The organism is Pseudomonas bubulae (assembly GCF_900618535.1).
Taxonomy (GTDB): domain Bacteria; phylum Pseudomonadota; class Gammaproteobacteria; order Pseudomonadales; family Pseudomonadaceae; genus Aquipseudomonas; species Aquipseudomonas bubulae.
In genome coordinates this window covers 345,449-572,385 of the sequence record NZ_UYJA01000005.1, presented here as the reverse complement: position 1 = coordinate 572,385, position 226,937 = coordinate 345,449, and the positions used below count along the sequence as shown (strand labels likewise).

Genomic DNA, 226,937 nt, shown 5'->3' with positions numbered 1-226,937 from the left:
GCCTGGTGCAATACACGGCGTTGCTGCAGCGCCGTGATGCCCTGGCAGAGGCCGAGTTGTCGGCCAAAACGGCGGCCGACCAGACCCATCAGTTCTTCCAGGCGGGGCGCGAGTCATTCCTGGCCGATCTGCAGGCAACCCGCACCTACACTGACATGCGCGCGCAATTGTCGGCGGCCAACACCCAGGTTGCCATGAGTCAGATCGATCTGTTCCTGGCCCTGGGTGGGGGCTGGGAAAGTGGACGAACGCAAGCGGCGACAAACGCCAAACCCTGACAGCGTTGCTATGCTCTGAATTATCGGTATCAGAACGATGGTTCAGGGCGTTTGCGGTCTGTAGCCCTCCTCATCGTGCAGACCATGCCTGATGGGGATACTAATAATGAAAAACCCTTATGCTCCCGGCTTCTGGTGTGCAGTGGCAGCCGTGGTGCTGCTTTCGGCGACCTACTTCTACGGCATCATGCTGGCGCACCAGATCGACAAGGCAATGATCTTTCTCGATAGCGCGAGTGCGTTGATTGCCGTTCTGGCCATAGTGGTGGTGGCCTGCGCCTCGGTGCAAACCCGGCAGATCAAAAAACGCCAGATCAACCAGGGCCAGACCCGCGTCCTGATCTGGGACACCAAGGTTGCCCTGCGGCGGGTAGAGACGGTATTTGACCGCTATTTCTGGGGCAGTTACTGGCAACCGGGCCGGACCTTCCAGGAGTTTATGGGCGAACTTACCGGCACCCCGCTGGAAAAAAGCCTCGAAGCCCTCAAGACCCAATGCCTGAAACTCGACAAGGCCCTGCCATCCGAGGAGCGCCAATGGCTCGACACTGCGCGTGAGCTCTCGAATGTCGCGGCAGCGATGGCGCGTGAGCGTTATCAGCTGGATTACTCGGACGTTTCTTTTAATTCCGTAGGAGAAACATGCATCGACCATGATCTGGAAGTGCTGGTGTACACCTGGAGTGCCAGTCTCAAGAGTTTCGACCACCAGCTCGACGAAATTGACCAGCGTTACGCCCAACCTGCATAAAGCCAGGTATCACGTTGGAGGAGCGTCTGCTCTGCTGCCAGTGTTAATCTGCTAGCACTTTTCGGCCCATGAAGGGCTTGGCAAAGACCGCTTTACTTTCAACATAACGGACATTGAACGGGTCAATTGATGAATAAACCATTAGGTGTGCTGGTAGGGATCGTTGTTGTCGCCGGGGCGCTGAATACCGCTGGCGCGTGGTATACCGGCAGCAAAATCGAGGGTGTGTTGCAGACCTCGATCGAGCAGACCAACCAGGAGCTGGCCAAGCAGCTGCAAGGCACCACCACTCACGGCACTATTGAGCTGGTTTCCATTGAGCGCAACCTCTACAGCAGCACCGCGCACTATCGCCTGAAGATCCAGGACGACAAGGCGGGCCCGGATGCGAAGCCGGTGGAATTGCTGTTTGTCGATAATATCGAGCATGGTCCATTGCCGTGGTCGCGTATCAAGACGTTCAAGTGGATGCCAGTGATGGCGGTCAGCAATTACTCGCTGGAAAAAACCCCATTTACCGAAAAGTGGTTTGCCGCAACCAAGGATCAGGCTCCGCTCAAAGGTCAGGTCACCCTGGGTTACGACCGCTCGGTTGACGGTCATATGGAGCTGATGGCACTGGAGACCCAGCTGGACGAGCACTCCACCTTCAGCTTCTCGGGCATGACCATGCAAGCCCAGACCGATGCCGATGGCCAGAACCTCAAGGCCAAAGGCTATATGGACCACCTCAAGCTCAATGCGATCACGATTGAGAACCCGCCGGTAACGGTCGAGCTCAACGGCCTGACCCTGGCCAGTGACCTGAAGAAGACCGACTTTGGCTTCTATCTCGGGCAGAACGTGATGGCGCTGAGCGAAGGTCAGCTGACTTATGGCGTCAAGCAATCGGTGATCAAACTCAAGAACTTCGAGTACACGGATTCTGCTTCCGCCAATGGCAACCTGATGTCCGGGCGTCTGGCCTATAACGTCGGTGATATCACCCTGGATGGCAAGCCGGTGGGCAGTGCGCAAATGGTACTGACTGCCAGCAGCCTGGATATCCCGGCCATGCAGGCGCTGCTGCAGATTTATCAGAACAAGTTCCAGCCTCAGGCCGACGGTACCCTGCCGCAAACCCCGCTGACCCCGGCGGAGCAAGTGCAGATGCAGCTTCAGGTTGAAAAAATTCTGGCTGCCAAACCGCAACTGGCGTTGGAGAAATTCACGATCAAGACCGCCAATGGTGAAAGCCAGCTCAACGTTGTCATGGGGCTGGCCAAGCCGACCTCATTTGAGCAGCCGCCAGTTGACGTTACCAAGCAGATGCTGACCGCGCTGGATGCCAAGCTGTTGCTGTCCAAGCCGATGATTGCTGATTTGTCAGCGGTGCAGGCACAGTTGGTTGGCCAGACCGATCCGCAAGCCATTGCCAAGATGGCCAGCATGAACAGCGAGATGGCAGGCGTGATGGCGGTGCAAACCGGGCTGGCCAAAGTGGAGGGCAACAACATCCTGGCTTCGCTCAATTACGCTGATGGCCAGGTGGATCTCAATGGCCAGAAAATGAGCCTTGAAGACTTCATCACTGCGATGAGTACCCGCTTTGGTGGTGTGGCCAGCCAGTAAAGCCGCGACTTAAACTGTGGGAGCGAGCCTGCTCGCGAACGATCTTCGCGAGCAGGCTCGCTCCCACTGTCTTGCTCTGTTCAATAAGCCAATGACCAGGTCATGGTGTATGTGCGGCCACGGCCCTGATAGTCATACAGATACTCCGGGCCGTAGGTCGGCGAGTAGAACAGCGCCGCACGCTGGCCCCAGACCGTGCTGTACTCCTTGTCCAGCAGGTTCTGGATGCCGGCGCTGAACGTGCCGAATTCAGTCTCCTGGCTGCCCATCAAGTCGAACGTGGTGTAACCGCTGATCTTGTGGTCGGAATCGTCTTTAAGCGTAAAGGCATGGTTACCCTGCAAGCGCACATTGCGCCCATCACCGTGCCAGCCAACAAACGCGGTGGATTTGGACAATGACGCATACCGGGCGTCACGCTTCATCCAGTCGCCTTGCGCGTCCTCTTCCTCTGAACGTACCAGATGCAAGGTGCCGCCTGCGTCCCAACCGTTATTGAAGTGACGGGTCAGCGCGCCTTCAAAGCCAAAATCACGGCTCTTCTTGTCGGTTACATCAATCGTCAGCGTGGCAGCGTCCGTGGTGATGACCTTGTCAGACCAGATGTAATAGATCGCCGCCTGCGCGTCCCAATCCACATCGGCAAAGCGCCAGCCGGTTTCGACCTGACGGCTCTTGATCCCGGCCAACGGGTTGTCTTTGACGCTCAGCCCCGCCTTGCCGTAGTACTTGGCCGGGTCCGGCAAATCAAAGCCTTCGCTGTAGTTGACCCAGGTTTGATGGCCATTCTTGAAGTCATAAATGGCGCCCAGGTTGAACAGGTTGACCGCGTAGTCGTTGCTGCCACCGGCAATGCCCTTGAACACACCGACATCGACGTCCATTTGCTGGCGCCGCGCGCCGCCAGACAGGGTCAGGGCATCGGTAAGTTTCCAGTCAAGCTGGGCGTAGGCCGAATGCCCATCAACCCGGTAACTTGGGTAGCGCGGGGACTTGCTTTGGGTGACCAGGTCCAGGCCGCCGCTTTCGGAAGAGATAGCCGAATCGAACACGCTTTGTTCGGCATTGAAGCGCTCGCGGTCGAGGTCTACGCCATAGGTCAGCTTCAGGCTGTCCCATTGTTTGGCAAACAGCGCCTTGAGGCTGGTGACTTCGAAGTTCTGCTGCGAAGCGGCGAAGTACACGCCCTTGGAACCCTGCGGTTTACCGGCGTTGTAGTACGGAAACGGATAGAAATTGTTGTCTTCCTTGCGGTACGAGCCCTGCAAGTAGAAGTCCTGGCCCAGCAGGTCGGCGTGGTGATAGTTGGCGTTGAACAGCAGGCGCTTGGAACGCGGCTCCAGGTCGGTGTCGTAGCCGCTGCGGATTTCGGCGTCTTCGAGATTGGACGGTGCTTTGTCGTGCAGGTTGGGGAAGTAAATCCCGACGCTGCCGTTGTTCCCCGAATCATAGTACTGGGCCAGCAAGTCCAGGTCCTGTACGTCATCGAGCTTGATTGCCAGGCTGCCCATCAGGTCCAGGGTGCGGTTGTATTGCAGGTCGGTCTGGGTGTTGTCGATAAATACCTGATCGCCTTTACCATCGTAAAAGGCTTCGTTCTGTTCACCGGAAATCCCCAGGCGGCCATAGACCCGATCAGTGCCCCCGCTGACGGATTGTGAAATGCGGCTGGAGAGGTCGTCGCTGTTGTTGAAACCGCTGGTGGCGGACAGCTCTGTTTCGAATTGCGCGGGGCCGGGGGTGCCCTTTTTGGTCACGATATTGATGATCCCGCCTGTGGCGCCACCACCGTACAGCGCGCTGGCGCCGGACAGCACTTCGATCCGCTCTACGTTGAACGGCGAGATGCTGTCGAACTGGCGCGACAGCCCTCGCGAGCTGTTCTGGCTGACGCCGTCGATCATCACCAGCACGTTGCGCCCGCGCATGTTCTGGCCGTAGTTGCTGCGCCCTTCGGGCGCCAGGTCGAGCCCCGGCACCAGTTTGCCGATGGCTTCCTTGAGGGTGACACCAGTGTCCAGTTGCTCCTGCAACTGCACCTGGTCGACCACCCACACGGTGCCCGGGATTTCACTGATGGAGGTGCTGGTACGGGCGCCGACGCTGACTTCCAGGGCCTTGAGTTGCAGGCTCTGAGCGGGGGCTTGAGGTTTACCCAAGATGACGGTGCGGGCATCGCTGAATTGCCAGACCAGACCGCTGTCTTTGAGTAGCGATTGCAGGGCCTGTTCAACACTCATCTCCCCCCGCAGCGCCTGGCTGTGCAAGCCGGCGACTTCGGCTGAGGTAAACAGCAGGTGCAAATCGGCTTGATCGGCAAACTGGGTGAGCGCCTGATCGAGGTCCTGGGCCCTGACGTCCACGCTGACCTGGCGGGTGTGCTGGGACGTGCCGGGCGTGGCCGCAGTTGCGGTCTGGGCACTGGCTTGCAGCGGGCCTCCCAGGCTGGCCAGCAAGGCTGTGGCTACGAATACCTGGCGCAGTCGCTGTTCGTTTAGGTGTGCGCCACGCGGCTTCTTGACGTGCTCGACCATTGCGTTTTTGATCCTTGTTCGAGGTTTTTTATATCGCGAATGGGAACGGATTCGTTCCTGGTCTTACTACGACGATATGCCCGACAGGATCTTGCAGTGCCTGTGCGAAATTATTTTCAGTGCACCCACGCCACAAAGGGCAGGTAGGTGATGTTGAGGCCGTAACGCTGTTCCAGGGTATGCAGCAGGTTCTGTGGATCGTTGAGGTCGAACACCCCGCTGATCTGCATGGCGCCGAGTGTTGCATCGGGCAGCACGATACGGCCGTATTGATAGCGCTCCAGTTCGGCGAGTACGTCCTGCAAGGGTTTACGGTTGAAGATCAGCTTGCCGCGGTGCCAGGCGGTGAGGGCATTGGCATCAACCTGCTGGCGCTCGGCGACAGCCTGGCCTGGTTGATACAGTGCCTGCTGGTTGGGTTGCAGCTCCAGGGTTTGCGTCTGGTGCTGCACTTGCACCGCGCCCGAGGCGACCAGTACACGGGTCTGAACTGCATCGCGGCGCACGCTGAAGGCCCCGTTTTTAGCCGCCACCCGGTCTTGCCCGGCCTGGACGATAAAGGGGCGCGACGGGTCATCGGCCAACTCGAACAGGGCTTCGCCCTTGCGCAAGATGACGCTACGTTGATTGCCCGTGAAGTCGACCGACAACGCCGTGGCGCTGTTCAACGTGACACGCGTGCCATCGCTCAACAGCCATTGCTGGCGCTGACCGACCCCGGTGTGATGAGTGTCGGACCAGCTTGGTACATAGTCCGTAGCGCCATACCCGAGTACGGCCAGTAGCAACCCCGCCGCCAGCCCGTTGGCCCAGCGATAAGCCCGGCGGCGCGGTCTTGCGCGATGTTGCTCGGCGCTGGCGGTCAGACCGATATCCGCCCATAGCGCTTCGGCCTCTTGGGCCGCGGTTTTGTGCGCCGGGCTCAACTGTTGCCAGCGCTGATAGTCCAGGCGCTGGCGTGCGCTGGCTTCGCCCGAGTGCAGCAGGGTCTGCCAGTCGATGGCCTGATCGTCGAGATCGTCAGGGGAGGGCGTTGAAGGCATCACGGCACGCTCAGGCATGGTTGTCTTTTAGCCAGTCACGGCAGTGGCGCAAGGCCTGGCCAATGTATTTTGCCACCATACTTGGCGACACGCCCAGTTCGACGGCGATCTGGGCTTGGGTCATGCCGTCGATGCGACTCAGCAGTAACGCCTGGCGGGCATTGGGCGACAGTTGTTGCAGCGCCTCATCCAGAATGCCGATGCGCTCGGTGGCCAGCAGCAGACCTTCGGGCGGCAGCCCCGGATCAGCGATTTGCAGTGAAGGCGGTTCGCCGCTCAGGTTGCGTGTCTGGCGCTGATCCACGCGCAAGGCATCGATGGCCAGGTTGCCCGCCACCTTGAAAATAAAGTGCCGGTCATTAAGTACCGTGACCGCCTCGGGGTCGATTTTTGCCAGCTTGATCCAGGTTTCCTGCGCCACATCCGCTGCCCGATGCCGGTCACGCAGGCGCCGGGTCAGGAACGACAACAGATCGTCGTAGTGCTCCTGAAAACTGGCCAGCAGGCTGGAGGGTGAAGGCGAGGGCATGGAGCAGGGCTCAGGCGTTAATGAGAAGCCGTATCATTAACGATTGAACCCGATGGCGCAACGACTCTTGCTGGGATGAGCATTGAGTTATAGCGGTCGACAAGTCTTGTGGGAGTGTGGCTTGCCCGCGATGGCATCAATGCGGTCTGGCAGGACGACCGCGCCGCTTGAGTCGAGAGCAAGCCCGCTCCCACAGTTTTCTGCGGACGCGACAAAACCTTGCGCAGGTGCACATCGGGTTTGATTGGGTAGGGGGGAAAACGCGGTTCCCTTGAACAAGGGAACGCATTCAGGTGCCACAAATAATGGCGGAGAACGGGGGATTCGAACCCCCGACACCCTTTTGAGGTGTACTCCCTTAGCAGGGGAGCGCCTTCGGCCACTCGGCCAGCTCTCCGCGAAACGCCGCGTATAGTAACCAGCCTTTCGTCAGTTGCCCATAGAAAATTTAACCGGATCTGCGTTTTGCGCAGAAAAGCTCAAAAAACAGGCGTGCGATCGCTCACCGGGTTCTCGGTGGGAGGCAAAATGCTGTTGGTTACAGGGTTTTGACGCGATTCCCTTGAGCAAGGGAAAAAGAATGGTGCACCAGGCGGGATTCGAACCCACGACCCCTGCCTTCGGAGGGCAGTACTCTATCCAGCTGAGCTACTGGTGCGACGCGGCCGCCATCATACTCATCTGCGTGTCAGTCGTCCATGCCGCTGATTCGTGAGGTGTTTCCTTACGCGTTATGGGCTATTAATGGGGGCCGGGCTATAAAACGGTGAAGTCTGGCAGCTTGTTCTTTTTTTCGAACAGGCTATTGTCCTTTACCCCCTTTATCCCTAGGATTCGTTTGAGATTTCAAACGCTCTTGTCTGGGTGCTGAATCGCACGGCATGTTCTTTGTGCGTCATTTAGATACTTTGGCAGTGAATGACTTCCTGACGGCAGCCTTCCACGGCGCCTTTCTACTTTAATAATTCGCTCCGCGCCTGCGCGGTGCTGTTAAGGAAAGCCCACATGCAGCTCAAAGACGCACAGTTGTTCCGCCAGCAAGCCTATATCGATGGTGCCTGGGTTGATGCGGACGGTGGCCAGACCATCAAGGTCAACAACCCGGCTACCGGTGAAATCATCGGCACAGTGCCAAAGATGGGCGCGGTTGAAACCCGTCGTGCCATTGAAGCCGCAGACAAAGCGTTGCCAGCCTGGCGTGCCCTGACCGCCAAAGAGCGTGCAACCAAGCTGCGTCGCTGGTTTGAGCTGCTGATCGAAAACCAGGACGACCTCGGCCGCCTGATGACCCTGGAGCAGGGCAAGCCACTGGCCGAAGCCAAGGGCGAAATCGTTTACGCTGCTTCGTTTATCGAGTGGTTTGCTGAAGAAGCCAAGCGTATTTATGGCGACGTTATCCCGGGCCACCAGCCGGACAAACGTCTGATCGTGATCAAACAACCGATCGGCGTGACCGCTGCCATTACCCCGTGGAACTTCCCGGCAGCCATGATCACCCGTAAAGCCGGCCCGGCCCTGGCCGCCGGTTGCACCATGGTGATCAAGCCAGCTTCGCAAACCCCGTTCTCGGCCCTGGCCCTGGTTGAGCTGGCACACCGTGCCGGCATCCCTAAAGGCGTGTTGAGCGTTGTAACCGGCAGTGCCGGCGATATCGGCGGCGAGCTGACCAGCAACCCGATCGTGCGCAAGCTGTCCTTCACCGGCTCGACCGAAATCGGTCGTCAGTTGATGGCCGAATGCGCCAAGGACATCAAGAAAGTGTCGCTGGAGCTGGGCGGCAACGCACCTTTTATCGTGTTCGACGATGCGGACCTGGATAAAGCCGTAGAAGGCGCGATCATCTCCAAATACCGCAACAACGGTCAGACCTGCGTATGTGCCAACCGCCTGTACATTCAGGACTCGGTCTACGACGCATTCGCAGAAAAACTGAAAGTAGCGGTGGCCAAGCTCAAGATCGGCAATGGTCTGGACGAAGGCACCACCACAGGCCCCCTGATCGATGACAAGGCCGTGGCCAAGGTCAAGGAGCACATCGCTGACGCACTGAGCAAGGGCGCGACCCTGCTGACCGGCGGCAACAGCCTGGAAGGCAGCTTCTTCGAGCCGACCATTTTGGTGAACGTGCCGAAAAACGCCGCTGTGGCGAAGGAAGAAACCTTCGGCCCGCTGGCGCCGCTGTTCCGTTTCAAGGACGAAGCTGAAGTGATCGCGATGGCCAACGATACGGAGTTCGGCCTGGCGTCGTACTTCTATGCCCGCGACCTGAGCCGTGTATTCCGTGTGGCTGAAGCCCTGGAGTACGGCATGGTGGGCGTCAACACTGGCCTGATCTCCAACGAAGTCGCGCCGTTTGGCGGGATCAAGGCGTCGGGCCTGGGCCGTGAAGGCTCCAAGTACGGCATCGAAGACTACCTGGAAATCAAATATCTCTGCCTGGGCATCTAACCCGGCGGGTGGTTCAAGCAGAGGGGGCACGAGAGCGATGCTTCCCCTGCGTTTCAAACTGTTAATTTTTGTGGCCGGGAGCGCCATGCCAGTCGATCATCGCATGCTGGCATGGGTGTCTGCCTGGCGCGTCAGCCTTGAACCACGCCGCTTGATCAGCGGCGAATGAGGAACACCATGAGCAACAAGACCAACGCATCCCTGATGAAACGCCGTGAAGCCGCTGTTCCGCGCGGTGTTGGCCAGATCCACCCGATCTTCGCCGAGTCGGCAAAAAACGCCACCGTTACCGACGTTGAAGGCCGCGAGTTCATCGACTTCGCCGGCGGTATCGCGGTACTGAACACCGGTCACCTGCACCCGAAAATCATTGCCGCCGTTCAAGAGCAACTGACCAAGCTGACCCACACCTGCTTCCAGGTACTGGCTTACGAGCCTTACGTCGAGCTGTGCGAAAAGATCAACGCCAAGGTCCCGGGCAATTTCGACAAGAAAACCCTGTTGGTCACCACCGGTTCCGAAGCCGTTGAAAACGCCGTGAAAATCGCTCGTGCCGCAACTGGCCGTGCCGGCGTGATCGCCTTCACTGGCGCATACCATGGCCGTACCATGATGACCCTGGGCCTGACCGGGAAAGTCGTACCGTACTCGGCAGGCATGGGTCTGATGCCAGGCGGTATCTTCCGCGCGCTGTACCCGTGCGAACTGCATGGCGTGAGCGTGGATGACTCCATCGCCAGCATCGAGCGCATTTTCAAGAACGACGCCGAGCCTAAAGACATCGCTGCCATCATCATCGAGCCGGTACAGGGCGAAGGTGGTTTCTATGTGGCGCCGAAAGCGTTCATGGCCCGTCTGCGCGAGCTGTGCGACAAGCACGGCATCCTGCTGATCGCCGACGAAGTGCAAACCGGCGCTGGCCGTACCGGCACGTTCTTCGCCATGGAACAGATGGGCGTCACTGCCGACCTGACCACCTTCGCCAAGTCCATCGCTGGCGGCTTCCCGCTGGCCGGTGTGTGCGGCAAGGCCGAGTACATGGACGCCATCGCTCCAGGCGGTCTGGGCGGCACCTATGCCGGTAGCCCGATTGCTTGCGCAGCAGCGCTGGCGGTACTGGATGTGTTTGAAGAAGAGCACCTGCTGGACCGTTGCAAGGAAGTCGGCGAGCGCCTGGTAACCGGCCTCAAGGCTATCCAGGCCAAGCACCCGGTGATCGGTGATGTGCGTGCGTTGGGCGCGATGATCGCGGTCGAGCTGTTCGAAGGCGGCGATTCGCACAAGCCAAATCCGACGGCAGTGGCACAAGTGGTTGCCAAGGCTCGCGACAAGGGTCTGATCCTGCTGTCGTGCGGCACTTACGGCAACGTCCTGCGTGTACTGGTACCGCTGACCTCGCCTAACGAGCAATTGGACAAAGGTCTGGCCATCATCGAGGAGTGCTTCGCTGAACTGGCGTGAGCTGCGCACCTGACGGTGTGACCTGATAGACAAAAAAACCGCTTCGGCGGTTTTTTTGCGTCTGAAGCGTCTATTTGGGTGTTTTGGCCTGTATCCGCGTGCGCCCTTTGACTAAGGTGCCTGTATCGCACGGGGAGCAAACTGGATGACGGTTGTAGATTTAATGGCAGCACCCACTGTATTGATTGCCGAGGCCGATCCCTGGACTCGGGATTTGCTCAAGCAAGTGGTGCTGACGGTACGTTGCGACGCTCAACTGGATGTCTGTGGCGACGGTCAGCAGGCGCTTGCGCAGTTGGGCAGGAAAACTTATGGCCTGGTGATTGCTGACCGTGAGCTGCCGGGTGTAGGTGGTCTGGATCTGTTGCGCACTGTGCGCCAACGCCGCGCGGTTGCAGCGCAGCCATTTATTTTGTTGAGTGCACGCAATGACAGCGCCAGTGTGCGCGAAGCCTTGCCGCTGGCGCCAACGGCTTATCTGACCACACCCTTGGATATTGCCGGCCTGACCAGGCGCCTCAAGAGCCTGCTGCTCTCGGCGGGGCAAGAGATTTCGTGTGACGTACCGGCACTGGCGCCAGGCATGACCCTCAAGCGTTTTCTGGAGCAGCGCCGCGCGTCTTCAGATGGCGCGCCGCTAAGAGTGGATGCGCAATCGGCGCTCAAGGGCAGCCTCACGCCTGAAGGGGTGGACCTGGCACGGCTTGAGCAGCAAGTACGCGCCGATCCACAAATTACGGCGGTGCTGATTGCGGCCGCCAACAGTGCGGCGCAGCACCTTGTGAGCCCGGCCCAGACCCTTGCGCAAGCCATGCAGCGGCTGGGGCCTGCGCAAAGCGTGAACCTGGTCCAGGGGCTTACTCTCAAGTACAGCGCGCAGTTGAGCGATCCTTGCCTGGCGGACTACGCCGAGCGTTACTGGGCGTTGTCCCAGCGCGCGGCAGACTATGGCCGCACATTGGCAGGCATGTTGAATCTGGATCAGGAGCGTTGTTTCTGCGCCGGGTTGTTGCACTGTCTGGGTGATCTGGCCTTGGTGCGTTGCTTGCAGGAGTGGCGCCAGGCGGGTGGGGGGCTGGATACCCAGGCTATTGATGCCTCTCTGGCCGAGTTTGGCGCAGCCTATGGTTCAGCCTTGCGCACGCGCTGGCGATTGCCGCTGGAGCTGCGGGAGTTGATTGCGGCGATGTATCACCTGGGTGGCGGGGTGTACTCGCGAGAAGCGCTGGTGATGAACCTGGCGGCGCAAGTGGCCAATCTGGAGTCGGAAGAGGGGATTGCCGAGGTGGCCGGCGGGAAGACGGCGCGCTTGTTGCGGGTGGGTATGTCGCAGCTTTCGCAATTGATCAAGAGCCCCTCACCCTCTCCCGGAGGGAGAGGGGACTAAAGGCAAAAGCGGATTTTCGTCACATTGAAGATCAGCCCCCTCTCCCTCCGGGAGAGGGTTGGGGTGAGGGCGCTTGCTCTTAAACCGCTGCAGGGCGCAGCGAGTAGGTCTTGAGCTGGTGGGCAAAGTCGCGCAGCGACTGGATCCCGCTGGCTTCTGCCTCGTGAACCCATTCCTTGATCGCCGCCAGCATGTCGTGACCGTTGGTGCTGGTTTTGACCCAGATCTGTTGCAGGGCCAGCCGCTTCTCGTAAATCACTTTCAGTGAGTGGCTATGCTCCAGCATCTTTTCAATACGCTGATGGTGGCGGTCTTCAAGCAGGCTGGTTTCGCGCGACAGCAGACGCTTGGCGCGGCGGAACTGATGACGCACCGAATGATCGACCTTGGCCAGCTCTTGCTGCACCAGCGGTGCAATCACCAGCTTGCGGTACTGGGCCATGATCTGGAAACGGTTGTTGAGGATCGCCATGGCGGTGTCCATATCCAGATTGCCCTTGCCTTCCACCCGGTGGGCGATAGGCGCAACACGCTGAACCTTGGCCAGGCGCAAAAAGCTGAAGACCTTGATCCAGGCCCAACCCAGGTCGAACTCCCACTTCTTGACCGACATCTTGGCCGAGTTGGGGTAGGTGTGGTGGTTGTTGTGCAGCTCTTCACCGCCAATGATGATGCCCCAAGGCACCAGATTGGTGGCTGCGTCGCGGCATTCGAAGTTGCGATAACCCACCGCGTGACCCAAACCGTTGACCACACCTGCCGCCCACACCGGGATCCACATCATCTGGATGGCCCAGATAGTCAGGCCGATAGCACCGAACAGCAACAGGTCGATGACCAGCATGAGCGCCACGCCGAGCATTTTGTAACGCGAATAAAGGTTTCGCTCAATCCAGTCTTCAGGGCAGTTTTTGCCATAAATACGCAATGTTTCAGGATTTTGCGCTTCTTCACGATACAGCTCTGCACCTTTTCGCAAAACGGTCGATAACCCTTTGATAACCGGGCTGTGCGGGTCATCGACGGTTTCGCATTTGGCGTGGTGCTTGCGGTGGATGGCTGTCCACTCACGGGTATTCTGCGCGGTGGTCAGCCACAGCCAGAAGCGGAAAAAGTGTTTCAGGCCACCATTGAGCTCAAGCGAGCGGTGGGCTGAGTAGCGGTGTAGATAAACCGTGACACCGATAATGGTCACGTGGGTCATCAACAGAGTGACTGCCACCAGTTGCCAGGCTGACAAGTCGAGAAAACCGTTGTACCACATAGGCTGTTTGGCCCTCGGGAAGATGAAAAAAACTGCAACACGCATTATCACCATGCAGCCAGATAAAACCAGTCGGCCTTTCAGATAAGAGTGCCCGGATGTTTCTTACACTATAATTCCCACTTTTTTGTAGGCGCATTAACTTTCTTATGTCTGTTTCTTCTCGCGATGCCTTGCGTACGGCCTTGTTATACGGGCTGCTAGCGGTTTTCTGGCTGCTGGTGACTGATCATTTATTGAACAGTTATTTCGATGATTCAGCACAGTTGGTGCGGTGGCAGCAGGTAAATGGCTATGTTTTTGCCCTGTTCAGCGCCGTACTGATTTTTTTCGCCCGGGCCCGTTTGTTCGATTTTTTGGGGATGAACCCCGGTGTGAAGCGCCAGCTTCAGGATAGGGAGCGCTTGCGTCAGGCAGCGGTGGTGTTTGACTGCACCCGTGAAGGGGTGCTGGTCAGCGACAGCCGCGGGGTGATCGTTCACGTCAACCGTGCCTTGGTTGAAATAACCGGCTACCCGGCCGAAGAGGTGCTTGGCCGACGCCCGAACATGTTCAAGTCGGGTCGCCACGGCCCCGCGTTTTATCAGGCAATGTTCAAGACGATCGATGAGCGCGGCGAGTGGCACGGCGAAATCTGGAACCGGCGCAAAAGCGGCGAGGTCTACCCGCAGTGGCAGACCGTGCGCTCGATTACCGATGACAAAGGCCAGGTCAGTCACTATGTCGCGGTTTTTTCGGATATCTCCGCGATCAAGAACTCCCAGACCGAGCTCGCACGTCTGGTTCACCATGATCCCCTGACTGACCTGCCCAACCGTCTGCTGTTCACCGACCGCACCGAGCAGGCGCTGGCTTCTGCGCAACGCCACCAGACCGGCTGTGCTCTGCTGATGATCGACCTCGATCACTTCAAGATCATCAATGACAGCCTGGGCCACAACGTCGGTGACCTGCTGCTCAAGGCGGTGGCCGAGCGTTTGCTCAGGGTGTTCGGCAAAGGCTTTACCGTGGCTCGGCTGGGCGGTGATGAGTTCGCCGTGCTGGTCGACAGCTGTGAGCACGCGAGCCAGGCCGCCGGGCTTGCGCAGCAGGTGCTGGAGGTCATGAAAGGCCCGTTCGATGTCGACAGGCATCAACTGTTTATCAGCGCCAGCGTCGGCATCAGCGTGTTTCCAGGCGATGCTCTGAACGCCGAGCAATTGCTGCGCAATGCCGACTCGGCTTTGTTCAAGGCCAAAAGTTCGGGACGCGAGGGTTATGCCTTGTACACCGAGGAGCTGACGGCCCATGCCCAATACCGGGTTGAGGTGGCCAGCGATCTGCGCCGCGCCCTGGAGCAGCACGAGCTGCGCGTGTACTACCAGCCGGTGCACAACCTTAAAACCAGCCGCCTGATTGGCGTTGAAGCACTGGTGCGCTGGGAGCACCCGCTGCGGGGGCTGTTGTCACCGGGTGAGTTCATCCCGATTGCGGAACGTACCGGGTTGATCGCCGAGATTGACGCCTGGGTGCTGGAACAAGCCTGTTGGCAGATGGTTCAGTGGCAGGCTGCAGGTGTGGAACTGTCGTTTGTGGCGGTGAATATTTCCAGCCGACTGTTTGCCCGTCCCGAGCTGTTTTCGCTGGTTTCAACGGTACTGGCAGACACCGGGCTGGATCCGGCCTTGCTGGAGCTTGAAGTGACCGAAAGTGCGGTGATGGACAACTCGCAAGTGGCCCTGGAGCAGATGCATCGTCTGCGGGTGCTGGGTTTGCGCCTGGCCATCGATGATTTCGGCACCGGTTTTTCATCTTTGCTGCGACTCAAGCGCCTGCCTGTGCAGAAGCTGAAAATCGATCAGGGCTTTGTCGCCGGCTTGCCTGGGGACAATGATGATGTGGCGATCGTGCGAGCGGTTATCGCACTGGGTCAAAGCATGGGCCTGGAGGTGCATGCCGAAGGGATAGAGCAGGTTGAGCAGGCGCAGTTCCTGCTCGACCTTGACTGCAACCTGGGCCAGGGCTACTGGTTTGGGCGTCCGATGCCTGCCAAGGATCTGGACTGGCAGCGGGCGCCGGCAATTCGCCCCTGAACCGGGCTTAGTCCTTTTCTGGCGGCAGGGTCGGCAGCGCGCGCAGTGCGGCTTCGTACCACTCAGTGTTAAAGGCGCGGTCTTCTTCGAGGATCGCGTCAATCTCCACGGCCAACACATGGGCCATCATCTGCAGAATATCGTCGCGCTCGTAGCCGACCAGGGTCAGTTTGTTGAACGTGGCTTTGGCAGCAGGCGGGTTGTCGCTTTCAATCTGGTTTTCAATCGCCTGAATCAGGGTGGATTCGGCGAACTCTTCTTCTTCGTTGTCGATATCGGTTGGCTCGCTCATGGGCAGGCTCCTTGGGTAAAGGTTGGCAGTCTAACGGTATTCAGGATGCTGATGCTGCTAGCCAGCCTGATGGCGAAGCTCTATAACAGCTGCTGCCAACCCCAACACGGCCTGGAGGCTTTGTAATGCTCAAGCTTTATGGATTCGCAGTCAGCAACTACTACAACATGGTCAAGCTGGCGCTGCTGGAAAAGGGCGTGCCCTTTGAAGAAGTGCCGTTTTTCGCTGGCAAGACCCCTGAGGCGCTGGCCATCAGCCCCCGCGGCAAAGTCCCGGCACTGGGCGTTGAACAAGGGTTTATCAACGAAACCAGCGTGATCCTGGAATATATCGAGCAAACCCAATCGGGCCTCAGGCTGCTACCAGTGGATCCGTTTGAGCGTGCGCAGGTGTTGGCACTGGCCAAGGAAATCGAGCTGTATATCGAGTTGCCTGCCCGCGCCTGTTACCCCGAGGCGTTTTTCGGCATGCAAGTGCCCGACGCGATCAAGGAAAAGGCCCGCACCGAGCTGCTCGACGGTATCGCCTCCCTGGGCCGTCACGGCAAGTTCGCGCCTTATGTCGCGGGCGAGACCCTGAGCGTGGCGGATATCTACTTCGCCTTCAGCGTTGATCTGGCCTGTGGCGTCGCACACAAGGTGTTTGGTCTCGACCTGCTGGCCGACATGCCGGGTGCCAAGGCATTGCTGGAGCGTCTGCAGCAAAACCCGCACGTGCAGAAAATCGCCGCGGACAAGGACGCCGCCATGCCGCAGTTTCTGGCGTGGATCAGCAGCAAGAAATAACCAGTACACAGGGTGTCGCCCCCTATTGTGGGAGCGAGCCTGCTCGCGAAGGTCTCAAGAACATCGCGTTTATTCAGCAAAACGCGTTATCCATAACACCTTTCGCCAGCAGGCTCGCTCCCACAGGGGCGCCGCTTTGAGGTTTAACGGCTGGCCAGCAGCGCCTTGCCGCGAACTACTGCCGCTTTCACCTGCGCCGGCGCAGTGCCGCCGATGTGATCACGGGCATTGACCGAACCTTCAAGGGTCAGTACGGCAAACACATCGTCTTCGATCTGATCGCTGAACTGACGCAGTTCTTCGAGGCTCATTTCCGCCAGGTCCTTGCCGGTTTCAACGCCGTACTTCACAGCGTGGCCGACGATTTCGTGGCAGTCACGGAACGGCAGGCCACGGCGCACCAGGTAGTCGGCCAGATCGGTCGCGGTGGAGAAACCACGCAGCGCCGCTTCACGCATGATCGCGTGCTTGGGCTTGATCGCCGGGATCATGTCGGCAAAGGCGCGCAGCGAGTCGCGCAAGGTGTCGGCGGCGTCGAACAGGGGTTCCTTGTCTTCCTGGTTATCCTTGTTGTAGGCCAATGGCTGGCCTTTCATCAGGGTCAGCAGGCCCATCAGCGCACCGAATACACGGCCGCTTTTGCCACGTACCAATTCCGGCACGTCGGGGTTTTTCTTTTGCGGCATGATCGAGCTGCCGGTGCAGAAGCGATCGGGCAGGTCGATAAACTGGAATTGCGCGCTGGTCCATAGCACCAGCTCTTCGGAGAAGCGCGACAAGTGCATCATCGCGATGCTGGCGGCGGCGCAGAATTCGATGGCGAAGTCGCGATCGGAGACGTTGTCCAGCGAGTTGCCGCCCACGGCGTCAAAGCCCAGCAGTTGTGCGGTGAATTCGCGGTCGATCGGGTAGGTGGTGCCCGCCAGTGCGGCGCTGCCCAGAGGCATGCGGTTGGTGCGTTTGCGGCAGTCGACCAGGCGCTCGTAATCGCGGCTGAGCATCTCGAACCAGGCCAGCATATGGTGACCAAATGTTACCGGCTGTGCGGTCTGCAGGTGGGTAAAGCCGGGCATGATGGTCTCGGCTTCACGCTCTGCCTGTTCCAGCAGGCCTTTTTGCAGGCGGGTGATCTCGGCCAGGATCAGATCGATTTCGTCACGTAGCCACAGGCGGATATCGGTCGCAACCTGGTCATTACGGCTACGGCCGGTGTGCAGTTTTTTGCCGGTCACGCCGATGCGGTCGGTCAGACGCGCCTCGATGTTCATGTGCACGTCTTCCAGATCGATGCGCCAGTCAAACGTACCGGCTTCGATTTCGCTCTGGATGGTTTTGAGGCCGTCGATGATGCTGTCGCGTTCGGCATCGGTCAGCACGCCGACCTTGGCCAGCATCGTGGCGTGAGCCACGGAGCCCATGATGTCATGGCGATAAAGGCGCTGGTCGAAAGTGACGGAGGCGGTGAAACGCGCAACGAAGGCGTCGACGGGTTCACTGAAGCGGCCGCCCCAGGACTGATTGGTCTTGTCGGTGCTCATGGATTCGCTCGTAATCGGCTGAGGGGAGTTACACAAATAGTTACCGCGAATCATAACAGGGTTGCCATTCATGGCGTTGACGCAGCTCGGCAGGTTTTTGTGTGAAGTGCGGTATAAATAAATTTCCGAAAGGAAATGTATCGTTTGAATACTTTAGCCTTTGCAACCGTCTACAGTTGGTCGTATGGATCAGTCATAGCAGGTCTTTGTAGATTGCCAGACGTATCCGGTATTAAATCGAGCAATCGAGGCAGGTGAATATTGCTGTGAGGTTTGCGGCACTTTTTGGCCTTCGCGCTAGTCTTAGCGTGGATCGCCGTGACAGTCGTCACATCACCTGTCTACGCTATCCTTGTGCGAGACTCACGCAGGAATACAGCGCTATATGAATGTCCTGATCGTTGATGACGAAACCCTGGCCCGCGAGCATTTGAGCCATTTGCTCAGCACGCTCGGGGGCTATACGTTGCTGGAGCCTGGCGCCACTAATGGCGAAGAGGCACTTAACCTGATCGAAAGCCTGAAACCGGATGTCGTTTTGCTCGATATCCGCCTGCCAGGCCTCGACGGGTTGCAGGTTGCAGCCAAATTGTGCGAGCGCGAGCTACCGCCTTCGGTGGTGTTTTGCGTGGCGCCTGACGAGTTTTCCGTACAGGCCCTGCAAGAGAGCGGTGTCAGCTATGTGCTCAAGCCGGTCACCGCAGATGCCCTGCGTGCTGCCCTGAAAGAGGCGCACCGGCCCAACCGCATCCAGCTGGCTGCACTCACCCGGCCTGCCGCGCAAACCGGCAGTGGCCCACGCAGTCATATCAGTGCCAGAACCCGAAAAGGCATTGAGCTGATCCCTATCGACCAGGTGATCTACTTTATCGCTGACCATAAATACGTGACATTGCGTCACGCTGGCGGTGAAGTTCTGCTCGACGAGCCGCTCAAGGCACTCGAAGACGAGTTTGGTGAACGCTTTGTGCGTATTCACCGTAATGCACTGGTGGCCCGAGACCGCATCGAGCGCTTGCAACGCACGCCCCTTGGGCATTTCCAGCTGTTCCTGCGCGGCCTGAACGGGGATGCGCTGATTGTGAGCCGCAGGCATGTGGCGGGTGTTCGCAAGATGATGCAGCAACTGTAATTCGTGCTCAAAAGGCGTGGATACGCCGTTTTTGGGCCAGGGAGGCCGAGGACTTTCTGATACAAGTCAAAGCTGTTTTGGCTGAGCTGTTATTATCAGCCGTATCTTTTCAGTACGGATTGATCCATGTCCTCTCGCGAAATCCGCATCGCTACCCGTAAAAGCGCCCTGGCTCTTTGGCAGGCCGAATACGTTAAAGCCCGTTTAGAGCAGGCTCACCCCGGTATTTTGGTGACGCTGGTGCCCATGGTCAGCCGTGGTGACAAGCTGCTGGACTCGCCGCTGTCGAAAATTGGCGGCAAGGGGCTCTTCGTCAAGGAGCTGGAAACAGCCCTGCTCGAAAACGAAGCAGACATCGCCGTGCACTCCATGAAAGACGTACCGATGGACTTCCCTGAAGGCCTGGGTCTGTTTTGCATTTGCGAGCGCGAAGATCCGCGTGACGCCTTCGTTTCCAACACCTATGCCAGCCTCGACGATTTGCCTCAGGGCAGCATTGTCGGCACGTCGAGCCTGCGCCGTCAGGCCCAGTTGCTGACTCGCCGTCCGGACCTGCAAATCCGCTTTCTGCGTGGCAACGTCAATACCCGTCTGGCCAAGCTCGATGCAGGTGAATACGACGCCATTATCCTCGCGGCTGCCGGCCTGATTCGCCTCGGTTTTGAACAGCGCATCACATCACCCATCAGCATCGAAGACAGCTTGCCAGCCGGTGGCCAAGGCGCAGTGGGTATCGAATGCCGCAGCGCAGATCCCGAAATCCATGCCCTGCTGACGCCTTTGCATCACGCCGATACGGCCGTGCGCGTTACGGCCGAGCGTGCGCTGAACAAGCATCTCAACGGTGGCTGCCAAGTGCCGATTGCCTGTTATGCCGTGCTTGAAGGCGAGCAAATCTGGCTGCGCGGCCTGGTCGGCGAGCCGAGTGGCGGTGTGTTGCTCAGTGCCGACGCCCGTGCGCCGCGTGCACACGCCAGTGAGTTGGGTGTGCAAGTGGCTGAGGCTCTGCTGGCCCAAGGGGCTGGGGATATTCTCAAAGCCGTTTATGGTGAGGCAGGTCACGAGTGACAGGCTGGCGCTTGCTGCTGACCCGGCCAGCCGAGGAATCGGCCGCGCTGGCCGCTGAGCTGGCGGCTGCCGGGATATATAGCAGCAGCTTGCCACTGCTGGCGATCAGCCCGTTGACCATGACTGAGGCTCAGCGTGCGCTGATTGCGGGTCTTGACCGGTATTGCGCAGTGATTGTGGTCAGCAAACCTGCGGCGCGCCTGGGGCTTGAGCTGGTCAGCCAGTACTGGCCGCATGCGCCCCGGCAGAAGTGGTTTAGCGTTGGCGCCGCGACGGCGCAGATTCTCGCCGATTACGGCCTCGATGTTAGCTACCCTCAACGGGGTGATGACAGCGAGGCGCTGCTGGCGATGCCCGAGTTCAAGTCTGCAGTGGGGGGGGATCAGCCCAGCGTGTTGATCCTGCGTGGGGAGGGTGGTCGCGAGTTGCTCGCGGATCGTCTGCGCAGCATTGGCGCGCAGGTCGACTACCTTGAAGTCTACCGCCGCGTACTGCCGTCATACCCGCCTGCAACCCTGTCCCGGCGGGTTGAAGTGGAACGCCTGAACGCGCTGGTGGTCAGCAGTGGGCAGGGTTTTGAACATTTACGGCAGATGGCAGGCGATTCCTGGCCCATGCTTGGGTGCCTGCCGTTGTTTGTTCCAAGCCCGCGGGTTGCTGAGCTGGCTCGCAGCGCCGGGGCGCAACATGTTGTGGATTGTCGTGGTGCAAGCGCCACGGCTTTGCTGGCGGCGCTGCGGGAGCATCCCGCACCTGCTTTCTAATGCAAAGGATGGATTCGTGAGCGAAACAGTCTTGTCCAAAGAACACGTGCAGCCCGCGCCAGAAGCGCCGGCTAAAAAAACCGAACCTGCACCACAGGGTCGAGGCAATGGCCTGGCGGTTTTCGCCCTGTTGCTCGGCGCCGCCGGTGTTGCTGTCGGCGGCTGGGGGGTATGGCAGGTGCGTCAACTGCAAGCTGCCACCGCAGAGCAGTTGAGCGACGTACCGGCCCTGGCCGCGCAAACGCTTTCGATCAAGCAGGGCGAGCAGAAGCTGCTGGCGCGGCTCAACCAACTGCCTTCGGCCAGTGAACTGGATAATCAGCGCCAATTGGTCGTGCAGCTGCAAGGCGATCAGCAGCGCCTGAACCAGCGCCTGGAAACCGTGCTGGGCGAAAGCCGCAAAGACTGGCGCCTGGCCGAGGCCGAGCACTTGTTGCGTCTTGCCACCTTGCGCTTGTCGGCCCTGCAAGACGTCACCAGCGCCCAGGCACTGGTACAGGGCGCGGACGCGATTTTGCGCGAGCAGAACGATCCGGGTTCATTCGCCGCTCGTGAGCAACTGGCCAAAAGCCTGACTGCATTGCGCAGTGTTGAGCAACCGGACCGCACCGGACTGTTTTTGCAGTTGGCGGCCTTGCGTGATCAAGTGGCGCAACTCAGTGCGCTGGCCCCGGCCTATCAGAACCAGGGTGACTCGCTGGCCAGCCTCACCGCTGATGGCGATGGCGCGAGCCGTTGGTCCCGGTGGTGGGAGGAGATCTCGCACTACATCCGCATCGACTTCAATGCCGACAAAAATGTGCGCCCCCTGTTGGCTGGCCAAAGCCTGACCCAGGTTCGCCTGGCCTTGAGCCTGGCGCTGGAGCAAGCCCAGTGGGCGGCGCTCAATGGCCAGGAGTCGGTTTACACCCAGGCCCTGGCGCAGGCGCAAGATGTGCTCAAGGGCAACTTCAATGCGGATAACCCGCAGAGCAAAAAAATCCTCGAGCAAGTGATTGAACTCGGCAAGCAGCCGGTTACGGTAAAAACCCCGGACCTTGCGGCTGCCTTGAGCGCGGTACAGGCCTACCTTGAGCGTCGGCATGTGCGTGCGCAAGAGCCGGTCAAAGCGGCTGCCAGCCCGGCGCAGGAGGCACTTCCATGAAGCGCTTCTACGTGATTGTGTTCTTGTTGATTGCAGCTGCGGCCTGCATCGGCCTGGCAATTGCTGAAGATGCGGGCTATGTGCTGATCGCCTATAAAAATTTCCGTTACGAATCCAGTGTCTGGGCAACGCTCGCGCTGCTGGCCGTCCTGTGGCTGCTGGTGTGGGGAGTCAAGCTGCTGGTGGAGCTGGTGACGGCTTCTACAGGGCTGGTCAACCCGTGGTCGCGGCGCAACCGCAGCCGTCGAGTGCAGATCGCCATCGAGCAAGGCCAGATGGACCTTGCCGAGGGCCGCTGGGCCAGCGCACAGAAGCATCTGGCCCGTGCCGCCGAAGCCGAGCCGCAGCCATTGCTCTACTACCTGGGGGCTGCACGAGCGGCCAACGAGCAGGGGCACTACGAAGAAAGCGACAACCTGCTGGAGCGAGCGCTGGAACGCCAGCCTCAGGCCGAACTGGCCATTGCCCTGAGCCATGCCCAGTTGCAGGTGGACCGTGCTGACACCGAGGGCGCGCTGGTGACCTTGCAGGCCATGCATGAGCGCCATCCACACAATGTTCAGGTGTTGCGCCAGCTGCAGCGTCTGCACCAGCAGCGTGGCGACTGGACGGCGTTGATTCGCCTGTTGCCAGAGCTGCGCAAGGACAAGGTATTGCCGCCCAAGGAGCTGGCCGAGCTGGAACGACGGGCCTGGGGGCAGAATCTGAGCCTGGCGGCCCAGCGTGAAAGCGAAGGCGAGGCCGGGTTGCAGTCACTTCAACGCGCCTGGCAACAGCTTACCTCGGCCCAGCGCCAGGAGCCCGCGCTCGTGCTGGCCTATGCCGAGCAATTGCGCCAGCTGGGCGCGCAAACTGAAGCCGAAGAAGTCTTGCGCGGGGCGCTCAAGCGCAGTTATGACAGCCATCTTGTGCGCCTCTATGGCCTGCTGCGCGGCAGTGACCCGGTGAAGCAGTTGCAGGCCGCTGAAGGCTGGCTCAAGAGCCATCCCGGCGATGCCAGCCTGCTGTTGACCCTGGGTCGCCTGTGCCTGCAAAACAGCTTGTGGGGCAAAGCGCGGGATTACCTTGAAAGCAGCCTCAAGGTGGAGCGCAACCCCGAAACCTGTGCCGAGCTGGCACGACTGCTGGCCCAGTTGGGAGATACGGGGCGCAGTAATCAGCTTTTTCAGGAAGGGCTGAATTTGCTGGATGAGCGTTTGCTCGCATCCCCCTTGCCAGTCACTGCCACGACCCTGTGAAGAGGCCAGCCTGGCGTGTGTTTCGGCACACGTGGGGCTGCCTGCAGTATTGAGCGAGCGAGGGGCAATCTGCCTTTTCCTACATGATTTGTTCTAAAGGCTTAGTGTTTCTGTTGGGGTTTCCTTGGTTTCTTCGAGAACTATCCGCTTAGGGTCACCTTGAAAGGGCTAATGGCTTTCATCTACCGTAACCAACTGTCTCTTTTGTCATGGAAAAGCCATGTTCTTGGCAGCTTCACGTTTTATTTTCTTTTTAGCCTTTGTAGTAGGCGCCTTGGTAATGGGCGGCACTTTTTATCTCGAGTACGGGCCCGGGCTCAAGCCTTGTTCGCTATGTCAGGTTCAGCGTTTTTTCTTGCTGGATTTCTGCCTCGTCAACCTGGTGGCTTTTGCCCATGGCCCCAAAGGTTTTGGCATGTTGTGTTACTCCCTTGCCTCCATGTTGTTCGCGCTGGGTGGCGCGGCGAGTGCCTTGAGGCAGGTATGGCTGCAAGAGCTGGCGCCAGATCAACTGATGCTCTGTCAGCCAGAGCTGGCCTGCATCTGGCGCGACATGTCGCCGAGTGAAATCATTTCGATGATTTATCGTGGCAGTGAGGACTGCACACATATTCACTGGACCATCTTTGACTTGAGCATTCCCGAGTTGAGCTTGCTGGCCTTTATCGGGCTGCTTGTTCTTGCCATCTTTCAGATCAGTCGCTCGATTGCCAGGGACAAATTACCCCGTGACTGCGACGTGAAGTAGCACTTGGGATTAAACACTTGTATGAATTTTCTCTCGTGGGTACCTTGAAGCAGTTGGCAAGCGGGCATAATCTGGCCCGCACGTATCACGGAGTTATGCCGCCCAATGCCCGTGCAATCGTGCAGGTTTTGGTTCACACAGGCCTGGCTGATGTCGGGTGGCATGGGCCCACAAGGGAAGAGAGATCATCATGCTCGAAAGATGCGAGAGTGCTCAGGAACGATTCAACGGCGTCCACCAACTGGTAGACCGCTGGTTGCTTGAGCGCCGTAAACTTGTGAAGGCTTATGCGGCTCTGCTGGAGCAGCAAAACAATCCCAAACGCGGGCCTCAAAAAGAGTTTTGCCAGCTGCTGGTCGATTATGTGTCCGCAGGCCATTTCGAGATTTACGAGCAGCTGAATCAGGAGGCCAAGGCCTTCAATGACGAGCGCGGGCTTGCCCTGGCAGAGACCATCTACCCGCGTATCAACGTGATTACCGAGGCCGCCCTGGCTTTCAACGATCATTGTGATGGTAAGGCCCATCGCCCTGACTGTGACAAGCTGGCAGAAGAGATCAAGGTTTTGGGCGCTCTGCTTGATGAGCGTTTTGAGCTTGAAGACTGCTTGATCGAAGTGCTGCACAGCGCGCACAAGCAGAAAGAAGCCGCTCAGGCTTAAGCAACAATCCATTTAAAAAACGGTGCGCAATGGCGCGCCGTTTTTTATTTCCGGGACGGTTACTTTCGGGTAGCGAACAGTTCGATTTCAAACACCAGTGGTGTATTGGGGGCAATCAGATCCCCGGCCCCCTGGGTGCCGTAAGCTTGGCTTGAAGGTATCGCCAGCCGCCATTTCGCACCCACCGGCATCTGTACCAATGCACTGCGCCAGCCGGCGATTACGCTGCCCAGGCGAAACCATTGTGGTTGGGTGCTATGGTCGAACACGGTGCCATCGGGCAGTAGGCCCACATAGCTCACATACACCGAATCCTGTGGGCCGGGCTTGGCGCCTTTGCCGGGTTTTAGTTCGGTCAGGATGATGCCGTCGGCCAGTTGGCGAGCCTGGGGTTGCTGTTTTTCGACCAGCAAAAAAACTTCTTCAGCGCTCAGGGCGGCGTTGATGCCTGACGAGGCCTGCCCGGGATCTGTTTGAGCCTGATGCTGCGCCAGAATCTGGCCGATGCGCTCATCCGTCAGGGCCAGCGGTTTGCCTTGGTAGGCGGTGTGCAGGCCCTCGATCAGTGCCTGGATTTGAAGCTCGGGGACTTCCTGGCGCAAGCGTTCGCCCAGGCTGGCGCCCATGCTGTAGGCCAGATCGCGGGCGTCGTCGGGGGAGGGAGAGGGGGCTGCGTCAGCCACAGGCGCAAGGCACAACAACATCCAAAACATGTAACGCGGCATGGGGGTTCTCCGGCGTGATGTGCGAGCGATTATGCCAGCGCCCGAGCGGCGCCGATGTTTTAATTCGAAGGGGCTAAAAGACGTTTGGGCACTCTTTGAATTTAGCTGGCTTGGCCGTTAAAGATTGATCCAGCACAAGTTTTTCGACGTCATGCAACGTGCAGCTATCCTTAGTGTCAACATGCCCTAGCGGCGGTAGTTGCAGAGGTCTAGTATGAGCCGCACTCACTTCAGCCAGGAGGTAAACCATGTCGGCCAATAAGAAGCCCGTAAATACGCCGTTGCACTTGCTCCAACAGCTCTCAGGCAGTCTGCTTGAGCATTTGGAAAACGCTTGCTCCCAAGCGTTGGCTGATGCTGAGAAACTGCTCGCCAAGCTTGAAAAGCAGCGCGGTAAAGCGCAGGAAAAACTGCACAAGTCACGTGCAAAACTGCAAGACGCCGCCAACGCCGGAAAATCCAAGGCTCAGGCCAAGGCCAAGTCTGGGGTCAAAGAGCTCGAGCAACTGCTCGACTCACTCAAAGACCGTCAAAGCGAAACGCGCACTTATATTCTGCAACTCAAACGTGATGCTCAAGAAAGCCTGAAGTTGGCCCAAGGTATCGGTCGAGTCAAAGAGGCTGTTGGCAAGGCTTTGTCGAGTCGCGATGCCAAGCCTGCAGCGGCAGCGAAAAAACCGGCTGCCAAAGGGGTTGCCAAGGCTCCGGCCAAAGCACCGGCCAAAGCAGCTGCCAAGCCTGCCGGCAAAGTAGCGGCGGCTAAGCCTGCGACCAAGCCAGTTGCTGCAAAAACCGTAGCGGCCAAGCCGGCAGTGTCCAAAACGGCTGCGGCAAAACCGACCGCCAAACCCGCAGCGGCCAAACCAGTACCAGCAAAAGCCCCGGTAAAAGCGGCGGCCAAACCTGCAGCTAAACCTGCAGCTAAACCTGCAGCGGCCAAGCCTGCGGCAAAACCCGCAGCGGCTAAACCTGCAGCAGCCAAGCCTGCCGCAAGAAGGCCAGCAGCTGCCAAACCGGCCGCGGCTCCGGCCAAGCCCGCCGTGACGTCCGCCGCCGCGGCACCCGCTACAACCCCGGCGTCAACTCCGGTAACCGCTACAAACTCGGCTACGACCCCAGCCAGCGCTTCTTAAGCGCGATTGATTGCGACGCGCAGCGTATGCAGCGCGTCGCAATCAGGGTGACCGGCATCGACCGTCATCTTCTGCAGCCAGGCGCAGGTATCCTGCGATTGCGTTTTCGACCAGCCCTGAGTCACGGATTCCAGGCGCCGCAACAACATCCGTTCGGCCTCCAGCTCCAATGCCTTGACCTGCACGCGCAGCGTCGCCAGTGCATCGTCGTGCGCGGCTGCTTCGCGCCAGCGTGTTCGCAGTTGTCGCAACGGCTGAACCACTTCGTGCTGCCAGGGTCCGGCACAGGCATTCAGTTGCCCAAGGCGCGCCTTGTCGAAGGCCACGCCGCGCTCCTCAAGCCAGGCTGCACACAGCAGCACACACACATCCACACCCTGGTCCTGCAATTGCAGGCAGGCCTGCTCCACCCCAGGTCGGGCATAGAGGTTCAAACAGTAATTCCACAGGTCAGTCTGCATAGTGCAATTCGCGCCAGTTGAGAGGGAAGCTGGTAGACTCCGCCGCCATTATGATCCGACTTCAGAACCTGACTTTACAGCGTGGCCCGCAACGTCTGCTAGAAGACGCCGAGCTGACCCTGCACGCCGGCCACAAAGCCGGTCTGGTCGGCGCCAATGGCGCCGGTAAATCCACTTTGTTCGCCTTGCTGCTGGGTGAGTTGACGCCTGATTCCGGGGATTGTCTGCTCCCGGCCGACTGGCGGATCGCCCATATGCGCCAGGAAATCGACACCCTCGACCGCATTGCGATCGACTATGTGCTCGATGGCGACCAGCGATTGCGCCAGGTGCAGGCCGATCTGGCCAGGGCCGAAGCTGACGAGGACGGTGCTGCGCAAGCGCGCCTGCACTCCGAGCTGGACAGCGCCGACGGCTACACCGCCGATGCACGGGCGCGCAAAATGCTCGCCGGACTGGGCTTTACCAACGAACAGATGGATCGCCCGGTTGCCGATTTTTCCGGTGGCTGGCGGATGCGCCTGAACCTGGCTCAGGCCCTGATGTGCCCGTCGGATCTTTTGTTGCTCGATGAACCGACCAACCACCTGGATCTCGACGCCATTCTCTGGCTTGAAGACTTCCTCAAGAATTACCCTGGCACCTTGCTGCTGATCTCTCACGATCGGGACTTCCTGGATGCCGTGGTCGACAACATTGCCCACGTCGATCAGCGCAAAATCACCCTGTATCGCGGTGGTTACAGCGCATTTGAGCGTGCCCGTGCCGAACGTCTGGCCCAGCAGCAACAGGCCTACGAAAAGCAACAGGCGCAACGTGCGCACATGGAAAGCTATATCGCCCGCTTCAAGGCCCAGGCCACCAAGGCCCGTCAGGCGCAGAGCCGGATCAAGGCCCTTGAGCGTATGGAAGAGCTGAGCGCGGCCCATGTGGATTCGCCGTTCGACTTCGTGTTCCGCGAAGCGGTCAAGCTCTCCAGCCCGTTGCTCGACTTGTCCGATGCGCGCCTGGGTTATGGCGACAAAACCATCCTCGAGAAGGTCAAGCTGCAACTGGTTCCGGGCGCCCGTATTGGCTTGCTCGGGCCAAACGGCGCGGGTAAGTCGACCCTGATCAAAAACCTCGCAGGCGAGTTGGAGCCACTGTCGGGTCGGTTGGCCCGTGGCGAGAATCTGGTGGTTGGCTATTTTGCCCAACATCAGCTCGACTCACTGGATTCCAAGGCCAGCCCGTTGCTGCATATGCAGCGTCTGGCGCCGATCGAGCGCGAACAGACCCTGCGCGACTTCCTCGGTGGTTTCGACTTCCGGGGTGCGCGGATCGACGAGCCGGTACTGAACTTCTCCGGTGGCGAAAAAGCCCGTCTGGCGCTGGCGTTGATAGCCTGGGGCCGCCCGAATCTGTTGCTGCTCGACGAACCGACCAACCACCTCGATCTGGAAATGCGTCTGGCGCTGACCATGGCTCTGCAAGAGTTCAGCGGCGCGGTGCTGGTGGTGTCCCACGATCGCCATCTGCTCAAGAGCACTACGGATGAGTTCCTGCTGGTTGCCGATGGCAAGGTTCAGGAGTTTGACGGCGACCTCGAAGACTACGCGCGCTGGCTGGCCGACTACCGTTTGCGCAATGCGCCGGTCAGCACCACGCTGGTCAACCCTGACAAGACCGATAAAAAGGCTCAACGTCAGGCCGCTGCAGCGTTGCGTCAGCAGCTGGCACCGCATAAACGCGAAGCTGACAAGCTTGAGAGCGAGCTGGGCAAGGTCAACGAAAAGCTGGCGAAAATCGAAACCAGCCTGGGCGACAGTGCCGTTTACGAAGCTGCGCGCAAAGATGAATTGCGTGATCTGCTGGCGGAACAGGCCAAGCTCAAAGTGCTCGAAAGCCAGCTGGAAGAGCGGTGGATGGAAGCGCTGGAATTGCTTGAGTCCATGCAAGCAGAACTGGAAGCCCTGTCCTGATGGAAGCCCTGCACTTGCCAGTGCCCGCCGAACTGATCGCACCGCTGTGGATCGGTGTGCAGATTTTGCTGATTCTGTTGGCGGGTTACTTCTCCCAACGTGTCGTGGCGCGCTTCCTGACGCGGCTGGGCGAGCGTTATCCGTTCCCGCCACAGCTGATGATGCCGCTGCGCGGCGGCTTGCGCTGGTTCATCATGGGCAGCGCAGTGATCGTCGTGCTGGAGCGTCTGGGGGTTTCGGCCACCGTGTTGTGGACGGCGCTGTCGGGCTTTGTGGCGGTGGCGGCGATTGCCTTCTTCGCCATGTGGAGCGTGCTTTCCAATCTGCTGTGTGCAGTGTTGATCTTTACTGTGGGGCCGTTTCGCATTGGCGACGTGGTGGAGTTGCTCGACACGCTGGACAAGCCCGGCGTCAAAGGTCGTGTGGTGGCCATCAATCTGCTTTACACCACGCTGATCGAGCCCGCTGAATCGGGCAGTGGTAGCAGCATGGTGCAAGTCCCCAACAGTCTGTTCTTCCAGCGCTCGGTACGCCGCTGGCGAGAAAGCGACCTGTAACGCTCCCGCAGAGTCAAAACTACCCTCAGAAATTTGTGGTCAATTTTCAACCAACGCATTAGCTTAAGGGACTTGTTACAGATCTTGTCCGAGGTGTGCGATGTCGTTGGAAACGTGGTTGGCCTTTTTTGCTGCCTGTTGGGTGATCAGCCTGTCCCCCGGCGCTGGCGCGATTGCTTCGATGTCGTGCGGTCTGCAGTATGGTTTCTGGCGCGGTTACTGGAATGCCCTGGGCCTGCAACTGGGCCTGGCGTTGCAAATCGCCATTGTCGCAGCCGGTGTCGGCGCCATCCTTGCAGCCTCGTCTACCGCTTTCTATGCCATCAAATGGTTCGGCGTGGCTTACCTTGTTTACCTCGCCGTCAAACAGTGGCGTGCCCTGCCGGCTGATCTGAGCGATGACGCCGCCGTGCGTCCCATCGGCAAGCCGCTGGCTCTCGTATTTCGCGGCTTTCTGGTCAACGTCAGCAACCCCAAGGCGCTGGTGTTCATGCTCGCGGTGCTGCCGCAGTTCGTAAACCCGGCAGCGCCGCTGGTGTCCCAATACCTGACGTTGGGCGTGACCATGATCTGCGTCGACCTGATCGTCATGGCCGGTTACACAGGGTTGGCGTCCAAGGTCCTGCGTCTGCTGCGTACGCCGCAACAACAGCGCCGGATGAACCGCACCTTTGCCGGTCTGTTTGTTGGCGCGGCGGGTTTTCTGGCGACGTTGCATCGCGCTACAAACTGAAATCTGTGCAAAAAGCGCATAAGTCATATGCGCGCCCTGGCGTTGTTGCGAGGTATCGGTCTTTTTAGACTTTTACCCTCCGTTGCATCATTCCAAACCAGAGGTTCATATGACTTTTACAATGCCCAAACTACTGTCCTCATTGCTCGCCTGTCTGAGTCTGGCGGCAACTTCAGCCATCGCGGCTGAGCCTGCCGTCAATCCCAACCCCACTATCCGTGCCATGTCTGGCGCTGTTCCGATTGATCGTCTTGACCCGGCCTCTACGGCTTTACTGGTGATTGATTTTCAGCAGGAGTACTTCACCGGCCGGTTGCCGATCCCGGACGGCCAGAAGGCACTCAACAAGGCTCGCGAGCTTATTGCATTCGCGGACAAGGCCAGGATTCCGGTTTATCAGATTCAGCATATCGCCCCGGCGGGCTCAGCGGTTTTTGCGCTGGACGGCGAAGGTGTGAAATTCCACCCGCAGATGCTGCCTCGCGCGGGTGATACGGTGTTGCAAAAAACCACCGTGAGCGTTTTTGGCAGCACTGAACTGGACCGCCTGCTGAAGGAAAAAGGCATCAAGACGGTAATTATTGCCGGCCTGATGACCCATGCCTGCGTGGCCGGCGGCGCTCGGGACGCTGCGCCGCTGGGGTACCAGGTCGTGGTAGCATCTGATGCTTCCGCTACCCGCAGTATTACCCGGGCAGACGGCTCGAGCATTGATGCAAATAGCCTGCACCGCGCAGCCCTGGCTTCAGTCGAAGACACCTTTGGCGACGTCATGACTACGGCGCAGATCGTTAAATTGCCTCTAAAGTGAAGCTCAATCGATGAATCAGTTGCTGGCCATGCGGGCGTTTTGCTGCATCGTCGAGAATCGTGGATTTTCGGCAGCAGCCGAGCAATGGGAAACCACGTCTTCGACATTGTCCCGGCATTTACAGCATCTGGAGGCACAACTCGGTGTGCGGTTGATCAACCGCACAACCCGGCACTTGAGCCTGACTGAGGCAGGGGAGCGCTATCACGCGGCCTGCCTCGACATTTTGCAGCGGCTCGACCAAGCGGCGTTGGCTGTTGCCGACGATGGCAGCGAACCGTCAGGGACTCTGCGTATCAGCGTGCCTTTGGTGATCGGGACGCTGGAGTTGGGCAATTGGTTGCCCGGGTTCCAGCAACGCTACCCCAAGATCCGGGTAGACCTGTCCTGCGAGGACCGTTTTGTTGATCTGGTGGCTGAGCGCTTCGACCTTGCACTGCGCATCAGCGGCCCCCTGGAAGACTCCTCGCTGGTGGCCAAGAAACTGACCGTATCCGATCTGATTCTGGTGGCTGCACCCGGTTATGTCAGTCGCCAAGGCTTGCCACGCCAGGTCGACGAGCTGGCTACCCATCAGTTACTCGGTTTTACGGGGAGCAATGAGTGGCGGTTGAATTCGGCGCGGGCTGATACCGTGGTGGTGGCGCTCAACGGACGTTTCAAAACCGACACCATTACCTCCCTCCACAGCGCCGCGTTGGCCGGTCTGGGCATTGCCGCGTTCACACGGGCGACGGTGCAACAGAACTTGCAAAGCGGCCAGTTGGTACAGATTCTTCCCGACTACAACGCAGGCCAGCGTCATTACTTTGCCCTCTATCCGCACGCCCGCCTTCTGGCCCCCAAAGTGCGTGTTTTTGTCGAGTTCATGGCTCAGCATTACACGTCGGTCTGATCTCAGCTGTTGAGCGACAACTGGCTTGTGCTCAGGGCTCAGCGCAGAATCACCGCAGCTTCATCCTCGGGTAGTCTGTTGAGTGGTGCTGGCGCGCTCTTTGGCGGCTGAGGTGCAATGCCTGTCAGTTGCTCTTGTAGTTGCCGTACCACGTCCTCGCCAAGGGTTGCGGCTACGTCGCGTATAACCTGGGGCCGGTTAAGGGACACTCTGAGATCGTGGCGGTTTGTCAGTTTGATGTCCTCCCCTTTACCCATGGCAGTGAATGCTGAGGTGACCTCAAGGGTACGGGTGTTGATCAGGCTGAAGTCAGCAACCAGCGTCAACCCCAGTATCGCCGAATAACTCCTGGTATTGGCCAGTGCGTTGAGGTCCCGGGTGAAATCAATGTCAGACACCGTGCCAAACAGAACGTAGTCGGCGCCTTTGAAATGACCGGCCTTTATGCGCTTGATGACGTCATAAACATCCGTTTTGTCGCTGGCTTTGTAAGGCGTGGCCTGCACCAGTCGGAACAACCCGGATTTGAGAATCTTTCCTTTGATATCGCCACTGAAATTGCGCAACTCGTTTTGCTGGATGTAGCTGTTGCGGTTCTCGTACGTTTGGTAGCTCGCCGAGCCATTGGCGTTGTACGGGCCGGACTGAAAACGGTTACGTGCAGTGGTTGACTGGACGTATTGCTGTACGCGGGTCTCATAAGCCAGGTCGGTCACGGCTATTTTGGGGGCAGCTTGAACTTCCCAGATACAGAGCAGGCTGATAACGCATATCCAGATACGCATCGCTTAGCGCTCCGTTGTTTTGCGGATTTCTTTTTCGTCCATCCATTCCGCCAGGCCGCTTTCGAGATCGACCAGTTGCAGGTTGAATGTGTAGAAAACATCTTTGAAGTCCTTGCTGCGCTTCACAATCGAGGTGATGGAGCCTTCGAGGCGGTATTTGGCTGCGATCATGTTGCCGGTCTTGCTGATCGTCGTTTTTTTGTACAGGCCGCTTTGGTTTTGCAACTGAAGTTGGTCGACCTGGCTTTGCATGTCGGTGTTGTCGCTCGCAAAACGAACGGTGCCAGTTTTCATCAGTTGGGTTTTTATCGACGTGGTTATCTGGCGGGTATCGATGTACTCGCTGGTTTTGTTTTTCACATCGTAGACCTGTACCACCGGCCTTCCCTGAAGAATGCCGGACTGAGCAAGGGAACGTGTCATGCTTTCGGCGATCATCTGCAGGTCAGTCGAGCCAAACTCATTGGTGATCAGTTCCACAGCCTTGGTGTCGCCATAAGTTATGTTTTTGCCGCCGATGACTGGCGAAGTGTTGGAACACCCGCTGATCAGAATCAGCATAAGGGCGAGTAATGAAGTGCGTGCAAGCATGGAATAGCTCTCCAGGTGTGACAAAGGCTACAGGCTCAGGGGGTTTTCACTTCCAGGCGGAAATCCCTGGCTTGAGGCACTGGTGCAATAGCAGGAATAAAAGTGTTTTGTTTGGCGTACAGGGTGATGGTTTTCCAGCCTTCTTCATTGGCAACGGGAAAACCGTCCTTGCCCAGCCAGGTAAATCGGTAATAAACCATTCGGTTGTGGCGGCTGGTGTTGGTCATCTGGGCGTTTACGGTCATGAAGCCATTTACACGCGCTACGCGGATCGCTCCGGCAGAGATATGTTTGAACTTGCCCATGACCGTAATCTTGCTTGCTGCACTGTTGGGTTGTGGAGGTGACGGTGTGGCGCAGCCGATCAGTAAAAACAGCGCCAGAGCGCCCGAGAGCAAATATCGCATCGTGGGTTCCTCAGGGTTTTTGTCGGCTTATGAAAGCCAGCGGGGGGGTGACGGGTGTAGTACTGCCAGCGGCGGCATGGTGGAAAACGCGATTACCGATCGTGCGTATTGTGATGACCTGATAGCCGCGTTCGGCCCTTAAGCGTATCGGCGTACTGCCCGGGATGTCGGGCAGACTAATTTGATGCTCACCACGGTTGAGGCGTAAACGCACCACATATGTGTTGTCTGCCAGGGTGCGCCAGGTGCGCGTATCCGCGTCTTCCAGAACAGTCGAAGCAACTCCCAGAAGCAGGCCGGCCAGCGGGTTATCGTCATTGAGTTGTTTTTGTGCGACGCCTCGAGTGACAGCCCGCGCGCTGCTACGCAGGAGGATCCACGGCAGTTCATCGCGCAGGGCGCGACGCGACATGGTCGTGGTGGTGTTAAGCAAGGTGAGGGGATGAAGCTGGCCGTTGACGACGACATGGGTGAGGGGCCTATTGGGGGTGTAAGGCCTGATCACCGGAAATGACAGCGGCGTAATGACGAGGTTGTTGCTGATGGTTAATGGCAGTGGGAGACGTATTGAGTCGCGCGCCGGTGCAAAGCCATTTTGCAGCACTATCAGAACTTCGCTTTCATCGCTGCGGACCTCCGGTTTGTCCAGGTTCAGCAGGTTTTGCTCGATCAGAGGTGTGTTGGGGCGCAGTTCTGCGGCCTTTCGATAGCCTGGTGCGGCAAGGCTTCGTTCTCCCAAAGCCTCATAAACAAAGCCCGCCAAATAATGACTAAAGGCGCTCTGATAACTATTTTTCAGCTCCAGTACGTCGGGTGCATCAAGACTTTCCAGCGGGTAGCCACGCAGATCCTTGAGCCGGGCCCGTACTCCCCTGCGTTCTGCTTCCTGCTCACGTTTCAAGTATTCCTTGTCCCGAAGTTCAGTGATCAGGGCTTCGCGTTCATGGGTTTTTTTGATTTCCGTGCGGGCACCTTCGAAATCGTTAAGGTTCAACAGATTCAGAGCCATTTGCGTACTCAACCAGACTTTCTCGTAGTCATGGCCTTCATAGCGGCGGACTTTGTCGTTGACCAGAAAACTGGAGAACTGTGCGAGGTACCTGGCGGTATCGAGCCTGACCGACTCCTCCCAGGCATATATCAATTTGTCAGCGTTGCGCCATGCCTTCTGGCTTGCAGCAAGGTCGCCCTTTGCGCGCAATAACTCGCCTTTTTCCAGGTAGTAGAGAAGGTCTTTGTTCTGGCTGCTGTTGTTTTGTTCGAGCAGGACCAGTGCGCCATCGACATTGCCAGCCGACAACTGCTGGTTGGTGGCTTGCAGTTCGCTGTCATAACTACGAAATACCGAGCATCCAGTCAGTAAGGTGAGCACGCTCAAAATGAGAGCGTTAAGGGCGCGAGCGGTCATGGGTATGAGTGTCCCCGGGCGTATAAACCATAAATACTTGTCGATACCGCAGAGACCGGGCCCGAGTACGGGTGATCAGTTGTGGTGAAGGATCGGTATTTTTAGCAGCGTCGGCGGAGGGGAAATAGCCTTAATCAGGGCGTGATGGCTGTGTTTAATCACTTTGGGAAATTGCCTACATTTGTGGCGATAGTTAACCCACAAGCACTTGCAATAAAGGGGCGATCAATCTCCAAGGCTCGCTATGTTTAGCCAGTTCAATCGCAGAATTGCAATTCGCTGATTTACGGCGCGATCGCATACGAGGGCCTTGAGTCGGCGGCCAGTAACGGTAAACAATATGTTACTTCTCATTTCCATCCGGATTGATCGATGACCTCCCGCTCGCGTTTTTTGGCATGGCTATTGTTGCCCGTGCTCGCGTTGTGCAGCCTTGTTGCCTCTGCCAACACCCCGGAAGGCGCCTCACAAGCGCTGCACCTGATTGACTACATTGGTGCTGACTATCCGCCCACAGTTGAAAACGGCAAGGTTATTGATGAGACCGAATACCGCGAGCAACTCGAGTTTCTGGCCGTGCTCAAAGGCCTGCTCGCGGACTTGCCGCAACGCCCTGAGCGTGAGGAGCTGCTGCAAGGCGTGAGCGCCCTTCAAAGCGCCATCGAACAGCGTGTAGACGGCACCGCCGTTGCGCATGAAGCACGTCAGTTGGGTGCCAAACTGGCGGTGGCCTACGAGGTCAGCCAGGCCCCCGCCATTACCCCTGACCCTACCCGTGGCGCACCCTTGTATGCCCAGCATTGCTCGGTGTGCCACGGTGAAACCGGCGCCGGTGACGGCCCTGCCAGTGTCGGTATGACGCCGCCGCCTGCGAACCTGCGTGACGCGCAGCGCCTGGACCGGCTGAGCCTCTACGCGATCTATAACACCCTTGGCCTGGGGGTTGAAGGCACCGATATGCCTTCGTTTTCTGATCAGCTGGACGAGCGTCAGCGCTGGGACCTGGCCACCTACATCGCCGGGCTGAGTGCCGACCCGAGTGCCAGCAAGGCAGACAAAACCTACAACCTGGCGGACCTTGCCCGTCAAACCCCGAATGAAGTGCTGGCGGCTGAAGGCCCCGAGGCGACCGCAACGTTCCGTGCCCAGCGGGCGCAGCCGCCGCAAGTCAAACGCGGCCCGGCGCAGCTGCTCGACTACACCAGCGCCACCCTGGATAAAAGCCTTGCGGCTTACCGCACCGGTGACCGTGAGCAAGCCTACGACCTGTCGGTGGCGGCTTATCTGGAAGGTTTTGAACTCGTTGAAAGCTCGCTGGATAACGTTGACGCCAATGTGCGCAAAAACACTGAAAAAGCCCTGATGGCCTATCGGCAATCGCTGCAGGACGGCTTGCCGATCGAGCAGGTCGAGCAGCGACTGGAGGCTGCCAAAGTCTTGCTCAAGGAATCTGCCGGGCTGTTGGGCAGCGATGGCCTGAGCTGGACTTTGAGCTATATCTCCGGCCTGCTGATTTTGCTGCGTGAAGGCCTGGAAGCAATTCTGGTGCTGGCCGCGATTCTGGCTTTCCTGCGCAATACCGGCCAGCAATCGGCGGTGCGCAGTGTCAACGTCGGCTGGGGTCTGGCCCTGGTGGCCGGGCTGGCGACCTGGGCGCTGGCGGCCTATGTGATTGACGTCAGCGGTGCCCAGCGTGAACTGCTGGAAGGTTGTACTGCGCTGTTCGCCAGCGTCATGGTGCTGTGGCTGGGGGTATGGATGCACGACCGTCGTCACGCCGCCGCGTGGCAGGATTACATCAAAAGCAGCCTGGTCAGCGGTGGCGGTCGTTTTGGCTTCGCGATACTGGCGTTCTTTTCGGTGTACCGCGAACTGTTCGAAGTGATCCTGTTCTACGAAACCCTGTGGCTGCAAGCCGGCCCGGCGGGCCACAACGCGGTACTGGCGGGCGGCGCCACGGCACTGGTCTTGCTGATGGGCCTGGCGTGGATCATCCTGCGTGGCTCGGCCAAATTGCCATTGGCGCTGTTTTTCAGCATCAACGCGGCTTTGCTCTGCGCCCTGTCGGTGGTATTCGCCGGGCATGGCGTGAAAGCGCTGCAAGAGGCGGGCATCTTTGGCACGCGGCCTGTCGCGTTCTTCGACTTCGACTGGCTGGGTATTCATGCAGATGCGTACTCGCTGAGTGCGCAGGCCGTAGCCATTTTGGCAATTATCGTGTTGTACGGCCGAAGCAAACTGGCGGAAAAGCGTCGGGTGCAGGCTTCTTAAATCCTTATACACCTCCCCTCAGTGGGAGCGGCAACACTCAGGAGTAATTCTCTATGCGTGTCTGGATCGACGCAGACGCCTGCCCCAAGGCGGCAAAGGATCAGGTCATCAAGTTCGCTCTCAAGCGTCAGTTTGAGGTGGTGCTGGTGGCAGGGCAGAGCCAGATCAAACCGACCTACGCCCTGGTCAAACTGATTGTGGTGCCCAGCGGCCCGGATGCGGCGGATGATTATCTGGTGGAGCACGCCGTGCCCGGCGAACTGGTGATTTGCAGCGATGTGCCGTTGGCCGACCGGCTGGTCAAAAAGGGCGTTGCCGCGCTGGACCCGCGCGGCAAGGAGTTTGACCCGCAAAACATGGGCGAGCGCCTGGCGGTGCGTAATCTGTTTACCGATCTGCGCGAGCAAGGCCAGGTCAGCGGCGGGCAGGGTGCCTATGGCGAACGCGACAAGCAGGCGTTCGCCAATGCCCTGGACCGTATCCTGACCCGGCTGGCACGGGGTTGATCAGTTTTTTTGCGTCAGCTCAAGCACGCGGTCAACCATCTTGTTGATCCCTGACGCTGCTTCGCTGATGGATTTGGCGAGCATATAGGCCGGGGTGCTGACCAGCTTGCGGGCCTTGTCCTCGACAATTTCCGACACTTCACACTCTTGGTGGGTGCCGCCCATTTTGGTGACGGCCGCAGCGGTGTCTGCGTCGGTGCCGATGGTGCAGATCACGCCTGGGCCATAAATCTTGGCGGCAATGGCAGGTGAGATGCACATCAGGCCAATCGGTTTGCCAGCTTCGGCAAAGGCTTCGGCCAGGCTCAGCACATCAGCCTGAACCGAGCACGCAGCACCATCGGTGGCAAAGCTGGAGAGGTTTTTGGCGGCACCAAACCCGCCCGGTATGATCAGGGCGTCAAAATCCTCGACCTTGGCCTCACGAATATCCTTGATCTCGCCCCGGGCAATCCGCGCTGACTCCACCAGTACGTTGCGTGACTCGGGCATTGGCTCGCCGGTCAGGTGGTTGATGACATGCAGTTGTGCAATGTCGGGGGCAAAGCACTGTACTTTGGCGCCGCGCTGGTCCAGGCGTAGCAGGGTGATCACGCTTTCGTGGATCTCGGCGCCGTCATAGACGCCGCAGCCGGAAAGAATCACGGCAACTTTTTTAGTGGTCATGTCGATCTCCTTGTTCATGGCATTAATGTCGCCTGATTTGGCGCTTGATGCCATAGGGTTTCGCAGCAAGTGCGCCTACGCTTGATGGAATACCGCTCGGGGTGTGCCATGAAGCTGATTCTGTATGCCGTACCGTTTTTCTTTGTGCTGATTGCTGTCGAGCTGCTGGCCGACCGCTGGCGCGCAATGCACACCTATCGCCTGGCTGACACTATCAGCAGCCTGAGCGCCGGTGTGCTGTCGACCACCACCGGTTTGCTGACCAAAGGCGTGGGGCTGATCACCTACGGGCTGGCACTGAAATATCTGGCGCTGCTGCAATTGCCCGAAGACAGCCTGTGGGTGTGGCTGTTTGCGTTTGTCTTCTACGATTTTTGCTACTACTGGCACCACCGCTTGGGACATGAGCGCAACGTGCTCTGGGCCGCGCATTCGGTGCATCATCAGAGCGAAGACTACAACCTGTCCACCGCCCTGCGCCAAACCAGCACCGGGTTTGTGCTTGGTTGGGTCTTTTACCTGCCAATGGCGGTGCTGGGTGTGCCGCTGCCGGTATTTGTCACCGTGGCCACCGTCAACCTGCTCTATCAGTTCTGGGTCCATACCCGCCATGTGCCCAAGCTGGGCTGGTTCGAGTGGTTGTTTGTGACACCTTCCAATCATCGGGCTCACCATGCGCAGAATGCTCTGTATATGGATCGCAATTACGGTGGAGTGTTCATTGTCTGGGACCGTTTGTTCGGCACTTTTCAGGAAGAAGACGACGCCGAACCGGTGATTTTCGGCGTGACCACGCCGCTGCAAAGCTGGAATCCGCTGTGGGCCAACTGGCAGTTCTATGGCCAGTTGCTGGCTGATGCGCAGCGCACCGAGCGCTGGCGGGACAAGCTGCGGATATGGTTTATGCCCACGGGCTGGCGTCCGGCGGATGTAGCGGCGAAGTACCCGATAAACAAGCCGGACCTGAGCCGGTTTGTAAAATTCGAGGTGCCACTGGCACGGCGCCAACAGGTGTATATCGCGGCGCAATTTGCAGTTTATCTGGCGCTGGGCAGTTATTTGCTGAATCTGGGCGAGACGTTGTCGCCCCAGGCGCTGATGCTGGGCTGGGGGTATATGGCGTTGGGGCTGTTTGTGCTGGGGGCAGGTCTGGAGAACCGGCCCTGGGCGCTGAAACTTGAGTGGCTGCGCCTGGCGCTCAACCTGCCACTGGTCTGGCTGGCCCCTGTGGCCGGTCTGTGGCCGGCCAGCGCATTGGGCTGGGTCGGCCTGTCCAGTTACACCCTGTTGAGCGTGATGGGGCTCTACGTGTGCAGAAACCGTATCACTCGGCTGGCGGGTTGCTGACTTCGGCGTTGCTCTTGTTTTTCTCTTCAAGAGCGGTCTGTCTGGCCAGGCGTGCATTCTTGAAGCGGCGGCGGGCCCACAGGCACAGGCCGATCAGGAGCAAGGCACCGAGCACCCACAGCTCATATTTCTTGACGTTGCCCAGCAAGCCTTCGAGCACGGCGCCAAAGTGATAGGCGGCGGTAGCCAGGGCAATGGCCCAGATAGCCGCACCAATACCGTTGAGCAGCAAATAGCGGCCCGGAGGGTAGCCTGACAGGCCGATTGCCACGGGCATGACGGTACGCAGGCCGTAGACGAAGCGGAAACTCAGGACCCAGATATCCGGGTGCCTGCGAATGTGCTCCAGCGCCTTGTCGCCCATAAGTTGCCAGCGCGGTTTGCGCGCCAACAGTTTGCGGCCGTGCTTGCGCCCCAGGAAGTACCACAGCTGATCTCCGGCATAACTGCCGAGGAATGCCACGATCATGACCAGTTTGAGGTCCATGTATCCGCGGAACGCCAAGAAGCCTGCGAGAACCAGAATGGTCTCACCTTCAAAGAACGTCCCTAGAAACAGGGCGAAGTAGCCGAATTCTTGAAGAAATTGTTGGAGCATTGTCTGGATGCTGGCGAAATGAACGCGCAGCCTACGCCTTAAGGGACGTTCGGGAAAGTATCGAAATGTGACTTTGCGTTAACAAGTCCTACAAATCATGTGTATTTGACCTACATCATTAGCGTTGTCATCTAGTGTTCATGGCGAAGCGTTATAACCATGCGCGCAGGTGATTATTGCTTCGAACCTGTGGGAGCTGGCATGACTGCGATGGGGTTGACTCAGTCAATCTGAAACTCTGCGGTGTTTGAATCGCGAGCAAACCCGCTCCCGCAGTGTCTGCGTCGGTTGCCCAGGAAACAATTTCGACAAATCGGCCTCTAACCAGTCTCTGGCCCGCATAAAGCGCCCGGGAGCGGTTTAAACCCACAGGCGTTGATGGCATTCTGACAACTTGACTGCTGGTGTCGCTTAACTGTTACGAGAGTCAAACCCGCTCTTACAGGAACATTCAATGAATACCGAAGGACTTGCTGAAATCGTTGCCACTGAAGCTCAGCCGATTGTTGAGCCAGTCCCTGAAACCCCGCCTGAACAGCAAGCCCATGCGCCTGCTGCGGCCGAGTCGCACGCGGCGGTGCATCCGGCGATTGCCGTTCCTGGCCTTGATGACAGCAGCCTGTACATCCATCGTGAGTTGTCGCAATTACAGTTCAACATTCGCGTATTGGAACAAGCGCTGGATGAGTCCTATCCGCTGCTTGAACGCTTGAAGTTTCTGCTGATTTTCTCCAGCAACCTGGATGAGTTTTTCGAAATTCGTGTCGCAGGCCTGAAAAAACAAATCACCTTCGCCCGTGAGCAGGCCGGTGCCGATGGCTTGCAGCCGCATCAGGCGCTGGCCCGCATCAGCGAACTGGTCCACGGCCATGTGGATCGCCAGTACGCGATCCTCAACGACATTCTGTTGCCCGAGCTTGAAAAGCATCAGGTGCGCTTTATCCGTCGCCGGCACTGGAACACCAAGATCAAGGCGTGGGTACGCAAGTTCTTCCGCGACGAAATCGCGCCGATCATCACACCGATTGGCCTGGACCCGACGCACCCGTTCCCGTTGCTGGTGAACAAGAGCCTGAACTTTATCGTCGAGCTGGAAGGCATCGATGCCTTTGGTCGTGATTCAGGCCTGGCGATCATCCCGGCACCGCGTCTGTTGCCACGCGTGATCAAATTGCCTGAAGACGTGGGTGGGGCAGGCGACAACTATGTGTTCCTGTCGTCGATGATTCACGCCCACGCCGATGACCTGTTTCAAGGCATGAAGGTGAAAGGCTGCTACCAGTTCCGCCTGACCCGTAACGCCGATCTGGCGGTTGATACCGAAGATGTTGAAGACCTGGCCCGTGCGCTGCGTGGCGAGTTGTTCTCGCGTCGATACGGCGATGCCGTACGCCTGGAAGTGGCCGACACATGCCCCAAGCATCTGTCCGACTACCTGCTCAAGCAGTTCAGCCTGCATGAGACCGAGTTGTATCAGGTCAATGGTCCGGTCAACCTGACACGCCTTTTCAGCATCACCAGCCTCGACAGCCACCCTGAGCTGCAATACACGCCGTTTACCCCGGCGATTCCCAAGCTGTTGCAGAACAGCGAGAACATTTTTAGCGTGGTCAGCAAACAGGACATCTTGCTGCTGCACCCGTTTGAGTCGTTTACTCCGGTCGTCGACTTGCTTCGCCAGGCTGCCAAGGATCCGCATGTGCTGGCCGTACGCCAGACCCTGTACCGCAGCGGCGCCAACTCGGAAATCGTTGATGCGCTGGTTGATGCGGCGCGTAACGGTAAAGAAGTGACCGCGGTGATCGAGTTGCGTGCGCGCTTTGACGAAGAGTCCAACCTGCAACTGGCCAGTCGCCTGCAAGCTGCCGGTGCGGTGGTGATCTATGGCGTAGTCGGTTTCAAGACCCACGCCAAGATGATGCTGATTCTGCGCCGTGAGGCGGGGGAGATCGTGCGTTACGCGCATCTGGGTACCGGCAACTACCACGCCGGCAACGCCAAGCTTTACACCGACTACAGCTTGCTGACCTCCGACGACGCGCTGTGTGAAGACGTCGGCAAGTTGTTCAGCCAGTTGATCGGTATGGGCAAGACGCTGCGCATGAAAAAACTGCTGCATGCGCCTTTCACTTTGAAAAAGGGCATGCTGGACATGATTGCCCGCGAGACCCAGTTCGCTGTTGAAGGCAAACCGGCGCATATCATCGCCAAGTTCAACTCGCTGACCGATCCGAAAATCATCCGTGCGCTGTACAAGGCCAGTCAGTCCGGCGTGCGTATTGATCTGGTGGTACGCGGGATGTGCTGCCTGCGTCCCGGGATTGCCGGCGTTTCGCACAATATTCATGTGCGTTCGATCATCGGTCGCTTCCTGGAGCACACACGGGTGTTCTACTTCCTCAATGGCGGCGAGGAGCAGATGTTCCTGTCGAGTGCCGATTGGATGGAGCGCAATCTCGATAAGCGTGTTGAGACGTGCTTCCCGGTCGAGGGTAAAAAGCTGATTCTGCGGGTCAAGAAGGAGCTTGAGTGCTATCTGACGGACAACACCCACAGCTGGAGCCTTCAGTCGGACGGGCGGTATATCCGCAATACGCCAACGGGCAACCAGAACCCGCGCAGTGCGCAAGCCACGCTGCTTGAGCGTCTGAGCCTGCCGGTACTGGCCGTGAGTACCGGGCCATCGGTATAACGCTGTAACGACTGTGGGAGCGAGCCTGCTCGCTCCCACAGTTGGTTTGAGTTGTGCCCGGTCAGGAAACCGTCAGCACAATTCCGACCCGGGTCAGCCATTGCGCTTCTTGTTCGAAGTCAGCCTGGGTCAGCGGGTTCTGTTCCAGCCAGCCGTCGGGGAAGATGACGTCCAGGTGATCGCCCTCGGCGCGCAGCTTCACCTGCGAGGCTTCCTGGTTGCCACGGATGTGGTAGAACAGGATCGCAAAGCGCAACAGCACGCACAGGCGAATCAGCTTGATGCCGTCTTCGCCAAATTCGGCGAACTTGTCTTTAGGAATGTTGCGACGATGGCCGCGCACCAGCAGCGCGAGCATTTGCTGGTCTTCGCGTGAGAAACCAGCCAGGTCGGAGTGCTCTATCAAGTAGGCGCCGTGCTTGTGGTAATGATAGTGGGCAATGTCCAGCCCGACTTCATGCACCTTGGCCGCCCAGCTCAGCAGTTCACGCCATACACCGTCCTTGAGGCCCCACGACTTGGCCACTTGATCGAAGGCGCGCAGCGCCTTGCGTTCAACCCGTGCCGCTTGCTCGCGATCGACATGGTAACGGTCCATCAGCGAGCTGAGGGTGCGCTCACGCACGTCTTCGTGGTGATGGCGGCCCAGAAGGTCGTACAGCACGCCTTCGCGCAGGGCGCCGTCACAGTGATCCATACGTTGCAGTTCAAGGGCGTCGAAGATTGCTTCAAGAATCGCCAGCCCGGCCGGGAAGATGGCGCGACGGTCGGGCTTGATGCCTTCGAAGTCGATCTTGTCCGCGTCGCCCAGCTTGAACAGCTTGCGCTTGAGCCAGGACAGGCCTTCGGCGTTTACTTCGCCGTTACCATGACCGCCCGCCTTGAGCGCCAGGCCAATGGCCCGAATGGTACCCGAAGAGCCGATGGCCTCATCCCAGGTCAGGCGGTGCAGGGCGTGCTCGATGCTCATGATTTCCAGGCGCGCAGCCGTGTAGGCCTGGGCGTAGCGTGCCGGGGTGATCTTGCCGTCGCGGAAATAGCGCTGGGTAAAGCTGACGCAGCCCATTTGCAGGCTTTCGCGTAGCAGGGGCTCAAAACGCTGGCCAATGATGAACTCGGTACTGCCGCCGCCGATGTCGGCCACCAGGCGTTTGCCCGGCGTGTCGGCGAGGGTGTGGGACACACCCAGGTAGATCAGGCGCGCTTCTTCACGACCGGAAATCACTTCAACGGTGTGACCCAGGATCTCTTCGGCACGCACGATAAACTCGTTGCGGTTGCGCGCCTCGCGCAATGCGTTGGTTCCCACAATACGCACGGCACCCAACGGCATACCGTTGATCAGTTGGGCGAAACGCTTGAGGCAATCGAGCCCGCGCTGCATGGATTCTTCGCTGAGCTTGCGTTCTTCGTCGATGCCGGCAGCTAACTGCACCTTGTCACCAAGACGCTCAAGTATGCGGATTTCGCCGTTCTGGGCCTTGGCCACCACCATGTGAAAGCTGTTAGAACCCAGATCAATGGCGGCGATCAGGGACGGATTCCTTGCTTGGGATTGGGGCATGGTTGAGGGGTCTCGGTCGATAACCCGGCCATCGTGCCACGATCAAAGGCTCGCGCCAACGCGTGATATCACCTGCCTTGATGTGGAGCACGAAAGCAATGAGGTTAGCTGTTATCCGAGGCCTCGTGTTTTCAGGCTCTACGATTCCCGTAGCCTCGTACCTCGTCAGTGACTACAACGTTCCGATGAAATTCGCCAGTTCCGGGGTTTGCGGGTTGGCGAACAGCACTTTGGGGTCACCCACTTCATGCACCTTGCCCTGGTGCATAAACACCAGTTTGTCGCCAACTTCACGGGCAAAACGCATCTCGTGGGTGACCATGATCAGCGTCATGCCTTCACGGGCCAGCTGACGCACCACGCTGAGCACTTCATTGACCAGCTCCGGGTCGAGGGCCGAGGTGATCTCATCACACAACAGCACCTTGGGTGACATGGCCAAAGCCCGGGCAATCGCCACCCGCTGCTGTTGACCGCCCGACAGGCGCTCCGGGAAGGCGTCGAACTTGTCGCCCAGCCCCACCCGTTCCAGCATCTGGCGCGCCAGTTCGGCGGCCTTGGCTTTGGGCACCTTTTGCACCACTTGCGGGGCCAGCATGACGTTTTCGCCCACGCTCAGGTGCGGGAACAGATTGAACTGCTGAAACACCATGCCGACCTTCTGGCGCAGGCTTCGCAAGTCTGCGCGGGCGGCATCCAGGTATTCGTCATCGACCTCAATCACCCCGTCGTTAATGGACTCCAGCCCGTTCAGGGTTCTGAGCAAGGTACTCTTGCCCGAGCCGCTGCGGCCAATGATAGCGACCACCTGGCCCTGTTCGACCGTCAGGTCGATGCCTTTGAGCACGTGGTGGTCGCCGTAGTATTTATGCAGGGCGGTAACTCTAAGCAGAGGCATGCAGTCTCCTTTCCAGATAGCGCGCACTGAGCGACAGGGGGTAGCACAAGAGGAAGTAACCCAGAGCCACCAGGCCATAGACCATGAAAGGCTCGAAGGTGGCATTGGCCAGCATGCTGCCGGTCTTGGTCAATTCGGTGAATCCAATAATCGAGGTCACGGCAGTGCCTTTGATGACCTGCACCGAAAAGCCGACGGTCGGCGCGATGGCGACCCGCAAGGCTTGCGGCAGGATCACGTAGCGCAATTGCTCCAGCGGGCTGAGTGCCAGGCTGGCCGAGGCCTCCCACTGGCCGTGGGCAATCGACTCGACGCAGCCGCGCCAGATCTCGGCCAGGTAGGCACTGGTGAACAATGTCAGCGCCAGGGCCGCGGCCATCCACGGCGAAATATCGATGCCCAGCAGGGCAATGCCAAAGAAGATCAAAAACAGCTGCATCAGCAGGGGCGTACCCTGGAACAGCTCTATATAACCGCGCGCCAGAGTGCGGGCGAAGCGGCTTTTGGAAATGCGCATCAGCAACACCAGCAAGCCGATAAAGCCGCCGCCGATAAACGCAACAAGAGACAGGGCGACTGTCCACTGCAAACCCGTCAGCAAGTTACGCACGATGTCCCAGAACGTGAAATCCATCAGCGACTCCTGCTCAGGTAGCGGCGGCCGAACCAGTTCAGTAACTGGCGGATCAACAAGGCCATGCACAGGTAAATCAGGGTGGTCAGGACGTAGGTTTCGAAGCTGCGAAAATTGCGTGACTGAATGAAATTGGCAAAAAAGCTCAGCTCTTCAGTGGCAATTTGCGAGCAGACCGCCGAGCCGAGCATCACGATGATGATCTGGCTGCTCAGAGCTGGCCAAACCTTGGCCAGCGCCGGTTGCAGGACCACATGGCGGAACGCCTCGAATCGGCTCATGGCCAGTGCCGATGCTGCTTCCAGCTGGCCTTTGGGGATCGCCTGAATACCTGCGCGGATAATTTCCGTGGAATAGGCACCCAGGTTGATCACCATCGCCAGCACCGCGGCCTGCCACTCGCTGATATGCACACCCAGGCCCGGCAAGCCGAAAAAGATAAAAAATAGCTGCACCAGAAACGGCGTGTTGCGGATCAACTCGACATACAACCCGAACAACGCAGCGAAAGGTCGAATATTCCACGCCCGGACCACGGCGCCGACAATCCCCAGGCTGACGCCGAATACTGTGCCGATCGCTGTCAGTTCAAGGGTAAACAGGGCGCCGCGTAATAACAGGTCGCTGTTTTGCAGCACCGGTAAAAAGTCGAACTGATAAGCCATGATTGACCCCGTCGCAAAGTGTCAGAGGTCAGCTGGCAGCGGCTCTTTAAGCCATTGCAGCGCGTTTTTTTCCAGGCTGCCGTCAGCCTTGGCCGTGGCCAGAATCTGGTTCACCTTGTCCAGCAACTCGGGCTGGCCCTTGTTCACGCCGACGTAGACCGGTGAATCCTTGAGCTTGAGTTTCATGGCCGGGATGCGCTTGGGGTTGCGTTCGCTGATGGCGACCATCACCACGTTGCCGCTGGCGATCAGGTCCACCTGGCCTGCCAGATACGCGGCGATGGTCGAGTTGTTGTCTTCGAAGCGTTTGATGGTCACGCCGGCTGGCGCCACGTTGGTCAGTTCGATGTCTTCGATGGCGCCACGGGTCACGCTGATGGTTTTACCCTTGAGGTCATCCAGGGTCTTGATCTGCGCGTCTGGCGGGCCAAATACGCCAAGGTAGAACGGCGCATAAGCGTGGGAAAAATCGATGACTTTTTCACGATCCGGGTTTTTGCCCAAGCTGGAAATCACTACATCGACTTTGCCGGTGGTCAGATAGGGCACACGGTTGGTGCTGTTTACGGGCGTCAGTTCAAGTTTGACCTTGAGCTGATCGGCCAGCAATTTGGCGGTGTCGATATCCAGCCCGCGAGGCTGCATGTCCGGGCCGACCGAGCCGAAGGGCGGAAAATCCTGGGGGACTGCGACCTTGAGGGTGCCGCGTGCCATCACCTCATCGAGGTCACTGGCGTGGGCCGGGGCCTGGCTCAGCATCAGGCTGGCGAACAAGGCGCAAATCAAGGCGCTGTAACGCTGGGTCATGGCAATTCTCCGGAAAGGGCGCGCGGTGGTGTGCGCCGTTGAGCCAGAGCACAGGCCATGCCAACAGGGCTTTTATGACCGCCAGGGCTGATTTCAGAAGGCATCCGGCGGTCTGACTGGTCTGAACAGTTATGACGTTTTTTGCACCTCTATCGGGCGTTTCTCACAGGGCTTGAACCGGCTTGGGGCGTGACTTGCCGAGCGTTGGCAATAGCTTTACAACTACGCCTTTCCTGAGCCGATCAAGCCGAGTTGTGATGAATTCAAGCGCACGGGCCGTACCCGAAGTGGCATTGCTGGCCATTCGTAAATTGATCGCCGAAAACGCTTTTGCGCCGGGAGATGCCTTGCCGTCGCAGCGCGAGCTGGCGGTGCAGTTGGGGGTCAGCCGGGCATCGCTGCGCGAGGCGTTATCTTCGCTCAGTGCCCTGGGCGTGATCAGTGTGCAGCCGGGTAAAGGCGTGTATGTGCAGGCCGCGCAAGCAGATGTCCCGGTTGTTCCGGTTACGGACTGGCCCTATGCAGCCCAGGCCTGCCCGCAGGATATTTTCCAGCTGCGATACGCACTGGAAGGTTTTGCTGCGGGGCTGGCGGCGGTGCGCTTGACCCGCGACGAACTGGATGTGTTGCAGGACAATGTCGAGGCAATGCGCCATGAGTTACGCGCCGGGGATTTTGAGCGTGCCGCGCAGCTGGACTTCGAGTTCCATCAACTGATCCTGCGTGCCAGTGGCAATCAGGCAATGGCCACTATGCTGATCACCCGTGGCGATATTTTTCTGGAAAGCCAGAAGCTGCCGTTTATCCGCCCGGAGCGGGCCATGGAAACCTGGCAGGAGCACCGCAAAATCCTCCGGGCCCTGGCCCGTCATGCCAGCGGCCCTGCACAAAAGGCCATGAGCGAGCACATTCGCCAGGCTGCCTCGCGAACCGGGATCGCCTTCGTCACCCCCGACGGCTCCTGAAACGGGCGATATCTGCACTCATGCACCACTATAGTGAGAGTCAATCGTCCCTCACCTTCCTGAACGCGGTGATGACAGCTATGATGTGCTACGTTTTTGCTTACAACCACGGAGACTTCCATGAGCAGCGATCTTATTAAACACGTCACCGACGCTAGCTTTGAGGCCGATGTTCTCAAGGCTGAAGGCGCTGTACTGGTCGACTACTGGGCTGAATGGTGTGGCCCTTGCAAAATGATCGCGCCGGTTCTGGACGAGATCGCAGAGACTTACAAAGGCAAGCTGACTGTTGCCAAGCTGAACATTGATGAAAACCAGGAAACCCCGGCCAAGCACGGCGTACGCGGTATTCCTACGCTGATGCTGTTCAAGAACGGCAACGTTGAAGCCACCAAGGTCGGTGCGCTGTCGAAGTCGCAGTTGGCTGCATTCCTCGACGCCAATATCTAAGCGTCGATAAAAGCCCCGCTAAATGCGGGGCTTTTTCATGGCTCAAGGACTAGACGCTATGAAACTCAAGTGGTACATTCGGCCCCGCACTGGTTTCTCCATTGCCCCCTGCAAGCCGTCGCCGACGCACTCCTTATCGAATTAGTACGCGATCCTGTCGCCTTCTCTGCGGCGCGGCCTCATTAAGCCCAAAGCTTAATTTCCCTCCCCATAAATGATTACGTCATTCCTATATGAACCTGACTGAACTCAAGCAAAAGCCGATTACCGAACTGCTCGAATTGGCCGAACAGATGGGCATAGAAAATATGGCCCGTTCGCGCAAGCAGGACGTGATTTTCTCCCTGCTCAAAAAGCACGCGAAAAGCGGCGAGGAAATCTCCGGTGATGGCGTGCTGGAGATTCTCCAGGACGGCTTCGGCTTCCTTCGCTCCGCTGACGCCTCGTACCTGGCAGGCCCTGACGATATCTACGTCTCGCCTAGCCAGATTCGACGCTTCAACTTGCGCACCGGCGACACCATCGTCGGTAAAATCCGCCCGCCAAAAGAAGGCGAGCGTTACTTCGCACTGCTGAAAGTCGACACGATCAACTACGATCGTCCCGAGAACGCGAAAAACAAGATTCTCTTCGAGAACTTGACCCCGTTGTTCCCGACCGTACGCATGAAGATGGAAATCGGTAACGGTTCCACCGAAGATCTGACCGGTCGCGTGATCGACCTCTGTGCTCCGATCGGTAAAGGTCAGCGTGGTCTGATCGTTGCTCCGCCAAAAGCGGGCAAGACCATCATGCTGCAGAACATCGCGTCGAACATTTCGCGTAACAATCCTGAAGTGCACTTGATCGTTCTGTTGATCGACGAGCGCCCTGAAGAAGTAACCGAAATGCAGCGTACCGTTCGCGGCGAAGTGGTTGCTTCCACCTTCGACGAGCCACCAACCCGCCACGTGCAGGTTGCCGAAATGGTGATCGAGAAGGCCAAGCGCCTGGTCGAACACAAAAAGGACGTGGTGATCCTGCTCGACTCCATCACCCGTCTGGCCCGTGCCTACAACACCGTTATCCCGAGCTCCGGCAAGGTACTGACCGGTGGTGTCGATGCTCACGCCCTTGAGAAGCCAAAGCGTTTCTTCGGTGCTGCGCGTAACATCGAAGAAGGCGGCTCGCTGACCATCATCGCTACCGCGCTGGTTGAAACCGGCTCGAAGATGGATGAAGTGATCTACGAAGAGTTCAAAGGCACTGGCAACATGGAACTGCCTCTGGACCGCAAGATCGCTGAAAAACGCGTCTTCCCTGCGATCAACATCAACCGCTCCGGTACCCGCCGTGAAGAGTTGCTGACTGCAGACGACGAGTTGCAACGCATGTGGATCCTGCGCAAGCTGTTGCACCCGATGGACGAAGTTGCAGCCATCGAGTTCCTGGTCGACAAGCTTAAGCAGACCAAGACTAACGATGAGTTCTTCTTGTCGATGAAACGCAAGTAACACGGTTTCTCGCACAAAAATCAGGCGCCCCGCGAGGGCGCCTTTTTTTATGCCAAAAAAAAAGGAAGGTTTGTGCTTAACTTCGGTCAATAAAAACAATGTATTAGCGAAATTGAGCGTATATGACTTCTCTTGTTTATCGCAGGGACATTGATGGCCTGCGAGCTGTTGCCGTGATTGCCGTAGTACTGTTCCACTTTGGTGTGCCGGGTTTTTCAGGCGGATTCGTTGGCGTCGATGTGTTCTTCGTCATTTCCGGTTATTTGATTACCTCGATCATCTGGCGCCAGCGTGAGGCGGCACGCTTCAGTTTTGTCGAGTTTTGGGCCCGTCGCGCGCGGCGAATCCTGCCGGCCTTGTTCGTGATGATGGCCGCCGTGCTGGCTGTGGGCTGGTTCCTGATGGCACCCAAGGACTACGAAGAGCTGGGGCGTTCGGTGCGCTACCAGATGATGTTCGTTTCCAACCTGCTGTTTATGCGCCAGGAGGGCTATTTCGATGCGGCCAGCGATCTAAAACCGCTGCTGCATACCTGGTCGCTGGCGGTTGAGGAACAGTTCTATATTGTCTTTCCCTTGCTGCTGACCCTGCTGTCCAGCCGATTCAAGCACTGGCGGCTGGCTTTGTTCAGCCTGTTGCTGGTGTCGTTCGGGCTCAGCGTCTGGGCCGTGGCCCAGCATCCCGAGAAAGCGTTTTTCCTGTTGCCGATGCGGGCATGGGAACTGCTGGCCGGTGCCATGCTGGCGATTGCGCCTGCCAGCCAGAAGCGCCTGACCCCGGCGGCAGCGCAAGCTATCAGCCTGTTGGGCATGGGGCTGATTCTTGTTGCTGTGTTCGGCTATGACAACAGCACACCGTTCCCGGGTGCCGCAGCGTTGCTGCCCGTGCTGGGCGTGGTGGCCCTGATCTGGGCCAATGAGCATCAGAGCACCTGGGTCGGGCGTGTGTTGAGCACGCGGCTAATGGTCGGGCTCGGGCTGATTTCCTATTCCTGGTATTTGTGGCACTGGCCGGTTTTCGTGTTTGGCAGTTATGCCGGCGCGGAGGAGTTTGGTCCCGTGCTGACGGGCGGGTTGATTGCGCTGACGTTGATCCTCGGCTATCTGTCCTGGCGTTTTGTCGAAACGCCGTTTCGTGAGCGTCGAATATTGGCTGGCCGTCGTCAGATTCTCGTCGCGGCGGGCTTGGGCATTCTGGTGTTGGGTATCGCCGGCCAGGCGCTGCGCTGGACCGATGGCCTGCCGTCGCGTTTGTCCGAGCAGGCGTTGCAATATGCGCGGGCCAGCGAATGGCGACCTGAGCTGATGGCCTGCATCACTGATGACAAGAGCCCGGCCGACACGCCGTTCTGCCGTTACGGACAATCGCCCACCGCGCCGGCTCAGTTGCTGGTGTGGGGCGACAGCCACGCCACGGCCCTGATCCCGGCACTGGAAGAAAGCGCCCGCCAGCATGGCGTCAATGTGATGCTGGCCAGTTCGGCCGGTTGCCTGCCGCTTGAGGGGCTGGAGCACGGTACGCGGTGCGCCGATTACAACCGTCGTGTCGAGCGTACCCTGGCGACCGAGCCAGTGCGCGACATCCTGCTGGTGGCCCGCTGGAGCCTGTACTTGTATGGCGATGCCAAGGGCGATCACGGCCATGCGTTGCGCGATGGCAATGGCCACTATGACCGCGCGGTCGCCGAACAACGGTTGGCCGATGGCTTGCGGGCGAAGGTCGAGCAATTGCGCAAGGCCGGGTACCGCGTATGGCTGATGAAGGAGGCGCCGTTGCAACCGTTCAATCCGCCGTACCGCCTGAGCCGCCTGGCGATGCTGCACCAGCCAACCGCCGATGTCGGCATGCCGGTTGAAGACCACCTCAGGCAAAAAGCGTTTATCAACCGGCTGTTTGCCGATATCGCGGCTGCTGATTCCAATGTGCAGGTACTGGACCCGACCCCGCAGCTGTGTGATGCCTCGGGGTTGTGCCGGGCCGAACAGGACGGTCATTCGTTGTATACCGATGACAATCACCTGTCCGAAATCGGCGCTCGCCTGGTTCTCCCGGCATTGGCCCCGCTGTTCGATGATCTGGCGTTGCGTGTCCCGGAGCAGGCCAATACCGCCCGCTGAGCAGCGATAAGCTGCCAGCGGCCGGCATAGCAGGTAGGATGTACGCCTATTTTAGGGGTGCCACCGTCAATGAAATTCAAGGATCTTCGGGATTTCGTGCAGCAGCTAGAGCAGCGCGGAGAATTGAAACGCATCCAGATTCCCGTTTCTCCAGTCCTGGAGATGACTGAAATCTGCGACCGCACGCTGCGTGCCAAAGGCCCGGCTTTGCTGTTCGAAAACCCGACTGGCCACACGATTCCGGTGCTCGGCAATTTGTTCGGCACGCCAGAGCGCGTGGCAATGGGCATGGGCGCCGAGTCTGTCAGCGAGCTGCGGGAAATCGGCAAGCTGCTGGCGTTCCTCAAGGAGCCCGAACCGCCTAAAGGTCTGAAGGATGCGTGGTCCAAGTTGCCGATCTTCCGCAAGATCATTGCCATGGCGCCGAAAGTCGTCAAGGACGCGGTGTGCCAGGAAGTGGTCATTGAGGGAGATGACGTAGACCTCGCCATGCTGCCGGTGCAGCATTGCTGGCCTGGCGACGTGGCGCCCCTGATTACCTGGGGCCTGACCGTGACCAAAGGCCCTAACAAGGACCGGCAGAATCTCGGTATCTATCGTCAGCAGGTGATTGGCCGCAACAAGGTCATCATGCGCTGGTTGAGCCACCGAGGCGGTGCACTGGACTACCGTGACTGGTGCGAAAAACACCCCGGCCAGCCATTCCCGGTATCCGTGGCCCTGGGCGCAGACCCGGCGACCATTCTTGGCGCCGTGACCCCGGTGCCCGACAGCCTGTCGGAATACGCTTTTGCCGGCTTGCTGCGGGGCAATCGTACCGAACTGGTGAAGTGCCGCGGCAACGACCTGCAAGTGCCGGCCACTGCCGAGATCATCCTTGAAGGCGTGATCCACCCTGGCGAGATGGCGCCCGAAGGCCCGTACGGCGACCACACCGGTTACTACAACGAAGTGGACAGCTTCCCGGTGTTTACTGTCGAGCGCATCACTCATCGGGTCAAACCGATCTATCACAGCACCTACACCGGCCGTCCACCGGATGAGCCTGCAATTTTGGGCGTGGCGCTCAACGAAGTGTTTGTACCGATCCTGCAAAAGCAGTTCCCTGAAATCACCGACTTCTACTTGCCGCCCGAAGGCTGCTCGTACCGCATGGCCATCGTGACCATGAAAAAGCAGTATCCGGGGCACGCCAAGCGCGTAATGCTGGGTGTGTGGTCGTTTTTGCGCCAGTTCATGTACACCAAATTCGTTATCGTGACTGACGACGACATCAATGCCCGCGACTGGAACGACGTCATCTGGGCCATTACCACGCGTATGGACCCCAAGCGCGACACGGTAATGATCGACAACACGCCAATCGACTATCTCGACTTTGCCTCACCGGTTTCCGGCCTGGGTTCGAAGATGGGCCTGGATGCAACCAACAAATGGCCGGGTGAAACCACCCGTGAATGGGGTCGGGTCATCGTCAAGGATGAGGCGGTCACTCGCCGGATCGATGACATCTGGAATCAATTAGGAATAGATTGATGCGTGTAACCTTGCAGCCTTCAGGTGCGGTACTGGAAACCTTGCCTGGCGAGCGAATTCTGGATGCGGCGCAGCGTCTGGGCTATGAATGCCCGCAGAGCTGTCGCAATGGTAATTGCCACGTGTGTGCGGCCTTGCTGGTTGAAGGCCAGGTCGAGCAGGCGGGAGACGTGCGTGATCATGGCGAGTTTTATACCTGCCTGGCGGCCCCGCTTGAAGACTGTGTGGTGTTGTGGGATGGCGTGCTTGCGTTGGGAGAATTACCGGTGCGTAGCCTGGCGTGTCAGTTGACCGAGTGTGTCGATATGGGGGGCGATGTGTGGCGGGTGCGCTTGCGCGCACCTGCGGGCAAGCCGCCGCGTTATCACGCCGGGCAATACGTGATGCTGGAGCGTGAAAACGGTGACAAGTCGGCATTCTCGCTGGCCAGCGCACCGCACTCGGGGCGCGACCTGGAGTTGCATGTACTGGTGCGTGAAGACAGCGCCCGCAAGCTGATCGAGCAGTTGCAGCGCAACAGGATGGTTCGCCTGGAGCTGCCGTTTGGTGACACGCACTTGTCTGAATTGCCGGACGGGCCGTTGGTGCTGATCGCGGCGGGCACCGGCATGGCGCAAATGCACAGCCTGATCGAACATTGCCGTGCCAAGGGTTTCAAGCATCCGGTGCATTTGTACTGGGGCGTGCGTCGCCCGGAAGACTTCTACACCCTGGATGAATGGGCTGAATGGGAGAAAACCCCCAACCTGTTCCTGCATAAGGTAGTGAGTGATTTGTGTGGTTGGGAAGGGCGCTGCGGCATGCTGCATGAAGCCGTGTGCGAAGACATCAGCGATCTGGCCAGTGTGCATGTATATGCCAGCGGTTCGCCAGCGATGATCTACGGTACTCTCGACGCGTTGGTAGCTGCCGGCATGGACGCGCACCAGATGCGTGCCGACGTGTTTGCCTACTGCCCACGCCCTTAAAACCGCACGCCAGTGGTAATCATGGCGGCATTGAAGCCGAGCAACACCAGCTCGGCGGCTACCGGGCGGTAGTGGGCGCCGACTGAGGGAATGATCACCGGCGCAATGCCGAAGCGATTGAGGGGAATCTTGTTCTTGTACTCGCCGCGGTAACCTTGCAGCAGGCCGCCCGTCAACTTCAAGTAAACAGGATAAGTGTCGCTATCAAAGCGTTTGCCCGCGTAGGTGTAAAACGATCGCTGGCTGAATGAGTTGCGAAAGGTGGCCACTCCATAGACCAGCCCCGAATCTTCATTGCGTTCAATGCCAATCAAGTCCTGATTGTTGTTGTGCTTGGAGTCAGGTGAAAAGTGCCGGGTATACACGCTGGTTTGCAGATACCAGAACCCTTTGTCGTCCTGTGTTGTATTGTCTTGCGCCAGGGTTGTGCTGGCGTATGCAAGTATCGGTAAACAGTAGCAGAGAACTTTTTTTCGCATTTTGCACCTTCTGGTGGTTATTTGAAGTGTGCGTAGGGTGCACAGCTATCCAGAGGTACCTATCCTGTTTTAATTGGTGTAGGCAGTACCTAAGCAATGTCATATATGCTTGTAGGAATTTTCTTTTTCTTATTGGGTGTTTGTGCTTATTTGGCGCGTAACCGATTCTCGCCTGGTTTGAGTCGCTGGCTTGATTATCCTGTTTCGCGCCTGTCAGCAGCCTGTCCGGTTGGTCAGATCATTGAGTGTGCAGTGATATAAGATTGGTGGATTAGTTTCTGTTACGTCATGTTTGCAGGATCCATTTCCCCGTTATGACTGTTATTGAATCTGCTGGTTTAAACTCGATCTACCCCCCGCAGCTTGATCTCGGGGCACCGTTGACTCCAGAGCAACTGCTCAACTCCGTGCACAGCACCATGGCGCGCCATCAGGGCGGGCCGGTCTGGTTATTTGCTTATGGTTCATTGATCTGGCGCCCTGAGTGCACGGCGGTCGAGCGCGTGCGTGGGCGGGTGCATGGCTACCATCGCGGGCTGTATCTGTGGTCTCACGAGCATCGCGGCACACCGCAGTGGCCAGGTCTGGTTTTTGGTCTGGATCGAGGGGGATCGTGCAGTGGCTTTGCCTATCGCTTGCCAGAAGAAAACCTGGACGCCTCACTGCATGCCTTGTGGCTTCGCGAAATGCCGGTGCCCTCGTATCGCCCGCACTGGCTGACGTGCAGACTGGACGATGGCAGCCAGGTGCAGGCCCTGGGCTTTGTGCTGGAGCGGCATTTGCCCAGCTATGCGGGCAACCTGCCGGATGACGTGTTGAGCCAGGTGTTGGCCAACGCCAGCGGGCGCTACGGCACTACTCGCGATTATGTCGAGCAGACCGTAAGTGCCCTGCGCAGCCACGCCATGCCAGATCGAAACCTGGAGGCGCGGCTCAAGCGCTGCGTACCGATTGCGCCTTAAGCGGGAGCGGTTATCGCACGTTCTTCGCTGGCCTGGTTCTTGTGGCGCAGCGTCGGGATCATGAATGCGATGGCCAGCAGGCACGCGCTGATCAGCAGCACAAAGCCGCCATCCCAACCGAAGTGGTCAACCAGATAGCCCATGGCCGCACTGGCCGCCACCGAGCCACCCAGGTAGCCGAACAGCCCTGTAAAGCCTGCGGCAGTACCTGCGGCTTTCTTCGGTGCCAGTTCCAGTGCCTGCAAACCGATCAGCATTACCGGCCCGTAAATCAGAAAGCCGATTGAAAACAGCGCGATCATGTCCACGGTCGGGTTGCCTGGCGGGTTAAGCCAGTAAACCAGGGTTGCGACGGTCACCAGCGACATAAAGACAATGCCGGTCAGCCCGCGATTGCCGCGGAAAATCTTGTCCGACATCCAGCCGCACAGCAGCGTGCCCGGAATTCCCGCCCACTCGTAGAAGAAGTAAGCCCACGAGGTGGTGTCCACCGTGAAGTGCTTGGCTTCCTTCAGATAGGTCGGCGCCCAGTCCAGCACGCCGTAGCGCAGCAGGTAGACGAACACGTTGGCCAGGGCGATATACCAGAGCATTTTGTTACGCAGCACGTATTTGACGAAGATCTCTTTGGCGCTGAATTCGTCTTCATGGCTGGCGTCGTAACCCGCCGGGTAATCATTCTTGTACTGCTCGATCGGCGGCAAACCAACGGACTGTGGGGTGTCGCGCATGGTGACAAACGCAAACAGCGCCACCAGCAGCGCCACCGTGGCAGGCACATAGAAGGCCGCGTGCCAGTCGTTGAACCAGGCCATACCCAGTAAAAACAGCGGGCCGATCAGACCACCGCCCACGTTGTGGGCCACGTTCCACACCGATACCACACCGCCGCGTTCCTTCTGCGACCACCAGTGCACCATGGTACGGCCACTGGGAGGCCAACCCATGCCCTGCGCCCAGCCGTTGATAAACAGCAAAATGAACATCATGGTCACGCTGGATGTTGCCCAAGGTGCGAAACCGAAAATGAACATCACTCCCGCTGAGATCATCAAGCCAAAGGGTAAAAAGAAGCGCGGGTTAGAGCGGTCGGACACCAGCCCCATGAGGAACTTGGATAAGCCGTAGGCAATGGCAATCGCTGACATTGCTACACCCAGTTGACCTCGGGTGTAGCCCTCATCGATCAAGTAGGGCATGGCCAGAGAGAAGTTTTTGCGCAGCAGGTAGTAACCCGCATAGCCAAAAAAGATACCGGCAAAGATTTGCCAGCGAAGTCGTCGGTAAGTGCTGTCTATTTTTTCTTCAGGCAGAGGCGCCTGGTGTACGGCAGGTCGGAAAAAAGCAAACATTCAAGAGCTCCAAATTTCTTGTTATATCGGCGGTGCCGAACGTTACATTTTCGTTACTGAAAATGACAGGCCTTGCCCTTTAGAGCTGAAGGAAAAATCCCACATGCGATTTTCGCTTATGAACATGTCGCTTGGGTATAAAACCCCATACAGGCTGGCTTCGCTGCTCGGGTCTATCTGAAAACTATCCACAGGCTCGGCGAATACAGCGGCAACAAATGTTTTCGTAGGGTTTAAATGCAAGTTCAATAGGAGCAATCCCACGCTGGAATCGGAGCTCCAGGACTGAGCTATTGGCCTGCACATCAATAGAATTTCCCCTTTGCAGCCCTATGGGGGTGCGCCGCCGGGGGAAGGCTATGAAGCTTGTGCTGGGGTTTGTGGCGTTTACTGCGTGGGCTGGCGAACCTGCGCCAGATATCAACAGTTTCACCTGCCTGAAGTTAAACCGGGAAATCAGGGGCTATATTCGTCGCGGGGTCGACCTGCCTCTGGCTGAGTTGACGCTGTTCAGGCAAACCCGCAACCGGTTGATTGAAGGGTTTGAGGACGGGCTGTATTCACGCGACCAGCTATCGACTGCCATGTACGAGCTATCGAGGGATGTGGAAAAGGTGGTCAAGACCTGCCGGCGCATAGGCAGTCGTCCATTTGTGGACATGTTGCCCGCGAGCGTTCAGAAACTGCTGATGGCAACCACAGGCACAAGTAAGTCACCCGCTGGCCGATAACGCTAGATAGGCCCTCAAGCAGCCCCGTATGCTTGCCTCCACACCGAATGAAGGAGCGAATTGTGAAAGCGTGGATCATGTTGATGCTGGCCCTGGCTTTGCCGATGGCGGCGGTCGGGGAAGAGGCGCAGGAAGGTGGCGACAAGGTCAGCTACATCAGTCTTAGCCCGCCATTTGTGGGTAACTACGGTCTGGATGGCAGTTCCAGGCTCAAGGTGTACAAGGCTGATATTTCCTTGCGCGTGACGGGTGCCGATGCAGCCAGGGCGGTCAAAGCCAATGACCCGTTGATTCGTAATCAACTGGTGGGGTTGTTTACCCAGCAGACCAGCGAAACCCTGGGCAGTGTCGAGGCCAAGGAGAAGCTGCGCCAGGAAGCCTTGAAGCAGATCCGGCAGGTGATGAGCGATGAAACCGGCAAGCCGATGGTGGACGATCTGTTGTTCAACAATTTGATCGTTCAGTAAAGGCGCAGCTACGGGCTTGGCCTTTGTGTGGGAGCAGGCCTGCTCGCGATGCAAGCGCCTCGGTGCTTCAGGTGCGTCGAGGTGAAGCTGTCGCGAGCAAGCCCGCTCCCACATAACCCGTGCCCGTGGTTACGACGCCAGACTCTTGCGAAACCGCGCCAGGGCAATGGCGAAGAACATCAGGCCGATGCCGGCCAGGGCCAGCAAGTCTGGCCACACTACGTTCACACCCGCACCGCGAAACAGTATCGCCGCGCTCAGGCTTACAAAGTGGGTCGACGGCGAGCACTGCATCACCCATTGCAACCACACAGGCATGCTGTCCAGCGGCGTACTGCCGCCCGAGAGCAAGAGCATCGGGATGATCACCGGGATGGCCAGCAAACCGAACTGCGGTGTTGAGCGGGCCAGGGTCGCAAGGAATATCCCCAGTGCGGTACTGGCAAACAGGTACAGCGCGGTAACCAGCAAAAACAGGGTCAGCGACCCCGACAGTGGCACGCCCAGCGCCCATTTCACGATGACTTCCAGCGACACCCAGGTGCACAGCACCACCACCAGCATGTTGCTCCAGATTTTTGCCAGCATGATTTCCAGCGCCGTCAGCGGCAGTACCAGCAAATGGTCGAGGGTGCCGTGTTCGCGCTCGCGCAGCAACGCGGTGCCCGTCAGCACAATGGCCAGGATGGTAATGTTGTTAACGATCTGTATCACCGCCAAAAACCATCCGCCTTCCAGATTGGCGTTGAACAATGCCCGGCTGGAGATCAAGGCCGGGGCTTTCGCCGCTGCGTCACCCTGGCCGGCATAGTTGAGCAGCTCACGCTGGAAAATCTGCCCGATATACCCTGCGCCCATAAAGGCCTGACTCATGGCGGTGGCATCGACGTTGACCTGCAGGCCGGGTTGGCGGCCTGCCAGCAAGTCGGCCTGGAAGTTGGCCGGTACATTGATCACAAAGGTGTATTGGCCGTTATCCATGGCCTGATCGAGCTGGTCATAAGGCAAGGCTTGTGGGGTTTTGAACTCCGGGGGCAGCAGCGACTCACTGAGCTTGCGTGACAGAGGGCTATGGTCTTCATCAATGATGGCAACGCTGGCGTTGTGCACGCCGATGATCGAGCTCGATGCTGGCATATAAATCGCCACGGTAAAGGCATAGAGCAAGAACATCAGCAGCACGCTGTCATGGCGCAGGCTGGTCAGTTCTTTAAGGCCAAGGCGCAGGATGTGCGAGAACTTGTGCATCAAACCTCCTGCTTCTTGAGCATGATCAGGCTCAACCCGGTAAACGCCACAAAAAAGCCGAACAATGCCAGGCATTGCGGCCACAGTTGGCGCAGGTCGAGCGCTTTGGTGAAGGTGCCTACTGCGATATCAAGGAAATGCCCGGCCGGGAACAGCATGCCCATTACCGCCGAGGCTCCTTCGAGTGAGGAGCGCGGCACCAGCAACCCGGAAAACTGAATGGTCGGCAGGCTGGTGATGATCATGGTGCCCAGGATCGCGGCGATCTGGGTGCGGGTGAAGGCGGAAATCAGCAGGCCCATGCTGGTGGTCGACAGTACATACAGCAGCCCGCCCAGCGCCAGGGTCAAGCCGCTGCCCTTGAACGGTACGCCAAACAGCCAGCGGTTCATGGCCACCAGCAACGCCAGGTTGACCAGGCTCACCGCCAGATAAGGCGCCTGTTTGCCCAGCAGGAATTCAAGGCGTGTCAGGGGTGTGGCGTAGAAGTTGGTGATGGAGCCCAGCTCTTTTTCTCGCACAATGCCCAGCGCGGTCAGCATGGCCGGGATAAACGCCAGGATTAGCGCCATCACGCCGGGGCCGATGGCATTGACGCTGATCACATCCTGGTTGTAGCGGAAACGGGTTTCCAGTTTGACTGAGGCTTGCCGGTTTTGTGCCTGGCTACTCAATGTGGCCAATTGTTCCAGGTTGGCCTGATGCACGGCCTGCACATAACTGCGGCTGGTTTCGGCGCGAAATGGCATGCCGCCATCAAGCCATGCGGCAACCGTAGGCTGGCGCCCGGCATACAAATCCCGGCCAAACCCCGGGGGGATTTCCAGGGCAATTTTTATTTCCGAGCGTTGCAGGCGTTTGTGCAACTCATCTGCACTGCGGATCGGCGTGTGTTCTTCGAAATACCGCGAGCCACGGAATGCCTCGAGATAGGCGCGGCTTTGCGGGCTCTGATCCTGGTCGTAGACGGCGAAGGCGAGGTTTTCCACGTCCAGCGAAATGCCGTAGCCAAAAATCACCATCATGAACAGCGCGCCCAGCAAGGCAAAGGCCATGCGCACCTTGTCGCGCAGCAACTCTTTGGATTCGCGACTGGCCACGGCAATCAGCCGGGTCAGGCTGAAACCCCTTTTGCTGACCGGTGGCGGCGAATTGACCGCAGGCGTGGCGACAGGCTCGGGAGAAGAGGCCGCGCTGGCGTCCTGGTCGTTCTGGGCCTGTTCCAGGCAGGTGACAAACGCCGCTTCCAGCGTATCGCCGTGGAACTGGTGTTGTAGCGCATCGGGCGTGTCGCAGGCCAGCACCTTGCCGGCGTGCATCAACGAGATACGGTCGCAGCGCTGGGCTTCGTTCATAAAGTGTGTGGACAGGAAGATGGTCACCCCTTGCTCGCGGGACAACTCGATCAGCAAGCGCCAGAAATCATCGCGGGCGGCCGGGTCCACGCCGGAAGTGGGCTCATCGAGGATCAACACTTCCGGGCGATGCAGCACAGCCACCGCCAGAGACAGGCGCTGGCGCAAACCCAGGGGCAACTCGCCGGACTGTTGTGTGGCCACGTCGCCGAGATCGAAACGCTCGATCAATTCTTCGATACGCGGCTCGCTTTCGGCCTTGGGCAAGTCAAACAGTTGTGCGTGCAGCACCAGGTTTTGGCGCACGCTCAACTCGCCGTACAGCGAGAAGCTTTGCGACATGAAACCCACGCGCTTGCGGGTGGCCAGATCCTTGGCGTTCACCGGGTTGCCCAGCAATTTGGCGCTGCCTTCGGTGGCCGGCATCAACCCGGTGAGGACCTTCATGGTAGTGGTTTTGCCGCAACCGTTAGAGCCCAAAAAGCCAAAAATTTCGCCCCGGCCAATGGCAAAGCTGACGTTGTTCACTGCGGTGAAATCGCCGAATTTCAGGGTCAGGTCGTGGGCTTCAATGGCGATATCACTGTTGTCGCTGGTGCGCGGCGGAATCACCAGTGGCTCGCTGCTGTGGCCGCTGTCACCCTGATAGTGGGTGAAGGCCTCGTCGAGCTTGCCGGTTGTGGTGACTGCCGCCAGTTCCTGGCTCAGACCGGTGGCAATCAACTTGCCGCGATCAAGCATCAGGCAGTGTTCGAACTGCTCGGCCTCTTCCATGTAGGCCGTCGCCACCAGCAGCGTCAGTTGCGGGCGCTGGCGGCGCACATCTTCCACCAGCTCCCAGAAGCGTCGGCGTGACAGCGGGTCGACACCTGTGGTGGGCTCGTCGAGGATCAGCAGGTCGGGCTCGTGAATCAATGCGCAGCACAGCCCAAGTTTTTGTTTCATGCCGCCCGAGAGCTTGCCCGCCGGGCGCTCGGCAAAACGCTCAAGGTCGGTGGCCTTGAGCAGTTCGGCCATGCGTTGCTCGCAGTCGTCTTTCGACAGGCCAAACAGGGTGCCGAAAAAGCGGATGTTTTCGCTGATCGACAGTTCCGGGTAAAGGTTGCCACCCAGGCCCTGGGGCATAAACGCGATCAGCGGGTACAGGGTGTTGCGATGCCGGCGGTTATCAATCGGGCCGCCGAGCACCTCAAGGGTGCCCTCCTGGAGCTTCTTGACCCCGGCAATCAGCCCCAGCAGGCTCGACTTGCCCGCACCATCAGGGCCGATCAACCCGCAGCGCGTGCCTTTGGGCAGGCTGAACGTGATGTCCAGCAGCGCCTGCTGGCTGCCGTACCTGTGGCTGATGCCACTGGCGTTTAGCGCCAGATCATTCATTGCAGATTAGCCGGCCATGGTACATCGGCGGTTCGCACATAACCGGCACCCGGCATGCCCGGTTTGGCCTGGGGCACGGCACCCGGGTCGGTGAGGCGCAGCTTTACCCGGAATACCAGTTTTTGTCGCTCGTCGCGGGTTTCAACTTCTTTGGGGGTGAACTGGGATTTGGCTGCGACAAAAGTGATTTTGGCCGGCAGCGCCCGGTCTGGCAGGGCGTCGAGCACGATGCGTGCCTCAGAACCCACAGTCAATTTGCCGACCACCGAAGCGGGCATGTACAGGTTCATGTACTGGTCGCCGGGGTCGATCATCATAAATACCCGGCCGCCCGAGCCGAGGACTTCGCCAGGTTCGGCCAGGCGCAGCTGGATCACGCCGTTGATCGGTGCGCGCAGGCTGCTGTCGTCAATTTCGCTGGTCAGCTGTGCGACCTGAGCCTGGGATGAGCCAATCGCGGCCTTGGCAGCCGCTACCTGGGCCTGGGCGGCGACTACTGCTGCGTTGCTGGTGTCGAATCGGGCTTGTTGCTGATCCAGTTGCTGACCGCTGGCAAAACCGCGCTGGGACAGTTGGCGAAAGCGCTTGAGTTCCTGGCTGGCCAGCAGTTTTTCGCTCTGGCGCAGTTGCACGTTGGCTTCGTTGGCGGCCAGGGTCTGGCGGGCGCGCAGCACTTCGGCTTCAGCTTGCGCACGACTGGCTTCCAGGGTGCGGGTGTCCATGCGGGCCAGCAGTTGGCCCTGGGTTACCCGGTCGCCTTCGTCAACCAGCACTTCAGCCAGACGCCCGGGGATTTTTGCTGCGATTTGCACTTCTGTGGCTTCGAGGCGGCCGTTGCCCATGCTGATGCCTTCGGGGAGGCGGTCGTGCTGGGATTTCCAATAACCGAACCCGCCTGCTGCGATCAGCAAGACAGCCAAAGGGATAACGAAATAATGGGAAATACGGTGATTGCTAGACATGCCAACATCCTGTGTCACAGAGCGCTCTAGTTTGACGGTTTCAAGCCGATTGCGACTTGATGCCAGTCAAAGGAAGTCCAGAGCGTAGACGCTAAAATCGGATGCTGCTTGTCAGGTGCAGAGCGAGAGTGTTGTAGGAGCGGGCTTGCTCGCGACGGGATCGCTGCGGATCACCTGATAAACCACACCGTCTGAATCGAGAGCAAGCCCGCTCCCACACCAAGCCCTCTCCCACAGCGATTCGCTTTACAGCAACCCCATCACCACAGCCCATTGCTCACCCGTTACGGGCATCACCGAGAGGCGGCTGCCTTTTTGCACCAGCGGCATTTCGGCCAGGGCGCTTTGCTGTTTGAGGTAGTCGAGTTTGATCACCCGGGGAAAGGTCTGCTCATGGGCGACCTGCAGTGCGCTCCACGGGTTTTTCTCGACGCTGGCCTTGGGGTCGAAGTAATGACTTTCAGGGTCCAGGGCCGTCGGGTCCGGATAAGCGGCCTGGACGATTCGGCCTACTCCGGCAATCCCTGGCTCGGGGCAACTGGAGTGGTAGAAAAAGAACAGGTCACCCACCGCCATGGCTCGCATGAAATTGCGCGCCTGATAGTTGCGCACACCGTCCCAGCGAGCTTCGCCGAGCTTTTGCAAATCCTTGATCGAAAATTCGTCAGGCTCGGATTTCATCAGCCAATAAGCCATCTTCTATACTCCAGAAACATGCTGTGATTATTTTGTCCGGCAACATTTTGCTAAACCGACAGTCGGTTGACGTCAGCGTTTGCTTGCGTGTGCGTGTTGCCGCAAAATGCCCGCCTTTTAAGCTTGACGCTGCTGCACGGCCTATAACAAAAACCGTTGCTGTCATCGTGTTGATTTGCCTGAAGGAGGGCAATCGATGAAACGCAAACCGGATTTACTGTGGATGCTGGTTATTTTGTTCGGTTTGGGTGTGGTTACAACAGGCTACGCGCAAAGTCTCTGGTCAAATTCGACAGACGCGCCGATTGAGCTGGCGCAACAGCAAGTACAACCCTTCAAACGCTAAAAACTGATTCCTGGGCATCGCTTTGTCAGTGATGCCTTGATTGTCAGTGGGCGACGTACCACTGTCTGTCCGAGACCGTGCCCTGCAAAGGGACATCCCAACTGGCTTGGTCCAGGCACGCCACTTTCTGACATTCGTGGGCCAGCCCCAACAGTGTCGGCTTGCGCCAGCTTTGGCGTCTTGCCTGATAGGCCAGGCTGCGGTCATAAAAACCGCCGCCCATGCCCAGCCGTCCCCCCGTCGCATCAAACCCCACCAGTGGTAGCAGCACCAGGTCCAGCGCCCAGACCTTGCGTTGGCGTGCGCGGTTGATACGGGGTTCAAGAATGCGGAAACGGTTGGGGATCAGCTTTTCGCCGGGGGCGACCCGCTGAAAGACCATTTTAGTTTTCGGCCAGGCACTGAGAACCGGCAGGTAGGTGATTTTGCCCCGACGCTGAGCTTCGCGCAGCAGCAGGCGCGGATCGATTTCACCGTCAGTGGGCAGGTACAGCGAAATGTGTTTGGCGCGGCGAAACAGCGGGTGTTGCGCCAGTTGCCGGTACAGGCCACGGGCTGCCTGGCGTTGCTCGCAGGACGACAGGTCGCGGCGGGCTTTGCGCAGGATTCGGCGAAGTTGCGGGCGGGAAGGCGGCGCAGGTTCGTTCATATGGCGTGCTGTTCAGGATCGAGACACCGGGTGGTGGCTCGTGCAAGCCAATGCCAGCAGTTGGCTGGCATTGCGCTAGGAAATCAGGCTCCCCGACGTACCGCTGTCGGCTTGGCCCTTGAACCCGAAAGTTCAAGGTGGAAGTTGCAGTAGACCTTAAGGCTTTCCGTCTAGCGGACATGCACACCGGCCCAACGTGCAAGCTCCAGGGTAGTGCGAATCGGCTCAGGGACATCGCTAACTGGCGAATACTCCAGGGAGTGGCGCGAGTATACCCCAAAGTAACGATTTGAATCAGCTTTGGCGTTCGTTCGGATCAGTGGCCAGCACCAGATCAACGCGATCGAGCAGGTCGCGTACCTGTTCTCGGGTAGTGCTGCTGGTCTGAACTTCGGCGACTTCCTGCTTGTGCAGCAGATCATGGGTAATATTCAGTGCAGCCATTACGGCGATACGGTCGGCGCCAATGACTTTGCCGCTGCTGCGAATTTCGCGCATTTTGCCGTCCAGGTAGCGGGCGGCGCTCACCAGGTTGCTGCGTTCTTCCTGGGGGCACATGATCGAATACTCTTTATCGAGGATGTGCACGGTGACGCTACTGCTTGAACTCATGAGTCTTGCTCCAGGGCTTTGAGGCGCGAAATCATCGATTCCACCTTGTTTCTGGCGATTTCGTTTTTTTCAATGAGGTGCGCGCGTTCCTCGCGCCAAGTCTTTTCCTGAGCAGTTAAGAGTGCGTTTTGACGGTTAAGTTGCTCGACTCGGCTAATCAGCAACTCGAGTCTAGCCATCAGTGCATGCAGGTCGGTGTCTTCCATTGTGTCCTACTGTGTATTTTCTGATGGGCGGTGACTGTCAAACGAGTTGACGCCTCGATGGTCTGGCACGGCTGCCGATGCTAGGATACAAGCCCTCCATTCTAGACATAGCGCCGCTTGGCGCCTAGCTGACCATGCCTATTCAGAATTCCCCGTATCAAGCCTTTGTAACCCTGCTGACCGCCAACGGCCACTCCGTCTCGCCTGCCGAACTGCATGGCCACCTGCTGGGTCGCAGCTGTGCCGGTGCCGGTTTCGATGCCGACGCCTGGCTGGTCGAAGCTGCCGAACTGTTGGCTGGTGAGCCACAAGACAACGTACGCAATGCCTTGATCGGATTGCAAGAGATGGTCAAGGGCGAGCTGACCAGTGACGACATGACCGTCGTGCTGTTGCTGCCGACCGACGACGCACCATTGACCGAGCGCGCTGCTGCCCTGGGCCAGTGGTGCCAGGGTTTCCTGTCCGGTTTCGGTCTGACCCGCCGCGCCTATTCGCTGAGCGATGAAGCCAACGAAGTGCTGCGCGACCTGGCCGCCATCGCTCAGGTGCAAGATGCCCTGGAAGAGTCTGAAGACGGCGAAAGCGACTATATGGAAGTGATGGAATACCTGCGCGTCGCGCCGCTGTTGCTGTTCACCGAAACCAAAAAAACTGCTGACGCCGCGCCAGCCAAGCCTTCGCTGCACTGATTGATCGACAAGAGGGAAACCGTCTGCCCATGATCCATATCCCGAAATCGGAATACGCACGTCGCCGCAAGGCACTCATGGCGCAGATGGAGCCCAACAGCATTGCGATCCTGCCCGCTGCGGCGGTGGCCATTCGCAATCGCGATGTCGAACATGTTTACCGCCAGGACAGCAATTTCCAGTACCTGAGCGGCTTTCCCGAGCCTGCGGCCGTGATCGTCCTGATTCCGGGCCGGGCACATGGCGAGTACGTGCTGTTTTGTCGCGAGCGCAACGCCGAGCGTGAATTGTGGGACGGCCTGCGGGCCGGGCAGGAAGGCGCAATTCGCGACTTCGGTGCTGACGACGCGTTCCCGATTACCGATATCGACGACATCCTGCCGGGCCTGATCGAAGGCCGCAGCCGGGTGTATTCGGCGATGGGCGGCAATCCCGAATTCGATCGCAATCTGATGGAGTGGATCAACGCGATCCGCTCCAAGGCCAGCCTCGGTGCCCAGCCGCCCAACGAATTCGTTGCTCTGGATCATCTGCTGCATGACATGCGCCTGTATAAATCGGCGGCAGAGCTCAAGGTCATGCGCCATGCGGCGCAAATTTCGGCTCGCGCCCATGTGCGTGCAATGCAGGCCAGCCGCGCCGGTTTGCATGAGTACAGCCTGGAGGCAGAGCTGGATTACGAATTTCGTAAAAGCGGGGCAAAAATGCCAGCCTATGGCTCGATCGTCGCCTCTGGCGATAACAGCTGCATCCTGCATTACCAGGAGAATGATGCACTGCTCAAAAGCGGCGATCTGGTGTTGATTGATGCTGGCTGCGAGATCGACTGCTACGCCAGCGATATAAGCCGTACGTTCCCGGTCAACGGCCGTTTTTCAGCGGAACAGAAAGCGATCTACGAGCTGGTTCTGGCTGCACAAGAGGCGGCATTTACCGAAATTGCCCCTGATAAACACTGGAATCAGGCCCATGAAGCCACAGTCCGGGTAATTACCGCCGGGCTGGTGGAGTTGGGGCTATTGCAGGGTGACGTTGACGAACTGATCGCCAGCGAGGCCTACAAGCCGTTTTACATGCACCGTGCTGGCCACTGGCTTGGGCTCGATGTGCATGACGTGGGTGAATACAAGGTCGAGGGTGAGTGGCGCGTGCTGGAGGCGGGCATGACCCTGACCGTCGAGCCGGGTATCTATATCAGCCCCGGCAACCTCGATGTCGCGAAAAAATGGCGCGGCATCGGCGTGCGAATCGAGGACGACGTAGTGGTCACCAAACATGGCTGTGAAATCCTGACGGGCGACGTGCCAAAAACTGTCGCCGAGATCGAAGCGTTGATGGCAGGCGCGGCATGAGCCGCGTCAATCTGGCCATCATCGGTGGCGGTCTGGTGGGGGCGAGCCTGGCGCTGGCGTTGCAGGCCGGGGCCAGGGCCCGTGGCTGGAAAATCGTATTGATCGAGCCGTTCGCCCCCGGCAACGCCTATCAGCCAAGCTACGATGCCCGCTCTTCGGCGCTCAGCTATGGTGCCCGGCTGATCTATGAACACTTGGGCCTGTGGCAGGCTATTTCTGAACGCGGTGAGCCGATCAAGGATATTCATGTATCCGACCGCGGGCGCTTCTCGACGGCTCGCTTGTCGGCCAGTGAAGAAGGCGTTCCGGCGCTGGGGTATGTGGTCGAAAACGCCTGGCTGGGCCAGTGCCTGTGGAAAAGCCTGGACCCGGACGTGATCAGCTGGCGTTGCCCGGCTGAAGTTATCCACATGCAACCGCTGGATGATGGCTATCGCCTGACCCTCAACGACGAAACCACGCTGGACTGCGATCTCGCCGTCCTGGCTGATGGTGGGCGTTCGGGGTTGCGCGAGAAACTGGGCATCCATGTGCGTCAGCAGCCCTACAACCAGAGCGCGCTGATAGCCAATATCACGCCGAGCCAGCCCCATGCTGGCATGGCGTTCGAACGTTTTACCGAAGAAGGCCCGATGGCTCTGCTGCCATTGCCTGACAACCGCTGCGCGCTGGTGTGGACGCGTTTGGGGATGGACGCGCAGCGTCTGGCAGCCCTGGATGAGCGCAGCTTTCTCAGCGAGTTGCAGGGCGTATTTGGCTATCGTCTGGGCACCCTCAAACAAGTGGGCGCGCGGCACCTGTATCCTTTGACGCTGATTGAAGCGCAGGAGCAGGTACGTCCTCATCTGGCGGTGCTGGGCAATGCGGCCCACAGCCTGCACCCGATTGCCGGACAGGGTTTCAACCTGTCCCTGCGCGATGCCCGGGCGCTGGCCGATGCCTTGTTGGGCAGTGACAAGCAACCCGGGGATTTCGCCACCCTGCTGAGTTATCAACAGGCGCAGCAACTCGACCAGCAACTGACCATCGGCTTCTCCGACAAGGTGACGCGGGTGTTTGGCAGTGAGCAGCCACTGGTGTCCTTTGGTCGCAACCTGGGCCTTCTAGGCCTTGACCTGTTGCCACCGGCCAAGCGCTGGTTTGCCCGTCAGGCAATGGGCCTGGGCACCCGCGCAGACAGTTGATGACTACCGGGGCGAGCTTGCCCCGTGTCGATCCATTTTTTCAGGTGCGGCGTACGCCGCTAGCGAGACAGGCTTAAAGCATGGAAATGCGCGCAGATCTGCTGATTGTTGGGGCCGGAATGGTCGGAAGCGCACTGGCGCTGGCGCTCAAGGACAGCGGGCTGAAAATCCTGCTGCTCGACGGTGGCCCGCTGAGCGTCAAGCCGTTTGCCAGCGAAGCGCCGTTCGAGCCTCGGGTCAGTGCCCTGTCGGCGGCCAGCCAGCGCATTTTGCAGCGTCTGGGCGCCTGGGACGGCATCATCCACCGCCGTGCCAGCCCGTACTCGCATATGCACGTGTGGGATGGCAGTGGCACCGGGCAGATCCACTTTTCGGCAGCCAGCGTGCATGCGGACGTGCTGGGCCATATCGTCGAGAACCGTGTGGTGCAGGACGCACTGCTGGAGTGCCTGCAGGGCAGTTGTATTGAAATGCTGGCCAATTCACGCCTGGAGCAGATGCGCCGTTCCGGCGACGACTGGCTGCTGACCCTGGCCGATGGCCGCACCTTGCGGGCGCCGCTGGTGATTGCCGCTGATGGCGCCAACTCGGCCGTACGTCGCCTCACCGGCTGTGAAACCCGTGAGTGGGATTACCAGCACCACGCTATCGTCACCAGCGTACGGTGTGCAGAACCGCACCAGCAGACCGCCTGGCAGCGTTTTACCGACCAAGGGCCGCTGGCATTCTTGCCGCTCGAGCGTGACGGTCAGCAGGACTGGTGCTCGATCGTATGGTCGACCACCCCCGAACAAGCCCAATACCTGATGACGCTGGATGACGCAGCGTTCAGTCGTGAGCTGGAGCTGGCTTTTGAAGGTCGTCTTGGCAGTGTGCTGAGTGCCGATCCACGGGTATGCGTGCCACTGCGCCAGCGCCATGCCAAACGCTATGTCGCCGAAGGCCTGGCGTTGATCGGTGATGCGGCGCACACCATCCACCCGCTGGCCGGGCAGGGCGTGAACCTGGGCTTCCTAGATGCAGCAGTGCTGGCCGATGTGCTGATGCACGCGGTGGACCGTGGGGAACGTTTGGCGGATGTGCGTGTGCTGAGCCGTTTCGAGCGGCGGCGCATGCCCCACAACCTGGCGCTGATGGCGGCGATGGAGGGCTTTGAACGCTTGTTCCAGGCCGACTCCCTGACCGCCCGCCTGTTGCGCAACACCGGTTTGAAATGGGTGGATAAAATGCCCGAGGCCAAGGCCTTGTTTGTGCGTCAGGCACTGGGCCTGAGTGGCGACCTGCCGCCGTTGGCCAGGCCGTAACATCTGGTAACTCCTCCGGGGCGAGTTAGGTTGAGATGGCAAATGTGATTCACTACCATTTACGCCCGATTCGCATTAAGAGAGACCGCCCCTCATGTTGGCACGCAAGCGTCTACTGACTGCCCTGGCCCTGACCGTTTTTGCGAGCGGTGTTTCTGCTGCCGATGAGGTGGTGGTTTACTCCTCGCGTATCGACGAACTGATCAAACCGGTATTTGATGCCTACACCGCGAAAACCGGGGTCAAGGTCAAGTTCATCACCGACAAGGAAGCGCCGCTGATGCAGCGCATCAAGGCCGAGGGGCAAAACGCCACCGCCGATCTGTTGCTAACCGTGGATGCCGGTAACCTTTGGCAAGCTGAGCAAATGGGCATCCTGCAACCGTTCACCTCCGAGGTGATCGACAAAAATATCCCGCCGCAATATCGCTCTTCTTCTCACGAGTGGACTGGTCTGAGCCTGCGCGCACGGACTATCGCCTATTCGACGGACCGGGTTAAACCAGAAGAACTGTCGACCTATGAGGCTTTGGCCGACAAGAACTGGGAAGGTCGCTTGTGTCTGCGCACTGCCAAGAAGGTTTACAACCAGTCGCTGACCGCCACCATGATCGAAGTGAATGGCGCCGAGAAAACCGAAGAAATCCTCAAGGGCTGGGTCAACAACCTGTCCACAGACGTGTTCTCGGATGACATCGCCGTGCTTGAAGCCATCAACGCCGGGCAATGTGACGTGGGCATCGTCAACACTTACTACTACGGTCGCCTGCACAAGCAGAAGCCCGATCTGGCGGTGAAGCTGTTCTGGCCCAACCAGGCGGATCGTGGCGTTCACGTCAACTTGTCGGGTATTGGCCTGACCAAGTACGCGCCGCATCCTGAAGCGGCCAAGGCATTGGTGGAGTGGATGACCACCCCTGAAGCCCAATCGATTTTCGCTGGCGTAAACCAGGAATTTCCGGCCAACCCAAGCGTTCCACCTTCGGCGGAAGTGGCGAGCTGGGGTAGCTTCAAGGCCGATGCACTGCCGGTTGAAGTGGCAGGCAAGCGCCAGGCTGAAGCGATCCGCATGATGGACCGTGCTGGCTGGAACTGATCAAAATCTGAAGTAATACCTGTGGGAGCGGGCTTGCTCGCGATAGCATCGCCGGGGTTTCATTGGAAACTGCGGTGTTTGCATCGCGAGCAAGCCCGCTCCCACATTTGTTTTCACGTCGTCCCATCCACCTCCGAGAGTTTTTCGTGGCCCATCCTGCCCAACGTCGCTGGTACCCGCTGGTTTTTGTCATTGCTGCCCTGGTGCTGCTGCCGCTGAGCGTGTTGCTGCTGTCCTGGCAAAGCATTGATGCCCAGATCTGGAGCCACTTGTGGGACACGCAGATGCCGCGCCTGCTGGGCAACACCCTTACACTGATCGTCGGTGTGGGCATCGGCGTCACGCTGTTGGGCGTAAGCCTGGCCTGGTTGACCAGCCTCTGTGAGTTCCCTGGCAGGCGCTGGCTGGACTGGGCGTTGATGCTGCCGTTTGCGATTCCCGCCTATGTGCTGGCGTTTGTGTTTGTGGGCTTGCTGGACTTCGCCGGGCCCATACAGACCCTGCTGCGCGAGTGGTTCGGCATGGGCTTGCGGCTGCCTCGGGTGCGCTCAACCGGGGGGGTGATCACCGTGCTGATTCTGGTGTTCTACCCCTATGTCTACCTGCTGGCGCGCACGGCGTTTCTGGCCCAGGGCAAAGGCCTGATGGAAGCGGCACGGGTGCTGGGGCAAAGCCCGTGGCAGGCATTCTGGCGCGTGGCATTGCCGATGGCGCGCCCGGCAATTGGTGCCGGCGTAGCGCTGGCCTTGATGGAAACCCTGGCTGATTTCGGTGCTGTGTCGGTGTTCAACTTCGACACCTTCACCACGGCTATTTACAAGACCTGGTACGGTTTTTTCAGTCTGTCGACGGCAGCACAACTGGCCAGTTTGCTGTTGCTGGTGGTCATGCTGGTGCTCTACGGCGAGCGCCGCGCCAGGGGGGCCAGCCGTGCCAGCAACGAGCGACCACGGGTCACTGCCCTTTACCACCTGAGCGGGCCCAAGGCATGGCTGGCCAGTGGCTGGTGTCTGCTGGTGTTTGCCTGTGCATTCGTGATCCCGATGTTGCAACTGGTGGTGTGGTTCTGGCAGCGCGGGCGCTTTGATCTGGACGAGCGTTATGTCGGTTTGATCGTGCATACCCTGTATCTGGGGGCAATGGCGGCGCTGATTACCGTCAGCGTGGCGCTGGTGCTGGCCTTTGCCCGACGCCAGGCGCCAACCCCCGCTATCCGTGCCGGGGTCAGCCTGGCGAACCTGGGCTATGCCTTGCCGGGTTCGGTGCTGGCGGTGTCGATCATGCTGGCGTTCAGTTATCTGGACCGCGAACTGGTGATCCCTGTTTCGGGGTGGCTGGGCGGTGCGGGCAAACCGTTGCTGCTGGGCAGCCTGTCGGCCCTGTTGCTGGCGTATCTGGTGCGATTTATTGCCGTGGCCTATGGGCCGCTGGAAAACAGCCTGGCGCGGATTCGTCCCTCTTTGCCCGAAGCCGCCCGCAGTTTGGGCGTCAGTGGCCCGCGACTGTTTTTCAAGGTGTATCTGCCATTACTGCTGCCGGGCACCTTGAGCGCTGCGCTGCTGGTGTTTGTTGATGTGCTCAAGGAGATGCCGGCGACCTTGCTGATGCGCCCGTTTGGCTGGGATACGCTGGCCGTACGCATCTTCGAGATGACCAGCGAGGGTGAGTGGGCGCGGGCTTCGCTGCCGGCCTTGACCCTGGTACTGGTCGGTTTGTTACCGGTCATCGGTTTGATTCGACGCTCGGCCCATCGCATCGGTTAGGTGTCAGTCCTCCTGCATGCGGCTACAATGCGCGGCATTCGGTGCGGTCTGTCTGTCAGGCCAGGTTTCTGCGTGATGTAAAAAAGCCGCTTGTTTGGCTTGAAATGCTCCGCAGCCTGTCCGCACCTTCGCCAAGCCCGGAAGGAGAAACCCATGGGACAGCGTACGCCTCTGTATGACCTGCATCTCGCCCTAGGCGCGAAGATGGTCGATTTTGGCGGTTGGGATATGCCTTTGCATTACGGCTCGCAGGTTGAGGAGCACCATGAGGTGCGCCGCGACTGTGGGGTTTTTGATGTCTCGCATATGACCGTGATCGACATCACCGGGCTTCAGGCCAAGCAATGGTTGCAGTATTTGCTGGCCAACGATGTCGAACGACTGAACACCCCCGGTCGCGCCTTGTACAGCGCCATGCTCAACGAGCAGGGCGGCGTGGTCGACGACATGATCGTCTACCTGATGCCTGGCGGTTATCGGCTTATCGTCAACGCCGCCACTCGCGATCAGGATCTGGCCTGGATGCAGGCTCAGCTTAAGGGCTATGACGTGCAACTGCAGGAGCGTCCAGAGTTGGCCCTGCTGGCCATTCAGGGGCCACAGGCGCGACATAAGGTCGCCGAACTGGTGAGCCAGGCCCGTGCCCAACTGATCCAGCAGCTCAAGCCCTTTGAAGGGCAGAGCTGTGGCGACTGGTTTATTGCCCGCACCGGCTACACCGGCGAAGACGGCCTTGAAATCGTGCTTCCGGCCGATCAGGCCCCGGCTTTTTTCAACGATCTGGTCGGCGCCGGTATTTCACCGATCGGCCTTGGCGCCCGCGACACCTTGCGCCTGGAAGCCGGCATGAACCTCTACGGGCAGGATATCCACCTGTCGGTGTCCCCCCTTTGCGCCAATATGGCCTGGACCATTGCCTGGGAGCCTGCTTCACGCAAGTTCGTGGGGCGCGAAGCGCTGGAGGCCGAAAAGGCCGGTGGCGTGCAGCTCAAACTGGTGGGTTTGGTGCTTGAAGAGCGGGGTGTTTTGCGCGCCCATCAGGTGGTTCGCATCGCCAATGTTGGCGAAGGAGAGATCACCAGTGGTAGTTTCTCTCCCACGCTAAGCAAATCGATCGCTCTGGCGCGAGTTCCGATGGCAACGGCTGACCGTGCCGAGGTTGAGATTCGTGGCAAGTGGTACCCGGTTCGCGTAGTCAAACCGACTTTTGTTCGTCTTGGCAAAGCCTTGATCTAACGTTTACTGGCGGGCGTGCACAGAGTGCATGCCGCTGACATTTATACTTGAGGACACTGAATATGAGCCTGATCCCTGCCGAGTTGCGCTTTGCTGAAAGTCACGAGTGGGCCCGTCTGGAAGCAGATGGCACGGTAACCGTAGGCATCAGCGATCACGCTCAGGAAGCCTTGGGGGATGTGGTGTTTGTTGAGCTGGCTGAAGTTGGCAAAGTGTTCGCTGCTGGCGATACCGCGGGTGTTGTGGAGTCGGTAAAAGCCGCTTCCGACATCTACTCGCCGGTGTCGGGCGAAGTGATTGCCGTCAATGAAGCGCTGGCTGACAGCCCTGAGTCGCTGAACAGCGAGCCGTACACCAGCTGGATTTTCAAGCTCAAGCCAAGCAACACCGCCGAGCTGGAAAAACTGCTGGACGCTGCCGGCTACAAGGCTGCCATCGGCGAGTAACGAGCAAAAGATTCTCAACTGTGGGAGCGAGCCTGCTCGCGAACAAGCTTTGCGAGCAGGCTCGCTCCCACAGGGAGGTCAGGCGTTATGCAGAACTGCTTTCACCGCTGCCACCGAACGCTCTACATCGGCCTTGGTCATCGCCGTAAACATCGGCAATGATACGATCAGGCGCCCGACACGTTCGGCCACCGGGAACATCCCTTCTTTAAAGCCCTGCGCGCGGTACAGGCTGAGCAAGTGAATTGGCGGGTAGTGGTAACCGATGCCCACGCCCAATGCCTGCATTTCTTTCATAAAGGTCGCCCGCGCCGGTTGACCATCCTTGCGCTCAGGCAGCACGAGCTGGAACAGATGCCAGTTGGTGTTGTTGAAATCCGCCACCGGCAGTTGCGCGCCGTATTCCGCTTCAAAATCCGACCCGAAGCACTCAAAGTAATGCTTGGCCAGCGCCCGACGATGGGCGGTGATGGTTTCGATATGGGCGAACTGGCCCAGACCAATCGCAGCCGCAATGTCGGTCATATTGAACTTGCCACCCAGCACGTCGACATCCAGGCCGTCGAAACCGGTACGGGTAACGCCTTGCAGGCGGTATTTTTCGGCCAGCCGCGCTTCTTCTTCATTGTTCAGTACCAGGCAACCACCTTCGGATGAGGTGATGTTCTTGTTGGCCTGAAAACTGAAAGAAACGAAATCGCCGCGTGCGCCAATGCGCTCACCTTGCCAGCTGGAGCCCAGGGCCTGGGCCGCATCTTCAACCACGCGCAGGTTATGCTTTTTGGCAATTGCGTAGAGCGCGTCCATGTCCACTGGCAGGCCCGACAGGTACACCGGAATGATGGCCTTGGTGCGCGGGGTAATGGCTGCTTCGAGCTTGTTAAGATCGATATTGCGGGTTACCGGGTCGATATCGGCAAACACCGGCGTGGCACCGACTTCGATAATCACATTGGCAGTAGCGACCCATGAAATAGGCGTGGTGATGACTTCATCGCCGGCTCCGATTCCGGCAATGCGCAGAGCGATTTCCATGGTGCAAGTGCCGGAGTTGAAAGTGCGCACCGGGCGCCCGCCAAAATACTCGGACAATTGTGCTTCGAATGCCTGCACCTTGGGCCCGCTGGTGATCCAGCCCGAGCGCAACACGTCGCCCACGGCAGCAATGGTGGCTTCATCAATGGTGGGTTTGGAAAACGGCAGGAAAGGCAGCGAGCTCATAGAGGCATGACGTCCGATGTGAGTGAATTTGAGTAACCAAAGAGCAACAGCATAGCGCTCAAGATCATACCCGCAGGATCACTCACAGCTGGTGAAAATTCTGTATGGCGGCTGAATGAGCAAGGGCCGTATTGCGTAGCAGCTGCTTTCGGCAGCTGCTACAGGAAAACTGCAACTGTGGGAGCGAGCCTGCTCGCGAAGGTCGTTCGCGAGCAGGTTCGCTCCCACAATAAGGCTTGACCTGCAACAGAGAATCCACAGATGGAGGTGTTTACTCAGCCGTGGCGTTTTTAACCAGAATCGCGTTAGCCAGGTCCATATCGCTGACTTTCAGGTTCGGGTTATCGGCGCGCACTTGTTGCATGGCCGACTCCAGGTACGGGCCACGAATTGATCCGTTACTGGCGACAAAACTGCCGGCGTCATCTTGAGCTGCGATGACTTTGCGGTCTTTTTTGAAGGTCAGGTAAGTGGACCCGGTGGTTGCGCCGGAAGACAGCACATTACGCCAGAAGCTGTCGGCCATGGCCGAACCAACAGGCAGGGACAGCAAGGCGATAGCGGCAACAGCATATTTGAGACGCATGACGGTGACTCCGGATAGATTAGCTATAGTATTTGATTGCCAATAGTGCGCAGGAGTTCCGTAACCTTACGGCACAATTTCTACGCTCAACACGGCTCCGTTTTGTTCGGTTACGCGTACCGATGTTCCCACCGGAGCGTCAGGCCCTACTGCCATCCATACGCTGTCCCCTACCTTGATTTTGCCCCGCCCTTCGACAATCGCCTGTTGCACGATAAAAGTACGGCCGATCAGCTCATGACCGCGGCGGTTCAGGTTCGGCTGTTCGCCACTCTCCCCAGTGCCACGTTGGCGCCGCCACCAGAATACCGCCGTGAGGATCGCCAGCACGCCAAACAGCGGCAATTGCAGTGTCCAGGGCAGCTCCGGGGCCAGGAACGTCAAGCCGCCCACAATCAGGGCAGCAAGGCCCACCCACAGCAGATAACCACCGGCGCCGAATACCTCCAGAATCAGCAGTACCGTGCCAAGAGCCAGCCAGTCCCAGAAGTTCAGGTCTTGCAGAAACTCCCACATGTATCAGGCCTTCCTGGTATCAAAGGTGGCTTTGACGATTTCGCTGATGCCTCCCACGGCGCCGATCACCTGGCTGGCTTCCAGCGGCATGAGGATGACCTTGCTGTTGTTGGCAGAGGCCAGTTTGCCCAGCGCATCGATATATTTTTGTGCTACAAAATAGTTGATCGCCTGCACGTTGCCTGAGGCAATGGCTTCCGACACCACTTGTGTGGCGCGGGCTTCGGCTTCGGCCTGGCGTTCGCGGGCTTCGGCTTCGAGGAACGCTGCCTGGCGGCCCCCTTCGGCTTCGAGGATCTGTGCCTGTTTTTTGCCTTCGGCGGTGAGGATTGCTGCGGCCCTTAGCCCTTCAGCTTCAAGAATTTGCGCACGCTTGATACGTTCGGCTTTCATTTGCCCGGACATGGCGGCCATCAGGTCGGCCGGCGGGCTGATGTCCTTGATCTCGATACGGGTGATTTTGATGCCCCACGGTGCCGTTGCTTCATCGACTGTGCGCAACAGTTTTTCATTGATGCCGTCACGCTGACTGAGCATGGCATCCAGCTCCATGGAACCCAGCACGGTGCGGATGTTGGTTTGCAGCAGGTTGCGAATGGCATGCTCGAGGTTGTTGACCTCATAGGCGGCTTGCGCCGTGTTGACCACCTGGAAGAAACACACGGCATCGATTTGTACCGTGGCGTTATCGGCGGTAATCACTTCTTGTGGGGGGATATCCAGCACGCTTTCCATGACGTTGATCTTGCGTCCGATACGATCCATCACCGGGATGATGATGTTCAGGCCCGGCTTGAGGGTATTGGTGTATCGCCCGAAGCGTTCCACCGTCCATTGATAACCTTGCGGCACCACCTTGAAGCCCATAAAGAGCACGGCAATGGCCAGGGCGACAAATAACAGGATCACAGTACCCACTTGCATAACCATTCCTTGTTTTTGAGGTGTAAGAAACAAACGAGCGTGAAGCGTAGCGATCTAGAAAATTGTCCAACTCCCTGGATTTTAGTCAAAACAACTCAAGCATGCGGGGTGACTCGCAGTGCTTCTTGCAGTGAGGTCACCCCGTCTGCAACTTTTAGGGCCGCAGCAAGCCTGAGGCTGAGCATTCCTTGTGCGCCCGCCTGGCGACGAATGGCGTTGAGGTCGGTTTCGCGGCCAATCAGCCCCCTGAGTTTTTCGCTTATGACCATGACTTCGTAAACACCGACCCTCCCGGTGTAACCGGTTTCGCGGCACTGCGCACAACCAACGGCCCGGCAGATTGTGTCCGGTGCTGCCCCGGCCCAGGCCGGGGCAAAATCCTGCCATTCGTCGGGAGCCGGCGGATGTTCGGTCTTGCACTCCGGGCACAAGGTTCTGACCAGTCGCTGGGCCATGACACCCAGCAATGTGGCCTTTATCAGATAGGGGGCAACCCCGAGTTCTTGCAGGCGGCTGATGGCGCCGGGAGCGTCGTTGGTATGCAGGGTCGAGAGCACCAGATGCCCGGTGAGTGCAGCCTGAATAGCCACTTCGGCGGTTTCCAGATCACGTATCTCACCGAGCATGATGATATCCGGGTCCTGGCGCAGCAGCGCCCGCACACCGTTGGCGAAGGTCAGGTCAATGTTGGTCTGAACCTGCATTTGATTGAACGCCGGCTCGATCATTTCGATGGGGTCTTCGAGGGTGCACAGGTTGATTTTGGGGGTGGCCAGTTGCTTGAGCGTTGCATACAGGGTGCTGGTTTTACCCGAGCCGGTGGGGCCGGTGATCAAAATAATGCCGTTGGGCCGGGTGGTCATGTGCTGCCAGCGTTGCAAGTCGTTCGGGGAGAGGCCCAACTGGTCGAAATCTTTGAGCAGGACCTGCGGGTCAAAAATACGCATCACCATTTTTTCGCCAAAGGCGGTGGGCAGGGTGGCGAGCCTCAGTTCCACTTCAGCACCCTGGGGCAGGCGGGTTTTTATCCGGCCGTCCTGGGGTTTGCGTTTTTCGGCAACATTCATCCGGCCCAGGCTCTTGAGGCGACTGACAACGGCCATCGTTACCTGTGGCGGGAAGTGGTAAACATCATGCAGCACGCCGTCGATCCGAAAGCGCACGCAACCCTGCTCACGGCGGGGCTCCAGGTGGACATCGCTGGCGCGTTGTTCAAAGGCGTACTGAAACAGCCAGTCGACGATATTGACGATGTGCGCATCGTTGGCATCCGGTTCCCGCTCGCCTGCGCCCAAGGTCAGCAGTTGTTCGAAATTGGCCGGCGGGCTGGTCTTCTGATCGTTGAGTACAGCCCCAGTGACCGATTTGGCCAGCTGGAAAAACTCTATGTTGAGGCGCTGGATTTCCAGGGGGTTGGCAATGACACGTCTGATAGGGCGCTTGAGCGACTGGCGCAAATCGGCCTCCCAACTGCTGACCCAGGGCTGGGTGTTGGCAACTGTGATGGCTGAGGCATCGGCCGCCACCGCGATGATTCCATGCCGCTGGGCGAAGGCAAAGGACATTGCTCCGGTCACGGTGGCGACATCGACCTTGAGCGGATCAAGGCGCAGGTAGGGTTGCCCTGCATGGTTGGCGAGCCAGGCAGTGAGGGTTTCAAGATCGAGAATCCTGCCTCCCCGATCGGGATCGCAGAATTGTTGCTGCGCAAGAAATACCAGGGGGTGGAGGGTGGCACTGGACGCTTCGCGACTGCGTACCATTGCCTGCGTGGCGCAGCTTTGCTGGATACGATTTTGCGCCAACAGCGCGGATAACAGATTGTTGAGGTTCAGCCACCGGTCATGGGACGGGGTGATGCGCATAACGGCTCCTTGAGGCATCGGCGCAGACAGGTCCTTGTCTGGCCATGTACCTGATAAAGCCTAGTTGCGCCGTGTTGGCCCGCCTGCCACCAATGGTTGCGAACTATTACCCGCAAGCTTGCATTGCCGGGTCCTTGGCGGCCTGCACGGGTTGCAGCTGCATGTCGAAGACGCTGATCAGGCTGCGCAGTTTTTCGCCGATGATCCTGGCACGGTGCCAGCTCTGTTCGTGACTGCGGATGTCAATGCTCAAGGTGTCCCCGTCACGTACCACATCCACTTGCTGCGGGATCAGTTGCTGCAGGGCAAACAGATTGAGCACCCGGCACAGCACGTCGGCATCGGCTTCGGCCTGGATACGGAAAAGCACCTGGCAAGGGGCTGCATTGCTGGCCCATACGTCGGGGCGAGGGGCGTGGGTAATGACTTCAAGATGCGGCATGCAATGGCTCCTGTTCAGACTGGAGAAATATTTACACGTCGCGGGAGAATTTTTTTATCTAAGATGTTTTGAATTGACGATAAATAGACTCGAACAAGTCTCAGCTTATTCATTAATGGGTATTTTTATGCAAAGCGAGCTGGATGCTTACGACCGACGCATATTGGCGCTGCTGCAAGAGGACGCTTCGCTGTCCAGCGCGCAGATCGCGGAGAAGGTGGGGCTTTCGCAATCGCCCTGCTGGCGGCGGATCCAGAAGATGAAGGACGAGGGCATCATTCGTGGCCAGGTCACCTTGCTCGATCGCAAGAAAATCGGCCTCAATACGCAAATTTTTGCCGAGATCAAACTCAATGCACACGGTCGCTCAAACTTCACCGAGTTTACTGACGCGATCCGCGGTTTCCCCGAAGTGCTGGAATGCTATGTGCTGATGGGAGCGGTAGATTTTCTGCTGCGTATCGTGACGGCTGATATCGAAGCCTACGAGCGGTTTTTCTTTGAGAAACTGTCGATGGTGCCGGGCATTCAAGAGGTGAATTCGATTGTGGCGTTGTCCGAGATCAAGTCCACCACCTGCCTGCCGGTCTGAATCCCGGAAAACAAAACGGCCTTCTCAAGGAAGGCCGTCGGCTGGGTTTGCGCACTGTTATCAGTGAACAAACAACGCAATCAGAATAATGATCGGAATTGGAATACCGAGGAAAAACAGCAGAAGTGAGCGCATTTTATTCTCCAGTCAACGAATAGCCCGGGTTAAACCAGCGGGGTTGTGATGGTGGGGGTCAGATACGTCACGGCATCGCGGCGACGGCCGCCGAAGGTGGCGCACAGGCTGGCAAAGAAAGCGCCGATCAGCAGTGTGATAAACATCCACAAGGTGGACCAGGCGGCGACCTTGGCAGCGGTATCAGCGGCTTCCTTGGCTTTTACCTTGGCTTCTTCAACAGCCTGATGGGCCTTGGCGTAGACCTGGTCGACCCGTTGTTCGGCTTCAGGTTGGCTGAGGTTGGTGCGCTGGGCGATGATTTGGGCCAGGTAGGTACGGTCTTCACTGCTCAATTGGCCGTCATTGGCCAGGCTGTGGGCGAAGATGCGGGCCACGGTGCCATGGGCTGCGTCTTCGCTGACAGCGGTGCCGCGGTCATCGCGAAACAGGCTGTCGATAAAATAGTCCGAACCTTTGTCGCCATTGTTGGCTGCGGCACTGCCGGCTGCACTGCTGATCGCCGTTGCGGCGCCTGAAGCTACGCTGGCCCCGGCTTGAACGCCGCTGCCGATCACGCTGCTGACCGAGCCTGCAACCAGGGTAGCGGTTACCAGCGTGGCCACGGCCCATGCCAGAAAACCATGGGCGGTGTCGCGAAAGTAGGCTTCATCGCCATGCAGGTTGGTCCATTTGACCCGCAAACGACCGGCCAGATAACCGCCCATGCCGGAAGCAATGATCTGGGTAACGGCCAGCCAGACGATGGCGGTAATACCCAGGCCTTTGGCGCCCACCCCTTCATTGGCCCACGGAGAAACCGCAGAAAACCCAAGCCCCGCCCCTAGCATCAGCAGCAGCAGGGAGAGGACGGCAGCAGTGGCGGCGCCGGCAAAGATGGCGGCCCAGGAAACACCGGATTGACCGGAGGAATCTTGCAGGGCTGCGGGATAGTGTTCAGTTGTCCCGATCATTGTTGTTGTGCTCCTGAATGGTAGGAAGTGCAGCGTTCATTCAGGTAATTGCAGGGGATGTGCCAACCCTGTGTTGCAGGTAATTCCATATCTTTCAATGGCTTGCAAATGGTTGGTTTTTTCGGTGCATGCAGATTGCATGATCAGGGGCAAAACAGGCGGGCGTAATGCATTGAAACAATTTGCCCGGAGCAGGCGCAGGTAAAAAAAACGGGAGCCTTTCGGCTCCCGTTGTACGCATCAGTCGTGACGATGCTTGTTTTTGCGATGGCCATACGCGTGGCCACGGCCGCGATGATCGTCGCGGTAGTAGCGACGGTTATCGCGGTCACGATAGCGGCGATCGTCGCTGTCGCTTTTATTGCCCATATAGTTGCCCAGCGCGCCACCGGCACCACCGCCAGCGGCCGAGCCCACCAGTGCGCCTGTGCTGCCGCCGACACTGCGGCCCAGCACGTTACCGCCTGCAGCACCCAGTGCGCCGCCAATGGCGGCTTCACCACGGCTGCGTTTGTCGGCACCTACGGCACTACCTGCCGCACCACCCACACCTGCACCAATCGCAGAACCGGTCGAGCCGCCGAGCTGTTGGCCAACAACGGCGCCAAGAACCCCGCCTAATGCGCCGCCTACACCGGCTTCGGTGGTGCCACCGGCCGAGGCTACGCCACTGACCAGGCCAAGGGACAACAAGAGAATCGAGGTGAGCTTCATGGATGAGCCTCAAAGAGATGACGGCGCGATCCTGAGGCTGCAAGCGGTTGGTGACAATCGAAATCCGACGAGTAGCACGAGTTGTACACAATTCTATAAGTTGTTGTTTTTACTAGGGAACTTAATCTGTTTTCGAGGGTCTGTTAGCTAGTTCGGTTAGGTCGTTTTCGTAGGAAAACGGCCTTTTTTGTGGCCGCAGTTCAGAGGCGCGCTGCTTGAATGTGGGAGCGGGCTTGCCCGCGATTCAGGCACCGCGGGATGACGGTCAAACCGCGGAGATGCCATCGCGGGCAAGCCCGCTCCCACCACAAACGAACAAAAAGTGCTCAGCTGGCCTTAGCCATGATCAGCGTTGACGGGCTGGCTGCCTCCAGGCAAATCGCCACGAACTTGGACGTAGGCGTATGGCTGCCATCGCCCGTGCTTTCCAGAGGCACCAGCGGGTTGACCTCCGGGTAGTACGCCGCAGCTTGCCCGGCAGGAATATCAAACGCCAGCAGGGTGAAATTTTTCACCCTGCGCTCGTGCCGGTCATCCCAGATCGAAACGATATCGACCTTCTGCCCCGGCTTGAAGCCCAGGCGGATGATGTCGGCTTCGTTGACGAACAGCACATCACGCTGGCCCTTGACCCCGCGATAGCGGTCATCGAGGCCATAGATAGTGGTGTTGTACTGATCGTGAGAGCGCATGGACTGCAAGATCAGGTCGGGCAGCCGGCCTGTGGCGCGGGTGCGGGCATCTACCAGGTCTTGAGGCAGTGCGTTGGGGCGGAAGTTGGCGCGCCCGGACGGCGTGTTCCACTGTCGCGCACCGGCCGAGTTGCCCAAATAGAAGCCGCCCGGGTGTTCGATGCGCGTGTTGAAGTCCTTGAAACCGGGAATGGTGTCGGCAATCAAGTCGCGAATGCGTCGGTAGTCAGCGACGACCCAGTTCCAGTCAATCGGGTGGGTGCCCAGTGTGGCCGCAGCAATGCCGGCAATGATTGCGGGCTCCGAGCGCATCTGCCTGGACAGTGGCTGCAACTGGCCATTGGAGGCGTGGACCATGCTGAACGAGTCTTCCACGGTCACCGCTTGCGGGCCTTCTGCCTGAATGTCGATATCGGTACGGCCCAGGCATGGCAGGATCAGCGCTTGTTTGCCGTGCATCAGGTGGCTGCGGTTGAGCTTGGTGCTGATCTGTACAGTCAGGGCGCAATTGCGCAGGGCCTGTGCGGTGCGCGGGCTGTCCGGAGTGGCCTGGGCGAAGTTGCCGCCCAGGCCGATAAACACCTTGGCTCGGCCTTCAAGCATGGCGTGGATGGCTTCAACCACGTTGTGGCCGTTTTCACGGGGCACCTTGAACTGGAAGCGACGCTCCAACGAATCGAGGAAGGCCACCGGCGGGCGTTCGTTGATGCCCATCGTGCGGTCGCCCTGTACGTTGCTGTGGCCGCGTACCGGGCACAGGCCGGCGCCGGGACGGCCGATATTGCCGCGCAACAGCATCAGGTTGGCGATTTCCTGGATGGTCTGCACCGAATGACGATGCTGGGTGATGCCCATCGCCCAGCACATGATTACGTTCTTGCCCTTGAGGTACATGCGTGCGGCGCGTTCGATATCAACAAGGGTCAGGCCCGATTGCTCCACGATATGGTCCCACGAGGTGTCGTCGAGGCTGGAGATGTAATCGAGAATGCCCGCAGTGTGCTCATTCAAAAATGCATGATCGAACACGGCCGGTTCGCCTGCGGCCTGGGCATCGCGCTCCCACTGCAGGAGGAACTTGGCCATGCCGCGCAACAGCGCCATGTCGCCGCCCAGTGCCGGGCGCAGGTAGGCCGTGTTGGTCGGACGGTCGCCGTTGGTGAGCATTTCCAACGGATGCTGCGGGTGCTGGAAACGTTCCAGCCCGCGCTCCTTGAGCGGGTTGACGCACACTACCTGTGCGCCGCGCTTGACCGCCTCGCGCAGTGGTTCGAGCATGCGCGGGTGGTTGGTGCCGGGGTTTTGCCCCAATACAAAAATCGCATCCGCGTGCTCGAAATCATCAAAGGTCACGGTGCCTTTACCCACGCCGATGCTTTGCGCCAGGGCCACGCCGCTGGCCTCGTGGCACATGTTCGAGCAATCCGGGAAGTTGTTGGTGCCAAACGCGCGCACAAACAGTTGGTACAAATACGCCGCTTCGTTGCTGGCCCGGCCCGAGGTGTAGAACTCGGCTTCGTTGGGGCTGGCCAGGTTGAGCAAGTGCCTGGCGATCAAGGCGAAGGCGGCATCCCAGCTGATGGGGACGTAGCGGTCGGTTTCCGGGTCATAGCTCATGGGCTCGGTCAGGCGGCCCTGATATTCGAGCCAGTAATCACTTTGCTCCAGCAGCGCGCTGACGCTGTGCTTGGCGAAAAACGCCGCATCGACCCGGCGCTTGGTAGCTTCCCAGTTCACTGCCTTGGCGCCGTTCTCGCAAAACTTGACCAGGCCGCTTTCCGGCGAATCACCCCAGGCGCAGCCCGGGCAGTCGAAGCCGCCGTTCTGGTTGGTTTTGAGCATCATGCGCAGGTTTTTCAGTGCGTTGTCGCTGGTCAACCAGGCTTGCGCCACACTGATCAGCGCGCCCCAGCCACCGGCCGGGCCTTTGTAGGGCTTGTAGCGGGGAGTCGGGGTTTTGTCGGCTTGATGGTGTGTGCTCACGGTTGTTTCTCCTGCGCGGGGCTGTAGACCCTGGGCGCGCTTTTTTGTGGCAGATGAATAAGGTTGAGGTTGTGCCGCCGCGCCCATTGCAGCGCCAGGCCCGTGGGCGAGGACAGGCTGATCAGGGTCTGGATGCCGGCGCGCAGCACTTTTTGAATCAGTTCCAGGCTGCAACGGCTGGTGACGATTGCTGCGCCACCCGTCAGATCGATTTGCTGGCGTACCAGAGCACCGATCAATTTATCGAGGGCGTTGTGCCGGCCGATGTCTTCACGACCCAGCAGCAGCCGGCCCTGGCCGTCCATATAGACTGCAGCGTGTACGGCGCCGCAGTGCTGGCCCAAGGGTTGAAAGTCGCTGATGCGCTGGCGCAGGCCTTCCAGCCACTGCGCCGGTGGCAAAGGCGCGCCGGGCAATACCTGGAGATCCGGCAAGGCCTGTTCCACCGCTTCCACCCCACACAGTCCGCACCCACTGGTGCCGGCCAGTTGGCGGCGTTGCTGCTTGAGGTTCCAGAACGCCCGGCTGGCGATTTCGACCTGAGCGTATTGGGCAGACCCTGCACCGGTCAGTTTGAGGTCGTAGATTTCGCTGGCGTCTTGAATGATGCCGCTGCCCAGGCTGAAGCCGACGATAAAGTCCTCAAGGTCAGTGGGTGTGACCAGCATCACGGCCTGACTGATGCCGTTATAGGCAATCGCCAGGGCGACCTCTTCGGCCAGTGCAGTTTGCGCACCACCACTGTGGTCCAGGTTGACGTAGTCATAGCTCTGGCTGGCAGCAGGCGCGGGCGTGACAGAAGCAGGCGCCGCGCACAGAGGGCGCTTGGCGTTCATAAGGCAGTACCGACAATCAATTGAGCTCTAAGCCTAGGCGCGACACAGTGTCGCGTCTAATCGCTAGTGCTGATCTATTGATAGATGGCGTCGATCAAGAAGAGCTTGGTGATTTCTGATAAAGCGCGAAACAGGCTTCGGCCAGCGCTGAGCGCGGTGCCTCACGACGCATGATCAAACCCAGGCGGGCCAAGGTGCGTGCATCTTCTATGGGGTGCAGGCGCAGGTGGTCGGTCAGGGCTTCCAGCCCACCCTCAAGGGGCATCACCGCGCAACAAAGCCCGCCGTGGACAGCTTGTAACAGTTGATGAACGGCATCGGTTTGCAACAGGGGTTGTGGCGTAAGCCCCCGGCTGTGGAAGTTGTGGTCGATGGACTGGCGAAAGTGCATGCCGCTGCTGAGCAGGCCCAGCGGCAAGCTGGTCAGCGCCTCCCAGCTAAGCGGCTGGTCACCGAAGTTGAAATACCGCTGGTCGTATAGCAGGCCCATGCGGGTTTCGCCCAGGGCCAGGGAGTCAAAACGTTCCTGGTCAAGGCGTTCAAGATAGGAGACACCCACGTCCAGCCGGTTGCTGGCCAGTTGCTCAAGGATTTGTTCCGAGCTCAGTGCTGACAATTCGAAGCGCAGATCGGGATGTTCCTGATGCAGACGCTGCAACAGCGGCAGGGGGTCAAAACTCGACAGCGGCACCACGCCCAGGCGCAGAGTACCGATCAGGTTACCGCGACAGGCAGCGGCTTCGGCCTGCAAACCGTCGTAGGCGGCCAACACGGTACGGGCCCAGGCCAGCACCCGCTCGCCAGGTGCGGTAAAGCTTTCGAAGCGCTGTCCGCGATTGACCAGTTGCAAGTCCAGTTCCTGTTCAAGGCTGCGCAAACGCATGGACAGGGTGGGCTGCGTGATATGGCAACGCGCGGCGGCCTGACCGAAATGTCGGGTTTCGTCGAGGGCAATGAGGAATTTCAGCTGTTTGATGTCCATCGTCGCTCCGGGTGCAATTCAGCGGGCGATTCTAGCGCGCTTGCACATGGCGTAGATGGTCTACGCTCTTGAGTCTGGATCTTCCAACCTAGGAGCGTGATGTATGAGTATTTTCAGCTTTGTGAAAGAAGCCGGCGAAAAATTGATCGACCTGCTGACACCGGGCAACGCCAATGCGGGCGAGGAGCTCAAGAAGCACGTACAGGAAGTGGGCTTGGGCAATCCGAACATCACCGCTACCGTGGAAGGCGACAAAGTGACAGTCAGCGGTGAAGTGGCCACCCAGGAAGAGAAAGAAAAAATCATCCTGGCGGCGGGTAATATCGCAGGCGTGGCCAGTGTTGAAGACAAGATCACCGTGACCGGCCCGGCTGTTGTGGCTTCGCGTTTTGTCGTGGTGAAAAAGGGCGACACCCTGAGCGCAATTTCGCTGCAGGTGTACGGCAACGCCAATCTGTACAACAAGATTTTCGAAGCCAACAAACCGCTGCTCAAGGACCCGAACAAAATCTATCCGGGCCAGACGCTGCGTATTCCTGAGTAAACCGTTTTACCCTGTGGGAGCGAGCCTGCTCGCGAATGCACTTCGCGAGCAGGCTCGCTCCCACGGGTTCAGAGATTCACAGCCCTTCCAGCAACTCGCGATAGTCCCCCAGCGCAGCAAATTCTGCAGTGTCTTTCGGGCCTTTTTGGCTGTCGGGCTGTTTCACTGCCAGCAAGTGAGCCACCCCAAAATCACGGGCACTGCGCAAAATTGGCAGGGTATCGTCGATAAACAGGCTGCGGGCTGGGTCAAAACCGATATCTGCTTGCAGGGCATCCCAGAACGCCGGGCTTTCCTTGGGATAACCGTAGTCGTGGGAGCTGATAAGCCGCTCGAAATACGGGGCCAGCTCAATGCGCTCCATTTTCAACGACAGCGAATCACGGTGCGCGTTGGTGATCATGATCACTCGCTTGCCAGCTTTGTTGATGGCTGCCAGAAAAGTATCGGCATCGGGGCGCAAGGCAATCAGATGAGCGGTTTCGAGTTTGAGTTCGCGCACCGGGATCTTCAGCTCGCGGCTCCAGAAATCCAGGCAGTACCATTTCAACTGGCCCGCGTTGCCTTCAAATAGCGGCGTCAGTTCCAGATCCGCCATCGCCCGGCTGATGCCATGCAGCTCGGCATAGCGTTGGGGCAGGTGCTCCAGCCAGAAATGGTTGTCGTAGTGCAGGTCGAGCAGCGTGCCGTCCATGTCGAGCAGCACGGTATCAATGTCGCGCCAAGGTAAAACGGTCATGCAAAACTTCTCCCACAGGTAAAAATTTCCGACACAGACAATCGGAAAAGCCGGGGTATAGTACCCCGTTCATATTGAGGAGCCGCTATGCGCCAAAAACCCACCGTACTTGCCCGTGAAATTGTTGCCAGTAGCCGATTGTTTCGGGTTGAAGAAGTGCAACTGCGCTTCTCCAATGGAGTAGAGCGCACTTACGAACGGTTGGTGGGGCGCGGCAACGGTTATGGCGCAGTGATGATTGTGGCCATGATCGATGCTGAGCATGCGATTCTGGTTGAAGAATATTGCGGCGGCACTGATGAATACGAAGTTTCGCTGCCCAAGGGCCTGATCGAGCCGGGCGAAGATGTGTTGGCTGCGGCTGAACGAGAGCTCAAGGAGGAGGCCGGTTTCGGTGCTCGCCAGCTCGAGCATTTGACCGAGCTGTCCCTGTCCCCCGGCTATATGAGTCAAAAAATTCAGGTGGTCCTGGCTACCGATCTTTACGAAGAGCATCTGGAAGGCGACGAACCTGAGCCGATGCGCGTTGATCGGGTCAACCTGCGTGAGCTGTCGAGCCTGGTGCTTAACCCGCAGTTCAGCGAAGGTCGTGCCCTGGCCGCGCTGTATCTGGCCCGCGATCTGCTGACCCAGCGTGGAGCATTCCAGCCGTGAGTGTCTTGCCCCATCCTTTGCTTGAAGGCGTGATCAAACTGGCCCATGCCGCTGGCGACGCGATTTTGCCGTTCTGGCGAGCGGGCGTTGAAGTCAGTGCCAAGGCCGATGATTCGCCAGTCACGGCCGCTGATCTGGCCGCCCATCACATCCTGCTTGATGGCCTCACCGCGCTGGCCCCGAGTATTCCGGTACTGTCGGAGGAAGACGCCAATATCGCGCAAGACGTGCGCGCGGGTTGGACGCGCTGGTGGTTGGTTGACCCGCTGGATGGCACCAAGGAATTCATTTGCGGCAGTGAAGAGTTCACCGTCAACATTGCGTTGATCGAGCAGGGTCGTGTGGTGTTTGGCGTGGTATCCATGCCCACCAGCGGTCGTTGCTACTACGGCGGCGCGGGCCTGGGGGCCTGGCGGGCGGAGGGTGATGAACCTGTGCCCATCAGCGTGCGAAACACACCGCCTGCGGGTGAGGCGTTGACCGTAGTCGCCAGCCGCCGCCATTCCAGCCCTGAGCAGGAGCACTTGCTGGCCGGGCTGAGTGAGCATCTGGGCGAATTGAAGTTGGTCAGCGTGGGCAGTTCCTTGAAGTTCTGTTTGCTGGCTGAAGGAGCGGCTGATTGTTATCCACGCCTGGCGCCGACTTCGCAGTGGGATACGGCAGCGGCACAGGGTGTGCTGGAAGGGGCTGGTGGTGTGGTGCTGCAACTGGATGGTGAACCGTTCAGTTATCCGGCCCGTGAGTCGCTGCTCAATCAGTCGTTTCTGGCGTTGCCGGCGCAGGCGCCGTGGCGTGAAAAATTGCTGGATCTGGCACAACGCTAGTCCACCCCTGTGGGAGCGGGCTTGCCCGCGATGCAAACGCTGTGGTCTTTCAGCCAGACCGCGCCGCGGCCATCGCGAGCAAACCCGTTCCCACAAAAATCGAGTTAGCGGTGCAACACGTACTGCCCGCTAAACCTCACCGCATCTTCCCCGCCCTGAACATTGACTACCCGCGTTTCCAGGGTCAGCCGCGCGCGGCCGTGGCGTTTGTACATGGCCAAAAACCTGTTCCATTGCGCATCATCTGGCGCATCACATAACGCAATGGCGTCCTCGGTCACGGGCAGCGGGTAGCTGATATGACCTTCCTGAATCACGATATGCCCGTCTTCGATTCCCGCTTCGCGCAGGCTCAAATGCAGCCAGCCCCAGCCCGCCAGCACTGCGCCGCAGTACAGGCTGCCGCCGAACATGGTGCTCTTGTGATTGATATTGGCTTCAAGCGGCAACTGCAGACGCAACTGCCGGTCTTGCCAGCCCAGTACCTTGAGACCCATTTCCCGGGTCAGCGGGATGTCGTGATGAAGAACTGACTCCAGATAACGACTGTCGCGGTTCATGCTGCGGCCTCTTTAATCAAGTTCATCTGGATGTGGATGGCTGGCGCTGTCGAAGTTCAGCCCGTGCTTGCGCAGCTTGTCGTGCAGGGTCTTGCGCGGCACACCCAGTGCCTCGGCCAGGCTGCGCATGGAGCTGTGGGTGCGTTCAAGCTCGGCGGCGATCAGGCTTTTCTCGAAGTGCTCGACCTGCTCGCTCAAGCCGCCAGCTACTTCATTGCCCGCTGCTGGCTGGCCTTCAGCGGAGTTATCCAGAGCCAATTCAAGGCCCAGGGCAAAGCGCTCGGCGACGTTTTGCAGCTCGCGCACGTTGCCAGGCCAGGTGTGGCGCAACAATAAAGCCCGCTGCGCCGGTTGCAGCACGTTGGGCGTCAGGTCATGGCGCACACTGGCTTCGCCGGCAAAATAATCGAACAACATCAGCACATCTTCACCCCGCTCACGCAGGGGGGCGATGCGCAAGGGCGCTACGTTGAGGCGGTAATACAGGTCGGCGCGGAAGCGGCCCTGATCGGCGGCCTGGCGCAGGTCTTCCTTGGTGGCGGCGATCACCCGTATATCCAGCGGGATCAGCTGGTTCCCACCCAGGCGCTCGACCACGCGCTCTTGCAGCAAACGCAGCAATTTGACCTGCACGTCCAGGCTCATGCTCTCGATTTCGTCGAGGAACAGGGTGCCGCCATTGGCGAACTCGAACTTGCCAATGCGCCGCTTCTGCGCGCCGGTAAAGGCTCCCGGCTCATGCCCGAACAGTTCGCTCTCAACCACGGATTCAGCCAGGGCCCCGGCATTGATCGCCACAAACGGGCCGTTACGCCGCGCCGATAAATCATGCAGCGCCCGTGCAACCACTTCTTTGCCCGAGCCGGTCTCGCCGAGGATCAGCACGTCGGCCTTGGTGGCGGCCAGAGCGCCGATTTGCTCGCGCAAGCGCAACATGGCCGGTGATACCCCCACCAGCCGCGAGCTCAGCAACTGGCGATCGCTCAGAGCCAGGCGCAGGCTGCGGTTGTCCATAACCAGGGCGCGCAAGGCCAGAGCACGACGCACGCTGTCGAGCAGGGCGTCACTGGCAAAGGGCTTTTCGAGAAAGTCATAGGCACCTGCACGCATGGCCTGCACCGCCAGCGGCACATCGCCGTGACCGGTAATCAGCAGCACCGGCAGTTCCGGGTCCTGGCCATGCAGTTGCGCCAGCAGCTCAAGACCGTCCATGCCCGGCATGCGGATATCGCTGACTACCACACCCGGCCAGTCCCGGCCGATACGCTCGGCCAGGCCGTTGGCTTCGGCCAGTGGCAGCACCTTGAGCCCGGCCAGGTCCAGGGTCTGATACAAAGCCTGGCGCAGATGCGGGTCATCATCGATCAGGATGACCTGAACGTGCGGATCGATGGGCTGGCTCATGACCTGGAGTCCTCTGAAGCTTGCAAGCTCACACCTGGCGCACCTGCGCGCAGGCGTAAGGTAATTAAGGCGCCGCCTTCTTTGTGGTTGGCGAACAACAATTCGCCACCAAAGGCGCGGATCAGTGTGTCGCAAATGGCCAGCCCCAGGCCCAGCCCCTGAGTACGGGTCTTGGTGGTATAGAAAGGCTCACCGGCGCGGCCCAGCGCTTCCATGCAAAAACCCGGGCCGTTGTCGCGAATGTACACAGTGACGCCTTCCGGCGTGGATTGGGCACTTAGCCACAAGCGCCGGGGCGGGCCTTTTTCGGTCAAGGCATCGAGGGCGTTGGCCAGCAGGTTACCCAGTACCTGACGCAGGCGTGTTTCACCGGCTTCAACCCAGAGCGTGGCGGCGGGCAAGTCACGGATCAGTTCGACTTCCATGCTGCGTCGACGCTTGGCCAGCAACGCCAGGGCATCGTCCAGCGCCGGTTGCAGGGCGACGCTTTCCGGTGCGTGGCGATCGCGGCGGGCGAAGGCGCGCAGGTGGGCAATGATGGAGGACATGCGGCCGGTCAGTTCGTTGATCAGCTTGAGGTTGCCGCGGGCATCGTCGATACGTTGGTGGTCGAGCAACACTTCGGCGTTTTCGGCATAACTGCGGATAGCCGCCAGCGGCTGGTTGAGTTCGTGGCTGATGCTGGCCGACATGGTGCCCAGCGCCGACAGCTTGCCTGCCTGCACCAGATCGTCCTGGGCGCGCACCAGTTCCTGTTGCGCATGTTCGCGCTCCAGTACCTCTTCACGCAGACGCCGGTTTAGCCCTTCAAGGTCGCTGGTGCGCTCTGCCACACGCATTTCCAGCTCGCGGCGGGCCTTGGCTTCAAATGCAATGCGATCCAGGTAATGACGCCGACGCTGCATCATCAAACCGATCAACAGCATGACCACCAGCAAGGTGGCGCCGCCGATGGCCAGCACGGTGCGCACCGAGCGGTCGATCAATGTGCGAGGGGCAAGAATGTTCGCCTGCCAGCCGGTTTCGTCGATGGTTTGTGTCTGTACCAGCCAGGCACTGGGGTCGAGCGCCAGGGGCTTGGGGTCGCTGGTGGGGTAGGGGAGAATGGCGAAAATGGCCTGACGTTCTTCCTCAGACAGATCACGGGTGGACCTGAAGCGCCATTCAGGGCGCGAAGTGAGAATGACCACCCCATTGCTGTCGGTCAGCAACAGTTGTTCCGGTGTTTTGCCCCAGAGTCGCTCGGTGTGGTCGAGGTCGACCTTGACCACCAGTACGCCAAGCTTTTGGTTGTCTACCTCAACCGGTGCTGCGAAGTAGTAGCCGCGTTTTCCGGAGGTCGTGCCCTGGCCGAAGAAGCGCCCGAGCTTGCCTTGCATTGCTTCGCTGAAATAGGGGCGGAAGGCAAAGTTACGTCCGATAAAACTATCGCTTTTATTCCAGTTCGACGTCGCAATAGTGTCACCATGAGCATCCACCAGGTACATGACTTCAGCGCCGGTCTGGCTGGTGATTTCACTGAGCAACTGATTGGCTTTACTCAGGGCTTGCGGGCTTTCCGGGTCAGCCAGCAGCTCGCGCAGGTCAGGCAACTGGCCCAGAATCTGCGGCAGCACCTCATAGCGATGCAGCGTGCCCAGCAGGTTGGCCACGTACAGGTCGAGCGTCTGGCGGTTTTGCCCGGCCAGTTCGCTGCGGTAATAGCGCTCGGCCAGGTGTTGCAGCGGCCACAGCAAAGGCGCCAGGCACAGCGCCAATAAGGCCAGGCTACGCCAGCGGGGTCTGCGAGGAACTGAGGAAGAGGTGATCATCGTTGAGCTGCGCTGCAAGAATACGTTGCAGTATACCCAACGAACCCTGTGGGAGCGGGCTTGCTCGCGATGCAAACGGCGCGGTTTGTCAGGCAGACCGCAGTGATGTCATCGCGAGCAAGCCCGCTCCCACAAGGGGATTGGCGTTAGCGTGGTTGCTCGGCCACGCAATCGCTCAGCGCGGCGGTCCATTCGGGTTGGGTGACTTGCCATTCGCGGGCCAGCTTGCTGCAATCCAGGCGCGAGTTTTGCGGCCGTGCTGCGGGTGTCGGGTAGGCGCTGGCAGGAATGGGTTCCAGCGTCGCGCAGGCCTTGCCCTGGGCGCTCAGGTGCGCGGCGATGGCCTGGGTAAAGCCAAACCACGAAGTTTCACCCTGAGCAGTCAGGTGGTAGGTGCCCCATGCCCCGGTTTCACCGGCTTGCCAGCGCTCGATCAATGCCCGCGTGCTTCGGGCTATGGTGCCGGCCCAGGTCGGTGCGCCGATCTGGTCAGCCACTACGCGTAATTCCGGGCGTTCTTGCAGCAAGCGCTGCATGGTCAGCAGGAAGTTTTTACCATGGGTCGAGTACACCCAACTGGTGCGCAGGATCAAGTGTCGGGCACCGCTCGCCGCGATGGCCAGTTCTCCCGCCAGCTTGCTTTTGCCGTATACGCCGAGCGGGTTGGTGGCGTCGTCTTCGGTGTAGGGCGCAGGTTTGCTGCCATCAAACACGTAGTCGGTGGAGTAGTGAATCAAGGGGATGCCCAGGGCCGCCGCTTCTTCAGCAAACACACCCGGTGCGGTGGCGTTGATGGCAAAGGCCAGTTCCGGCTCGCTTTCAGCCTGATCCACGGCAGTGTGAGCTGCGGCAATGATGATCAAGTCCGGCTTGTGCGCCCGAACCTGGGCACGGATTTGCTCGGGCTGGCTCAGATCGAGTACATCGCGGCCCAGCACAATCAGGTTGCCCAGACCGGCAAGGTGCTTTTGCAACTCAACGGCAACCTGGCCGGTTTTGCCGCTGATAAGGATGTTCAACGGCGTTTTAAGGTCAGTCACGCGATCAGGTCCCTGGGCTCGGTGAAGCCCAGGCGCTGGCCCTGATAGCTGCCGTCTTGCACGCGCTGGCACCACTCCAGATGGTCCAGGTACCACTGCACGGTTTTGCGCAGGCCGGTTGCGAAAGTTTCTTCGGGCACCCAGCCCAGCTCGCGTTCAATTTTGCCGGCGTCGATCGCGTAGCGCTGGTCGTGGCCCGGGCGGTCCTGGACGAAGGTGATCAGGTCGGCAAACTGCGCGACGCCCGCCGGACGCTCGGGCGCCAGTTCTTCGAGCAGGGCGCAGATGCTGCGCACCACGTCGATGTTCTTTTGCTCGTTATGCCCGCCGATGTTGTAGGTCTCGCCTACGACACCTTCGGTCACGACTTTCAGCAGGGCGCGGGCGTGATCCTCGACGAACAGCCAGTCACGCACTTGCAGGCCATTGCCATACACCGGCAGCGGTTTGCCGGCGAGGGCGTTGAGGATCACCAGCGGGATCAGTTTTTCCGGGAAGTGGAACGGCCCGTAGTTGTTCGAGCAGTTGGTCAGCAACACCGGCAAACCGTAGGTACGGTTCCAGGCGCGGACCAGATGGTCGGACGCCGCCTTGCTGGCCGAGTACGGCGAGCTTGGCGCGTAGGGGGTAGTCTCGGTGAACAGATCGTCGACGCCGTGCAGGTCGCCATACACTTCGTCGGTGGAAATATGGTGGAAGCGAAATGCGCTTTTTTCCGGCTCAGGCAAGGTCAACCAGTAAGCGCGGGTGGCTTCCAGCAGGCTGTAGGTACCGACGATATTGGTCTGGATAAAGTCCGACGGGCCATCGATGGAGCGGTCAACGTGGGACTCGGCCGCCAGGTGCATGATCGCCTGCGGCTGGAAACGCGCAATGATCGCGCTGACCGCTGCCTGATCGACGATATCGGCCTGCACGAATTCGTAGCGGGTATCGGTGGCAATGCTTTGCAGCGATTCCAGGTTACCGGCGTAGGTCAGCTTGTCGAGGTTGAGCACTTCATGCCCGGTATTTTTGATCAGATGACGGATCAACGCTGAACCAATAAAACCGGCGCCGCCGGTGACTAAAATGCGCATGTGGTGATCCCTTATTCCCCGAAGGCACTTAAACGTATGAGGTATAGCTTGTGGGGATGCGCCGGGGGGTGCAAGTGGGAGCTGTCGGGAAAATAGCGGTAGGGATAAAAATGCAGATTAATATCTGTTTATTCACGGTTTAAATACGCGTTAAAACTTATAAAGTGTTTTTGTTGCCGATATTTATCGGCTATAAGTGTGCTCGCCGTTGACGCAAAGCTGAGCTGCGTCCACTGTCCTGTTTGTTTCGCACTCAAAACCCAAGACGTTTTCCAGGAGTCCAGATGACCACTTTGCACAGTTCGCCGCGCGCTGACGGCTTTTACATGCCTGCCGAATGGGCTGCGCAGACCCAGACGTGGATGATCTGGCCTGAACGTCCGGACAACTGGCGCCTGGGCGGCAAGCCGGCACAGGCGGCGCACGCGGCTGTGGCCAAGGCCATTGCGCGTTTTGAACCGGTGACCGTCGGGGTGTCGGCAGCCCAGTACGAAAACGCCCGCGCTCAGCTCGATGTGCCGAATATTCGTGTGGTCGAAATATCCAGCGACGATGCCTGGGTACGCGACAGCGGTCCGACCTTCGTGATCAACCGCAGTGGCGAAGTGCGCGGCGTAAACTGGGATTTCAACGCTTGGGGCGGCTTCGACGGTGGTTTGTACTTCCCGTGGAACCGTGACCAGCAAGTGGGCAGCAAGGTACTGGAAATCGAACGTTGCCCGCGTTACTACACCGAAGGTTTTGTGCTTGAAGGCGGCTCAATCCACGTCGATGGTGAAGGCACGCTGATCACCACGGCCGAATGCCTGATGAACCGCAACCGCAACCCGCATCTGTCACGCGAAGAAATCGAAGACGTGCTGCGCTCGCATCTGGCTGTGGACAAGATCATCTGGCTGCCGGACGGCCTGTTCAACGACGAAACCGACGGCCATGTGGATAACTTCTGCTGCTACGTTGCTCCGGGTGAGGTATTGCTGGCCTGGACTGACGACGAGCGTGACCCTAACTACGTGCGCTGCCATGCGGCGATGAAGGTGTTGGCGACCAGCACTGACGCCAAGGGGCGGCCGTTTGTGGTGCACAAAATGCCGATCCCGGGGCCGATGTATGCGACCCAGGAAGAGTGTGACGGTGTTGATAAAGTGGCTGGCAGCCAGGACCGTAATCCGACTGAGCGTCTGGCCGGTTCCTATGTGAACTTTCTGATCGTCAACGGTGGCATCATCGCACCGAGCTTTAATGACCCTATGGATGCAGAGGCCAAGGCCATCTTGCAAAAGATCTTTCCACAGCACGAAGTGGTGATGGTGCCGGGTCGTGAGTTGCTGCTGGGTGGTGGCAATATCCATTGCCTGACCCAGCAGCAGCCTGCGCCGTACAAAATCTGAGGGATGTGGGAGCGGGCTTGCCCGCGATAAATGCGCTGCGGTCTGTCTGACATACCGCAGTGATTCAATCGCGAGCAAGCCCGCTCCCACAGGGTCAGTACTTATTCAGAACTTGTACGTCCCCGTCATCACCAGGCTGCGCGGCTCGCCCGGCATGATCTGCGCCGCACTGGTAGCCGACGCATAGTAGTAACGGTCGGTCAGGTTGGTCAGCGCACCGCTCACATCCCAGTCTTTTTCGCGATACCCCGCCAACGCATCCCAGCGCCCGTAGCCCGGCAATACCACGGTGTTCTGATTATCGGCATAACGCTGGCCCACCAGGGTCAGGCCCGTTTCGGCGTACCAGCCCATCTCCGGCTTCCAGGTAATAAACAGGCTGCCATTGTGCTTGGCCACGCCATTGATGCGTTTGCCCTCAAGCCCGTTGTTGTCCTTGACCACCGTTGCATCCTGCACACCCACGCCGCCGCGCATGTACCAGTTGCCGCCCAGCTTGCCGCTGGCGGTCAGTTCGATGCCGCGTGAGCGTTGCAGGCCGGAGAGCAGGGTGATGGTCGGGTCGTCCGGGTCCTTGGTGCGGCGGTTGTAGAGTTCCAGCTCATACACCGCCAGGGTGGTGCTCAGACGGTCATCCAGCCAGTCGCTTTTGACGCCTATTTCCTTTTGCTTGGTCAGCTCCGGACTCAGGTCGTTGGTGTTGCCTGCAGCACCGGGGGTGATGCCTATCAGGCCGCCGCCCACCGGTGAGAAGGTCTTGGTCCACGAGGCGTAGAACGAGTGGTTTTGCAGCGGCGTCCAGACCACGCCAAGGCGCGGGCTGGTGCTGTGGCTTTGGCGTTCTTCGGTCGGGATCAAGGGCCTGAGATGGTTGGTGGTCTCGACGTTAAAGCGGTCGTAACGCAAGCCGGCCAGTACCTGCCATTGATCGTTGAGGCGAAGCTGGTCCTGGACATACAGGCCCTGGCTCTCGACTTCGGTGTGGTTGTCGCTGGAAATTACCATCGGCCCGGTCGGGCGCAGGCTACGATCGGGGTTGTACACATCTACTGGCGGTACGCCCCCGGCTTTGTAGAGTTTGGGGTCGCGGCGCTGGCTGCCGAGTTCCAGCCCGGTCAGCAGGCGGTGCTCCAGGCCAAAGGTGTCAAAGCCGCCTTCGATTTCGAGGTTGTTGAAAATATTGCGGGTGGTCATGTCCTGCTGCCAGCTCTGGCGGTTCACCTTGTTGATTTTCGGGTCGTAGCCGGTCAGGTAGGTGTTTTCGAACTGGCTGTCGAGCTTGAACACGCCCAGGGTATGGCGCAGTTGCCAGTTGTCGCTCAGTTCATAGCTCAAGCGCGAGCGCAGGTTCTGGACTTTATCGTCGATAAAATCGTTTTGCCCGCCGTAGGTGGTGCCACGGCTGACATCCGCCGGGCGCCCGTCGATGCTCGGAATGCCGCGATCCGGGGTACGGTTGTAGCGGTTGTATTCGTATTGCACCAGCCAGTTCAGGTCGGGGGTAATTTGCCAGCTTATCGATGGCGCGAACAGCTGACGGTTACCGCTGACGTGATCGCGAAAGCTGTTTTTGTCTTCGTTGCCCATGTTCAGGCGCAGGCTCACGGTGTCACTCGGGTCAGCGCTAAGGTCGGCATACAGGCTGCGCAAATCCTCGCTGCCGCCCTGGGCCTGAATGCTCGACTGGCGGCCGGACTGGGGCATCTTGCTGACGCGGTTGATGATCCCGCCCTGGCTGCCACGGCCATACAGCACGGCCGCCGGGCCCTTGAGCACTTCAATACGCTCGATATTGTGCAGGTCGCGTACGTATTGGCTGTCGTCGCGAATACCGTCCAGATAAAAGTCGTTGCTGGCGTCAAAGCCGCGGATGCGCAGGCTGTCAAAACGGGTGTCGGCAGTGCTGCTGACGTTGGGAATCCCGCTCAGGGCTTCGCCGATGCTGTTGATGCCGTAATCAAGGACGTTGCTGGTTTTTACCGAGTCGATGGCTTGCGGCACATAACGCGCCGGAGTCGAGGTGCGAGTCGCGGTGGTGACATCCTTGACCCGTGGGTCATCGGCCTCAGCTTCGCTGGCGCTGATCGACAGCTCCGGGAGCACAGTGGTGGCGTTACTGAATCCGGCGTACAGCAAGGCACACAGCCCCAGATTCAAGGGTGTTAAACGGCAGGGGGAGAGCATGGTTGAGGAGTGTCCGGGCGGTTGAGAGGGTCGTTATATTTTTAGGGCGTGAATGGTAATGGTTCTTGTTGCCTTATGTTAAGAATTACCAATAGCGTGCCCTGCAAATATGTTTCTGTTTGTTTCTCTGCCCTGCAGCCCTTACAGCACCTGATTCGCCCGGTTCGCGCAACACACTAAAAGGCATACCGATGTTTTTCCCCTGGCCCTGCAAGACTAGGCTGGCGTTCTGTTTTAGTGATGACCCGGAGCCCTACATGACCGCTACACCTGTCCTGCATTACATCTACGACCCCCTGTGCGGCTGGTGCTATGGCGCCAAGCCGCTGATCGACGCCGCGCGCGATATTTTGCCGGTCGTGGCCCACGGTGGCGGGATGATGGCAGGCGCACATCGCCGAGCTGTGTCGGCGCAACTGCGCGATTACGTGATGCCCCATGACCAGCGCATTGCCCAATGCACCGGGCAACCATTTGGCGAGGGGTACTTCGAAGGCTTGCTGCGCGACACCACGGCAGTATTCGATTCGGCGCCGCCGACCACCGCCGTGCTGGTTGCCGAACAATTGGCCGGGCGCGGCCTGGAGCTGTTGGGGCGCCTGCAAACGGCGCATTACGCAGAAGGGCGGCGGATTGCCGATAAAGACGTATTGCTGGCAGTGGCGACCGAAATGGGCCTGGATGTCGATGCATTCCGCGCCGCTTACGCTGCGATGAGCGGCGATGTAACGCAGGCCCACTTCAAGGCCAGCCGGGCATTGTTGTCCCGGGTTGCTGGGCAGGGCTTTCCGACTGTTGTACTGGAGCAGTCCGGCCAGTATCAGGTGATCGACCTTGGGCCGTATTTGGGCAAGCCTGAAGCTTTTGCTGCCTGGTTGCGCCAGTGCGCTGGCGTCACCGGTACAGACACAATCGTTTCAGCGCCAGCCTGTGGCCTGGATGGTTGTCAGTAACAATTTCTGACACTTCGGTCAAAGCTTTGAAAAGCCTTGGCAATTAACAAATTTTTCACGAAATTGACACCTCGCCTTCACGGCAGCTAGGATCCCTGCCAACGCCTGTGGCGATAAGCCATACACCAACTTTTCGAAAGACCTGCACACAGTCTTCGTGCGGGTCTTTTTGTTTATGTGAAGCAACCACCACTCAATGTTTCAGCTTGAACCCCACAGCGCGCTTCTATTCAGAAATAAGGAAAATAATATGTTGAACAAACGGATAGGTCTTCTCGCTCTGGGCGTACTCAGTGCTACCCAGGCTATGGCTAACGATCAAGCTGACGCAAAAGGTTTTGTAGAAGACAGCCACCTCAATGTACTGGCGCGCAACGCCTACATCAGCCGTGACTACAAAAACCACCAACAAGACAAAGCTGAATGGGGCCAGGGTTTCCTCGGCACATTCACTTCGGGCTTCACCCAGGGCACCGTAGGTGTGGGTGTGGATGCTTTCGGCATCTACGCACTGCGTCTGGATGGCGGTCGCGGCAACAGCGGCGCGGGCGGTATCGATTTCTTCAAGCAGGGCGCCAGCGGTAAAGCGGCTGACGACATCGCCAAGGCTGGCGCTGCGGTGAAGGTTCGCGTGTCCAACACTGTGCTCAAGTACGGCGATCAAATGCCTGCGCTGCCGGTGTTGATGTATGACAATTCGCGTCTGATGCCGGAAAGCTTCACCGGTACCCTGTTGACCTCCAAGGAGATCAACGGTCTGGAAATCAACGTCGGTCGTTTCACTGCAGAGTCGCGTAAAAGTGCTGAAGCACGCGACAGCGGTGACTTGAAAAGCATCAACGTGTTCGGCGGTAGCTACAAGTTCACCGACAACCTGTCGGCGTCCCTGTACGGCTCCGAGATGGAAGACGAGCTGAACAAGCAATACGTGGGCGTAACCTACGCAATCCCGCTGCAAGACAAACAGTCCCTGACGTTTGATTTCAACGGCTACCGTACTCACGTAAAAGAAGACTACGCCCGTGACGTGCTGAAGGTTGACGGCCAGGACAACAAGATCTGGAGCCTGGCAAGCACCTACGCTTTCGGCGCGCACACGGTGACCCTGGCGTACCAGAGCAGCACCGGCGAAATCGGCTACCCGTACGGCGGCTATCGCAACGCAGGCGGCGTGGGCGACGGTGGCAACACCATCCTGCTGGCCAACTCCTACTGGTCCGACTTCAATGCCAAGGACGAACGTTCGTGGCAGCTGGGTTATGGCTTCGACTTCGGTGCCGTTGGTATTCCGGGTCTGACCTACAACATCGCCTACGTGCGCGGCACCAACATCGACGACGGTTCCGACCGTGGCCGTGGTACCGAGCGCGAAATCTTCAACCAGGCCAAGTACGTCGTACAAAGCGGCCCGGTCAAAGACCTGAGCGTGCGTCTGCGTGGCTCGTGGTTGCGCGTATCGAACAACGCCAGCGAGTACAACGTGGGCGGCAACGAAGTACGTGTATTTGTTGATTACCCGATCAGCATTTTCTGATGCTACCGACCTGTTGAACAGGTTGGACATCTGAATAAAAACGCCCCGACTGGTTCGGGGCGTTTTTTTTGGCCGCGATTAACCGCGGCGTGAGGAACGCATCCGGATGAAACCATCACTCACACTTGGGTTGGACCGAGAACTAGTTGGCCATTATCGGAAGTGTTTAAGATTATTCCCTTGAGATTATATTCCTTTGGTGGAATATTTTGAGCATGACATGGAACGTTGAGTACACCGACGAATTTGGCCTATGGTGGGAAACGCTCAGTGAAAAGGAACAGGTCAGCGTGGCGGCCAGTGTCAAATTGCTAGAGCTGCTCGGTCCGGCCCTGCGCTTCCCCCATTGCAGCGATATCAAGGGGGCACGCTACGGTAACCTTCGCAAACTACGCGTGCAGCATGGAGGTCGCCCCTACCGGGTGCTTTATGCCTTTGACCCACGCCGCTGTGCCTTGCTGTTAACGGGCGGTCACAAGACCGGTCACGACCGATGGTATGAAGAGAATGTCCCTTTGGCGGAAATTCTCTACGAAGTCCATTTGCAGACACTGATTGAAGAGGGCCAGGAAAATGGCTAAAAAATTTGCCGAGCTTGAAGCGCGCATGTCCCCAGAGGCGCGTGAGCAAACCCAGGCTTTATACCATCAGCATTTGCAGGAAATGCCTTTGCACGAGTTGCGCAAAGCTCAGGCGCTGAGCCAGGAGACACTGGCCAAAGCGCTGAATATCAACCAGGCGGCAGTTTCCAAAATGGAGCGGCGCACTGACATGTATATCAGTACGTTGCGTAATTACATTCAAGCCATGGGTGGCGAGCTGGAAATCATCGCGACTTTCCCGGATGGTCAGGTAAAAATAGAAAACTTCGCGCACAAATAACGCGTTCTAAAATACCCAAACCGCCAATGCCATTGAAGGCCCTGCAACGGCCAGCGGCACGATCAGGCGCGGCCGGTATGTCAGCAATATCACCAGCCCGCCAGCCGCAACGCTGAGCACTGCCGCCCACAAGGCGATACCCACTGACGGGCCCAGTTCGATAACGCCGGGGATCACCGCGCCAACCAGCAGCAGCCAGCCCAGCAGGCGCAATAGCTGGCGCTTGAACGGGCCGCCTTTGTCTGCAAACACCTGTCCATGATGGCGCTCGGTACTCAGGCTGAGTGCGCTGAAACCACTGAAACTCAACGCCAGGCATATCCAGATCATGCTGCGCTCTCTTGTCGGGTGTTGACCGTACGCGGTTGGCGCTGTGGCCGTTGCAGCGGTTGATGGCGGTTGAGTTTCCAGGCCGCGTAGCCAAGCAGCGCTGCACTGGCGAGCAAGGTCAGGTCCATGCCCGCCAGCAACCATTGGCCCTGTGCAAGGCTGGCCAGCAGATGGCTGTGTGCAAGACCGAAACTGAACAGCGGCAAGGCTGCAAATAACCCTGCAGCTACCCAGAGCTGTTCAAGCCAGGCTCGTTTGTGGCTGCGCAGCAGTGGATGAACCAGGCACAGCAACCAGATGATAAAGAAGCTGCGAATTTCCCAGGCGCTGCGCTGGGTCATGCCCACGGGTAATAACCGATTAGCCCAAAAATAGGCGGCAATGGCCAGCGGCAGACCCGCAACAGTGCCGACATTGAGCACCTCGACCAGACGATGGCCGATGGGTGTGCGCCCCAGTTTCTGCCGTTCCGGCAGGCGTTTGACCACCCATAGCACCAGCCCGGTGGCAATCATTGCCGTACCCACGACCCCGCTGATAAAGAAAAACCAGCGCAGCGGAGCACCGGCAAAGCGGATCAGGTGCAGGCTGGAAAACACGTTATAGATCGCGTTGGGCGTGCTGATCGCAGGGGCGGGTGGGCTGTTCAACAAAGCACCACTCACACCGTCAAAACGCAGCCGTTCGCTGTTGCCCCGGTCGATCAGGCTGTCGCCACCGCGTTCACGCAGCTCGATGACGGCATCCGATGTGCCGGGCCGGGTCACGCTGATGCTGCTGACTCCTCGGGGCCAGCGCTGCTCGGCCTGGGCCAGCAGGGGGGCAACGTCCGTCAGTGGCACCTGCTCGCCCAATGGCTGATCGCCTGCACCCATTGCTGGCGCAGTACGGGCACCGCGTCCGCCGCTTTCGTTGAAGAACTTTTGGGTATCACCGCGATAGGCGCTTTCAACGCCCCAGGGCATCAACATAAACATCAGCAGCAACAAACCGCTGTAAGTGATCATCAAGTGAAACGGCAGGGCCAGCACTGCAGTGGCATTGTGCGCGTCCAGCCATGAGCGTTGTCCCTTGCGTGGACGAAAAGTGAAGAACTCCTTAAAGATTTTTTTGTGGGTGATCACCCCGCTGACAATCGCCACCAGCATCACCATGGTCGCAATACCGACGATCCAGCGCGCCAGCACTCGCGGCATGCCGTACAGCTCAAAGTGAAAACGATAAAGAAAACCGCCGCCACGGGTTTCCCGCGGGGTCACCGGTTCGGCCGTGCCCGCATCCAGGGCCACGCTTTGGCCGCCCCTTTTGACGACCGGCTGGCCGATGTCGAACCACTGTGCCTGCGCCCCGGCATTGCGTTCGCCGGGCAGGGTGAGGGTCCATTGCGCCGCGTTGGGCGCCAGGCTTTGCATGGCTTGCGCAAGGCGCTGCGCGGTCTGGTTGTCGGGCGCAGAGGCGTGCAGTTCAGGTTTCATCCAGAACGTGATTTCTTCCTGAAAAAAACTCAGGGTACCGGTCAGGAACACGGCATACAGCAACCAGCCGAGTAACAGCCCGACCCATGTGTGCAGCCAGGCGTTGGCCTGACGAAAACCGAGGGCCTTCATGGCATGACTTCCCGCAGCAGCAGGTGGAGGGCCGGCGGCACGCAGCAAGCCAAGGCAACAAGCCAGGCCCGGATTGCAGATGCGGCGCTAAATGCCCAGATTGCCATCGCGCAATACAGCGCAAAGGCCAGCATGGTGGCGCTCAGCACTGCCTGCGCCCGAGGCCCGGGCAGCAACAGACTGAGGCTCGCCGCCGCCAAGGCGGCAAACAGGTAACTGCCAAAAATGGCCAGTACGGTGCGTGCGGCAATGGCCAGACGGTAGGCCGTCTGCGGCGCAGGATTAAGGGCATCGCTCATATGAATACCTTGGGCGCGCAGCCCGGTTCAGGGTCAGAACGTATAGTTGGCTTTGACCCAAAAGCGTCGGCCGTCTTCGGCATAGGAATAATCGGAGTCCACATCCTGCTCCCTGACCTGATTGGTCAGGTTATAGCCGACCAGGCTCAAGGACAGATCCTGGGTAGCTTGCCAGGTGGCGCCCACATCCACGGTAGTGATGGCTTGCTCGCTTTGTGACACGGCGCCGCCCTGACCCCAGGCAATGCTGGTTTCTTCACCGCGATAGCTGACGGTGGCGAAGCTGGAAACCGAGTCGATGATTTGCCAGTCCAGCGTCGCGCTGCCAGAGTGCTTGGGCGTGGCCACCAGAGGCTGGCCCTCGGCCAGTGGGTAGCCAAAGCCTAGAATGGTTGCCTCGCCGCTCGACACTTTGGAGTGCAGGTAGGTGTACTCGCCCTTGAGCTGCACCCGGTCGTTGAAGCGATAACGGGCAGCGGTCTCGATGCCGCGCACCGTGGCACCGGTGATATTGAAATAGGTGCTGTAGATGCGCCCGGTGATCGGGTCTGCGGGTACCGGGCTGCCGTCCGGGTAGTACAGCTGGCGGGTGCCGGTGTTGGCGATCTTGTTTTCGTAGTCGGTGTCGAACAGCGTGACATTACCGCTGAATTTTCCACCGGCGTCGTAGTAAAGGCCGATTTCGCGGTTTTCGCTTTCTTCCGGTTTCAAATCCGGGTTGCCCCAGGTGTAAGCACCACCGCGTTGCGGCAGGCCGATATTGGGGTTGGTCTGGGTGATGGTCGGCGACTTGAAGCCCTTGGCCACGCCGCCTTTTAGCGTCCAGTCCGGATTGAGGCGCCATACGCCGTAAAAGCGTGGTGTCCAATGGCGACCGAAGAACTCGTTGTCGTCCATGCGAATACCGGTGGTCAGGCTGAAGCTGTCAGTCATGCTCCATTCGTTCTCGGCGAACAGCGATTTTTCTGTCATCGAAGTGCCAATCCCAGCACCCTGCGGGCTGGCGTAATAACCGTCTGCCTCCAGCTCGTCTTTTTTCCACTGGGCGCCGGCAACAAAGACGTTGCGGTCAAACGGCAGGCTGATTTTGCTTTCGAATACCGAGTTGGTGACTTCAGGCGTGACGCTCTGATTGCCGGCCTGGACATCGCTGGCGCGGGTCGCTTCTTCGCGATACAGGCTGATATCGGTAGTACCGAAATCCCAGTTGCCGGTGTGGGCCAAAACATAAGTATCGCGGGTGTACTGGTTGTTGTTTTTCGCGGCTGTAGGCGCCAGGCTTTTGCCCGGGTTGTTCCAGAACTCCTGCTCGGTGCGGCCGGCTTCGAGCATGAACTCCTGTTGCTCATCAGGGGTCAGCCACAGGCGTGCGGTGCCGCTGTGGCGGGTCGATTTGGAGAAGCCGTTGAGGATTTTGTCCTCGTCGCGTTGCTTGTCGTAGCCCCAGAGCTGAATGCCGAGACGGTCTTCGACCAGCGGACCGGACACGTACCCGTCCAGTTGCGTGCTGTCACCTGCTTTGGAGCTGTCCTGGAAGGTGTGGTCCGCGGATACCGACCCTGACCATTGCCGCGCCACTTTGCGAGTGATGACGTTGATCACCCCGCCCAGTGCTTCGGAGCCGTAGAGCGTGGACATCGGGCCGCGCACCACCTCAATACGATCAATCGCTTCGACGGGCGGTATCCAGTTCATGCCCAGGCCTTCGGAGGTGCCGCCCTTGAGCGTGACCTGGCTGGTGTTCTGGCGACGACCGTCAATCAGGATCAGGACGTGGCTGGACTCCATGCCGCGAATGGAAATCTCGCCCTTGTCACCGCCGATGATGCTCACGCCTTCAACATTGCGTACCGCATCGGCGAGCGAGCGGAACTGCTTGTTTTCCAGCTCTTCGCGGGTGATGACCGAGATACTGGCGGGGGCATCGCGCACGTCCTGGCTGAAGCCCGAAGCTGTAACCACCGTTGAGCCGACCTCCAGTGGCGCGGCATTGGCCGTTGCCCCGGAAGGTTGTTCTTCTTCATCGGCGCAAACTGCCGTCAGGGGCAGGCCAAGGCTGACCAGTGCGGTAAAAATAGCCAGAGGCTTGCGGGCAAAAGGAGAGGGGGCAACGGTGCTGCGGCGGTGGCAGTTCATAAACAGCGTTCCTGGGATTCTTGCTATTGCGCAAATGAAAATAATAAGCTGTCTCAGTTGCGTTTCTTGTTTGCGAATGTTGCCAGCTCAACCTGACCGGAACCTGACGAGCCCCTGTTGATTTCCCCCTGCGCCGTTTTTTATCGTCGTGGCTGACCTTTTTGTGGATTGAAGTAAATGAAAGTGCTGGTTGTTGAGGATCACCGGGCACTGCGCGGTTTGCTGATCGAGCATCTGGTGCAGGCCGGATTTGCCGTGGATGGCGCCGAAGATGGGCGCACGGCCCAGGCTTTGCTGGAAGTCGGCAGCTATGACGCGATGATCCTGGATCTTGGCTTGCCGGACATGGACGGCATGTCACTGCTGGCCATGCGTCAGCACAGCGCCAATGCCGATTTGCCGTGCATCATCCTGACTGCGCGGGATGCCCTGCAAAGCCGGGTCAACGGGTTGAATGCAGGCGCGGACGACTACATTCTCAAACCCTTCGACATGCAGGAACTGGAGGCGCGATTGCGCGCAGTCTTGCGTCGCCCCGGCAGTCGTGTGAGTACCCTGTTGCGTTGCAATAACCTGGCATTCGAACCTGAAACCCGGCACTTGAGCGTTGATGGCAACACCCGGATAACGGTGCTGGCCCGGCGCGAAGCCATGTTGCTGGAAGAAATGCTGCGCATTGCACCGCGTATCGTGATCAAGGAGCAACTCGAAGAGCGACTTTATGCTTTCAATGAGCCGGTGACCCTCAACGCCATCGAAGCGCTGGTCTCACGGTTGCGCCGCAAGCTCAGTGAGGCGGGCGCCCATAGCCGCATCGAAACGGTTCGCGGCTTGGGTTATCGCCTGCTCAGCGTCGATAATCGGGCATGATTAAACGCAGCCTGCGCTGGCGCCTGTTGACCGCGTTGCTGTTGGTCTTTGCTCTGGGTTTCGGCAACCTGGCGATTTACCTGTACGGCACCCGCGACGAATTGCGCCGGGGGGTAATGACTATTGAAGCGCAGGTGATTGCCGATGGTTTTCGGGTGGACAGCGACCCTGCCAGCCTGCCGCGCCAGTATGCCGGTGGCGAACTGTCTTATTCGTTGTATTCGGCCGATGGTCGATTGTTGTGGAAGTCCGAAAACCTCAAACATCCCCGTCGGCTCAAGCAGCCAGGTGCGGACCCGGGCTGGATGCGCTGGAGCGCTTTCAGCGGGCGGGTGGTCAGCGTGCCCGTGGAGTTGCCCGAAGGTGCCATATTGATGGTGGCCAAGCAGGATAATCTTGAGCGCGAAGTGATTGGCAACCTGCTGGCGGCCCGCTTGCGCCAGAGCCTGGTGATGATGGTACCCATCGGTTTGCTGTCATTGGGTCTGATCCTTTTATTGCTGCACTGGACCTTGCGTCCGGTGCGGGTGGCGGCCAAGTTGGCGCGCAGTATCGGGCCGGCAAACCCAGAACAACGTATCCCGCTGGACAACCTGCCGAGTGAAATCCAGCCCCTGGCGGCTGCGGCCAATACGGCGCTTGATCGTTTGGCTGCGGCCTACACTGCCGAACGGCGTTTCGTGGCCGACGCAGCCCATGAACTGCGCACGCCGTTGACCGTGCTGGATTTGCGCTTGCAAGCAGCCCGGCGCACAGGGCAGGTCGAGTGGCCTGCGCTGGACATGGAAATGCGCCAGATGCGCCGTTTGGTGACTCAGCTACTGGAACTGGCGCGTCAGGAAGGCGAGGCCGCCCAAGGCCATAACGGGCAGCAGCGCACCCATCTCTCGCGTCTCACTCGCGAAGTCTGTGCCGCGCTGTTACCGCTCTTTGAGGCCAGTGCTCGGGTAATCGAGGTGGATATCACCGCAGGTTGCGAATGCCGGGGCAATCCCGATCAGTTGCGTGAAGCTTTGGGCAACCTGCTGGAAAACGCCCTGGTCCACGGCATGGGCACTGTTCAGGTGACCCTGCGCAAGGTGGCCGGGCACTTGCAGTTGGAGGTCAGCGACCAGGGGCAGGGTATTGCGCCAGAGGAGCGCGAAGCCATGTTCCTGCGCTTTCGCAAGGGCCGGCAAAGCAGCGAAGGTACCGGGTTGGGGCTGGCGATTGTACGTCAGATCGTGCAAAACGCAGGTGGTCATGTAGCGTTCGTACAGGCGCCAAACACCACCATCAGGGTCAGTTTGGCCGTTGCTCAATCGTCTGTTCCTGAGCGCACATGTGCAGCCAGTTCATAAACACCTGCAAGCGCTTGGGCACCACATTGAGCGGTGGGTGCACCAGATAATAATCATAGTGACCGTACTGCCTGAAACCGCCAAAAGGCAGCACCAGTTCGCCGCGATCAACACGTTTTTGCACCAGTTGCTGGCGCCCGATGGCGATCCCCGCGTGGCTCATAGCGGCCGTGACGCACAGGTCCGAACGGTCGAAGGTCAGGGTACGTTTGGGCAGTGCCGCGAGCAGGTTGTGTTGTTCGGCCCACAGGGTCCACTCGGCATCATAGGCGGCATGGTCCCAGGCCAGGGAGTCGTGCAGGGTGGTGCAGTTGCTCAGGTTTTGCGGGTTTTCGTGCAGACGGTGACGCTGCGCATATTCCGGGCTGCACACCGGCGCCATGCATTCGCGCATCAGCCGCTGGCTGGTGAGGCCGGGGAATTCGCCGTTGGCGTAGTACAAGGCCAGATCTATTTTGCGTGTGCGAAAGTCGACATTGTCATTGCCCACCCGCAGGTCCAGTGAGACCAGCGGATAGCGCTCGATAAAGTCGGCCAGCCGGGGCACCAGCCAGCATTGGGCCACCGATGGCCTGGCATAGAGCGCAATGGCTCCGGCAATTTCTGGCTGTGACGAGCGTTCAAGGGCTTCGGACAATTCCCCCATCGCACTTTGCAGTATTTCGAAAATTCGCTCGCCTTCGTCAGTCAGGCTGACCTGGCGGGTAAGACGCTGGAACAGCTTCATATTCAACGCCGTTTCCAGCCGGCTGATGCGGTGGCTTACGGCGCTGGCGGTCAGGCAAAGTTCCTGCGCAGCGCGGGCAAAACTCAGGTGTCGGGCGGCCACCAGAAAGGTATGAAGGTTGGCGAACTGGCTGCTGTTGAGCCGTGAGCTGATGCGGGGAGGAAGATTAAGCACGGTAGTTTGCCCTCAAGCCAAAGGCCGACTTCTTGCAGAATGTGGCAATGAGTCCATCTTGCCACATCCGCTTTACGCCTGAGTCAGCCCAGTAACTCACGACCCTTGGCCAGATAGGCGTCCATCTCGGCCGCAGGCACCATATTTCCTCCCGTTGCCCACACCAGGTGGGTGGCGTTGGCCATGGCCTGCGGGCTCAGGCCAGCGCGGGCCAGATAGCCTTGCTGCTCGCCCAGTACCCGGGCAATACCTGGCACACCTGCCAGTGCGGAAGGCTCAAGGCGCAAGCCTTCACTGCGTTCCATCAGGGCCAGCAGGCTGTACATTTCCTCGTCGCTGACGGTGTAGAAGCCGTCGAGCATGCGCTGCATGGCCTTGCCGACAAAGCCGGAAGCGCGGCCCACGGCGAGGCCGTCTGCGGCGGTGACGTTATCGATGCCGAAATCCTGCACGCTGACTTCGTCGTGCATCCCGGTGTACACACCCAGCAGCATGCAGGGCGAGTGGGTCGGTTCGGCGAAGATGCAATGCACTGCATCACCAAAGGCCAGCTTGAGGCCGAAAGCCACGCCGCCGGGAGCGCCCCCCACACCGCAGGGCAGGTACACAAACAGGGGATGCTGGGCATCCACGGTGATTTGCGCCGCCGCGAACTGCTGTTTCAAACGCTCGCCGGCCACTGCGTAGCCGAGGAACAGATTGACCGAGTTTTCATCGTCGACAAAATGGCAACTCGGGTCGGACTCAGCCTGCTGGCGACCCTGGGCCACGGCCACGCTGTAATCACTTTCGTACTCCACCACAGTAACGCCGTGGGAGCGCAGCTTGTCTTTCTTCCATTGCCGGGCATCGGCTGACATATGCACGGTCACTTGAAAGCCCAGCGCAGCACCCATGATGCCGATCGACATGCCGAGATTGCCGGTGGAGCCGACGGCGATTTTGTACTGGCCAAAAAAGGCCCGGGCCTTGTCGCTGTGCAGCAGCGCGTAGTCGTCGTCGAGCTTAATCAGGCCACCGGCCAGGGCCAGGTCTTCGGCATGCTTGAGCACTTCATAGATCCCGCCGCGGGCCTTGATCGAGCCGGAGATGGGCAGATGGCTGTCGCGCTTGAGCCACAGCGCGCCATTGAGGCTTTGCCCGTAACGTTCGCCGAGCAACGGCTGCAAATGCGTCAGGGGCAGAATGTCCGACTCGATAATGCCAGCACTGCCCTCTGTCTCAGGGAAGGCAACCCGCAGGTAGGCAGCAAACCGCCCAAGGCGTGCGCTGGCATCGGCCACGTCGGCACTGGTCAGGCCTGTATCGCCAAGCGCCTGCGCCACCGGTGCCACCCCGGGGTTGAACCAGGTGGTTTCTTGCAACGCGACCAGTTCGCGGATCAGCGGGAAGCTGGCGCACCAGTTTTCAAGTGTTCTGCCCAAAATCATGGCGGGGTCCTTTAAACGATAAGTCTGAATATACGGTTTGAATCAAACAAAGCGCGACAGCAGCAGGGTCAGCCCCAGCGCGATCGATGAAGCCAGTACGGTGGCGGTGGTAAAGGTTTTCAGGGCGTCGGTCAGGGATACACCCAGGTACTCCTTGACCACCCAGAAGGCCGAATCCGTGACGTGGGTCCAGCCCATGGCTCCGGCACCGATGGCGATGCAGATGATCTCCTTGCTCACGGTCGGGTGAGCTCCCAGCATAGGCAATACCATGCCTGCGGCGCTGATCATGGCCACTGTTGCCGAGCCGACCGCGAAGTGCATCAAACCGGCCACCAGCCAGGCCAGCACGATGGGGTTCATATTCAATTGGGTCAACGAGGCGGACAGCGCGCTACCCACGCCACTGTCGATCAGAATGCCATTGAATGCCCCGCCGGCACCGATGATCAGCAGGATACTGGCCAGCGGCGGAAAACTCTTTTGCGTGTAAGCCAGCAGGTCGGCCATGGTCAAACCGCGGCGCAAGCCCAGTGCCCAATAAGCGAATACCACGGCAATCGACAGTGCGATCAGCGGGGTGCCCATAAACGAAATCACGCTGAATGCGGTGGATTCATGGGGCAGACTGGCAGCGAAACTTTTACCGACCATCAGCAGCAACGGCAGGGCGATGGTCAGCAGGGTGACGCCTAGGCCTGGCAGGTCGCGGGTTTTGCTGTCATCGCAATGCTCGTTCAAAAAAGCTTCCTGAGTGGCTGGTGCTTCGGTCTTGCACACCAGTTTGACCCACAGCGGCCCGGCAATCATCGCGGTCGGCAGCGCGACAATCAGACCGTACATGATTACTTTGCCGACATCGGCGCCCAGCATCCCGGTGATCGCCATCGCAGCAGGGTGTGGCGGCAACATGCAATGCACCGCCATCAGCGACACCGCCAGAGGTACGCCCAAGTACAGCAGGTTGATGCGAGTCTCTTTGGCCACTACATAAATCAGCGGAATTAGAAGCACGAACCCCACCTCGAAAAACACCGGGATGCCTGCGATAAATCCGACGAGCATCATCGCCCACGAAGCGCGGTCCTTGCCCAGGGTGTTCAACAGCGCCTGAGCGATGCGCTCCGCACCGCCGGACTCCTCCAGCATCTTGCCCAGAATCCCGCCCAGGCCAATGATCGTTGCCAGAAACCCGAGGGTTCCGCCGACACCGGCTTCATACGACGAAGCAATTTTTACCAACGGCATGCCTGACCCGATTCCCACCACAAAGCTCGCAGCGGTCAAGGCCAGAAAGGCATGAACGCGGACTTTGACGATAAGGAAAATGATCAGCGCGATGGCGCAAAACAACACCAGCAAAAGAGTGGGACCGCTGTGCATGGGAGGTGCTCCGGGAAGCGCTTTTATTGTTGAAATAAGTGATCGTCGTCACTTTGCTTCCGGCAATTAGAGGTTACATCTCCGTAGGCTGACAAAGGATGGTTTTTCACGGTACAGATGATGTGGGGTCATCTGTCAGGAGGTATCCATGCGCAAAGGCTACCGGAGCCATGATTGGGGATGACATTTTATGAATGCGGTGGTTATAGTAACCACTATTGGAGATGACGAATTTGAATAGCCGACAGCTGATAACCGCAATAGAAGCTGACGGTTGGTATCTGGTACGGAGCAAGGGAAGTCATCACCACTTCAAGCACCCGACGAAGCCGGGGCTGGTAACGATTCCTCATCCGAAGAAAGATTTACTGACCAAAACGATCAACAGTATTTTGAAGCAAGCTCAGCTTTGACTAGCAGGCTGCTTTAACCCGCCCTGTGGAGGTTTTGAACATGCTTTACCCAATAGCGATTCGCCCTGGCGATGAACAACATGCCTGGGGTGTAGACGTGCCGGATATCCCTGGGTGCTTCTCTGCGGGGGAGGATCTTGACGACGCGATGGCCATGGCACGCGAAGCCATTGAAGGGCACCTGGAGATTTTGGCAGAGGATTGCGCCAGAATTCCTGTTGCAACCCCTGTAAGCGCTCATGTTTCCAACCCCGAGTATGAGGGCTGCATCTGGGCATTGGTCGATATCGATATCACCAGATACCTCGGAAAGGCGGAAAAGCTGAATATCACCTTGCCCGCAATCTTGCTGAATCGGATCGATGATTATGTGAAACATCATCCTGAGCAAAAGAGCCGTTCAGGATTTCTGGCTTCGGCAGCATTAAAGGTTCTGCAACAAGCGTAGGCCGGAGTAAAGGCCACCTCGCGAAGCCCCAAAATCGTGGGGGCTACCCTGCTTGCGAAGCTCTGCAGGCCTTCGCGAGCGGGCTCGCTCCCACAATTGGATATGCGTGTCAGAAATCCCAGCGAGTGGTCAGCATAAAGTTGCGCGGCTCGCCATAAATCGCCGAGTTATAGAACCCGATATTGGTGTAGTAATACTTGTCGAACACGTTGTTGACGTTGAGCGTGGTCGACAGGTTTTCCGTGAATTGATAACGGGTCATCAGGTCCACCACCCAGTAGGGCTTTTGCGAGAAGTCTTCGTACCTGTCCTTGGGGCCGTTGAACATCTCTTGCCAGGCCGTGCTCTGCCAGCGTGCGCCACCGCCCACGGAGACTTTGTTGAGGTCGCCCTTCAGTTTGTAGATGGTGTAGAAGCTCAGTTGGTCTTCGGGTTCGAAGGTCGAGATCTTTTTACCGTTGTCATCGCGTACCACCTTGTGCGTGTAACCGGCCTGCAGGCTCCAGCCCGGGCTCAGCTCGCCGGATATCTCCAGCTCGTAGCCCTTGGTTTTAGCCGCAGTGCCCTTGAAGGCATAGTTGGGCGGGGTGGGTTGCAGGTTGTTCCAGGCATCGTCGGGGATGGGACGGTTGCTTTCCTTGACCTCAAAGTACGCCAGGCTGGCGTTCAGGCGGCCATCGAAGAACTCGCTCTTGAGGCCGATCTCGTAGTTTTCACCCTCGTCTGGGTCAAGCATTTTGCTGTTGCGATCCAGGTTGTAGAACTCCTGGGGCATGAATACATCGGTGTAGCTGGCATAGGCCGTCAGGTAATCGGTCAGGTCATAAGTAATGCCCGCATAGGGAATCAAGCGTCCTGTTTCGCGATAGGTATTGGTGGTACCCGTAAGGGTGTAGTCGACCACCCGCCCGCCCAGAAACACTTTCAGCTCATCTGTGACATTCAGACGCGTGGTTGCATACATGCCGGTCTGGCGCACGGTGTCATCGCTGATTTGAGATGCGTTGCCCCAGTCAGGTTTGGCCAGATGGCCGTCCCAGTTGAAGTAATCCACCAGATTGGGGGTGGAGAAGGTCACGTCCCAATAGCCTTTGCCTTTCCAGTTGGCGGTACTGATGGAGCCGCCCAACACCAAATCGTGTTCACGGCCGAGAAACTCGTAGGGGCCGCTGACATAGAGGTCGGCCGCGTCGCTGGTGGTTTCGCCCTTGTAACGTTGAGCATTGATATTGGCGGTGCCATCAGCCGCAGGCTGGTTGAACTGAATCGCCCCCAGCTGGGCATCGTAGCCATTGATCTTGTGGTCCAGTTGCAGCTTGCCCACCCAACCACTGCCCAGGTCCTGTTCCAGGGTCGCGAACACCGTGCGGGTGTATTGCTGCCAGCTGCTCCAGTCGGTGGCGTTGCTGAATGAGCGTTTGGCGCTGTTGATCTCGCCCGCGTAGTTGTACAGCGGGAAGCTCCCCGACCAGGTGGAGCCCTGGGGTTTGTTGTCCTGATAATCGGCGCCCACGGTCAGCAAGGTGTCTGGCGTCAGGTCGACTTCGAGGATGCCGTAGAACACCGAACTCTGGTTGGAGTAGCGGTCGATATACGATTGCCGGTCCTGATAGGCCGCTACCGCACGACCGCGCACATTACCGGTTTCGGTCAATGGGCCGCTGAGGTCTACTTCAGTCCGGTAGTTGTCCCACGAGCCTGCGCCTGCGGTGATATGGCCGTGAAAATCATGGGTGGGTTTTTTACGCACCAGGTTGATGGTGCCGCCCAGGGACCCCGCCCCGCTGAGCAAACCTGAAGCGCCCTTGAGTACCTCGATACGGTCATAAATAGCCATGTCGCTCAGGGTATTACCCGCTGAATAGGCAACGTTGCGTACGGCGGAGGGGATGCCGTCGTACTGGAAGTTGTTGATCGAAAAACCACGCGAGTAGTAGTTGGTGCGGTCCGTGTCGTAGGCCGAGACGGTAATGCCCGGGGTATGGCGCATCACATCGTCAACATTGTCGAGGGCGAAATCATCCATATGCTGGCGGGTGATTACGCTGATCGATTGCGGCGTTTCCCGCGGTGTGAGCACCAGGCGAGTGGCCGTGGCGATAGCGCCCGGCGTGTAGGAACCGGTGCCTTCGGTAACGGTACCCAACTGGTTGGTGACAACTTGAGTGGCCCCCAGCTCCAGCGCGGCTTCACTGTTGCTAGCGACCAGTACATAACCCCCGTTGCTCTGGCGCTCGGCTTGCAACCCGCTATTGGCAAGCAAGCGCTCCAGGCCTTCCTCGACGCTGTATGAACCTTCAAGCCCGCCGGTCTTGAGGTGACGGGCCTGTTCGGTATCAAACGAAATCGTAACCCCAGCCTGCACACCAAACCGGGTCAGGGCGCTGCCCAGAGGGCCAGGGGCAATCTGGTACTGCGCCTGGCTTTGCGCTGCGGCCTGGGCCGGTAGCAGCGCCAGACCGGACAGGCTGGCGAGGGACGCGCCAAATACCGCCAGGCGCACAGCGCGGGCTATTTTGGTGGTGGTATTGAGGGGGAGCGGGGGCATTCGATGATCCTTGCGTGGTCATGGCACAAACGCGCTGTAGTCGCGGCTTATGTCATTGACGGATGAGAATCTAAATCAGCAAGGTTAAAGTTCAAACCATTTGCACCTGAGCTTATGCCGGTTCGATGCTGGCCCAGTAGCGGGTGAAGAAGCGAACGTTGACTGGCAGGGTTTTACCCAGATTCTCCAGCACCGTATCGGTGTCATCGATACGAAAGGCCCCCGAGATGCGTAAGTTCTGAACGGCTGTTGCACAACGCAGCACGCCCGGACGGTAACGGCCCAACTCCTCGATAAAATCGCCCAGGCGCCAGTCGTCCACGCTCAACATGCCCTGTACCCAGGCGGTTGAGGCCGCAGGCAAAGGCTGAACCCTGCCGATTGCATTGCTATCGAAAGTGACTTGTTGTCCGGTCTCCAGACGCAGGGGCTGATGGATCAGCTCAAGCGGGCGAATTTCCACGGCGGATTGCAGCACCCCGACTCGCGTGTGCTCGGGCAATTGGCGCACGCTGAAACGGGTGCCAAGGGCGCGCACGCTGCCGTCCTCGGTCTGCACGATAAAAGGACGCTGCTCAGGATCCTTGGCGGTCTGAATCAAGATTTCACCCTGGTGCAGACGAATCACACGCTGTTTGGCGTCGAAGTGGATATCCAGCGCCGTGTTGGCGTTGAGCTCCAGTTGTGAGCCATCCTCAAGGCGCAGCGAACGCCGCTCACCGACGCCGGTACGCTGCCCCGCAAGCATCGAGCGATAGGGCACCTGCTCGGCCGCCAGCCAGGTACCGCTGCCAACGGCCAGCAGCATGCCAAGGATTTTCAGCACATCACGGCGTTGGGTTTTCGCGGCGTCGAGGCTGGAGAGAGCGGCCTCCTGGGGCATCAATGCCCATTGGCGCTGGAACCTCTCAAGCCGTGCCCAGGCCGCTTCATGTTGTGGGCAGGCTCTCAACCAGGCCTGCCAGTCCCGGGTGCGAGCCTCGTCGGTGGTGCCGTCATTAAGTTGTACATACCAGGTGGCAGCAGCCTCCAGCGCCTTGAGATCCGGGGCAGGGGACATCAATTGTCGACCAGCAACAGGCAGCGGGTCATGGCGCGAATCAAATGATTTTTCACCGTGGTAACCGACACCTCGAAACGCTCGGCGACGGCAACATAACTCAAGCCTTCGAGCTGCACGGCGAGGAAAATTTCCCGCGTTCTGGGGCCCAGCTCATCGAGCAGGCTGTCGATCGAAATCAGCGTTTCGATAATCGACAGGCGTATTTCTGGCGAAATATCCACAGGCTCGGGCTTGAGTGCCAGCGCCTGCAGATAGGCTTGCTCGATGGTGCGGCGGCGCACTTTGTCGATCAACAGCGAGCGGGCAATGGCGCTCAGATAACCACGGGGCTCCCGAATGGGTGTGTCATGGCGTGCAGTCATGACCCGCAGGAACGTGTCCTGGGCCAGGTCGCAGGCATCCGCCGTATTGCCCAGGCGCACGCGCAACCAGCCCTTTAGCCAACTGTTGTGATCGCTGTACAACCGATGAAGAGCTGAAGGGTCGAGCGCCGACATAATGATGCAACCAAAATGTAATTGGTAATCGATCGCATTATTGTGATGGGACAGTATTTATGCAAGGGGGAGGTTCATTGGAGGGGGGGGCGGACAGCGATAATACTGCTGGAGATAGAGTCGTTCGGGTGCACAGGGTGTAACACAACTCTAAGCCGATCGCGTTTTTTGGTGTGTAGTGTGTGTATTTTCCGATTGCACCATTTTTCAATGGTGTGTAGCGTACACACAATGCGTGGTGATCAAGTGCGAAGTCGTGAGCTTATTGAATTATTGGTGGCAGATGGATGGTTTGAGATCGCAATCAAGGGAAGTCACCATCAGTTCAAGCATCCAGCCAAAGCGGGTCGGGTAACGGTTCCACATCCCAAGTCAGAAATTGCCATAGGGACGCTGCACAACATTCTCAAATCCGCAGGTCTCAAGGGAGAGTTACGGTCATGAAATTTCCAGTGGTCATACATAAAGACGCAGATTCCGAATTCAGCGTAACGGTGCCTGATGTGCCAGGCTGTTTTTCTGCCGGGAGCACTTTTTCGCAAGCGCTGGATAACGTGCAGGAAGCATTGGCTTTGCATCTGGAAGGCATTGTTGCGGACGGCGGCGAGCTGCCGCAGGGCAAGGACGTGGATGCCCACCTGGAGAACCCGGATTTTGTCGGTGGAATATGGGCAATCGTTGACTTCGATTTGACGCCTTACCTTGGCAAGTCGGTTCGGTTCAACGCTTCTTTGCCAGAAAACCTGTTGCAGCGCATTGATGAACGAGTGAGCAGGGACCACCGCTATGCATCCCGTTCGGGGTTTCTAGCAACAGCTGCATTGCGCGAGCTGAGCGTTCAGAATTTTTAATCGGCTCAAGACCATCACCATGTGGTGCTCTTGAGTCTTCTCCAAACCCTGAAAACAAAAAAGGCCCACCTTTCGGTGAGCCTCTTCTGGTATTGCGTATGGTGCGGCACCAGGAGTCGAATAATTATGTATTGTCTTGTTTACTGTAGCTTTTTATATGGCGCAAAAAAAATCTATCTCAAAAACTACCCTTTACCCACACGTTTGATCTGGGGTGAGTATGAAGTCCCTGAAGGCTAATTTTTTCGAAACCTATGCGGCTAGTAGCCTTCGCCGGAGGTCGCCGGTGCGGCTATATTTTGTTGAAATTGTTTAAAAGCGACGGCTTTGAAAATAAAAATGTCGCTGATGCTAAAGACATAATTGGTAATTTCTGAAGAGTATGTAATAAAAAGTGATACTTTTCGCAGCAAGATATGTCGTGGGTTCAGCGCTAAATATGGAAATGCATTGCAAGGTTTTATTTGATAATTGAGCAAAGATCTTCTTCTAGCGAAGATAACGGTATGATAGGTTGGCTTTCCAGTGAAAGATCTTTCAGTATTGATTTTATATTGTTGCTCAAACGGCTTCTGAATTGTGGGATATTCACAAGTTCAGTATCGACTTTTGTCCAGGCCAGACATGTAACAACGTAGCACAAAAAATCTATACCGCTAAGTGTAGAAAATGGATATTTATCAATGTGCTTGGAGTTAAAGATGATTGCCTTTAGCTCGTTTTCTTTATCAATGTTGTTCATGGCGATGAGCTTTATGGAATTGGCGGCTACGCTCGGCTCATCGTTCAAAATATTTGGAAACATAACGTCGTATCCTATTGGGTATTTACTTTTTTGACTCAGCCCAAAGCTTACTGCTGATGCCGAAATTATCATAAGGTAATTTTTCTATAAAATCAAGTTTGGCGCCGCCATTTTTAAGAATCCAGTAGTTGTGTAAAATGTCTCTGGTTTTTTGCGATATTATACTGCTGATATCTGAATTTGATATTTTTTCAAATTCATCGATTATGCATTCGGAGATATAAATGGCTGAAGGTGCTCTTTGCCATGATTCTATTTCTTCTTGCGAGTTGGTTTGTATTATTTCATCTGTACGATCGAAATCGCTCTCATATAGATGTAGTGAGTCCGTGAAATGTCGTTGAATGCCTATAGATACGTTGAGTCTCTTAGCAATGTGTCGTTGGAGTATGTTAAAGACAAAAACGTTGTACGGGATCCCTAAGAATATATCGTTGGATCTATTTAGCACTGTTAGATCAAGGCATTTGTTTCTAATTTTTATGCAGATTGAAACGTTGCATGGGATGTCGCGTGATGAATTATTGTCGAGGTCATCAGTGCTGTATAGTGTAATTACGGCCCGTCTTGAATTGGGTTCGCTAGACAGAAGCCTAATGACAGACTCTATTTGATCCTTTTCAAAATATTTTTTTATTCTGTAACCATATGCTCCGTTAAGTGAGTGGCCATCGTCAGAGTATTTGTCGTAACCCTGAATTATTTTATTTAACCCTTCAAGGGTGTTTTCACCGCTGAGTATCCATGCGGCTTCTATAATGGCAAAGTATGGGTTGTAGTTCCTGTTTCTTAAAGTTAGAAATTGATCATGAGCATTTTTGAACTCAAAGTATGCGGGTCCGAGGTCAAATACTTTACCAACCCGAGAGTCGGTTGTTAGGTGGCTTTCTGAACGAATGGTTATGAGTGCGGAAAGATAGACGCTATTTATGTTCTCGCCAGAAAATATATGCATCAAAGAGTCCTCTTGAAACGAAGTTTGTTGTGCTCGATCTTGTTAAGTACTGCTTGTTCAATATCTATGTCTGCTTGATTGGATATTTTGGTTAGATAAATAAAAATGTCTGCGAGCTCTTCACTCAACTCTGCTTTGGCCTGATCCCAAGTAAAGTCACCACGAGTCACTTTCTTCAACACGTTGCAGAATTCGCCAACCTCTCCCGCTAGGCAAACGGCCAAGTGCTCAAGATCTGGGACGTTATTTTCAGTGATTTCAATGTAAAATGGCTGCTTTTCCCCTGTGTGTCCTAGGTCAAATTGCTTTTGAATTTCTTTTAGCTCCGCAAGTGATTTGCTCATTTTTCTAACTCCTCTGCGATAGCAACGATTTTATTCTGAAATTCCTGGTTCAAATTCTCAATTTCAGGATGATGAGAGGACCGCTGTCTTAATTCTAATAGTGCCTCAGCTGCGCTGATTGCTCCACTGGCGTTAAGAGTAATTAATCTTTTATTGAAGCATTTAAAAGTATCTTTCTCGACAGAAAAAACCAAGTTTTTTATCGAGTCAGTCTTTATAACTGTTGACGGTAGGCTTTTTTCTCTGAGCATCGCGGCTACTTTTTTCGGGTTGTCGAGTAAAGTGGTATAAAGATCAATTGGATTGATTCTATCTATTTCTGGAACTGTAAGTGTATTAATGCTCCGGTTTTTATATGCTCTAAATGCAAAGATTGTAATGTTAACTTTATTGAATTCTGGTATTGATTTGTGAATTTCACAGATCTTAAGTCGGAGCTCTTCCAGGTTTATTCTTAAGAATTTAGATACCTCTAATGCCCTGAAGTAAGATGTGCAGTAAAGTACATCCTCGTGGATGTTGCACTGCATTAGCATAAAGGAAGGTATAGGCTTGTCGCCGGTACCTGAAATGTCCGCTTGTGCAATAAGCGAAAACAACGCCCTGTTACTGGTCTTTTTGTATTGGAGTTCAGAGATGATGTGTTCAAGACCATCTTTGATGTGCTCCCCATGATTAATCTGCAGTTCTTCAGGTTTTTCAAGAGCTGCCCAGCGGCTCGCCTCCTCAGTAACATCAGCAAGAGGTTTTTGCTTTAGATCAACTACACTGATAAGGTGCGACGCAATATAATTCAGAGAAAAATTATCGCTTACTTCCTGCTCCGCATTGCCAGCTATCTCTTCAAGCGAGGATATTGGTACTACTTCAATTTTCAATTCTTTGCTCCACGCGCTCTACAATCTTGTTATGAATTTCTTCGACTTTGTCGGTGGCATTCAAAATAAGCAAGTTGCCATTGTACGTTTTAAAGAACAAGTCGTAGTTGTCTTTGGCTTTGACAAGTTTTTTACTGTTTTCGTACTCGTCTTTAAAAACCCGCTCATCTATTCTGGATACCGATACCGAGGCTGGATTATCTAAATAAACTACAAGATCTGGGTTGGGGAACCTTTCATTCAAAGTTTTTACAAACTGTATGTCGCTTTCATTTGTGCAGTGGTAGGCGTATGACGAGAAAAAGTATCTTGTAGAAATTACGGTATATCCTTTATTGATAAGACTATAAACCCCGTCAATAGTGTTAAAAAGGTGGTCGTGGCGATCTGCGGCAAACAGGTAGGCCATTTGCTCATCAAATAAATCGGCAGTTGATATTATGGGATTTTGGCCCTTAGGCATGTTTACGCGACCTTTAAAAATTTGTCTTATCAAGTCTCCAATTGGTCCGTTTGACGGCTCACAGGTTAAGTGGGATTTTTTACCTTTTTTGGATAAATATTTGTATAGCAGTTCTGATTGGGTTGAAGTTCCCGAGCCGTCAATGCCTTCAAATACAATAAATTTACCTTTCACTTAATTACACCTATTGTCAATAATCCAGGAACTTCGTCAGGGGTCAAGATGAACGGCGTCACGGTACCTGATTCGGGATCAAGTAGACTGAATCCGTTGCTGTACCCTCTCCCATGATAGCTCATAGATCTAGCAGATAAAATGCGAATTTTATTATTTCCACATACCAAGTCTAATTTTGAGTGCTGATGCCCGTGTAGGACATAATCGAAGCCTGATTGGTCAAGATGATAAAGGAATGAATAGGCGTTACGAGTGGTTGAAGTGTCGTTGATTTCTTGCCCAATCAAATGGTGGTGCGTAACAGCAATTCTACGTTTCCATTGCTGCAAATTGGCTTTTTCATTATCTAGCATGGTAAATGTTGCATCTGGAATCTGTCCGTAGGTGTGGTCGAGATGTGATGCAGAGTTAACTAGCAAGAAACATAGCTGTTGAATGTTAAGCAATATTGAGTTGTTGTTGGTGAAGGATATTACACTATCCCTTCTTAACGTATAAATAAAACGGTCAAATTCTTTAAATGGTTCTCCTTCTCGAACTATGTCGTGATTCCCTGGGCAGGCAATGACATTGGCTCTAGCAATTCCACAGGATTCTATTAGTTCGCTAAAAAAAACCTCCGCATCTCTGTAACCCTGCTGGCAGGCCTTGAACGTAATATCCCCGCTAATGATAAGTATTTTATCGCCTTCTATACCATTGATCTGCTTGATTAATGCTTTTTTAATTGCTTGCCTGTTAAAGGTTGGGGAGGGATCACCAAAATGGGTGTCGGAAATATGAATTAAATTGGTAGGCATTTTTCTGGGTTCTAATTAGTGATTGTTGAAGTTAAATATTTTGGGTGATTATACGCCGCATTTAATTTCGTAAGCTTTCATGGCGTATCATACCAAAGCTCCCTCGCCAAGCCCACTGTGTAATTTTAATTGATTGGCGCAGTATTAAATGTTTTGAATGTGTAAGTGCTCATGACTATGCCATTACATAATACTCCAATTTTGGGTTTTTATTTATTTCATATTTATCTGCCAAGGTTTTCCTAGGCGAAGTGTGATTAGTCTGGCAGTCAGAAGATAATAATAGCGTGTTGATTGAATCTTTTGATTTAAGTGGTGGTTGAGAATCCACGTTAGATGTTTCTGTTGCCAACTCCATGGATTATTTAGGTGCCAGTGATCATAGATCGCAGCCTGAATGGTTTTAGCTTGGCGTATATGACGTTGCTGTGTGACATGCCCGCCTGTTAAAACGCCTTTTAAGAAAAGCTCCATGTCGAATGGTTTGCTCATGTTCGACCACCAATGTAAGCCGATACTACGTCGATACGACCGTGCCCCAGCTCATAGCTGATTTGTGCTCGCGCCTGCTGATCGAGGTGTCGGTCAAGCTGGTAGCAGCGGCCACCGTTGATGGGCGCGGGATGGTGGGTGATTAGCTCATAGCGTTCGCACGCATAGGCCGCTCGCAACTCGTGAAAGCCTTTGAGGTTGTGCGTATGGAGGATGTCCCGTGCCGGACGAACGATTCTCCGTTGGAAATCGAGGTAGCGTTCATCTGGTGCAAGCAGGTTGCGGCTACCGTCAGGTGAGACTTGAAGGGCGAACTCCAATGCTTCGCGGATGTGATTGTCCACGGTAATCCAGCGAGGGGCCGACGCACCGGATCGTCCACCTTTGGTGCCCTCCTGGATGTTGATCTTGCCGAGTTTTTCGGCCTCACGTTGCAAGCGCGGTAGGTCGGCTAAAATGGTCTCGCGCAAGCGCATGCCGGTGGCTCGCGCTAGCTGCGCGATGGCCGCGGCGTGCGGCATTTGGTGTTCGCAGAGCATGTCGACGATCCGATTCACCTGTTCGCGGTCTTGGCCTTGCGGCACCGAGCGACGAACACTGGTGCGCCGCATTCCCAACGCCTTGCTCGGACTCGGCACTTTCACATACTGATCACCGCGAAGCGCCGCCATGGTTCGGTTGACGCTGGACAACCGGTTTTGCGCGGTGGCGATGCCTATAGAGCCTTGTTCAACGTGCTGACGCAGATGTCCGGCGTAGTCCAGCAAGGTCTGCCGATCAATTTGTCGCGCGTCATTAAATCCCGGGCCATCCTCCGACCGACACCAGCGCACGAATGCTTGCCACCGATCACTGTGCGCTTTGACCGTGCCGTAATGTCCGCCGCCAAACAGATCGCGCAATGCTTGTGGCCCGGCATAACTCAATTGCCGACCCCATCCAAAATTGCGGCCATCCCGTCTACCGACCAATGCCATGATCAAACTCCTCTCGAAGCCAAACCCTTGAAATTTCCCCCACTTCATCCCGCCATGGATGTTGAGTGTTATCAGGGATCAAGGCCCCTGCGACCTGTGAGAGTTGTCCACTAACGCGGGACTGTCGGCTCTTTACGACCGGGAGCTTGGGCATCTCATGATCTGGCCTCCTGAACACTTCCGAAGAAGTGGGCGGGTGGAGGCTGCGCTGGATGACGAGTCCGGTGCCGCGAGATCCTGAGTCGGGTGAAGGCAGTGAGGCGATGGCCGGGGCGTGCCTGACTGTCAGTCAGGTGCAGTCCATTCCCTGGGCTGCGGCACCATCATCTGCATCGCTGTTGCTGGTGACTTCGGTGTTTGTCACGCCGATTGTCACGTGGGGGAATGCCGCAAAGCCTTGTACGAGTTGGGCTGCAGCAGCGGTAGGCGCGTCCGTCTCTTCCGGGAAGTAAGAGACGGACGCAGGTTGGCGCAGTGGAATGGCCAAGCGGATAGGTTGCTGCAGGGCAGCCGGGTAGGGTGGGTTTTACCGCAGTAGGCAAAGCTGAGAAGTAGGCATCCATCACATCGCTGTGACTGTGCGAGCCGCCGGACGCTAATCGCACTTGGGGGGTGAACCACCACAGTGTGGCGTAGCCTCAAAGGTTCTGGCTACCTGGGTTGCTGTCGGCGACAGCGCTTTGCCCGATCTTTTCTACGCCTGTGGATAATTCGGGTCAAGACTCCAATTTTCGGGAGTTCTGCGGCTGTGGATGAAATTATCCACCGGTGGAAATCTGTGGTTTTCCACAGACAGTTGCGTGGGCTTTAGTTTTTTTTAAGTGAGGTCCATCCAAGCAGGGCGGCTTTGCAGCCCTGTTTGGATGGACCCGCGTGGACAAGCGGATCACTGAGATATGAAGACCGAGCGCTTACTCGGTTGCGCCACGTTTTGCTTTTAGGCGAGTGACGTTCGCTCCGGTCTGGTTCGCGAACTCGTGTGGAGTGACATGTTCCTGCCGGTTGGCCTCTAGGTACCGGCTCCACCAGTTCATGATCAGCCTGCGCTCCTCGATGAACTCAGCCTTGTGAATGTAGGCGGCGCGGACGTTGTTGCGTTCCTTGTGGCTCATCTGCCTTTCAATGGCGGTCTCGGACCACAATCCTGACTCGATCAGTGCGCTGCAGGCCATCGAACGAAACCCATGTCCGCAGATATCGGTTTTGGTGTCGTATCCCATCGTCCGAAGCGCGTTGTTCACCGTATTTTCGGACATGGGTTTCCAGGGCTTGGCATCGCCTGCAAACACCAGGTCGAATTTACCGGTGAGTGCGTGGATCTGTTCAAGCAAGGCTACAGCTTGCGGCGATAAGGGTACAAGGTGGATGTCCCCGGCCATCTTCGTACCCCTTGTGGAAAAGGGTACGCCCTCCAGCGCTGGCCGAGTGTCTGGGATTTCCCAGGTACCGCGCTTGAGGTCGAACTCGCTCCAGCGGGCGAAACGCAGCTCGCTGGATCGTACAAACACATGCAGCGACAGCATGACCGTCAGCTGTGTAAGTGTCCGGCCTTTGTAAGTGTCGATCCGTTCCTGTAGTTCAGGCAGTCGCGATAAGGGTAGAGCGGGGCGATGTACCACCCGCGGGGCTTTGATCAAGCCTTCGAGGTCGTAAGCAGGGTTGGCGGTGATAAGCCGGAGGCGTTTTGCCTCGCGCATGATGCTCTACAGGTAGTTTTGTACCCTTAAAGCTACGTCTATCGTTCCGCGCTTCTTGATCGCTTCCAAGGGCTGCATGAGGTCATGGGTGTCGAGGTCGACAATGGCGCGCGCGCCGATCAGCGGGAACACGTGAGTTTCGAGGCGGCTCATCACTGTCTTGGAATGGCCTGGTGCCCACTTGGCCGACATTTCCGTATGCCAGTCGAGCGCAACGCTTTCAAAGGTTCTGCCTTTGATTACGGCTTCCGCCTTGGCTTGGTGCTTGGTCTCTATAGGATCAACGCCATCCGCCAGCATTCGCTTGACTTCCAAGCGCTTGCGGCGCGCATCGGCGAGGCCAATGACGGGGTAGTTGCCGAACGAGGTCAGTCCTTCCCGTCCGTCAGGTTTGACGTAACGGAGCCGCCAGCCTTTGCGGCCATTGGGTTGGACTAGGAGATAGAGGCCATCGCCGTCGAAAAGCTTGTAGGCGCGGTCTGTAGGTTTTGCCAAGCGGCAAGCTGCGTCGGAGAGCGGAGCTGTGGTGCGCGACATAAGGGTACTCCCTTTTATCGAAGTGACCTGTATCCCAAACTCTACCCTTAAAACGGTTGGAATCCACCAGTTTCTGACGGAAACCGATGGAACGCCAAAACGAAAAAACCCGCCTTAAGGCGGGTTTTTCGGGTGCTTCAAAGACTGTATAAGCTGTCTCTGAAGCTTTGTATGGTGCCGGCACCAAGAGTCGAACTCGGGACCTACTGATTACAAGTCAGTTGCTCTACCAACTGAGCTATACCGGCGTTATGGGCGATGAGTATACCCGGATGTTTGGGCTTGTAAACCCCTGATAACAGACTATTTTCACGTTTCTGACCGGCGCTCGGTGAAGGAGGGGGGCAAGCGCTCCGTCGTGACCCGATTTTTCGCCGAATTGGTCAGCGCCGACACTTCGTCGCACCGCCGCGCCCACAGGAAAACTAAAAAGGTTATTGAGCAAACCCCAGTTCAAACAGCGTGCCGCTGGTATCACTGACCACCCGCACCTGGCCGCCATGCAATTGCATGATCGAATGCACAATCGCCAACCCGAGCCCGCCCGAGTCCCCCGGTTGGGCCCGTGAAGGATCGACCCGGTAAAAACGGTCAAACAACTTGCCCAGATGCTGCGCCTCAATCGGCGGGCCAGGGTTGTGCACACCGATCCAGCAAAACCCGGCATCGTCATGGCGCTGCAAGCGTACGGTAGAGCCCGGTTGAGCATGGCGCACGGCATTGGCCAGTAAATTGCCCAGTGCCCGCTGCAGCAGCTGTTGATCGGCCATCAGCGAGCCGCTGAGCTGATTGTCCAACTGCAGCTGCCGGTCCTCAGCGAGTGCTTCGAAGTAATCGCACAGCTCGTCGCCCACCTCACCAAGGTCCAGCACTTGCAACTGCAACGGGCGCTGGCCGTGTTCGGCGCGGGCGAGAAACATCAGGTTTTCGGCCATACGGTTGAGCCGCTCGTACTCTTCGATATTCGACGCAAGTACTTCCTGGTACTCAGTCGGGCTGCGTGACTGGTTCAGTGCCAGGCTGTTGCTGCCCAGCAGGTTGTGCAACGGCGTGCGGATTTCATGGGCCAGGTCGGCGGAGAACTGTGACAGCCGCGCAAAGCTGTCTTCCAGGCGTGTCAGCATGGCGTTGAGAGCCTGTACCGGCTCCTTGAGTTCGGCAGGCACGTCATGTGTGGCCATGCGCTGGTCAAGGCTGCGCGGATCGATGCCAGCCATGGCGTGGGCCAGCTCACGCAAAGGCTCAAGGCCGCGACGCAACAGCAACAGGCCAAGGCCGAAAGCCAGCAGCGCGCCCAGACCCACAGCGCCATACAAGCGCAGGCGATAACTGGCGAGCATTTGCTCACGCTCGTCAAGACGCTTGCCTACGGTCACGCTCAGAGTTTCACCGGCGGGCCCCTGGGCCATCCCGACCAGCAATACTGTCTGGTCCAGCGTTCTGATATCTGCACGCTGCGGTGCGCGTCCCTGGGCAATGGGCTGCATATCCGGCAAGGTTTGCTGATGAGGGTTGATGGCGATCAGAGGGCTGCCATCGGCGCGCTTGACCAGTAGCACACTGTCCAGGTTGCCCAGCATGTTCTGGTACAGGCGCGGGCGCTCCTGCAGGGCTTCGAGGCTATCGCTGTCATGCAGCAGGGCGCGCACTTGTTCAAGGCGCCCGAGCAGCGCCTGGTCATCACGAAACGCCAGTTCCGAGGCCAGCGATCGATACAGAAACACCCCGATCACACTCAGTACCAACGCGCAGGTCATGGCGATCGCCAGCGCCAGACGCCAGGCGATGGATTTACTCATCGGGTGCTTCCAGTTGATAACCAACGCCGCGCACGGTGTGGATCAACTTGGGCATGTAGGGATCGTCGACCTTGGCCCGCAGGCGACGCACGGCGACTTCGACCATATTGGTGTCGCTGTCGAAATTGAGGTTCCACACTTGGGAGGCGATCAGGGTGCGGGACAGCACCTCGCCCTGGCGGCTGGCCAGCAGTTGCAGCAGGGCGAATTCCTTGTTGGTCAGGCTGATGCGCTGGCCACCCCGGCTGACGCGACGGCGCAGCACGTCGATTTCAAGATCGGCGATGGCATACGACTCGGCCTCGCGTAGCGGGCCGCGACGCAGCAGCGTGCGCACCCGGGCGAGCAACTCGGCAAAGGCGAAAGGCTTGAGCAGGTAATCGTCGGCGCCTAGCTCCAGACCGCGCACGCGGTCTTCGATAGCATCCCTGGCGGTCAAGAACAGCACCGGAGTGGCGCCGCGCTGGCGAATCAGTTGCAGCAGTTGCCAGCCATTGAGCCCCGGCAGCATCACATCAAGGATGATCAGGTCGTATTCCTGCTGCTCGATAAAGTAACGCCCGTCCAGGCCGTTGAGTGCCACATCCACGGCAAAGCCGGACTCCTTGAGGCCCTTGGCCAGGAAGTCGGCGGTCTTGGCTTCATCTTCAACCACTAGCAAACGCATCGCACACCTCGATCAATCGTCTGCACAGGCTAGGCGCCTTCGTCGGTGTTGCCTATTACAAACTTGTAATGCAACTGACGGGGTTCTGACGCGGAGCGCTGGTTAAGGTGGGCCCATTCGCACAGGAGCTTGCCCATGATGTTGAAAACCTTGTTGTTGTGGACTGCCGTTGGCGTTGCCGGCGCGGCCCAGGCGGCGCCGAATCTGGCGCGCCATGCCGATCTGGACCTGGCCACCGCCCGCCAGTTGGCCGACGCGACCCTCAAGCACTGCACCGGGGCGCTGAGCGTGCTCGACCGGGGTGGCAACGTGCTGATGGCGCAGCGTCCGGAAGGCGTTGGCCCGCACAACCTGCTGGCGAGCCAGCGCAAAGCGTATACCGCGCTGTCGACCAAAACCCCGACCCGCCTGTTTGCCGAGCGTGCGCGTAACAACCCCGAGGCCGCCAATCTCAACTCCATTTCCGAGCTGTTGCTGCTGGGCGGCGGTGTGCCGTTGTTCGCCGAAGGTGAACTGGTGGGCGCGCTGGGCGTGGCCGGGGCGGGCGGTGCTGAGCAGGACGAAGCCTGCGCGATCAAGGCTGCCGGGCAAGTTGGCCTGACCATTCAACGTTGATCAGATTTTAACCACTGAGGACTTACCATGAAATCGTTGCGAATCACCCTGGCGGCTTTAAGCCTGAGCGCTGTGTCGAGCCTGGCGCTGGCTGCCGGCAATCCGTTGAGTGTGCATGTGCTGAATCTTGAAAACGGTCTGCCGTCCCCGGGGGTCAATGTGACCCTGGAAAAGCATGTGGGCAAGGATTGGCAGCCACTGGCGCAAGGCGTGACCAATGAGCAGGGACGTATTGGCGAGTTGTTCCCGGGCAAGCAGGCGTTCGAGGCGGGGGAGTACCGGGTGGTATTCAAGACCGGCGATTATTTCAAGAAGGCAGGGCGTGACACGTTCTTCCCGGAAATCCCGGTGATTTTTGAAGTGAAGAATGTGGATCAGCATTACCACATTCCGTTGTTGCTCAGCCCTTATGGTTTTTCGACATATCGCGGGTCGTAGTCCTGCGAAACCCTTTGTGGGAGCGGGCTTGCTCGCGATGAGATCGCTGTGGTTTAACTGTCAGACCGCAGCGCCTGAATCGCGAGCAAGCCCGCTCCCACAGGGTTATCCACAGCGCTGCGCAAGCACCATCAAATTGCGCGGCGTCAGCTGGCTGTCGCAGAACTCGCCAACCTGCACTGCATAGCCGTTCTCCTCCAGGTACAAGGCGCGATCCAGCACCAGCCACAGCTCCAGCGGGCGGCGAAACAGCCCGCGCACCAATTCCAGGTTGCGCACCTGCGCCAACCTCTCCCAGCCTGCGGCTTCCAGCGCCGGCCAGTCTTCTTCGCCACTTGTGGATAAGTTCTTCAGCGCCGCCAAGTCCGAGCAGTACTCGGCAAACGGCTTGTTCAGCCAACTGCTGGGCAGCGAGGGTGTGGATAAGTACTCATCACACTGACGGCGCTGGCGCTGCCACAGATCAAAACCCAAGCGCCGTGCCATCGACTGGTCACGCTGAAGGCGCACGCGGGTGCCGGCGGTCACGGTTTCGCTCATGGGCAGGCTCAGGTCTTCCAGCGACAGTTGCAGGGAAGATGCCTTGGCGGCTGTGGATAACGCTTGATAGTGCGACCCGCCGATGCGGTTGTAGCAGCAGGGGGACACGGCAAGTTGTGCACAACCCGCCGCGCTGGCCAGTTGCAGCAGGCGCACATGCAAATCGCCGCAGGCGTGCAGCGCCACGGGTGTCATTTGGGGTGTGAGCTGCCGGGCTGCTGCTTCAGCGAGCACATCTTGCTGAACATGACGGGCCGCCAGTTGATGACGCTGGCTCAGGTGTTGGCCGGATTCGATCAATGCCGGATCATATTCCAGGCACGTCAGTTGTTGCCCGGCACTTAACAGCCGGCGCCCCAAATGCCCCTTGCCCGCACACCAGTCCAGCCAGTGGGTTGGCGCTTGTGCAAAGGTCAGGCTCTGGGCGAAGGCCTCGATCTGTTGCCATTTGCGCCCGGGTACATCCACTTGTAAGCGCGGGTTTGCGGGCGCAAGGGCTTGGGCCGCTAGTCGTGGCACTGCGCTCAGGGCAAGGGAAGTCGCCGCCAGTTCAGGGAACGGCGCAGGGGCGGGCAGGTGTTGGGGGTGGTTGTGGCTGGCTTCGGCTTCTTGCAGCGAACGCTGGCGCAACCACTGCGCCAGTTCCGGGTGTTGCGCTTCCCACGGCACGTTCAACTGAGTGAAGGGCCGTGGGCGCCAGAGGTGCTGGTGGTTTTGCAGAAACCCGTCCAGCGCCTCGAAGCGGGCAAGCAGGTCAGCGCCCTTGGCAGGCATCGACGCGCAACCAGCGCTCCAGCAGTTTGAAGCCCTGGATCAGCACAAACGACATGACCAGGTAAATTGCCCCGGCAGCCAGGAACATGTCCACGGTCTGGTAGTTGCGGGCAATGATGGTGCGAGTCATGCCGGTCAGTTCCAGCAGGGTCACGGTACTCGCCAACGAGCTGGCTTTGAGCATCAGGATCACTTCGTTGCTGTAGGCCGGCAGACCGATGCGTGCAGCGCGTGGCAGGACGATATGCACCAGGGTCTTGAAACGCGACATGCCCAGGGCCCGTGCTGCCTCGATTTCACCTGGCGGGATGGCCTGGATCGCGCCGCGCAGGATCTCGGCAATGTAGGCAGCGGTGTGCAGGGTCATGGTGATGATCGCGCACCAGAACGGGCTGCGCAGGTACGGCCACAACGCGCTGTCACGCACCACATCGAACTGCGCCAGGCCGTAATAGACCAGAAACAGCTGGATCAGCAACGGCGTGCCACGGAAGAAAAAGATGTAGGCGTAGGGCAGTGAGCGCACATACCAGAGCTTGGATGAGCGGGCGATGCCCAACGGGATGGCCACGATCAGACCGGCGATCACCGAGATGGCGGTCAGCTCCAGGGTCAGGGTCGCACCCTGCATCAGCTTGGGCAGCCACTTGAGGATTACTTCCCACTCCATTACGTCCTCCTCACGAAGCCGCGCGCTGCGCGTTTTTCAAGCACGTGCATAGTGCCCATGGCCAGTACGGTAAGGCCCAGGTACATCACGGCTGCCACCATGTAGAAGGTGAACGGGTGTTTGGCGAAGGTCACGGCGTTTTGCGCCTGACGCATGATTTCTTCAAGGCCGATGACCGACACCAGCGCGGTGTCCTTCATCAGGATCATGAACAGGTTACCCAGGCCGGGCAGGGCAATACGCCACATTTGCGGCAGCACCAGCTTGGTGAAAATCCGCGGTTTGGACAGGCCCAGTGCCATGCCCGCTTCGCGGTGGCCCTTGGGAATGGCCAGGATGGCACCGCGGAACACTTCGGTGGCATAGGCACCAAAGCACAGGCCCAGCGCGAGTACACCCGCCGCAAAGGCGCTGAGGGTGAGATCGGGCATGCCGATGTATTCGCCGATGGTGCGCACCAGGTTCACGCTGCCAAAGTAGATCAGCAACACCCAGAGCAGTTCGGGCACGCCGCGAACCAGGGTCGAATAGGCGCCGCCCAACCATCTAAGCGGTTTGAAGGGGGAGGTCTTGGCCAAGGCACCGAGCAATCCGAGCACCAGGCCCAGACACAGCGCGGTAAGTGCCAGTTTGACGGTCATCAGCGCGCCAGCGGCAAGCGCCGGGCCGAATCCGTATAAATCGATAGTCATGGGGTAGGCAGGCTTTGCTAGGGACCGGCGCGCCTACAGGCGCACCGGTCAGGCAGGTCAGTAGATGCTGAACGGGAAGTACTTGTCGTTGATCTTCTTGTACGTGCCGTCTTCAACGATTTGCTTGAGGGCCAGGTTCAGCTTGGCACGCAGTTCGTTGTCGCCTTTGCGCAGGGCGATGCCGACCTTGTCGTCTTCGTTGACCGGTTCACCCTTGAACTCGTATGCCTGGCCAGCCGGGCTTTTCAGCCAGTCGTAGTTGGCGTACTTGTCAGCCAGCAGCGCGTCTACACGGCCCGAAGTCAGGTCGAGGTAGGCGTTTTCCTGAGTGTCGTACAGGGAGATGGTGGCGTCGGTACCCAGGTTGTCATCCAGCCAGGTCGCAGCCTGGGTTGAACGCTGGGTGCCCAGGGCCTTGCCCTTGAGGGACGCGAGGTCGGTTTTGAAGTCGACTTTTTTCGGCGCGATGAACTGCTGCTTGTTGGAGTAGTACGGGTCGGTGAAGTCCACCGCCTGCTTGCGTTCGTCAGTGATCGACAGCGACGACACGATGAAATCGTACTTTTTGGCGTTCAGTGCCGGGATGATGCCGTCCCAGTCGGAGGTGACGATTTCACACTCGGCTTTCATCTTGGCGCACAGGGCCATGGCGATATCCGGGTCGAAGCCCACGACTTCACCACTGGCGTTCTTGTTGTTGAACGGTGGGTAAGCGCCCTCAATGCCGACTTTGTACTTGTCTGCAGCCAAGGCGTTGGCGCTGAAAACCAGTGTGGCGGCAGCGGCCATGAGAAGCTTTTTATAGTTCTGCATTCGTGTTGCTCCGTTAGCGGTTGCTGGACATGAATTGTTTACAGCGCGCCGAAACCGGGTTGTCGAACACCTGTTCTGGCGACCCTTGCTCTTCGATCAGGCCCTGGTGCAAAAACACTACTTCGCTGGACACCTGACGGGCAAAGCCCATTTCGTGGGTGACCAACAGCATAGTGCGACCTTCTTCGGCGAGTGCGCGGATCACACTAAGTACTTCTTGAACCATTTCCGGGTCAAGTGCCGATGTCGGTTCATCGAACAGAATCACTTTGGGCTGCATGGCCAGGGTGCGGGCAATCGCTGCGCGTTGCTGCTGGCCACCGGACAATTCGGACGGATAGGCATGGCGTTTTTCGGCAATGCCGACTTTGGCCAGCAATGCTTCGGCCACTTCGATGGCCTCGGCCTTGCTTTGCCCCAGTACGCGACGTGGCGCCTCGATAATGTTGTCGAGGATGGTCATGTGCGGCCACAGGTTAAAGTTTTGAAACACAAAACCCAGTTCGCTGCGCATGCGGTTGATCTGCTTGCCGTCGGCCGCGATCAGTTCGCCATTTTTGGCTTTCTTGAGTTTGAGCTCTTCCCCGGCGACCACGATCTGGCCTTCGTGGGGGTTTTCCAGAAGGTTGATGCAGCGCAGCAGAGTGGACTTGCCGGAACCGGAAGAACCCAGGATCGAGATCACGTCGCCGTCGCGTGCGGTCAGCGAGATACCCTTGAGTACCTCAAGCTCGCCGTAGCGTTTGTGCAAGTTGCGGATTTCAAGCGCGGGCGTGGCCAAAGCCATGTGCGTTCCTCTTTGTGTTCGGGTGCGATCCTGCTGTTGGGCGGCCTTCCTGGCGCAGGCCAAGCTAGCATAGGGTTGCAGAGGCAACCAGCCGCCCTGAAGACACAAAAGGCGCGAGGGTGGCAGTTTGTCGCATCGCTACAGCAGAGTGTCGCGCCGACAACAACCGACCCTGTAATTCGCCGTTCGGCCAGACAGGTGTCGCTTAAAAAAGGTCGCGATGTTGCCAGCTTTGGCCCGGTGTTGGAAGCGCGAACCTACTAAAGGTTAAAGATGTGCACTGCTTTTGGGCCATATGGGGTGTTTTGGGTATTTTTGGTGCGTCGAGACCCTTGTAGCTGAGTGTTTCGGTAACGACTTGGCGAAATGCCATTGCGCTCAATGGCTTGCAATGTCTGTTGCAAATCGTTGCAGCCCGCGGAAACCGTGCATGTGTCACATTCTGGCTCAGTTATTGCGTCAAGGATTCTAAACGCCCCGTTGGTTACTTTTTACGAAAGTCAACGCGGGTGCTCGGAATGGCTTCAATGAAAGGTAGTCCCAATGAGCAATACGCAATCCTCTAGCGGCCTGGAACAAGGGCTCAAACCACGGCATGTGACCATGCTGTCGATTGCCGGTGTTATCGGCGCCGGTTTGTTTGTCGGTTCCGGACACGCGATTGCCCAAGCGGGCCCTGCCGTGTTGCTGGCTTATGCCGCAGCAGGCACCTTGGTCGTGCTGGTGATGCGCATGCTGGCCGAAATGGCCGTTGCCTCGCCTGATACCGGTTCGTTCTCCACTTACGCCGACCGTGCCATCGGGCATTGGGCTGGTTTTACCATTGGCTGGCTGTACTGGTGGTTCTGGGTCCTGGTGATCCCGCTGGAAGCTGTCGCCGCAGGTACCATCCTGCATGCCTGGTTCCCGGGTACGGCGATCTGGGTGTTTACCCTGGTCATCACCCTGTTGCTGACCGCCACCAACCTGTTCAGCGTCAAGAACTACGGTGAGTTCGAGTTCTGGTTTGCGCTGGTCAAGGTGCTGGCGATTATTGGCTTTATCATTTTGGGTCTGCTGGCCATTTTCGGCTATCTGCCTACCAGTCAGGTCAGTGGTGTCGCGCATCTGTCCGATACCATCGGCTTTATGCCCAATGGCATGGGCGCCGTTCTGGCTGCCATGCTGACCACCATGTTCTCGTTCATGGGCACTGAAATTGTCACCATCGCGGCGGCGGAATCCAAAGATCCGAGCAAGCAGATCACCAAGGCCACCAATTCGGTGATCTGGCGTATTGGCCTGTTCTATCTGGTATCGATTTTCATCGTTGTGGCCCTGGTGCCGTGGAACGACCCGAGCCTGGCGCAGTTGGGTTCCTACCAGACCGTACTTGATCGCATGGGCATCCCGAATGCCAAGCTGATCGTTGATATCGTGGTACTGATCGCCGTAACCAGTTGCCTGAACTCGGCGCTCTACACCTCTTCGCGCATGCTCTACTCCCTGAGCAAGCGTGGTGATGCACCGGCTGCGGCCAAGCGCACCAATGCTGCGGGCACGCCTTACTGGGCGGTGATGATGTCCACGGGTGCAGCTTTTGTAGCGGTATTTGCCAACTATGTGGCGCCGGCTGCCGTGTTCGAGTTCCTGCTGGCCAGCTCTGGCGCGATCGCGCTGCTGGTGTATCTGGTGATTGCCGTGTCGCAACTGCGCATGCGCCAGAAGCGTACGGCCCTGGGCGAGAACATCTCGTTCAAGATGTGGCTGTTCCCGGGCCTGACCTATGCGGTAATCGTCTTTATCGTGGCTATTCTGACGGTCATGCTGTTCCAGGAAGCGCATCGCGTTGAAATCATGGCGACCGGTATGCTGAGCATTCTGGTGGTGGTGGCAGGCCTGCTGGTGGCACGCCGTCGTCGCATTGAGAAGTTGGGGGCACCGGTACTCAACTGAGGCCAGGACGGTTCTCGCGGTTGAATACCCAGAAAAGCCGTCATCCTTCGGGATGGCGGTTTTTTTGTGCCTGTAAGGGGGGCAATTTGCGACCGCTGATCACTATCTGGCGGTTTTTTCCCATTCAGTGGGAATCGAATTTCAGCTAATGGGAAACACCGTGCACCATGCAGGCAAGAGCATGGGGCCGATAATGAACTACAACACGCCAACTGATCGCTTGCTGCAAATCCTCGTCAGCCTGGGGCAATCCGCCGAGGCGATCTCCGCCAAGGCGCTTTCCGAGCAACTGGGGCAACCGCTGAGCAGCACCTATCGCCACCTCAACACCCTGTTGCGTTGGGGCCTGGCCGAAGAGAACGGCCAGGGCCGCTATCTGCCAGGGCCAGCCTGTTTGCAGCTGGCGAAAAAATTTGACCGCGAAGCGGTGCTGGTAACGCTGGCCAAACCTGAACTCAAGCGTCTGGCCGAGCAAAGCCAGGAGAGCGTGGCCTTGATGGTGCCGAGCAACGGTCAGGCGATTTGCATTGAGCTGGTCGACAGCCCGCAGCCGCTGCGCTGCTGTTACCAGAAGGGGCTGGCCCAGCCGCTGCTGGTCGGCGCTTCTGCGCGGGTGCTGCTGGCGTATATGGATGAAGCGCACAGTGTGTCGGCGCTTCTGGCGCAAGGCGTCGAGCCTGAAGAAGTGGCCACCTATCAGCGCAGCTTTGCCCAAATCCGTGCTGCCGGTTATGCCGTGAGTGTGAGTGAGATCGACGACGGTATCTGGGGCATCAGCGCGCCGTTGCTCGACAGCCGCAATCGCCTGCAAGGCGCCATCAGCCTCATGGCCCCGGCTACCAGGGCACACACCCGCAGTGAATGCCTGATCCGCTGGACCCAGGACGTTGCCCTGCGCCTGAGCGCCCGGCTCGACTGAACTTGACTGGAGTTTCAAACATGACGGTTGTACCCGACATGTCCTTGTGGACAGGCCGTATTGATGCCGCTGAAGGGCAGGGCGCGTTGCGCTGGCATCAATGGGTCAAGCCTGTGGCCGATGGCCTGCCAGCGGGGGCTGCATTGATTGGTTTGGCCAGCGATGAAGGGGTCAGGCGCAATCAGGGCCGTACCGGTGCCCGCAAGGGGCCGGTGGCCTTGCGCAAGGCCTTGGCCAATCTGGCATGGCACGGTCATGCGCCGCTGTACGACGCCGGTGATGTGAGCTGCGCGGGCGATGATCTGGAGGGCGCGCAGCAAGGCTATGGCCAACAGGTCAGCCATTTGCTCGACCAGGGGCATTTACCGCTGGGCCTGGGTGGCGGGCACGAAATCGCCTTTGCCAGTTTCAGTGGTCTGGTTGATCACTTGCGCCGCAAGCACCCGCAGCCACGCATCGGCATTCTCAATTTCGATGCGCATTTCGATTTGCGCCACGCCGAACAAAGCAGCTCAGGCACACCCTTCCGGCAGATTGCCGAGGCTTGCCAGCGTTTCGATATGCCGTTCACCTATTGCTGCCTGGGTATCAGCCAGTTGAACAATACCCAGGCCCTGTTTGAACAGGCCGGGCGCCTGAATGTGCGTTACCGCCTCGACCGGCAAATAAACAGCTGGGACATCCCCGCCTGCGAAGCGTTGATCGATGATTTTCTGCAAGACGTCGATCACCTCTACATGACCCTTTGCCTCGATGTCCTGCCCGCCAGCCAGGCCCCCGGCGTCAGTGCGCCGTCTGCCCATGGGGTGGACATGCAGATCGTCGAGCACCTGGTACGCCACGCCAAAGCCAGCGGCAAATTGCGCATGGCCGACATCGCCGAGCTCAACCCGAGCCTGGACATCGACAACCGAACCGCCCGCATTGGCGCGCGTCTGCTCGCCAGCCTGATTGATTAAGTTTTGCGCAAATCCCTGAAACCGCTTGTTGAATCATAAGAAAAAGAGAAATTCGCCATGCTGACATTCGAACTGGATGCGCTGAGCACCCTTGCTCTCGCGTTGCTCCTGCTGGGCCTGGGTGCCCAACTGAAAAAGCGCAGCTACTGGCTGCGTCAATTGTGTGTTCCTGCACCGGTCATCGGTGGTTTTGGGTTTGCCTTGGTGATCTGGTTATTACGGGATCAGCAACTGCTCAACCTGAGCCTCGACACCAGCCTGCAAACCCCGCTGATGGTGGCGTTCTTCACCACCGTGGGTTTGGGTGGCAGCCTGGGGTTGTTGCGCAAGGGCGGCAAGCTGCTGTTTATCTACCTGGGGGCGTGCTGGGGCCTGGGGCTGGTGCAAAACGTGGTGGGAGTGAGTGTGGCCAAGCTGCTGGGCATCGACCCGCTGCTGGGGATCATGGCCGGGGCGGTGTCACTGGAGGGCGGCTTTGGTGCGGCGGCAGCCTTTGGGCCGATTGCTGAAAACCTGGGGGCGGTCGGGGCTACGACTGCCGCGCTCGCCGCTGCAACCTTTGGCATGGTGGCCGGTGGTTTGCTCGGCAGCCCGCTGGCGCGCTGGTTGATCGAGCGCAACAAACTGGTGGTCAAGGCCGAAGCCGCGGGCAGTCTCAAGGCGTTCGAAGACGTGGTCCACACCCCTGTGGCCGCGCTGGATGCCGCAACCCTGCTGCGTTTGCTGACCTGCATTGTGGTGATCATGGTGCTGGGGTTCTGGCTGGGCTCCAGCTTGCAGCAGCATCTGGGTATCGTCTTGCCGAGCTATGTGGGGGCCATGTTCGTCGCGATCATCCTGCGCAACCTCAATGACCGGGCCCAGCTGATCGAGGTGCCCGACCATGCCGTCAGCACTATCGGTGATGTGTGCCTGGGCATGTTCCTGACCATGGCCATGATGAGCTTGAAGTTCTGGGAGCTGGAGAAGCTCGGCTTGCCGTTGCTGGTGATTCTGGTGGTGCAGGTGGTGATCATGATCCTGCTGTGCGTGTTCGTCCTGTTCCGCCTGTTTGGCCGCAACTACGACGCCGCGGTCTTGTGCGCTGGTTTCATGGGGCACGGGCTGGGCGCGACGCCCAATGCCGTGGCCAATATGGGGGCCATCTGCGATCACTACAAAGTCTTCTCGTACAAGGCCTTTATCATCGTGCCGCTGTGTGGGGCGGTGCTGATCGATATCGTGGCGATCCCGATGATCACCTGGTTTATCAACGCCTTCAGCTGACGGGTTGAATGTAAAACGGCCGCTCTCCCGTCAAGGAGGCGGCCGTTTTTATGCATCATTCAGGTGTGATAGCTGCAGGGCATTGTGCTGTTAACCATCAGACCATTCTTGGGACCGTGAAGCGAAACTCGCTGCCTTCTCCCGGTGTACTTTCGGCCAGTAGCTGGCCGCCATGGGCCTTGATGATGCCCTGGGAAATGTACAGCCCCAGGCCCGTGCCCAGCGCGTTGCCTTCTTTAGCCGTCCAGTAGCGGTCGAAGATATGTGGCAGCTGCTCGGGGGCTATGCCCTTGCCCGAATCTCGCACGCTGAACACGATATCGTCCCCGTTGGACATGGCTGCTACGCCGATCTTGCCCTGTGCGGGGGTGAACTTGATCGCATTGCCGATCAGGTTGGAAAGCACCTGGAACAGGCGTTCGGGGTCGGCGCTGATTTTCAGGTCGGGCTCGGCGTGGAAAGTCAGTTCCACGGCCTTGTCCAGCGCCAGCGGCGCGAGCAACGACAGTGCCTCTTCAAAAATCTGGCTGACTTCCAGTGGCTGCGGGCTGATGGTGTAGCGACCGGCTTCGATTTTCGAGGTGTCGAGCAAATCGTCGAGCAGCACGTTCATGCGGCTGCTGGCCTGCTGCATGGTGTCGATGGCCGAGGTGATGCGTCGCGATGTGTGCGGGCCGTCGCTACTGAAGGCCTTTTGCATCATGCCGCAGAGCATCGAGATAATGGTCATGGGGTTGCGCAGGTCGTGGGAGACCACCGCCACCAGCTCGTCGCGTGCGCGCACGGCCTGTTGCTCGCGCAGCACCTGGCGCGACAGGTCGTTTTCCAGGGCCGAGCGGCGCAGGTCATTGGCAGCAAACAGATCGCCGTGGCTCCATTTGCTGGAGATGCCGTCCATCTCGACTTTCCAGATTTCGAACGAGGTGCGCGGGCTCAGGCGCAGGCCGTTGCTGCCGGCTTCCAGGTTCAGCGGTTTATTGGGGTCGCCGCTCCACTGGATGCTTTCTTTGACTTCGCGGCGAAACCACAGCACGGCGTTGTCCACGGGCTTGGGCAGGGTCATGGCCAGCAGGCCGCTGGCGATGTCCTTGTACTGTGCTGCCGGGGCGTGCAGGGTGCTGAGGTTGTGGCTGGAGAAGACTGGCTGGCCGCTGTCCTTGAACCATTGGTACAGCGCGCGAGTGTCTTCCGGGGAGGGGCACTGACCATAACGGTGCAGCACCTTGTCTTCCAGAATCGCCACGCCGCTGGCGCCAGTCAGATCCATCAAGGCTTCGGGCATTTGTGCCAGGCCTTCAAACACGGCTGCGGTGCTTTGCACCATGGCGGCGTTGAGGCGCACCAGGGCATCCATCTTGGCTTCGCGCTGACGGCTGATTTCCAGGGTTTGCAGGGCGCTGATCTGCAGGGACAGCACCTGACCGATGGTCTGGCAGGCCATGCGCAGTTCATGGGGGACATGCAGCGTCTGGCGATGCCCGCAACTGATGAGTCCCCACAGGCGCTCGCCATCCATCAGCGAGATGCTCATGGACGACAGCACGCCCATGTTCTTCATGTACTGGCAGTGAATCGGAGACACGCTGCGCAATACGGCCCCGCTCAGATCCAGTGCCTCGCCGGTGTCCGGGCGCAATGTGGGAATCAGCGGCACAGGTTGGTAATCGGCGTTCGGAATAATGCGCAGCCAGTGGGTGCGGTACAGCTCGCGGGCTTGTTCAGGGATGTCGGAGGCAGGGAAAAACATGCCGTTGAACAATTCCATCGCTGGCGAGGAGGCTTCCGCGATGACCTGGCCGTGGCCTTCATCCTGAAAACGGTAGATCAGAACCCGGTCGTAGCCCGTCAGTGCCTGGATCTCGCGCACGCAGATTTCATACAGTGCGGTGAGGGTCTTGGCCCCTTGCAGGCGTTGCAGCATACGGCTCAGGTTGCGCACCTTGCCCATGGTGCTGTGAATTTCTGAGTCATCGGGCTTGAGTTCCAGCTCCAGAACCAGAATGCCCTGGTCACGGTGCAGCAGGCCTTCGTATTCACGCCCCAGCAGGTTCAGGGCCAAAGGCGGAGCATCGGCCAGGGTGGTGTAGACGACGGCCTGCTGCACTGCGTTGGCGGCTTCGGAGCCGCTGAGGGCGGCCAGTGGCAGGCCCAGCAGTGATTCGGCACTGACGCCGAACAGGGTCAGCACATTGGCACTGACCTGCTGGATCTGCAGCCCCGGCTCCGTCAGTGTCACGAGCAGGCCGTGGGGCTGGATCGCCCCGGGAAAGCGAATGGGTTCATCAGCACAATTGGCCAGCAAGCGTTCAAAGGCTTGAGGGTCCTGTGGGGTCATAATAAAACCTCCTGACGTTCGAGCCAGTGCTCGAAACAGCTAAATGTTGAGCTGGCAGCCTGTACGGCCTGGTCTCGCGCTCGGGCGTCCAGGGGCACGCTGCCCAGAAACTCCAGGAATGCCTTCCATTGCCGCCCGGTGGCCTCGCCGTACACGTAAAGGAAAGCGCAGCCGTTGTGTCCCTCCAGGCCCAGTCGTTGCGACATCTGCTTGCGCAGCACGTTGCCGCCCAGAGTGGCGCCTTCCAGCACATACAACACACCCAGTACGCAGGCGGGGCTGTGCAATGCCGGAAGGGTTTCGCACAGTGCAAGCGACTGGATGCTGACCCCCAGGGCCTGCAGATCCCGACGCAGCGCGGGTGTTTTGAGTCGTGCCTGCAGGTCGAAATCGTGGGTCATCCAGGGGCTGTGTTGCAGTCGCTCCTCCAGCTCGTGATAGAAGCCGTAGTAAGCGCTCAACAGGCGCGTGTAGCGTTCAAGGTCGAGTGTATTGCTGAAGAACGGCAGGCGTTTTTCAAGGGCTACATGGCGTGTATGAGTGCCAGCGCGTAGCTCGTGCAGAACGGGCGATACCGCTGATAAAGGTTGGTCTTCTGACATGCCTTGTAGGACGGCTCTCTGTGTGGCGCGTGAATTAGGCGCTCATAACTGTAGGAGGTCATGGTAATAAAAAAGTGCAATTATTTTGCTACAAAACCCGGCAGAACAGTGGTTGTTTGAGTGCGCACAGGCTCGACTTCTCCCCTTAGCAGGATGCTTATTGGGTAGGCTCAATTCGTGACGCGCTGCGTCACAGCTTCTAAGGTTTGCAATGGCGAGGATGTGTATCGCAGGTCGGATACATTTAGGCCATTCCCGAATTCAGCTCTCTTGGCTTAGATCGGGGTTGGTTTTTCGTAGGAAGCGTCTTAAATGTAAAGATGAAAATTACCGGTTCAATGTGAGGTGCTTATGCTCGAATTACGCCCCAATTGCGAATGCTGTGATTGCGATTTGCCGCCAGATTCAGCACAAGCGCGGATTTGCTCATTCGAGTGCACCTTTTGTGCGACGTGTACGGAGCAGCATCTAGGTGGTCTTTGCCCCAATTGCGGGGGCGAGCTGTTGGTCCGGCCGCGTAGACCGGTGAGCAAGTTGGCGAGCAATCCGCCGTCCAGTGAGCGGGTGTACAAACCTGAAGGCTGTGCTGCGCGTTGATTTTAAAGCCCCTCACCCTGGCTCTCTCCCGAGGGAGAGGGTGCTTTTACAGAGACTGTCTGCCCCGGGACATCCCCGTTCAACTCCCCGCGTTGCAACCACTGCAAGGCAATCGGCCATAGGCTGTCCTGAAAGCGGCTATGGAAAAACGCGAAATGACCTATGGCTGTTTCGCCAATGTCTTGCGGCTGGATACGCAGATGCGTACGCGAGCTGGCACTGAAGTAGTTCAGCAGGCGTTCGATGGCCGCGACAGTACCGAAAGGATCGTCAGTGAAGCTGATGGCGAGGGTTTTGGCCGTAACCGAGCAAAAGGGCAGGGCAGTGAAGCTTCGGGCGCTGGGGAGTTTTTCGTAGCGGGTACTGAAGGCGCCCCAGTCCTTGACCACCCCCGCCGGGGTATCTTCGAGCCAGCCCAGGCGCTTGCCCGGGAAGTAGCCGCACATGCGGGTCAGCAACGGCATGACCCCGTGCCATTTGGCGAGCATCTGCCAGCGCTGTGCGGGTGCGTAGTCGCGCCAGTGGGCATATTGCGCACCGACTGTGACCAAATGGCGAATCGCCAGTCCGGAAGCCGCCAGGCCCGCCGCACAACCGCCAAAGCTATGGCCCACCACGTCGATCGGCTGGCCGGGGTACTCGCGCTGTGCGCGCTTGAGCACCGCTTCTGCGTCCAGCGTGCCCCAGTCCGACCAAGAGGCCGTAAAACCGCGCAACGATCCGCTGCGTGAGGCGCCGATACCGCGGTAGTCGAACAGCATCACGTCCATGCCCTGGCGGAACAGGTATTCGGCAAACCGCGAGTAATACTGGCAACGCACCGAGGTGGCGGCGTTGATGATGATCACTGCTCGCGTGCTGTCCGGTATGCGCTGGCGCCATTCGAAACCGCCCAGCAGGTAACCGTCAGCAGCAGGCTCGGTGAACGCCCGGCTGACAGGTTCGGGCAGGGCTGCTGTCAGTGTGCGCTCCGGGCGTTGCGTTCTGTCAGTAGCCGTGAAGCTTCGACGTAGGCTTTCTGGAATGCCGGGGTTTCGATCCAGGCCACGGCGCTGTCTTCATCATCGCCATGTACGGCAATGCGGTATTCGATCAGCAAGCCCATCAGAAAATCGGTGGCCGGCTCTTCCTCTTCTTCCGAGATCACCAGTTCCAGTACCGGGTACTGCAGGAATACCGCACACAGGGTTTGCAGGTTGATGGCTTCGGCGGCTTTCATGGCCTGGAACAGGTCATCGTAGTCAGCGGGGTCAAAACCGTTGTCTAGGATGTCCTGGAAGTTGAAGGTGCTGAGGTCGATTTTCACGTCATCGAACGGGTTGTCGATCAGGGCGCCAGCCGAGGCTTTGGCCGGTTTGCCCACGCGATTCTGCTTGGCCTTGGTTTTGGCCCGCTGCGCGTTTTTTTGCTGCTTTTTTGGCGATGACATGAAGGTGTGTCCTTTGCAGGCTGATGAGAGGATTGAACCCCATCTCTTTGCAATCGCCAAGAGAGGTGGCGCCGCCGGGTATAAATAACGGCCAAAAAAAAACCCGCACTAGGCGGGTTTTCTTTGTTTTGGCGTGGTGTGAACACCACATCAAAACTGAATGTGGTGCCCAGAGACGGAATCGAACCGCCGACACGGGGATTTTCAATCCCCTGCTCTACCGACTGAGCTATCTGGGCAACGGGGCGCATTAGAAGCCTTTTTCGATAACCCGTCAAACACTTTTTTGAAAAATATTTAATTATTACCGTCGCTTACGGATCAAAGCCTTTAAAACCGGGGTTTATTCGGTTGGCGGAACGTAGCCTTCGGCTTGTGCGTATTCCTCGCCGCTGAAGAACTTGTCCATTTCGCCCTGCAAATATTTACGGTCTTCGGCGTTCATCATGTTCAAGCGCTTTTCGTTGATGAGCAGGGTCTGGTGTTTTTGCCAGTCAGCCCAGGCTTTGGCCGAAACGTGGTCAAAAATGTCCTGGCCTTTGGCGCCCGGAAACGGAGCGCGCTCAAGGGCAGGCAGTTCTTCTTTGTACTTGCGGCAAATGATGGTGCGGGTCATGACGTCTCTCCAGCGTTCAATAGGTCGGCTGCGCGTTTGAGCAGCTTCTTGACCGGGGCGGCAAGGCCCAGGCGCGGCGGGGTGGCGAGGTTATACCAGAGCCAGTCGGCCTCGGCCACGTGATGGCCGGACTCCTTGACGTGGATCAGCCAGGGTTCGATGGCCAGTTGGAAATGGCTAAAGGTATGGGTCAGGCCGGTCAGTTCGTGTTGCGCGCCCAGGGCCAGCGAGTGTTGCAGCGCCAGATGCTCGATGTCCTGCAGGTCATCGAGCTCGGGCAGGCTCCACAGGCCGCCCCACAAGCCGGTCGACGGACGGCGGTAAAGCAGGATTTCGCCCCCGGCATTGGCCAGCATTGGCATCAGCGTGCGCTTTTGCGGGATGACCTTGCGCGGTTTGGGGATCGGATAGCGGGTTTCCAGGCCCAGCAAGTGCGCTTTACAGCCGCTTTCAAGCGGGCACAACAGGCAGCTGGGCTTGCTGCGGGTGCAGAGCGTGGCGCCCATGTCCATCATTGCCTGGGTGTAGGCGTTGACGCGGTCGTGGGGGGTGAAGCGCTCGGCAGTGGCCCACAGCTGTTTGGCCACCTTGGGCTCGCCGGGGTAGCCCTCTTGCGCCGTGTAGCGCGCCAGTACCCGCTTGACGTTGCCGTCCAGAATCGGCGCCCGCAGACCCATGCTCAGGCTGGCAATCGCACCGGCTGTGGATAAACCGATACCGGGTAACTCGACCAGTTTTTCCACATCCCGCGGAAATTGGCCGTCATATTCGGCGACAACGATTTTGGCGGTCTTTTGCAGGTTGCGCGCACGGGTGTAGTAGCCCAGGCCGGTCCACAGGTGCAGTACTTCGTCTTCCGGTGCAGCGGCCAGGGCCTCGACCGTCGGCAGTGAAGCCATAAAACGGTCGAAGTAGTTCAGCACGGTACTGACCTGGGTTTGCTGCAGCATGATTTCCGAGACCCATACCCGATACGGGGTGATGCCCTGTTGCCAGGGCAGGTCGTGGCGACCGTGCTGGTCATACCAGTCCAGCACCGCGGTTGAAAACTGCTCATCTCTCATCGGTTGAAAAGCCCTTTGAGCGCGTTCTTGAGCTCGGGGCTGACCTTGTCACCGAGCTTTTCTTCGAGTTTGTCAGTGAGCTTGTTGCCCGCCACTTTGGCGGCAACCTTGCCCAGCCCTTCCTTGTCCAGACGGCAGGCCTTGGCCCCCAGCTCCAGCGGGCCACGGCAGCGTAATGGCAGCTCGATGCCGACAAAGTTTTTGCCGACCTGGCAGGCCGGGTCCGGCATGGCGCGGGTGTCGCCTTCGATGATGATGCCGATGCGGTAATCCATGCCCAGTACGCGCAGGTCGATGTCGCCATCGCCTTTGACGCTCAGGCCGGGGATGCGCACGATCATGTCCGGGTTGCTGGCCACGCCGTTGCGGAACACCAGGGTGCCCTTGAGCTCCTTGAATGGCGTGTCTTTGCCCAGGGGCGCGCCGCTCAGGGTTTTGCGGTTGAGTACCGAAATACCCTTGCACAGCTGTTGCTCAAGGTTGGCGTTGAGCAGCACACCATCGTTAAGCATAAAGCTGGCGGTGCCGTTGAGGCTGGAAATCAGCTCGCTCTGGCTGTTGCCGCTGCCAGTGACGTTGCTGTTGAGGGTCAGCAGACCGGTCACCGGTGGTTTTTGCCCCTGGCTTTGCAGGATTTTATCCACCGGCACATTGGTAATGCGGGTCTGCAGTTTGACCACCGGTAGCATGGGTTGTACGTCCAGGCTGCCATTGGCGGCAAAGCTGCCTTTGTAAAGGTTACCGCTGAGGTTTTCCAGGGTCAGGACACCGGCTTTGCTGTTGGCCTTGAGCACCGCGTTTTGTATCGGCAGTTTGCTCAGGGTCAGTTGGCCAAAACTGATATCAGCATTCAGGTCGAGCGCCTTGAGGCGGGTGACCGGAATGATCCTGGCGGTGCTCCAGCCGCTTTTGGTCGGAGCCTCCGGCAGCGGCGTATCGCCCGATGCGGCCAGGGCGCCGGCTTCGCTGCTCTGTACTTCAGCCTTGCGCGCAACGCTGGCGCTGCTGGCTTCGGCCGACTTGGGCGGCATGTAGCGATCAGCGTCGAATGTGTCGCCTTTGAGCTGAATACGTACGGCTTGTTTGGCGAAATCGTCAATGGCCACGAGGCCGGTGAAGGTGCTGTCGTCGACTTTCAGGTTCAGCTCGTCAAAGGTCACGCTGCTGGGCGTGCCCGAAAGGCGACTGACCAGTTCGACCTTGCTCAGGCTGTTCGGCGCCATGGCAGGTAGCGGGTGGCCGATGCTGTCGAGGAACCGGGCCAGATCAAGCTGTGCAATCGACAGGCCGCCACTGATTTGCGGAGTGGTATCGAGGCTGTTGGCCTTGAACTCACCCAGGGCGCGCAACTGGTTGGCTGAAATCTTCAGGCTGCTCCATTCGGCGACGTTCGCAGCCAGATCAACCAGAATTTGCCCCTGTGCGGCGAACGTCATGGTCTTGCCCTGCAGCGGCTCACCGGAGGCTTCGCCGGTGACCTTCATGTCTTCAAACTGATAGCGCTTGAGTACACGGTCAAAGCGCAACTTGCCGTCAACTTCGGTCTTGACCCGCATCACCGGCTGGTTGGTGCCCAGGAAGGCGGTCAGCTTGACCGGGATACTGGTAGCTTCGTGAACCGGGCCGGTGCTCAGCTGGATGCTCTCGGCGCTGAACTGCTTGCCGCTTTGCTCGTCGTTATATTCAACCCGGGCGTTGTTCACGGTCAGGCTGTCGATATCGAGCTTGAGGGGCTGGCCGGCGCTTTCAGGCTTGTTGCTCGCAGCGGGCTCGGTGCCGGTGGTTGGCGCGGCGGCGGTGGCCGGCTTGCCGATGTCCTGCCAATTGCCGTGGCCGTCCTTGTCGCGGGTCAGGCGCAGGTTCAGGCCTTCGACGCGCACGTCGCTCATCTGCACTTCTTTGCGCAGCAGCGGCAGTACGCGCACGGACAGACCGAGCATCTGAAGATCGGCGAAAGGCTGGGTCGGCGCTGCGAGAGTGGCAACGCTGGCGTCGTGCAGTTCCAGGCCAAGCCAGGGGAAGAGGCTCCAGCCGATGTCGCCATTGAGGGTCAGCTCAATGTGGGCTTTGTCACGGGCTATCTGGCGGATCTCGTCTTTATAGTCGTTGGGATCGAACAGATGGCTGAGGGCAAAGCCCAGGGCCACGATGATCAGCAACAATCCGAGAAGCACCAGACCCAGGATTTTGCCGAACGCTTTCATGGGCGAGTCCTTGTAAGTCTGTGTGAGAGTAAGTTTTAAATTCAGCCGCAGAGTATAGCGCCACGCGCACGCCGACTGGGGGGTGGATAGTAGCGGATCAGTTGCTCGGCCAAAGACCACATCAGGTTAGGGCCAGGCTGGCGATCAAATGGTAATCTTCGCTTGTTTTTCGGGCCTTCTGCGGCACATTGCCGCGTCTCGATCCAATAAAAACGACTGTGTGCCACAGAGCGCCAAAGTCAGGGAGCGAGCGTGCCGGGGAAATAACTTCATTACCTGGGGGAAACACCTATGAGTATCAGCATTGCTGCGGGCAGTTCTGCTTCGCCGCCTGCGTTCCTGTCCAAGGAGCGCATCATCGCCAAACCCGGCTTCAACCGCTGGCTGGTGCCGCCAGCTGCTCTGGCCATCCATCTGTGCATCGGCATGGCCTATGGCTTTTCGGTGTTCTGGCTGCCGTTGTCCAAAGCCCTGGGCGTGACTGCACCTGTGGCTTGTGCGCCAGACATGAGCTTTATCGCGCAAGTGTTTTCGTCGCAATGCGACTGGCCGATTTCGATGCTCGGCTGGATCTACACCCTGTTCTTTATCTTCCTCGGTTGCTCGGCCGCGGTATGGGGCGGCTGGCTTGAGCATGCCGGGCCACGCAAGGCCGGTGTGGTGTCGGCTTTGTGCTGGTGCGGCGGTTTGCTGATTTCTGCATTGGGTATTTATACCCATCAGATCTGGCTGATGTGGCTGGGTTCTGGGGTTATCGGCGGTATCGGCCTGGGGCTGGGTTATATCTCGCCGGTGTCGACACTGATCAAGTGGTTCCCGGACAAGCGTGGCATGGCTACGGGCATGGCGATCATGGGCTTTGGTGGCGGGGCAATGGTGGGCGCACCGTTGGCTGCCGCATTGATGAACCATTTTGCCGGGCCGGACGGTGTGGGCGTGTGGCAGAGCTTTGTCGCAATGGCGGCGATTTACTTCGTGTTCATGATCGGCGGCGCGTTGTCTTATCGCGTACCACCGACCGGCTGGAAGCCTGAGGGCTGGAAGGCGCCGGCAAAAAAAGCGGCCAACGCGATGATCACCCAGCGCCATGTACACGTAAGTGTGGCGTGGAAAACTCCGCAATTTGCGCTGGTATGGCTGGTTCTATGCCTTAACGTATCGGCCGGTATCGGCATTCTGGGCATGGCCTCGCCATTGCTGCAGGAAGTCTTCGCGGGCAAGTTGCTGGGCAATGATCTGACCTTCAGCCAGCTGGATGCAGCGCAGCTGGCGCAGATCGCCGCGATTGCAGCAGGGTTCACCGGTTTGCTGAGTCTGTTCAATATTGGCGGGCGGTTTTTCTGGGCGTCGTTCTCGGATTACCTGGGCCGCAAAAACACCTACTTTGTGTTCTTCGCCCTGGGTTTTGCGCTGTACGCGATGATTCCGAACCTGGGCCATCTGGGCAACGTATCGCTGTTCGTGGCGGCGTTCTGCATCATTCTGTCGATGTACGGCGGCGGGTTTGCCACAGTGCCAGCGTATCTGGCCGATCTGTTCGGTACGCAGATGGTCGGCGCGATCCACGGTCGCCTGCTGACCGCCTGGGCGGCTGCGGGCGTGCTGGGGCCGGTGCTGGTCAACTACCTGCGCGAGTATCAGTTGAGCATCGGGGTGGAGCGTGCGGCGGCGTATGACATCACCTTGTACATCCTCGCCGGTCTGCTGGTGTTGGGTTTTATCTGCAACCTGCTGGTACGCCCGGTGGCCGACAAATACTTCATGACCGACGCCGAGCTGGCCGCCGAACAGGCGCTGGGGCACGACAAGGGCGCGGACGCCAGTACGTCGCTGGAGTGGAAAGCCGCACCGGGCAGTCAGCCATTGGTGATTGCAGCCTGGCTGGCCGTGGGCATTCCCTTGTTGTGGGGCGTGTGGGTAACGGTGCAGAAGACGGCGGTGTTGTTTCACTGATTGACGTGTTGAGTCAGCGCTGACGCCATCGCGAGCAAGCCCGCTCCCACAGACGGATTGCGTCTCTGTGGGAGCGGGCTTGCTCGCGATTCAGGCGGCGCGGCCTGTGCGTCAACGCGCATTACGTCAGCCACCGCACCCTTAATGTTTCTGTTTGCCTGACCCGTGCCTATAATGGCCACCTTTTTCGCCCAATGATTTTGCGGAGCTGGTGATGGCCGAACGTAAGGCGTCAGTCGAGCGCGATACTCTGGAAACCCAGATTAAAGCCTCGATCAACTTGGATGGTACCGGTAAGGCCCGATTCGATATCGGTGTTCCTTTTCTTGAGCACATGCTCGACCAGATCGCCCGACATGGGTTGATCGACCTGGACATCGAGTGCAAAGGCGACCTGCATATCGACGATCACCATACCGTCGAAGATGTCGGCATTACCCTGGGTAAAGCCTTCAGCGAAGCAGTCGGCGATAAAAAAGGCATGACCCGCTACGGTCACGCTTACGTCCCGCTGGACGAAGCGCTGTCCCGTGTAGTCATCGACTTTTCCGGTCGTCCTGGTCTGCAAATGCATGTTCCCTACACCCGCGCCACCGTCGGCGGCTTCGATGTTGACCTGTTTCAGGAGTTCTTCCAGGGCTTCGTGAACCACGCCAATGTCAGCCTGCACATCGACAACCTGCGCGGCACCAACACCCACCACCAGATCGAAACCGTGTTCAAGGCTTTCGGCCGCGCCCTGCGCATGGCCGTGGCGCTGGATGAGCGCATGGCCGGGCAAATGCCTTCTACCAAGGGCGTGCTCTGATGCAGACAGTGGCGGTAATCGATTACGGCATGGGTAACCTGCACTCGGTGGCCAAGGCGCTGGAGCACGTTGGCGCCGGTCGGGTGCTGATTACCAGCGATGCCAGCGTGATTCGCGAAGCCGACCGCGTAGTGTTCCCTGGTGTGGGTGCGATCCGCGATTGCATGGCCGAAATCCGTCGCCTGGGTTTTGACTCGCTGGTGCGTGAAGTCAGTCAGGATCGTCCGTTTCTCGGTATTTGTGTCGGCATGCAAGCCTTGCTCGACAGCAGCGAAGAGAACGGCGGTGTTGATTGCATCGGCCTGTTCCCGGGCGCCGTGAAGTTCTTCGGCAAGGACCTGCACGAAGGCGGCGAGCATCTCAAGGTGCCGCACATGGGCTGGAACGAAGTGCAGCAAAAAGTGGATCACCCGCTGTGGCACGGCATCCCCGACCTGGCGCGTTTCTACTTTGTACACAGCTACTACATTGCGGCGGGCAATCCTCGCCAGGTAGTCGGTGGCGGGCATTACGGCGTCGATTTCGCCGCAGCGCTGGCCGAGGGCTCGCGCTTCGCGGTGCAGTTCCACCCGGAAAAAAGCCATACCCACGGCTTGCAGCTGCTGGAAAACTTTGCGGCCTGGGATGGCCGCTGGTAATGGCGCCGCGCAAAAAGCCGCCGATTCTCACGCTCACCCCTGAGCAAGAGAGCGAAGCCAACAGCAAGATCAAACGCTTTATGGAAGACCGCTTCGAACTGGACCTGGGTTCGTTCGAGGCGGCTGAAATCCTTGAGCTGTTCACCCGCGAAATCGCCCCGCATTACTACAATCGGGCGATTTTCGATGTGCAGGCGCACCTCAAAGAGAGGTTCGAGAGCATCGAAAGCGACCTGTGGGCGCTCGAGAAGAACTGATTTCCGAGTCTCAGACTCCCGAATTTGAAGGTTTGCCACATGCTGATTATTCCCGCTATCGATCTTAAAGACGGTGCCTGTGTACGTCTGCGCCAGGGCCGCATGGAAGACTCCACGGTATTTTCCGATGACCCGGTGAGCATGGCTGCCAAATGGGTAGAGGGCGGTTGCCGCCGTCTGCACCTGGTCGACCTCAACGGCGCCTTTGAAGGCCAGCCGGTCAACGGCGAAGTGGTCACTGCCATTGCCAAGCTGTACCCGCACCTGCCGATCCAGATCGGCGGCGGGATTCGCTCCCTGGAAACCATCGAGCATTACGTCAAAGCGGGCGTGAGCTATGTGATCCTGGGCACCAAGGCAGTGAAAAACCCTGAGTTCGTGGCCGAGGCCTGCCGCGCGTTCCCGGGCAAGATCATTGTCGGCATGGATGCAAAAGACGGCTTTGTGGCCACTGACGGCTGGGCTGAAGTGAGCACCGTGCAGGTCATCGACCTGGCCAAACGATTTGAAGCAGACGGCGTGTCGGCCATCGTTTATACCGACATTGCCAAGGACGGCATGATGCAGGGCTGCAACGTGAGCTACACCGCCGCATTGGCCGCTGCCACCAGCATTCCGGTGATCGCTTCGGGCGGCATCCACAACCTGGGTGACATCAAGGCCCTGATGGACGCCAAGGCGCCGGGCATCGTGGGCGCCATTACCGGTCGCGCCATCTATGAAGGCACGCTGGATGTGGCCGAGGCGCAAGCCTTCTGCGACAGCTACAAGGCCTGAGGAGAGACCCATGGCGCTGGCCAAACGCATCATCCCTTGCCTGGACGTGGATAACGGCCGGGTCGTAAAGGGCGTCAAGTTCGAGAACATTCGCGATGCCGGCGACCCGGTAGAGATCGCCCGTCGTTACGATGAGCAGGGTGCTGACGAGATTACCTTTCTCGATATCACTGCCAGCGTCGATGGGCGCGACACCACGCTGCATACAGTCGAACGCATGGCCAGTCAGGTGTTTATCCCGTTGACCGTAGGTGGCGGGGTGCGCTGCATCCAGGACATACGCAACCTGCTCAATGCCGGTGCCGACAAAGTCTCGATCAATACCGCAGCGGTGTTTAACCCGGAGTTTGTGGGCGAAGCGGCGCAACATTTTGGCTCGCAGTGCATTGTGGTCGCCATTGATGCCAAGAAAGTCTCCTTGCCGGGCGAAACCCCGCGCTGGGAAATTTTCACCCACGGCGGACGCAAGCCAACCGGGCTCGACGCGGTCGAGTGGGCCATGAAGATGGAAGGCCTGGGCGCCGGCGAAATCCTGTTGACCAGCATGGATCAGGACGGCATGAAAAATGGCTTCGATCTGGGTGTTACCCGCGCAATCAGTGATGCACTGGGCATTCCGGTGATTGCCTCGGGCGGTGTCGGTAACCTCCAGCATCTGGCTGACGGCATTCTGGAAGGTCACGCCAGTGCAGTGCTGGCGGCGAGTATTTTCCACTTTGGTGAATACACGGTGCCAGAGGCCAAGGCGTACATGGCAGAGCGCGGAATCGTGGTTCGCTAAGGCCAAAGGCTACTGGACAGCATGGCGTGCCCACGGCACTCTTGAGCACGCCATGGATTCAGGTCGCCTGTCATGTTTAAACGCTTTGTGCCTATTCTCGTCAGTTCCACCATGTGGCTGGCGAGTACCGCTTTTGCGGCTGATACGTCGAACTCATCGATCGTGTTACTGACTGAAAACTTCCCGCCGTACAACATGGCCAAAAACGGCAAGAATTTTGCGCAGAACGATAATATTGAAGGTATCGCCGTCGATATCCTGCGTGAAGCCTTCAAACGTGCCGGCATCCCCTACAGCATGACCCTGCGTTTCCCTTGGGAGCGTATCTACCACCTTGCCCTCGAAAAACCCGGATACGGTGTGTTTGTCACCGCCCGCGTGCCCGAGCGTGAAAAGCTGTTCAAGTGGGTCGGCCCTATTGGTCCTGATGACTGGGTGTTGCTGGCCCGAGGGGATAGCCCGATTACCCTGACGTCCCTCGAACAGGCCCGCCAGTATCGGGTGGGCGCTTACAAGGGCGACGCCATTGCCTTGTCCCTAGAGAAGCAGGGGCTGGCGCCGGTGATTGTGCTGCGCGATCAGGACAACGCCCGCAAGTTGCAGGCCGGGCAAATCGACTTGTGGGCCACAGGTGCTCCAGCTGGCCAATTTTTGGCGCGTCAGGTAGGGATTTCAGGGTTCAAGACGGTGTTGCGTTTCAATCAGGCTGAGCTGTTTTTGGCGCTGAACAAAGACGTGCCGGACGAGGTGGTGAGCAAGTTGCAGAAGGCGCTGGATGAGTTAAAGGCAGAAGGCGTGGATGAGAAAATCCGCGCAAAGTACCTGTAACACACAGAGTGTGTAGCCGCTGACGAGGAACGAAGGCTGCGCTCCTCAGCGGCTACAAATGGCACGGGTCTCAGCGATAAACCCCATCCTTCCCATGTCCGGCCATCGCCTTGTTGCTGCGCACGCCGATCATTTGCCTGATATCGATCCAGTCAATGCCCTGGGCCTTGAGCTTGGGCAGCTCCCGTTCAAGCACGGCGAGGGTTTGCGGGTAGGGATGGCCGATCATCACCGCCGAACCTTGCTTGCGCGCCAGATTGATCGCGGTGTGCAGTTGTGTGGTGATCGCCTGCTCGGTACGTACGTCATCGAGAAACACATCCCGCGAAACACTGGCCAGGCCGATTTTTTGCGCCTCGGCCGCCGCGACCGTCTGCGCGCTGGTGCGGCTGTCGACAAAGAATTTGTGACGTTGCTGCAAGTTGCCCATCAGCCAGGCCATCGCTTGTGGCTGGGAGGTCATGCGGCTGCCCATGTGGTTGTTGATACCGCTGGTGTAGGGCACTGCCTTGAACGCGGCGTTGAGGCGCTTTTCAAGTTCGTCGACAGGCAGGTCCGGGTGCCAGGCAAAGGGCCCGGTGGCCGGGTCCATTGGCATGTGCAAAATGACGATCTTGCCGGCCTTGTGGGCTTCGCGGGCAAATTCGGCAGCATGGGGGGTGTCGGGCATCACGGCGGTGGTGACCGGGCCGGGCAGCGCCAGCACGCGGCGGTCCCGGGGCAGGTTTTGCCCAAGGTCATCGATAATCAGGCTCAGGTAAGCCTTGTGCGGTGTGGCGGGCGCGCTGACCGGTGCCGCGTGGGCGGTACCGGTCAGGCAGCAGAGCAGGGTGAGGGCCAGGGAAAGACGCACCTCAGTTGCCGCGTGTGATGCTCAAGCCTTTAAGCAGGCTCAGGGCCTGGCTCAGCTGGAAGTCATCGTCCTGGGGCATCGGCTTGGCTTTGGGGCCGGAGCCGGTCGGCTTGTCGGCACCGCCGTTACCATTGCCGAGGTGACCTTGCAGGTCGGCCTCTTTGTAGTACTCGGTGTCTTGCTCGCGGGTGATCCTGGCGCGGCTGACTTCGATATCCGGAACAATGCCCTGGGCCTGGATCGAGCGCCCGTTCGGAGTGAAGTACAGCGCCGTGGTGATCTTCAGCGCGCGGTCATTGTTCAACGGTAGTACGGTTTGCACCGAGCCTTTGCCGAAGCTGGTGGTGCCCATCACCACACCACGCTTCTGATCCTGCAAGGCACCGGCGACGATCTCTGACGCCGAGGCGCTGCCGCCGTTGATCAGTACCACCAATGGCACGCCTTCGCTCAGATCCTTGCCGGTAGCCGAGAAACGCAGCTCAGAGTTGGCGATACGGCCCTTGGTATAGACGATCAGACCTTTGGTGATGAAATGGTCTACCACTTCAACTGCCGACTGCAGCACGCCGCCCGGGTTGTTGCGCAGGTCAAGGATGATGCCCTTGAGGCGCTTGTTGCCGTTTTCCCTGCGCAGTTTGGACAGCGCAGCGGCCACTTCTTCGCCAGTCTTGACCTGGAACTGGGTTATGCGGATGTAGCCGTAGCCGTCTTCAAGCAGCTGGGCCTTGACGCTCTTGACCTGGATATTGGCCCGGGTCAGGGTTACGTCAAACGGTGCGCCACCGTTGCGTACCAGGGTCAGGGTGATTTTCTGACCGATCTTGCCGCGCATTTTGTCTACGGCCTCGGTCATGCTCAGGCCACGGGTGGGCTGACCATTGATCTTGACGATTAAGTCTCCGGCCTGGATGCCGGCTTTGCTGGCAGGGGTGTCGTCGATCGGCGAGACGATCTTGATGTTGCCGTCTTCAGTGCCGACTTCAATGCCCAACCCGCCAAATTCACCGCTGGTGCTTTCCTGCAGCTCGGCGAAATCTTCCGGCCCCAGGTAGGTAGAATGCGGGTCGAGGTTGCTGAGCATGCCCTTGATGGCATTCTCCAGCAGGGTTTTGTCGTCTACCGGCTCAACATAGGCGGCCTTGATCCGATCCATGACCTCGGCAAATGTGCGCAGCTCTTCCAGAGGCAGCGGTGCCTTGGCGCTGGTAGCAGCCCCGGCTGGCGGAATGCTCGGCTCGGCAGCAAATGCCAATGGCGAGCCGATCAGCAGAGCGATCGTCAGGGCCAGCGAGTTGAGGCGGGACAAATGCGGCATGTTGAGCGAACTCCTACGTATTAAAGGTGATGGACTCATCCCTGAGTGCGACACCATTGTGCAGGGTCGCTTGGGCGTCCCTGCTGACGAATAGCAAAATACAGTGCTGGCGTGGCCTGCCCACCGCTGTTGCCCACGGTGGAAATCACCTCACCGGCTTTTACAACGTCGCCGGCAGACTTGAGCAACGTCTGATTGTGGCCATACAAGCTTAAGAAACCATTACCGTGGTCCAGAATCACCAGTTGGCCAGCGCCGCGCAGCCAGTCGGCAAACACCACGCGCCCGCCGTGTACGGCGTGTACCTGGGTGCCGGCACCGGCGCTGATCATCACGCCGTCCCACTTGGTGCGCGAGTCGTCGCCACGGGTTTCACCGAAACGTGCAAGCAGTCGACCATCAACTGGCCATGGAAGTTTGCCCCGGGCTTGAGAAAAAGCACCGCCGTAAGACGCACCTGCGCTGGAGACCAATGGCCCCGGTGTGGATTGCACCGGTTTTCGCGGGGCATCGGTAACGACCGATGCAGCCTCGCGCTGGCGTTTTTTCTCGGCTTCCTGCAGCGCAATCAGGGCTTTTTGCCGCGCCTGCTCGGCTTCGCGGGCCTGGCGGGCGAGGGTTTCTTCGATGGTCTTGAGGACTTTCGCCAGATCGGCCTGATCCTGCTCGCGGGCCTGCAACTTCTGGTCGCGGTCCTTTACGTCGGTATTGAGCTTGGCCAGCACTTGCTGGCGCTCTGCACGCACCTTGTCGAGCTCGGCGCGCTGGGTGTCCAGGCTGCTTTTCTGGGTCAGCAGTTGCGCTTGCTGCAAGTTGATATCGGCCTCGACATTGGCCAGTTGGCGCAGTGTCTCGTTGAAGCCTTTGAGCTGGGCCAGACGGGCTTCGCTCAAGTAGTCGTAATAAGTGAGGGTTCTGGCGAACTTCTCGGGGTTTTGCTGGTTGAGCAGCATCTTCAGGTATTCCTGACGCCCACCCTGATAGGCGGCGCGGGCCTGAATGGCGATCAGGCGTTGCTGTTCAAGTTTTGCGCTGTGGAGTTTTTTTTTCTCGCTATCTAGGCGCAGCAGCTCGCCTTCACTCTTTTTTAGTTCTTGTTGCAGGGTTTCAACCTGCTTCTCCAGCTTGCCGATTTCGGTTTCGGTACCGCGCAGGTCTTTCTGCACGCCGGACTTTTCTTCCTGCAGCTTGCCCAGGAGCTTTTTCAGCTCGCTGATATCCTGGCGCGTGGCATCCAGCTGCTGTTGGGTTTGCGCGCGCTCGTCGGCAAACGCCGGTTGGAGCATGCATGCGAGGGTCAAGGCTATAAGGGCGCGAAGCATGGGGCGGGCGACACCTGGGGAACGGGACGGCCTAGTATGCCCGCCCTCGTCACCTATAAGAAATGGATGAAGGTGAAATTGTAGCCGTTGATCCTGTGGGAGCGGGCTTGCTCGCGATAGCATCACCACGCAATGCCTGATGCACCGCGTCGCCGGTATCGCGAGCAAGCCCGCTCCCACAGGCATTGCGTTGTTTTAAGCGTCGACCAGAATCGATTTGCCGGTCATCTCTTGCGGCTGTGGCAGCCCCAGCAGTTTGAGCATGGTGGGTGCCACGTCGGCCAGCACGCCGCCTTCGCGAACTTTGAGCGAGCGCTTTCCTACATAGATAAACGGCACGGGCTCACAGGTGTGGGCGGTATGCGCCTGGCCTGTGGACTCGTCTTCCATCTGCTCCACGTTGCCGTGGTCAGCGGTGATCAGGGCTTCGCCGCCGACCTTGTCCAGTGCTTCCACGATACGGCCCACGCAGGCATCCAGGCATTCAACTGCCTTGACGGCTGCGTCGAATACGCCGCTGTGGCCAACCATGTCGCCATTGGCGTAGTTGACCACGATCACGTCATAACGCTGGTTTTCGATGGCATCGACGATATGGTCGGTGACTTCGGGGGCGCTCATTTCCGGTTGCAGGTCGTAGGTGGCGACTTTCGGCGACGGCACCAGAATGCGCTCTTCACCCGGGAACGGCTCTTCACGGCCGCCCGAGAAGAAGAAGGTCACATGGGCATACTTCTCGGTTTCTGCAATGCGCAACTGGGTTTTGCCGTTTTTGGCCAGGTAATCGCCCAGTACGTTTTCCAGGCTGCCGGGCGCGAATGCGCTGGGTGCCGGGATACTGGCAGCGTATTGGGTCAGCATCACGAAACCGGCCAGTTTTGGCTGGCGGGCGCGGGCGAAGGCGTTGAAGTCATCTTCAACGAATACACGGGTCAGCTCGCGGGCGCGGTCGGCGCGGAAGTTCATAAAGACCACGGCGTCGCCGTCTTCCACTTTCACCGGCTCGCCGATGGTCGTGGCTTTGACGAATTCGTCGCTTTCGCCACGTGCGTAGGCAGCTTCCAGGCCTTCCTGGGCGGTAGCGGCGTTGAACTCGCCCTTGCCGTCGACGATCAGGTTGTAGGCCTGCTCTACGCGGTCCCAGCGATTGTCACGGTCCATGGCGAAGTAACGGCCGATCAGGCTGGCGATACGGCCTTTGCCCAGGTCTTTGAACGCTTCGTCCAGCAGTTCAATGGAAGATGAGGCACTTTTTGGCGGGGTGTCGCGGCCATCAAGGAAGGCGTGCAGGTAGATTTTTTCTGCGCCGCGCTTGAATGCCAGCTCGGCCATTGCGATCAGGTGGTCCTGATGGCTGTGAACACCACCATCGGACAGCAGGCCCAGGATGTGCACGGCCTTGCCTGCAGCCACGGCCTTGTCGACCGCGGCGCAAATGGTCGGGTTTTCAAAGAACTCGCCATCGCGGATGGATTTGGTGACACGGGTGAAATCCTGATACACCACGCGGCCGGCGCCCAGGTTCATGTGGCCGACCTCGGAGTTGCCCATCTGGCCGTCAGGCAGCCCGACATCCATGCCCGAACCCGAGATCAGGCCGTTCGGCATGCTCGCGCAAAGACGATCCAGCACCGGCTTCTTGGCCGAATAAACGGCGTTGTATTCGTGACTTTCACTGTGACCGAAGCCATCCAGGATGATCAGGACCAAAGGTTTAGGCGTGGTAGTCATAGATCCCACTCGTGGCTGGTTTATAAGAAGGTATACAGAGGACGCGCAGTTTAAAGCGAAGTTCATGTGGCGTCACCGCCGGGCGGGGTTTGGCCGACCAAGGTGGCTGTGTATACTGGCCCACATTTTACGACCCTGGAACCTTCTGATGGTTGAGCACCTGATTGCATTTGCGACTTCCCACTACCTGCTTGTAGGCGCGTTTGTCATCCTGCTGGCGCTGTTGATCGCCCACGAGATGAGCCGTGGCGGGCGCAGCATCAGCACGGGCGAACTGACCGGCCTGGTCAATCGCGACGAAGGTGTGGTGATTGATATTCGCCCGGCCAAGGATTTTGCCGCCGGCCACATCGTGGGTGCTATTAATATCCCGCAAGACAAACTGATGGCGCGCATTGCCGAGCTGGACAAGCACAAGGGCAAGACCATCATTCTGGTCGACGCTGCCGGCCAGCACTCGGGCGGCCATGCCCGTGAGCTGCTCAAGGCTGGTTACAATGCTGCCAAGCTGTCTGGCGGCATTTCCAGCTGGCGCGCTGACAACCTGCCAGTGGTGAAGTAACTATGTCCAAGGTCATCGTTTACTCCAGCGACTATTGCCCTTATTGCATGCGTGCCAAGGCTCTGCTTGAGAACAAGGGTATTGCCTTCGAAGAGATCAAAGTCGACGGCAAGCCACAGGTACGTGCCGAGATGGCTCAGAAGGCAGGCCGCACGTCGGTTCCGCAAATCTGGATTGGCAACAAGCATGTTGGCGGATGCGATGACCTGTTTGCTCTGGAGCGCGCAGGTAAATTGGATGCGCTGCTGAACGTCTGACTCTCATTCTCTATAAGCCCCAAGATCAACAAGGATCTGTGATGACTGACCAACAGAACACCGCCGCTGTTAGCGATGAAGACACCGCACCACAATTCTCCCTGCAGCGCATCTACGTGCGTGACCTGTCGTTCGAAGCGCCAAAAAGCCCGGCGATCTTCCGTCAGCAGTGGGAGCCGAGCGTTGGCCTGGATCTGAACACCCGTCAAAAGCCGCTGGAAGGCGACTTCCACGAAGTGGTTCTGACCCTGTCGGTTACCGTTAAAAACGGCGACGAAGTGGCTTTTATTGCTGAAGTGCAACAGGCTGGCATCTTCCTGATCAAAAACCTTGATCCAGCGTCGATGAACCACACTCTGGGCGCGTTCTGCCCGAACATCCTGTTCCCGTATGCCCGTGAAACCCTGGACAGCCTGGTGACACGTGGCTCGTTCCCTGCGTTGATGCTGGCTCCGGTGAACTTCGATGCCCTGTACGCGCAAGAACTGCAGCGCATGCAGGAAGAAGGCAGCCCGACTGTTCAATAAACAGCCGATTGCCAAAAAAAAGCGCCTGAGGGCGCTTTTTTTGTGTGTGGGAGCGGGCTTGTTCGCGATTGAATCGCTGCGGTGCAACAGGTACATCGCGTAGCTTTCATCGCGGGCAAGCCCGCTCCCACAGGGTGTGTGTTTACTTGAAGCCTAGCTGGCGCCAGGCCTCATACACGGCGACCGCTACGGTGTTAGACAGATTCAGGCTGCGGCAGCCTTCACGCATAGGCAGGCGCAGGCGGTGCTCGCCGTCCAGGCTGTCGAGCACTTCGGGCGGCAGGCCACGGCTTTCAGGGCCGAAGAGAAAAGCATCGCCCTCGGCAAACTGCACGTCGTGGAACGGCCTGGAGCCTTTGGTGGTAAAGGCGAACAGGCGCGGATGGCCCAGGCTTTCCAGGCAACTGGCCAGGTCGGCATGACGCTTGAGCGGCGCATACTCGTGGTAATCGAGCCCGGCACGGCGCAAGCGCTTGTCGTCCAGCTCAAAACCGATAGGCTCGATCAAATGCAGGTGGCAGCCGCTGTTGGCGCACAGCCTGATAATGTTGCCGGTATTCGGCGGAATTTCTGGTTGAAAAAGGATGACGTGAAACATGCACGGCTCCGAACTTAAAGATGGACAGCATTCTACGCTTGAAGAGGACCCGCGACCGAAACTATGGCCACGGGTTTTAGGTTCTTTGGCGATAATCGGTGTGATGGTGGGGATGATGATCGGTCGATTGACCGCGCCAACCCCTGTGGAGCTGCAGCAGGTGGACGTGCTGCCCGGGGGCCTGGTGGTGTGGTTCAGCGCCGAGCCCAAGCTGCATGGTGAGCTGGTCGACGGCACGCTGGGGTTGCTGTTTGATGCCAGGGGCAAGGTGCAGAGCGGCCAGTTGACGTTTAACGGCAAGAGCGTGAACTGGTGGGTGCGTGATACGGATGGCGGGTTGCTGCTGACCCTGGTGGCGGCCCGTGCCTTGAAGGGCGACTGGGCCGGGGCGTCGCAAGATGGACGCTGGCGGTTGCAGGTGAACCTGCGAGAGTAATAAAAGAGGGAATTCCAGCCTGCCTGTACCGGGTTCCCCAAAAGCGCTGTGCGCGTTGATGCAAAAGGCATCAAGGCTGCGGTGTAAAAGTGGGGAGTCTTGACCTGCCTGTATCAAGGTCCCCTAAAGCGGTGTTGCGTGTAATAGGTATTGCAGGGCGCGTGCCAGTTTTTGATTTTTTGTAAAAATTGCCCCTTGACTACACAAAAGCCCCGGAATCCGGGGCTTTTGTTTGGGGGCTGATTTTGTTCCCGGGTTTGGCGCAAACCCTTGAGCTAGAGCTGTGCACGATATTGGGGCGGGTTGCTTGAGGGTGGTGCGGTCAGATCAAGAGCCCCTAACCCTCTTCCACAGGGAAAGGGGACTAAAGGCAAAAGCAGATTTATGAAACACCACCCATCAGCTCCCTCTCCCTACGGGAGAGGATTGGGGTGAGGGCGCTTTTGAACGGCTTCAAGCCTCGTCGCCCTCATCCTCGTCGCCATCAATCTTCATGCCCAGTTCCTTGATCTTGCGGGTCAAGGTATTGCGGCCCCAGCCCAACAGCACGGCAGCGTCGCGACGGCGGCCTGCGGTGTGCTTGAGCGCCGTCTCGATCATGATCCGCTCAAAGGTCGGCACTGCACTGTCGAGCAGGTTGGACTGGCCACGCCCCAGCGCCTGGTCAGCCCACTGGCGCAGTGCCTGCTCCCAGTTGGTGACAGGGGAGGCGTCCTGTTGCAGGTTGAGCAACTCGGGAGGCAGGTCGCCGATATGCACTTCGCGACCCGAAGCCATCACCGTGATCCAGCGGCAGGTGTTCTCCAGCTGGCGCACGTTGCCTGGCCAGGGCAGGTTTTTCAGGTACTGCTCGGTCTCGGCCTTGAGCAGTTTTGGCTCTACGGACAGTTCTTGCGCGGCGCTGCTGAGAAAGTGCCGGGCCAGGGTCGGGATATCTTCACGGCGGTCTGACAGGCGCGGGATATGGATGCGGATCACGTTCAGACGGTGGAACAGGTCTTCACGAAACTTGCCGGCCTGCACCAGGGTTTCAAGGTTCTGGTGTGTGGCTGCGATGATGCGAACATCGACCTTGACCGGCGTGTGCCCGCCAACCCGGTAGAACTCGCCATCGGCCAGTACCCGCAGCAACCGGGTTTGGGTATCCGCCGGCATGTCGCCGATCTCATCGAGGAACAGGGTGCCGCCATCGGCCTGCTCAAAACGGCCCCGGCGCAGGTTTGCAGCGCCAGTGAAAGCGCCTTTTTCATGGCCAAATAGCTCGGATTCCATGAGGTCCTTGGGGATCGCAGCCATGTTCAATGCGATAAATGGCGACGCGGCCCGCGGGCTGTGGCGGTGCAGGGCGTGGGCCACCAGCTCTTTGCCGGTACCTGATTCACCGTTGATCAGCACCGTGATGTTGGAGTGGCTCAGGCGGCCAATGGCACGAAACACCTCTTGCATCGCCGGGGCTTCGCCGATGATTTCCGGCGTCGGGGCCAGCGTCGGCGCCACGGCCAGGCCTTGCTGTTCCTGGGCGTGCTGGTTGGCGCGCTTGACCAAAGACACGGCGTCATCGACATCAAACGGCTTGGGCAGGTATTCGAATGCGCCGCCCTGATAGGACGCTACCGCGCTGTCCAGATCGGAATGAGCGGTCATGATGATGACCGGCAGGCGCGGGTGCTGTTCGCGGATTTTGGCGAGCAGGTCCAGACCGCTGGAGCCGGGCATGCGGATATCGGAAATGATCACGTCAGGCTGTTGGCGAGCCAGTCGGCTCATGACCCCATCGGCACTGTCGAAACTTTGTGTGGTCATGCCTTCCTGTTGCAAGGCTTTTTCCAGTACCCAGCGGATTGAACGGTCGTCGTCGACGATCCACACGGTTTCACTTCGGCTCATGTCGATGCGGCTCCTTGTTCCAGTGGTAGAAAGATCGAGAAGAGTGTGTGGCCGGGGTGGCTTTCACACTCGATCAACCCCTGGTGCTGACTGATGATGTTTTGCGTGATGGCCAGGCCAAGCCCGGTACCGTCCGGGCGGCCGCTGACCATCGGGAAAAACAGGGTGTCTTGCAGCTCGAACGGTATGCCCGGGCCGTTGTCGATAATTTCGATTTTTGTCACCAGCCGGTGGCGTATGTGGCCAATGGTGAACTGGCGCATGGCGCGGGTGCGCAGGCTGATGCGGCCCAGGCGCAGCTCATTCTGGCTGCCGATGGCCTGCATGGCGTTGCGCACGATATTGAGTACTGCCTGGATCATCTGTTCACGGTCGATCAGCAGGTCAGGCAGGCTGGGGTCATAGTCACGCACCAAAGTGATGCTGCCCTGGGTCTCGGCCTCGACCAGGTTGCACACGCGCTCCAGTACTTCGTGGACGTTGGTCATGGCCAGCGACGGCAGTTTGTTGGAACCCAGCATCCGGTCGACCAGATTACGCAGGCGATCTGCTTCTTCGATGATGACGTTGGTGTAGTCGCGCAGGTTTTCGTCGGGCAATTGCCGGGCCAACAGCTGGGCCGCACCGCGAATGCCTCCCAGAGGGTTCTTTATCTCGTGGGCCAGGCCGCGCACCAGCATCTTGCTGGTTTCTTGCTTGGACAGCTGGGCTTCTTCTTTGGTGATGCGCAGCAGACGGTCGCGGGGGTGTACCTCAAGCAACAGCATGGTGCCGCCATTGCTCAAGATGGGCGTTACGGCATAGTCCACCGTCAGGTTCTGGCCCGTCAGCGAGGTCAGCATGGCTTCGCGTTTGGTAAACGGGTGCGCTTGCTCAACTGCCTGGCGCAGCGAGTGCAGAGCCTCGGTGGACTCCGTAAAGAGCTCGCTGATGAACTGGCCGTGACTGCGTTGACCGCTGATCGCCAACAGCATCTCTGCCGCCGGGTTCATGTACTCAAGGCGCAAATCAGCATTGAGTAAAAGCGTGGCAGTGGTCAGGTTGTCGAGTAACAGTCGGTGCAGGGCGTCACTGATGGTCATGGGCCGATCCCGGATTGCGTGCGCGGTGAAGCGCTGGTGCAAGGAAAATGCAAAAACCAAACCAAGGCTCCGAAAAGAAGCGTCGCTCCCCTGAAATAGGCGTTTACAAGCTGGGCGCATATCGCCGCAGCCCGGCATGCGAGTGTTTATGAACCAAATTGGGCTGGTAAGTGCACTATCAAACTATAGTCGCACCAATATAGTGCAATTTAGATGAATGGATTCAGTTGCCTGAAAATGTGCGCGGGATATTTGCTATGGGTGCAGCCAGAGGTTGTGTGCCGCGTTCGAGCGCACATCGGTCATAAGCCCCGAGTGCGCGATGCGACACAGGCAGCGCCCACTCTGAGGTGACCACCGTTTTGCGTTTCGAACGCAGCTTCCGGTACCTGCTACGGGCCTTGCGTGGTTAATGGGACAGCGGCATGCCGGGCGTGCCTGCATAGAACACGATCAGTTCTACGGGGGCCTTGCCGCTGGTGCCTCGATGGGAAGTATTGACCATCTCGGGCAGTACCTGGCCAGGTTTGAGCGTGGTTTTGTGCATGCCGTCTTCGGTTTCGACCAGCAGTTCACCAGCGACCACGTAGGCGATATTGGGCATGGGGTGCGTGTGCCATTTCAGTGCGGTGTTGGCCGGGAGTGTGATTTTGACCACGGTGAATTCCGGCTTGCCGTCCGGCCAGGTGTAAGGGGTGCCTGTCCAGGATTGGCCTGTCTTGAGCAGTTGTTCGACCGTTACTGCAGTGGGTGAACTGTTGCAGCCCAGCATGAGCAGGCAGGCGCATGCCAGCAGCAGGGTTTTGAGGGCGAGTAAGGGGTGCATGTCAGTCTCCATTGGTTGAGTGGCGACAAACTACCGGTCACTCAGCAGGGTGGCTGTCAGGTGCAGGCACGAATCCAGAAGCTCTGATCCGATGCTTGTGTAAGACGGCGCCCACAAAAAAGCCTCCCGAAGGAGGCTTTTTCAAATCACGCCGCTTGCGCAGGCGTCACCGGATTAGCAGCTGTAGTACAGCTCGTATTCCAGTGGGTGTACGAAGGTACGAACCTGGATTTCTTCTTCGCTTTTCAGGGCGATGTACGCGTCGATGAAGTCGTCGCTGAAAACGCCGCCTTTGGTCAGGAACGCGCGACCTTTGTCCAGTTCCTCCAGGGCCTCTTTCAGGCTGCCGCACACTTGCGGGATCTCTTTGGCTTCTTCAGGCGGCAGGTCATACAGGTTTTTGTCCGCTGCGTCGCCAGGGTGGATCTTGTTCTGGATACCGTCCAGACCAGCCATCATCAGTGCCGCGAAGCACAGGTACGGGTTGGCTGCCGGATCCGGGAAGCGTGCTTCGATACGGCGAGCTTTAGGGCTGGACACGTAAGGAATACGGATCGAAGCCGAACGGTTACGAGCCGAGTAGGCCAGCATTACCGGTGCTTCGAAGCCTGGTACCAGACGCTTGTAGGAGTTGGTAGCCGGGTTGGTGAAGCCGTTCAGGGCCTTACCGTGCTTGATGATACCGCCGATGAAGAACAGGGCAGTGTCGGACAGGCCGGCATAGCCTTCGCCTGCGAAGGTGTTCTTGCCATCTTTGGAGATGGACATGTGAACGTGCATACCCGAGCCGTTGTCGCCGTACAGAGGCTTTGGCATGAAGGTAGCGGTACGGCCGTAGGCATCTGCCACGTTGTGTACGCAGTATTTCAGGGTCTGAACTTCGTCAGCCTTTTTCACCAGGGTGTTGAACTGCACGCCGATTTCGTTCTGGCCAGCAGTTGCCACTTCGTGGTGGTGAACTTCGATAACCAGGCCCATCTCTTCCATGGCGTTGCACATGGAGGTACGGATTTCGTGGTCATGGTCGAACGGCGGAACCGGGAAATAACCGCCTTTGACGCCAGGACGGTGGCCTTTGTTGCCGCCTTCCACGTCCTGGTCGGACATCCACGAACCCTGTTCGGAGTAGATCTTGAACATGGAGCCGGAAATGTCGGACTTGAACTTCACCTGGTCAAAGATGAAGAACTCTGGCTCCGGGCCAACGAAAACGGTGTCGCCGATACCGGTGGACTTCAGGTATTCCTCGGCACGGGTAGCGATGGCGCGTGGGTCGCGGTCATAGCCTTGCATGGTCGACGGTTCGATGATGTCGCACACCAGGATCAGCGTAGGCTGTTCGGTGAACGGGTCCAGAACAGCCGTGCTGTCGTCTGGCAGCAGGATCATGTCGGACGCTTCGATGCCTTTCCAGCCAGCAATGGAGGAGCCGTCGAACATTTTGCCGTCGGTGAAGAAGTTTTCATCCAGCGCATCACGGGCCGGCATGGTCACGTGGTGCTGAGTGCCTTTGGTATCAGTGAAGCGCAGATCAATCCACTTGACGTCATGATCTTTGATGAGTTGAACCGACTTCGACATAGTGTCCTCCGGGGTGGCTTAGGGCTGGTAGTGGAATGCCCTTAATAAGTGGTTGATGCCGGCGCGAATACTCTGCCAAGGCAACCTGCCTCACAAGGGAGCAAATTGCATGCCAGTGCCCCGACTTGGGCGTAATGCGCCAATCTCAAGCAGGTAAGCGGGGCAGACTACCGATTAGCCGCGTTTATCGCACCCAAATGAAGCGAAATCTGGCGTTTATGTTCTATTTTGGTGCGATGAAAACCGTTTGTACGATAACTGGTTAAACCTTGAGCAATTTCCGCTATAATCCGCGCCCCCCTTTTTTGGCAGGCTGCTCGCGCGCTGTTTTCATGAAACTAATCGTTAAAGTCTTCCCCGAAATCACTATCAAGAGCCGTCCGGTTCGGATGCGTTTCGTCCGTCAATTGGCCAAAAACATCCGTACTGTGCTCCGCGATCTGGACCCGGCTGTGGTGGTGACGGGCGTGTGGGACAACATCGAGCTGCAAACGCGCGTAAGTGACCCTAAAGCCTTGAAAGAAATGACCGAACGCCTGAGCTGCATGCCGGGCATCGCGCATTTTCTGCAGGTTGACGAGTACCCGTTGGGCGACTTCGACGACATCGTTGAAAAGTGCAAATTGCACTTCGGCGATGCGCTGGCGGGCAAGATCTTTTCGGTGCGTTGCAAGCGCGCCGGCAAGCACCCGTTTACCTCGATGGAAGTCGAGAAATACGTCGGCAGCAAGCTGCGTCGTGAGTGCGGTGCGGCCGGAATCGAGCTGAAAAAGCCAGAAATCGAAGTTCGCATTGAAATTCGCGACCAACGGTTGTTTGTGATTCACAACCAGCACGACAGTATTGGTGGCTACCCGTTGGGTTCGCTCGAGCAGACCCTGGTGCTGATGTCCGGTGGTTTCGATTCTACCGTGGCGGCCTACCAGATCATGCGTCGCGGCCTCATGAGCCATTTCTGCTTCTTCAACCTGGGCGGACGTGCCCATGAACTGGGCGTGATGGAAGTCGCGCACTATATATGGAAGAAGTACGGCAGCTCCCAGCGCGTGCTGTTTGTGAGCGTTCCGTTCGAAGAAGTTTTGGGCGAAATTCTCGGCAAAGTCGATAACAGTCATATGGGCGTCATTTTGAAGCGTATGATGTTGCGCGCTGCAACGCGTATTGCCGAACGCCTCGATATCGAAGTGCTGGTGACCGGTGAAGCGATTTCCCAGGTGTCGAGCCAGACGCTGCCCAACTTGTCGCTGATTGATTCGGCTACAGACAAGCTGGTGTTGCGCCCGCTGATCGCCAGCCACAAGCAGGACATCATCGATCTGGCAGAAGAAATCGGTACGGCCGACTTCGCCAAGCATATGCCTGAATATTGCGGGGTGATTTCGGTCAACCCCAAGACCCACGCCAAGCGCAACCGCGTGGAGTATGAAGAACAACAGTTTGATATGGCCGTGCTTGAGCGTGCGCTCGAGCGGGCCAAACTGGTGCCGATTGATCGGGTAATCGATGAATTGGGCCAGGACTTGCAAGTCGAAGAAGTCAGCGAAGTGCTGGCGGGCCAGATCGTAATCGACATCCGTCACCCGGATGCTCAGGAAGATCAACCGCTGGAACTGGCTGGCATCGAAGTACAAGCGTTGCCGTTCTATGCTTTGAACAGCCGCTTCAAGGAACTGGATGACACCCGTCAGTACCTGTTGTATTGCGACAAAGGCGTGATGAGTCGCCTGCATGCTCACCATTTGCTCAGTGAGGGACATGCCAATGTGCGCGTTTATCGACCGAGCTAAGAGCCCGGGGCTGTATGCCTGTGGCCTGCGTCACCGGCCCCCCGACGCCGCCGTCAAGCTGTAACGGCTTGCACGGACTCTACTGTTAATCGCTGCCTGGACTCAGTCAGCACACCGAATCCTCTGATCGAGATACACAAGTGATCGAAAATCTACGTAACATCGCCATCATTGCTCACGTTGACCACGGTAAAACCACCCTGGTAGACAAACTCTTGCGTCAATCCGGCACCCTGGAGCGCAACGAGCTTAACGACGAACGCGTAATGGACTCCAACGACCAGGAGAAAGAGCGCGGTATTACCATTCTGGCGAAAAACACCGCCATCAACTGGAACGGCTACCACATCAACATCGTGGATACCCCGGGCCACGCCGACTTCGGCGGCGAAGTTGAACGCGTAATGTCGATGGTTGACTCCGTTCTGCTGCTGGTTGACGCTCAAGACGGCCCTATGCCGCAAACCCGTTTCGTGACCAAGAAGGCTTTCGAAGCCGGCCTGCGTCCAATCGTGGTCATCAACAAGGTTGACCGTCCGGGCGCACGTCCGGACTGGGTTCTGGACCAGATCTTCGATCTGTTCGACAACCTGGGTGCTACCGAAGAACAGCTGGACTTCAAAGTGGTTTACGCCTCTGCCCTGAACGGTATTGCTGGTCTTGACCACACCGACATGGCTGAAGACATGACCCCGCTGTACCAGTCGATCGTCGACAACGTACCAGCACCAGCCGTAGACCGTGACGGTCCGTTCCAGATGCAAATCTCGGCACTGGACTACAACAGCTTCCTGGGCATTATCGGTGTTGGCCGTATCGCTCGTGGTCGCGTCAAACCGAACACCCCGGTTGTTGCCATCGACGCTGACGGCAAGCGCCGCAACGGTCGTATCCTGAAGCTGATGGGTCACCACGGTCTGCACCGTGTAGACGTTGAAGAAGCTTCGGCAGGCGACATCGTTTGCATCAGCGGTATGGATTCGCTGTTCATCTCCGACACCCTGTGTGATCCGATGAACGTTGAAGCGATGAAGCCGTTGACCGTTGACGAGCCAACCGTTTCCATGACCTTCCAGGTAAACGACTCGCCTTTCTGCGGTAAAGAAGGCAAGTTCGTGACTTCCCGTAACATCAAGGAACGTCTGGACAAAGAGCTGCTGTACAACGTTGCTCTGCGCGTTGAAGAAGGCGACTCGGCTGACAAATTCAAAGTATCGGGCCGTGGCGAGCTGCACTTGTCCGTACTGATCGAAACCATGCGTCGTGAAGGCTTCGAAATGGGCGTTGGTCGTCCAGAAGTGATCATCCGCCTGGTTGACGGCGTCAAGCACGAACCGTTCGAAAACGTCACCATCGACCTGCCTGAAGAATCTCAGGGCAAGGTGATGGAAGAGATGGGTCTGCGTAAGGGCGACCTGACCAACATGGTGCCGGATGGCAAAGGCCGTGTGCGTCTGGAATACAACATCCCTGCTCGTGGTCTGATCGGTTTCCGTAACCAGTTCCTGACCCTGACCAACGGTGCTGGCATCCTGACCTCGATCTTCGACCGTTACGACGTGATGAAGTCGGGCCACATGTCCGGCCGTCAGAACGGCGTTCTGGTATCGGTTGAAACTGGCAAGGCGCTGACCTACTCCCTGGAAACCCTGCAGGCGCGTGGCAAGCTGTTCGTTGAGCACGGTCAAGAGATCTACAACGGTCAGATCGTTGGTCTGAACAGCCGTGACACCGACATGGGCGTTAACCCTACCAAGGGCAAGAAGCTCGACAACATGCGTGCTTCGGGTAAAGACGAAACCATCGCTCTGGTTCCACCTGTTCGCTTCACTCTGGAACAGGCTCTGGAATTCATCCAGGACGACGAGCTGTGCGAAGTGACTCCTAAGTCCATCCGTCTTCGTAAGAAGATCCTGGACGAAGGCGAGCGTACCCGCGCTGCTAAAAAGGCCAAAAACTAAGTTACTTAGTTAGCGGTTACAAAAACGCCCCCGACCTTGCGGTCGGGGGCGTTTTTTTATGGTCGGGATTTGACTCGTTCATCGCTGCCCGTGCTGCGGCGAGCGCGGTCTGTCAGGTCATTTGCGTACAGGCCATCGCGGGCAAGCCCGGCTCCCACAGGGGGCTGTGGTAATTGTGGGAGCGGGCTTGCCCGCGAAACGATCTGTCAGTCGATTCTGCGCTGCAGGTTAAAAATCCATCAGCTTGACGCTGCTGTTCTTGCGCTCAACGGCCTTGGGCACATACGCGCAGTAACCTGGGCGCGGGCCAATCCGCGGATGGTTGCGGCAGGTATCCGGGCGAATCTCATAAATCGTGCACATGCGCGATTTGCGGTCCAGGTACAGGCAGTCGTTATTGCTCATGCGCTGCAGGGTGAAAATCCCGGACTTCTGGTTGAAGCGCTCAACGATCCCTTCCTTTTGCAGGCGCTTGGCGATGTTCTTCGGCGGGTCGCCCATCTCGAACTCGTCAACGATGCCGATGCGGATCAGGTCTTTGATTTTGACCTCGACCGGCAAGGTGCAGCAGCTGGAAATGCAGGAGCCGCACATGGGCGCGGAGTATTTGGCCCAGGTATCGAGACGGTCGATTTCCGCGGCGGCGATCAGGTTGGACTTCATCAGACTTGTATTCCAGCGTGCATCAGGGCGCGCGATCATACCGGGGTTGCTGAAGGAGTGAACAACCATTTGCCGGTTTTTCGATCAGAGCCATGTTTTAAAGCGTTCAACTGCGAATGTGCCTCGTTTTGGGGCGGCATTCACTTTGTCAGCTTTTTTTAAATAATCGCCGAAAAAAGCCCGAATCAAAGCACTTGGTTTCTGTTGAAGCGTCTAGGCTGACACCACTCGCTCTTCAAATCGCCCCATCTCGATTGAGGTTGTATCGATGCCCCAGGAACCGCTTGTTCGTGACGCACAGGTGGCGGCTTTCCGTGCCGCTGTAGTAGCCAAGCTGACTTACGCGGTGGGTAAGGACCCGGAACACGCGTTTGACCATGACTGGTTTGAGGCCATAGCCCTGGCCGCCCGCGACCATATGGTCGAGCACTGGATGGACAGCACCCGGCAGATTTATCGCAAGGACCAGAAACGGGTGTACTACCTGTCGCTGGAGTTTCTGATCGGTCGCCTGCTGTACGACAGCCTGAGCAACCTGGGGTTGCTGGAGGTGGCGCGTGAGGCACTGGGCGAGCTAGGCGTGGATCTGGAGCGCATCCGTGTCCTGGAGCCGGACGCGGCCCTTGGTAATGGTGGCCTGGGTCGGCTGGCGGCGTGCTTTATGGAAAGCATGTCGACCCTGGGCATTGCCGCCCACGGCTATGGCATCCGCTATGAGCACGGGCTGTTTCGCCAGAGCATTGTCGATGGCTGGCAGCAGGAACAAACCGAGAACTGGCTGGATTTCGGTAACCCGTGGGAGTTCGAGCGTGCTGAAGTGCTGTACTCGGTGGGTTTTGGCGGTTCGGTTGAAACCAAACAGGATGAACAAGGCCAGCTGCGGCAGATCTGGTGGCCGGGCGAGACGGTGCGGGCTATTGCCTATGACACGCCTGTTGTGGGCTGGCGCGGGGCCAGCGTCAACACCCTGCGTCTGTGGCGGGCGAGGGCCCTGCACGATCTGAACCTGGGCCGCTTCAACGCAGGCGATCATTTGGGGGCGGTGGCCGAAGTGGTACGGGCCGAGAGCATCTCCCGCGTGCTGTACCCGGCTGACAGCAACGAGGCTGGCCAGGAGCTGCGTCTGCGCCAGGAATTCTTCTTTGTCTCGGCCTCGTTGCAAGACCTGCTGCGCCGCCATCTGCACGTCCATGAGACGCTGCTGAACCTGGCCGAGCATGTGTCGATCCAGCTCAACGACACCCACCCCTCGATCGCCGTGGCCGAGCTGATGCGTATCCTGGTTGATGAGCACGGCATTGAATGGCATGCGGCGTGGCAGGTCACCGTCGACACCTTGTCCTATACCAACCACACGTTGCTTCCGGAAGCGCTGGAAACCTGGCCTGTGGGCTTGATGGAGCGGCTGTTGCCGCGCCATATGCAGATCATCTACCTGATTAACGCACACCATATCGATGCGCTGCGGGCCAAGGGCATTCATGATTTTGACGTGTTGCGTGCCGTTTCGCTGATCGAGGAAGACCACGGCCGCCGGGTACGCATGGGCAACCTGGCATTTCTCGGTTCCCACAGCGTCAATGGCGTTTCCGGGCTGCATACGCAATTGATGCGCAGCACCGTGTTCGCCGAGTTGCACAAGCTCTACCCGGAGCGCATCAACAACAAAACCAACGGCGTGACCTTCCGCCGCTGGCTGTTCCAGGCCAACCCGCCATTGACCGCCATGCTGGTGGATGTGCTGGGCCCGGATGTGCTTGATGAAACCGAACACAAACTGATCAGGCTGGAGCCTTTTGCCGAGCGCTCCGATTTTCGCAAACGCTTCGCCGAACAGCGCCTGCAAAGCAAATGCACCCTGGCGGCGCTGATTTATGAGCGCCTGGGGGTCGTGGTCAACCCTGAAGCCCTGTTCGATGTGCAGGTCAAACGGATTCACGAGTACAAGCGCCAACTGCTCAACCTGATGCACACCGTAGCGCTGTATCAGGCCATTCGGGCCGAGCCGGGCAACCAATGGGTGCCACGGGTGAAGATTTTTGCCGGCAAGTCGGCGGCCAGTTATGAACAGGCCAAACTCATCATCAAACTGGCCAATGACATCGCCCGTACCGTCAACAACGATCCCACCGTACGCGGTCTGCTCAAGGTGGTGTTTATCCCCAACTACAACGTCAGCTTGGCCGAAAGCATCATTCCGGCGGCTGACTTGTCCGAACAGATCTCCACGGCAGGCTACGAAGCGTCGGGCACCAGCAACATGAAGTTCGGCCTTAACGGCGCGCTGACCATTGGCACAATGGATGGCGCCAACGTCGAAATGTGCGAGCGGGTGGGTGCCGACAATATGTTTATCTTTGGTCTGAGCTCGCAGCAGGTCGAAGCGCGAAAACGCAATGGCGAGTTCCATGCAGCACCGGATGTCGCGGCCTCACACAGGCTCAATGACGTGTTGCAGGCGATTCGTGGCGGGGTGTTCTCCCACGACGACCCTGCGCGCTACACCGGCCTGGTGGATTCGCTGATCGAATATGACCGGTTCCTGGTGTGTGCCGACTTCGATGCCTACTGGGATGCCCAGATGCGCGTGGAGCACCTGTGGCACGACAGGGAAGAGTGGTGGCGCAAATCCGTGTTGAACACGGCACGCATGGGCTGGTTCTCATCGGACCGGACCATTCGCGAATACGCGACCGAGATCTGGAAAGCGTTGTAGGAAGTTTCACGCGCTGTGGGAGCGGGCTTGCTCGCGATGCAGGCGACGCGGTTGAGCTGAAAACCGCGTGGCCTGCATCGCGAGCAAGCCCGCTCCCACAGGGTCTCTGGTGGCTGTTTTGGAACCCGTTCGGCCAGTTCTGAGTCTGATTAGAAGATTTGCACGGCAACACGCGCTAAACTGCGCGGGTTTTTCGCCCCCTCCCCCTTGTTCGGAGCCTTACATGTCCCGCGTTACCCTGAGTCGCTATTTGATCGAGCAGACCCGCAGCAACAACACGCCTGCTGATTTGCGTTTCCTCATCGAAGTGGTGGCGCGTGCTTGCAAAGAGATCAGCCACGCCGTATCCAAAGGCGCCCTGGGTGGTGTTCTGGGCAGCATGGGCACCGAAAACGTGCAAGGTGAAGTGCAGAAGAAGCTCGATGTGATCTCCAACGAGATCCTGCTTGAAGCCAACGAATGGGGCGGTCACCTGGCCGGCATGGCGTCCGAAGAAATGGACAATGCCTACCAGATCCCGGGCAAATACCCGAAAGGCGCGTACCTGCTGGTATTCGACCCGCTGGACGGCTCGTCGAACATCGACATCAACGCACCAGTTGGCACTATCTTCTCGGTACTGCGTTGCCCGAACGAATACCTGACCCAGAACGAACCTTTGAATGAAAAGGCCTTCCTGCAGCCAGGCACTCAGCAAGTCGCTGCCGGTTACGCCATCTACGGCCCGCAGACCATGCTGGTTCTGACCCTGGGCGACGGCGTCAAAGGCTTTACCCTGGACCGCGAAATGGGCAGCTTCGTACTGACCCACGAAGACATCACCATTCCTGACGCTACCCAGGAATTTGCCATCAACATGTCCAACCAGCGTCACTGGGAAGCCCCGGTACAGCGCTACGTTGACGAACTGCTGGCAGGTGAAGAAGGTCCGTTGAAAAAGAATTTCAACATGCGCTGGATTGCCGCCATGGTTGCCGACGTGCACCGTATCCTGACCCGCGGTGGTCTGTTCATGTACCCGCGCGACAGCCGTGAGCCGTCCAAGCCGGGCAAATTGCGTTTGATGTACGAAGCCAACCCGATGTCGTTCCTGGTGGAACAGGCTGGCGGCGCATCGACTGATGGCCATCAGCGCATTCTCGACATCCAGCCAGAAGGCCTGCACCAGCGTGTAGCCGTGTACCTGGGCTCGAAAGAAGAAGTCGCACGCATCACCGCTTACCACAAAGCGTAAGCCCCTGTGGGAGCGGGCTTGCTCGCGATAGCATCGACCCGGTATGTCAGGCATACCGGGTTGCCTGTATCGCAAGCAAGCCCGTTCCCACTGTTGTTATCCCTCCTGAAATAAATCCCTGCGTCCTGCGGGAACCAGCCTGCGCTTTTCTCTTCTAAGCTTGGATCAAGCGGCACTGCCGACTTTCTTTCTCAGGAGCTTTCCATGAAGTTGCGTTCTCTGGCGTTGTTGTCGTTCTGTGTCTTGCTGGCCGCGTGCAGCAAAATCAATCAGCAAAACTACTCGAAACTGTCGACCGGCATGACCAAGGCCGAAGTCGAGCAGTTGCTGGGCACCCCGACCGATTGCTCCGGCGCGCTGGGCATGTCGAGCTGCACCTGGGGCGATCAGAAGAGCTTTATCAGCGTGCAGTACGCAGGCGACAAAGTGCTGATTTTCTCTGGCCAGGGTTTGAAGTAAGACCGATCAGGAGCGTTTACGATGAAACGTCTTTTAGTCAGTCTCGGGGCTGCGCTGTTATTGGGCGGGTGTGCAAGTTCCAGCAGCGATTCGCTGGCGCCCAACACCGTCTCCAGTGTCGACCTCAAGCGCTATCAGGGCACCTGGTATGAATTGGCGCGGTTGCCGATGTTCTTTCAGCGCAATTGCGCGCAGTCCGAAGCCCATTACAGCTTGAAGCCCGATGGGGACGTGGCGGTGTTGAACCGTTGCCGCACCGCAGAGGGCAAGTGGGAGGAGGCCAGGGGCACGGCAACGCCGCAAGTGGAGGGCAAGACCGACAAGCTGTGGGTCGAGTTCGACAATTGGGTATCGACACTTTTGCCGGGTGTGACCAAGGGCGATTACTGGGTGTTGTACCTGGGCGACAACTACAGCACGGCGCTGGTAGGCAATCCCGACCGTAAATACTTGTGGTTGCTGTCGCGTAAACCGCAGGTTGATCAGCAAACCCGTGATGAGTTGCTCAGCAAGGCCCAGCAGCAGGGCTATGACACCACACGCTTGATCTGGCGCACGCCAGATGCGGACATGCCCAAGGGCACGAAGTAAGGCAGGAATGTCCCTCAGCAGGCGCTGAGGGACACAGGCCGGGCGCTTAAGCGCGCAGCAGGGTCTTCCAGGCGCGGTTCTGGTACACGGCGATGGCTTGCTGCTTGCGGGCGTTGAGCAGTTCGTCGTTGCTCTCGGCGTCTTCAGAAATCGGCAGGTTGGCCAGTTCCTGCAGCTTGTTCATCTCGCCGTACAGACGGTCCAGTTCCGGGATTTCCAGCACGTTACGCGCCAGACGCAGCCAGGCCTGAATACGCTCGATGCGCGGCAGTTGCTCGGCCAGGTCTTCGGGTTGCTGCTGGTAGCGGTTCAGACGCAAGGCAATCGCTTCGTCCGACAACAACCGTGGCAACCAGCTTTGCAGCTGCGCAGCGCCCTGGCGGTTGCCCCGGGTGGTGCCACGGTCCACAGTCCAGCTGCGCTCCATCAACCAGCGCGAAGTGTTCAGGGAGAACTGGCCCCAGCGCGGGTCTTCCAGTTCCTCGAGGAACTGCTCCGGTGCGGCTTTGCGCACATCTTCGTCGTCCTGACCGATCTGCACCAGCGGGCGCCAGTCTTCCAGCAGGGCGTCCAGCGCAGCGCGCAAGGCGCTGGTGGACTGACGTGGTGCGGCTTGACCCAGGCTGCTGACCAGTGCACGCAGGTCGATCAATTGCTGAACCCAGTCTTGCAGCAAACGCCAGTGGCCATTGAAGCGATACTGCTCGGCCAGGCGCTGGCTATTGCCCAGCAAGTGCCAGGCCAGGGCGGCGAAGGCATCGTCCAGGGGTGTTTCTGGCGCCAGCACCGGGGCTGGCAGGGTGACGGCGTAGCTGTTGGCGTCGAACAGGCGATAGCCGCGCTCGGCCTTGCTGATATCACACGGCATCAGGGCCAGCTTCTCGGCCAGTTCGGCGGCCAGTTCCAGCAGGGCAGACGGCTCGCCTTCGCGCAGTTCGAGCTCCAGCTCGCAGATTTCTTCCTTCTGCTTGCCGGCAATCACATGGCCCAGGTCCAGAGCGGCTTCGATGACCACTTTGGCTTTGCCACGGCCCCAGGAAATTTCAGCACGTTCGCGTACGAAATCCGTGGTGAAAATGGGCTTGAGAGTTTTTTTGTCCAGCTCGGCCAGCTCTTGTGGCCAGCATTCGCCGTCGAGCTTCTTGATGTCGAGCTTGGCTTTGGGCAGGTTCCAGTCGTACTCGTTGCGTACGGACAGGCCAGCAACGCTTTCGCCGCGGGTCTTGAGGGTCTGGATCACGTCTTCGCCATCACGGCGCAGGCGCAGGGCAACCTTGGCCTTGGCCAGGTCGCGCTCAGGTGTATCGAAGTACTGGTTCAACAACTCACGGCTTTCCCAGCCACTTTTGTTGCGCTTTTTCAGCAAAGGGTGCTCGCGCAAGGCGGCGAGGGTTTCGCGGCTGACGCGCAGTTTGATTTCGGTTTCTTTTTGCATGGCCGGAAAATCCAGGAACGGTTGCGCAGCCGGGAAAAAGTGTGGCTGCCAAGGCCGTGCAGTGTACAGGACTCGCCGCCCCGGCGGGCCGCGAGGGTTTATTCTGCGGCGCAGATAGCTCTATGATGGGCCTCGCCCCGCCTACAGGAAGTCAGCGCATGCCCTTACCTTCCATGAAAGAGCAGTTCGCTGCCTTGATCGCCGTACCGTCGGTCAGTTGCACCCAGCCGACACTGGATCAGTCCAACCGCGGGGTGATCGATTTGCTGGCCAGCTGGCTTGGCGATTTGGGTTTCAACTGCGATATCCAGCAGGTCAGCCCCGGCAAATTCAATTTGCTCGCCAGTTTTGGCAGTGGCCCCGGCGGGCTGGTGCTGGCCGGGCACAGCGACACCGTGCCCTACGATGAAGCGCTGTGGCAGACCGATCCGCTCAAGCTGACAGAGGTGGATAACCGCTGGGTTGGCCTTGGCAGTTGCGATATGAAGGGCTTTTTTGCGCTGGTGATCGAAGCAGTGCGGCCTTTGCTCGATCAGCCCTTCAAGCAGCCACTGCTGATTCTGGCCACCTGTGACGAAGAAACTTCGATGGCCGGGGCCAGGGCGCTGGTCGAAGCTGGTCGCCCGCTGGGCCGTGCTGCGGTGATTGGTGAACCGACCGGGCTCAAGCCGATCCGCATGCACAAGGGCGTGATGATGGAGCGCATCGAGATCCTCGGGCAGAGCGGTCACTCATCCGACCCAAGCCTGGGCCACAGCGCGCTGGAGGCCATGCACGACGCGATCAGCGAACTTAAGGGGTTGCGTCAGCAGTGGCTCAATGAGTACCGCAATCCGCAGTTCAGCGTGCCGCAACCGACCCTTAACTTTGGCTGTATCCATGGCGGCGACAACCCCAACCGGATTTGCGGGCAGTGTTCCCTGGAATTCGACCTGCGCCCGCTGCCGGGCATGGACCCGAATGCGCTGCGGGCCATTATCCGCAGCAAGCTGCAACCCCTGGCCGAGCGTCACCAGGTGAAGATCGATTTCGCGCCCATTGCCGCCGGAGTGCCGCCCTTCGAGCAGGATGCCGATGCCGAGTTGGTGCGCGTGGCTGAGCGCCTCACCGGGCATCGTGCGCAAGCAGTAGCGTTTGGCACCGAAGCGCCTTATCTTCAGCAGCTTGGTTGCGAAACGCTGGTATTGGGCCCGGGTGACATCGCCTGTGCGCATCAACCAGGGGAATACCTGGAAATGTCACGTTTGCAGCCGACAGTACGTCTACTGACTCAATTGATCGAACACTATTGTCTGAAATAGTGAAGATACCCATACGATTTATCCACAAGGAGAGCCGCGTGTTGCCAACAATGTTTCGACGATAGCCATCAGCCCGTTGTGCGTTTGCTGTTCTAGCCCTTTTTAGGCGATTTATTTTCTACAGGCTCTGGTTATGCACGATTACGTTAACTGGCTGCGTCACGCGTCTCCCTACATCAATGCCCACCGCGATTGCACCTTTGTTGTCATGCTCCCTGGCGACGGTGTGGGACACCCCAACTTTGGCAATATCGTCCACGACCTGGTGCTGTTGCACAGCCTGGGTGTGCGTCTGGTGCTGGTCCACGGTTCGCGCCCGCAGATCGACAGCCGCCTTGAGGCGCGAGGCCTGGTGCCGTATTACCACAAGGGCATGCGTGTCACCGATGCATCAACGCTCGAATGCGTGATCGATGCTGTCGGGCAACTGCGCATTGCGATTGAAGCGCGCTTGTCGATGGACATGGCGTCTTCGCCAATGCAGGGTTCGCGTCTGCGCGTAGCCAGCGGCAACCTGGTCACTGCGCGGCCGATCGGCGTGCTCGACGGTGTGGATTTTCACCATACCGGCGAAGTGCGCCGGGTGGACCGCAAGGGCATCAACCGCCTGCTCGATGAGCGCTCGATTGTGCTGCTGTCGCCCTTGGGTTACTCGCCCACCGGTGAGATTTTCAATTTGGCCTGTGAAGACGTCGCCACCCGTGCCGCCATCGACCTGGCGGCGGACAAACTGCTGCTGTTTGGTGCTGAATCGGGTTTGCTCGATGCCGAAGGGCGGTTGGTGCGTGAGTTGCGTCCGCAACAGGTGCCGGCGCATATGAAACGTCTGGGCAGTGACTACCAGGCCGAATTGCTGGAAGCCGCCGCCGAGGCCTGCAGTGGCGGCGTGGCTCGTAGCCATATCGTCAGTTATGCCGAAGACGGTGCGCTGTTGACCGAGCTGTTCACCCGTAACGGTGGCGGTACGCTGGTGGCGCAAGAACAATTTGAAGTTACGCGGGAGGCGGCGATTGAAGACGTCGGTGGCCTGCTTGAATTGATCAGCCCGCTGGAAGAGCAGGGCATCCTGGTGCGTCGTTCGCGTGAAGTGCTGGAGCGTGAGATCGAACAGTTCAGTGTGGTGGAGCGCGAAGGCATGATCATCGCCTGTGCGGCGCTCTACCAGATTGCCGATTCGGATGCGGGGGAGCTGGCGTGTCTGGCGGTGAACCCGGAGTACCGTCATGGCCGTCGTGGCGATGAGTTGCTCGAACGTATTGAAAACCGCGCCCGTGCCCAGGGGCTGAAAACCTTGTTCGTGTTAACCACGCGCACTGCTCACTGGTTCCGTGAGCGCGGGTTTGAGCCTAGCGGTGTAGAACGCCTGCCGGCGGCGCGGGCGTCGCTGTACAACTACCAGCGTAACTCGAAGATCTTTGAGAAAGCGCTGTAAGGCGCCAGCTGTTCAGGCTCTGGGCTGGAGAAGATTCGTAGCAGCTGACGAGTGGAACGAGGCTGCGTTCGGCGGCGAAGCCGTCGTAAAGTCAAACACCGTGGTGTGCCAGTTAAACTTGGAACTCTGGTTTTACGGTCGCTGCGCAACCGAACGCAGCCTCGTTCCACTCGTCAGCGGCTACGGATAACTGCAACTGCGGTGCTCAACAAGCCCCGTCAAAACTCCCGCAAACACACATCATCTATTACCGCCTTGCCCATGTCGCACAAGTAATGTGAAGCCCAGGCATGGCGCTCGCAGTTCTTGTCCAGCGCGGCATCCAGCGCCAGTTTTTTTGCGCAATAAAGCAACGCCGACACCTGCTCCAGCGCCTGGCGCAGCGGTATGTCGGGGTTGACGCGGAACAGCTCGTGGTTGTCTTGGCCGCAGGGGCCGAAGGTGACAGTGCCGAGAGTTTTGATTGGGGGATGATCAGCCATTTAGCGCGCTCCTAAAGTAATTAAGAGCTGTCACTTTCGTTTCCAGGCGAAGGTGGCAGCTGTACGCAGGCTGGAAACCGGGACAATAGGAACCCGGCAGGTCCGAAGACCTCCCGCGTACAGCCGCCATAGCACATAAAAACAGGGATTGATGGCATTAAGGCGAATATTGTTACCCGGGTTTCCAGGCCCGGTCACTGTTTTTTCAGTGACGGTGCACAGTACGCTTTGCTGTAAAACCCGTAAGCCGTCCCTTGCCTCAGTGGGCGTAGGAACTGACCGCCCGCGCTCGCACGAACACCACCGGTCTGTCCCCTCTCCCTCCGGGAGAGGGCTAGGGTGAGGGGCTTTTGATCTGCCTAGTTACTGATCGCCAAAATACTCGCCTGGTACGAAGCCACAAACAGGTCGAAGTCGCCTTCTTCCGTTTGTTCGGTCTCGGCCTGCTCGAGCAGTGACTTGCGCGCTTTCTCTTCAAACGCAGCCTGATCTTCAGCACTCAACGGTTCACTGCGGAAGAACTCGGCATGGGCCAGGCTCTGGCGCATCGAGAACTGAGCGAAGCTCTCCTTGTGCTCGGCCATGCTGGCCAGCACTTTGGCAGACGGCGTCAGCGACACGTCCTTGATCTTCGCCAGCTGTTCGTCGACTGCCTTGCTGTGGTTATCGCCACCCTGGCTCTGGTCGAGCAAGGCGGCCAGCGGCGCGATTTTTTCCAGCAGCTCGGTAGCCCATTCCTTCATATCAACGGCTGCGCCATCACGCTGCAATTGCAGGCCCGGACGGCGACCTTCCTTGACTACGCTGAGGAAGTTGGAAGAGCAGCTGCCACAGCCTGCGCTGTCGAACTGCGGGCTGTCTTGTAGCGCGCAATACAGCAGGAAGGCGTCCAGAAAACGCGCTTCAGGCAAATCGATGCCCACCGGCAGAAACGGGTTGATATCCAGCAGGCGCACTTCCACGTACTGCACGCCACGGGACACCAGGGCCTGGATCGGCCGCTCGCCGGTGTAGGTCACGCGCTTGGGGCGAATGTTGGAGTAGTACTCGTTTTCGATCTGCAGGATGTTGGTGTTCAACTGCACCCACTCGCCATCCTTGTGCGTACCGATTTCTACATACGGCGGATAAGGTGTGGCCACTGCCTTGCGCAGGCTGTCGGTGTAGCTGTCGAGGTTGTTGTAGCACGGCGTCAGGCCTGCCTGGGCGTTGCTCTGATAGCCCAGGTCGCTCATGCGCAGGCTGGTGGCATAGGGCAGGTAGAGCGTGTCGGCGTCCAGTTGCTCCAACTGGTGCGAACGACCGCGCAAAAAGCCCGCATCCAGCGCAGGCGAAGCACCGAACAGGTACATCAGCAGCCAGCTGTAGCGACGGAAGTTACGAATCAGGGCGATATAGGCGTCGGACTTATAATCGCGCTCGGTTCCGACAAAACCCTCTGCCTGCATCAGCACTGGCCACAGGGCCTCTGGCAGGGAGAAGTTGTAGTGGATGCCGGCAATGCACTGCATGGTCTTGCCGTAGCGCAGGGCCAGGCCCTTGCGGTAAACGTACTTGAGCTGTCCGATATTGGACGTGCCGTAGTAGGCAATCGGAATATCTTCTTCGGCCGGCAACGGGCACGGCATCGAAGGGCTCCACAGGAACTCGTTACCGAGCTTGCTGTAGGCAAAGCGGTGGATCTTGTCGAGGCTGGCCAGCGTCTGCGCCGGATCAGGCAGGGCCGGGGTGATGAACTCCAGCAGCGACTCGGAATAGTCGGTGGTGATTTGATCGTTGGTCAGGGCCGAGCCCAGTTCTTCCGGGTGCGGGGTTTGCGCCAGGCGAGCATCGGCCGTGACGCGCAGGCATTCGCGCTCGATGCCGTGCAGGCACTGCTCCAGAAGAGAGAGGTTGGCGCGCTCGCTGAGCAGAGCCAGGCGGCGGTTGAGAAGTTGGCTCAAGTTGGATTCCTTCACGCGTCAGTCGCCCCAATATGGGGGTGGTCAGGACGGTCTACAAGGGTGAAGTTGAAACTGGCGTGGTCGCCTGGTTTTGTTGGCATCGCTCAGTTCCGTCCCTGATTCGGCGCCGCGGCGCTCCAAGCGCATTTCGGCACTGCATTGGCAGTGCCGAAATTAACTCAAATCAGCCGTTGGCCGCTACAGGACAGCGAACGTGCCTTGTGCTTTTGCGACCAGCTTGTCGCCCTGCATAACATCCGCTTCGACGACCAGCGTGCGTCGCCCGGGGTGGATGACCTTGGCGATACATAGCACTTCGCCTTCAGCCACCGCGCGAATGTAGTTGATTTTGCACTCAATGGTCGCGCTCTGCTGATCGAAGCCATGGGTGCTGGAACAGGCCAGGCCCATGCTGATGTCCACCAGGCTGAACAACACACCACCGTGCAGCTTGCCGGCGCGGTTGCGCAATTGCGGCTCCAGGCTCAGCGCAACATGCGCCACACCGTCTTCCAGCGATTGCACGCGGCAGCCGAGCAACTGGCTGAAGGCGCTCTGGGTCAGGCCGTCCGGGAGGGCCATCAGCGTTTCTTCAACTGTTTGGCGTTGGCGAACAACGAGGCCATGGCGTTATTGGTCGGTGCGGCGGCAACGCTCTCCTTGCGCGGTGCCGAGCTTTGCTGGCGCGGGGCCGAGCCCGGACGTGCGCCGCGAGCACCGTCGATTTTCTCGCCCGGGGTGTCGCTCATGCGCATCGACAGGCCTACGCGTTTGCGCGGGATGTCGACTTCCATGACCTTGACCTTCACCACATCACCGGCTTTCACGGCTTCGCGCGGGTCCTTGATGAATTTCTCGGACAAGGCCGAGATATGCACCAGACCGTCCTGGTGCACGCCGATATCGACGAAAGCCCCGAAGTTGGTCACGTTGGTCACCACGCCTTCCAGGATCATTCCCAGTTGCAGGTCTTTGAGGTCTTCGACACCTTCCTGAAACTCGGCGGTCTTGAACTCCGGGCGCGGGTCGCGGCCTGGTTTCTCCAGCTCCTGGAGAATATCGGTCACCGTCGGCAGGCCGAAGGTCTCGTCGGTGAATTTCTTCGGATCAAGACGCTTGAGGAACCCGGCGTCGCCGATCAGCGAGCGGATGTCCCGCTCGGTGTCCGTAGCGATGCGTTTGACCAGCGGGTAGGCTTCGGGGTGAACCGCCGAGCTGTCCAGCGGATTGTCGCCATTCATCACGCGCAAGAAACCTGCCGCCTGCTCGAAGGTTTTTTCGCCCAGACGGCTGACTTTTTTCAGCGCTGCACGGGTTTTGAATGCACCGTTTTCGTCGCGGTGAGCCACGATATTTTGCGCCAGTGTGGCATTGAGGCCCGAAATTCGCGCGAGCAGTGCTACCGAAGCCGTGTTCACGTCCACGCCCACGGCGTTCACGCAGTCTTCAACCACAGCGTCCAGGCCGCGTGCCAGCTTGAGCTGGGACACGTCGTGCTGGTACTGGCCGACACCGATGGATTTAGGGTCGATTTTCACCAGTTCGGCCAGCGGGTCTTGCAGGCGGCGGGCGATCGATACGGCGCCACGGATCGAAACGTCCAGATCCGGGAATTCCTTGGCTGCCAGTTCCGATGCCGAGTACACCGAAGCACCGGCCTCGGACACCATCACTTTGGTGACTTTCAGGGCCGGGTATTTTTTCATCAGATCGATGACCAGCTTGTCGCTTTCGCGGCTGGCAGTGCCGTTGCCAATGGCAATCAGATCGACCGAATGCTTGGCACACAGGGCGGCCATGACCGAAATGGTCTGGTCCCACTTGTTGTGCGGCACGTGCGGGTACACGGTGGCGTACTCCAGCAGCTTGCCGGTGGCATCGACCACGGCAATCTTGCAACCGGTGCGCAGGCCCGGGTCCAGGCCCAGGGTGGCGCGCGGGCCAGCCGGCGCGGCCAGCAGCAGGTCGTGCAGGTTGTGGGCGAATACATTGATGGCTTCGGTTTCAGCGGCGTCGCGCAATTCACCCAGCAGGTCGGTTTCGAGGTGGGTGTAGAGCTTGACCTTCCAGGTCCAGCGCACCACTTCGCTCAACCATTTATCAGCCGGGCGGTTTTGATTTTCCAGACCGAAGCGCTGGGCAATCATCATTTCGCCGGGGTGCATCGTGCCGGGCAATTCTTCACCGACTTTGAGCGACGAGCTCAGAATGCCTTCGTTGCGACCGCGGAAAATCGCCAGTGCGCGGTGCGATGGCATGCTTTTGAGCGGTTCATCGTGCTCGAAGTAATCGCGGAACTTGGCGCCTTCCTCTTCCTTGCCGGCAATTACGCGGGCGCTGAGGATGGCTTCCTGTTTGAGGAAGCTGCGCAGCTTGTCCAGCAGGCTGGCGTCTTCGGCGAAGCGCTCCATGAGGATGTACTTGGCGCCATCAAGGGCTGCCTTGACGTCAGCCACACCTTTTTCAGTGTCGACAAAACGGGCAGCTTCGGCATCTGGCGTGAGTGTCGGGTCGTTGAACAGGCCGTCTGCCAGCTCGCCGAGGCCAGCTTCCAGGGCGATCTGGCCCTTGGTGCGGCGCTTTTGCTTGTACGGCAGGTACAAGTCTTCAAGGCGGGTCTTGGTGTCGGCGAGTTTGATGTCGCGGGCCAGTTCGGGGGTCAACTTGCCTTGTTCTTCGATGCTGGCGAGGATGCTGACGCGCCGCTCGTCGAGTTCGCGCAGGTAGCGCAGGCGCTCTTCGAGGTGACGCAACTGGGTGTCATCCAGGCTGCCGGTCACTTCCTTACGATACCGAGAGATGAAGGGTACGGTGGAGCCCTCATCCAGAAGAGCGACGGCCGCTTCGACCTGCTGCGGGCGCACGCCGAGTTCTTCGGCGATGCGGCTGTTGATGCTGTCCATAAAACCACCTGACAAAATGTGATGCAGGCTCGCAGGCCCGGGCTTGAAGGCTTGCGAGGCTGGTTGAGCAGCCCGGAAGGGGCCGCTGCCTGGGCCAAAAGGGCAGCCTGTTGACCCGTGAAGTCAGCTGATTACGCCAGATGTTGAAAAAATAAATACTGGCACAACCATTGAAAGTTCGAGATTGCCCGACACAAAAGGCCGCGCATTATAACCAGCGTTCCCGGATTCAGGGGATTGCGCGCGGTGGTCTCATTACCTGGTCTAATGTTTAAGGAAGAAAAATCTGCTAACAATGCACACAATGCGTATCGCAGCGGCTGAGCCATAATGCGCGCCGAGATCACAGGAGCATCCTAATGAGCAGCACTGCACAAACGTCTGAAGGCGAAAAAATCCTTATCGTTGATGATGATCCTGGGCTGAGCAACTTGCTGGTACGTTTCTTTTCCAGCAAGGGTTATCGCGCCACTTCCGTGACCAATGCAGCGGACATGGATCGTCGGCTGGCCCGCGAAATGTACCACCTTGTGGTGCTGGATCTGATGCTGCCCGGCGAAGACGGCCTGTCAGCCTGTCGCCGTTTGCGTGCAGCGGGCAATCGCGTGCCGATCATCATGCTGACAGCCAAAGGTGATGAACTTAGCCGTATCAAGGGCCTGGAACTGGGTGCCGACGATTATCTGGCCAAGCCTTTCAACCCCGATGAGCTGATGGCCCGTGTGCGTGCGGTATTGCGTCGTCAGGCGCCGCCGGTGCCGGGTGCGCCGGGTAGCGAAGACGAAAGCGTGACATTCGGTGATTACGAGTTGTCCCTGGCAACCCGCGAACTCAAACGTGGCGACGAAGTTCACATGCTCACCACGGGTGAGTTTGCGGTACTTAAAGCCCTGGTCATGCATGCCCGCGAGCCATTGACCCGCGACAAGCTGATGAACCTGGCCCGTGGTCGTGAGTGGGATGCGCTGGAGCGTTCAATCGATGTCCAGATTTCCCGTTTGCGCCGCATGATCGAGCCGGATCCGTCCAAGCCCCGCTATATCCAGACCGTCTGGGGCGTGGGTTATGTGTTCGTGCCGGATGGCAACGCAACCAAATGACAGATCATTTGTAGGAGCGAGTCGCACTGGTGCTGTCTGGTACCGTGTGGCTCGCGATTTATCTTTTTTTCGGGCCTCGGGGCTCGCTCCTGCAAAGTATAAAAGCGGCTGTCTATGAAAACCCCTGTCTGGTTCCCCCAAAGTTTCTTCTCGCGCACACTCTGGCTTGTCCTGATTGTTGTGCTGTTTTCCAAGGCCCTGACGCTGGTTTATCTGCTTATGAACGAGGACGTGCTGGTTGACCGCCAGTACAGCCACGGCGTGGCGCTGACCCTGCGTGCCTATTGGGCCGCCGATGAGGAAAACCGCAACAAGATCATCGATGCCGTTGATTTGGTTCGCGTCGTGGGCGGAGGTGTACCCGAGGGTGAACAGCACTGGCCTTACAGCGAGATTTATCAGCGTCAGATGCAGGCCGAGCTTGGCCCCGATACAGAGGTGCGCTTGCGTATGCACACATCCCCTGCGCTGTGGGTGCGTGCCCCGAGCCTGGGGGATGGCTGGTTGAAAGTGCCTTTATATCCGCATCCTCTGCGTGGGCAAAAAATCTGGAATGTACTGGGTTGGTTTTTAGCCATCGGCTTGTTGTCCACTGCTTCGGCGTGGATTTTCGTCAGCCAGCTTAATCAGCCCCTCAAGCGTCTGGTGTATGCAGCTCGCCAGTTGGGGCAGGGGCGCAGCGTGCGCTTGCCTGTCGGCGACACGCCCAGCGAAATGACGGAGGTGTATAGCGCCTTCAATCAGATGGCTGAAGACGTCGAACAGGCGGGCCGCGAGCGAGAACTGATGCTTGCAGGCGTGTCCCATGACCTGCGCACCCCGCTGACCCGCTTGCGTCTGTCTCTGGAGCTGATGGGCAACCACAACGACCTGACCGACGACATGGTGCGTGATATTGAGGACATGGACGCGATTCTCGACCAGTTCCTGGCCTTTATCCGTGACGGCCGTGACGAGCCGGTTGAAGAGGTTGATCTGTGTGAATTGATCCGTGAAGTGGTGGCACCCTATAACCAGAACGGAGAGCAGGTGCGCCTGCGTCTGCAGCCGATTCAGCCGTTTGCGCTACGTCGGGTATCGATGAAGCGTTTGCTCAACAACCTGATCGGCAATGCCTTGCACCATGCTGGCGAAGACGTGGAGGTTGCGGCTTACGTATCGGGTGATGTCAGCGCGCCGTATGTGGTGCTGAGTGTGATGGACCGGGGGGCAGGGATTGATCCTGCGGAGCTGGAAGATATCTTCAACCCGTTTATCCGCGGTGACCGTGCCCGTGGCGGTAAAGGTACGGGGCTGGGGCTGGCGATCGTCAAGCGGATTGCCTCCATGCATGGTGGCAATGTCGAGCTGCGTAACCGCAGCGGCGGAGGGCTTGAAGCCCGTGTACGTTTGCCGCTGGGGCTTATGTTGCCAAGAGGGGCGGTATAGCTTTGACCCTGTGGGAGCGGGCTTGCCCGCTCCCACAACAAGTCTGCTCACCCAAGGGTTGATGCGCTGTCAGCCTTTGCCCTTGGTCCGGGTCATATGCGGGCTGCTGTTTTTTTCCAGGTGCTGGATGATAATCCCGGCCACATCCTTGCCGGTGGTGGTTTCAATGCCTTCCAGGCCTGGCGATGAGTTGACCTCCAGCACCAGCGGGCCGTGGTTGGAGCGCAGGATATCGACACCCGCCACACTCAGCCCCATGACCTTGGCCGCACGAATGGCGGTCATGCGCTCTTCGGGGGTGATCTTGATCAGGCTGGCGCTGCCGCCCCGGTGAAGGTTGGAGCGGAACTCTCCAGGTTTGGCCTGGCGTTTCATGGCCGCGATCACCTTGTCACCGACCACGAAGCAGCGAATATCGGCACCCCCGGCCTCCTTGATGTATTCCTGCACCATGATGTTTTGCTTGAGGCCCATAAAGGCCTCAATCACCGACTCGGCGGCGGTAGCGGTTTCACACAGCACCACGCCGATGCCCTGGGTGCCTTCCAGCACCTTGATGACCAGCGGGGCGCCGTTGACCATTTCGATGAGGTCGGGAATGTCATCCGGCGAGTGGGCAAAACCGGTTACCGGCAAACCCAGGCCACGCCGGGACAACAGCTGCAACGAACGTAATTTGTCCCGCGAGCGAGCAATTGCCACCGATTCGTTGAGCGGAAACACGCCCATCATTTCAAACTGGCGCAGCACTGCGCAGCCATAGAACGTGACTGACGCGCCAATGCGCGGGATCACCGCATCAAAGCCTTCCAGCGGCTTGCCGCGATAGTGAATCTGCGGCTTATGACTGGCTATGTTCATATAGGCGCGCAGGGTATCGATCACTACCATCTCATGGCCTCGTTCGGTACCGGCTTCAACCAGACGACGAGTGGAATACAGACGCGGGTTACGCGACAGCACAGCGATCTTCATGCAACACCTGTGGCAGAGGTAGTAGTGACCGGGAATTCCGGCTTGTCTTGTACATATTTTAGTGCAGGGTTGACGACCAATTGGCCGTCGATCAACGCTTTTGAGCCCAGCAACAAGCGATAACGCATCGATTTGCGGCAGGCGAGGGTGAACTCGACCGGCCAGACCCTATCACCCAGCGCCAGGCCGGTGCGGATCACATAGCGAACCTGGGTGTGGCCATTGGAGCTTTTAATGGTTTTAATTGCCACCAAAGGCGCTTCACAGTGACGGTGACGCAGTTGTACCAGGGTGCCCAGGTGGGCATTGAAACGTACCCACTCGACACCGTCGCGCACAAAAGGCTCGATTTCGGTAGCGTGCAGGCTGGAAGTACTGGCACCGGTGTCGATTTTCGCGCGCAGGCCGGCGACTCCCAAATCGGGAAGCGCCACCCACTCGCGCAGACCGACAACGGTCAAGTGATCAAAAGTCTTCAATATAAGTAACCAGCGATTAACGTATTCAGGCCGCAGGAGGAACCCTGCAGGTAAAGCAATCGGCGATGCCGATTTGGCAATGTACAAAGAGCATTCACGCAGAATATTCAGCAAATGGCGACAGTTATCTGCGTGTCCGCTACTCGGCAGGCAGGCATTCTATCGGGACGAATGCTTCAGTTGTTCATTGCAAGTAGTAGTACAGTTCTGACTATTCAAGTGAAGAGGAATTCCAGTGGCGCAAAAGCAGGAAGAGGACGACAAGGTTCGCCTGGATAAGTGGCTCTGGGCGGCGCGTTTTTACAAGACCCGGGCACTGGCCAAGGCCGCGATTGAAAGCGGCAAGGTGCATTGCCGGGGTGAGCGCTGCAAGCCGAGCAAAGAACCTCGCCTGGGCGATGAACTGCAAATTCGTGTTGGCCTTGAAGAGCGCACTGTCGAAGTCAAAGCGCTGTCTGTGGTCCGCCGTGGCGCCCCTGAAGCCCAATTGCTGTACGCCGAAACCGAACAAAGCATCGCCAAGCGCGAAAACGCGGCTGCCATGCGCAAATCCGGGGCCATGGGCATCACGACTGATGGCAAACCGACCAAGAAGCAGCGGCGCCAACTGCATCAGTTTCATGACGCCAGTGGGGGCGAGTGAGCTGGCCAGGGCCCGCAAGCCGTACGTCGAGTCCGTGGCTGCATAGCTTGTAATCATTCAGGTATGGCGCCATATAGGGTCATCAGACCTGCACGATATTTAATGGCGCTTACACATTTTGTCACCAATTCAGAACTCTATTCTTATGTCCGACTTACACAAAACCGATGCCACACAACGCTTTATGTTCGATACCAGCGACGCCCGCGGCGAACTGGCCTCGTTGGAGCACAGCTACGCTGACGTGTTGGCCAAGCACGCTTATCCACAGCCGGTCCAGCAATTGCTGGGCGAGCTGATGGCTGCGGCTGCGTTGCTGGTGGGCAACCAGAAAATCGATGGCTTGCTGAGCCTGCAGGCCCGTTCCGAAGGCCCGGTGCCGCTGCTGATGATCGAATGCACCAGCGACCGGGAAATACGCGGCCTGGCCCGTTTTGACGCCGACCAAATTGCTGCCGATGCCACGCTGGCTGACCTGCTGCCCAACGGCGTACTGGCCATTACCATCGATCCGGTGGTCGGCAAGCGCTACCAGGGCATCGTGGACCTGAACGGCGAAACCCTGGCTGACTGCTTCACCAATTACTTCGTGATGTCCGAGCAAGTGCCGACCCGCTTCTGGCTGGTTGCTGATGGCCAGCGTGCGCGGGGCATGTTCCTGCAGCAGTTGCCTGCCGATGTGGTCAAGGATGAAGACGAGCGCGTCGACAGCTGGGACCGCCTGCTGATGCTGGGCGATACGCTCAAATCAGAAGAGCTGCTGGGGCTGGATAACGAGACCATCCTGCACCGTTTGTATCACGAAGAAACCGTGCGCCTGTTTGATAATCAGGCCATTGAATTCAAGTGCAGTTGCTCCCGTGAGCGTTCGGGCAATGCCCTGACCAGCCTGGGTCATGCCGATGCGCTCAATCTGGTGACCGAGCATGGCGGTCATATCGAAATCGATTGCCAGTTCTGCAACGAGCGTTACCTGTTTGATGCAGCAGATGTCGATCAATTGTTCGCTGGCGCAGGTGTTGAATCCCCTTCAGGCACTCATCACTAAAACGTTTCAGCTCAGGTAAAACACCTGTCAAAGCCCGTTCTTGCGCGGTTCTGACAGGTGGGGCCTACTCTTTTTGGGGTTTTCTGGCATAATCCGGCCCACTTTTTTCGCGGTAGTAGTGCAAACTTTTCTACTACAAAACGTTTGGCGCACTCGGCCAATGGCCGACGGGGAACCTCATGACGCAAGCTAATAACGCCGTGTACACCGATCTGAGCATCGACGATCTGGTCAAAGAAGCCCTGAACCGTGGTGAAGGCGTGCTTGCCGACAATGGCGCACTGGTTGTCGAAACTGGCCACCGTACAGGCCGTTCGCCGGCTGACCGCTTCATTGTTGAAGAACCGTCCACTCAGGCTGCCATTGCCTGGGGCCCGATCAACCGCAAGTTCCCGGCCGACAAGTTCGATGCCCTGTGGGACCGCGTCGAGGCGTTCAACAACGCGCAAGAGCATTTCGTTTCCCACGTGCATGTAGGTGCTTCCGAAGACCACTACCTGGCCGTGAAAATGACCACCCAGACTGCCTGGCAGAACCTGTTCGGTCGTTGCCTGTTCATCAACCCGGCCAAGTACAACCCTGCCGGTCGTGATGAGTGGCAAGTGCTTAACGTGGCCAACTTCGAGTGCGTGCCTGAGCGTGATGGCACCAACTCTGACGGTTGCGTGATCATCAACTTCGCCCAGAAAAAAGTGCTGATCGCCGGCATGCGTTACGCCGGTGAAATGAAAAAAGCCATGTTCTCGGTACAGAACTTCCTGCTGCCTGCTGCTGACGTACTGCCGATGCACTGCGCTGCCAACATTGGCGAAGAAGGCGACGTGACCCTGTTCTTCGGTCTGTCCGGTACCGGTAAAACCACCCTGTCCGCCGATGAAAGCCGTTACCTGATCGGTGACGACGAACACGGTTGGGGCGAAGGCGTGGTGTTCAACATCGAAGGCGGTTGCTATGCCAAGTGCATCGACCTGTCGGAGAAGAACGAGCCGGTTATCTGGAAAGCCATCAAGCACGGCGCTGTTCTGGAAAACGTTGTGCTCGACGCTGCCGGTCACCCTGACTATGCCGATGTCAGCCTGACCCAGAACAGCCGCGCCGCTTACCCGCTGGAGCACGTTGCCAAGCGTTCCGAGAAGAACCTGGGCGGCGAACCAAACGCTGTGATCTTCCTGACCTGCGACCTGACAGGCGTACTGCCACCTGTGTCGATCCTCAGCGAAGAGCAAGCGGCCTACCACTTCCTGTCTGGCTACACCGCACTGGTGGGCTCGACTGAAATGGGTTCAGGCAGCGGCATCAAGTCGACTTTTTCCACCTGCTTTGGCGCACCGTTCTTCCCGCGTCCGGCCGGTGAATACGCAGAGCTGCTGATCAAGCGCATCCGTGGCTTCGGCTCCAAGGTGTACCTGGTTAACACCGGCTGGACCGGCGGTGGCTACGGCGTTGGCAAGCGCTTCAACATCCCGACCACCCGTGCGGTGATTGCTGCGATCCAGAGCGGTGCTCTGATCGGCGCTGAAACCGAGCACCTGGACATCATCAACCTGGACGTGCCTAAAGCCGTACCGGGCGTTGAGACTGTACTGCTCAACCCGCGCAACACCTGGGCTGACAAAACTGCCTACGACGAAGCTGCCAAAGCATTGGCCGGCCTGTTCGTAGAGAACTTCAAGAAGTTCGACGTCAGCGACGCGATCAAGGCAGCCGGCCCGAAGGCGTAAGTATTCGGTCAGTGTGTTGATCCACAAAAAAGCCGCCTGAAAAGGCGGCTTTTTTGTGCCTGAATTTTTCTGTGGGTATACATCCTGTGGGAGCGGGCTTGCTCGCGATGGCATCGCGGCGGTGAATCAGACAAAACCGCAGCGTCTGCATCGCGAGCAAGCCTGCTCCCACATGCCTAGGCCTCCAGGCCTTGGGTATCCCACTGTCCGCTGCAGATCGCCGCGTAGAGCATACCGATGGTCAGCGGTACTTTGCTTTCCCGACCCTTGGCCTTGCGCTTGAGGTGCGGGTCATTACCGGCGGGCTGGAAATAGCGATAGGCATCGTAGTCCGCCAGTTCCAGGCCAAAACGTTCTTCCAGGGCTTCTATCAAATGCTGGGCATCCGCGCCATTGCAGCCCAAATCAGCATTGATCGCGGTCTTGAGGCTGATGGTCTTGTGTTCCGGCAAGCCGATTTCTTCGTGCAGCAGCTGCAGCAGCTCACGCAGGGTTGGGGTATCCGGGAGGTCTGGGGCGAGGTTCATTATTCATTGTCCCGATTTTCAGTGTGAGCGTTTGTTGGAGTGTCTTTTATGGCGCTGTTAAAAGTGCTATTTTTAGTGCTTGATTGTGTTGGCTCAGCAGCTTACAGATTTAGCAGATGAGTCTTTCCGTATACATAGGCATGAGGCCATATCATGACATTCGCCATGCTCGCTAAAGTCGCTGCGTCAGTAACAGATCTGAAAAAAGACCCTATGGGTACTTATCGTGAAAGCGGTGGTGACCCAATGGTCATTCTCAATCGTAACGAACCTGCGTTTTATATTCTTTCCCCTGAGCGCTACGAGCTGTTGCTGGAGATGATCGACGACGCTGAATTGGCCAGGTTGGTCAAAGAGCGGCGTGGCAATCCTACAATCAAGGTCGAAATTGATGAGCTCATCGCAACTGCCGAGAAAAACTGAGTCGCAGGCAGATGCAATCAAGACTTATACCCTTGAGTTCGAAATTGAAGCAAAAAAGGAGCTGGAAAAGCTGGATAAGGTGCTCCAGATCCAGCTACTAAAGAAGCTCAAGTGCCGTTTGTTGTCCCCAAAGGTTCCAGCCGCCGGGCTCAGGAATATGCCGAACTGTTACAAAATCAAGCTGCGTGCCAGCGGGGTGAGGCTGGTGTATGAAGTGATTGATAACCGTCTGATAGTTCTGGTGCTTGGTGTCGGTCGTCGTGATGACAATGCTGTCTATATCGCCGCGAAGAAGCGTCTGCACTAGTGATATCGGGTAATTTCAAAACACACCTGTATCATCCTCTCTCAATTTGCCCCGACCTTTTCTCGATCGTCTGCAAACTTGGCGTTAAAGTTTTGCGCGTGTGGCGGTCAATGGAGTGACAGTGATGTACAACACCCTGGAACAGGTTTTCGGTTATCCACAATTTCGTGCCGGGCAAGAGGCGGTGGTCAGTGCTGTTTTGGCCGGGCGTTCGGCGGCAGCGATTTTCCCCACGGGCTCGGGCAAGTCGTTGTGTTATCAACTGCCGGCGCTGCTGTTGCCCCACCTGACGCTGGTGGTTTCGCCGCTGTTGGCTCTTATGCAGGACCAACTGGCTTTTTTGCAGCGCCACGGCATTGCCGCCGCCAGTATTGATTCCGCGCAAAGTCGTGAGGACGCCAGTGCCGTGATGGCCCGGGCCAAAGCGGGCGAATTGAAGATCCTGATGATTTCGGTCGAGCGCCTGAAAAACGAGCGCTTCCGTAACTTTTTGCAGCAAGTACCGATTTCACTGCTGGTGGTGGATGAAGCCCACTGTATTTCTGAATGGGGGCATAACTTTCGCCCTGATTATCTGAAACTTCCAGACTACCAGCGCCAGTTCAATATCCCCCAAGCCTTGCTGCTTACAGCGACCGCCACGCCCAATGTGATCGCGGACATGCAGGCCAAGTTCGCGATTGCCGAGACGGATGTGATCACCACCGGCTTCTATCGCGCCAACCTCAACCTGTGGGTTGAGCCGGTCAGCGGCGCGGCAAAGCGCCAGCGCCTGGTGCAGTGGATGAACGGGCGCATCGGCCAGCCGAGCATCGTCTATGTCACATTGCAACGGACCGCCGAGCAGATTGCCGAGCACCTCAGCCAGCACGGTATCAGTGCCAATGCTTATCACGCCGGTTTGCCCCATGAGCAGCGCGAGGGCATTCAGCGCCAGTTCATGGGCGGGCAGCTGAACTGCATCGTCGCCACCATCGCCTTCGGGATGGGTATCGATAAAAGCGATATCCGCAATGTGGTGCATTTCGACCTGCCCAAATCGATTGAAAACTATAGCCAGGAAATCGGTCGCGCCGGGCGTGATGGCCAGCCCTCCGACTGTCTGGTGCTGGCCAACCGCGACAGCCTTAACGTGCTGGAAAACTTTGTGTATGGCGACACGCCCGAGCTTGCGGGTATTCGCTGTGTACTTGAGGAGTTGCGTGGAGCAATACCTGAAGGGCAGTGGGAATTTATGCTGCTGCCGTTGTCCGATCAGAGCAATATTCGTCAGCTACCACTTAAAACCTTGCTGGTGCAGCTGGAGTTGCGCGGCTTGATAGCACCGCGCTATGCCTACTTTGCCGAGTATCGTTTCAAATTCCTGATCGAGCCCGAGGTATTACTGGCCAAATTCGAAGGTGAACGTCAGCAATTTGTCTCGGCCATCATTCAGACCTCCACCCGCGCCAGAACCTGGGCCACGGTAAATTTCGATACCCTGTACGGGCAGCATCAGGCCGATCGCAATCGGGTGGTCAAGGCGCTGGATTATTTTCAGGAGAAGGGTTGGATCGAGCTTGAAAGCAAGCAGATGACCGAGGTCTACAGCCTGCTGGTGAGCGATTTTGATGCCGAGGCATTAAGCCAGGAGCTGCATGCTTACTTCTGTGCCCACGAGAGCGGCGAGATCAAGCGGATTCACGCAATGCTGGCGCTGTTTGCCAGTGATACCTGTCTGAGCTACCGATTGGCCCGGTATTTTGGCGATGACCAGGCACCACGGCAGTGCGGGCATTGCTCGGTATGCGCAGGACAGGTGGCGCGTTTACCGGAGCCCCCCGCGCTGGCGCCGCTTGAGGATAAAAACGTTGAAGCACTGTGTGGCGCTTTTATCCACAGGCATCAGGAAGACGCAGGAAGTTATCCCCCGGCAGAACGCCTGACCCGGTTTTTATGCGGGATCAGTGTGCCGATGTTCACCAAGATGAAAGCGCGGGCCATTCCGGGGTTTGCAGCGTTGGAAAATTATCCCTATGCCGAGGTTCGCGATTGGGCTGCGAAGCATCTGAACGGTCTGTAATCCAACTACCTGTGGGTGTTGTGGGAGCGGGCTTGCTCGCGATTGGATCGCCGTGGTTTGACAGATAGACCGCGTCGTAGCCATCGCGAGCAAGCCCGCTCCCACAAGGTGTTATGCACCTACCCCAACAACTCGCGTAGCACACGGGTGAAGTCGCGGCAGCTGGCCTCTTCATCGGCATGATGCCCGTCGCGAACTACCCATTGGCCGTTAACCATCACGTTGCGTATCTGGCGGTCGCCGCCGGCAAACAACCAGCGGTTTAAAATGGCGTCGTCCTGTGCGGTGGCCAGGTACGGGTCGTTGCCGTCAAGCACCAGCCAGTCGGCGCGTTGACCAACGGCCAAGCCAGCGAGTGGTTGCCCCATCGCTTGTGCACCACCCGCCAGGGCGGCGTCGTACAGCGTACGCCCGACCATCGGCTGATCACTGCGATACATCCGGTTGCGGCGTTGGTCGCGCAAACGTTGGCCGTACTCCAGCCAGCGCAGTTCCTCGACCACGCTCAGTGACACATGGCTGTCCGAACCGATGCCCATGCGCCCGCCTTGAGCGAGGTAATCCACCGCCGGGAAAATACCGTCACCCAGATTGGCTTCAGTGGTCAGGCACAATCCGGCGACGGCCTTGCTCTGCGCCATCAGTTGAACTTCGTCTGCGTTGGCGTGGGTGGCATGCACCAGGCACCAGCGCGAATCGACTTCGACATTGTCATATAGCCACTGGATCGGACGCTTGCCGCTCCAGCTCAGGCAGTCGTCGACTTCCTTTTGTTGCTCGGCAATATGGATATGCACCGGGCAGGTTGTGTCGCTGGCGCCCAGCACTGCGTTTATTTGCCCGGGAGTAACGGCGCGTAACGAGTGAAAACACAGCCCCAGGGTCTGCGCTGGCTGTTGCGCCAGTAGCGGCTTGAGCTGTTGCTGCAATTTGAGGTATTGCTCGGTGCTGTTGATAAAGCGCCGCTGACCGTCGTTGGGTGTCTGACCGCCAAAACCCGAGTGGCTATAAAGTACCGGCAGCAACGTCAGGCCAATGCCGGTGGAGCGTGCAGCTTCGCTAATTCGCAGTGCCAGCTCAGCCGGGTTGGTATAGGGCTGCCCTGACAGATCGTGATGGACATAATGGAATTCCGCCACCGAGGTGTAACCGGCCTTGAGCATCTCGATGTACAACTGACGGGCAATGACGCCGAGTTGTTCAGGGCTGATTTTTCCGACGAGCCGATACATCAAGTCGCGCCACGTCCAGAAGCTGTCATTGGGGTTGCCCGCCACTTCGGCCAAACCGGCCATGGCCCGCTGGAACGCGTGAGAGTGCAGGTTCGGCATGCCCGGCAACAGCGGGCCGCTCAAACGTTCTGCCCCGTGCGCGTCGGCATTGGCTGTAATTTGTGTCAGGCAACCATCGGCACCCACCTCGATTCGGACATTGGCAGACCAGCCAGTCGGTAGCAGGGCGCGCTCGGCAAAGAAGACAGACATCGGTTCGGTACCCCAAAGCTTGTTATTTGTATATACATATACAGATGTTTGCCTGCCCGGTAAACTCCGGCAAGCTACGCCCTTTACTCATGAACAAGGATTGCCTGTGTCGACTCCGCCTGTCGTGTCCCCGCTGGCCGCCCACATGGGCGACAGCCCGGCCCCGCTTTACGCCCGCGTAAAGCAAATGATCACTCAACAGATCCAGAGTGGAAACTGGCCGCCGCATTACCGTGTGCCATCTGAAAGCGAACTGGTGACCCAGTTGGGTTTCAGCCGCATGACCATCAACCGTGCGCTGCGTGAAATGACCGCCGACGGCTTGCTGGTGCGCATGCAGGGTGTCGGTACTTTTGTGGCCGAGCCCAAGACACAGTCCGCGCTGTTTGAAGTCAACAACATCGCTGATGAAATTGCTGCCCGCGGGCACACTCACACCTGCAAGGTCATCAGCCTGGGTGAAGAAATGGCCGGCTCGGAACGCGCCGCCGTGCTCGATATGCGTGAAGGGCAAAAGGTCTTTCATTCCCTGATCGTGCATTACGAAAACGGGATTGCCGTGCAAATTGAAGACCGTTTCGTGAATGCACAGGTGGCGCCGGACTACCTCAAGCAGGATTTCACCCTGCAAACACCGTATGCCTATTTGTCTCAGGTCGCTCCGCTGACCGAAGGCGAGCATGTGGTCGAAGCGATTCTGGCTGACCCCAAAGAGTGCAAGTTGCTGCAAATCGAGCCAGGCGAGCCGTGCCTGCTGATTCGCCGCCGCACCTGGTCGGGCCGTCAGCCTGTGACCGCCGCCCGGCTGATCCACCCCGGTTCCCGTCATCGTCTTGAAGGACGCTTCAATAAATGAGCCAGCCCGTTGTTTTACGTGCCGTCGATTATCCACGCATGCCGTGGAAAAACGGCGGCGGCAGCACTGAAGAAATCACCCGTGACGCAGGTGAAGGCCTTGTCGGTTTTGGCTGGCGCCTGTCGATTGCCGATATTGGCGAATCAGGTGGCTTTTCGCGTTTTGAGGGTTATCAGCGGATTATCAGCGTGCTGCAAGGCGCGGGCATGAACTTGCAAGTTGACGGGGCGAGCACGCGGGCACTGTTACCCTTTGATGCATATGCGTTCAAGGGTGAAAGCACCGTCTCCTGCACCCTGATTGATGGGCCGATCCGTGACTTCAACCTGATCTACGCCCCGCAGCGCTACGCAGCACGTCTGCAATGGCTGGATGCAACCGTCCCGCAACGCCTGTTCAGTTCGGCGCAGACCGTATTGGTGTTCAGTGCGGGCGAGCAGGTGCATGTTGGCCTGGGTAACACCTGCCATGAACACCTGGGCCGCTACGACTGCCTGCAACTAAGCGGCAATCGCGAGTTGCTGGAAATCACGCTAACCGGGCTGTGTTGCGTGATTGAGTTGAGCGCGGTCTGACACAGTCCTGATCAGGTGGGAGCGGGCTTGCTCGCGATGCAGGTGACTCGGTTTATTGGCGGGTCGCAGTGATGCGATCGCGAGCAAGCCCGCTCCCACAGAACACATGCGTTACCAAACGCCCCAAATCAGCGCACACATCTACTTCAGTAACACCCCTCGCTAATTTCTCCCTCTCCACCAAAAAACTTCTCTTGCGGTTGCGCACCTTTATTTCCGTGGCTTGCAGCTTTTTCATCAGGAAAATTTTCAGATTGGCCGCTAACTTGCATATGCTTGTATGTACAAGTACATAAGTGTGCGTCGATCCTCTTCTCACACCCGACGCATCTGCCCAACGCTGAGGAGTTACCCGTGACTTCAACTACCCCAAAATCGCCTGCCGAGTTCACCCGTCACCGTGATGGTGAGATCCGCGCCGCCCGCGGCACCCAGCTCACTGCCAAAAGCTGGATGACCGAAGCACCCCTGCGGATGCTGATGAACAACCTCGACCCGCAAGTGGCCGAGAATCCGACTGAACTGGTGGTGTATGGCGGTATTGGCCGGGCAGCGCGCAACTGGGAGTGCTACGACAAAATCGTCGAAAGCCTGACCAACCTAAACGATGACGAAACCCTGCTGGTGCAATCGGGCAAGCCGGTCGGCGTGTTCAAAACCCACAGCAACGCGCCACGGGTACTGATCGCCAACTCCAACCTGGTACCGCACTGGGCCACCTGGGAGCACTTCAACGAACTCGACGCCAAGGGCCTGGCCATGTACGGCCAGATGACCGCCGGCAGCTGGATCTACATCGGCAGCCAGGGCATCGTCCAGGGCACCTACGAAACCTTCGTCGAGGCCGGTCGCCAGCACTACAACGGCAGCCTGGTCGGCAAGTGGGTACTGACCGCAGGCCTGGGCGGCATGGGCGGCGCCCAACCACTGGCAGCAACTCTGGCCGGTGCCTGCTCGCTGAACATCGAATGCCAGCAAAGCCGTATCGATTTCCGTCTGGCCACCCGTTATGTCGACGAGCAAGCCGCGGACCTGGATGACGCACTGGCGCGTATTGCCAAATACACCGCTGAAGGCAAAGCGATTTCCATTGCCCTGTGCGGCAACGCTGCTGAACTGCTGCCAGAAATGGTTCGCCGTGGTGTGCGCCCGGACATGGTCACCGACCAGACCAGCGCCCACGACCCGCTGAATGGCTACCTGCCAAAAGGCTGGACCTGGGAGCAGTACCGCGACCGCGCCGTGACCGATCCGGCTGCTGTGGTCAAAGCTGCCAAAGCGTCAATGGGTGAGCACGTTGAAGCGATGCTGGCATTCCAGAAAGCTGGCGTGCCGACCTTCGACTACGGCAACAACATCCGTCAGATGGCTAAAGAAGTTGGCGTAGAAAACGCCTTCGACTTCCCGGGTTTTGTCCCTGCTTATATCCGCCCACTGTTCTGCCGTGGTGTAGGGCCGTTCCGCTGGGTCGCACTGTCGGGGGATGCCGAAGATATCTACAAGACCGATGCCAAGGTCAAGGAGCTGATCGCCGACGACGCCCACCTGCACAACTGGCTGGACATGGCGCGCGAGCGCATCAGCTTCCAGGGGCTGCCGGCACGTATCTGCTGGGTCGGCCTGGGCCAGCGTGCCAAGCTGGGCCTGGCGTTCAACGAAATGGTGCGCCGCGGCGAGCTGAAGGCCCCGATCGTGATCGGCCGCGACCACCTGGACTCCGGCTCGGTGTCCAGCCCGAACCGCGAAACCGAAGCCATGCAGGACGGTTCGGATGCTGTGTCCGACTGGCCACTGCTCAATGCCTTGCTCAACACTGCCAGCGGCGCGACCTGGGTGTCGCTGCACCACGGCGGCGGCGTCGGCATGGGCTTCTCCCAGCATTCGGGCATGGTGATCGTGTGTGACGGTACCGATGAAGCGGCTGAGCGCATCGCCCGTGTCCTGCACAACGACCCGGCCACCGGTGTAATGCGTCACGCCGATGCCGGTTACGACATCGCCATCGATTGCGCCAACGAGCAGGGCCTGAACCTGCCGATGATCAACGGCTGACCTCTGGTCTCCCGTGGGAGCGAGCCTGCTCGCGAACGGCCTTCGCGAGCAGGCTCGCTCCCACATGGTTGTTAAAGATTTCTATAATTTTCGGTAACACGCGTGAAGGAGTATTAACGTGCTTGAGTTAAACCTGATCCCCGGCCAACTGAGCCTTGCCCAACTGCGTGACATTTATCAGCAGCCGGTTACCCTCAGCCTGGACGCGAGCGCCTCGGCGCAGATCGATGCCAGCGTGGCGTGCGTTGAGCAGATCCTTGCCGAAAACCGCACCACCTACGGTATCAACACAGGTTTTGGCTTGTTGGCTTCGACCAAAATCGCCAGTGAAGACCTGGAAAACCTCCAGCGTTCGCTGGTGCTGTCCCACGCCGCTGGTATCGGCGAACCGATCAGCGATGACCTGGTGCGCCTGATCATGGTGCTCAAGGTCAACAGCCTGAGCCGTGGTTTCTCCGGGATTCGTCGCGTGGTCATCGATGCATTGATCGCCCTGATCAATGCCGAGGTTTACCCGCATATTCCGCTCAAAGGTTCGGTGGGCGCATCGGGCGATCTGGCGCCGTTGGCGCATATGTCGCTGGTGCTGCTGGGTGAAGGCAAGGCCCGTTACAAAGGCGAGTGGCTGGATGCCGTCACTGCCTTGAAACAAGCCGGTCTTGAGCCGCTGACCCTGGCTGCCAAGGAAGGCCTGGCCCTGCTTAACGGTACTCAAGTATCGACGGCCTACGCTCTGCGCGGTCTGTTTGAAGGCGAAGACCTGTTTGCCGCTGCGATGGCCTGTGGCGGCCTGACCGTTGAAGCCGTTCTGGGTTCGCGCTCGCCGTTCGACCCACGCATTCATGCTGCCCGCGGCCAACGCGGTCAAATCGACGCGGCGGCGATTTATCGCGATCTGCTGGGCACCAGCAGCGCAGTGTCCGAGTCGCACAAAAACTGCGACAAGGTACAAGACCCGTACTCCTTGCGCTGCCAGCCACAAGTCATGGGCGCCTGCCTGACCCAGTTCCGTCAGGCCGCCGAAGTGCTGGGCATTGAAGCCAACGCGGTGTCGGATAACCCGCTGGTATTTGCCGAACAGGGCGACGTGATCTCCGGCGGTAACTTCCACGCCGAGCCGGTTGCCATGGCTGCAGACAATATGGCGTTGGCCATTGCCGAAATCGGTTCGCTGAGTGAGCGTCGCATCTCGTTGATGATGGACAAGCACATGTCGCAACTGCCGCCGTTCCTGGTGGCCAATGGCGGCGTCAACTCCGGTTTCATGATCGCCCAGGTGACGGCTGCGGCCCTGGCCAGCGAGAACAAGGCGTTGTCCCACCCGCATAGCGTGGACAGCATTCCTACCTCGGCCAACCAGGAAGACCACGTATCGATGGCGCCTTCTGCAGGCAAGCGTCTGTGGGAAATGGCCGAAAACGTTCGCGGTGTTCTGGCCATTGAATGGCTGGCCGCGTGCCAGGGCCTGGATCTGCGTGATGGCCTGAAAACGTCCGCCAAGCTGGAAATCGCTCGCACCACCCTGCGCAGCAAAGTCGCGCATTATGAAAAAGACCGTTTCTTCGCACCGGACATCGAAATCGCCATGCAACTGCTGGCGTCCCGTTGCCTGAACGCACTGCTGCCTGCACACGTTCTGCCAAGCCTGTAATCCAAAAAAACGCAGAGGGCCTACGGGCTCTCTGCGTCTCTGTTTTCGCCGACAAAAATAATCAAGGACGCGAAATGCAAAACCAGACTCAAGGTTTGAAACGCGGGCTTTCCGCTCGCCACATCCGTTTCATGGCGCTGGGTTCAGCGATCGGGACGGGTCTTTTCTATGGTTCAGCCGCTGCCATCCAAATGGCTGGACCTGCTGTGCTGCTGGCTTACCTGATTGGTGGCGCGGCGGTCTTCATGGTCATGCGCGCACTGGGCGAAATGGCCGTGCACAATCCGGTGTCCGGTTCCTTCGGTCACTACGCCAGCACCTATCTGGGGCCCATGTCGGGCTTTATTCTCGGCTGGACCTATGCCTTCGAGATGATCATCGTGTGTCTGGCCGATGTCACCGCGTTCGGTATTTACATGGGCTTCTGGTTCCCGGAAGTGGCGCGCTGGATCTGGGTGCTGGGCATCGTGCTGCTGATTGGCGGCCTGAACCTGTGCAGCGTTAAAGTCTTCGGTGAAATGGAGTTCTGGCTGTCGCTGCTCAAGGTTGCCGCCATCGTGGCGATGATCCTGGCCGGTTTCGGCATCATGCTGTTTGGTATCGGCACCTCGGGCAGCTCCGATGCGGTGGCGACCGGCATCAGCAACCTGTGGTCCTTCGGCGGCTTCATGCCCAATGGCGTGGGCGGTTTGATCGCCTCGTTTGCCGTGGTGATGTTTGCCTTTGGCGGCATTGAAATCATTGGTATTACCGCTGGCGAAGCCAAAGACCCGCAGCGTGTGATCCCTAAAGCGATCAACGCGGTGCCGCTGCGCATTCTGCTGTTCTATGTACTGACTCTGTTTGTACTGATGGCCATTTACCCGTGGACTCAGATTGGCAGCCAGGGCAGCCCGTTTGTGCAGATCTTTGACAGTCTGGGTATCAGCTCGGCGGCCACCATCCTCAATATTGTGGTGATCTCGGCGGCAGTGTCGGCGATCAACAGCGACATCTTCGGTGCAGGCCGCATGATGTACGGTCTGGCCCAGCAAGGGCAGGCGCCCAAGGGCTTTGCCAAAATCTCCAGACACGGCGTGCCGTGGATGACCGTGCTGGTAATGGGCGCTACCTTGCTGGTGGGTGTGGTGCTTAACTACCTGATCCCGGAAAACATCTTTTTGGTAATCGCCTCGATTGCGACCTTTGCCACGGTATGGGTATGGCTGATGATTCTGGTCACCCAGGTGGCCATGCGTCGTTCCATGACCCGTGAACAAGTGGCCGAACTCAAGTTCCCGGTGCCGTTCTGGCCGTATGCGCCGATTGCCGCCATTGTGTTCATGGTGTTTATCTTCGGCGTACTGGGTTACTTCCCTGAGACACAAGCCGCGCTAATGGTAGGTGTGGTCTGGATTCTCATGCTGGTTGTGGCTTATCTGCTGTGGGTAAAACCTGCAGCGGGTCGGGCAATTGAAGTGGCTCCCGAGCTTTCCTGAGTTTTTGATCATTGACGGAGTGACGCGATGAAAACCCTTTGGCAGCACTGCAATGTCGCAACAATGGCCAACGGCACGTACTCGATCATCGAGGATGCCGCCCTCGTCACCCGTGACGGCTACATTGAGTGGCTTGGCCCGCGTCAGCAGTTGCCGACGGGCGAATATGGGCAAATCCACGGCCTTGAAGGCTCGTGGGTAACGCCGGGGCTTATCGATTGCCATACGCACACGGTGTTTGGCGGCAACCGCAGCGGTGAGTTCGAGCAGCGCCTGCAAGGCGTGAGCTATGCCGAAATCGCCGCGGCCGGCGGCGGTATTGCCAGCACTGTGCGTGCGACCCGCGCGGCCAGCGAGGACGAGTTGTTCGACAGTGCCCGTCAGCGTTTGCAGTGTTTGCTGCGCGATGGCGTGACCAGTGTCGAGATCAAGTCCGGTTATGGCCTGAGCCTGGAGAGTGAACGCAAAATTTTGCGGGTGATCCGCCGTCTTGGCGAAGCGTTGCCGGTCACGGTGCGCAGCACCTGCCTGGCCGCCCATGCCTTGCCGCCGGAGTTCAAGGATCGCGCCGATGACTATATCGAGCATATCTGCAACGAGATGCTACCCGCGCTGGCGGCCGAAGGGCTGGTGGACGCTGTGGATGCGTTCTGCGAATACCTGGCGTTCTCACCGGCCCAGGTCGAGCGGGTGTTCAAGGTAGCGCAACAATTGGGCCTGCCGGTCAAATTGCACGCCGAGCAACTGTCTTCATTGCATGGCTCCAGCTTGGCGGCGCGCTATCAGGCGCTGTCGGCCGATCATCTGGAATTCATGACCGAAGAAGACGCCATTGCCATGGCCGCCTCCGGCACCGTGGCCGTGCTCTTGCCCGGTGCGTTTTACTTCTTGCGTGAAACCCAGTTGCCGCCGATGGAGGCCCTGCGCAAGCACGGGGTAAAAATCGCCATTGCCAGTGACCTCAACCCGGGAACCTCGCCGGGACTGTCGTTGCGCCTGATGCTGAACATGGCCTGCACCCTGTTCCGTATGACCCCCGAAGAAGCCCTGGCCGGGGTCACCCTGCACGCGGCAACGGCATTGGGCATGGGCGAGACCCACGGCTCGCTTGAGCCCGGCAAGGTGGCCGACTTTGTCGCCTGGAACATTGATCGTCCGGCAGACCTGGCTTATTGGCTGGGCGGTGATCTGGACAAACGCGTCGTGCGTAGCGGCGTTGACGTAACGCTTTAGGAGAAAGCTTGTGGACAAGGTTCTGACATTCAAACAAGGCCGCGTGCCGTTGCTGATCAGCATGCCCCATGCTGGTCTGAAACTGACTCCGGCAGTCAAGGCCGGGCTGATCCCTGAGGCGCAAAGCCTGCCGGACACCGACTGGCATATCCCGCAGCTTTACGACTTTGCCAGCGAGCTGGGTGCCAGCACCCTGGCAGCCGAGTATTCGCGGTTTGTGATTGACCTCAATCGCCCGCAGGACGATGCGCCGATGTATGTGGGCGCTACCACAGGTTTGTTCCCGGCCACGCTGTTTGATGGCGTGCCATTGTTTCGTGAAGGGCTGGTGCCTACGAAAGAGGAGCGTGCGACGTACCTGGAGCAGATCTGGAAACCCTATCACCAGACCTTGCAACAGGAACTCAAACGCATGAAAGACGAGTTTGGCTATGCGCTGCTGTTTGATGCGCATTCCATTCGTTCGCAAATCCCTCATCTGTTTGACGGCCGTCTGCCGGACTTCAATCTGGGCACCTTCAATGGTGCCAGTTGCGATCCGACGCTGGCCCGCGATCTTGAAGCCATTTGTGCCGAGCATCCAGCCTACAGTCATGTACTGAACGGACGCTTCAAGGGTGGCCATATCACCCGTCATTACGGCAGTCCGGTGGACAACATCCATGCTGTGCAACTGGAACTGGCGCAGTGCACCTATATGGAAGAGTTCGAGCCGTTCAACTATCGCGAAGACCTTGCGGCACCGACCCGGGTGGTACTCAAGCAATTGTTGGCGCGGATTATTGAGTGGGGCCGGGAACGTTAAGTCAAAAGCCCCTCACCCTAGCCCTCTCCCGGAGGGAGAGGGGACAGAGTGCGCGCGGCCTCAAGAACACCGACAATCAGCCCCCCTCGCCCTACAGGAGAGGGTTGGAGGCGCGCCACCGATCCAAACCCCATCCTTTTAGTAAGGGCATGCTCAATACCTCCAATCGGGTTTATGATGCCTGACGGCAATCTCTTTCGACCCCTCCCTGGAGTGCGTAATGCAGACCTTGTTCCCGCAGATCAAACCCTACGCCCGGCATGAACTGGCGGTCGATGGCCCGCATGTGCTCTACGTTGACGAGAGCGGTTCGCCAGACGGCCTGCCGGTGGTGTTTGTCCACGGCGGGCCGGGGTCGGGTTGCGATGCCAACAGCCGCTGCTATTTCGATCCGGGCCTGTATCGCATCATCACCTTTGATCAGCGCGGCTGTGGTCGCTCGACACCGCACGCCAGCCTGGACAGCAACACCACGTGGGATCTTGTCGCCGATATGGAGCGGATTCGCCTGTACCTGGGCATCGACAAGTGGGTGTTGTTCGGCGGTTCGTGGGGCTCGACCCTGTCACTGGCGTACGCGCAAAGCCATCCAGCGCAAGTACATGGCCTGATTTTGCGTGGGATCTTTCTGGCGCGGCCGCAGGAAATCGAATGGTTCTATCAGGCAGGGGCCAGCCGGATTTTCCCCGACTACTGGCAGGACTATATCGCGCCGATCCCTGAGGAAGAGCGTGACGACCTGATGAGTGCCTTTCACAAGCGCCTCACGGGCAACGACCAGATTGCCCAGATGCATGTGGCCAAGGCATGGTCGACCTGGGAAGGCCGCGCCGCCACCCTGCGGCCCAACCCGCAGGTGGTCGAGCGCTTCTGCGACCCGCACCGGGCATTGTCCATTGCCCGTATCGAATGCCACTACTTTATGAACAACGCGTTCCTTGAGCCCAATCAACTGCTGCGGGACATGCACAAGATTGCCCACCTGCCGGCCGTGATCGTGCATGGCCGCTACGACATGATCTGCCCGCTGGATAACGCCTGGGAGCTGCACCAGGCCTGGCCGGGCAGTGAGCTGCAAATCATCCGTGAAGCCGGGCACGTCGCTTCCGAGCCCGGCATTACCGACGCCCTGGTGCGCGCCACCGAGCAAATGGCCCGTCGTCTGCTCAACTTGCAGCCTGACGAAGCATGAAGGGGCTGTTGCAGCGCGTCAGTGGCGCGCGGGTGGAGGTAGCGGGGGAGATTGTCGGTTCAATCGATCAGGGCTTGCTGGTGCTGGTTGCCGTCGAGCCCGGGGATACCGAAGCCAGCGCCGCCAAGTTGCTGCATAAGCTGCTCAACTATCGGGTATTCAGCGATGCCGAAGGCAAAATGAACCTGTCACTGGCCGATATCGGCGGCGGCTTGCTGCTGGTTTCGCAATTTACCCTGGCGGCAGACACCAAGAGCGGCCTGCGTCCGAGCTTTTCCACGGCAGCACCACCGGCATTGGCCGAGGCGTTGTTCAATCAGCTGCTTGAAGCGGCAAAACGACTTCACCCCAGCGTCGAATCGGGGCGTTTTGGCGCTGATATGCAGGTGCATTTGATCAATGATGGCCCTGTGACATTTTTGTTACAAACCTAAAACCCTGAAAAACCGTGTTTTCGTCTGAAAACAGGGGGTTTTAGCGAGAAATACTTGCTGACAGTAGATGCGTTGTAACGCGGGCTACTAGATAATCCTGCGCTACACAGAGACTAATCCGACACGTCCGGGGAATCATTTATTCCTTTGACGGTCGGAACAGTGCTCGCCAACCTGGCATTTAGATCGCTGGCCGTTGGTTTCATCATCTGTTTTCGGCGAGGTTTGCTCGTGATTGTTAGTCCATTAAATGCACCAAAAATGTCTGCCAAGCGGTTGCGTAACGCACTGGTGACGGGCTCTGCGCTCTTTTGTTTGTTCGGTGCGGGTCAACTGTGGGCATTCAGTCTGGATGACGTGGCGGCTGAGGCTAAAACCCTCGCCGAGCAGAAGTACCAAGCGCCGCGCAGCAATTTGCCAAAGGAATTCCGCGACATGAAGTTCGCGGACTACCAGAAAATCCAGTTCAACCGTGACAAGGCCCAGTGGGCGGGTGACAAAACCCCGTTCAAACTGTCCTTCTATCACCAGGGCATGCATTTCGACACGCCGGTGAAAATCAACGAAGTGACCGCCACCACGGTTGAAGAGATCAAGTACGACCCGAGCCGTTTCGACTTCGGCGACGTCAAGTTCGATCCTAAAGCCACCGAAAACCTCGGTTGGGCGGGTTTCCGCGTGCTGTATCCGATCAACAAGGCGGACAAACAGGACGAGATCATGACCATGCTCGGCGCGAGTTACTTCCGCGTTGTGGGCAAGGGCCAGATCTATGGTCTGTCGGCCCGTGGTATGGCGATCGACACGGCATTGCCGTCGGGCGAAGAGTTCCCGCGCTTCACCGAATTCTGGATCGAAAAACCCAAGCCTAACGACAAGCATCTGGTGATCTTCGCCCTGCTGGACTCGCCACGGGCTACCGGTGCTTACCGCTTCACCCTGCGCCCGGGCGTGGACACGGTAGTGGACGTCAAGGCGCAAATGTTCCTGCGTGACAAGGTAGGCAAGCTGGGCATCGCTCCGCTGACCAGCATGTACCTGTTTGGCGCCAACCAGCCGTCCAAGGTCCTCAACTACCGTCGCGAACTGCACGATTCGTCGGGCCTGGCCATTCACGCCGGTAACGGCGAGTGGATCTGGCGTCCGCTGAACAACCCGAAACACTTGTCGGTAAGCAACTTCGCCGTTGAAAACCCGCGTGGTTTCGGCTTGCTGCAACGTGGCCGTGATTTCAGCCACTACGAAGACCTGGATGACAACTACCATAAGCGTCCAAGCGCCTGGATCGAACCACAGGGCGACTGGGGCAAAGGCTCGGTTGACCTGGTAGAAATTCCAACCGCTGACGAAACCAACGACAACATTGTTGCTTTCTGGAGCCCGGACACCCTGCCGGAGCCGCTCAAGCCGTTTGATTTCGCTTATCGCCTGCACTGGACCATGGATGAAGCAGCTCTGCACCCGGCCGACAGCGCCTGGGCACAACAGACCCTGCGTTCGACCGGTGACGTCAAGCAATCCAACCTGATCCGCCAACCAGACGGCAGTGTGGCGTATCTGGTGGACTTCGAAGGCCCGTCCCTCAAGGCTCTGCCGGAAAATGCTGCTGTGCGCAGCCAGGTCAGTGTGGGTGACAACGCCGAACTGGTTGAAAACAACGTGCGTTACAACCCTGAAACCAAGGGCTGGCGTTTGACCCTGCGGTTGAAAATCAAAGACCCGAGCAAGGCCACGGAAATGCGTGCAGCGCTGGTCCAGGACGTTGAGCCGGCTGCGGCCGCCAAAGCGGATAAGGCACCTGAGACCAAAGCCGAGAAAGCTGCGGCCAAGGCACAGGACAAGAAAGACCACGCAGCCAAGGACGCCAAGGCGCCTGAAGCGACCCCAGCCACTCCGGAGCCGGTCAAGACTGAAAAAGTGCTGACCGAGACCTGGAGCTACCAGTTGCCAGCCGATGAGTAATGCTCAGCCCCACCCGGCCTCGCTCAGCGAGTACCTGGCGCATTTACCACTGAGCGATGAGCAGCGCGCGGAACTGGCGAACTGCACCTCGTTCGCCGAGTTGCATGCGCGCTTGTCGGCGCAGAGCGACGTGGATGCTGCCGAGGCCGCTCAGGCTTCGGTGGGCACGCGTCTGAACCTGACTTCGGCGGCTGAACTTGAGGAAGCAGAAATGCTTGCCCTCGACGCCAGCGGCCGGGTCATGCTCAAGGCTACGCCGCCGATTCGCCGTACCAAGGTAGTGCCAGAGCCATGGCGCACCAATATCCTGGTGCGTGGCTGGCGGCGCCTGACCGGACGCAGCAACCCGCCCAAGCCGGAAATCGACGAACGCGTCCTGCCCAAGGCCCGCTGGCGTACGGTGGGTTCGATCCGCCGCTACATCCTGCTGGTGTTGATGCTCGGCCAGACCATCGTTGCGGGCTGGTACATGAAAGGCATCATGCCGTACCAGGGCTGGTCGTTCGTTGACCTTGAAGAAGTATTGCACCAGCCGTTGATGCAAACGGCCCAGCAAGTGCTGCCCTATGCCCTGCAAACCAGCATCCTGATCCTGTTCGGGATTCTGTTCTGTTGGGTGTCGGCGGGTTTCTGGACCGCCCTGATGGGCTTTCTGGAACTGCTGACCGGGCACGACAAATACCGTATTTCCGGCGCCAGCGCCGGTAATGAACCGATCCCGGAACAAGCGCGTACCGCGCTGGTGATGCCGATCTGCAACGAAGACGTCACCCGTGTATTCGCGGGTTTGCGCGCGACTTACGAGTCGGTGGCCGCCACCGGCGACCTGGACCGCTTCGACTTCTTCGTCCTCAGTGACAGCAACGACCCCGATATCTGCGTTGCCGAGCAACAGGCGTGGCTGGATGTATGCCGCGAAACCGAAGGCTTCGGGCGGATCTTCTACCGCCGTCGCCGCCGCCGTGTAAAACGTAAAAGCGGCAACCTCGACGACTTCTGCCGTCGCTGGGGCGGTGATTACAAGTACATGGTGGTGCTCGACGCAGACAGCGTGATGAGCGGTGAGTGCCTGACCAGCCTGGTACGCCTGATGGAAGCTACGCCGGACGCCGGTATCATCCAGACCGCGCCACGAGCCTCGGGCATGGACACGCTGTATGCGCGCATGCAGCAGTTCGCCACCCGTGTGTACGGCCCGCTGTTTACTGCCGGCTTGCACTTCTGGCAGTTGGGTGAATCCCACTACTGGGGTCACAACGCAATTATCCGCATGAAGCCGTTTATCGAGCACTGCGCCCTGGCGCCGCTGCCGGGCAAAGGCGCTTTTGCGGGCGCGATCCTGTCCCACGACTTCGTGGAAGCCGCGTTGATGCGCCGTGCCGGTTGGGGGGTGTGGATTGCCTACGACTTGCCGGGCAGCTATGAAGAATTGCCGCCTAACCTGCTGGATGAACTCAAGCGTGACCGTCGCTGGTGCCACGGTAACCTGATGAACTTCCGCCTGTTTCTGGTCAAGGGTATGCACCCGGTGCACCGTGCGGTGTTTCTGACCGGGGTGATGTCGTACCTGTCGGCACCGTTGTGGTTCTTCTTCCTGCTGTTGTCGACGGCCCTGCTGGCGGTCAACACGCTGATGGAGCCACAGTACTTCCTGGAACCACGGCAGTTGTACCCGTTGTGGCCACAGTGGCACCCGGAAAAAGCCGTGGCGCTGTTTTCCACCACCATCGTCTTGTTGTTCCTGCCCAAGCTGCTGAGCATCATTCTGATCTGGGCCAAGGGTGCCAAAGAGTTCGGTGGCAAGTTCAAAGTAACGCTGTCGATGCTGCTTGAGATGCTCTTCTCGGTGCTGCTGGCACCGGTGCGCATGATCTTCCACACCCGCTTTGTACTGGCCGCGTTTCTGGGCTGGGCGGCGACCTGGAACTCGCCACAGCGTGACGACGACTCCACGCCGTGGAGCGAAGCCGTACGCCGTCATGGCCCGCAAACCCTGCTGGGTGCGGCATGGGCTGCATTGGTGCTGTGGTTGAACCCGAGCTTTTTGTGGTGGCTGGTACCGATTGTCGGTTCACTGATGTTGTCGATCCCGGTTTCCGTGATCTCCAGCCGGGTGAAACTGGGCCTCAAGACCCGTGACGAAAGCCTGTTCCTGATTCCTGAGGAATATGCGCCGCCCCGTGAGTTGTCGGCTACCGCCGAATACACCCATGAAAATCGCTACCATGCGCTGCATGACGGTTTTGTCCGGGCCGTGGTTGATCCGCAGCAGAACGCATTGGCCTGTGCTTTGGCGACCTCGCGTCACCGGGAAGCCGAGCCGATTGAGTGGTTGCGTACCGAGCGTGTGCGTCATGCACTCAAAGTCGGTCCAGAGGGCGTTACCAACAACGAGCGCATGCAGTTGTTGAGCGACCCGGTTGCCCTTGCACGCCTGCATGCGCTGGTGTGGAGCGAGGGGCACGAAGGCTGGCTGAACGCCTGGCGTGAGTCGGTTGCTGCCGACCCTCACGCACCGCTGTTGCCGTTGCAGCCTGCAGCTTGATCCTTCGTGAGCAACCCGTTTCCGCTTTAAGTGGGAGCGGGCTTGCTCGCGATTGCATCACCTCGTAATACCTGTTGCACCGCGTCGCTTGTATCGCGAGCAAGCCCGCTCCCACAGTGACTGTATCCCCCGGCCATTGGCCTTTTCTGTTTCAAAACTCGTCTCACAACCCTCAGTGAGTTAGCATCCGTTTTCGAATGGGTGAGCGCCCGGCTTTATTGGCTTTTTGCTTCAAGCCAGCCGCAGGCCAACACCTTAATTGAGTAGGTGAGGGGGAGTTGATGATGAAGAAGTTTGTCTCGAAACTGCTGTGCGGTGTCACTGCACTGCTGGCGATCAGCGCAGCCCATGCAGGCGCAATTGATGATGCGGTCAAGCGTGGCACCTTAAAGGTGGGCATGGACCCTACCTACATGCCCTTTGAAATGACCAACAAGCGTGGCCAGATCATTGGCTTCGAAGTTGACCTGCTCAAAGCGATGGCCAAGTCCATGGGTGTCAAGCTGGAGCTGGTGTCTACCGGTTACGACGGCATCATCCCGGCCCTGATGACCAACAAGTTCGACATGATCGGCAGCGGCATGACCCTGACCCAGGAACGCAACTTGCGCCTGAACTTCAGCGAACCCTTCATTGTTGTGGGCCAAACCCTGCTGGTACGCAAGGAACTGGCTGACAAGATCAAGTCCTACAAAGACCTCAACGACCCGCAATACCGCCTGACCTCGAAAATCGGCACCACCGGCGAAATGATCGCCCGCAAGCTGATGTCCAAAGCCCAGTACCACGGCTACGACAACGAGCCTGAAGGTGTGCTGGACGTGGTTAACGGTAAGGCTGATGCCTTTGTATACGACGCGCCTTACAACGTTGTAGCCGTCAACAAGTTCGGTAACGGCAAACTGGTGTTCCTTGACCAGCCATTCACCTACGAGCCACTGGCCTTCGGTCTGAAGAAGGGTGACTACGACAGCATCAACTTCATCAACAACTTCCTGCACCAGATCCACGAAGACGGCACTTACGATCGCATCCATGACAAGTGGTTCAAAGACACCGCCTGGCTCAAGGACATGGAATAAGGCTGATTGAATCATCGCGGGCTTGCCCGCGATGACGGCCTCCCTAGCGATACAAGACGTGGAACCTGAAAGTGATCAAACAAAAAAAAGCCCAGTGGCCCTGGCACGTATTGACCGTGCTGGTGCTCATCGGCCTGGCGGGGGCTTTGTATTACGCCACCTCGCTGATGTCTTACGAATGGCGCTGGAACCGCGTCCCCCAGTATTTCGCTTATCAGGCCGAAGAAGCCCAGCGGGCTGCTGAGCACTCGACCATCATCGAACTGGTACGCAAGGGCGACACTGCCGAAGTGCTGCTGCGCGGTGATGATGGCAATGAACAACGGGTGAGCGTTGCCGGCAATAGCCTGCAACTGGCCGAAGGTGACGAAGTCGACGAAGGCGATGTGATCGGCGTCAACCGCCACTGGGCTGCGGGGCCGCTGCTGTGGGGCCTGTGGACGACCGTCTGGCTGTCGCTGGTGTCTGGCGTACTGGGCTTGATTATCGGGCTGGTTACGGGCCTGTGCCGGCTATCGAACAACCCGACCCTGCGCGACCTCTCGACACTGTACGTCGAACTGGTCCGTGGCACGCCGTTGCTGGTGCAGATTTTTATCTTCTACTTCTTTATCGGCACCGTACTCAACCTGTCCCGCGAATTTGCCGGTATTGCCGCGCTGTCGCTGTTCACCGGTGCGTATGTGGCTGAAATCATCCGCTCGGGCGTGCAGTCCATTGCTCGCGGGCAAAACGAAGCGGCCCGCTCGCTGGGCCTCAACGGCAGCCAGTCGATGCGCTATGTGGTGTTGCCGCAGGCGTTCAAGCGGGTGCTGCCGCCATTGGCCGGGCAATTTATCAGCCTGGTCAAGGACACTTCGCTGGTGTCGGTGATTGCCATTACCGAACTGCTCAAAAGCGGTCGGGAAGTCATCACTACCTCGTTTTCGCCGTTCGAAATCCTGTTCTGCGTAGCGGGCCTGTACCTGTTGATCAACCTGCCGCTGTCGCATTTCGCCAGCCGGCTTGAGCGGAGGCTCGCGCAAAGTGATTGAAGTTCGCGAACTGGTAAAAGTCTTCGACACCCGCGGCCATATCGTGCGCGCCGTGGACAACGTCAGCACCACCGTCGCCCAGGGCGAAGTGCTGGTGGTGATTGGCCCGTCGGGTTCCGGCAAGTCGACTTTCCTGCGCTGCCTCAACGGCCTGGAAGACTTCGACTCGGGCTCCGTCAGCATCGACGGCCTGGATCTGGCCAACCCCAAGACCGACGTGAACGCCTACCGGCGTGAAGTCGGCATGGTGTTCCAGCATTTCAACCTGTTTCCGCACATGACCGTGCTGGAAAACCTGTGCCTGGCGCAGAAGGTTGTGCGCAAGCGTGGCAAGACCGAGCGCGAAGCCAAGGCCCGGGCATTGCTGGACAAGGTCGGGATCGGGCAAAAAGCCAATGAGTACCCGTCACGTCTCTCGGGTGGCCAGCAACAGCGTGTGGCAATTGCCCGTGCGCTGGCGATGGAACCCAAGGTGATGTTGTTTGACGAGCCGACTTCGGCGCTCGACCCGGAGATGGTCGGCGAAGTGCTGGACGTGATGAAGACCCTGGCCCGCGAAGGCATGACCATGGTCTGCGTGACCCACGAAATGGGCTTTGCCCGTGAAGTGGCGAACCGCGTGCTGTTCTTTGACCACGGCAAGTTGCTGGAAGATTCCGCCCCGGAAGATTTCTTCACCTCGCCCAAAGACCTGCGCGCCCAGGCGTTTTTGCGTCAGGTGCTTTAAGAGCAGGGCCTGCCTGCTTTTGTGGGAGCGGGCTTGCCCGCTCCCACAGGGGCAGAGGTTTCTAAACCTTGAACCGCCCCACCAATGTCTGCAAATGCGTACCCAGGCGCGCCAGTTCAACGCTGGAGGCTGCTGTCTCTTCGCTGGCGGCGGCGGTTTGCTCAGACACATCACGCACATTCAATACACTGCGGTTGATTTCCTCCGCCACCGCGCTCTGCTGCTCGGCGGCTGCGGCAATCTGCTGGTTCATGCCCTGAATCGTAGACACCGTGCGGGTAATATTGCCCAGTGATTCGCCTGCTCGACGGGTCAGCTCAACGCTGTTGTCAGTCAGGGCGCGGCTGCTGTCCATGCTGCTGGAGACCTGCTGGGTGCCGCTTTGCAGCCCGGCAATCAGCTCTTCGATCTCCTCCGTGGATTTTTGCGTGCGCTGCGCCAGGCTGCGTACCTCATCGGCCACCACGGCAAAGCCGCGACCGGCTTCACCCGCCCGTGCCGCTTCAATCGCCGCGTTGAGCGCCAGCAGGTTGGTTTGCTGGGCCACGGACTTGATCACGTCAAGCACACTGCCGATCTTGTCGCTCTCGCGCTTGAGATGGCCCATGGCGTCGGTGGAATGGCCGACTTCGATGGCCAGCTTCTCGATCTGGGCCAGGGCCTGCGCGACCACTGTGTCGCCTTCACGCGCCTGCTGGTCGGCCGCGAGCGCAGCCTCGGAAGCTTCTTCGGCATTACGCGCCACTTCCTGCACGGTTGCCGCCATTTCGTGCATGGCGGTAGCGACCTGATCGGTCTCGACCTTCTGGTTGTTGACCCCGGCGCTGGTTTGCTCGGTGACCGCCGAGAGTTCTTCGGCGGCACTGGCGATTTGCGTTATGCCGTCGCTGATACCGCCAATCAACTCCCGCAGGCCGGCAGTCATGCGCTGTATGGCTTGCTGTAGCTGGCCCAGCTCGTCGCGGCGGTCGGTCGGGTGGTCGTGGGTCAGGTCGCCTGCTGCAATGCGCTCAACGGTTATGAGGGTGCGTTGCAGCGGTATGACTATCTGGCGGGTAATAACCCAGGCAGCAATGATGCCCAGTACCAGTGCCAGCAGTGTGCAGCCGATCAGCAGGTTGGTAGCCTGGCGGCTTTCGTTGTTGCGTTTGGTGGCCTGCAGGGTCGAGAGCTTCTGGCTTTGCTCGATCAGGACATTGCCCTGCTGGTGCATGCGTTCAACGGCTTGATCACTGGCCTGGGTGCCCTGGATAAGGTCGGCGAAGGCACGTTTGTACTCCGCCACGGCGTTGAGCTGCTGCTCAACCAGGGCCAGGTCGTCGGGAGAGGTCAGTTGTTTGCGAGACAACGCCAGTGCGTTGTCCAGTTCGCTCAGTTGGTTGGTAACGCCGGCAAGTGCGCTTTCCCCGGGCTGGCGTTCATATTCGAGGCGGGCAATACGCAGGTCTTTGGTCAGGCTGATGATTTTCGAAATGTTGGCCAGCTTGTCGCCCCGGTCGATCACCGAGACCAGGCCGTTCCAGCCCGTGCCGGCAATCAGCAGGGTCAGCACCAGCACCAGGCCGAAGCCCAGGCAGAGTTTGCGGTTGACGCTGATATTGCCCAGCAGTTGGGCCAGCTGACGGTACATGGTGATACTCCTTGGAGGGGTATCAGGTCATCGGCGTCGTGGCCCGGAACTGAAGGACAGTTGCCGTTAGTGTGACGAAAGTCGCACCGCTCCTGGTCAGACCTTGAAACGGGCCACCAGGGTTTGCAGCTGTGTGCCTAGCCGTGCGAGTTCAATGCTGGAGGCGGCGGTCTGCTTGCTGGCGGTGGCAGTTTGCTCTGACACGTCGCGCACATTCACCACACTGCGGTTGATCTCTTCGGCCACCGCGCTTTGTTGCTCGGCCGCGGCCGCAATCTGCTGATTCATACCTTGAATGGTCGATACGGTACGGGTAATGGTGCTCAAAGACTCACCCGCCCGCCGGGTCAACTCGACACTGCTGTCCGTCAGCAACCGGCTGCTGTCCATGCTGCTGGATACTTGTTGCGTACCGTTTTGCAGGCCCGTGATCAGCACTTCAATCTCTTCCGTGGACTTCTGCGTGCGCTGCGCCAGGCTGCGTACCTCGTCGGCCACCACGGCAAAACCACGACCTGCCTCTCCGGCACGGGCGGCTTCAATTGCGGCGTTGAGGGCCAGCAAGTTGGTTTGTTGCGAAACAGCCTTGATGACATCCAGTACGCTACCGATCTTGTCACTTTCGTGCTTCAGATGTGCCATTGCATCAGTGGATAGCTGCACTTCCGCCACCAGGCGGCCAATCTGCTCAATGGCCTGGGCCACCACGGTGTCACCCTCCTGAGCTTGCAGGTCGGCGGTGATCGCGGCTTTGGACGCTTCCTGGGCATTGCGCGCGACTTCATGCACGGTGGCGGCCATTTCATTCATGGCAGTGGCGACCTGATCGGTTTCGATGCGCTGGCTGTTGACCCCTGCGCTGGTTTGCCCGGTAACGGCAGACAGCTGCTCCGCTGCGCTGGCAATTTGGCTAACGCCTTCGCCGATCCCGCAGATCAGTTCGTGCAAGCCCCCGCGCATGACTTCAATGGCCTGTTGCAGCTGGCCGGGTTCGTCACGGCGGGTTGTCGGGCGGCTCTGGCTGAGGTCACCGGCTGCCACGGCCCGGACAATATTGAGCGTGTCGCGCAAGGGCGTAACGATCTGCCAGGTGATGATCCAGGCCGCGATAATGCCCAGCACCAGTGCCAATGATGCGCAGACCAGCAGCGCGGTTTTGGCGTGTCGGGTATCGATATCCCGTTGGTCAAGTTGTGACAGGGACAGTTTGTTGCTCAGGTCGACCAGTGCATCGCCCAGTACTTGCAGTTGTGATAATTGCTTGTCGCTATTCACTTGGGAATCGCGAAAGTCGATAAAGGCAGCGCGGTAGTTCTTCAGCGAAGCGATGGCCTGCTCGAATTGAGGGGCATAGGTAGCGGGCAGTCGCTTACTGAGGCTGGCCAGTTCTGCCAGCGCTTGATCGATGGCTTCCACGGCAGGCACCGCGGCATCGATGTCGCCGGTGTGGGTGTAGCCGCGCACCTCGAAGCGGGCCTGCAACAGCGACCGGTTGACCTGGTTGACGCTGTTGAACTCGGCCAGGTTTTCACTCTGGAGCACGTCCTTTTCGATCCCGGCAATCTGGCTGAGGGCGGCGACGGATGTTGCACCGAGCTTGGCCCTGCTGACTTCGCGTGCCCGGGTCGCCTCATCGATAGTGGCGAAGATGCTCTTGTACTGCTCGACGGCCCTGATTTCGTCCTTGCTCATGCTCAGGTCATTGGCCTGGACCATCAGCTTGTTGGCGGCGACCAGCTGGTTACCGATCTTGTTGAGCAGGTCATTGACCTCGCCCGGGCCGTTTTCACCGTTGTTCTTGTCGTAGGTGACGCGGGCAATGCGCAAATCCTTGATCAGGGCGATGACCTGGGAAATATTGGCCAGCTTGTCGCCCCGCTCAATCACGCTGGTCAGCCCCTTCCAGCCGGTGATGGTGATGAGCAGGGTCAGCAGCAACACAAGGCCGAAGCCCAGGCCGAGCTTACGATTGACACTGATATTGCCTAGTGTGGCAGTCAACCAATGGTTCATGGACGAGTTCCTTTTTTTGATCGATTGGCATCGATAACAGCCGTCCATGGCTTCTTGAGTGATATTGAAGTGCTACTGCATCGGCTCGAGCGAGCAAATCTTAAGGAGGAAAAGAGGCTACACAAATGTCAGGGGCTGCTGCGGGCCTGGAATGCGCCCGCAGCGCCCTGCAGAGCGGTCTAGAACAGGCGGGCGAGCAGCGCCGTGACGGCGGTTTCGACCCGCAGGATGCGTGCGCCCAGTTGCACTGGCTGCAAGCCCGCCTTGGCCAGCAAGTCGATCTCGTAGGGGATCCAGCCACCCTCAGGGCCGATGGCCAGGGTTACGGCCTCATCCAGCCCGCGCGGGCAGGCCGGGTAATCCCCCGGGTGGCCCACCAGGCCCAGGGTGCCTTCCACCAGCGCCGGCAGGCGGTCTTCGACAAACGGCTTGAAGCGTTTTTCGATGATGACCTCGGGCAACACGCTGTCACGGGACTGCTCCAGCCCCAGGATCAACTGTTCGCGGATGGCTTCGGGCTCCAGAAACGGTGTCTGCCAGAAGCTTTTTTCAACCCGGTAGCTGTTGACCAGAATGATCTTGGGCACACCCATCGAGGCTACGGTTTGCAGCACCCGGCGCAGCATTTTCGGGCGCGGCAGCGCCAGCAGCAGGGTCAGTGGCAGTTTGGCGGGTGGCGGCAGGTCCAGGCTGTGGATAACCAGCTCAGCCTCTTTGGCCTCCAGACGCACCAGTTCGGCGCTGCCCATCAGCCCGCCAATGCGCCCCACGCGCAGGCTGTCGCCCACTGCAGCACGGTGAACTTCCTGCATATGCGTCAGGCGCCGGTCACGCAGGATCACGCGGTCGGCGGCAATGAAATCAGCCTCTTCGAGGAGCAGCAGGTTCACGCTTGTGGTGCTGGCGGTTGGGCGTCGTTATCGGCCGGTTGTTCGTCTGCGTCATCGCCACGCTTGTTTTTGCTGACCAGGCTGCCAAACAGGATGCCGATTTCAAACAGCATCCACATCGGGATCGCCAGCAAGGTTTGCGAGAAAATGTCGGGCGGGGTCAGGATCATGCCGACCACGAAGCAGCCGATAATCACGTAGGGGCGGATCTTGCGCAGGTATTGCACATCGACGATGCCGATCCACACCAGCAGCACTACGGCTACGGGGATTTCAAAGGCCACGCCAAAAGCAAAGAACAGGGTCATGACGAAATCAAGGTAGCTGCTGATATCGGTCATCATCGCAACCCCTTCCGGGGTGGCAGCGGCGAAGAACTTGAACACCAGCGGGAATACCAGGAAGTAGGCAAAGGCCATGCCGGCGTAAAACAGGAAAATGCTCGACACCAGCAGGGGCACGGCGATGCGTTTTTCATGCTTGTACAGGCCCGGTGCAATAAACCCCCAGATCTGATGCAGGATCACCGGAATGGCGATAAACAGCGAGACCATCATGGTCAGCTTGAGGGGGGTCAGGAACGGCGAGGCCACGTCGGTGGCGATCATCGTTGCACCCACCGGCAGGTATTCACGCAGCGGCGTGGAGACCAGGGTGTAGATCTGCTGGGTAAAGGCAAACAGCCCGGCAAAAATGATGAAAATCGCCGCGATGCAGCGCAACAGGCGGGTACGCAACTCGGTCAGGTGCGAAACCAGCGGCATTGGCTGGTCGTGTTCAGGCTTATCGCTCATGCGCTTAAGGGGCTCGCGGTGGCAGGGTGGGGTCGTGTGGCGCTGCCGGTTGCGGCGCAGGGGCGGACGCGGTTTTGCTCAGGGTCACGGGCGCAGCGCTCGCAGACTCTGGGTGTGCGACGGGAGCGGTACTGACAGGTGGCTCGGTGGGCGTTAACGGCTTCACAGCGTCCTGCAGCGGAGCCAGAATTTTCTTGGCTTCCTCTTCCATCGACAGGATATGTTCGTTGTGCAGCTGCCGACGTATTTCGTCCGCGCCGATTTCCCGTTCAACTTCCTGTTTGATCGCATTAAAGCTGCGTTTCAGGCGCCCGATCCACAGGCCCGCCGTGCGTGCAGCACCCGGCAAGCGCTCGGGGCCGAGCACCAGCAGGGCCACCAGGCCGACGAGCAGCAGTTCACTGAAGCTGATACCGAACATTAGTTTTGGCTCACACGTCTTTGCGGGTCGGCTCTTCGACTTTTTGCGCCTGCACGTCGATGGTGTGCGGCTCGTTCAGGGTCGAAGTGGTGTGCGGCTGCGGCGCGGCGGTTGGCTGCGCAGGTGGAACCACGGGCTCGGCAGGCTTTTCGTCGTCGTTCATGGCCTTGCGAAAGCCCTTGATCGATTCGCCGACATCCGTGCCCAGGTTTTTCAGTTTTTTGGTGCCGAAGACAAGGACTACGACTACCAGAATGACGATCCAGTGTTTCCAGTCAAAAATGCCCATGATCTGTTCCTTTGCAAATAAGGGTTAGGTGGACGGCCGCGAGGCTTTTTCCACATGGCCGGAGGTGCCGATACGACGCTCCAGTTCATCCAGTACGGCCTGAGGGTGCTGCCCCAGCTGGGCCAGCATGATCATGCTATGGAACCACAGATCGGCTGTTTCGTAGATGACATCGCTGCAATCACCGCTGATGGCAGCGTCCTTGGCGGCGATGATGGTCTCGATCGACTCTTCGCCGACCTTTTCCAGAATCTTGTTCAGGCCCTTGTGGTACAGACTGGCCACATAGGAGCTGTCCGGGGTTGCGCCTTTGCGCGCTTCGAGCACTTGGGCTACGCGGCTCAGAGTGTCAGTCATGGGAGTGCCCTGCTTGGTAAATGGCGTGCGGATCTTTAAGTACCGGGTCGACGATCTTCCACTCGGCGTTTTCGTACACGCGGTAGAAGCAGCTCTGACGGCCGGTATGGCAGGCGATATCACCGATTTGTTCGACCATCAGGATGATCACGTCGGCGTCGCAGTCCAGGCGCATTTCATGCAGCTTTTGCACATGGCCGGACTCTTCGCCCTTGCGCCACAGCTTGCCACGGGAACGTGACCAGTAGATGGCACGGTTCTCGGTTGCCGTCAGGCTCAGTGCCTCGCGGTTCATCCAGGCCATCATCAGTACGCGCCCGGTTTTGTGGTCCTGGGCAATCGCCGGCACCAGGCCGTCGTTGTCCCATTTGATCTCGTCCAGCCAGTCTTTCATGTTCGACTCCGACAACCTGCCTCAGCCCTGTGGCTGAGGCCTGGTGAATTAACAGTTTGCCAGCCTCGACCGGGGCTGGCTATCGGCGCACGATCAGATACAAGCCCACGGCCAGCATTATGCCGGCAGGCCAATAGCCTGCAGTGTGTAGCGGGCCAATACTGGCCAGTAATGCGCCAGCGGCCAGATGCCCGGCACCGATCAGGCGCAGGAACCAGCTGTCACGGGGTTCGCGCACGACCAATTGTTTGTTATGGGCATGGGGCTGCGACATGCGTTCGAGCAAGTCGCGGGTCATGCCGGCCAGATGCGGGATCTGCTCGACCTGGCTGTGCAGGTTGCGCAGCAGGGTCTTGGGGCTGACGCGCTCACGCATCCAGCGCTCAAGGAACGGCTGGGCGGTACTCCACAAATCCAGGTCGGGGTACAGCTGGCGGCCCAGGCCTTCGATATTGAGCAGGGTTTTTTGCAGCAGCACCAACTGTGGCTGGACTTCCATATTGAAGCGTCGCGCAGTTTGGAACAGGCGCATAAGCACCTGGCCAAAGGAAATCTCCTTCAGCGGCTTTTCGAAGATCGGCTCACAGACGGTGCGGATCGCCGCTTCAAACTCGTTGAGCTTGGTGTGCGCCGGTACCCAGCCTGAATCGATGTGCAACTGCGCCACGCGCCGGTAATCGCGCTTGAAAAAGGCGAACAGGTTGCGCGCCAGATAGTCCTGGTCCTCGGGGGTCAGGCTGCCGACAATGCCGCAGTCGATGGCGATGTATTGCGGGGCCCACGGGTTCACGGTGCTGACAAAAATGTTGCCGGGGTGCATGTCGGCATGAAAGAAGCTGTCGCGGAACACCTGGGTGAAGAAAATCTCCACGCCACGTTCGGCCAGCATTTTCATGTCGGTGCGCTGATCGGCCAGGGCCGCAAGGTCGGTGACCTGGATCCCGTAGATGCGCTCCATCACCAACACTTTCGGGCGGCACCAGTCCCAGTAGACTTGCGGCACATACATCAGCGGCGAGCCTTCGAAGTTGCGCTTGAGCTGGCTGGCATTGGCCGCTTCACGCAACAGATCGAGTTCGTCGTAAATGGTTTTTTCGTAGTCACTGACCACATCCACCGGATGCAGCAGGCGGGCGTCTGCGCTCAAACGCTCGGCAGTGCGGGCGAGGATAAACAGCCAGGCCAGGTCGGAGCCGATGATCGGCTTGAGGCCCGGGCGTACAACCTTGACCACCACTTCTTCGCCGGTCTTGAGTTTGGCCGAGTGAACCTGGGCCACCGAGGCCGAGGCCAGTGGTTCGATATCAAAACGGCTGAACACTTCACTGATCCGGGCGCCGAGCTGTTCTTCGATCAGCTTGACTGCCAACTGCGGGTCAAACGGCGGTACGCGGTCTTGCAGCAGCATCAGCTCATCGGCGATATCGGCGGGCAGCAGGTCGCGGCGGGTCGAAAGGATCTGGCCGAACTTGATGAAAATCGGCCCCAGATCCTGCAACGCTAGGCGCAGGGCGGCACCGCGGCTCAGCTCCAATTTTTTGCGCGGGAACCAGCGCCACGGCAGTGCATAGCGCAGGGACAACATCCACCACGGCAAGGGCAGGGCGAACAGCAGGTCATCGAGCCGGTAGCGAATGACGACGCGCTGGATGCGGAACAAACGGCGTATGGCAAGCAGCTTCATGCGTTATCGCTGGAATTGAGGGATCGGCAAAGGCGCTCAAAGCGCGCTTCAAGGCGATCCAGGTCGAGTTTGAGTTGGTCCAGCTCGTCAAAGCGCGCTTGCGCCTCACGTTCTCCGACCAAAGTGCGGGCTTCTTCGCTCAGGTATTCGGCCAGGTTCTGGTTGATGCTGGCGAAACCTTGTTGATACCAGTTGGCGCGGCTGCGTACATGGCCACCGATCAATGCCGTTGCCACAGGCCCGATCCAGTTCGAAAGTTCATACTCCCAATCCAGTTCCAGGTCTTGCAGCACCGCCGCCAATTCCATCAACACAGCGCTGTCGCCTTCGAGTTCGACTTCAGGGCTGTGCATGATGGCGCTCTTGTCCTTGCTCAGAGCAAGGCGCAACAGGCTGGAGGCAGGCGCGCGCAGGGTGCAGTCAGGCTCGGCTGCCCATTGGCTCGCCAGCATCAGGCCTTCTTCGCTGGGCAGAATAAACAGGTGCAGCGAAGGGCTGGCGCAATCGACGGCAATCAACTTGCCGGTCAAGGGGCGCAAACGCGCCAGGGCCGTGCTGTCCAGCCGCAATACGCGGTTGACGCCGTGTTCGACGCTGGCGAGAAGGCCGCGCAGCAACATCAGGGCTTGATGCCGCGATGCAGGGCGACGATACCTGAGGTCATGTTGTGATAGGTCACGCGGTCAAAACCGGCCTCGACCATCATCGACTTCAGGGTTTCCTGGTCCGGGTGCATGCGGATCGATTCTGCCAGGTAGCGATAGCTTTCCGGGTCGTTGAGGATCAGCTTGCCCACCATCGGCA

The 226,937-nt window shown here is 58.6% G+C and carries 215 protein-coding genes, 4 tRNA genes, 1 other RNA gene and 3 pseudogenes (2 of these 223 running past the window's edge); 107 read left to right on the top strand and 116 right to left on the bottom strand.

Annotated features, from left to right (window positions below):
* The 3 genes from PPTH39_RS19940 to PPTH39_RS19930 all read left to right on the top strand — a co-directional run.
* Positions 1-278, top strand: the end of a protein-coding gene (locus PPTH39_RS19940; RefSeq protein ID WP_095000660.1) for an efflux transporter outer membrane subunit. It extends 1,168 nt beyond the left edge of the window; 278 of the gene's 1,446 nt are visible here — the last part of the coding sequence; its start codon lies beyond the left edge, outside the window; it ends in the stop codon at positions 276-278.
* A 106-nt stretch (positions 279-384) separates the two neighbouring features.
* Positions 385-1,029: an NADH:ubiquinone oxidoreductase subunit N gene (locus tag PPTH39_RS19935; RefSeq protein ID WP_095000661.1), complete on the top strand. Its 645-nt coding sequence runs from the start codon at positions 385-387 to the stop codon at positions 1,027-1,029.
* 129 nt (positions 1,030-1,158) lie between these two features.
* A complete protein-coding gene (locus PPTH39_RS19930) occupies positions 1,159-2,640 on the top strand; it encodes a YdgA family protein (RefSeq protein WP_095000662.1) in 1,482 nt (493 codons plus the stop codon).
* Between the two features lie 80 nt (positions 2,641-2,720).
* Here the strand turns inward: PPTH39_RS19930 and PPTH39_RS19925 are convergent, their stop codons facing one another.
* The 5 genes from PPTH39_RS19925 to PPTH39_RS19905 form a co-directional block, all read right to left on the bottom strand.
* The gene (locus PPTH39_RS19925) at positions 2,721-5,174 is read right to left on the bottom strand and encodes a TonB-dependent receptor (protein WP_232527666.1); all 2,454 of its coding nucleotides are present in this window, start codon (positions 5,172-5,174) and stop codon (positions 2,721-2,723) included.
* A gap of 116 nt (positions 5,175-5,290) precedes the next feature.
* Positions 5,291-6,235, bottom strand: coding sequence for a FecR family protein (locus PPTH39_RS19920; RefSeq protein ID WP_232527665.1), 945 nt, complete (start codon positions 6,233-6,235; stop codon positions 5,291-5,293).
* On the bottom strand, positions 6,228-6,746 hold the full coding sequence (locus tag PPTH39_RS19915) for an RNA polymerase sigma factor (RefSeq protein WP_095017812.1): 519 nt from the start codon (positions 6,744-6,746) through the stop codon (positions 6,228-6,230). The genes PPTH39_RS19920 and PPTH39_RS19915 overlap by 8 nt, the downstream gene beginning before the upstream one ends.
* A gap of 306 nt (positions 6,747-7,052) precedes the next feature.
* Positions 7,053-7,143: transfer RNA gene (locus PPTH39_RS19910), tRNA-Ser, on the bottom strand.
* A 184-nt stretch (positions 7,144-7,327) separates the two neighbouring features.
* A tRNA-Arg gene (locus PPTH39_RS19905) sits at positions 7,328-7,404 on the bottom strand.
* Positions 7,405-7,751: 347 nt separating this feature from the next.
* Between PPTH39_RS19905 and gabD the strand changes: the two genes are divergently transcribed.
* The 3 genes from gabD (at position 7,752) to PPTH39_RS19890 (ending at position 12,042) form a co-directional block, all read left to right on the top strand.
* The gene (gabD, locus tag PPTH39_RS19900) at positions 7,752-9,194 is read left to right on the top strand and encodes an NADP-dependent succinate-semialdehyde dehydrogenase (protein WP_095000664.1); all 1,443 of its coding nucleotides are present in this window, start codon (positions 7,752-7,754) and stop codon (positions 9,192-9,194) included.
* A 177-nt stretch (positions 9,195-9,371) separates the two neighbouring features.
* The gene (gene gabT, locus PPTH39_RS19895) at positions 9,372-10,655 is read left to right on the top strand and encodes a 4-aminobutyrate--2-oxoglutarate transaminase (protein ID WP_130872341.1); all 1,284 of its coding nucleotides are present in this window, start codon (positions 9,372-9,374) and stop codon (positions 10,653-10,655) included.
* Positions 10,656-10,800: 145 nt separating this feature from the next.
* Positions 10,801-12,042: an HDOD domain-containing protein gene (locus tag PPTH39_RS19890; protein WP_130872340.1), complete on the top strand. Its 1,242-nt coding sequence runs from the start codon at positions 10,801-10,803 to the stop codon at positions 12,040-12,042.
* A 79-nt stretch (positions 12,043-12,121) separates the two neighbouring features.
* Here PPTH39_RS19890 and desA read toward each other — a convergent pair whose 3' ends face one another.
* Positions 12,122-13,306: a delta-9 fatty acid desaturase DesA gene (desA, locus tag PPTH39_RS19885; protein WP_165446538.1), complete on the bottom strand. Its 1,185-nt coding sequence runs from the start codon at positions 13,304-13,306 to the stop codon at positions 12,122-12,124.
* A gap of 149 nt (positions 13,307-13,455) precedes the next feature.
* Here desA and dibA point away from each other — a divergent pair, with 149 nt between their 5' ends.
* Positions 13,456-15,378, top strand: a complete 1,923-nt coding sequence (dibA, locus tag PPTH39_RS19880; protein WP_130872339.1) for a phosphodiesterase DibA — start codon at positions 13,456-13,458, stop codon at positions 15,376-15,378.
* A 7-nt stretch (positions 15,379-15,385) separates the two neighbouring features.
* On the opposite strand, the gene PPTH39_RS19875 is transcribed toward dibA, so the two are convergent.
* Complete coding sequence (locus tag PPTH39_RS19875; RefSeq protein ID WP_016782995.1) at positions 15,386-15,670, bottom strand: hypothetical protein; 285 nt, start codon at positions 15,668-15,670, stop codon at positions 15,386-15,388.
* 125 nt (positions 15,671-15,795) lie between these two features.
* Here PPTH39_RS19875 and PPTH39_RS19870 point away from each other — a divergent pair, with 125 nt between their 5' ends.
* On the top strand, positions 15,796-16,455 hold the full coding sequence (locus tag PPTH39_RS19870) for a glutathione S-transferase family protein (RefSeq protein WP_095000669.1): 660 nt from the start codon (positions 15,796-15,798) through the stop codon (positions 16,453-16,455).
* A gap of 143 nt (positions 16,456-16,598) precedes the next feature.
* Here the strand turns inward: PPTH39_RS19870 and argH are convergent, their stop codons facing one another.
* Entirely contained in the window at positions 16,599-17,993 is a 1,395-nt protein-coding gene (gene argH, locus PPTH39_RS19865) for an argininosuccinate lyase (protein WP_095000670.1), read from the bottom strand.
* A gap of 257 nt (positions 17,994-18,250) precedes the next feature.
* Between argH and PPTH39_RS19860 the strand changes: the two are divergent.
* The 8 genes and pseudogenes from PPTH39_RS19860 to rsd form a co-directional block, all read left to right on the top strand.
* A pseudogene (locus PPTH39_RS19860) lies at positions 18,251-18,382 on the top strand (sensor histidine kinase); the annotation flags it as partial.
* Positions 18,379-19,125, top strand: coding sequence for a LytR/AlgR family response regulator transcription factor (locus PPTH39_RS19855; protein ID WP_095000671.1), 747 nt, complete (start codon positions 18,379-18,381; stop codon positions 19,123-19,125). The pseudogene PPTH39_RS19860 and the gene PPTH39_RS19855, both read left to right, overlap by 4 nt.
* 126 nt (positions 19,126-19,251) lie before the next feature.
* On the top strand, positions 19,252-20,193 hold the full coding sequence (gene hemC / locus PPTH39_RS19850; protein WP_095000672.1) for a hydroxymethylbilane synthase: 942 nt from the start codon (positions 19,252-19,254) through the stop codon (positions 20,191-20,193).
* Entirely contained in the window at positions 20,190-20,957 is a 768-nt protein-coding gene (locus PPTH39_RS19845) for a uroporphyrinogen-III synthase (RefSeq protein ID WP_095020091.1), read from the top strand. The genes hemC and PPTH39_RS19845 overlap by 4 nt, the downstream gene beginning before the upstream one ends.
* A gap of 16 nt (positions 20,958-20,973) precedes the next feature.
* Entirely contained in the window at positions 20,974-22,101 is a 1,128-nt protein-coding gene (locus tag PPTH39_RS19840; RefSeq protein ID WP_095000674.1) for a uroporphyrinogen-III C-methyltransferase, read from the top strand.
* Positions 22,098-23,339 (top strand): heme biosynthesis protein HemY, encoded by a 1,242-nt coding sequence (locus PPTH39_RS19835; protein WP_095000675.1) that lies wholly within the window; start codon positions 22,098-22,100, stop codon positions 23,337-23,339. The genes PPTH39_RS19840 and PPTH39_RS19835 overlap by 4 nt, the downstream gene beginning before the upstream one ends.
* A 220-nt stretch (positions 23,340-23,559) precedes the next feature.
* Positions 23,560-24,087 (top strand): disulfide bond formation protein B, encoded by a 528-nt coding sequence (locus tag PPTH39_RS19830; protein ID WP_095017808.1) that lies wholly within the window; start codon positions 23,560-23,562, stop codon positions 24,085-24,087.
* Between the two features lie 190 nt (positions 24,088-24,277).
* Entirely contained in the window at positions 24,278-24,748 is a 471-nt protein-coding gene (gene rsd / locus PPTH39_RS19825; protein WP_095017807.1) for a sigma D regulator, read from the top strand.
* A 59-nt stretch (positions 24,749-24,807) separates the two neighbouring features.
* Here rsd and PPTH39_RS19820 read toward each other — a convergent pair whose 3' ends face one another.
* Positions 24,808-25,473 (bottom strand): FKBP-type peptidyl-prolyl cis-trans isomerase, encoded by a 666-nt coding sequence (locus tag PPTH39_RS19820; protein ID WP_130872338.1) that lies wholly within the window; start codon positions 25,471-25,473, stop codon positions 24,808-24,810.
* Positions 25,474-25,721: 248 nt separating this feature from the next.
* Here PPTH39_RS19820 and PPTH39_RS19810 point away from each other — a divergent pair, with 248 nt between their 5' ends.
* A complete protein-coding gene (locus PPTH39_RS19810) occupies positions 25,722-26,606 on the top strand; it encodes an AlgP family protein (RefSeq protein ID WP_130872337.1) in 885 nt (294 codons plus the stop codon).
* Here PPTH39_RS19810 and PPTH39_RS19805 read toward each other — a convergent pair.
* The gene (locus PPTH39_RS19805; RefSeq protein WP_095000681.1) at positions 26,603-27,067 is read right to left on the bottom strand and encodes a TIGR02444 family protein; all 465 of its coding nucleotides are present in this window, start codon (positions 27,065-27,067) and stop codon (positions 26,603-26,605) included. The two genes, PPTH39_RS19810 and PPTH39_RS19805, sit on opposite strands and share 4 nt — an antisense overlap.
* 50 nt (positions 27,068-27,117) lie before the next feature.
* Between PPTH39_RS19805 and PPTH39_RS19800 the strand changes: the two genes are divergently transcribed.
* The 5 genes from PPTH39_RS19800 (at position 27,118) to PPTH39_RS19780 (ending at position 32,024) form a co-directional block, all read left to right on the top strand.
* A complete protein-coding gene (locus tag PPTH39_RS19800; protein ID WP_130872336.1) occupies positions 27,118-29,028 on the top strand; it encodes an ATP-binding cassette domain-containing protein in 1,911 nt (636 codons plus the stop codon).
* Complete coding sequence (locus PPTH39_RS19795) at positions 29,028-29,585, top strand: mechanosensitive ion channel family protein (RefSeq protein WP_095000683.1); 558 nt, start codon at positions 29,028-29,030, stop codon at positions 29,583-29,585. Before PPTH39_RS19800 ends, PPTH39_RS19795 begins: the two co-directional genes overlap by 1 nt.
* A gap of 100 nt (positions 29,586-29,685) precedes the next feature.
* Positions 29,686-30,318: a LysE family transporter gene (locus tag PPTH39_RS19790; RefSeq protein ID WP_095000684.1), complete on the top strand. Its 633-nt coding sequence runs from the start codon at positions 29,686-29,688 to the stop codon at positions 30,316-30,318.
* A gap of 121 nt (positions 30,319-30,439) precedes the next feature.
* Positions 30,440-31,129: a cysteine hydrolase family protein gene (locus tag PPTH39_RS19785; protein ID WP_232527664.1), complete on the top strand. Its 690-nt coding sequence runs from the start codon at positions 30,440-30,442 to the stop codon at positions 31,127-31,129.
* A 10-nt stretch (positions 31,130-31,139) separates the two neighbouring features.
* The gene (locus PPTH39_RS19780; protein WP_095000685.1) at positions 31,140-32,024 is read left to right on the top strand and encodes a LysR family transcriptional regulator; all 885 of its coding nucleotides are present in this window, start codon (positions 31,140-31,142) and stop codon (positions 32,022-32,024) included.
* A gap of 38 nt (positions 32,025-32,062) precedes the next feature.
* On the opposite strand, the gene PPTH39_RS19775 is transcribed toward PPTH39_RS19780, so the two are convergent.
* From PPTH39_RS19775 to PPTH39_RS19760, 4 genes are read right to left on the bottom strand one after another with little or no spacing between them, the layout of a single operon-like run.
* Positions 32,063-32,809: a penicillin-binding protein activator LpoB gene (locus PPTH39_RS19775; protein ID WP_095024230.1), complete on the bottom strand. Its 747-nt coding sequence runs from the start codon at positions 32,807-32,809 to the stop codon at positions 32,063-32,065.
* A gap of 3 nt (positions 32,810-32,812) precedes the next feature.
* Positions 32,813-33,400: a penicillin-binding protein activator LpoB gene (lpoB, locus tag PPTH39_RS19770; RefSeq protein WP_095000687.1), complete on the bottom strand. Its 588-nt coding sequence runs from the start codon at positions 33,398-33,400 to the stop codon at positions 32,813-32,815.
* Between the two features lie 35 nt (positions 33,401-33,435).
* Positions 33,436-33,807 (bottom strand): YcfL family putative periplasmic lipoprotein, encoded by a 372-nt coding sequence (locus PPTH39_RS19765; protein ID WP_095000688.1) that lies wholly within the window; start codon positions 33,805-33,807, stop codon positions 33,436-33,438.
* 10 nt (positions 33,808-33,817) lie between these two features.
* Complete coding sequence (locus PPTH39_RS19760; protein ID WP_232527663.1) at positions 33,818-35,215, bottom strand: COG3014 family protein; 1,398 nt, start codon at positions 35,213-35,215, stop codon at positions 33,818-33,820.
* A 372-nt stretch (positions 35,216-35,587) separates the two neighbouring features.
* Between PPTH39_RS19760 and PPTH39_RS19755 the strand changes: the two genes are divergently transcribed.
* Entirely contained in the window at positions 35,588-37,486 is a 1,899-nt protein-coding gene (locus PPTH39_RS19755) for a cytochrome c/FTR1 family iron permease (protein ID WP_130872335.1), read from the top strand.
* Between the two features lie 53 nt (positions 37,487-37,539).
* A complete protein-coding gene (locus PPTH39_RS19750) occupies positions 37,540-37,992 on the top strand; it encodes a YaiI/YqxD family protein (RefSeq protein WP_016783011.1) in 453 nt (150 codons plus the stop codon).
* On the opposite strand, the gene elbB is transcribed toward PPTH39_RS19750, so the two are convergent.
* Positions 37,993-38,658, bottom strand: a complete 666-nt coding sequence (gene elbB, locus PPTH39_RS19745; protein WP_095000691.1) for an isoprenoid biosynthesis glyoxalase ElbB — start codon at positions 38,656-38,658, stop codon at positions 37,993-37,995.
* A 108-nt stretch (positions 38,659-38,766) separates the two neighbouring features.
* On the opposite strand from elbB, the gene PPTH39_RS19740 reads away from it, so the two are divergent.
* Entirely contained in the window at positions 38,767-40,005 is a 1,239-nt protein-coding gene (locus PPTH39_RS19740) for a sterol desaturase family protein (protein WP_130872334.1), read from the top strand.
* Here the strand turns inward: PPTH39_RS19740 and PPTH39_RS19735 are convergent.
* Positions 39,983-40,603 carry a DedA family protein gene (locus PPTH39_RS19735; RefSeq protein ID WP_086799407.1) on the bottom strand — a complete coding sequence of 207 codons (621 nt, stop codon included), beginning with the start codon at positions 40,601-40,603 and terminating at the stop codon, positions 39,983-39,985. The two genes, PPTH39_RS19740 and PPTH39_RS19735, sit on opposite strands and share 23 nt — an antisense overlap.
* A gap of 454 nt (positions 40,604-41,057) precedes the next feature.
* On the opposite strand from PPTH39_RS19735, the gene ppk1 reads away from it, so the two are divergent.
* A complete protein-coding gene (ppk1, locus tag PPTH39_RS19730; RefSeq protein WP_095000693.1) occupies positions 41,058-43,295 on the top strand; it encodes a polyphosphate kinase 1 in 2,238 nt (745 codons plus the stop codon).
* 61 nt (positions 43,296-43,356) lie between these two features.
* On the opposite strand, the gene ppx is transcribed toward ppk1, so the two are convergent.
* From ppx to PPTH39_RS19705, 5 genes are all read right to left on the bottom strand, one after another.
* On the bottom strand, positions 43,357-44,859 hold the full coding sequence (gene ppx / locus PPTH39_RS19725) for an exopolyphosphatase (protein WP_095000694.1): 1,503 nt from the start codon (positions 44,857-44,859) through the stop codon (positions 43,357-43,359).
* 172 nt (positions 44,860-45,031) lie between these two features.
* Positions 45,032-45,757 (bottom strand): amino acid ABC transporter ATP-binding protein, encoded by a 726-nt coding sequence (locus PPTH39_RS19720; protein ID WP_095000695.1) that lies wholly within the window; start codon positions 45,755-45,757, stop codon positions 45,032-45,034.
* Positions 45,744-46,394, bottom strand: a complete 651-nt coding sequence (locus PPTH39_RS19715; protein ID WP_169916205.1) for an amino acid ABC transporter permease — start codon at positions 46,392-46,394, stop codon at positions 45,744-45,746. Before PPTH39_RS19715 ends, PPTH39_RS19720 begins: the two co-directional genes overlap by 14 nt.
* Positions 46,391-47,056 (bottom strand): amino acid ABC transporter permease, encoded by a 666-nt coding sequence (locus PPTH39_RS19710; protein ID WP_095000697.1) that lies wholly within the window; start codon positions 47,054-47,056, stop codon positions 46,391-46,393. Before PPTH39_RS19710 ends, PPTH39_RS19715 begins: the two co-directional genes overlap by 4 nt.
* A gap of 21 nt (positions 47,057-47,077) precedes the next feature.
* Complete coding sequence (locus PPTH39_RS19705) at positions 47,078-47,863, bottom strand: transporter substrate-binding domain-containing protein (protein ID WP_095000698.1); 786 nt, start codon at positions 47,861-47,863, stop codon at positions 47,078-47,080.
* Positions 47,864-48,120: 257 nt separating this feature from the next.
* On the opposite strand from PPTH39_RS19705, the gene PPTH39_RS19700 reads away from it, so the two are divergent.
* The 6 genes from PPTH39_RS19700 (at position 48,121) to PPTH39_RS19675 (ending at position 55,392) form a co-directional block, all read left to right on the top strand.
* The gene (locus PPTH39_RS19700; RefSeq protein ID WP_095000699.1) at positions 48,121-48,828 is read left to right on the top strand and encodes a FadR/GntR family transcriptional regulator; all 708 of its coding nucleotides are present in this window, start codon (positions 48,121-48,123) and stop codon (positions 48,826-48,828) included.
* 120 nt (positions 48,829-48,948) lie between these two features.
* Positions 48,949-49,278: a thioredoxin TrxA gene (trxA, locus tag PPTH39_RS19695; protein WP_016783018.1), complete on the top strand. Its 330-nt coding sequence runs from the start codon at positions 48,949-48,951 to the stop codon at positions 49,276-49,278.
* A gap of 233 nt (positions 49,279-49,511) precedes the next feature.
* Positions 49,512-50,771 carry a transcription termination factor Rho gene (gene rho / locus PPTH39_RS19690; protein WP_016783019.1) on the top strand — a complete coding sequence of 420 codons (1,260 nt, stop codon included), beginning with the start codon at positions 49,512-49,514 and terminating at the stop codon, positions 50,769-50,771.
* Positions 50,772-50,893: 122 nt separating this feature from the next.
* The gene (locus PPTH39_RS19685) at positions 50,894-52,888 is read left to right on the top strand and encodes an acyltransferase family protein (RefSeq protein ID WP_130872333.1); all 1,995 of its coding nucleotides are present in this window, start codon (positions 50,894-50,896) and stop codon (positions 52,886-52,888) included.
* Between the two features lie 69 nt (positions 52,889-52,957).
* On the top strand, positions 52,958-54,424 hold the full coding sequence (gene ubiD / locus PPTH39_RS19680) for a 4-hydroxy-3-polyprenylbenzoate decarboxylase (protein ID WP_095000701.1): 1,467 nt from the start codon (positions 52,958-52,960) through the stop codon (positions 54,422-54,424).
* Entirely contained in the window at positions 54,424-55,392 is a 969-nt protein-coding gene (locus tag PPTH39_RS19675; RefSeq protein WP_095000702.1) for a CDP-6-deoxy-delta-3,4-glucoseen reductase, read from the top strand. The genes ubiD and PPTH39_RS19675 overlap by 1 nt, the downstream gene beginning before the upstream one ends.
* Here PPTH39_RS19675 and PPTH39_RS19670 read toward each other — a convergent pair.
* Positions 55,389-55,871 (bottom strand): sn-glycerol-3-phosphate transporter, encoded by a 483-nt coding sequence (locus tag PPTH39_RS19670; RefSeq protein WP_130872332.1) that lies wholly within the window; start codon positions 55,869-55,871, stop codon positions 55,389-55,391. The two genes, PPTH39_RS19675 and PPTH39_RS19670, sit on opposite strands and share 4 nt — an antisense overlap.
* Before the next feature lie 314 nt (positions 55,872-56,185).
* Here PPTH39_RS19670 and PPTH39_RS19665 point away from each other — a divergent pair, with 314 nt between their 5' ends.
* Complete coding sequence (locus PPTH39_RS19665; protein ID WP_095000704.1) at positions 56,186-56,833, top strand: gamma-glutamylcyclotransferase; 648 nt, start codon at positions 56,186-56,188, stop codon at positions 56,831-56,833.
* Here the strand turns inward: PPTH39_RS19665 and glpT are convergent.
* Entirely contained in the window at positions 56,830-58,185 is a 1,356-nt protein-coding gene (glpT, locus tag PPTH39_RS19660) for a glycerol-3-phosphate transporter (protein ID WP_095020106.1), read from the bottom strand. The two genes, PPTH39_RS19665 and glpT, sit on opposite strands and share 4 nt — an antisense overlap.
* 359 nt (positions 58,186-58,544) lie before the next feature.
* Between glpT and PPTH39_RS19655 the strand changes: the two genes are divergently transcribed.
* Together PPTH39_RS19655 and PPTH39_RS19650 are read left to right on the top strand one after the other, a co-directional pair.
* Positions 58,545-58,916, top strand: coding sequence for a hypothetical protein (locus tag PPTH39_RS19655; RefSeq protein ID WP_095017821.1), 372 nt, complete (start codon positions 58,545-58,547; stop codon positions 58,914-58,916).
* A 62-nt stretch (positions 58,917-58,978) separates the two neighbouring features.
* A complete protein-coding gene (locus tag PPTH39_RS19650) occupies positions 58,979-59,383 on the top strand; it encodes a flagellar basal body-associated protein FliL (protein ID WP_095000707.1) in 405 nt (134 codons plus the stop codon).
* 129 nt (positions 59,384-59,512) lie between these two features.
* Here PPTH39_RS19650 and PPTH39_RS19645 read toward each other — a convergent pair whose 3' ends face one another.
* The 4 genes from PPTH39_RS19645 to PPTH39_RS19630 form a co-directional block, all read right to left on the bottom strand.
* Entirely contained in the window at positions 59,513-60,631 is a 1,119-nt protein-coding gene (locus PPTH39_RS19645; protein WP_130872331.1) for an ABC transporter permease, read from the bottom strand.
* Entirely contained in the window at positions 60,631-63,363 is a 2,733-nt protein-coding gene (gene rbbA / locus PPTH39_RS19640; RefSeq protein ID WP_095025177.1) for a ribosome-associated ATPase/putative transporter RbbA, read from the bottom strand. Before rbbA ends, PPTH39_RS19645 begins: the two co-directional genes overlap by 1 nt.
* Complete coding sequence (locus PPTH39_RS19635) at positions 63,360-64,325, bottom strand: HlyD family secretion protein (RefSeq protein ID WP_095000710.1); 966 nt, start codon at positions 64,323-64,325, stop codon at positions 63,360-63,362. The genes rbbA and PPTH39_RS19635 overlap by 4 nt, the downstream gene beginning before the upstream one ends.
* Before the next feature lie 246 nt (positions 64,326-64,571).
* Positions 64,572-65,021, bottom strand: a complete 450-nt coding sequence (locus tag PPTH39_RS19630; RefSeq protein ID WP_095000711.1) for an EVE domain-containing protein — start codon at positions 65,019-65,021, stop codon at positions 64,572-64,574.
* A 196-nt stretch (positions 65,022-65,217) separates the two neighbouring features.
* Between PPTH39_RS19630 and PPTH39_RS23560 the strand changes: the two genes are divergently transcribed.
* A complete protein-coding gene (locus PPTH39_RS23560) occupies positions 65,218-65,367 on the top strand; it encodes a hypothetical protein (RefSeq protein ID WP_095000712.1) in 150 nt (49 codons plus the stop codon).
* A 43-nt stretch (positions 65,368-65,410) separates the two neighbouring features.
* Here the strand turns inward: PPTH39_RS23560 and PPTH39_RS19625 are convergent, their stop codons facing one another.
* The 4 genes from PPTH39_RS19625 to PPTH39_RS19610 form a co-directional block, all read right to left on the bottom strand.
* Positions 65,411-66,016 (bottom strand): 5-formyltetrahydrofolate cyclo-ligase, encoded by a 606-nt coding sequence (locus tag PPTH39_RS19625; RefSeq protein ID WP_130872330.1) that lies wholly within the window; start codon positions 66,014-66,016, stop codon positions 65,411-65,413.
* Between the two features lie 85 nt (positions 66,017-66,101).
* Positions 66,102-66,279, bottom strand: a non-coding RNA gene (gene ssrS, locus PPTH39_RS19620) — 6S RNA.
* A 31-nt stretch (positions 66,280-66,310) separates the two neighbouring features.
* On the bottom strand, positions 66,311-66,628 hold the full coding sequence (locus PPTH39_RS19615) for a cell division protein ZapA (RefSeq protein ID WP_095000714.1): 318 nt from the start codon (positions 66,626-66,628) through the stop codon (positions 66,311-66,313).
* Positions 66,625-66,834 (bottom strand): TIGR02449 family protein, encoded by a 210-nt coding sequence (locus tag PPTH39_RS19610; protein ID WP_095000715.1) that lies wholly within the window; start codon positions 66,832-66,834, stop codon positions 66,625-66,627. Before PPTH39_RS19610 ends, PPTH39_RS19615 begins: the two co-directional genes overlap by 4 nt.
* 134 nt (positions 66,835-66,968) lie before the next feature.
* Between PPTH39_RS19610 and PPTH39_RS19605 the strand changes: the two genes are divergently transcribed.
* The 8 genes from PPTH39_RS19605 to gcvH all read left to right on the top strand — a co-directional run bounded on the left by PPTH39_RS19605 (position 66,969) and on the right by gcvH (position 75,907).
* Positions 66,969-67,526, top strand: coding sequence for a YecA/YgfB family protein (locus PPTH39_RS19605; protein WP_095017790.1), 558 nt, complete (start codon positions 66,969-66,971; stop codon positions 67,524-67,526).
* A 29-nt stretch (positions 67,527-67,555) separates the two neighbouring features.
* Positions 67,556-68,878, top strand: coding sequence for a Xaa-Pro aminopeptidase (pepP, locus tag PPTH39_RS19600; RefSeq protein ID WP_095000717.1), 1,323 nt, complete (start codon positions 67,556-67,558; stop codon positions 68,876-68,878).
* Entirely contained in the window at positions 68,875-70,062 is a 1,188-nt protein-coding gene (gene ubiH, locus PPTH39_RS19595; protein ID WP_130872329.1) for a 2-octaprenyl-6-methoxyphenyl hydroxylase, read from the top strand. Before pepP ends, ubiH begins: the two co-directional genes overlap by 4 nt.
* A gap of 86 nt (positions 70,063-70,148) precedes the next feature.
* Entirely contained in the window at positions 70,149-71,366 is a 1,218-nt protein-coding gene (locus PPTH39_RS19590; RefSeq protein ID WP_179291770.1) for a 2-octaprenyl-3-methyl-6-methoxy-1,4-benzoquinol hydroxylase, read from the top strand.
* 94 nt (positions 71,367-71,460) lie between these two features.
* A complete protein-coding gene (locus PPTH39_RS19585) occupies positions 71,461-72,462 on the top strand; it encodes an extracellular solute-binding protein (protein WP_095000720.1) in 1,002 nt (333 codons plus the stop codon).
* Positions 72,463-72,608: 146 nt separating this feature from the next.
* Positions 72,609-74,225 carry an ABC transporter permease gene (locus tag PPTH39_RS19580; protein ID WP_095000721.1) on the top strand — a complete coding sequence of 539 codons (1,617 nt, stop codon included), beginning with the start codon at positions 72,609-72,611 and terminating at the stop codon, positions 74,223-74,225.
* 153 nt (positions 74,226-74,378) lie between these two features.
* On the top strand, positions 74,379-75,461 hold the full coding sequence (gcvT, locus tag PPTH39_RS19575; RefSeq protein WP_095000722.1) for a glycine cleavage system aminomethyltransferase GcvT: 1,083 nt from the start codon (positions 74,379-74,381) through the stop codon (positions 75,459-75,461).
* 62 nt (positions 75,462-75,523) lie between these two features.
* Positions 75,524-75,907 carry a glycine cleavage system protein GcvH gene (gcvH, locus tag PPTH39_RS19570; protein WP_095000723.1) on the top strand — a complete coding sequence of 128 codons (384 nt, stop codon included), beginning with the start codon at positions 75,524-75,526 and terminating at the stop codon, positions 75,905-75,907.
* 78 nt (positions 75,908-75,985) lie between these two features.
* On the opposite strand, the gene PPTH39_RS19565 is transcribed toward gcvH, so the two are convergent.
* The 6 genes from PPTH39_RS19565 to PPTH39_RS19540 all read right to left on the bottom strand — a co-directional run bounded on the left by PPTH39_RS19565 (position 75,986) and on the right by PPTH39_RS19540 (position 81,461).
* Positions 75,986-77,128, bottom strand: coding sequence for a DegT/DnrJ/EryC1/StrS family aminotransferase (locus PPTH39_RS19565; RefSeq protein ID WP_095000724.1), 1,143 nt, complete (start codon positions 77,126-77,128; stop codon positions 75,986-75,988).
* Between the two features lie 271 nt (positions 77,129-77,399).
* Positions 77,400-77,714, bottom strand: a complete 315-nt coding sequence (locus PPTH39_RS19560; RefSeq protein ID WP_095000725.1) for a DUF2388 domain-containing protein — start codon at positions 77,712-77,714, stop codon at positions 77,400-77,402.
* A gap of 66 nt (positions 77,715-77,780) precedes the next feature.
* Positions 77,781-78,230, bottom strand: coding sequence for an NfeD family protein (locus PPTH39_RS19555; protein ID WP_095000726.1), 450 nt, complete (start codon positions 78,228-78,230; stop codon positions 77,781-77,783).
* 3 nt (positions 78,231-78,233) lie between these two features.
* Positions 78,234-79,154, bottom strand: coding sequence for an SPFH domain-containing protein (locus PPTH39_RS19550; RefSeq protein ID WP_095000727.1), 921 nt, complete (start codon positions 79,152-79,154; stop codon positions 78,234-78,236).
* 95 nt (positions 79,155-79,249) lie between these two features.
* Complete coding sequence (gene tfpB / locus PPTH39_RS19545; RefSeq protein WP_130872328.1) at positions 79,250-81,019, bottom strand: type IV pilus assembly ATPase TfpB; 1,770 nt, start codon at positions 81,017-81,019, stop codon at positions 79,250-79,252.
* Positions 81,020-81,125: 106 nt separating this feature from the next.
* Positions 81,126-81,461 carry a hypothetical protein gene (locus PPTH39_RS19540; RefSeq protein ID WP_095000729.1) on the bottom strand — a complete coding sequence of 112 codons (336 nt, stop codon included), beginning with the start codon at positions 81,459-81,461 and terminating at the stop codon, positions 81,126-81,128.
* 127 nt (positions 81,462-81,588) lie between these two features.
* Here PPTH39_RS19540 and PPTH39_RS19535 point away from each other — a divergent pair, with 127 nt between their 5' ends.
* Entirely contained in the window at positions 81,589-82,053 is a 465-nt protein-coding gene (locus PPTH39_RS19535) for an Lrp/AsnC family transcriptional regulator (protein ID WP_095000730.1), read from the top strand.
* 164 nt (positions 82,054-82,217) lie between these two features.
* On the opposite strand, the gene PPTH39_RS19530 is transcribed toward PPTH39_RS19535, so the two are convergent.
* The 5 genes from PPTH39_RS19530 to PPTH39_RS19510 all read right to left on the bottom strand — a co-directional run bounded on the left by PPTH39_RS19530 (position 82,218) and on the right by PPTH39_RS19510 (position 88,348).
* Positions 82,218-83,141, bottom strand: a complete 924-nt coding sequence (locus PPTH39_RS19530; RefSeq protein WP_130872327.1) for a hypothetical protein — start codon at positions 83,139-83,141, stop codon at positions 82,218-82,220.
* Positions 83,142-83,381: 240 nt separating this feature from the next.
* Positions 83,382-83,855, bottom strand: coding sequence for a glycine zipper domain-containing protein (locus PPTH39_RS19525; protein WP_095000732.1), 474 nt, complete (start codon positions 83,853-83,855; stop codon positions 83,382-83,384).
* Between the two features lie 326 nt (positions 83,856-84,181).
* Positions 84,182-86,530 carry an FdhF/YdeP family oxidoreductase gene (locus PPTH39_RS19520; protein ID WP_095031419.1) on the bottom strand — a complete coding sequence of 783 codons (2,349 nt, stop codon included), beginning with the start codon at positions 86,528-86,530 and terminating at the stop codon, positions 84,182-84,184.
* Positions 86,527-87,366 carry a formate dehydrogenase accessory sulfurtransferase FdhD gene (gene fdhD / locus PPTH39_RS19515; RefSeq protein WP_130872326.1) on the bottom strand — a complete coding sequence of 280 codons (840 nt, stop codon included), beginning with the start codon at positions 87,364-87,366 and terminating at the stop codon, positions 86,527-86,529. Before fdhD ends, PPTH39_RS19520 begins: the two co-directional genes overlap by 4 nt.
* Before the next feature lie 94 nt (positions 87,367-87,460).
* Positions 87,461-88,348 carry a LysR family transcriptional regulator gene (locus tag PPTH39_RS19510; RefSeq protein WP_095000735.1) on the bottom strand — a complete coding sequence of 296 codons (888 nt, stop codon included), beginning with the start codon at positions 88,346-88,348 and terminating at the stop codon, positions 87,461-87,463.
* Between the two features lie 103 nt (positions 88,349-88,451).
* On the opposite strand from PPTH39_RS19510, the gene lysM reads away from it, so the two are divergent.
* On the top strand, positions 88,452-88,892 hold the full coding sequence (lysM, locus tag PPTH39_RS19505; RefSeq protein ID WP_095000736.1) for a peptidoglycan-binding protein LysM: 441 nt from the start codon (positions 88,452-88,454) through the stop codon (positions 88,890-88,892).
* 76 nt (positions 88,893-88,968) lie between these two features.
* On the opposite strand, the gene yrfG is transcribed toward lysM, so the two are convergent.
* A complete protein-coding gene (yrfG, locus tag PPTH39_RS19500) occupies positions 88,969-89,631 on the bottom strand; it encodes a GMP/IMP nucleotidase (protein WP_095000737.1) in 663 nt (220 codons plus the stop codon).
* Between the two features lie 87 nt (positions 89,632-89,718).
* On the opposite strand from yrfG, the gene nudE reads away from it, so the two are divergent.
* Both nudE and cysQ read left to right on the top strand, forming a co-directional pair.
* Positions 89,719-90,285 carry an ADP compounds hydrolase NudE gene (nudE, locus tag PPTH39_RS19495; RefSeq protein WP_095000738.1) on the top strand — a complete coding sequence of 189 codons (567 nt, stop codon included), beginning with the start codon at positions 89,719-89,721 and terminating at the stop codon, positions 90,283-90,285.
* On the top strand, positions 90,282-91,109 hold the full coding sequence (cysQ, locus tag PPTH39_RS19490; protein WP_095000739.1) for a 3'(2'),5'-bisphosphate nucleotidase CysQ: 828 nt from the start codon (positions 90,282-90,284) through the stop codon (positions 91,107-91,109). Before nudE ends, cysQ begins: the two co-directional genes overlap by 4 nt.
* 104 nt (positions 91,110-91,213) lie before the next feature.
* Here the strand turns inward: cysQ and PPTH39_RS19485 are convergent, their stop codons facing one another.
* From PPTH39_RS19485 to rfbB, 5 genes are all read right to left on the bottom strand, one after another.
* Positions 91,214-91,669, bottom strand: a complete 456-nt coding sequence (locus tag PPTH39_RS19485; RefSeq protein WP_095000740.1) for a thioesterase domain-containing protein — start codon at positions 91,667-91,669, stop codon at positions 91,214-91,216.
* Between the two features lie 12 nt (positions 91,670-91,681).
* Positions 91,682-93,073, bottom strand: coding sequence for a sigma-54-dependent transcriptional regulator (locus PPTH39_RS19480; RefSeq protein ID WP_095000741.1), 1,392 nt, complete (start codon positions 93,071-93,073; stop codon positions 91,682-91,684).
* Positions 93,070-94,884, bottom strand: coding sequence for a sensor histidine kinase (locus PPTH39_RS19475; protein ID WP_095017781.1), 1,815 nt, complete (start codon positions 94,882-94,884; stop codon positions 93,070-93,072). Before PPTH39_RS19475 ends, PPTH39_RS19480 begins: the two co-directional genes overlap by 4 nt.
* A gap of 146 nt (positions 94,885-95,030) precedes the next feature.
* Positions 95,031-95,903: a dTDP-4-dehydrorhamnose reductase gene (gene rfbD / locus PPTH39_RS19470; RefSeq protein WP_095001084.1), complete on the bottom strand. Its 873-nt coding sequence runs from the start codon at positions 95,901-95,903 to the stop codon at positions 95,031-95,033.
* A 17-nt stretch (positions 95,904-95,920) separates the two neighbouring features.
* Complete coding sequence (gene rfbB, locus PPTH39_RS19465; protein WP_095000743.1) at positions 95,921-97,003, bottom strand: dTDP-glucose 4,6-dehydratase; 1,083 nt, start codon at positions 97,001-97,003, stop codon at positions 95,921-95,923.
* Positions 97,004-97,287: 284 nt separating this feature from the next.
* On the opposite strand from rfbB, the gene aguA reads away from it, so the two are divergent.
* Entirely contained in the window at positions 97,288-98,394 is a 1,107-nt protein-coding gene (gene aguA, locus PPTH39_RS19460) for an agmatine deiminase (protein ID WP_130872325.1), read from the top strand.
* Positions 98,395-98,499: 105 nt separating this feature from the next.
* Here the strand turns inward: aguA and PPTH39_RS19455 are convergent, their stop codons facing one another.
* Entirely contained in the window at positions 98,500-100,578 is a 2,079-nt protein-coding gene (locus PPTH39_RS19455; protein WP_095000745.1) for a TonB-dependent receptor, read from the bottom strand.
* A gap of 257 nt (positions 100,579-100,835) precedes the next feature.
* Here PPTH39_RS19455 and PPTH39_RS19450 point away from each other — a divergent pair, with 257 nt between their 5' ends.
* The 4 genes from PPTH39_RS19450 to PPTH39_RS19435 all read left to right on the top strand — a co-directional run bounded on the left by PPTH39_RS19450 (position 100,836) and on the right by PPTH39_RS19435 (position 103,947).
* The gene (locus tag PPTH39_RS19450; protein WP_095024211.1) at positions 100,836-101,531 is read left to right on the top strand and encodes a DsbA family protein; all 696 of its coding nucleotides are present in this window, start codon (positions 100,836-100,838) and stop codon (positions 101,529-101,531) included.
* A gap of 250 nt (positions 101,532-101,781) precedes the next feature.
* Entirely contained in the window at positions 101,782-103,065 is a 1,284-nt protein-coding gene (locus PPTH39_RS19445) for an OprD family porin (RefSeq protein WP_095000747.1), read from the top strand.
* Positions 103,066-103,280: 215 nt separating this feature from the next.
* Complete coding sequence (locus PPTH39_RS19440; protein ID WP_130872324.1) at positions 103,281-103,646, top strand: type II toxin-antitoxin system RelE/ParE family toxin; 366 nt, start codon at positions 103,281-103,283, stop codon at positions 103,644-103,646.
* On the top strand, positions 103,639-103,947 hold the full coding sequence (locus PPTH39_RS19435) for an XRE family transcriptional regulator (protein ID WP_095017778.1): 309 nt from the start codon (positions 103,639-103,641) through the stop codon (positions 103,945-103,947). The genes PPTH39_RS19440 and PPTH39_RS19435 overlap by 8 nt, the downstream gene beginning before the upstream one ends.
* 6 nt (positions 103,948-103,953) lie before the next feature.
* On the opposite strand, the gene PPTH39_RS19430 is transcribed toward PPTH39_RS19435, so the two are convergent.
* From PPTH39_RS19430 to PPTH39_RS19415, 4 genes are read right to left on the bottom strand one after another with little or no spacing between them, the layout of a single operon-like run.
* On the bottom strand, positions 103,954-104,277 hold the full coding sequence (locus PPTH39_RS19430) for a DUF3325 domain-containing protein (protein ID WP_095031414.1): 324 nt from the start codon (positions 104,275-104,277) through the stop codon (positions 103,954-103,956).
* Positions 104,274-105,884 (bottom strand): PepSY-associated TM helix domain-containing protein, encoded by a 1,611-nt coding sequence (locus PPTH39_RS19425; protein WP_130872323.1) that lies wholly within the window; start codon positions 105,882-105,884, stop codon positions 104,274-104,276. Before PPTH39_RS19425 ends, PPTH39_RS19430 begins: the two co-directional genes overlap by 4 nt.
* Complete coding sequence (locus PPTH39_RS19420) at positions 105,881-106,183, bottom strand: hypothetical protein (protein ID WP_095000752.1); 303 nt, start codon at positions 106,181-106,183, stop codon at positions 105,881-105,883. The genes PPTH39_RS19425 and PPTH39_RS19420 overlap by 4 nt, the downstream gene beginning before the upstream one ends.
* Before the next feature lie 33 nt (positions 106,184-106,216).
* Positions 106,217-108,319 (bottom strand): TonB-dependent receptor domain-containing protein, encoded by a 2,103-nt coding sequence (locus tag PPTH39_RS19415; protein WP_095020118.1) that lies wholly within the window; start codon positions 108,317-108,319, stop codon positions 106,217-106,219.
* A 177-nt stretch (positions 108,320-108,496) separates the two neighbouring features.
* Between PPTH39_RS19415 and PPTH39_RS19410 the strand changes: the two genes are divergently transcribed.
* A complete protein-coding gene (locus PPTH39_RS19410) occupies positions 108,497-109,189 on the top strand; it encodes a response regulator transcription factor (protein ID WP_095000754.1) in 693 nt (230 codons plus the stop codon).
* Positions 109,186-110,529 (top strand): sensor histidine kinase, encoded by a 1,344-nt coding sequence (locus PPTH39_RS19405; RefSeq protein ID WP_130872322.1) that lies wholly within the window; start codon positions 109,186-109,188, stop codon positions 110,527-110,529. The genes PPTH39_RS19410 and PPTH39_RS19405 overlap by 4 nt, the downstream gene beginning before the upstream one ends.
* Here PPTH39_RS19405 and dsdC read toward each other — a convergent pair.
* The 3 genes from dsdC to PPTH39_RS19390 all read right to left on the bottom strand — a co-directional run bounded on the left by dsdC (position 110,471) and on the right by PPTH39_RS19390 (position 114,243).
* Positions 110,471-111,430 carry a DNA-binding transcriptional regulator DsdC gene (gene dsdC, locus PPTH39_RS19400; protein ID WP_095000756.1) on the bottom strand — a complete coding sequence of 320 codons (960 nt, stop codon included), beginning with the start codon at positions 111,428-111,430 and terminating at the stop codon, positions 110,471-110,473. The two genes, PPTH39_RS19405 and dsdC, sit on opposite strands and share 59 nt — an antisense overlap.
* An 83-nt stretch (positions 111,431-111,513) precedes the next feature.
* On the bottom strand, positions 111,514-112,860 hold the full coding sequence (dsdA, locus tag PPTH39_RS19395) for a D-serine ammonia-lyase (RefSeq protein WP_095025190.1): 1,347 nt from the start codon (positions 112,858-112,860) through the stop codon (positions 111,514-111,516).
* Between the two features lie 42 nt (positions 112,861-112,902).
* The gene (locus PPTH39_RS19390; RefSeq protein WP_095026362.1) at positions 112,903-114,243 is read right to left on the bottom strand and encodes a GntT/GntP/DsdX family permease; all 1,341 of its coding nucleotides are present in this window, start codon (positions 114,241-114,243) and stop codon (positions 112,903-112,905) included.
* A gap of 233 nt (positions 114,244-114,476) precedes the next feature.
* Here PPTH39_RS19390 and PPTH39_RS19385 point away from each other — a divergent pair, with 233 nt between their 5' ends.
* Both PPTH39_RS19385 and PPTH39_RS19380 read left to right on the top strand, forming a co-directional pair.
* Positions 114,477-114,656 (top strand): type II toxin-antitoxin system HicA family toxin, encoded by a 180-nt coding sequence (locus PPTH39_RS19385; RefSeq protein ID WP_095001085.1) that lies wholly within the window; start codon positions 114,477-114,479, stop codon positions 114,654-114,656.
* Positions 114,657-114,696: 40 nt separating this feature from the next.
* On the top strand, positions 114,697-115,104 hold the full coding sequence (locus PPTH39_RS19380; RefSeq protein ID WP_095000759.1) for a type II toxin-antitoxin system HicB family antitoxin: 408 nt from the start codon (positions 114,697-114,699) through the stop codon (positions 115,102-115,104).
* Between the two features lie 109 nt (positions 115,105-115,213).
* Here the strand turns inward: PPTH39_RS19380 and PPTH39_RS19375 are convergent, their stop codons facing one another.
* The 3 genes from PPTH39_RS19375 to PPTH39_RS19365 all read right to left on the bottom strand — a co-directional run bounded on the left by PPTH39_RS19375 (position 115,214) and on the right by PPTH39_RS19365 (position 119,212).
* Positions 115,214-117,652: a TonB-dependent siderophore receptor gene (locus tag PPTH39_RS19375; RefSeq protein WP_095025192.1), complete on the bottom strand. Its 2,439-nt coding sequence runs from the start codon at positions 117,650-117,652 to the stop codon at positions 115,214-115,216.
* Positions 117,653-117,764: 112 nt separating this feature from the next.
* Entirely contained in the window at positions 117,765-118,712 is a 948-nt protein-coding gene (locus PPTH39_RS19370; RefSeq protein WP_095017771.1) for a FecR domain-containing protein, read from the bottom strand.
* Complete coding sequence (locus PPTH39_RS19365) at positions 118,712-119,212, bottom strand: sigma-70 family RNA polymerase sigma factor (RefSeq protein WP_095000762.1); 501 nt, start codon at positions 119,210-119,212, stop codon at positions 118,712-118,714. The genes PPTH39_RS19370 and PPTH39_RS19365 overlap by 1 nt, the downstream gene beginning before the upstream one ends.
* Before the next feature lie 246 nt (positions 119,213-119,458).
* Between PPTH39_RS19365 and PPTH39_RS19360 the strand changes: the two genes are divergently transcribed.
* Complete coding sequence (locus tag PPTH39_RS19360; RefSeq protein WP_095017820.1) at positions 119,459-119,656, top strand: type II toxin-antitoxin system HicA family toxin; 198 nt, start codon at positions 119,459-119,461, stop codon at positions 119,654-119,656.
* Positions 119,653-120,063: a type II toxin-antitoxin system HicB family antitoxin gene (locus PPTH39_RS19355; protein ID WP_095025194.1), complete on the top strand. Its 411-nt coding sequence runs from the start codon at positions 119,653-119,655 to the stop codon at positions 120,061-120,063. The genes PPTH39_RS19360 and PPTH39_RS19355 overlap by 4 nt, the downstream gene beginning before the upstream one ends.
* 460 nt (positions 120,064-120,523) lie before the next feature.
* Here PPTH39_RS19355 and PPTH39_RS19350 read toward each other — a convergent pair whose 3' ends face one another.
* The 13 genes and pseudogenes from PPTH39_RS19350 to PPTH39_RS19290 form a co-directional block, all read right to left on the bottom strand.
* The gene (locus PPTH39_RS19350; RefSeq protein WP_130872321.1) at positions 120,524-120,868 is read right to left on the bottom strand and encodes a hypothetical protein; all 345 of its coding nucleotides are present in this window, start codon (positions 120,866-120,868) and stop codon (positions 120,524-120,526) included.
* Positions 120,869-120,890: 22 nt separating this feature from the next.
* Positions 120,891-121,823: a thymidylate synthase gene (locus tag PPTH39_RS19345; RefSeq protein ID WP_130872320.1), complete on the bottom strand. Its 933-nt coding sequence runs from the start codon at positions 121,821-121,823 to the stop codon at positions 120,891-120,893.
* On the bottom strand, positions 121,823-122,167 hold the full coding sequence (locus PPTH39_RS19340) for a MazG nucleotide pyrophosphohydrolase domain-containing protein (RefSeq protein ID WP_130872319.1): 345 nt from the start codon (positions 122,165-122,167) through the stop codon (positions 121,823-121,825). Before PPTH39_RS19340 ends, PPTH39_RS19345 begins: the two co-directional genes overlap by 1 nt.
* Complete coding sequence (locus PPTH39_RS19335; RefSeq protein WP_130872318.1) at positions 122,164-123,045, bottom strand: hypothetical protein; 882 nt, start codon at positions 123,043-123,045, stop codon at positions 122,164-122,166. Before PPTH39_RS19335 ends, PPTH39_RS19340 begins: the two co-directional genes overlap by 4 nt.
* Positions 123,035-123,682, bottom strand: coding sequence for a dTMP kinase (gene tmk / locus PPTH39_RS19330; protein WP_130872317.1), 648 nt, complete (start codon positions 123,680-123,682; stop codon positions 123,035-123,037). The genes PPTH39_RS19335 and tmk overlap by 11 nt, the downstream gene beginning before the upstream one ends.
* Positions 123,679-124,485, bottom strand: coding sequence for a metallophosphoesterase family protein (locus tag PPTH39_RS19325; protein WP_130872316.1), 807 nt, complete (start codon positions 124,483-124,485; stop codon positions 123,679-123,681). Before PPTH39_RS19325 ends, tmk begins: the two co-directional genes overlap by 4 nt.
* 213 nt (positions 124,486-124,698) lie before the next feature.
* Positions 124,699-124,977 carry a hypothetical protein gene (locus PPTH39_RS19320; RefSeq protein ID WP_130872315.1) on the bottom strand — a complete coding sequence of 93 codons (279 nt, stop codon included), beginning with the start codon at positions 124,975-124,977 and terminating at the stop codon, positions 124,699-124,701.
* Positions 124,974-125,954: an integrase domain-containing protein gene (locus PPTH39_RS19315; protein WP_130872314.1), complete on the bottom strand. Its 981-nt coding sequence runs from the start codon at positions 125,952-125,954 to the stop codon at positions 124,974-124,976. The genes PPTH39_RS19320 and PPTH39_RS19315 overlap by 4 nt, the downstream gene beginning before the upstream one ends.
* A 289-nt stretch (positions 125,955-126,243) precedes the next feature.
* Positions 126,244-126,441 (bottom strand): hypothetical protein, encoded by a 198-nt coding sequence (locus tag PPTH39_RS19310; RefSeq protein ID WP_232527662.1) that lies wholly within the window; start codon positions 126,439-126,441, stop codon positions 126,244-126,246.
* A 424-nt stretch (positions 126,442-126,865) separates the two neighbouring features.
* Positions 126,866-128,188, bottom strand: a pseudogene (locus PPTH39_RS19305) (tyrosine-type recombinase/integrase).
* Positions 128,189-128,360: 172 nt separating this feature from the next.
* Positions 128,361-128,436, bottom strand: a tRNA-Thr gene (locus PPTH39_RS19300).
* Between the two features lie 186 nt (positions 128,437-128,622).
* Positions 128,623-129,987 (bottom strand): heavy metal sensor histidine kinase, encoded by a 1,365-nt coding sequence (locus PPTH39_RS19295; RefSeq protein WP_095031408.1) that lies wholly within the window; start codon positions 129,985-129,987, stop codon positions 128,623-128,625.
* Complete coding sequence (locus tag PPTH39_RS19290) at positions 129,980-130,654, bottom strand: heavy metal response regulator transcription factor (protein WP_095023757.1); 675 nt, start codon at positions 130,652-130,654, stop codon at positions 129,980-129,982. Before PPTH39_RS19290 ends, PPTH39_RS19295 begins: the two co-directional genes overlap by 8 nt.
* A gap of 135 nt (positions 130,655-130,789) precedes the next feature.
* On the opposite strand from PPTH39_RS19290, the gene PPTH39_RS19285 reads away from it, so the two are divergent.
* Positions 130,790-131,269 (top strand): GlcG/HbpS family heme-binding protein, encoded by a 480-nt coding sequence (locus PPTH39_RS19285; protein ID WP_130872313.1) that lies wholly within the window; start codon positions 130,790-130,792, stop codon positions 131,267-131,269.
* Between the two features lie 27 nt (positions 131,270-131,296).
* On the top strand, positions 131,297-131,707 hold the full coding sequence (uraH, locus tag PPTH39_RS19280; RefSeq protein WP_095017768.1) for a hydroxyisourate hydrolase: 411 nt from the start codon (positions 131,297-131,299) through the stop codon (positions 131,705-131,707).
* A gap of 105 nt (positions 131,708-131,812) precedes the next feature.
* Here uraH and PPTH39_RS19275 read toward each other — a convergent pair whose 3' ends face one another.
* Genes PPTH39_RS19275 through PPTH39_RS19255 form a run of 5 tightly spaced genes read right to left on the bottom strand, consistent with a single transcriptional unit; the run spans position 131,813 to position 135,983 of the window.
* Positions 131,813-133,021: a methyltransferase gene (locus tag PPTH39_RS19275; RefSeq protein ID WP_130872312.1), complete on the bottom strand. Its 1,209-nt coding sequence runs from the start codon at positions 133,019-133,021 to the stop codon at positions 131,813-131,815.
* Positions 133,002-133,691, bottom strand: coding sequence for an ABC transporter permease (locus PPTH39_RS19270; RefSeq protein ID WP_095000769.1), 690 nt, complete (start codon positions 133,689-133,691; stop codon positions 133,002-133,004). The genes PPTH39_RS19275 and PPTH39_RS19270 overlap by 20 nt, the downstream gene beginning before the upstream one ends.
* Positions 133,691-134,383, bottom strand: a complete 693-nt coding sequence (locus PPTH39_RS19265) for an ABC transporter permease (RefSeq protein WP_095000770.1) — start codon at positions 134,381-134,383, stop codon at positions 133,691-133,693. Before PPTH39_RS19265 ends, PPTH39_RS19270 begins: the two co-directional genes overlap by 1 nt.
* Positions 134,384-134,440: 57 nt before the next feature.
* On the bottom strand, positions 134,441-135,196 hold the full coding sequence (locus PPTH39_RS19260) for an ABC transporter substrate-binding protein (protein ID WP_095000771.1): 756 nt from the start codon (positions 135,194-135,196) through the stop codon (positions 134,441-134,443).
* Between the two features lie 13 nt (positions 135,197-135,209).
* On the bottom strand, positions 135,210-135,983 hold the full coding sequence (locus PPTH39_RS19255; RefSeq protein WP_095017766.1) for an ABC transporter ATP-binding protein: 774 nt from the start codon (positions 135,981-135,983) through the stop codon (positions 135,210-135,212).
* A 543-nt stretch (positions 135,984-136,526) separates the two neighbouring features.
* Between PPTH39_RS19255 and gabP the strand changes: the two genes are divergently transcribed.
* The 4 genes from gabP (at position 136,527) to gltS (ending at position 141,062) form a co-directional block, all read left to right on the top strand.
* Positions 136,527-137,918 (top strand): GABA permease, encoded by a 1,392-nt coding sequence (gene gabP / locus PPTH39_RS19250; RefSeq protein WP_095017765.1) that lies wholly within the window; start codon positions 136,527-136,529, stop codon positions 137,916-137,918.
* A 193-nt stretch (positions 137,919-138,111) separates the two neighbouring features.
* Positions 138,112-138,837, top strand: coding sequence for an IclR family transcriptional regulator (locus PPTH39_RS19245; protein WP_095031405.1), 726 nt, complete (start codon positions 138,112-138,114; stop codon positions 138,835-138,837).
* 20 nt (positions 138,838-138,857) lie between these two features.
* Positions 138,858-139,796, top strand: coding sequence for a formimidoylglutamase (hutG, locus tag PPTH39_RS19240; RefSeq protein WP_095031404.1), 939 nt, complete (start codon positions 138,858-138,860; stop codon positions 139,794-139,796).
* 57 nt (positions 139,797-139,853) lie between these two features.
* Positions 139,854-141,062 carry a sodium/glutamate symporter gene (gene gltS / locus PPTH39_RS19235; protein WP_130872311.1) on the top strand — a complete coding sequence of 403 codons (1,209 nt, stop codon included), beginning with the start codon at positions 139,854-139,856 and terminating at the stop codon, positions 141,060-141,062.
* A 97-nt stretch (positions 141,063-141,159) separates the two neighbouring features.
* Here gltS and PPTH39_RS19230 read toward each other — a convergent pair whose 3' ends face one another.
* Entirely contained in the window at positions 141,160-143,397 is a 2,238-nt protein-coding gene (locus tag PPTH39_RS19230) for an ATP-binding protein (protein ID WP_130872310.1), read from the bottom strand.
* The gene (locus PPTH39_RS19225) at positions 143,394-143,999 is read right to left on the bottom strand and encodes a biliverdin-producing heme oxygenase (RefSeq protein ID WP_095000777.1); all 606 of its coding nucleotides are present in this window, start codon (positions 143,997-143,999) and stop codon (positions 143,394-143,396) included. The genes PPTH39_RS19230 and PPTH39_RS19225 overlap by 4 nt, the downstream gene beginning before the upstream one ends.
* A 351-nt stretch (positions 144,000-144,350) precedes the next feature.
* Here PPTH39_RS19225 and PPTH39_RS19220 point away from each other — a divergent pair, with 351 nt between their 5' ends.
* Entirely contained in the window at positions 144,351-144,596 is a 246-nt protein-coding gene (locus PPTH39_RS19220; RefSeq protein WP_095000778.1) for a DUF1272 domain-containing protein, read from the top strand.
* A 2-nt stretch (positions 144,597-144,598) separates the two neighbouring features.
* On the opposite strand, the gene PPTH39_RS19215 is transcribed toward PPTH39_RS19220, so the two are convergent.
* The 6 genes from PPTH39_RS19215 to PPTH39_RS19190 form a co-directional block, all read right to left on the bottom strand.
* A complete protein-coding gene (locus PPTH39_RS19215; protein WP_095000779.1) occupies positions 144,599-145,495 on the bottom strand; it encodes an alpha/beta hydrolase family protein in 897 nt (298 codons plus the stop codon).
* A gap of 59 nt (positions 145,496-145,554) precedes the next feature.
* Complete coding sequence (locus PPTH39_RS19210) at positions 145,555-146,025, bottom strand: hypothetical protein (RefSeq protein WP_095000780.1); 471 nt, start codon at positions 146,023-146,025, stop codon at positions 145,555-145,557.
* 163 nt (positions 146,026-146,188) lie between these two features.
* A tRNA-Phe gene (locus PPTH39_RS19205) sits at positions 146,189-146,264 on the bottom strand.
* A 104-nt stretch (positions 146,265-146,368) separates the two neighbouring features.
* A complete protein-coding gene (locus tag PPTH39_RS19200) occupies positions 146,369-146,641 on the bottom strand; it encodes an oxidative damage protection protein (RefSeq protein ID WP_003438557.1) in 273 nt (90 codons plus the stop codon).
* The gene (mutY, locus tag PPTH39_RS19195) at positions 146,638-147,705 is read right to left on the bottom strand and encodes an A/G-specific adenine glycosylase (RefSeq protein WP_095020137.1); all 1,068 of its coding nucleotides are present in this window, start codon (positions 147,703-147,705) and stop codon (positions 146,638-146,640) included. Before mutY ends, PPTH39_RS19200 begins: the two co-directional genes overlap by 4 nt.
* Complete coding sequence (locus tag PPTH39_RS19190; RefSeq protein ID WP_095023762.1) at positions 147,702-149,909, bottom strand: AsmA family protein; 2,208 nt, start codon at positions 149,907-149,909, stop codon at positions 147,702-147,704. Before PPTH39_RS19190 ends, mutY begins: the two co-directional genes overlap by 4 nt.
* Positions 149,910-150,200: 291 nt before the next feature.
* Between PPTH39_RS19190 and PPTH39_RS19185 the strand changes: the two genes are divergently transcribed.
* From PPTH39_RS19185 to PPTH39_RS19155, 7 genes are all read left to right on the top strand, one after another.
* Entirely contained in the window at positions 150,201-151,862 is a 1,662-nt protein-coding gene (locus PPTH39_RS19185) for an OFA family MFS transporter (RefSeq protein WP_095023763.1), read from the top strand.
* Between the two features lie 214 nt (positions 151,863-152,076).
* A complete protein-coding gene (gene hisB, locus PPTH39_RS19180; protein ID WP_016783108.1) occupies positions 152,077-152,670 on the top strand; it encodes an imidazoleglycerol-phosphate dehydratase HisB in 594 nt (197 codons plus the stop codon).
* Complete coding sequence (gene hisH / locus PPTH39_RS19175) at positions 152,670-153,308, top strand: imidazole glycerol phosphate synthase subunit HisH (protein ID WP_130872309.1); 639 nt, start codon at positions 152,670-152,672, stop codon at positions 153,306-153,308. Before hisB ends, hisH begins: the two co-directional genes overlap by 1 nt.
* On the top strand, positions 153,308-153,565 hold the full coding sequence (locus tag PPTH39_RS19170) for a DUF2164 domain-containing protein (RefSeq protein ID WP_016783110.1): 258 nt from the start codon (positions 153,308-153,310) through the stop codon (positions 153,563-153,565). The genes hisH and PPTH39_RS19170 overlap by 1 nt, the downstream gene beginning before the upstream one ends.
* 39 nt (positions 153,566-153,604) lie before the next feature.
* Positions 153,605-154,342 (top strand): 1-(5-phosphoribosyl)-5-[(5-phosphoribosylamino)methylideneamino]imidazole-4-carboxamide isomerase, encoded by a 738-nt coding sequence (gene hisA, locus PPTH39_RS19165; protein WP_088378464.1) that lies wholly within the window; start codon positions 153,605-153,607, stop codon positions 154,340-154,342.
* Positions 154,343-154,352: 10 nt separating this feature from the next.
* The gene (gene hisF, locus PPTH39_RS19160; protein WP_048383956.1) at positions 154,353-155,123 is read left to right on the top strand and encodes an imidazole glycerol phosphate synthase subunit HisF; all 771 of its coding nucleotides are present in this window, start codon (positions 154,353-154,355) and stop codon (positions 155,121-155,123) included.
* Between the two features lie 72 nt (positions 155,124-155,195).
* A complete protein-coding gene (locus PPTH39_RS19155) occupies positions 155,196-155,951 on the top strand; it encodes a substrate-binding periplasmic protein (protein ID WP_095017757.1) in 756 nt (251 codons plus the stop codon).
* Between the two features lie 70 nt (positions 155,952-156,021).
* Here the strand turns inward: PPTH39_RS19155 and PPTH39_RS19150 are convergent, their stop codons facing one another.
* The 4 genes from PPTH39_RS19150 to gpmI all read right to left on the bottom strand — a co-directional run bounded on the left by PPTH39_RS19150 (position 156,022) and on the right by gpmI (position 161,175).
* Positions 156,022-156,804, bottom strand: coding sequence for a divergent polysaccharide deacetylase family protein (locus PPTH39_RS19150; RefSeq protein ID WP_095017756.1), 783 nt, complete (start codon positions 156,802-156,804; stop codon positions 156,022-156,024).
* Position 156,805: 1 nt separating this feature from the next.
* Positions 156,806-158,122, bottom strand: a complete 1,317-nt coding sequence (locus PPTH39_RS19145; RefSeq protein WP_130872308.1) for a S41 family peptidase — start codon at positions 158,120-158,122, stop codon at positions 156,806-156,808.
* Positions 158,123-158,157: 35 nt separating this feature from the next.
* A complete protein-coding gene (locus tag PPTH39_RS19140; protein ID WP_130872307.1) occupies positions 158,158-159,444 on the bottom strand; it encodes a murein hydrolase activator EnvC family protein in 1,287 nt (428 codons plus the stop codon).
* A 195-nt stretch (positions 159,445-159,639) separates the two neighbouring features.
* Entirely contained in the window at positions 159,640-161,175 is a 1,536-nt protein-coding gene (gene gpmI / locus PPTH39_RS19135; RefSeq protein WP_095017755.1) for a 2,3-bisphosphoglycerate-independent phosphoglycerate mutase, read from the bottom strand.
* Between the two features lie 148 nt (positions 161,176-161,323).
* Here gpmI and PPTH39_RS19130 point away from each other — a divergent pair, with 148 nt between their 5' ends.
* The 3 genes from PPTH39_RS19130 to secB are packed head-to-tail and all read left to right on the top strand — an operon-like array spanning position 161,324 to position 162,521.
* A complete protein-coding gene (locus PPTH39_RS19130; protein WP_086799305.1) occupies positions 161,324-161,737 on the top strand; it encodes a rhodanese-like domain-containing protein in 414 nt (137 codons plus the stop codon).
* 2 nt (positions 161,738-161,739) lie between these two features.
* Positions 161,740-161,994 (top strand): glutaredoxin 3, encoded by a 255-nt coding sequence (grxC, locus tag PPTH39_RS19125; RefSeq protein WP_095023766.1) that lies wholly within the window; start codon positions 161,740-161,742, stop codon positions 161,992-161,994.
* A 41-nt stretch (positions 161,995-162,035) separates the two neighbouring features.
* Positions 162,036-162,521, top strand: a complete 486-nt coding sequence (secB, locus tag PPTH39_RS19120; protein WP_003438592.1) for a protein-export chaperone SecB — start codon at positions 162,036-162,038, stop codon at positions 162,519-162,521.
* 142 nt (positions 162,522-162,663) lie between these two features.
* Here secB and trmL read toward each other — a convergent pair whose 3' ends face one another.
* Positions 162,664-163,119 carry a tRNA (uridine(34)/cytosine(34)/5-carboxymethylaminomethyluridine(34)-2'-O)-methyltransferase TrmL gene (trmL, locus tag PPTH39_RS19115; protein ID WP_095000791.1) on the bottom strand — a complete coding sequence of 152 codons (456 nt, stop codon included), beginning with the start codon at positions 163,117-163,119 and terminating at the stop codon, positions 162,664-162,666.
* On the opposite strand from trmL, the gene PPTH39_RS19110 reads away from it, so the two are divergent.
* Positions 163,118-163,555 (top strand): hypothetical protein, encoded by a 438-nt coding sequence (locus PPTH39_RS19110; protein WP_130872306.1) that lies wholly within the window; start codon positions 163,118-163,120, stop codon positions 163,553-163,555. The two genes, trmL and PPTH39_RS19110, sit on opposite strands and share 2 nt — an antisense overlap.
* Positions 163,556-164,008: 453 nt before the next feature.
* Here PPTH39_RS19110 and ntrC read toward each other — a convergent pair whose 3' ends face one another.
* The 4 genes from ntrC to glnA all read right to left on the bottom strand — a co-directional run bounded on the left by ntrC (position 164,009) and on the right by glnA (position 168,931).
* Positions 164,009-165,442 (bottom strand): nitrogen regulation protein NR(I), encoded by a 1,434-nt coding sequence (gene ntrC / locus PPTH39_RS19105; RefSeq protein WP_088378458.1) that lies wholly within the window; start codon positions 165,440-165,442, stop codon positions 164,009-164,011.
* Positions 165,439-166,524: a nitrogen regulation protein NR(II) gene (gene glnL / locus PPTH39_RS19100; RefSeq protein ID WP_095000793.1), complete on the bottom strand. Its 1,086-nt coding sequence runs from the start codon at positions 166,522-166,524 to the stop codon at positions 165,439-165,441. The genes ntrC and glnL overlap by 4 nt, the downstream gene beginning before the upstream one ends.
* A 409-nt stretch (positions 166,525-166,933) precedes the next feature.
* A complete protein-coding gene (locus PPTH39_RS19095; RefSeq protein ID WP_095023767.1) occupies positions 166,934-167,350 on the bottom strand; it encodes a cupin domain-containing protein in 417 nt (138 codons plus the stop codon).
* A gap of 174 nt (positions 167,351-167,524) precedes the next feature.
* A complete protein-coding gene (glnA, locus tag PPTH39_RS19090) occupies positions 167,525-168,931 on the bottom strand; it encodes a glutamate--ammonia ligase (protein WP_095000795.1) in 1,407 nt (468 codons plus the stop codon).
* A 332-nt stretch (positions 168,932-169,263) separates the two neighbouring features.
* Here glnA and thiI point away from each other — a divergent pair, with 332 nt between their 5' ends.
* Together thiI and typA are read left to right on the top strand one after the other, a co-directional pair.
* A complete protein-coding gene (thiI, locus tag PPTH39_RS19080; RefSeq protein ID WP_095000796.1) occupies positions 169,264-170,718 on the top strand; it encodes a tRNA uracil 4-sulfurtransferase ThiI in 1,455 nt (484 codons plus the stop codon).
* Positions 170,719-170,858: 140 nt separating this feature from the next.
* A complete protein-coding gene (gene typA, locus PPTH39_RS19075) occupies positions 170,859-172,679 on the top strand; it encodes a translational GTPase TypA (RefSeq protein ID WP_016783126.1) in 1,821 nt (606 codons plus the stop codon).
* A 228-nt stretch (positions 172,680-172,907) separates the two neighbouring features.
* On the opposite strand, the gene PPTH39_RS19070 is transcribed toward typA, so the two are convergent.
* Entirely contained in the window at positions 172,908-173,345 is a 438-nt protein-coding gene (locus tag PPTH39_RS19070) for a YkgJ family cysteine cluster protein (protein ID WP_095001087.1), read from the bottom strand.
* Between the two features lie 265 nt (positions 173,346-173,610).
* On the opposite strand from PPTH39_RS19070, the gene PPTH39_RS19065 reads away from it, so the two are divergent.
* From PPTH39_RS19065 to PPTH39_RS19050, 4 genes are all read left to right on the top strand, one after another.
* On the top strand, positions 173,611-176,058 hold the full coding sequence (locus PPTH39_RS19065; RefSeq protein WP_095000797.1) for a glycogen/starch/alpha-glucan phosphorylase: 2,448 nt from the start codon (positions 173,611-173,613) through the stop codon (positions 176,056-176,058).
* A gap of 223 nt (positions 176,059-176,281) precedes the next feature.
* Positions 176,282-177,292 (top strand): class 1 fructose-bisphosphatase, encoded by a 1,011-nt coding sequence (locus PPTH39_RS19060; RefSeq protein ID WP_016783129.1) that lies wholly within the window; start codon positions 176,282-176,284, stop codon positions 177,290-177,292.
* 204 nt (positions 177,293-177,496) lie between these two features.
* Positions 177,497-177,751 carry an outer membrane protein assembly factor BamE domain-containing protein gene (gene bamE, locus PPTH39_RS19055; RefSeq protein WP_016783130.1) on the top strand — a complete coding sequence of 85 codons (255 nt, stop codon included), beginning with the start codon at positions 177,497-177,499 and terminating at the stop codon, positions 177,749-177,751.
* A gap of 21 nt (positions 177,752-177,772) precedes the next feature.
* Positions 177,773-178,342: a lipocalin family protein gene (locus tag PPTH39_RS19050; protein ID WP_095000798.1), complete on the top strand. Its 570-nt coding sequence runs from the start codon at positions 177,773-177,775 to the stop codon at positions 178,340-178,342.
* Positions 178,343-178,388: 46 nt separating this feature from the next.
* Here PPTH39_RS19050 and PPTH39_RS19045 read toward each other — a convergent pair whose 3' ends face one another.
* Positions 178,389-179,777 carry a CYTH domain-containing protein gene (locus PPTH39_RS19045; RefSeq protein ID WP_095023770.1) on the bottom strand — a complete coding sequence of 463 codons (1,389 nt, stop codon included), beginning with the start codon at positions 179,775-179,777 and terminating at the stop codon, positions 178,389-178,391.
* 158 nt (positions 179,778-179,935) lie between these two features.
* Here PPTH39_RS19045 and argE point away from each other — a divergent pair, with 158 nt between their 5' ends.
* Both argE and argA read left to right on the top strand, forming a co-directional pair.
* A complete protein-coding gene (gene argE, locus PPTH39_RS19040; RefSeq protein WP_095000800.1) occupies positions 179,936-181,078 on the top strand; it encodes an acetylornithine deacetylase in 1,143 nt (380 codons plus the stop codon).
* Between the two features lie 133 nt (positions 181,079-181,211).
* The gene (argA, locus tag PPTH39_RS19035) at positions 181,212-182,510 is read left to right on the top strand and encodes an amino-acid N-acetyltransferase (protein WP_130872305.1); all 1,299 of its coding nucleotides are present in this window, start codon (positions 181,212-181,214) and stop codon (positions 182,508-182,510) included.
* 218 nt (positions 182,511-182,728) lie between these two features.
* Here the strand turns inward: argA and PPTH39_RS19030 are convergent, their stop codons facing one another.
* From PPTH39_RS19030 to PPTH39_RS19015, 4 genes are all read right to left on the bottom strand, one after another.
* The gene (locus tag PPTH39_RS19030; protein WP_095000802.1) at positions 182,729-182,992 is read right to left on the bottom strand and encodes a DUF3077 domain-containing protein; all 264 of its coding nucleotides are present in this window, start codon (positions 182,990-182,992) and stop codon (positions 182,729-182,731) included.
* A 359-nt stretch (positions 182,993-183,351) separates the two neighbouring features.
* The gene (gshA, locus tag PPTH39_RS19025; protein WP_130872304.1) at positions 183,352-184,935 is read right to left on the bottom strand and encodes a glutamate--cysteine ligase; all 1,584 of its coding nucleotides are present in this window, start codon (positions 184,933-184,935) and stop codon (positions 183,352-183,354) included.
* A gap of 198 nt (positions 184,936-185,133) precedes the next feature.
* Positions 185,134-185,517 carry a PaaI family thioesterase gene (locus PPTH39_RS19020; RefSeq protein WP_095031396.1) on the bottom strand — a complete coding sequence of 128 codons (384 nt, stop codon included), beginning with the start codon at positions 185,515-185,517 and terminating at the stop codon, positions 185,134-185,136.
* Entirely contained in the window at positions 185,517-187,838 is a 2,322-nt protein-coding gene (locus PPTH39_RS19015; protein ID WP_095026355.1) for a Tex family protein, read from the bottom strand. The genes PPTH39_RS19020 and PPTH39_RS19015 overlap by 1 nt, the downstream gene beginning before the upstream one ends.
* Positions 187,839-188,197: 359 nt before the next feature.
* On the opposite strand from PPTH39_RS19015, the gene ompR reads away from it, so the two are divergent.
* The gene (gene ompR / locus PPTH39_RS19010; protein WP_095000806.1) at positions 188,198-188,938 is read left to right on the top strand and encodes an osmolarity response regulator transcription factor OmpR; all 741 of its coding nucleotides are present in this window, start codon (positions 188,198-188,200) and stop codon (positions 188,936-188,938) included.
* A 114-nt stretch (positions 188,939-189,052) separates the two neighbouring features.
* On the top strand, positions 189,053-190,366 hold the full coding sequence (locus PPTH39_RS19005) for an ATP-binding protein (RefSeq protein ID WP_016783139.1): 1,314 nt from the start codon (positions 189,053-189,055) through the stop codon (positions 190,364-190,366).
* 69 nt (positions 190,367-190,435) lie between these two features.
* On the opposite strand, the gene rimK is transcribed toward PPTH39_RS19005, so the two are convergent.
* Both rimK and rimB read right to left on the bottom strand, forming a co-directional pair.
* Positions 190,436-191,341 (bottom strand): 30S ribosomal protein S6--L-glutamate ligase, encoded by a 906-nt coding sequence (rimK, locus tag PPTH39_RS19000; RefSeq protein WP_016783140.1) that lies wholly within the window; start codon positions 191,339-191,341, stop codon positions 190,436-190,438.
* Entirely contained in the window at positions 191,338-191,820 is a 483-nt protein-coding gene (rimB, locus tag PPTH39_RS18995) for a retropepsin-like aspartic endopeptidase RimB (protein ID WP_095000807.1), read from the bottom strand. The genes rimK and rimB overlap by 4 nt, the downstream gene beginning before the upstream one ends.
* 235 nt (positions 191,821-192,055) lie before the next feature.
* On the opposite strand from rimB, the gene PPTH39_RS18990 reads away from it, so the two are divergent.
* The 3 genes from PPTH39_RS18990 to PPTH39_RS18980 all read left to right on the top strand — a co-directional run bounded on the left by PPTH39_RS18990 (position 192,056) and on the right by PPTH39_RS18980 (position 195,232).
* Entirely contained in the window at positions 192,056-192,463 is a 408-nt protein-coding gene (locus PPTH39_RS18990) for an RNA-binding S4 domain-containing protein (protein ID WP_095000808.1), read from the top strand.
* Between the two features lie 145 nt (positions 192,464-192,608).
* A complete protein-coding gene (gene hslO / locus PPTH39_RS18985; protein ID WP_095000809.1) occupies positions 192,609-193,511 on the top strand; it encodes an Hsp33 family molecular chaperone HslO in 903 nt (300 codons plus the stop codon).
* A 179-nt stretch (positions 193,512-193,690) separates the two neighbouring features.
* Positions 193,691-195,232, top strand: coding sequence for a phosphoenolpyruvate carboxykinase (locus PPTH39_RS18980; protein ID WP_095017745.1), 1,542 nt, complete (start codon positions 193,691-193,693; stop codon positions 195,230-195,232).
* Positions 195,233-195,408: 176 nt separating this feature from the next.
* On the opposite strand, the gene PPTH39_RS18970 is transcribed toward PPTH39_RS18980, so the two are convergent.
* Positions 195,409-195,759, bottom strand: coding sequence for a DUF1493 family protein (locus tag PPTH39_RS18970; RefSeq protein ID WP_095017744.1), 351 nt, complete (start codon positions 195,757-195,759; stop codon positions 195,409-195,411).
* A 153-nt stretch (positions 195,760-195,912) separates the two neighbouring features.
* On the opposite strand from PPTH39_RS18970, the gene PPTH39_RS18965 reads away from it, so the two are divergent.
* From PPTH39_RS18965 to PPTH39_RS18955, 3 genes are all read left to right on the top strand, one after another.
* Positions 195,913-196,182 carry a type II toxin-antitoxin system Phd/YefM family antitoxin gene (locus PPTH39_RS18965; protein ID WP_169916159.1) on the top strand — a complete coding sequence of 90 codons (270 nt, stop codon included), beginning with the start codon at positions 195,913-195,915 and terminating at the stop codon, positions 196,180-196,182.
* The gene (locus tag PPTH39_RS18960; RefSeq protein WP_095038729.1) at positions 196,151-196,489 is read left to right on the top strand and encodes a type II toxin-antitoxin system RelE family toxin; all 339 of its coding nucleotides are present in this window, start codon (positions 196,151-196,153) and stop codon (positions 196,487-196,489) included. The genes PPTH39_RS18965 and PPTH39_RS18960 overlap by 32 nt, the downstream gene beginning before the upstream one ends.
* A gap of 124 nt (positions 196,490-196,613) precedes the next feature.
* Positions 196,614-198,551, top strand: a complete 1,938-nt coding sequence (locus PPTH39_RS18955) for a RecQ family ATP-dependent DNA helicase (RefSeq protein WP_130872302.1) — start codon at positions 196,614-196,616, stop codon at positions 198,549-198,551.
* Positions 198,552-198,670: 119 nt separating this feature from the next.
* On the opposite strand, the gene PPTH39_RS18950 is transcribed toward PPTH39_RS18955, so the two are convergent.
* Positions 198,671-200,035 carry a formimidoylglutamate deiminase gene (locus PPTH39_RS18950; RefSeq protein ID WP_130872301.1) on the bottom strand — a complete coding sequence of 455 codons (1,365 nt, stop codon included), beginning with the start codon at positions 200,033-200,035 and terminating at the stop codon, positions 198,671-198,673.
* A gap of 145 nt (positions 200,036-200,180) precedes the next feature.
* Between PPTH39_RS18950 and hutC the strand changes: the two genes are divergently transcribed.
* From hutC to PPTH39_RS18880, 14 genes are all read left to right on the top strand, one after another.
* Positions 200,181-200,891: a histidine utilization repressor gene (hutC, locus tag PPTH39_RS18945; RefSeq protein WP_153326946.1), complete on the top strand. Its 711-nt coding sequence runs from the start codon at positions 200,181-200,183 to the stop codon at positions 200,889-200,891.
* Positions 200,888-201,466: a HutD/Ves family protein gene (locus PPTH39_RS18940; protein ID WP_095017740.1), complete on the top strand. Its 579-nt coding sequence runs from the start codon at positions 200,888-200,890 to the stop codon at positions 201,464-201,466. Before hutC ends, PPTH39_RS18940 begins: the two co-directional genes overlap by 4 nt.
* Before the next feature lie 354 nt (positions 201,467-201,820).
* Entirely contained in the window at positions 201,821-203,518 is a 1,698-nt protein-coding gene (gene hutU, locus PPTH39_RS18935; protein WP_095017739.1) for a urocanate hydratase, read from the top strand.
* Between the two features lie 118 nt (positions 203,519-203,636).
* The gene (hutH, locus tag PPTH39_RS18930; protein ID WP_095000818.1) at positions 203,637-205,169 is read left to right on the top strand and encodes a histidine ammonia-lyase; all 1,533 of its coding nucleotides are present in this window, start codon (positions 203,637-203,639) and stop codon (positions 205,167-205,169) included.
* A 74-nt stretch (positions 205,170-205,243) separates the two neighbouring features.
* Entirely contained in the window at positions 205,244-206,647 is a 1,404-nt protein-coding gene (locus PPTH39_RS18925; protein ID WP_095017738.1) for an amino acid permease, read from the top strand.
* Between the two features lie 27 nt (positions 206,648-206,674).
* Entirely contained in the window at positions 206,675-207,880 is a 1,206-nt protein-coding gene (gene hutI, locus PPTH39_RS18920; RefSeq protein ID WP_130872300.1) for an imidazolonepropionase, read from the top strand.
* A gap of 10 nt (positions 207,881-207,890) precedes the next feature.
* On the top strand, positions 207,891-208,685 hold the full coding sequence (hutG, locus tag PPTH39_RS18915; protein WP_095017736.1) for an N-formylglutamate deformylase: 795 nt from the start codon (positions 207,891-207,893) through the stop codon (positions 208,683-208,685).
* 220 nt (positions 208,686-208,905) lie between these two features.
* On the top strand, positions 208,906-209,877 hold the full coding sequence (gene pip, locus PPTH39_RS18910; RefSeq protein ID WP_095000822.1) for a prolyl aminopeptidase: 972 nt from the start codon (positions 208,906-208,908) through the stop codon (positions 209,875-209,877).
* Entirely contained in the window at positions 209,874-210,311 is a 438-nt protein-coding gene (dtd, locus tag PPTH39_RS18905) for a D-aminoacyl-tRNA deacylase (RefSeq protein ID WP_095000823.1), read from the top strand. Before pip ends, dtd begins: the two co-directional genes overlap by 4 nt.
* A 231-nt stretch (positions 210,312-210,542) precedes the next feature.
* The gene (locus PPTH39_RS18900; protein WP_095001089.1) at positions 210,543-212,273 is read left to right on the top strand and encodes a glucan biosynthesis protein G; all 1,731 of its coding nucleotides are present in this window, start codon (positions 210,543-210,545) and stop codon (positions 212,271-212,273) included.
* Positions 212,266-214,818 carry a glucans biosynthesis glucosyltransferase MdoH gene (gene mdoH, locus PPTH39_RS18895; protein ID WP_095017735.1) on the top strand — a complete coding sequence of 851 codons (2,553 nt, stop codon included), beginning with the start codon at positions 212,266-212,268 and terminating at the stop codon, positions 214,816-214,818. Before PPTH39_RS18900 ends, mdoH begins: the two co-directional genes overlap by 8 nt.
* 284 nt (positions 214,819-215,102) lie before the next feature.
* Positions 215,103-215,900: a transporter substrate-binding domain-containing protein gene (locus tag PPTH39_RS18890; protein ID WP_016783160.1), complete on the top strand. Its 798-nt coding sequence runs from the start codon at positions 215,103-215,105 to the stop codon at positions 215,898-215,900.
* A gap of 74 nt (positions 215,901-215,974) precedes the next feature.
* Positions 215,975-216,934: an amino acid ABC transporter permease gene (locus PPTH39_RS18885; protein WP_370688616.1), complete on the top strand. Its 960-nt coding sequence runs from the start codon at positions 215,975-215,977 to the stop codon at positions 216,932-216,934.
* Positions 216,927-217,661 (top strand): amino acid ABC transporter ATP-binding protein, encoded by a 735-nt coding sequence (locus tag PPTH39_RS18880; protein WP_095000826.1) that lies wholly within the window; start codon positions 216,927-216,929, stop codon positions 217,659-217,661. The genes PPTH39_RS18885 and PPTH39_RS18880 overlap by 8 nt, the downstream gene beginning before the upstream one ends.
* 61 nt (positions 217,662-217,722) lie before the next feature.
* Here PPTH39_RS18880 and PPTH39_RS18875 read toward each other — a convergent pair whose 3' ends face one another.
* From PPTH39_RS18875 to ubiE, 12 genes and pseudogenes are all read right to left on the bottom strand, one after another.
* Positions 217,723-219,291: a methyl-accepting chemotaxis protein gene (locus PPTH39_RS18875; RefSeq protein ID WP_130872299.1), complete on the bottom strand. Its 1,569-nt coding sequence runs from the start codon at positions 219,289-219,291 to the stop codon at positions 217,723-217,725.
* A 96-nt stretch (positions 219,292-219,387) separates the two neighbouring features.
* Positions 219,388-220,101 (bottom strand): methyl-accepting chemotaxis protein, encoded by a 714-nt coding sequence (locus PPTH39_RS23905; protein WP_370824329.1) that lies wholly within the window; start codon positions 220,099-220,101, stop codon positions 219,388-219,390.
* Positions 220,102-220,242: 141 nt separating this feature from the next.
* Positions 220,243-221,304 (bottom strand): annotated as a pseudogene (locus tag PPTH39_RS23900) (methyl-accepting chemotaxis protein); the annotation flags it as partial.
* A 179-nt stretch (positions 221,305-221,483) separates the two neighbouring features.
* Positions 221,484-222,194: a 16S rRNA (uracil(1498)-N(3))-methyltransferase gene (locus PPTH39_RS18865; RefSeq protein ID WP_095000829.1), complete on the bottom strand. Its 711-nt coding sequence runs from the start codon at positions 222,192-222,194 to the stop codon at positions 221,484-221,486.
* Positions 222,191-222,988, bottom strand: a complete 798-nt coding sequence (tatC, locus tag PPTH39_RS18860; protein WP_095000830.1) for a twin-arginine translocase subunit TatC — start codon at positions 222,986-222,988, stop codon at positions 222,191-222,193. The genes PPTH39_RS18865 and tatC overlap by 4 nt, the downstream gene beginning before the upstream one ends.
* Before the next feature lie 4 nt (positions 222,989-222,992).
* Positions 222,993-223,409: a Sec-independent protein translocase protein TatB gene (gene tatB / locus PPTH39_RS18855; protein ID WP_095000831.1), complete on the bottom strand. Its 417-nt coding sequence runs from the start codon at positions 223,407-223,409 to the stop codon at positions 222,993-222,995.
* 10 nt (positions 223,410-223,419) lie between these two features.
* Positions 223,420-223,698, bottom strand: coding sequence for a twin-arginine translocase TatA/TatE family subunit (locus PPTH39_RS18850; protein WP_019825245.1), 279 nt, complete (start codon positions 223,696-223,698; stop codon positions 223,420-223,422).
* Between the two features lie 24 nt (positions 223,699-223,722).
* The gene (locus PPTH39_RS18845) at positions 223,723-224,055 is read right to left on the bottom strand and encodes a phosphoribosyl-ATP diphosphatase (RefSeq protein WP_095000832.1); all 333 of its coding nucleotides are present in this window, start codon (positions 224,053-224,055) and stop codon (positions 223,723-223,725) included.
* Complete coding sequence (gene hisI, locus PPTH39_RS18840; RefSeq protein WP_095000833.1) at positions 224,048-224,449, bottom strand: phosphoribosyl-AMP cyclohydrolase; 402 nt, start codon at positions 224,447-224,449, stop codon at positions 224,048-224,050. The genes PPTH39_RS18845 and hisI overlap by 8 nt, the downstream gene beginning before the upstream one ends.
* Positions 224,450-224,528: 79 nt before the next feature.
* A complete protein-coding gene (gene ubiB, locus PPTH39_RS18835; protein WP_095000834.1) occupies positions 224,529-226,133 on the bottom strand; it encodes a ubiquinone biosynthesis regulatory protein kinase UbiB in 1,605 nt (534 codons plus the stop codon).
* Entirely contained in the window at positions 226,130-226,753 is a 624-nt protein-coding gene (locus PPTH39_RS18830) for a ubiquinone biosynthesis accessory factor UbiJ (RefSeq protein WP_130872298.1), read from the bottom strand. The genes ubiB and PPTH39_RS18830 overlap by 4 nt, the downstream gene beginning before the upstream one ends.
* Positions 226,753-226,937, bottom strand: partial view of a bifunctional demethylmenaquinone methyltransferase/2-methoxy-6-polyprenyl-1,4-benzoquinol methylase UbiE gene (gene ubiE / locus PPTH39_RS18825; RefSeq protein WP_095000836.1) — the end only. The gene runs 586 nt beyond the window's last position; the window shows 185 of its 771 coding nt (coding positions 587-771); its start codon lies beyond the right edge, outside the window; the stop codon is at positions 226,753-226,755. The genes PPTH39_RS18830 and ubiE overlap by 1 nt, the downstream gene beginning before the upstream one ends.

Bases quoted from the DNA above. Each gene is read 5' to 3' on its own strand.
- PPTH39_RS19590 (WP_179291770.1), top strand. From the start codon at position 70,149: ATGCGCGCAGATCTGCTGATTGTTGGGGCCGGAATGGTCGGAAGCGCA.
- PPTH39_RS19785 (WP_232527664.1), top strand. From the start codon at position 30,440: ATGCCCAAACTACTGTCCTCATTGCTCGCCTGTCTGAGTCTGGCGGCA.
- rimK (WP_016783140.1), bottom strand. From the start codon at position 191,341: ATGAAGATCGCTGTGCTGTCGCGTAACCCGCGTCTGTATTCCACTCGT.
- PPTH39_RS19130 (WP_086799305.1), top strand. From the start codon at position 161,324: ATGGTTGAGCACCTGATTGCATTTGCGACTTCCCACTACCTGCTTGTA.
- ubiH (WP_130872329.1), top strand. From the start codon at position 68,875: ATGAGCCGCGTCAATCTGGCCATCATCGGTGGCGGTCTGGTGGGGGCG.
- PPTH39_RS19020 (WP_095031396.1), bottom strand. From the start codon at position 185,517: ATGGCCCTCCCGGACGGCCTGACCCAGAGCGCCTTCAGCCAGTTGCTC.
- PPTH39_RS19740 (WP_130872334.1), top strand. From the start codon at position 38,767: ATGAAGCTGATTCTGTATGCCGTACCGTTTTTCTTTGTGCTGATTGCT.
- PPTH39_RS19705 (WP_095000698.1), bottom strand. From the start codon at position 47,863: ATGACCCAGCGTTACAGCGCCTTGATTTGCGCCTTGTTCGCCAGCCTG.
- glnL (WP_095000793.1), bottom strand. From the start codon at position 166,524: ATGACCATCAGTGACGCCCTGCACCGACTGTTACTCGACAACCTGACC.
- PPTH39_RS19795 (WP_095000683.1), top strand. From the start codon at position 29,028: ATGGAAGCCCTGCACTTGCCAGTGCCCGCCGAACTGATCGCACCGCTG.
- ubiB (WP_095000834.1), bottom strand. From the start codon at position 226,133: ATGAAGCTGCTTGCCATACGCCGTTTGTTCCGCATCCAGCGCGTCGTC.
- PPTH39_RS19485 (WP_095000740.1), bottom strand. From the start codon at position 91,669: ATGAACCGCGACAGTCGTTATCTGGAGTCAGTTCTTCATCACGACATC.
- yrfG (WP_095000737.1), bottom strand. From the start codon at position 89,631: ATGACCGTTTTACCTTGGCGCGACATTGATACCGTGCTGCTCGACATG.
- PPTH39_RS19665 (WP_095000704.1), top strand. From the start codon at position 56,186: ATGACTGTTATTGAATCTGCTGGTTTAAACTCGATCTACCCCCCGCAG.
- dibA (WP_130872339.1), top strand. From the start codon at position 13,456: ATGTCTGTTTCTTCTCGCGATGCCTTGCGTACGGCCTTGTTATACGGG.
- PPTH39_RS19685 (WP_130872333.1), top strand. From the start codon at position 50,894: ATGACTTCTCTTGTTTATCGCAGGGACATTGATGGCCTGCGAGCTGTT.
- PPTH39_RS19295 (WP_095031408.1), bottom strand. From the start codon at position 129,987: ATGAGTAAATCCATCGCCTGGCGTCTGGCGCTGGCGATCGCCATGACC.
- rfbB (WP_095000743.1), bottom strand. From the start codon at position 97,003: ATGCGCATTTTAGTCACCGGCGGCGCCGGTTTTATTGGTTCAGCGTTG.
- PPTH39_RS18955 (WP_130872302.1), top strand. From the start codon at position 196,614: ATGTACAACACCCTGGAACAGGTTTTCGGTTATCCACAATTTCGTGCC.
- PPTH39_RS19605 (WP_095017790.1), top strand. From the start codon at position 66,969: ATGCCTATTCAGAATTCCCCGTATCAAGCCTTTGTAACCCTGCTGACC.
- PPTH39_RS19805 (WP_095000681.1), bottom strand. From the start codon at position 27,067: ATGCAGACTGACCTGTGGAATTACTGTTTGAACCTCTATGCCCGACCT.
- PPTH39_RS19245 (WP_095031405.1), top strand. From the start codon at position 138,112: ATGAACTACAACACGCCAACTGATCGCTTGCTGCAAATCCTCGTCAGC.
- PPTH39_RS19390 (WP_095026362.1), bottom strand. From the start codon at position 114,243: ATGCACAGCGGTCCCACTCTTTTGCTGGTGTTGTTTTGCGCCATCGCG.
- PPTH39_RS19535 (WP_095000730.1), top strand. From the start codon at position 81,589: ATGCAAAGCGAGCTGGATGCTTACGACCGACGCATATTGGCGCTGCTG.
- dtd (WP_095000823.1), top strand. From the start codon at position 209,874: ATGAAGGGGCTGTTGCAGCGCGTCAGTGGCGCGCGGGTGGAGGTAGCG.
- PPTH39_RS18980 (WP_095017745.1), top strand. From the start codon at position 193,691: ATGACGCAAGCTAATAACGCCGTGTACACCGATCTGAGCATCGACGAT.
- PPTH39_RS23905 (WP_370824329.1), bottom strand. From the start codon at position 220,101: ATGAATGAAATGGCCGCCACCGTGCATGAAGTCGCGCGCAATGCCCAG.
- PPTH39_RS19755 (WP_130872335.1), top strand. From the start codon at position 35,588: ATGACCTCCCGCTCGCGTTTTTTGGCATGGCTATTGTTGCCCGTGCTC.
- PPTH39_RS19110 (WP_130872306.1), top strand. From the start codon at position 163,118: ATGCACGGCTCCGAACTTAAAGATGGACAGCATTCTACGCTTGAAGAG.
- PPTH39_RS19930 (WP_095000662.1), top strand. From the start codon at position 1,159: ATGAATAAACCATTAGGTGTGCTGGTAGGGATCGTTGTTGTCGCCGGG.
- rsd (WP_095017807.1), top strand. From the start codon at position 24,278: ATGCTCGAAAGATGCGAGAGTGCTCAGGAACGATTCAACGGCGTCCAC.
- bamE (WP_016783130.1), top strand. From the start codon at position 177,497: ATGAAGTTGCGTTCTCTGGCGTTGTTGTCGTTCTGTGTCTTGCTGGCC.
- PPTH39_RS19655 (WP_095017821.1), top strand. From the start codon at position 58,545: ATGAAGCTTGTGCTGGGGTTTGTGGCGTTTACTGCGTGGGCTGGCGAA.
- lpoB (WP_095000687.1), bottom strand. From the start codon at position 33,400: ATGCTTGCACGCACTTCATTACTCGCCCTTATGCTGATTCTGATCAGC.
- PPTH39_RS19915 (WP_095017812.1), bottom strand. From the start codon at position 6,746: ATGCCCTCGCCTTCACCCTCCAGCCTGCTGGCCAGTTTTCAGGAGCAC.
- gcvH (WP_095000723.1), top strand. From the start codon at position 75,524: ATGAGCCTGATCCCTGCCGAGTTGCGCTTTGCTGAAAGTCACGAGTGG.
- PPTH39_RS19320 (WP_130872315.1), bottom strand. From the start codon at position 124,977: ATGAGCAAACCATTCGACATGGAGCTTTTCTTAAAAGGCGTTTTAACA.
- PPTH39_RS19450 (WP_095024211.1), top strand. From the start codon at position 100,836: ATGACCGCTACACCTGTCCTGCATTACATCTACGACCCCCTGTGCGGC.
- aguA (WP_130872325.1), top strand. From the start codon at position 97,288: ATGACCACTTTGCACAGTTCGCCGCGCGCTGACGGCTTTTACATGCCT.
- PPTH39_RS19750 (WP_016783011.1), top strand. From the start codon at position 37,540: ATGCGTGTCTGGATCGACGCAGACGCCTGCCCCAAGGCGGCAAAGGAT.
- grxC (WP_095023766.1), top strand. From the start codon at position 161,740: ATGTCCAAGGTCATCGTTTACTCCAGCGACTATTGCCCTTATTGCATG.
- PPTH39_RS19315 (WP_130872314.1), bottom strand. From the start codon at position 125,954: ATGGCATTGGTCGGTAGACGGGATGGCCGCAATTTTGGATGGGGTCGG.
- PPTH39_RS19925 (WP_232527666.1), bottom strand. From the start codon at position 5,174: ATGGTCGAGCACGTCAAGAAGCCGCGTGGCGCACACCTAAACGAACAG.
- PPTH39_RS19810 (WP_130872337.1), top strand. From the start codon at position 25,722: ATGTCGGCCAATAAGAAGCCCGTAAATACGCCGTTGCACTTGCTCCAA.
- PPTH39_RS19625 (WP_130872330.1), bottom strand. From the start codon at position 66,016: ATGAACGAACCTGCGCCGCCTTCCCGCCCGCAACTTCGCCGAATCCTG.
- pip (WP_095000822.1), top strand. From the start codon at position 208,906: ATGCAGACCTTGTTCCCGCAGATCAAACCCTACGCCCGGCATGAACTG.
- PPTH39_RS19445 (WP_095000747.1), top strand. From the start codon at position 101,782: ATGTTGAACAAACGGATAGGTCTTCTCGCTCTGGGCGTACTCAGTGCT.
- PPTH39_RS19325 (WP_130872316.1), bottom strand. From the start codon at position 124,485: ATGCCTACCAATTTAATTCATATTTCCGACACCCATTTTGGTGATCCC.
- PPTH39_RS19480 (WP_095000741.1), bottom strand. From the start codon at position 93,073: ATGAGCCAGCCCATCGATCCGCACGTTCAGGTCATCCTGATCGATGAT.
- hutI (WP_130872300.1), top strand. From the start codon at position 206,675: ATGAAAACCCTTTGGCAGCACTGCAATGTCGCAACAATGGCCAACGGC.
- PPTH39_RS23560 (WP_095000712.1), top strand. From the start codon at position 65,218: ATGAAACGCAAACCGGATTTACTGTGGATGCTGGTTATTTTGTTCGGT.
- gcvT (WP_095000722.1), top strand. From the start codon at position 74,379: ATGGGACAGCGTACGCCTCTGTATGACCTGCATCTCGCCCTAGGCGCG.
- PPTH39_RS19140 (WP_130872307.1), bottom strand. From the start codon at position 159,444: ATGCTTCGCGCCCTTATAGCCTTGACCCTCGCATGCATGCTCCAACCG.
- PPTH39_RS18890 (WP_016783160.1), top strand. From the start codon at position 215,103: ATGAAGAAGTTTGTCTCGAAACTGCTGTGCGGTGTCACTGCACTGCTG.
- glnA (WP_095000795.1), bottom strand. From the start codon at position 168,931: ATGTCGAAGTCGGTTCAACTCATCAAAGATCATGACGTCAAGTGGATT.
- rbbA (WP_095025177.1), bottom strand. From the start codon at position 63,363: ATGAATGATCTGGCGCTAAACGCCAGTGGCATCAGCCACAGGTACGGC.
- PPTH39_RS18965 (WP_169916159.1), top strand. From the start codon at position 195,913: ATGACATTCGCCATGCTCGCTAAAGTCGCTGCGTCAGTAACAGATCTG.
- PPTH39_RS19875 (WP_016782995.1), bottom strand. From the start codon at position 15,670: ATGAGCGAGCCAACCGATATCGACAACGAAGAAGAAGAGTTCGCCGAA.
- PPTH39_RS19555 (WP_095000726.1), bottom strand. From the start codon at position 78,230: ATGTGGGAGTTTCTGCAAGACCTGAACTTCTGGGACTGGCTGGCTCTT.
- uraH (WP_095017768.1), top strand. From the start codon at position 131,297: ATGAAATCGTTGCGAATCACCCTGGCGGCTTTAAGCCTGAGCGCTGTG.
- PPTH39_RS19760 (WP_232527663.1), bottom strand. From the start codon at position 35,215: ATGACCGCTCGCGCCCTTAACGCTCTCATTTTGAGCGTGCTCACCTTA.
- hslO (WP_095000809.1), top strand. From the start codon at position 192,609: ATGTCCGACTTACACAAAACCGATGCCACACAACGCTTTATGTTCGAT.
- hisB (WP_016783108.1), top strand. From the start codon at position 152,077: ATGGCCGAACGTAAGGCGTCAGTCGAGCGCGATACTCTGGAAACCCAG.
- PPTH39_RS19270 (WP_095000769.1), bottom strand. From the start codon at position 133,691: ATGGAGTGGGAAGTAATCCTCAAGTGGCTGCCCAAGCTGATGCAGGGT.
- hisH (WP_130872309.1), top strand. From the start codon at position 152,670: ATGCAGACAGTGGCGGTAATCGATTACGGCATGGGTAACCTGCACTCG.
- PPTH39_RS18970 (WP_095017744.1), bottom strand. From the start codon at position 195,759: ATGAACCTCGCCCCAGACCTCCCGGATACCCCAACCCTGCGTGAGCTG.
- rho (WP_016783019.1), top strand. From the start codon at position 49,512: ATGAACCTGACTGAACTCAAGCAAAAGCCGATTACCGAACTGCTCGAA.
- tfpB (WP_130872328.1), bottom strand. From the start codon at position 81,019: ATGCGCATCACCCCGTCCCATGACCGGTGGCTGAACCTCAACAATCTG.
- PPTH39_RS19610 (WP_095000715.1), bottom strand. From the start codon at position 66,834: ATGGAAGACACCGACCTGCATGCACTGATGGCTAGACTCGAGTTGCTG.
- PPTH39_RS19425 (WP_130872323.1), bottom strand. From the start codon at position 105,884: ATGAAGGCCCTCGGTTTTCGTCAGGCCAACGCCTGGCTGCACACATGG.
- PPTH39_RS19870 (WP_095000669.1), top strand. From the start codon at position 15,796: ATGCTCAAGCTTTATGGATTCGCAGTCAGCAACTACTACAACATGGTC.
- elbB (WP_095000691.1), bottom strand. From the start codon at position 38,658: ATGACCACTAAAAAAGTTGCCGTGATTCTTTCCGGCTGCGGCGTCTAT.
- PPTH39_RS19765 (WP_095000688.1), bottom strand. From the start codon at position 33,807: ATGCGATATTTGCTCTCGGGCGCTCTGGCGCTGTTTTTACTGATCGGC.
- hisI (WP_095000833.1), bottom strand. From the start codon at position 224,449: ATGAAAGACTGGCTGGACGAGATCAAATGGGACAACGACGGCCTGGTG.
- thiI (WP_095000796.1), top strand. From the start codon at position 169,264: ATGAAACTAATCGTTAAAGTCTTCCCCGAAATCACTATCAAGAGCCGT.
- PPTH39_RS19225 (WP_095000777.1), bottom strand. From the start codon at position 143,999: ATGTCAGAAGACCAACCTTTATCAGCGGTATCGCCCGTTCTGCACGAG.
- PPTH39_RS19890 (WP_130872340.1), top strand. From the start codon at position 10,801: ATGACGGTTGTAGATTTAATGGCAGCACCCACTGTATTGATTGCCGAG.
- PPTH39_RS19365 (WP_095000762.1), bottom strand. From the start codon at position 119,212: ATGTCGGCGCTCGACCCTTCAGCTCTTCATCGGTTGTACAGCGATCAC.
- PPTH39_RS19190 (WP_095023762.1), bottom strand. From the start codon at position 149,909: ATGAAAGCGTTCGGCAAAATCCTGGGTCTGGTGCTTCTCGGATTGTTG.
- PPTH39_RS19435 (WP_095017778.1), top strand. From the start codon at position 103,639: ATGGCTAAAAAATTTGCCGAGCTTGAAGCGCGCATGTCCCCAGAGGCG.
- PPTH39_RS19780 (WP_095000685.1), top strand. From the start codon at position 31,140: ATGAATCAGTTGCTGGCCATGCGGGCGTTTTGCTGCATCGTCGAGAAT.
- PPTH39_RS19220 (WP_095000778.1), top strand. From the start codon at position 144,351: ATGCTCGAATTACGCCCCAATTGCGAATGCTGTGATTGCGATTTGCCG.
- PPTH39_RS19410 (WP_095000754.1), top strand. From the start codon at position 108,497: ATGAAAGTGCTGGTTGTTGAGGATCACCGGGCACTGCGCGGTTTGCTG.
- PPTH39_RS19145 (WP_130872308.1), bottom strand. From the start codon at position 158,122: ATGCCGCATTTGTCCCGCCTCAACTCGCTGGCCCTGACGATCGCTCTG.
- argA (WP_130872305.1), top strand. From the start codon at position 181,212: ATGCACGATTACGTTAACTGGCTGCGTCACGCGTCTCCCTACATCAAT.
- PPTH39_RS19060 (WP_016783129.1), top strand. From the start codon at position 176,282: ATGTCCCGCGTTACCCTGAGTCGCTATTTGATCGAGCAGACCCGCAGC.
- PPTH39_RS19820 (WP_130872338.1), bottom strand. From the start codon at position 25,473: ATGCCGCGTTACATGTTTTGGATGTTGTTGTGCCTTGCGCCTGTGGCT.
- PPTH39_RS19265 (WP_095000770.1), bottom strand. From the start codon at position 134,383: ATGACTATCGATTTATACGGATTCGGCCCGGCGCTTGCCGCTGGCGCG.
- PPTH39_RS19475 (WP_095017781.1), bottom strand. From the start codon at position 94,884: ATGATCACCTCTTCCTCAGTTCCTCGCAGACCCCGCTGGCGTAGCCTG.
- gpmI (WP_095017755.1), bottom strand. From the start codon at position 161,175: ATGACTACCACGCCTAAACCTTTGGTCCTGATCATCCTGGATGGCTTC.
- PPTH39_RS19370 (WP_095017771.1), bottom strand. From the start codon at position 118,712: ATGTCCCCTGCCCCGGATCTCAAGGCGCTGGAGGCTGCTGCCACCTGG.
- PPTH39_RS19050 (WP_095000798.1), top strand. From the start codon at position 177,773: ATGAAACGTCTTTTAGTCAGTCTCGGGGCTGCGCTGTTATTGGGCGGG.
- hisA (WP_088378464.1), top strand. From the start codon at position 153,605: ATGCTGATTATTCCCGCTATCGATCTTAAAGACGGTGCCTGTGTACGT.
- PPTH39_RS19045 (WP_095023770.1), bottom strand. From the start codon at position 179,777: ATGCAAAAAGAAACCGAAATCAAACTGCGCGTCAGCCGCGAAACCCTC.
- PPTH39_RS19675 (WP_095000702.1), top strand. From the start codon at position 54,424: ATGCGTGTAACCTTGCAGCCTTCAGGTGCGGTACTGGAAACCTTGCCT.
- PPTH39_RS19525 (WP_095000732.1), bottom strand. From the start codon at position 83,855: ATGAAGCTCACCTCGATTCTCTTGTTGTCCCTTGGCCTGGTCAGTGGC.
- PPTH39_RS19630 (WP_095000711.1), bottom strand. From the start codon at position 65,021: ATGGCTTATTGGCTGATGAAATCCGAGCCTGACGAATTTTCGATCAAG.
- PPTH39_RS19030 (WP_095000802.1), bottom strand. From the start codon at position 182,992: ATGGCTGATCATCCCCCAATCAAAACTCTCGGCACTGTCACCTTCGGC.
- PPTH39_RS19350 (WP_130872321.1), bottom strand. From the start codon at position 120,868: ATGTTTCCAAATATTTTGAACGATGAGCCGAGCGTAGCCGCCAATTCC.
- PPTH39_RS18875 (WP_130872299.1), bottom strand. From the start codon at position 219,291: ATGTACCGTCAGCTGGCCCAACTGCTGGGCAATATCAGCGTCAACCGC.
- PPTH39_RS19345 (WP_130872320.1), bottom strand. From the start codon at position 121,823: ATGCATATATTTTCTGGCGAGAACATAAATAGCGTCTATCTTTCCGCA.
- hisF (WP_048383956.1), top strand. From the start codon at position 154,353: ATGGCGCTGGCCAAACGCATCATCCCTTGCCTGGACGTGGATAACGGC.
- argE (WP_095000800.1), top strand. From the start codon at position 179,936: ATGCCCTTACCTTCCATGAAAGAGCAGTTCGCTGCCTTGATCGCCGTA.
- tatC (WP_095000830.1), bottom strand. From the start codon at position 222,988: ATGAGCGATAAGCCTGAACACGACCAGCCAATGCCGCTGGTTTCGCAC.
- PPTH39_RS19185 (WP_095023763.1), top strand. From the start codon at position 150,201: ATGAGTATCAGCATTGCTGCGGGCAGTTCTGCTTCGCCGCCTGCGTTC.
- ppx (WP_095000694.1), bottom strand. From the start codon at position 44,859: ATGCCCCAATCCCAAGCAAGGAATCCGTCCCTGATCGCCGCCATTGAT.
- PPTH39_RS19635 (WP_095000710.1), bottom strand. From the start codon at position 64,325: ATGTCTAGCAATCACCGTATTTCCCATTATTTCGTTATCCCTTTGGCT.
- gltS (WP_130872311.1), top strand. From the start codon at position 139,854: ATGCTGACATTCGAACTGGATGCGCTGAGCACCCTTGCTCTCGCGTTG.
- pepP (WP_095000717.1), top strand. From the start codon at position 67,556: ATGATCCATATCCCGAAATCGGAATACGCACGTCGCCGCAAGGCACTC.
- nudE (WP_095000738.1), top strand. From the start codon at position 89,719: ATGCGCCAAAAACCCACCGTACTTGCCCGTGAAATTGTTGCCAGTAGC.
- ubiD (WP_095000701.1), top strand. From the start codon at position 52,958: ATGAAATTCAAGGATCTTCGGGATTTCGTGCAGCAGCTAGAGCAGCGC.
- PPTH39_RS19550 (WP_095000727.1), bottom strand. From the start codon at position 79,154: ATGCAAGTGGGTACTGTGATCCTGTTATTTGTCGCCCTGGCCATTGCC.
- PPTH39_RS19430 (WP_095031414.1), bottom strand. From the start codon at position 104,277: ATGATCTGGATATGCCTGGCGTTGAGTTTCAGTGGTTTCAGCGCACTC.
- PPTH39_RS19415 (WP_095020118.1), bottom strand. From the start codon at position 108,319: ATGAACTGCCACCGCCGCAGCACCGTTGCCCCCTCTCCTTTTGCCCGC.
- PPTH39_RS19935 (WP_095000661.1), top strand. From the start codon at position 385: ATGAAAAACCCTTATGCTCCCGGCTTCTGGTGTGCAGTGGCAGCCGTG.
- PPTH39_RS19455 (WP_095000745.1), bottom strand. From the start codon at position 100,578: ATGCTCTCCCCCTGCCGTTTAACACCCTTGAATCTGGGGCTGTGTGCC.
- PPTH39_RS19200 (WP_003438557.1), bottom strand. From the start codon at position 146,641: ATGACCCGCACCATCATTTGCCGCAAGTACAAAGAAGAACTGCCTGCC.
- PPTH39_RS19920 (WP_232527665.1), bottom strand. From the start codon at position 6,235: ATGCCTGAGCGTGCCGTGATGCCTTCAACGCCCTCCCCTGACGATCTC.
- PPTH39_RS19170 (WP_016783110.1), top strand. From the start codon at position 153,308: ATGGCGCCGCGCAAAAAGCCGCCGATTCTCACGCTCACCCCTGAGCAA.
- PPTH39_RS19015 (WP_095026355.1), bottom strand. From the start codon at position 187,838: ATGGACAGCATCAACAGCCGCATCGCCGAAGAACTCGGCGTGCGCCCG.
- PPTH39_RS19670 (WP_130872332.1), bottom strand. From the start codon at position 55,871: ATGCGAAAAAAAGTTCTCTGCTACTGTTTACCGATACTTGCATACGCC.
- PPTH39_RS19230 (WP_130872310.1), bottom strand. From the start codon at position 143,397: ATGACCCCACAGGACCCTCAAGCCTTTGAACGCTTGCTGGCCAATTGT.
- PPTH39_RS19560 (WP_095000725.1), bottom strand. From the start codon at position 77,714: ATGCGTCTCAAATATGCTGTTGCCGCTATCGCCTTGCTGTCCCTGCCT.
- gabT (WP_130872341.1), top strand. From the start codon at position 9,372: ATGAGCAACAAGACCAACGCATCCCTGATGAAACGCCGTGAAGCCGCT.
- PPTH39_RS18850 (WP_019825245.1), bottom strand. From the start codon at position 223,698: ATGGGCATTTTTGACTGGAAACACTGGATCGTCATTCTGGTAGTCGTA.
- PPTH39_RS19710 (WP_095000697.1), bottom strand. From the start codon at position 47,056: ATGGCTTATCAGTTCGACTTTTTACCGGTGCTGCAAAACAGCGACCTG.
- gabD (WP_095000664.1), top strand. From the start codon at position 7,752: ATGCAGCTCAAAGACGCACAGTTGTTCCGCCAGCAAGCCTATATCGAT.
- fdhD (WP_130872326.1), bottom strand. From the start codon at position 87,366: ATGAACGCCAAGCGCCCTCTGTGCGCGGCGCCTGCTTCTGTCACGCCC.
- PPTH39_RS18830 (WP_130872298.1), bottom strand. From the start codon at position 226,753: ATGTTGCTGCGCGGCCTTCTCGCCAGCGTCGAACACGGCGTCAACCGC.
- PPTH39_RS19290 (WP_095023757.1), bottom strand. From the start codon at position 130,654: ATGCGTTTGCTAGTGGTTGAAGATGAAGCCAAGACCGCCGACTTCCTG.
- PPTH39_RS19540 (WP_095000729.1), bottom strand. From the start codon at position 81,461: ATGCCGCATCTTGAAGTCATTACCCACGCCCCTCGCCCCGACGTATGG.
- PPTH39_RS19380 (WP_095000759.1), top strand. From the start codon at position 114,697: ATGCTTTACCCAATAGCGATTCGCCCTGGCGATGAACAACATGCCTGG.
- PPTH39_RS18950 (WP_130872301.1), bottom strand. From the start codon at position 200,035: ATGTCTGTCTTCTTTGCCGAGCGCGCCCTGCTACCGACTGGCTGGTCT.
- PPTH39_RS19800 (WP_130872336.1), top strand. From the start codon at position 27,118: ATGATCCGACTTCAGAACCTGACTTTACAGCGTGGCCCGCAACGTCTG.
- PPTH39_RS19775 (WP_095024230.1), bottom strand. From the start codon at position 32,809: ATGCGTATCTGGATATGCGTTATCAGCCTGCTCTGTATCTGGGAAGTT.
- hutC (WP_153326946.1), top strand. From the start codon at position 200,181: ATGGGCGACAGCCCGGCCCCGCTTTACGCCCGCGTAAAGCAAATGATC.
- PPTH39_RS19260 (WP_095000771.1), bottom strand. From the start codon at position 135,196: ATGCAGAACTATAAAAAGCTTCTCATGGCCGCTGCCGCCACACTGGTT.
- mdoH (WP_095017735.1), top strand. From the start codon at position 212,266: ATGAGTAATGCTCAGCCCCACCCGGCCTCGCTCAGCGAGTACCTGGCG.
- PPTH39_RS19615 (WP_095000714.1), bottom strand. From the start codon at position 66,628: ATGAGTTCAAGCAGTAGCGTCACCGTGCACATCCTCGATAAAGAGTAT.
- PPTH39_RS19375 (WP_095025192.1), bottom strand. From the start codon at position 117,652: ATGCCCCCGCTCCCCCTCAATACCACCACCAAAATAGCCCGCGCTGTG.
- trmL (WP_095000791.1), bottom strand. From the start codon at position 163,119: ATGTTTCACGTCATCCTTTTTCAACCAGAAATTCCGCCGAATACCGGC.
- PPTH39_RS19835 (WP_095000675.1), top strand. From the start codon at position 22,098: ATGAAGCGCTTCTACGTGATTGTGTTCTTGTTGATTGCAGCTGCGGCC.
- mutY (WP_095020137.1), bottom strand. From the start codon at position 147,705: ATGAGAGATGAGCAGTTTTCAACCGCGGTGCTGGACTGGTATGACCAG.
- ppk1 (WP_095000693.1), top strand. From the start codon at position 41,058: ATGAATACCGAAGGACTTGCTGAAATCGTTGCCACTGAAGCTCAGCCG.
- secB (WP_003438592.1), top strand. From the start codon at position 162,036: ATGACTGACCAACAGAACACCGCCGCTGTTAGCGATGAAGACACCGCA.
- PPTH39_RS19645 (WP_130872331.1), bottom strand. From the start codon at position 60,631: ATGCACAAGTTCTCGCACATCCTGCGCCTTGGCCTTAAAGAACTGACC.
- PPTH39_RS19285 (WP_130872313.1), top strand. From the start codon at position 130,790: ATGATGTTGAAAACCTTGTTGTTGTGGACTGCCGTTGGCGTTGCCGGC.
- PPTH39_RS19510 (WP_095000735.1), bottom strand. From the start codon at position 88,348: ATGGACATCAAACAGCTGAAATTCCTCATTGCCCTCGACGAAACCCGA.
- ompR (WP_095000806.1), top strand. From the start codon at position 188,198: ATGAGCAGCACTGCACAAACGTCTGAAGGCGAAAAAATCCTTATCGTT.
- PPTH39_RS19210 (WP_095000780.1), bottom strand. From the start codon at position 146,025: ATGTCATCGCCAAAAAAGCAGCAAAAAAACGCGCAGCGGGCCAAAACC.
- gabP (WP_095017765.1), top strand. From the start codon at position 136,527: ATGAGCAATACGCAATCCTCTAGCGGCCTGGAACAAGGGCTCAAACCA.
- ntrC (WP_088378458.1), bottom strand. From the start codon at position 165,442: ATGAGCCGAAGTGAAACCGTGTGGATCGTCGACGACGACCGTTCAATC.
- PPTH39_RS19830 (WP_095017808.1), top strand. From the start codon at position 23,560: ATGTTCTTGGCAGCTTCACGTTTTATTTTCTTTTTAGCCTTTGTAGTA.
- desA (WP_165446538.1), bottom strand. From the start codon at position 13,306: ATGTGGTACAACGGTTTTCTCGACTTGTCAGCCTGGCAACTGGTGGCA.
- PPTH39_RS18960 (WP_095038729.1), top strand. From the start codon at position 196,151: ATGAGCTCATCGCAACTGCCGAGAAAAACTGAGTCGCAGGCAGATGCA.
- PPTH39_RS19340 (WP_130872319.1), bottom strand. From the start codon at position 122,167: ATGAGCAAATCACTTGCGGAGCTAAAAGAAATTCAAAAGCAATTTGAC.
- PPTH39_RS19155 (WP_095017757.1), top strand. From the start codon at position 155,196: ATGTTTAAACGCTTTGTGCCTATTCTCGTCAGTTCCACCATGTGGCTG.
- PPTH39_RS19855 (WP_095000671.1), top strand. From the start codon at position 18,379: ATGAATGTCCTGATCGTTGATGACGAAACCCTGGCCCGCGAGCATTTG.
- PPTH39_RS19065 (WP_095000797.1), top strand. From the start codon at position 173,611: ATGCCCCAGGAACCGCTTGTTCGTGACGCACAGGTGGCGGCTTTCCGT.
- trxA (WP_016783018.1), top strand. From the start codon at position 48,949: ATGAGCAGCGATCTTATTAAACACGTCACCGACGCTAGCTTTGAGGCC.
- PPTH39_RS19420 (WP_095000752.1), bottom strand. From the start codon at position 106,183: ATGAGCGATGCCCTTAATCCTGCGCCGCAGACGGCCTACCGTCTGGCC.
- PPTH39_RS18925 (WP_095017738.1), top strand. From the start codon at position 205,244: ATGCAAAACCAGACTCAAGGTTTGAAACGCGGGCTTTCCGCTCGCCAC.
- tatB (WP_095000831.1), bottom strand. From the start codon at position 223,409: ATGTTCGGTATCAGCTTCAGTGAACTGCTGCTCGTCGGCCTGGTGGCC.
- PPTH39_RS18845 (WP_095000832.1), bottom strand. From the start codon at position 224,055: ATGACTGACACTCTGAGCCGCGTAGCCCAAGTGCTCGAAGCGCGCAAA.
- PPTH39_RS19255 (WP_095017766.1), bottom strand. From the start codon at position 135,983: ATGGCTTTGGCCACGCCCGCGCTTGAAATCCGCAACTTGCACAAACGC.
- PPTH39_RS19005 (WP_016783139.1), top strand. From the start codon at position 189,053: ATGAAAACCCCTGTCTGGTTCCCCCAAAGTTTCTTCTCGCGCACACTC.
- PPTH39_RS19440 (WP_130872324.1), top strand. From the start codon at position 103,281: ATGACATGGAACGTTGAGTACACCGACGAATTTGGCCTATGGTGGGAA.
- PPTH39_RS19405 (WP_130872322.1), top strand. From the start codon at position 109,186: ATGATTAAACGCAGCCTGCGCTGGCGCCTGTTGACCGCGTTGCTGTTG.
- argH (WP_095000670.1), bottom strand. From the start codon at position 17,993: ATGAGCACCGACAAGACCAATCAGTCCTGGGGCGGCCGCTTCAGTGAA.
- glpT (WP_095020106.1), bottom strand. From the start codon at position 58,185: ATGTTTGCTTTTTTCCGACCTGCCGTACACCAGGCGCCTCTGCCTGAA.
- lysM (WP_095000736.1), top strand. From the start codon at position 88,452: ATGAGTATTTTCAGCTTTGTGAAAGAAGCCGGCGAAAAATTGATCGAC.
- PPTH39_RS19530 (WP_130872327.1), bottom strand. From the start codon at position 83,141: ATGATCGGGACAACTGAACACTATCCCGCAGCCCTGCAAGATTCCTCC.
- PPTH39_RS19275 (WP_130872312.1), bottom strand. From the start codon at position 133,021: ATGCCTGCCAAGGGCGCTGACCTGCTTGCCCGCTTCGAGGCGCTGGAC.
- PPTH39_RS19720 (WP_095000695.1), bottom strand. From the start codon at position 45,757: ATGCCTCTGCTTAGAGTTACCGCCCTGCATAAATACTACGGCGACCAC.
- PPTH39_RS18940 (WP_095017740.1), top strand. From the start codon at position 200,888: ATGAGCCAGCCCGTTGTTTTACGTGCCGTCGATTATCCACGCATGCCG.
- PPTH39_RS19735 (WP_086799407.1), bottom strand. From the start codon at position 40,603: ATGCTCCAACAATTTCTTCAAGAATTCGGCTACTTCGCCCTGTTTCTA.
- PPTH39_RS19700 (WP_095000699.1), top strand. From the start codon at position 48,121: ATGAATTCAAGCGCACGGGCCGTACCCGAAGTGGCATTGCTGGCCATT.
- dsdA (WP_095025190.1), bottom strand. From the start codon at position 112,860: ATGATTTTGGGCAGAACACTTGAAAACTGGTGCGCCAGCTTCCCGCTG.
- hutG (WP_095031404.1), top strand. From the start codon at position 138,858: ATGACGGTTGTACCCGACATGTCCTTGTGGACAGGCCGTATTGATGCC.
- PPTH39_RS19790 (WP_095000684.1), top strand. From the start codon at position 29,686: ATGTCGTTGGAAACGTGGTTGGCCTTTTTTGCTGCCTGTTGGGTGATC.
- PPTH39_RS19585 (WP_095000720.1), top strand. From the start codon at position 71,461: ATGTTGGCACGCAAGCGTCTACTGACTGCCCTGGCCCTGACCGTTTTT.
- PPTH39_RS19565 (WP_095000724.1), bottom strand. From the start codon at position 77,128: ATGAGCTCGCTGCCTTTCCTGCCGTTTTCCAAACCCACCATTGATGAA.
- hemC (WP_095000672.1), top strand. From the start codon at position 19,252: ATGTCCTCTCGCGAAATCCGCATCGCTACCCGTAAAAGCGCCCTGGCT.
- PPTH39_RS19355 (WP_095025194.1), top strand. From the start codon at position 119,653: ATGAAATTTCCAGTGGTCATACATAAAGACGCAGATTCCGAATTCAGC.
- PPTH39_RS19095 (WP_095023767.1), bottom strand. From the start codon at position 167,350: ATGCACCCCTTACTCGCCCTCAAAACCCTGCTGCTGGCATGCGCCTGC.